This window comes from Halomonas sp. GD1P12 (assembly GCF_025725645.1).
GTDB lineage: Bacteria > Pseudomonadota > Gammaproteobacteria > Pseudomonadales > Halomonadaceae > Vreelandella.
Map to the genome: position 1 here is coordinate 964699 of NZ_CP107007.1, position 224576 is coordinate 1189274.

The 224576-nt window shown below is 61.7% G+C and carries 206 protein-coding genes, 9 tRNA genes, 1 pseudogene and 1 riboswitch (2 of these 217 only partly in view); of the genes and pseudogenes, 137 read left to right on the forward strand and 79 right to left on the reverse strand.

Annotated elements, in window-relative coordinates; all coding sequences use genetic code 11:
• The 8 genes from cyoB to OCT39_RS04505 all read left to right on the forward strand — a co-directional run.
• Positions 1–71, forward strand: the 3' end of a protein-coding gene (gene cyoB / locus OCT39_RS04470) for a cytochrome o ubiquinol oxidase subunit I (protein WP_263586496.1). The gene continues 1906 nt to the left of window position 1, outside the view; 71 of the gene's 1977 nt are visible here — the last part of the coding sequence; its start codon lies beyond the left edge, outside the window; the stop codon is at positions 69–71.
• Positions 71–691, forward strand: a complete 621-nt coding sequence (gene cyoC / locus OCT39_RS04475) for a cytochrome o ubiquinol oxidase subunit III (protein ID WP_263586497.1) — start codon at positions 71–73, stop codon at positions 689–691. The genes cyoB and cyoC overlap by 1 nt, the downstream gene beginning before the upstream one ends.
• 1 nt (position 692) lies before the next feature.
• On the forward strand, positions 693–1022 hold the full coding sequence (cyoD, locus tag OCT39_RS04480; protein WP_252106560.1) for a cytochrome o ubiquinol oxidase subunit IV: 330 nt from the start codon (positions 693–695) through the stop codon (positions 1020–1022).
• The gene (gene cyoE, locus OCT39_RS04485; protein WP_263586498.1) at positions 980–1900 is read left to right on the forward strand and encodes a heme o synthase; all 921 of its coding nucleotides are present in this window, start codon (positions 980–982) and stop codon (positions 1898–1900) included. Before cyoD ends, cyoE begins: the two co-directional genes overlap by 43 nt.
• 259 nt (positions 1901–2159) lie before the next feature.
• Positions 2160–3074, forward strand: a complete 915-nt coding sequence (locus tag OCT39_RS04490; RefSeq protein ID WP_263586499.1) for an EamA family transporter — start codon at positions 2160–2162, stop codon at positions 3072–3074.
• 361 nt (positions 3075–3435) lie between these two features.
• Entirely contained in the window at positions 3436–4497 is a 1062-nt protein-coding gene (locus OCT39_RS04495) for an HlyD family secretion protein (RefSeq protein WP_263586500.1), read from the forward strand.
• Positions 4487–5668 carry a DUF2955 domain-containing protein gene (locus OCT39_RS04500; RefSeq protein WP_263586501.1) on the forward strand — a complete coding sequence of 394 codons (1182 nt, stop codon included), beginning with the start codon at positions 4487–4489 and terminating at the stop codon, positions 5666–5668. The genes OCT39_RS04495 and OCT39_RS04500 overlap by 11 nt, the downstream gene beginning before the upstream one ends.
• 110 nt (positions 5669–5778) lie before the next feature.
• On the forward strand, positions 5779–5961 hold the full coding sequence (locus OCT39_RS04505) for a CsbD family protein (RefSeq protein WP_263586502.1): 183 nt from the start codon (positions 5779–5781) through the stop codon (positions 5959–5961).
• Positions 5962–6051: 90 nt separating this feature from the next.
• Here the strand turns inward: OCT39_RS04505 and OCT39_RS04510 are convergent, their stop codons facing one another.
• The 4 genes from OCT39_RS04510 to tenA all read right to left on the reverse strand — a co-directional run bounded on the left by OCT39_RS04510 (position 6052) and on the right by tenA (position 13866).
• Entirely contained in the window at positions 6052–7722 is a 1671-nt protein-coding gene (locus OCT39_RS04510) for a hypothetical protein (RefSeq protein ID WP_263586503.1), read from the reverse strand.
• Between the two features lie 256 nt (positions 7723–7978).
• Complete coding sequence (locus tag OCT39_RS04515; protein WP_263586504.1) at positions 7979–11020, reverse strand: glycoside hydrolase family 2 protein; 3042 nt, start codon at positions 11018–11020, stop codon at positions 7979–7981.
• 259 nt (positions 11021–11279) lie between these two features.
• Positions 11280–13160 carry a phosphomethylpyrimidine synthase ThiC gene (thiC, locus tag OCT39_RS04520; RefSeq protein WP_263586505.1) on the reverse strand — a complete coding sequence of 627 codons (1881 nt, stop codon included), beginning with the start codon at positions 13158–13160 and terminating at the stop codon, positions 11280–11282.
• A 37-nt stretch (positions 13161–13197) separates the two neighbouring features.
• The gene (tenA, locus tag OCT39_RS04525) at positions 13198–13866 is read right to left on the reverse strand and encodes a thiaminase II (RefSeq protein WP_263586506.1); all 669 of its coding nucleotides are present in this window, start codon (positions 13864–13866) and stop codon (positions 13198–13200) included.
• Between the two features lie 81 nt (positions 13867–13947).
• Positions 13948–14100: riboswitch (TPP riboswitch) on the reverse strand.
• Positions 14101–14230: 130 nt separating this feature from the next.
• Between tenA and OCT39_RS04530 the strand changes: the two genes are divergently transcribed.
• On the forward strand, positions 14231–14857 hold the full coding sequence (locus OCT39_RS04530) for a class I SAM-dependent methyltransferase (RefSeq protein ID WP_263586507.1): 627 nt from the start codon (positions 14231–14233) through the stop codon (positions 14855–14857).
• Here the strand turns inward: OCT39_RS04530 and OCT39_RS04535 are convergent.
• A complete protein-coding gene (locus OCT39_RS04535; protein WP_318152975.1) occupies positions 14841–15044 on the reverse strand; it encodes a phage integrase N-terminal SAM-like domain-containing protein in 204 nt (67 codons plus the stop codon). The two genes, OCT39_RS04530 and OCT39_RS04535, sit on opposite strands and share 17 nt — an antisense overlap.
• A gap of 265 nt (positions 15045–15309) precedes the next feature.
• Between OCT39_RS04535 and OCT39_RS04540 the strand changes: the two genes are divergently transcribed.
• The 6 genes from OCT39_RS04540 (at position 15310) to OCT39_RS04565 (ending at position 19981) form a co-directional block, all read left to right on the forward strand.
• Positions 15310–16200, forward strand: coding sequence for a DUF4747 family protein (locus OCT39_RS04540; RefSeq protein WP_263586508.1), 891 nt, complete (start codon positions 15310–15312; stop codon positions 16198–16200).
• Position 16201: 1 nt separating this feature from the next.
• Complete coding sequence (locus OCT39_RS04545; protein ID WP_263586509.1) at positions 16202–16831, forward strand: hypothetical protein; 630 nt, start codon at positions 16202–16204, stop codon at positions 16829–16831.
• A gap of 96 nt (positions 16832–16927) precedes the next feature.
• Complete coding sequence (locus OCT39_RS04550; RefSeq protein WP_263586510.1) at positions 16928–17413, forward strand: hypothetical protein; 486 nt, start codon at positions 16928–16930, stop codon at positions 17411–17413.
• A complete protein-coding gene (locus OCT39_RS04555; RefSeq protein WP_263586511.1) occupies positions 17406–18218 on the forward strand; it encodes a hypothetical protein in 813 nt (270 codons plus the stop codon). The genes OCT39_RS04550 and OCT39_RS04555 overlap by 8 nt, the downstream gene beginning before the upstream one ends.
• 124 nt (positions 18219–18342) lie before the next feature.
• Positions 18343–19362: a hypothetical protein gene (locus OCT39_RS04560; protein ID WP_263586512.1), complete on the forward strand. Its 1020-nt coding sequence runs from the start codon at positions 18343–18345 to the stop codon at positions 19360–19362.
• 106 nt (positions 19363–19468) lie between these two features.
• On the forward strand, positions 19469–19981 hold the full coding sequence (locus tag OCT39_RS04565; RefSeq protein ID WP_263586513.1) for a hypothetical protein: 513 nt from the start codon (positions 19469–19471) through the stop codon (positions 19979–19981).
• A gap of 111 nt (positions 19982–20092) precedes the next feature.
• Here OCT39_RS04565 and OCT39_RS04570 read toward each other — a convergent pair whose 3' ends face one another.
• From OCT39_RS04570 to OCT39_RS04585, 4 genes are all read right to left on the reverse strand, one after another.
• Positions 20093–20347, reverse strand: a complete 255-nt coding sequence (locus OCT39_RS04570; RefSeq protein WP_263586514.1) for a Txe/YoeB family addiction module toxin — start codon at positions 20345–20347, stop codon at positions 20093–20095.
• Entirely contained in the window at positions 20344–20481 is a 138-nt protein-coding gene (locus tag OCT39_RS04575; protein WP_263586515.1) for a hypothetical protein, read from the reverse strand. Before OCT39_RS04575 ends, OCT39_RS04570 begins: the two co-directional genes overlap by 4 nt.
• 12 nt (positions 20482–20493) lie before the next feature.
• Positions 20494–20595, reverse strand: a complete 102-nt coding sequence (locus tag OCT39_RS04580; RefSeq protein WP_263586516.1) for a type II toxin-antitoxin system Phd/YefM family antitoxin — start codon at positions 20593–20595, stop codon at positions 20494–20496.
• Positions 20596–20726: 131 nt separating this feature from the next.
• Complete coding sequence (locus tag OCT39_RS04585; RefSeq protein WP_263586517.1) at positions 20727–22262, reverse strand: Na+/H+ antiporter NhaC family protein; 1536 nt, start codon at positions 22260–22262, stop codon at positions 20727–20729.
• A gap of 441 nt (positions 22263–22703) precedes the next feature.
• Here OCT39_RS04585 and OCT39_RS04590 point away from each other — a divergent pair, with 441 nt between their 5' ends.
• Positions 22704–23918, forward strand: coding sequence for a GGDEF domain-containing protein (locus OCT39_RS04590; RefSeq protein ID WP_263586518.1), 1215 nt, complete (start codon positions 22704–22706; stop codon positions 23916–23918).
• Positions 23919–23955: 37 nt separating this feature from the next.
• Here OCT39_RS04590 and OCT39_RS04595 read toward each other — a convergent pair whose 3' ends face one another.
• A complete protein-coding gene (locus tag OCT39_RS04595) occupies positions 23956–24444 on the reverse strand; it encodes a TspO/MBR family protein (RefSeq protein ID WP_263586519.1) in 489 nt (162 codons plus the stop codon).
• Positions 24445–24584: 140 nt separating this feature from the next.
• On the opposite strand from OCT39_RS04595, the gene OCT39_RS04600 reads away from it, so the two are divergent.
• Both OCT39_RS04600 and OCT39_RS04605 read left to right on the forward strand, forming a co-directional pair.
• A complete protein-coding gene (locus OCT39_RS04600; RefSeq protein WP_263586520.1) occupies positions 24585–24806 on the forward strand; it encodes a VF530 family protein in 222 nt (73 codons plus the stop codon).
• 103 nt (positions 24807–24909) lie between these two features.
• Complete coding sequence (locus OCT39_RS04605) at positions 24910–25944, forward strand: alpha/beta fold hydrolase (protein ID WP_263586521.1); 1035 nt, start codon at positions 24910–24912, stop codon at positions 25942–25944.
• A 65-nt stretch (positions 25945–26009) separates the two neighbouring features.
• Here the strand turns inward: OCT39_RS04605 and OCT39_RS04610 are convergent, their stop codons facing one another.
• Complete coding sequence (locus OCT39_RS04610; protein ID WP_263586522.1) at positions 26010–27308, reverse strand: MFS transporter; 1299 nt, start codon at positions 27306–27308, stop codon at positions 26010–26012.
• A 369-nt stretch (positions 27309–27677) separates the two neighbouring features.
• Here OCT39_RS04610 and OCT39_RS17410 point away from each other — a divergent pair, with 369 nt between their 5' ends.
• The 3 genes from OCT39_RS17410 (at position 27678) to OCT39_RS04630 (ending at position 29967) form a co-directional block, all read left to right on the forward strand.
• Entirely contained in the window at positions 27678–28547 is an 870-nt protein-coding gene (locus tag OCT39_RS17410; protein WP_318152976.1) for an acetyltransferase, read from the forward strand.
• A 20-nt stretch (positions 28548–28567) separates the two neighbouring features.
• Entirely contained in the window at positions 28568–29029 is a 462-nt protein-coding gene (locus OCT39_RS04625) for a DUF6985 domain-containing protein (protein WP_263586523.1), read from the forward strand.
• 254 nt (positions 29030–29283) lie between these two features.
• Positions 29284–29967 (forward strand): hypothetical protein, encoded by a 684-nt coding sequence (locus tag OCT39_RS04630; protein ID WP_263586524.1) that lies wholly within the window; start codon positions 29284–29286, stop codon positions 29965–29967.
• 171 nt (positions 29968–30138) lie between these two features.
• Here OCT39_RS04630 and OCT39_RS04635 read toward each other — a convergent pair whose 3' ends face one another.
• On the reverse strand, positions 30139–30807 hold the full coding sequence (locus OCT39_RS04635) for an FMN-dependent NADH-azoreductase (RefSeq protein WP_263586525.1): 669 nt from the start codon (positions 30805–30807) through the stop codon (positions 30139–30141).
• Between the two features lie 127 nt (positions 30808–30934).
• On the opposite strand from OCT39_RS04635, the gene OCT39_RS04640 reads away from it, so the two are divergent.
• Entirely contained in the window at positions 30935–31780 is an 846-nt protein-coding gene (locus OCT39_RS04640) for a LysR family transcriptional regulator (RefSeq protein WP_263586526.1), read from the forward strand.
• On the opposite strand, the gene OCT39_RS04645 is transcribed toward OCT39_RS04640, so the two are convergent.
• Positions 31773–32336, reverse strand: a complete 564-nt coding sequence (locus tag OCT39_RS04645; RefSeq protein ID WP_263586527.1) for a manganese efflux pump MntP family protein — start codon at positions 32334–32336, stop codon at positions 31773–31775. The genes OCT39_RS04640 and OCT39_RS04645 overlap by 8 nt on opposite strands.
• Before the next feature lie 337 nt (positions 32337–32673).
• Between OCT39_RS04645 and OCT39_RS04650 the strand changes: the two genes are divergently transcribed.
• The 8 genes from OCT39_RS04650 to OCT39_RS04685 all read left to right on the forward strand — a co-directional run bounded on the left by OCT39_RS04650 (position 32674) and on the right by OCT39_RS04685 (position 40248).
• Positions 32674–33138: an Lrp/AsnC family transcriptional regulator gene (locus OCT39_RS04650; protein ID WP_263586528.1), complete on the forward strand. Its 465-nt coding sequence runs from the start codon at positions 32674–32676 to the stop codon at positions 33136–33138.
• Between the two features lie 4 nt (positions 33139–33142).
• Positions 33143–34780, forward strand: a complete 1638-nt coding sequence (locus OCT39_RS04655; RefSeq protein WP_263586529.1) for an aminotransferase class V-fold PLP-dependent enzyme — start codon at positions 33143–33145, stop codon at positions 34778–34780.
• A complete protein-coding gene (locus tag OCT39_RS04660) occupies positions 34777–36240 on the forward strand; it encodes an NAD(P)-binding domain-containing protein (protein ID WP_263586530.1) in 1464 nt (487 codons plus the stop codon). The genes OCT39_RS04655 and OCT39_RS04660 overlap by 4 nt, the downstream gene beginning before the upstream one ends.
• A gap of 27 nt (positions 36241–36267) precedes the next feature.
• Positions 36268–36762 carry a CMD domain-containing protein gene (locus OCT39_RS04665; protein ID WP_263586531.1) on the forward strand — a complete coding sequence of 165 codons (495 nt, stop codon included), beginning with the start codon at positions 36268–36270 and terminating at the stop codon, positions 36760–36762.
• Positions 36759–37337: a peroxidase-related enzyme gene (locus tag OCT39_RS04670; protein WP_263586532.1), complete on the forward strand. Its 579-nt coding sequence runs from the start codon at positions 36759–36761 to the stop codon at positions 37335–37337. The genes OCT39_RS04665 and OCT39_RS04670 overlap by 4 nt, the downstream gene beginning before the upstream one ends.
• A 66-nt stretch (positions 37338–37403) precedes the next feature.
• Complete coding sequence (locus OCT39_RS04675) at positions 37404–38390, forward strand: TRAP transporter substrate-binding protein (RefSeq protein ID WP_263586533.1); 987 nt, start codon at positions 37404–37406, stop codon at positions 38388–38390.
• A gap of 65 nt (positions 38391–38455) precedes the next feature.
• Complete coding sequence (locus OCT39_RS04680) at positions 38456–38962, forward strand: TRAP transporter small permease (RefSeq protein ID WP_263586534.1); 507 nt, start codon at positions 38456–38458, stop codon at positions 38960–38962.
• Positions 38959–40248 carry a TRAP transporter large permease gene (locus tag OCT39_RS04685; protein ID WP_263586535.1) on the forward strand — a complete coding sequence of 430 codons (1290 nt, stop codon included), beginning with the start codon at positions 38959–38961 and terminating at the stop codon, positions 40246–40248. Before OCT39_RS04680 ends, OCT39_RS04685 begins: the two co-directional genes overlap by 4 nt.
• A gap of 93 nt (positions 40249–40341) precedes the next feature.
• Here the strand turns inward: OCT39_RS04685 and modC are convergent, their stop codons facing one another.
• The 5 genes from modC to OCT39_RS04710 all read right to left on the reverse strand — a co-directional run bounded on the left by modC (position 40342) and on the right by OCT39_RS04710 (position 44171).
• On the reverse strand, positions 40342–41460 hold the full coding sequence (gene modC / locus OCT39_RS04690) for a molybdenum ABC transporter ATP-binding protein (protein ID WP_263586536.1): 1119 nt from the start codon (positions 41458–41460) through the stop codon (positions 40342–40344).
• On the reverse strand, positions 41450–42148 hold the full coding sequence (gene modB, locus OCT39_RS04695) for a molybdate ABC transporter permease subunit (RefSeq protein ID WP_263586537.1): 699 nt from the start codon (positions 42146–42148) through the stop codon (positions 41450–41452). Before modB ends, modC begins: the two co-directional genes overlap by 11 nt.
• Positions 42148–42927 (reverse strand): molybdate ABC transporter substrate-binding protein, encoded by a 780-nt coding sequence (modA, locus tag OCT39_RS04700; RefSeq protein WP_263586538.1) that lies wholly within the window; start codon positions 42925–42927, stop codon positions 42148–42150. The genes modB and modA overlap by 1 nt, the downstream gene beginning before the upstream one ends.
• Before the next feature lie 62 nt (positions 42928–42989).
• Positions 42990–43385, reverse strand: a complete 396-nt coding sequence (locus OCT39_RS04705; RefSeq protein ID WP_263586539.1) for a winged helix-turn-helix domain-containing protein — start codon at positions 43383–43385, stop codon at positions 42990–42992.
• Between the two features lie 63 nt (positions 43386–43448).
• Positions 43449–44171, reverse strand: a complete 723-nt coding sequence (locus tag OCT39_RS04710; protein WP_263586540.1) for a CDP-alcohol phosphatidyltransferase family protein — start codon at positions 44169–44171, stop codon at positions 43449–43451.
• 257 nt (positions 44172–44428) lie between these two features.
• On the opposite strand from OCT39_RS04710, the gene OCT39_RS04715 reads away from it, so the two are divergent.
• The 4 genes and pseudogenes from OCT39_RS04715 to OCT39_RS04730 form a co-directional block, all read left to right on the forward strand.
• Positions 44429–45418: a zinc-dependent alcohol dehydrogenase gene (locus OCT39_RS04715; RefSeq protein ID WP_263586541.1), complete on the forward strand. Its 990-nt coding sequence runs from the start codon at positions 44429–44431 to the stop codon at positions 45416–45418.
• 55 nt (positions 45419–45473) lie between these two features.
• Positions 45474–45872, forward strand: a complete 399-nt coding sequence (locus tag OCT39_RS04720) for a 6-pyruvoyl trahydropterin synthase family protein (protein WP_263586542.1) — start codon at positions 45474–45476, stop codon at positions 45870–45872.
• Positions 45869–47830: a glycosyltransferase gene (locus tag OCT39_RS04725; RefSeq protein WP_263586543.1), complete on the forward strand. Its 1962-nt coding sequence runs from the start codon at positions 45869–45871 to the stop codon at positions 47828–47830. The genes OCT39_RS04720 and OCT39_RS04725 overlap by 4 nt, the downstream gene beginning before the upstream one ends.
• A 51-nt stretch (positions 47831–47881) precedes the next feature.
• Positions 47882–48694: pseudogene (locus tag OCT39_RS04730) on the forward strand (lysylphosphatidylglycerol synthase transmembrane domain-containing protein); the annotation flags it as partial.
• A gap of 69 nt (positions 48695–48763) precedes the next feature.
• Here OCT39_RS04730 and OCT39_RS04735 read toward each other — a convergent pair.
• Positions 48764–49663 (reverse strand): RibD family protein, encoded by a 900-nt coding sequence (locus OCT39_RS04735; RefSeq protein WP_318152985.1) that lies wholly within the window; start codon positions 49661–49663, stop codon positions 48764–48766.
• 67 nt (positions 49664–49730) lie between these two features.
• On the opposite strand from OCT39_RS04735, the gene ribA reads away from it, so the two are divergent.
• Positions 49731–50837, forward strand: coding sequence for a GTP cyclohydrolase II RibA (gene ribA, locus OCT39_RS04740; RefSeq protein ID WP_263586544.1), 1107 nt, complete (start codon positions 49731–49733; stop codon positions 50835–50837).
• 58 nt (positions 50838–50895) lie between these two features.
• On the opposite strand, the gene OCT39_RS04745 is transcribed toward ribA, so the two are convergent.
• Genes OCT39_RS04745 through OCT39_RS04760 form a run of 4 tightly spaced genes read right to left on the reverse strand, consistent with a single transcriptional unit; the run spans position 50896 to position 55962 of the window.
• Positions 50896–51693, reverse strand: coding sequence for a creatininase family protein (locus OCT39_RS04745; RefSeq protein WP_263586545.1), 798 nt, complete (start codon positions 51691–51693; stop codon positions 50896–50898).
• Positions 51694–51711: 18 nt separating this feature from the next.
• The gene (locus OCT39_RS04750; protein ID WP_263586546.1) at positions 51712–52494 is read right to left on the reverse strand and encodes an FkbM family methyltransferase; all 783 of its coding nucleotides are present in this window, start codon (positions 52492–52494) and stop codon (positions 51712–51714) included.
• Positions 52494–54452 carry a glucans biosynthesis glucosyltransferase MdoH gene (mdoH, locus tag OCT39_RS04755; RefSeq protein WP_263586547.1) on the reverse strand — a complete coding sequence of 653 codons (1959 nt, stop codon included), beginning with the start codon at positions 54450–54452 and terminating at the stop codon, positions 52494–52496. Before mdoH ends, OCT39_RS04750 begins: the two co-directional genes overlap by 1 nt.
• Positions 54445–55962: a glucan biosynthesis protein gene (locus OCT39_RS04760; RefSeq protein WP_263586548.1), complete on the reverse strand. Its 1518-nt coding sequence runs from the start codon at positions 55960–55962 to the stop codon at positions 54445–54447. The genes mdoH and OCT39_RS04760 overlap by 8 nt, the downstream gene beginning before the upstream one ends.
• A gap of 252 nt (positions 55963–56214) precedes the next feature.
• On the opposite strand from OCT39_RS04760, the gene OCT39_RS04765 reads away from it, so the two are divergent.
• Positions 56215–57831, forward strand: coding sequence for an alkaline phosphatase (locus OCT39_RS04765; protein WP_263586549.1), 1617 nt, complete (start codon positions 56215–56217; stop codon positions 57829–57831).
• Here OCT39_RS04765 and OCT39_RS04770 read toward each other — a convergent pair.
• The 3 genes from OCT39_RS04770 to OCT39_RS04780 all read right to left on the reverse strand — a co-directional run bounded on the left by OCT39_RS04770 (position 57825) and on the right by OCT39_RS04780 (position 59650).
• Positions 57825–58757 carry a lysophospholipid acyltransferase family protein gene (locus tag OCT39_RS04770; protein WP_263586550.1) on the reverse strand — a complete coding sequence of 311 codons (933 nt, stop codon included), beginning with the start codon at positions 58755–58757 and terminating at the stop codon, positions 57825–57827. The genes OCT39_RS04765 and OCT39_RS04770 overlap by 7 nt on opposite strands.
• 3 nt (positions 58758–58760) lie before the next feature.
• Positions 58761–59171 carry a DUF4870 family protein gene (locus OCT39_RS04775; RefSeq protein WP_263586551.1) on the reverse strand — a complete coding sequence of 137 codons (411 nt, stop codon included), beginning with the start codon at positions 59169–59171 and terminating at the stop codon, positions 58761–58763.
• Between the two features lie 95 nt (positions 59172–59266).
• A complete protein-coding gene (locus OCT39_RS04780) occupies positions 59267–59650 on the reverse strand; it encodes a VOC family protein (RefSeq protein ID WP_263586552.1) in 384 nt (127 codons plus the stop codon).
• Positions 59651–59941: 291 nt separating this feature from the next.
• Between OCT39_RS04780 and OCT39_RS04785 the strand changes: the two genes are divergently transcribed.
• The 4 genes from OCT39_RS04785 to OCT39_RS04800 all read left to right on the forward strand — a co-directional run bounded on the left by OCT39_RS04785 (position 59942) and on the right by OCT39_RS04800 (position 65812).
• The gene (locus OCT39_RS04785) at positions 59942–61330 is read left to right on the forward strand and encodes an MFS transporter (protein WP_263586553.1); all 1389 of its coding nucleotides are present in this window, start codon (positions 59942–59944) and stop codon (positions 61328–61330) included.
• A gap of 159 nt (positions 61331–61489) precedes the next feature.
• Entirely contained in the window at positions 61490–63274 is a 1785-nt protein-coding gene (locus tag OCT39_RS04790) for an acyl-CoA dehydrogenase (RefSeq protein WP_263586554.1), read from the forward strand.
• A gap of 78 nt (positions 63275–63352) precedes the next feature.
• Entirely contained in the window at positions 63353–64990 is a 1638-nt protein-coding gene (locus OCT39_RS04795) for an acyl-CoA synthetase (protein WP_263586555.1), read from the forward strand.
• A 48-nt stretch (positions 64991–65038) separates the two neighbouring features.
• The gene (locus tag OCT39_RS04800; RefSeq protein ID WP_263586556.1) at positions 65039–65812 is read left to right on the forward strand and encodes an enoyl-CoA hydratase-related protein; all 774 of its coding nucleotides are present in this window, start codon (positions 65039–65041) and stop codon (positions 65810–65812) included.
• Between the two features lie 50 nt (positions 65813–65862).
• Here the strand turns inward: OCT39_RS04800 and OCT39_RS04805 are convergent, their stop codons facing one another.
• The 3 genes from OCT39_RS04805 to OCT39_RS04815 are packed head-to-tail and all read right to left on the reverse strand — an operon-like array spanning position 65863 to position 69079.
• Positions 65863–66879, reverse strand: coding sequence for an L-idonate 5-dehydrogenase (locus tag OCT39_RS04805; protein WP_263586557.1), 1017 nt, complete (start codon positions 66877–66879; stop codon positions 65863–65865).
• A gap of 23 nt (positions 66880–66902) precedes the next feature.
• Positions 66903–67673: a glucose 1-dehydrogenase gene (locus OCT39_RS04810; protein ID WP_263586558.1), complete on the reverse strand. Its 771-nt coding sequence runs from the start codon at positions 67671–67673 to the stop codon at positions 66903–66905.
• Between the two features lie 26 nt (positions 67674–67699).
• On the reverse strand, positions 67700–69079 hold the full coding sequence (locus tag OCT39_RS04815; protein WP_263586559.1) for a GntP family permease: 1380 nt from the start codon (positions 69077–69079) through the stop codon (positions 67700–67702).
• Between the two features lie 168 nt (positions 69080–69247).
• Between OCT39_RS04815 and OCT39_RS04820 the strand changes: the two genes are divergently transcribed.
• The 4 genes from OCT39_RS04820 to OCT39_RS04835 all read left to right on the forward strand — a co-directional run bounded on the left by OCT39_RS04820 (position 69248) and on the right by OCT39_RS04835 (position 71986).
• Positions 69248–69787, forward strand: coding sequence for a YaeQ family protein (locus tag OCT39_RS04820; protein ID WP_263586560.1), 540 nt, complete (start codon positions 69248–69250; stop codon positions 69785–69787).
• A 209-nt stretch (positions 69788–69996) separates the two neighbouring features.
• Positions 69997–70989 (forward strand): lipid A deacylase LpxR family protein, encoded by a 993-nt coding sequence (locus OCT39_RS04825; protein ID WP_263586561.1) that lies wholly within the window; start codon positions 69997–69999, stop codon positions 70987–70989.
• A gap of 52 nt (positions 70990–71041) precedes the next feature.
• Positions 71042–71386, forward strand: a complete 345-nt coding sequence (locus tag OCT39_RS04830; RefSeq protein ID WP_263586562.1) for a hypothetical protein — start codon at positions 71042–71044, stop codon at positions 71384–71386.
• Between the two features lie 81 nt (positions 71387–71467).
• Positions 71468–71986 (forward strand): DUF421 domain-containing protein, encoded by a 519-nt coding sequence (locus OCT39_RS04835; RefSeq protein WP_263586563.1) that lies wholly within the window; start codon positions 71468–71470, stop codon positions 71984–71986.
• Between the two features lie 80 nt (positions 71987–72066).
• Here OCT39_RS04835 and yghU read toward each other — a convergent pair whose 3' ends face one another.
• On the reverse strand, positions 72067–72924 hold the full coding sequence (gene yghU / locus OCT39_RS04840; RefSeq protein ID WP_263586564.1) for a glutathione-dependent disulfide-bond oxidoreductase: 858 nt from the start codon (positions 72922–72924) through the stop codon (positions 72067–72069).
• 251 nt (positions 72925–73175) lie between these two features.
• Here yghU and OCT39_RS04845 point away from each other — a divergent pair, with 251 nt between their 5' ends.
• Positions 73176–73883: an aspartate/glutamate racemase family protein gene (locus OCT39_RS04845; protein WP_263586565.1), complete on the forward strand. Its 708-nt coding sequence runs from the start codon at positions 73176–73178 to the stop codon at positions 73881–73883.
• On the opposite strand, the gene OCT39_RS04850 is transcribed toward OCT39_RS04845, so the two are convergent.
• Complete coding sequence (locus tag OCT39_RS04850; protein WP_263586566.1) at positions 73880–74305, reverse strand: organic hydroperoxide resistance protein; 426 nt, start codon at positions 74303–74305, stop codon at positions 73880–73882. The genes OCT39_RS04845 and OCT39_RS04850 overlap by 4 nt on opposite strands.
• 272 nt (positions 74306–74577) lie before the next feature.
• Here OCT39_RS04850 and OCT39_RS04855 point away from each other — a divergent pair, with 272 nt between their 5' ends.
• From OCT39_RS04855 to OCT39_RS04870, 4 genes are all read left to right on the forward strand, one after another.
• A complete protein-coding gene (locus OCT39_RS04855) occupies positions 74578–75093 on the forward strand; it encodes a gluconokinase (protein ID WP_263586567.1) in 516 nt (171 codons plus the stop codon).
• Positions 75094–75158: 65 nt separating this feature from the next.
• On the forward strand, positions 75159–76190 hold the full coding sequence (locus OCT39_RS04860; protein ID WP_263586568.1) for a substrate-binding domain-containing protein: 1032 nt from the start codon (positions 75159–75161) through the stop codon (positions 76188–76190).
• A 64-nt stretch (positions 76191–76254) separates the two neighbouring features.
• On the forward strand, positions 76255–77100 hold the full coding sequence (locus tag OCT39_RS04865; RefSeq protein WP_263586569.1) for an MOSC domain-containing protein: 846 nt from the start codon (positions 76255–76257) through the stop codon (positions 77098–77100).
• Between the two features lie 198 nt (positions 77101–77298).
• Complete coding sequence (locus OCT39_RS04870) at positions 77299–77721, forward strand: OsmC family protein (RefSeq protein WP_263586570.1); 423 nt, start codon at positions 77299–77301, stop codon at positions 77719–77721.
• A 187-nt stretch (positions 77722–77908) separates the two neighbouring features.
• On the opposite strand, the gene OCT39_RS04875 is transcribed toward OCT39_RS04870, so the two are convergent.
• The 3 genes from OCT39_RS04875 to OCT39_RS04885 form a co-directional block, all read right to left on the reverse strand.
• On the reverse strand, positions 77909–78463 hold the full coding sequence (locus tag OCT39_RS04875) for a PRC-barrel domain-containing protein (RefSeq protein ID WP_263586571.1): 555 nt from the start codon (positions 78461–78463) through the stop codon (positions 77909–77911).
• A 359-nt stretch (positions 78464–78822) separates the two neighbouring features.
• Entirely contained in the window at positions 78823–79491 is a 669-nt protein-coding gene (locus OCT39_RS04880; RefSeq protein WP_263586572.1) for a 2OG-Fe(II) oxygenase, read from the reverse strand.
• Positions 79488–80156 carry a CoA pyrophosphatase gene (locus OCT39_RS04885; RefSeq protein ID WP_263586573.1) on the reverse strand — a complete coding sequence of 223 codons (669 nt, stop codon included), beginning with the start codon at positions 80154–80156 and terminating at the stop codon, positions 79488–79490. The genes OCT39_RS04880 and OCT39_RS04885 overlap by 4 nt, the downstream gene beginning before the upstream one ends.
• An 82-nt stretch (positions 80157–80238) precedes the next feature.
• On the opposite strand from OCT39_RS04885, the gene OCT39_RS04890 reads away from it, so the two are divergent.
• From OCT39_RS04890 to OCT39_RS04955, 14 genes are all read left to right on the forward strand, one after another.
• Positions 80239–80796: an NUDIX hydrolase gene (locus OCT39_RS04890; protein ID WP_263586574.1), complete on the forward strand. Its 558-nt coding sequence runs from the start codon at positions 80239–80241 to the stop codon at positions 80794–80796.
• A gap of 155 nt (positions 80797–80951) precedes the next feature.
• The gene (locus OCT39_RS04895; protein WP_263586575.1) at positions 80952–81902 is read left to right on the forward strand and encodes a sugar-binding transcriptional regulator; all 951 of its coding nucleotides are present in this window, start codon (positions 80952–80954) and stop codon (positions 81900–81902) included.
• 160 nt (positions 81903–82062) lie between these two features.
• Positions 82063–83382, forward strand: coding sequence for an ABC transporter substrate-binding protein (locus OCT39_RS04900; RefSeq protein ID WP_263586576.1), 1320 nt, complete (start codon positions 82063–82065; stop codon positions 83380–83382).
• 60 nt (positions 83383–83442) lie between these two features.
• On the forward strand, positions 83443–84333 hold the full coding sequence (locus OCT39_RS04905) for a carbohydrate ABC transporter permease (RefSeq protein ID WP_263586577.1): 891 nt from the start codon (positions 83443–83445) through the stop codon (positions 84331–84333).
• 31 nt (positions 84334–84364) lie between these two features.
• Positions 84365–85213: a carbohydrate ABC transporter permease gene (locus tag OCT39_RS04910; RefSeq protein ID WP_263586578.1), complete on the forward strand. Its 849-nt coding sequence runs from the start codon at positions 84365–84367 to the stop codon at positions 85211–85213.
• Between the two features lie 10 nt (positions 85214–85223).
• Positions 85224–86381: an ABC transporter ATP-binding protein gene (locus OCT39_RS04915; protein ID WP_263586579.1), complete on the forward strand. Its 1158-nt coding sequence runs from the start codon at positions 85224–85226 to the stop codon at positions 86379–86381.
• A complete protein-coding gene (locus OCT39_RS04920; RefSeq protein WP_263586580.1) occupies positions 86378–87067 on the forward strand; it encodes an HAD family hydrolase in 690 nt (229 codons plus the stop codon). Before OCT39_RS04915 ends, OCT39_RS04920 begins: the two co-directional genes overlap by 4 nt.
• Positions 87068–87115: 48 nt before the next feature.
• A complete protein-coding gene (locus tag OCT39_RS04925) occupies positions 87116–88603 on the forward strand; it encodes a mannitol dehydrogenase family protein (protein ID WP_263586581.1) in 1488 nt (495 codons plus the stop codon).
• Positions 88603–90090 carry a xylulokinase gene (xylB, locus tag OCT39_RS04930; protein WP_263586582.1) on the forward strand — a complete coding sequence of 496 codons (1488 nt, stop codon included), beginning with the start codon at positions 88603–88605 and terminating at the stop codon, positions 90088–90090. The genes OCT39_RS04925 and xylB overlap by 1 nt, the downstream gene beginning before the upstream one ends.
• A 93-nt stretch (positions 90091–90183) precedes the next feature.
• Positions 90184–91029 carry a fructosamine kinase family protein gene (locus OCT39_RS04935; protein ID WP_263586583.1) on the forward strand — a complete coding sequence of 282 codons (846 nt, stop codon included), beginning with the start codon at positions 90184–90186 and terminating at the stop codon, positions 91027–91029.
• Positions 91030–91239: 210 nt separating this feature from the next.
• Positions 91240–92928, forward strand: a complete 1689-nt coding sequence (locus tag OCT39_RS04940; protein WP_263586584.1) for a TolC family outer membrane protein — start codon at positions 91240–91242, stop codon at positions 92926–92928.
• Between the two features lie 167 nt (positions 92929–93095).
• Entirely contained in the window at positions 93096–94370 is a 1275-nt protein-coding gene (locus OCT39_RS04945; protein ID WP_263586585.1) for an efflux RND transporter periplasmic adaptor subunit, read from the forward strand.
• Positions 94370–97594, forward strand: coding sequence for an efflux RND transporter permease subunit (locus OCT39_RS04950; protein WP_263586586.1), 3225 nt, complete (start codon positions 94370–94372; stop codon positions 97592–97594). The genes OCT39_RS04945 and OCT39_RS04950 overlap by 1 nt, the downstream gene beginning before the upstream one ends.
• A gap of 182 nt (positions 97595–97776) precedes the next feature.
• Entirely contained in the window at positions 97777–98451 is a 675-nt protein-coding gene (locus OCT39_RS04955) for a hypothetical protein (protein ID WP_263586587.1), read from the forward strand.
• A gap of 76 nt (positions 98452–98527) precedes the next feature.
• Here OCT39_RS04955 and OCT39_RS04960 read toward each other — a convergent pair whose 3' ends face one another.
• On the reverse strand, positions 98528–99139 hold the full coding sequence (locus OCT39_RS04960) for a TetR family transcriptional regulator (RefSeq protein ID WP_263586588.1): 612 nt from the start codon (positions 99137–99139) through the stop codon (positions 98528–98530).
• Positions 99140–99332: 193 nt separating this feature from the next.
• Here OCT39_RS04960 and OCT39_RS04965 point away from each other — a divergent pair, with 193 nt between their 5' ends.
• Together OCT39_RS04965 and OCT39_RS04970 are read left to right on the forward strand one after the other, a co-directional pair.
• Positions 99333–100364 carry a succinylglutamate desuccinylase/aspartoacylase family protein gene (locus OCT39_RS04965; RefSeq protein WP_252106655.1) on the forward strand — a complete coding sequence of 344 codons (1032 nt, stop codon included), beginning with the start codon at positions 99333–99335 and terminating at the stop codon, positions 100362–100364.
• A gap of 310 nt (positions 100365–100674) precedes the next feature.
• Positions 100675–102147: a catalase gene (locus OCT39_RS04970; protein WP_263586589.1), complete on the forward strand. Its 1473-nt coding sequence runs from the start codon at positions 100675–100677 to the stop codon at positions 102145–102147.
• Between the two features lie 59 nt (positions 102148–102206).
• Here the strand turns inward: OCT39_RS04970 and dusA are convergent, their stop codons facing one another.
• Complete coding sequence (gene dusA, locus OCT39_RS04975; RefSeq protein ID WP_263586590.1) at positions 102207–103220, reverse strand: tRNA dihydrouridine(20/20a) synthase DusA; 1014 nt, start codon at positions 103218–103220, stop codon at positions 102207–102209.
• Positions 103221–103852: 632 nt separating this feature from the next.
• Between dusA and OCT39_RS04980 the strand changes: the two genes are divergently transcribed.
• Positions 103853–105091: a BRCT domain-containing protein gene (locus OCT39_RS04980; protein ID WP_263586591.1), complete on the forward strand. Its 1239-nt coding sequence runs from the start codon at positions 103853–103855 to the stop codon at positions 105089–105091.
• A 53-nt stretch (positions 105092–105144) separates the two neighbouring features.
• Positions 105145–106119 carry a hypothetical protein gene (locus OCT39_RS04985; protein ID WP_263586592.1) on the forward strand — a complete coding sequence of 325 codons (975 nt, stop codon included), beginning with the start codon at positions 105145–105147 and terminating at the stop codon, positions 106117–106119.
• A 7-nt stretch (positions 106120–106126) separates the two neighbouring features.
• On the opposite strand, the gene OCT39_RS04990 is transcribed toward OCT39_RS04985, so the two are convergent.
• The gene (locus OCT39_RS04990) at positions 106127–106282 is read right to left on the reverse strand and encodes a DUF4113 domain-containing protein (RefSeq protein ID WP_263587293.1); all 156 of its coding nucleotides are present in this window, start codon (positions 106280–106282) and stop codon (positions 106127–106129) included.
• Between the two features lie 155 nt (positions 106283–106437).
• Here OCT39_RS04990 and OCT39_RS04995 point away from each other — a divergent pair, with 155 nt between their 5' ends.
• The gene (locus OCT39_RS04995; protein WP_263586593.1) at positions 106438–106863 is read left to right on the forward strand and encodes a DUF3617 domain-containing protein; all 426 of its coding nucleotides are present in this window, start codon (positions 106438–106440) and stop codon (positions 106861–106863) included.
• Positions 106864–106922: 59 nt separating this feature from the next.
• Positions 106923–107495, forward strand: coding sequence for a hypothetical protein (locus OCT39_RS05000; RefSeq protein WP_263586594.1), 573 nt, complete (start codon positions 106923–106925; stop codon positions 107493–107495).
• 10 nt (positions 107496–107505) lie between these two features.
• On the opposite strand, the gene OCT39_RS05005 is transcribed toward OCT39_RS05000, so the two are convergent.
• Positions 107506–108030: a helix-turn-helix domain-containing protein gene (locus OCT39_RS05005; protein WP_263586595.1), complete on the reverse strand. Its 525-nt coding sequence runs from the start codon at positions 108028–108030 to the stop codon at positions 107506–107508.
• A gap of 280 nt (positions 108031–108310) precedes the next feature.
• Here OCT39_RS05005 and gltX point away from each other — a divergent pair, with 280 nt between their 5' ends.
• From gltX to OCT39_RS05020, 3 genes are all read left to right on the forward strand, one after another.
• Entirely contained in the window at positions 108311–109789 is a 1479-nt protein-coding gene (gene gltX / locus OCT39_RS05010; protein ID WP_263586596.1) for a glutamate--tRNA ligase, read from the forward strand.
• 128 nt (positions 109790–109917) lie between these two features.
• Positions 109918–109993 (forward strand) — tRNA-Ala (locus OCT39_RS05015).
• 20 nt (positions 109994–110013) lie between these two features.
• Positions 110014–110089 (forward strand) — tRNA-Glu (locus tag OCT39_RS05020).
• 689 nt (positions 110090–110778) lie between these two features.
• On the opposite strand, the gene gltA is transcribed toward OCT39_RS05020, so the two are convergent.
• Entirely contained in the window at positions 110779–112065 is a 1287-nt protein-coding gene (gene gltA, locus OCT39_RS05025; RefSeq protein WP_263586597.1) for a citrate synthase, read from the reverse strand.
• Between the two features lie 492 nt (positions 112066–112557).
• Here gltA and sdhC point away from each other — a divergent pair, with 492 nt between their 5' ends.
• The 9 genes from sdhC (at position 112558) to sucD (ending at position 124394) form a co-directional block, all read left to right on the forward strand.
• The gene (sdhC, locus tag OCT39_RS05030) at positions 112558–112935 is read left to right on the forward strand and encodes a succinate dehydrogenase, cytochrome b556 subunit (RefSeq protein WP_252106671.1); all 378 of its coding nucleotides are present in this window, start codon (positions 112558–112560) and stop codon (positions 112933–112935) included.
• The gene (sdhD, locus tag OCT39_RS05035; protein WP_252106672.1) at positions 112929–113276 is read left to right on the forward strand and encodes a succinate dehydrogenase, hydrophobic membrane anchor protein; all 348 of its coding nucleotides are present in this window, start codon (positions 112929–112931) and stop codon (positions 113274–113276) included. Before sdhC ends, sdhD begins: the two co-directional genes overlap by 7 nt.
• A gap of 3 nt (positions 113277–113279) precedes the next feature.
• Positions 113280–115052, forward strand: coding sequence for a succinate dehydrogenase flavoprotein subunit (gene sdhA, locus OCT39_RS05040; protein WP_263586598.1), 1773 nt, complete (start codon positions 113280–113282; stop codon positions 115050–115052).
• A gap of 41 nt (positions 115053–115093) precedes the next feature.
• The gene (locus OCT39_RS05045) at positions 115094–115804 is read left to right on the forward strand and encodes a succinate dehydrogenase iron-sulfur subunit (protein WP_252106674.1); all 711 of its coding nucleotides are present in this window, start codon (positions 115094–115096) and stop codon (positions 115802–115804) included.
• A gap of 329 nt (positions 115805–116133) precedes the next feature.
• Positions 116134–118968, forward strand: coding sequence for a 2-oxoglutarate dehydrogenase E1 component (locus OCT39_RS05050; protein ID WP_263586599.1), 2835 nt, complete (start codon positions 116134–116136; stop codon positions 118966–118968).
• 39 nt (positions 118969–119007) lie between these two features.
• A complete protein-coding gene (gene odhB / locus OCT39_RS05055; protein WP_263586600.1) occupies positions 119008–120597 on the forward strand; it encodes a 2-oxoglutarate dehydrogenase complex dihydrolipoyllysine-residue succinyltransferase in 1590 nt (529 codons plus the stop codon).
• A 147-nt stretch (positions 120598–120744) separates the two neighbouring features.
• Positions 120745–122184 carry a dihydrolipoyl dehydrogenase gene (gene lpdA / locus OCT39_RS05060; protein WP_263586601.1) on the forward strand — a complete coding sequence of 480 codons (1440 nt, stop codon included), beginning with the start codon at positions 120745–120747 and terminating at the stop codon, positions 122182–122184.
• A gap of 171 nt (positions 122185–122355) precedes the next feature.
• Entirely contained in the window at positions 122356–123522 is a 1167-nt protein-coding gene (gene sucC, locus OCT39_RS05065; protein ID WP_263586602.1) for an ADP-forming succinate--CoA ligase subunit beta, read from the forward strand.
• A complete protein-coding gene (gene sucD, locus OCT39_RS05070; protein ID WP_263586603.1) occupies positions 123522–124394 on the forward strand; it encodes a succinate--CoA ligase subunit alpha in 873 nt (290 codons plus the stop codon). The genes sucC and sucD overlap by 1 nt, the downstream gene beginning before the upstream one ends.
• A gap of 89 nt (positions 124395–124483) precedes the next feature.
• Here the strand turns inward: sucD and OCT39_RS05075 are convergent, their stop codons facing one another.
• Entirely contained in the window at positions 124484–125488 is a 1005-nt protein-coding gene (locus tag OCT39_RS05075; protein ID WP_263586604.1) for a lysylphosphatidylglycerol synthase transmembrane domain-containing protein, read from the reverse strand.
• A complete protein-coding gene (locus OCT39_RS05080) occupies positions 125460–126578 on the reverse strand; it encodes a glycosyltransferase (protein WP_263586605.1) in 1119 nt (372 codons plus the stop codon). Before OCT39_RS05080 ends, OCT39_RS05075 begins: the two co-directional genes overlap by 29 nt.
• Before the next feature lie 208 nt (positions 126579–126786).
• On the opposite strand from OCT39_RS05080, the gene OCT39_RS05085 reads away from it, so the two are divergent.
• Positions 126787–127203, forward strand: coding sequence for a CopG family transcriptional regulator (locus OCT39_RS05085; RefSeq protein ID WP_263586606.1), 417 nt, complete (start codon positions 126787–126789; stop codon positions 127201–127203).
• Between the two features lie 33 nt (positions 127204–127236).
• Positions 127237–128430: an alpha/beta hydrolase family esterase gene (locus tag OCT39_RS05090; RefSeq protein WP_263586607.1), complete on the forward strand. Its 1194-nt coding sequence runs from the start codon at positions 127237–127239 to the stop codon at positions 128428–128430.
• Between the two features lie 76 nt (positions 128431–128506).
• Here OCT39_RS05090 and OCT39_RS05095 read toward each other — a convergent pair whose 3' ends face one another.
• On the reverse strand, positions 128507–130447 hold the full coding sequence (locus OCT39_RS05095) for an exoribonuclease II (RefSeq protein WP_263586608.1): 1941 nt from the start codon (positions 130445–130447) through the stop codon (positions 128507–128509).
• Between the two features lie 205 nt (positions 130448–130652).
• Here OCT39_RS05095 and OCT39_RS05100 point away from each other — a divergent pair, with 205 nt between their 5' ends.
• The 7 genes from OCT39_RS05100 to OCT39_RS05130 all read left to right on the forward strand — a co-directional run bounded on the left by OCT39_RS05100 (position 130653) and on the right by OCT39_RS05130 (position 138201).
• On the forward strand, positions 130653–131450 hold the full coding sequence (locus tag OCT39_RS05100) for an HAD family hydrolase (protein ID WP_263586609.1): 798 nt from the start codon (positions 130653–130655) through the stop codon (positions 131448–131450).
• 103 nt (positions 131451–131553) lie between these two features.
• Entirely contained in the window at positions 131554–132276 is a 723-nt protein-coding gene (locus OCT39_RS05105; protein WP_263586610.1) for a response regulator, read from the forward strand.
• Positions 132276–133745: an ATP-binding protein gene (locus OCT39_RS05110; protein ID WP_263586611.1), complete on the forward strand. Its 1470-nt coding sequence runs from the start codon at positions 132276–132278 to the stop codon at positions 133743–133745. The genes OCT39_RS05105 and OCT39_RS05110 overlap by 1 nt, the downstream gene beginning before the upstream one ends.
• A 163-nt stretch (positions 133746–133908) precedes the next feature.
• The gene (locus OCT39_RS05115; RefSeq protein WP_263586612.1) at positions 133909–135195 is read left to right on the forward strand and encodes an ABC transporter substrate-binding protein; all 1287 of its coding nucleotides are present in this window, start codon (positions 133909–133911) and stop codon (positions 135193–135195) included.
• Between the two features lie 62 nt (positions 135196–135257).
• Complete coding sequence (locus OCT39_RS05120; RefSeq protein WP_263586613.1) at positions 135258–136172, forward strand: carbohydrate ABC transporter permease; 915 nt, start codon at positions 135258–135260, stop codon at positions 136170–136172.
• Positions 136165–137043, forward strand: a complete 879-nt coding sequence (locus OCT39_RS05125) for a carbohydrate ABC transporter permease (protein ID WP_263586614.1) — start codon at positions 136165–136167, stop codon at positions 137041–137043. Before OCT39_RS05120 ends, OCT39_RS05125 begins: the two co-directional genes overlap by 8 nt.
• A gap of 36 nt (positions 137044–137079) precedes the next feature.
• Positions 137080–138201: an ABC transporter ATP-binding protein gene (locus OCT39_RS05130; protein WP_263586615.1), complete on the forward strand. Its 1122-nt coding sequence runs from the start codon at positions 137080–137082 to the stop codon at positions 138199–138201.
• Between the two features lie 29 nt (positions 138202–138230).
• Here the strand turns inward: OCT39_RS05130 and OCT39_RS05135 are convergent, their stop codons facing one another.
• The 3 genes from OCT39_RS05135 to OCT39_RS05145 form a co-directional block, all read right to left on the reverse strand.
• Positions 138231–139256: a YcjF family protein gene (locus OCT39_RS05135; protein ID WP_263586616.1), complete on the reverse strand. Its 1026-nt coding sequence runs from the start codon at positions 139254–139256 to the stop codon at positions 138231–138233.
• Positions 139253–140641, reverse strand: coding sequence for a YcjX family protein (locus tag OCT39_RS05140; RefSeq protein WP_263586617.1), 1389 nt, complete (start codon positions 140639–140641; stop codon positions 139253–139255). Before OCT39_RS05140 ends, OCT39_RS05135 begins: the two co-directional genes overlap by 4 nt.
• Positions 140642–140727: 86 nt before the next feature.
• Complete coding sequence (locus OCT39_RS05145; protein WP_263586618.1) at positions 140728–141600, reverse strand: D-hexose-6-phosphate mutarotase; 873 nt, start codon at positions 141598–141600, stop codon at positions 140728–140730.
• Between the two features lie 196 nt (positions 141601–141796).
• On the opposite strand from OCT39_RS05145, the gene OCT39_RS05150 reads away from it, so the two are divergent.
• From OCT39_RS05150 to nikR, 5 genes are all read left to right on the forward strand, one after another.
• Positions 141797–142039: a GlsB/YeaQ/YmgE family stress response membrane protein gene (locus tag OCT39_RS05150; protein ID WP_263586619.1), complete on the forward strand. Its 243-nt coding sequence runs from the start codon at positions 141797–141799 to the stop codon at positions 142037–142039.
• A 214-nt stretch (positions 142040–142253) separates the two neighbouring features.
• Positions 142254–144716: a YbeU/YbeR family protein gene (locus OCT39_RS05155; RefSeq protein WP_263586620.1), complete on the forward strand. Its 2463-nt coding sequence runs from the start codon at positions 142254–142256 to the stop codon at positions 144714–144716.
• Positions 144717–144803: 87 nt separating this feature from the next.
• Positions 144804–145433, forward strand: coding sequence for a C40 family peptidase (locus tag OCT39_RS05160; protein ID WP_263586621.1), 630 nt, complete (start codon positions 144804–144806; stop codon positions 145431–145433).
• 61 nt (positions 145434–145494) lie between these two features.
• Positions 145495–146685, forward strand: coding sequence for an MFS transporter (locus OCT39_RS05165; protein WP_263586622.1), 1191 nt, complete (start codon positions 145495–145497; stop codon positions 146683–146685).
• A gap of 10 nt (positions 146686–146695) precedes the next feature.
• Positions 146696–147097, forward strand: coding sequence for a nickel-responsive transcriptional regulator NikR (gene nikR / locus OCT39_RS05170; protein ID WP_263586623.1), 402 nt, complete (start codon positions 146696–146698; stop codon positions 147095–147097).
• Between the two features lie 76 nt (positions 147098–147173).
• Here the strand turns inward: nikR and OCT39_RS05175 are convergent, their stop codons facing one another.
• Positions 147174–147656: an FKBP-type peptidyl-prolyl cis-trans isomerase gene (locus OCT39_RS05175; RefSeq protein WP_252106700.1), complete on the reverse strand. Its 483-nt coding sequence runs from the start codon at positions 147654–147656 to the stop codon at positions 147174–147176.
• A gap of 181 nt (positions 147657–147837) precedes the next feature.
• On the opposite strand from OCT39_RS05175, the gene OCT39_RS05180 reads away from it, so the two are divergent.
• A complete protein-coding gene (locus OCT39_RS05180; RefSeq protein WP_263586624.1) occupies positions 147838–148119 on the forward strand; it encodes a hypothetical protein in 282 nt (93 codons plus the stop codon).
• Positions 148120–148223: 104 nt separating this feature from the next.
• Here OCT39_RS05180 and OCT39_RS05185 read toward each other — a convergent pair whose 3' ends face one another.
• The 8 genes from OCT39_RS05185 to OCT39_RS05220 all read right to left on the reverse strand — a co-directional run bounded on the left by OCT39_RS05185 (position 148224) and on the right by OCT39_RS05220 (position 156536).
• Entirely contained in the window at positions 148224–148691 is a 468-nt protein-coding gene (locus tag OCT39_RS05185) for a glycine zipper 2TM domain-containing protein (RefSeq protein WP_263586625.1), read from the reverse strand.
• Positions 148692–149038: 347 nt separating this feature from the next.
• Positions 149039–150634 carry an isocitrate lyase gene (locus OCT39_RS05190; RefSeq protein ID WP_263586626.1) on the reverse strand — a complete coding sequence of 532 codons (1596 nt, stop codon included), beginning with the start codon at positions 150632–150634 and terminating at the stop codon, positions 149039–149041.
• Between the two features lie 246 nt (positions 150635–150880).
• Positions 150881–152056 (reverse strand): cupin domain-containing protein, encoded by a 1176-nt coding sequence (locus OCT39_RS05195; RefSeq protein ID WP_263586627.1) that lies wholly within the window; start codon positions 152054–152056, stop codon positions 150881–150883.
• A gap of 39 nt (positions 152057–152095) precedes the next feature.
• Positions 152096–153481: an adenylosuccinate lyase gene (gene purB, locus OCT39_RS05200; RefSeq protein ID WP_263586628.1), complete on the reverse strand. Its 1386-nt coding sequence runs from the start codon at positions 153479–153481 to the stop codon at positions 152096–152098.
• Between the two features lie 44 nt (positions 153482–153525).
• Positions 153526–154167 (reverse strand): high frequency lysogenization protein HflD, encoded by a 642-nt coding sequence (gene hflD / locus OCT39_RS05205; protein ID WP_263586629.1) that lies wholly within the window; start codon positions 154165–154167, stop codon positions 153526–153528.
• Positions 154164–155327 carry a tRNA 2-thiouridine(34) synthase MnmA gene (gene mnmA / locus OCT39_RS05210; RefSeq protein ID WP_412031135.1) on the reverse strand — a complete coding sequence of 388 codons (1164 nt, stop codon included), beginning with the start codon at positions 155325–155327 and terminating at the stop codon, positions 154164–154166. Before mnmA ends, hflD begins: the two co-directional genes overlap by 4 nt.
• Before the next feature lie 124 nt (positions 155328–155451).
• Positions 155452–155889: an NUDIX domain-containing protein gene (locus OCT39_RS05215; protein WP_263586631.1), complete on the reverse strand. Its 438-nt coding sequence runs from the start codon at positions 155887–155889 to the stop codon at positions 155452–155454.
• Positions 155886–156536, reverse strand: a complete 651-nt coding sequence (locus OCT39_RS05220) for a pseudouridine synthase (protein ID WP_263586632.1) — start codon at positions 156534–156536, stop codon at positions 155886–155888. Before OCT39_RS05220 ends, OCT39_RS05215 begins: the two co-directional genes overlap by 4 nt.
• 221 nt (positions 156537–156757) lie before the next feature.
• Here OCT39_RS05220 and OCT39_RS05225 point away from each other — a divergent pair, with 221 nt between their 5' ends.
• The 3 genes from OCT39_RS05225 to clpA all read left to right on the forward strand — a co-directional run bounded on the left by OCT39_RS05225 (position 156758) and on the right by clpA (position 161979).
• Entirely contained in the window at positions 156758–158992 is a 2235-nt protein-coding gene (locus OCT39_RS05225) for an NADP-dependent isocitrate dehydrogenase (RefSeq protein ID WP_263586633.1), read from the forward strand.
• 215 nt (positions 158993–159207) lie between these two features.
• Positions 159208–159531: an ATP-dependent Clp protease adapter ClpS gene (gene clpS / locus OCT39_RS05230; protein WP_263586634.1), complete on the forward strand. Its 324-nt coding sequence runs from the start codon at positions 159208–159210 to the stop codon at positions 159529–159531.
• A 171-nt stretch (positions 159532–159702) separates the two neighbouring features.
• Positions 159703–161979: an ATP-dependent Clp protease ATP-binding subunit ClpA gene (clpA, locus tag OCT39_RS05235; protein WP_263586635.1), complete on the forward strand. Its 2277-nt coding sequence runs from the start codon at positions 159703–159705 to the stop codon at positions 161977–161979.
• Positions 161980–162134: 155 nt separating this feature from the next.
• On the opposite strand, the gene infA is transcribed toward clpA, so the two are convergent.
• The 3 genes from infA to aat form a co-directional block, all read right to left on the reverse strand.
• A complete protein-coding gene (gene infA, locus OCT39_RS05240; RefSeq protein WP_007111068.1) occupies positions 162135–162353 on the reverse strand; it encodes a translation initiation factor IF-1 in 219 nt (72 codons plus the stop codon).
• A gap of 227 nt (positions 162354–162580) precedes the next feature.
• Complete coding sequence (locus OCT39_RS05245) at positions 162581–163315, reverse strand: arginyltransferase (RefSeq protein ID WP_263586636.1); 735 nt, start codon at positions 163313–163315, stop codon at positions 162581–162583.
• A gap of 29 nt (positions 163316–163344) precedes the next feature.
• The gene (gene aat / locus OCT39_RS05250) at positions 163345–164076 is read right to left on the reverse strand and encodes a leucyl/phenylalanyl-tRNA--protein transferase (RefSeq protein WP_263586637.1); all 732 of its coding nucleotides are present in this window, start codon (positions 164074–164076) and stop codon (positions 163345–163347) included.
• Positions 164077–164250: 174 nt separating this feature from the next.
• Between aat and OCT39_RS05260 the strand changes: the two genes are divergently transcribed.
• Positions 164251–167775 (forward strand): DNA translocase FtsK, encoded by a 3525-nt coding sequence (locus OCT39_RS05260; RefSeq protein WP_318152978.1) that lies wholly within the window; start codon positions 164251–164253, stop codon positions 167773–167775.
• 164 nt (positions 167776–167939) lie between these two features.
• On the forward strand, positions 167940–168593 hold the full coding sequence (gene lolA / locus OCT39_RS05265) for an outer membrane lipoprotein chaperone LolA (RefSeq protein ID WP_263586638.1): 654 nt from the start codon (positions 167940–167942) through the stop codon (positions 168591–168593).
• Positions 168594–168667: 74 nt separating this feature from the next.
• Here lolA and OCT39_RS05270 read toward each other — a convergent pair whose 3' ends face one another.
• A complete protein-coding gene (locus tag OCT39_RS05270) occupies positions 168668–170011 on the reverse strand; it encodes a replication-associated recombination protein A (RefSeq protein ID WP_263586639.1) in 1344 nt (447 codons plus the stop codon).
• A gap of 274 nt (positions 170012–170285) precedes the next feature.
• Between OCT39_RS05270 and OCT39_RS05275 the strand changes: the two genes are divergently transcribed.
• The 5 genes from OCT39_RS05275 to OCT39_RS05295 all read left to right on the forward strand — a co-directional run bounded on the left by OCT39_RS05275 (position 170286) and on the right by OCT39_RS05295 (position 179026).
• Entirely contained in the window at positions 170286–170831 is a 546-nt protein-coding gene (locus OCT39_RS05275; RefSeq protein ID WP_263586640.1) for a hemerythrin domain-containing protein, read from the forward strand.
• 101 nt (positions 170832–170932) lie between these two features.
• Positions 170933–171718: a glutamate racemase gene (gene murI, locus OCT39_RS05280; protein ID WP_263586641.1), complete on the forward strand. Its 786-nt coding sequence runs from the start codon at positions 170933–170935 to the stop codon at positions 171716–171718.
• Positions 171719–171754: 36 nt separating this feature from the next.
• Positions 171755–172858, forward strand: coding sequence for a tRNA (uridine(54)-C5)-methyltransferase TrmA (trmA, locus tag OCT39_RS05285; RefSeq protein ID WP_263586642.1), 1104 nt, complete (start codon positions 171755–171757; stop codon positions 172856–172858).
• A gap of 151 nt (positions 172859–173009) precedes the next feature.
• On the forward strand, positions 173010–177830 hold the full coding sequence (locus OCT39_RS05290; protein WP_263586643.1) for an NAD-glutamate dehydrogenase: 4821 nt from the start codon (positions 173010–173012) through the stop codon (positions 177828–177830).
• 182 nt (positions 177831–178012) lie between these two features.
• Positions 178013–179026 (forward strand): quinone-dependent dihydroorotate dehydrogenase, encoded by a 1014-nt coding sequence (locus OCT39_RS05295; RefSeq protein ID WP_263586644.1) that lies wholly within the window; start codon positions 178013–178015, stop codon positions 179024–179026.
• 108 nt (positions 179027–179134) lie between these two features.
• Here OCT39_RS05295 and rmf read toward each other — a convergent pair whose 3' ends face one another.
• Entirely contained in the window at positions 179135–179344 is a 210-nt protein-coding gene (gene rmf, locus OCT39_RS05300; RefSeq protein WP_227388219.1) for a ribosome modulation factor, read from the reverse strand.
• A 345-nt stretch (positions 179345–179689) separates the two neighbouring features.
• Between rmf and rlmKL the strand changes: the two genes are divergently transcribed.
• Positions 179690–181903 (forward strand): bifunctional 23S rRNA (guanine(2069)-N(7))-methyltransferase RlmK/23S rRNA (guanine(2445)-N(2))-methyltransferase RlmL, encoded by a 2214-nt coding sequence (rlmKL, locus tag OCT39_RS05305; protein ID WP_263587295.1) that lies wholly within the window; start codon positions 179690–179692, stop codon positions 181901–181903.
• Positions 181904–181910: 7 nt separating this feature from the next.
• On the opposite strand, the gene OCT39_RS05310 is transcribed toward rlmKL, so the two are convergent.
• Entirely contained in the window at positions 181911–182192 is a 282-nt protein-coding gene (locus OCT39_RS05310; protein ID WP_263586645.1) for a hypothetical protein, read from the reverse strand.
• A 92-nt stretch (positions 182193–182284) separates the two neighbouring features.
• Here OCT39_RS05310 and pdxB point away from each other — a divergent pair, with 92 nt between their 5' ends.
• The 3 genes from pdxB to OCT39_RS05325 all read left to right on the forward strand — a co-directional run bounded on the left by pdxB (position 182285) and on the right by OCT39_RS05325 (position 185562).
• Entirely contained in the window at positions 182285–183433 is a 1149-nt protein-coding gene (gene pdxB / locus OCT39_RS05315; RefSeq protein WP_263586646.1) for a 4-phosphoerythronate dehydrogenase PdxB, read from the forward strand.
• A gap of 91 nt (positions 183434–183524) precedes the next feature.
• Positions 183525–184622, forward strand: coding sequence for a cobalamin-independent methionine synthase II family protein (locus OCT39_RS05320; protein WP_263586647.1), 1098 nt, complete (start codon positions 183525–183527; stop codon positions 184620–184622).
• Positions 184615–185562: a diguanylate cyclase gene (locus OCT39_RS05325; protein ID WP_263586648.1), complete on the forward strand. Its 948-nt coding sequence runs from the start codon at positions 184615–184617 to the stop codon at positions 185560–185562. The genes OCT39_RS05320 and OCT39_RS05325 overlap by 8 nt, the downstream gene beginning before the upstream one ends.
• Before the next feature lie 100 nt (positions 185563–185662).
• Here the strand turns inward: OCT39_RS05325 and htpX are convergent, their stop codons facing one another.
• The 4 genes from htpX to msrB form a co-directional block, all read right to left on the reverse strand.
• The gene (gene htpX, locus OCT39_RS05330) at positions 185663–186565 is read right to left on the reverse strand and encodes a protease HtpX (RefSeq protein ID WP_263586649.1); all 903 of its coding nucleotides are present in this window, start codon (positions 186563–186565) and stop codon (positions 185663–185665) included.
• Positions 186566–186643: 78 nt separating this feature from the next.
• Positions 186644–187906, reverse strand: coding sequence for a pyridoxal phosphate-dependent aminotransferase (locus OCT39_RS05335; protein ID WP_263586650.1), 1263 nt, complete (start codon positions 187904–187906; stop codon positions 186644–186646).
• Between the two features lie 60 nt (positions 187907–187966).
• Entirely contained in the window at positions 187967–188968 is a 1002-nt protein-coding gene (gene ylqF / locus OCT39_RS05340; protein ID WP_263586651.1) for a ribosome biogenesis GTPase YlqF, read from the reverse strand.
• Positions 188969–189082: 114 nt separating this feature from the next.
• On the reverse strand, positions 189083–189481 hold the full coding sequence (gene msrB / locus OCT39_RS05345) for a peptide-methionine (R)-S-oxide reductase MsrB (protein WP_263586652.1): 399 nt from the start codon (positions 189479–189481) through the stop codon (positions 189083–189085).
• A gap of 324 nt (positions 189482–189805) precedes the next feature.
• On the opposite strand from msrB, the gene OCT39_RS05350 reads away from it, so the two are divergent.
• The 16 genes from OCT39_RS05350 to OCT39_RS05425 all read left to right on the forward strand — a co-directional run bounded on the left by OCT39_RS05350 (position 189806) and on the right by OCT39_RS05425 (position 197688).
• Positions 189806–189881 (forward strand) — tRNA-Glu (locus tag OCT39_RS05350).
• 23 nt (positions 189882–189904) lie between these two features.
• Positions 189905–189979 (forward strand) — tRNA-Gly (locus OCT39_RS05355).
• A gap of 6 nt (positions 189980–189985) precedes the next feature.
• Positions 189986–190061 (forward strand) — tRNA-Glu (locus tag OCT39_RS05360).
• 22 nt (positions 190062–190083) lie between these two features.
• A tRNA-Gly gene (locus OCT39_RS05365) sits at positions 190084–190158 on the forward strand.
• A gap of 6 nt (positions 190159–190164) precedes the next feature.
• A tRNA-Glu gene (locus OCT39_RS05370) sits at positions 190165–190240 on the forward strand.
• A gap of 22 nt (positions 190241–190262) precedes the next feature.
• Positions 190263–190337, forward strand: a tRNA-Gly gene (locus tag OCT39_RS05375).
• Positions 190338–190503: 166 nt separating this feature from the next.
• Positions 190504–191466 carry an ABC transporter ATP-binding protein gene (locus OCT39_RS05380; RefSeq protein WP_263586653.1) on the forward strand — a complete coding sequence of 321 codons (963 nt, stop codon included), beginning with the start codon at positions 190504–190506 and terminating at the stop codon, positions 191464–191466.
• Complete coding sequence (locus tag OCT39_RS05385; protein WP_263586654.1) at positions 191463–192236, forward strand: ABC transporter permease; 774 nt, start codon at positions 191463–191465, stop codon at positions 192234–192236. The genes OCT39_RS05380 and OCT39_RS05385 overlap by 4 nt, the downstream gene beginning before the upstream one ends.
• 10 nt (positions 192237–192246) lie before the next feature.
• The gene (gene queF, locus OCT39_RS05390; RefSeq protein WP_263586655.1) at positions 192247–193080 is read left to right on the forward strand and encodes an NADPH-dependent 7-cyano-7-deazaguanine reductase QueF; all 834 of its coding nucleotides are present in this window, start codon (positions 192247–192249) and stop codon (positions 193078–193080) included.
• A 56-nt stretch (positions 193081–193136) separates the two neighbouring features.
• The gene (locus OCT39_RS05395; RefSeq protein ID WP_263586656.1) at positions 193137–193697 is read left to right on the forward strand and encodes a nitroreductase family protein; all 561 of its coding nucleotides are present in this window, start codon (positions 193137–193139) and stop codon (positions 193695–193697) included.
• A gap of 22 nt (positions 193698–193719) precedes the next feature.
• Positions 193720–194223, forward strand: coding sequence for a thioesterase domain-containing protein (locus tag OCT39_RS05400; RefSeq protein WP_263586657.1), 504 nt, complete (start codon positions 193720–193722; stop codon positions 194221–194223).
• Between the two features lie 92 nt (positions 194224–194315).
• A tRNA-Ser gene (locus OCT39_RS05405) sits at positions 194316–194403 on the forward strand.
• 186 nt (positions 194404–194589) lie between these two features.
• On the forward strand, positions 194590–194913 hold the full coding sequence (locus OCT39_RS05410) for a hypothetical protein (protein WP_263586658.1): 324 nt from the start codon (positions 194590–194592) through the stop codon (positions 194911–194913).
• Positions 194914–195273: 360 nt separating this feature from the next.
• Complete coding sequence (dcm, locus tag OCT39_RS05415; RefSeq protein ID WP_263586659.1) at positions 195274–196707, forward strand: DNA (cytosine-5-)-methyltransferase; 1434 nt, start codon at positions 195274–195276, stop codon at positions 196705–196707.
• Between the two features lie 79 nt (positions 196708–196786).
• Complete coding sequence (locus OCT39_RS05420; protein WP_263586660.1) at positions 196787–197245, forward strand: very short patch repair endonuclease; 459 nt, start codon at positions 196787–196789, stop codon at positions 197243–197245.
• 170 nt (positions 197246–197415) lie between these two features.
• Positions 197416–197688 carry a hypothetical protein gene (locus OCT39_RS05425; protein WP_263586661.1) on the forward strand — a complete coding sequence of 91 codons (273 nt, stop codon included), beginning with the start codon at positions 197416–197418 and terminating at the stop codon, positions 197686–197688.
• 85 nt (positions 197689–197773) lie between these two features.
• Here OCT39_RS05425 and luxS read toward each other — a convergent pair whose 3' ends face one another.
• From luxS to OCT39_RS05450, 5 genes are all read right to left on the reverse strand, one after another.
• Positions 197774–198298: an S-ribosylhomocysteine lyase gene (gene luxS, locus OCT39_RS05430; protein WP_263586662.1), complete on the reverse strand. Its 525-nt coding sequence runs from the start codon at positions 198296–198298 to the stop codon at positions 197774–197776.
• A 351-nt stretch (positions 198299–198649) separates the two neighbouring features.
• Positions 198650–198802, reverse strand: coding sequence for a metallothionein (locus OCT39_RS05435; RefSeq protein WP_252109172.1), 153 nt, complete (start codon positions 198800–198802; stop codon positions 198650–198652).
• A 760-nt stretch (positions 198803–199562) separates the two neighbouring features.
• Positions 199563–199778, reverse strand: a complete 216-nt coding sequence (locus OCT39_RS05440) for a hypothetical protein (RefSeq protein ID WP_263586663.1) — start codon at positions 199776–199778, stop codon at positions 199563–199565.
• A gap of 321 nt (positions 199779–200099) precedes the next feature.
• Complete coding sequence (locus OCT39_RS05445) at positions 200100–201554, reverse strand: SLC13 family permease (protein WP_263586664.1); 1455 nt, start codon at positions 201552–201554, stop codon at positions 200100–200102.
• 289 nt (positions 201555–201843) lie between these two features.
• A complete protein-coding gene (locus OCT39_RS05450) occupies positions 201844–203121 on the reverse strand; it encodes a M20/M25/M40 family metallo-hydrolase (protein ID WP_263586665.1) in 1278 nt (425 codons plus the stop codon).
• A 193-nt stretch (positions 203122–203314) separates the two neighbouring features.
• Between OCT39_RS05450 and OCT39_RS05455 the strand changes: the two genes are divergently transcribed.
• Positions 203315–204523, forward strand: a complete 1209-nt coding sequence (locus OCT39_RS05455) for a YbfB/YjiJ family MFS transporter (protein WP_263586666.1) — start codon at positions 203315–203317, stop codon at positions 204521–204523.
• 71 nt (positions 204524–204594) lie between these two features.
• Complete coding sequence (locus tag OCT39_RS05460) at positions 204595–206058, forward strand: sodium-dependent transporter (protein ID WP_263586667.1); 1464 nt, start codon at positions 204595–204597, stop codon at positions 206056–206058.
• Here OCT39_RS05460 and OCT39_RS05465 read toward each other — a convergent pair.
• From OCT39_RS05465 to OCT39_RS05475, 3 genes are read right to left on the reverse strand one after another with little or no spacing between them, the layout of a single operon-like run.
• Positions 206037–207158, reverse strand: coding sequence for an LBF_2804 family protein (locus tag OCT39_RS05465; RefSeq protein WP_263586668.1), 1122 nt, complete (start codon positions 207156–207158; stop codon positions 206037–206039). The genes OCT39_RS05460 and OCT39_RS05465 overlap by 22 nt on opposite strands.
• Positions 207159–207187: 29 nt before the next feature.
• Positions 207188–208504 carry a Y-family DNA polymerase gene (locus OCT39_RS05470; RefSeq protein ID WP_263586669.1) on the reverse strand — a complete coding sequence of 439 codons (1317 nt, stop codon included), beginning with the start codon at positions 208502–208504 and terminating at the stop codon, positions 207188–207190.
• The gene (locus OCT39_RS05475) at positions 208501–208944 is read right to left on the reverse strand and encodes a LexA family protein (RefSeq protein WP_263586670.1); all 444 of its coding nucleotides are present in this window, start codon (positions 208942–208944) and stop codon (positions 208501–208503) included. Before OCT39_RS05475 ends, OCT39_RS05470 begins: the two co-directional genes overlap by 4 nt.
• 365 nt (positions 208945–209309) lie before the next feature.
• On the opposite strand from OCT39_RS05475, the gene OCT39_RS05480 reads away from it, so the two are divergent.
• Complete coding sequence (locus OCT39_RS05480) at positions 209310–210200, forward strand: alpha/beta fold hydrolase (RefSeq protein WP_263586671.1); 891 nt, start codon at positions 209310–209312, stop codon at positions 210198–210200.
• 23 nt (positions 210201–210223) lie between these two features.
• A complete protein-coding gene (locus OCT39_RS05485) occupies positions 210224–211258 on the forward strand; it encodes a patatin-like phospholipase family protein (RefSeq protein WP_263586672.1) in 1035 nt (344 codons plus the stop codon).
• A gap of 56 nt (positions 211259–211314) precedes the next feature.
• Here the strand turns inward: OCT39_RS05485 and OCT39_RS05490 are convergent, their stop codons facing one another.
• A complete protein-coding gene (locus tag OCT39_RS05490; protein ID WP_263586673.1) occupies positions 211315–211884 on the reverse strand; it encodes a Smr/MutS family protein in 570 nt (189 codons plus the stop codon).
• Positions 211885–212084: 200 nt separating this feature from the next.
• On the opposite strand from OCT39_RS05490, the gene prmB reads away from it, so the two are divergent.
• The 7 genes from prmB to OCT39_RS05525 all read left to right on the forward strand — a co-directional run bounded on the left by prmB (position 212085) and on the right by OCT39_RS05525 (position 218716).
• Positions 212085–213044 (forward strand): 50S ribosomal protein L3 N(5)-glutamine methyltransferase, encoded by a 960-nt coding sequence (prmB, locus tag OCT39_RS05495; RefSeq protein ID WP_263586674.1) that lies wholly within the window; start codon positions 212085–212087, stop codon positions 213042–213044.
• A gap of 12 nt (positions 213045–213056) precedes the next feature.
• Complete coding sequence (gene aroC, locus OCT39_RS05500) at positions 213057–214148, forward strand: chorismate synthase (RefSeq protein WP_263586675.1); 1092 nt, start codon at positions 213057–213059, stop codon at positions 214146–214148.
• Positions 214149–214272: 124 nt separating this feature from the next.
• A complete protein-coding gene (locus OCT39_RS05505; RefSeq protein WP_263586676.1) occupies positions 214273–214659 on the forward strand; it encodes a hypothetical protein in 387 nt (128 codons plus the stop codon).
• A gap of 310 nt (positions 214660–214969) precedes the next feature.
• Positions 214970–215431, forward strand: a complete 462-nt coding sequence (locus tag OCT39_RS05510) for a phasin family protein (RefSeq protein WP_263586677.1) — start codon at positions 214970–214972, stop codon at positions 215429–215431.
• 108 nt (positions 215432–215539) lie between these two features.
• Positions 215540–217459, forward strand: a complete 1920-nt coding sequence (gene phaC, locus OCT39_RS05515) for a class I poly(R)-hydroxyalkanoic acid synthase (protein WP_263586678.1) — start codon at positions 215540–215542, stop codon at positions 217457–217459.
• A gap of 166 nt (positions 217460–217625) precedes the next feature.
• Entirely contained in the window at positions 217626–218081 is a 456-nt protein-coding gene (locus tag OCT39_RS05520; RefSeq protein WP_263586679.1) for a copper chaperone PCu(A)C, read from the forward strand.
• Between the two features lie 56 nt (positions 218082–218137).
• Positions 218138–218716 carry an SCO family protein gene (locus tag OCT39_RS05525; RefSeq protein ID WP_263586680.1) on the forward strand — a complete coding sequence of 193 codons (579 nt, stop codon included), beginning with the start codon at positions 218138–218140 and terminating at the stop codon, positions 218714–218716.
• Positions 218717–218827: 111 nt separating this feature from the next.
• On the opposite strand, the gene OCT39_RS05530 is transcribed toward OCT39_RS05525, so the two are convergent.
• The 6 genes from OCT39_RS05530 to miaB form a co-directional block, all read right to left on the reverse strand.
• The gene (locus OCT39_RS05530; RefSeq protein ID WP_263586681.1) at positions 218828–219166 is read right to left on the reverse strand and encodes a hypothetical protein; all 339 of its coding nucleotides are present in this window, start codon (positions 219164–219166) and stop codon (positions 218828–218830) included.
• Positions 219167–219236: 70 nt separating this feature from the next.
• Positions 219237–220709: an apolipoprotein N-acyltransferase gene (lnt, locus tag OCT39_RS05535; RefSeq protein WP_263586682.1), complete on the reverse strand. Its 1473-nt coding sequence runs from the start codon at positions 220707–220709 to the stop codon at positions 219237–219239.
• A 27-nt stretch (positions 220710–220736) separates the two neighbouring features.
• Entirely contained in the window at positions 220737–221630 is an 894-nt protein-coding gene (locus OCT39_RS05540; protein ID WP_263586683.1) for an HlyC/CorC family transporter, read from the reverse strand.
• A gap of 68 nt (positions 221631–221698) precedes the next feature.
• On the reverse strand, positions 221699–222160 hold the full coding sequence (ybeY, locus tag OCT39_RS05545) for an rRNA maturation RNase YbeY (protein WP_263586684.1): 462 nt from the start codon (positions 222158–222160) through the stop codon (positions 221699–221701).
• The gene (locus tag OCT39_RS05550; protein WP_263586685.1) at positions 222157–223242 is read right to left on the reverse strand and encodes a PhoH family protein; all 1086 of its coding nucleotides are present in this window, start codon (positions 223240–223242) and stop codon (positions 222157–222159) included. The genes ybeY and OCT39_RS05550 overlap by 4 nt, the downstream gene beginning before the upstream one ends.
• A gap of 85 nt (positions 223243–223327) precedes the next feature.
• Positions 223328–224576, reverse strand: partial view of a tRNA (N6-isopentenyl adenosine(37)-C2)-methylthiotransferase MiaB gene (miaB, locus tag OCT39_RS05555; protein ID WP_263586686.1) — the 3' portion only. Its footprint extends 113 nt past the window's final position; 1249 of the gene's 1362 nt are visible here — the last part of the coding sequence; the start codon falls outside the window, past its right edge; the stop codon is at positions 223328–223330.

The window sequence follows — 224576 nt, forward strand, 5'->3', positions numbered from 1 at the left end:
ACTACGTGCCGGCCGCCGAAGTCGAACGGATCGAGCAGGCGCACCTCAAGCGTTTGGAGGCACATTCGTAATGGCGACAGATACAATGCACCATGGCGCCCATGCCGATGAACACCACGATCATGATCATCATGACGTAGCGGGTACGAAAGTATTCGGCTTCTGGGTCTACCTGATGAGTGACCTGGTGATCTTCGGCACGTTGTTCGCCACCTACGCCGTGCTCATGAAGGGCACGGCAGGCGGGCCGAGCGGCGCTGATATCTTCGAGCTGCCGCTGATCCTGTTCGGCACCTTTGCGCTTTTGATCAGTAGTTTCACCTTCGGCATGGGCGTTCTGGCAATGAACGCCAACCGTGTCGGCCAGGTGAAGATGTGGCTGATCGTCACGTTCGTACTGGGCTTGATGTTTTTGGGCATGGAGCTCTACGAATTCCATCATCTGATTCATGAAGGCTACGGTCCGGATCGCAGCGCGTTCTTGTCGGCGTTCTTCACGCTGGTCGGCACTCACGGCCTGCACGTGACTTTCGGCATGATCTGGATTCTGGTAATGCTGGTTCAGCTTCAGACCAAGGGCATCAATCCTGCGACGCGTCCGCGCATTCTGTGCTTGAGCCTGTTCTGGCACTTTTTGGACATCGTCTGGATCTGCGTCTTCTCCTTCGTCTACCTGATGGGAGTGCTTTGAGATGAGTTCTTCTTCTAGCCAACCGTCGGCCGATCACGGCTCTACCAAGTCCTACGTACTGGGTCTGATCCTGTCGCTGGTACTGACGATCATTCCCTTCGGGGCGGTCATGATGGGGCTGTTCAGCACGCCGGTGACGGTCTGGATCATCGTGATCACGGCCGTGATGCAGATGCTCGTTCAGCTGGTCATGTTCATGCACCTGAACACCAAGTCGGACGAAGGGTGGGGCATGATGTCCTTCGTGTTCACTGTCTCTATTCTCGCCCTCGTGGTAGGAGGCTCCCTGTGGATCATGCATCATCTGCACATCAACATGATGATCGGCTAACCACGATGCCTAGCCGGCGGCAGGATCTGCTGGAACTGACCAAACCCGGTATCATCGGCGGCAATCTGATTGCCGCCATCGGGGGCTACTTCCTGGCCGCTCAGGGGCAGTTCGATCTGGTGACCTTCGCCGCCGTGCTGCTTGGCATCGCGCTGATCATTGGGTCAGCCTGTGCTTGCAACAATGTAATCGACCGGGATATCGACGCTTTGATGGCGCGCACGCGCCATCGCCCGCTGGTTCGCGGCAGCGTGTCGATCACCCAAGCGCTGGGGCTCTCGGCGCTTCTGGGCGTTTGCGGTGTGGTGTGTTTGGCGCTGGGCACCAACGGGTTGACCGTGGCGCTGGCCGTGATCGGCTGGGGCGTTTATGTGGGCATTTATAGCCTCTACATGAAGCGCCACTCCGAGTACGGCACGCTGGTAGGCAGCCTTTCCGGCGCGATGCCGCCGGTCGTGGGGTACTGCGCGGTGACCGGCACGTTCGACAGCGGCGCGATCGCGCTTTTGGTGATTTTCTGCCTGTGGCAGATGCCGCACTCCTACGCCATTGCGATCTTTCGCTACGCGGACTATCAGCGGGCATCGATTCCGGTATTGCCGGTGGTGCGCGGCATCAAAACCGCCAAGCATCACATCCTGGGCTACATCGTGGCGTTCATTCCCGCCTCGTTGGCACTGGGATTGGCAAGTCAAGCGGGCCTTGGCTATCTCTGCGTGGCGCTGGTGATGGGCTGCTACTGGCTCTACCTCGCGCTTCGCGGCTATCGCCTGACCGATGACGTGCGCTGGGCCAAGCAGGTCTTCGGGGTCTCGATTCTGACGATCACCGCCATGAGCCTGGTAATGGTACTCGAGGCAGTGGTACCGCTGGCCTAGGTCACGCGATCATCACCTGCACTAAAAAACGCCCAAGGGTTTTACCTTTGGGCGTTTTTCTTTGGGTACACAGGCCTACTCGAGTCTCGCTGACCAGTGCCGCACCTGCGCCACTGGATGGCATCACCCGAGCGCGATCTGCAGGCCCGCTTACTCGATCATGCCGGTTCGCTGTGATTCTGCGCTGTTGCGCCGCGGCTAACCCTGTAACATGGCGAGTTTCATCTCCCGATTACTGACCCTGAGGCGACTCTTCGCTATGTCTTCGCTCTCTTCCCCGTTGCCGCGCAAGCTGGCCCTGGCGCTGCTGGTTACGGTGGCCTGCGCGTTCGCGGCCAATCACGTCTCTGCGCGGCTCGCCTTCGATAACGGCACCGGGCTGTTACTGGCAATCCTCACGCGCTCGGGCGTGGCCTGCACCATTTTGCTGACGCTGGTGGCAGTCAAGCGAAAACGGCTGTGGCTACCCAAGGCCGCTTGGCCCTGGCAGCTTGCGGTGGGGTGCTTGATCACCATTCAAAGCCTCGCGCTCTACTCCGCGGTCGCCAGGCTCCCCGTGGTGATCGCGCTGCTGCTTGCCAACACCTTCCCCATTCAGCTGGCGCTGCTCACCTGGGCGCTGGGCGGGGCGCGCCCCTCGCTCAGGCAGTGCGTGATCATGGGCACCATTTTGCTCGGGCTTCTGGTCGTACTGGATATCCCTGCCTGGCTGATTCAGGCCGAAACGCTCGGCAGCGAGTGGGCGCTGGGCATCGCCCTGGGGCTTCTTTCGGCCTTCGTGTTTTCGAGCGCGCTTTGGATCACCGAGCATCGCTTGGCGGGTGTGGGCAGTACGCTTCGAAGCCTGCTGACCATGCAGACGGTGTTTGTGGCAATGATCATTGGCGCGGCGCTTGGGGTGGTGCCCGGCGGCATGAGCTTGCCGGAAAACAGCCAAGGCTGGGTCGGGCTTTCGCTGCTGGCGCTTTTGTACGGCGCGGGGTTCTCAACGCTCTTGATATGCGTGCCGCGTTTGGACATGGCGCGCAACGCCCCGGTCATGAACATCGAACCCGTCGCTTCGCTGGTGTTTGGCTACTTCGTACTAGGGCAAACGCTCGGGCCGGTGCAGCTATTGGGTGGCGCCGTCGTGGTCGGCGGAATCGTGATTCTCGGCCTTTCGAAAGTTCGTTGACGGGGGGCAATGCTCAGGCCCCGCCAATGGCGGACGGCTTTGGCAGCGGCCGCGACGACGGTATCTCGTTTGAGGCGGGGCCGAGGTCGATATCAACGATACCTTCGCGCTGAACGCCGACCTGATGCGGTACCTGAGCCCGTCGGAGTACGATTTTGACGCCCTGAGCCTGGGGCTTCGCTACCGTTTTTAATCGGGGCGATGAAAAAGCGCCAAAGCGGCAAGCCCCACTTTCGCGTGGGGCTTTTTAATGGGCGAACGAACAGTCGAGCACATTGTTAGCACGCTAATTATGGTGTAGACTAAGGTATTATTTGAACAGACCCCGTCCACGCCGGGGTTTTTTGACGAGTGAATCCCGATGTCTCCCGATCAGCGCTTTACCCGATGGGTAAGGGTAGCCCTGGCTGCCTTTGCCCTTTTGTTCGTCTATTTCATGGTGGCCGACAGTTTCATGCCGCTGACCCCGCAGGCGCGCATCATGCGTCCGGTCACGCGTATCGCCCCGGAGCTGAGCGCGCCGGTGGTCGAGGTCGTCGTTCGCGATCATCAGCACGTCGACAAGGGCGACGTACTGTTTCGCCTCGACGCCGCCCCCTACGAGATCGCGGTGGAGAAAGCGCAGCTCGATGTCGAACAGGCCGCCCAGGAGAACGACCGGCTGCAGGCTGACCTGGCCGCGGCGCGGGCCTCGCTAAGCGCAGCCCAGGCAAACGCCAGCGAGCTCAACAGTGAGCGCGAGCGCGCGCAGTCGCTGGTGGGGCGCCAGAGCATTTCGCGCCAGCAGTACGAGCAGCGAGTATCGGCGGCGAACACCGCCAACGCCGACGTGCGCGCCGCCGAAGCGAAGATTACGAGCCTTGAAGCGCAGCTTGGCGAGGAGGGAGATGCCAACCTGCGCCTGCGCCAGGCGCGCAACGCGCTGGCCAACGCCCAATTGAACCTGGAGCGCACCGAGGTGCGCGCTCTGGAGGCGGGGCAGGTCACCAATTTGCAGCTTCAGGCCGGCGACTACGTCCAGGCGGGCCAGCCGGTGCTGGCACTGGTCGGAGGCGGCGTGGACATCGTGGCGGACTTTCGCGAAAAGAGCCTGCGCCACGTGCGCGTGGGTGACGAAGCGAAGGTCGTACTGGACGCGCTGCCCGGCCATATTTTCGCAGGCCACGTCACGGCGCTGGATGCCGGCGTGCGTGAGGGCCAGGTCAGCGCCAACGGTCAGCTTGCGGATATTCCCACATCTGATCGCTGGGTGCGCGATGCCCAGCGCCTGCGCCTGCACGTGGCACTCGATGCGCCGCTGGAGGAGATGCCCCCGAGCGGCGCGCGGGCAAGCGTTCAGCTTCTCCCCGGCGAACATACGCTGGCGCATCCGTTTGCCTGGCTGCAGGTACACCTGATCAGCTGGCTGCACTATGTCTACTGAGCCGACCGAGCCCACCGGCACGAGCGATCTGGAGACCTCTCCGGAAGGCGCATCGACCGGCCAGAGCCGCACGAGCCGCTGGCGCGTCTGGTCGATCACGCCCTGGCGTAGAAAACGCGGTGAAAGCCCGCCGGCGAAAGGCGCCCGAGCGGCGATCCTCGATGAAAACGGCCTGCGTCAGTGCCTTCGCGTCGCCGGTGGGGCCACGATTGGCTTTGTGATCAGCAAGCTGATGGGCTGGAACTATGGCGTCTTCTTTACCGTGTTTCCGATGTTTCTACTCGGCATGGTGCCGCTGCTCAATGCCGGGATCATTCGCCAGTTTCTAGGCAACGCCGCTTTCAACGTGGTCGAGGTCAGCCTGATCATCGGCCTTTTGCAGCACATGCCGGTGGTGATGACGCTGGTGGTGCTGGGTATCTTCTTGTTTCGCTTCAACCTGATGGCGAAGGGGCCGCTGTTTCTGTACGGGGCCAACGGCGTGGTCACGCTCAGCGTTCTGCTGCACTTTGCAAGCTATCCAGGCGTGGATTTGAGCGAGCTTTTGGGGGCGAACCTTTTAGCGAGCGTGCTGGCGGTGATCATCGCCATGCTCATGCACACGCTCTTTCCCGACGTCTCGCCGCGCCAGCCGCCGCCACGAGTGGAGAAAACCGCCGCGCAGATTCGCCACGAAACCCTGCTGGGCGGCATTACCGCGACGCTATCGTTCGTCGTATTTCAAACCTTCGATCTGCGCGATTCGCTCTCCGCGCAGATGGCGACGGTGTTGGTGCTGTTTGCCATGGGCTACGCCGGGGCCCAGGTCTCCTCGATCAGACGAATCATCGGTACGCTCCTGGGCTGCAACATGGCGCTGTTGATCCAGCTTTTGCTTTACTCCCAGAGCCACCACTTTTTGCTGGTGATCGTGATCTACTGGTTGGGGTTGATGCTGTTCGCCCGCGAACACGTGCGCGAGGCCGGTGGCTCCGGCGTCGGGTTTGGCGGGATGACGACGCTGGGCATTTTGTTCGGTCAGTCGCTCGGGCCAAGCCAGGACCTTGTTTACAGTGCCCTTTATCGGTTCTCCTCCATGTTCGTAGCCCTCGCGGTGACGCTGATGGTCATGGCCTGCCTTCACTCATTGCTCAATGCATGGACGGCCACGGCGCTGCCAAAAAGAAATTGAGGCAACTTTTTTCGCACCGTCTACTCTAAGAAATACCTGCACTGCTGATAGACAACGACGTCTTCCTCGCATGCAGTGTATTTCCTACTAACGGATTAGAGGTAATCATCATGTCAAATTCAAACGAAGACAAAGCGAAAGGTGCCGCTAACAAGGCCGCTGGCAAAGTGAAGGAAGCCGTGGGTAAAGTCACCGGCAGCGACAAGACCGAAGCCAAGGGCCACGCTCAGCAGGCCAAAGGCGAAGCGCAAAAAGGTAAAGGTGAGCTGAAAGACGCCGCCAAGAAGAAGTAACGACATTCGTCAGGATATTAAACAGGGGCCCTCGGGCCCCTGTTTTGCTTTCTACACCAGGCGTTCACGAACCGGGCGTTTCAAACCCACTCAATCGGCCATATCCATGGCAAAGCTCGTTTCAAGCCCTTCATCACCGACCGATACCCGCACTTCCAGGCTGTCGTATATCTCCCCGTAATGTTTGAGCTGAGCGATGTCCTCTTCCGAGACGTCCTCCTGCGGCGATTTGATCAGCAGATCCGCCAAAGCCGTGTAAAGATCACCGGTCGCGAAGATATTCAGCAGCAGGTCGTCATCGGCGACCGGCGCCTGTAGTCCGTTTGTCAGCGTTGACGGGTCATCGAGGCCAACGCCCAGGGCCAGCGCCGAGTCCGACATCGCCGCGTAAAGGGTCGATACCTGCGCAGGCAATTGGCGGCTCTTGAGTCGCCGGGGTTCGCCGTTGGGCGTGAGCATCACCTCGCTGAGTTCGGGCAAAAAGGCGGCGGCGTTTTCCAATAGCGTCATGGGATTCGATGACGCCAGGGTCAAAAGCCCCGTGGCCATGGGGCCGCCCTTGGCAAGGTAGAGCCGGTCGATACGCGCATTGAGCCCGGAAAGCGCCGGGGCAATCATCATCGCCATCGGGTCACTGGTCAGCGCGCTGGTCTCGTCCCACAGGGTGTTGAGCTGCTGGAGCTCGTCGCAGCTAAACGGCGCCTCGCGAATTTGGCGCGCGTAGGTATCCACGAGCTCCAAAAGCACCGATAGGTCGAGCCCCAGCCCAAAGCTTGCCAATCCATCCCGCTGGCCGAGCCCTGGCACCGGCGTCACCAACCGGCGAAGGTCACGCACGACCTCCTCATCGGTTTGCACGATCATGTTGACCTCCGTACGGCCCCGTAAATCGTACGCGCGCGAGCCCACCGTCAGGCCGGGAAAGCGCCCGGTCAAGCGGTCGATATCGGCCTGGCAGGCGGTAAGGTCCAGCGGCTCCTCGCCAAGGGCGTCGAGTAGTGCGCGCGTCGCGGGATGGCGGGGCGAGCCGAGTTCACTCAACACCCGCGCGGTACGGATTTGCCCCGTACCCAGCGGCGTGAAGCCGTAGCTGCGTTCGATCTCGGCAATCTCGCCGGACTCCTCCATGCTTTCATCCGGCAGGCGCTTGCCGAGTATCTGAGCGAGCAGCTCGTCGCTGGCATCACCTGGTATCAAGGAAACCAGCGCCTGGCCGTCGACGATGGCGAGCATGAGTTCGACGTCGTCTTCCGGTGTGATCCGCCAGTAGTCGGTGCCCTCGACGCGGCCGATGCGCGGCGTAAGCCCCGCCCGCTCGACCACCCGCTCGAAAGTGTCGCGAAACGCCGCGTCGTCTTCCAGCTCGAAGCGCATCACCGGCAGAATGCCCAGCCCGTAAAGCGCGACGTTCGGCGACACGTTGATACCGCGGGCGTGAACGTCCTCCAGCGTGTCAATGTCCTCGAACTCTTCGCCGAGTGCGATCACAAGCGACAAAAAGGCCTGCGCCTGCTCGTTGGGTTCATTTCGCCTCTGCTCGCGAAGCGCTTCCAGATCCCGCTCGAGCCCGTCGCCCAGCAGCATCGTGCGCTGATAAAACGCGAACACCTCCTGCTGGTCCAGCGTTTCCCGCGTGGCCATGAAGTAGGGGGCGTTGGCCGGAATATAGCCGAGCATGTCGGTTTCGGCGGCCTGAGCATCGAGGCTGGCGCCGCCAGCCAGCAGCGCGAGAGAGGCAAGCAGCGATGTTTTTTTAATCATATCGAATCCACTGGCGTGTACACATTGGCTCATGGGAATAGCGGTTTAAAAGCATAACCCGCCTAACGTACGGGAGGGGCATGCGCCTTTAAAAAAATGCCCCCGACCGCGCTAACGGTCGGGGGCGTTTGGTGTAGCGCCTGGCGCTACACAGCGACCCTCTTTTTCATCGCCTGATGGCACAGGCAAACCGTACCTGACGAAAACGGCCCTTGCCCGGCAGGGCAAGGGCCGCACCTATCCGGCGCCTCAGGCCTTAGTTCGAGATCACGTCGTATCTTTCACGCCGCAGGCCATCCGCCGCGGTGACCACGATGGCACCGTCCTCGACGGTGACCTGGTCGTCGTCACTCACGGTCTCAAGCTGCGCCGCGACTTCCTCGACGGACCGGGACCCCGCTTGAATCGTTTTGGCGCGATAGTCGATCTCCACCTCGTCGGAGTGGATTAGCCCGCCAAGAACGGACAGTTCTGTCAGCCCCTTGTTCTGGAACGGTTCTCCACCGCGCATCATGTAGTAATCGGAGCTTTGGATAGTGACACGGACGTAGCGCGCAACCCGGTCAATGTCGTCCTCCGTCTTTCCAGATTCCGTTGTATCGCGTGTATCGATGACCGGCTCGTACGTCTCGTTAAAGACCGCGAAGCTACGCTCTTCCTGCGGGGCAGTATCGATTTTGTACGTCAGCAACCCCGTGCCTTCAACCGAGGAGGACGGATCAAACCAGCTCGTCTCGACGGTATCCACATAGTACTCGGACCCAAGGTCGACCTTGATCCAGGCGGGTATTGGCAGGACGTCGCGGGTGTGCCAGTAACCGCCTTCCGACATGTCAGTCACGAAGTCCGCTTTACCGTCCACGGCAAAGGTCGCCGGGCCGTCCGGCAGGCCGCGACCAACGCCTTCGCGGTTGGCCTGAACGCGTCGCGCGACGGAGAGCGCGCCTTCGTCGATGGTGTAGGTGCGCCGGTCCCCATTCTGTGCCACCACGTCAAAGGTATCGTCGACGGACAGCGGCGCGTCACCCGCGCGATCGCCGAAATCGAAGCGCGCCCCGAAAGGTAGATCGAACAGGGTCTGCATGTCGTCGACGTCAGTGTCGTAGGGCAGGTTCAGTACGCGGTCCTGAATACCATCGACGGCGATGACGCCCGATGTCAGCAGCGTGTCGTCGTTGGTGACCAGTTCCCACTCTGCCGTATCCGTCATGGTGTCACCATCGACCTCGGCGACCACCTCGACGCTGTTGGTGCCAGAGGCCAGCTCGATGTTCCAGGTCAGACGGCGGCTGTCAGGGGTTTCGACGACGCCCATCGACTCACCGTTCAGGAAAAGCTCGGCCTGCGGCAGATTCGAATAGACCTTGACCGTGGTATTGCCGCGCTGACGTTCGATGAGTCGCTTGCCGGTGAGATGAAGGACCGGATCCTCGCTCCAGTTGGCTTGATACCAGTAGAAGGCATCCTTGCGTGTCTCGCGGTCGCGCGTCACGAGCCCCTTGTCGTTGATGCCGGGAGCTTCGCCTTCGTCGCGGCCGTCGGAGGCGAAATCGAACATCGCCCAGACGAACGTGGACCAGAGCCAGGGCCGCTCCTTCATCTGGAGGTAGGCTTCTTCGTGGTAGTTGGCCTGATAGGTTTCGGTGTGGTCCTGCTGGAACGGCGTCTCGGACTGGATCGAAGGGCCGGCACCCGCGCCGTACTCGCTGACCCCGATGGGGAGTTCGGGCGCAGCCGCATGCAGCTCATCCAGCCAGGCACCCAGATCGCCGGTCGGATTGCCGTAATACCAGCCGAAATAGAGATTCTGGCCGACGGTATCCGTGACGTTCATTACCGGCTCATCGGAGCCAAGACGCCCCAGAACGGCGGCGGTCGTCGGCCGCGACGGGTCTTCGGACTTGGCCAGCGCGTTTAGCTCGGTCAGCAAGGAGGAGACGTCACTGTCGCTTTGCAGCGAGACCTCGTTCCAGATACCCCAGACCGCGATCGAGGGATGGTTGTAGTTCTGGCGCACAAGCTCCTGCATCTGCTGCCGGGCGTTCTCGGCATAGGCGTCGGTCAGGTCGACCTCGCTGATCACCGGAACCTCCGCCCAGGTCACCATCCCGAATTCGTCAGCCAGGTCGTAGACGCTGCGGCTGTGCTGGTAATGCGCCAGGCGGACGGCATTGGCACCGAGTTCGTCCATGATGTCGAAATCGCGGCGCTTCTGCTCCTCGGTTGCGGCAAATCCGCCGTCTTCGACGTCCTGATGATAGCTGACGCCGCGCAAGGGCACCGATTCACCGTTCAGCAGGAAGCCTTCCTGCGGGTCAATCCTGATCTCTCGGATGCCGAGCGGTTCCGTCACCTCGTCCAGTACGTGTCCTTCGGCATCGACCACCGTGGTGACGACGCTGTAGAGATAAGGATCCGCCCGTCCCTGCCACAGCCGCGGCTGATCGATCTTGAGATCAAGCACCTGCTCCTGCTTTTGCGCCGCGGCCAGCGTGACGGTGGCCTCACTCTCTGCGACAACCGTGCCCGTATCGTCGCGCGCCTGGGTACGCAGGGTAACGGTGGCGTCATCCGCACCGTCGTTGGCCAGTTTGATCCGAGCCTCGACAGTAGCCTCCTCCGGGCTGATGTCCTGGGTCGTCAGATAGACGCCGGGACCGCCGAAATCGGTTAGATCGACATGGACCGGTGCGACCTCGACCAGGGCCACGTCGCGGTAGAGCCCACCGAAAAACGTGAAATCTGCATCGATCGGGGCGAGCCGGTGTGGGGCGTTGTTCACCTGGATCACGATACGGTTTTCGCCCGGCACCAGGTCATCGGTCACATCGAACCGGAATGCGCTGTAGCCGCCGGCATGGGTTCCCACACTCGTGCCGTTGACGAAGACCTCGGCGATCTCATTCGCCGCGCCGACCTGCACGAACACGCGCCGGTCGCCCAGATCATCGGTGACCTCGAACGTGGTCTGGTAGAAGCCGTCGCCGCGATAATAATTATCGCCGCCCTCGCTGCCATCCTGCGCGTTCCACGTATGGGGTAGGTTGACCTGCGTCCAGCCATCTCCTGTCGATGTCGCCGTATTATCAGCGGGATCGATGTCATCGGTCGTGAACTGCCAGTCCGGCAGCGGCTCCAGGTGGCGGGCGGCGTCCGGATTGCCGATCGTCTGCGCCATCGCACCGGTGCTCGATACGCCAAGCGCCAGGGTGGTCGTCATAAGCAATTGCCTCAGCACCGGCCGTGAGGCCGCCTGCTGAGGCGAGGTCGTGAGACGACCGATTTGTGGGGTACTCATTGTTTTTTTCCTGTTCACGTAAGGCTGAAAGCTCTTGTTAGCGTTATAAGGCCATGCTTTTCAGCAGTTCGGCTGCTAGCGTGCTGCGACGTATTCTTTGCCTGGGCACATCGTTACAACGATTTGATTCTGCAAAAGATACGTCACCCGCTGGTAACGTTGCATGCGGTCACAAATTGGTCAAATAATTTGGACGAAACTACTCCATTGTTCATAAAAGGAGAGTGAGCCCGTCCATTAGCAAAATCGCCGTCACGCTCTATACCTCTTGGTAAAGCTCGCTGCCTGTCTGGCGAAACTTCTCCGCCTGCTCTTCCATGCCTTGCTGAGCATCAAGAAGCGAATCGCGATCCTTATAGGTATCGCGCACCTCCTGGCTGATCTTCATCGAGCAGAACTTCGGCCCGCACATGGAGCAGAAGTGCGCCACCTTCGCTGAATCCTTCGGCAGCGTTTCGTCGTGGTACTCCCGCGCCGTGTCCGGGTCCAGCCCCAGGTTGAACTGGTCTTCCCAGCGGAATTCGAAGCGCGCTTTGGATAGCGCGTTGTCGCGGCGCTGCGACGCCGGGTGCCCCTTGGCGAGATCCGCCGCGTGGGCGGCAATCTTGTAGGTGATGATGCCGGTTTTTACATCCTCCTTGTTGGGCAGTCCCAGATGCTCCTTGGGGGTGACGTAGCAGAGCATCGCGCAGCCGAACCAGCCGATCATGGCCGCCCCGATGCCGGAGGTAATATGGTCGTAGCCCGGCGCGATATCCGTGACCAGCGGCCCAAGCGTGTAGAAGGGCGCTTCGTCGCAGTACTCGAGCTGCTTGTCCATGTTCTCCTTCACCAGGTGCATGGGCACATGGCCCGGGCCTTCAATCATCACCTGCACATCGTGCTTCCAGGCGATATGGGTCAGCTCCCCCAGAGTTTTCAGCTCCGCCATCTGCGCTTCGTCGTTGGCATCGGCAATCGAGCCCGGGCGCAGGCCGTCGCCGAGGGAAAACGCCACATCGTACTGCTTGCAGATCTCGCAGATCTCCTCGAAGTGGGTGTAAAGAAAGCTCTCCTGATGATGATACAAACACCACTTCGCCATGATGGAGCCTCCGCGGCTGACGATGCCGGTTACGCGGTTCGCGGTCAGCGGCACGTAGCGAAGCAAAACGCCCGCGTGAATGGTGAAGTAGTCCACGCCCTGTTCCGCCTGCTCGATCAGCGTGTCGCGAAATACCTCCCAAGTGAGGTTTTCCGCCACGCCGTTGACCTTCTCCAGCGCCTGATAGATCGGCACCGTGCCGATGGGCACCGGCGAGTTGCGCAGTATCCACTCGCGGGTTTCGTGGATGTTCTGCCCGGTGGAGAGGTCCATGATGGTATCCGCGCCCCAGCGGATGCCCCAGGTCATCTTGTCGACTTCCTCCTCAATAGAGGAGGTCACCGCCGAGTTGCCCAGGTTGCCGTTGATCTTCACCAGGAAGTTGCGCCCGATGATCATCGGCTCGCTTTCCGGGTGGTTGATATTGTTGGGGATGATCGCCCGGCCGCGGGCCACCTCGTCGCGCACGAACTCCGGGGTGATCACGTCGGGAATGCTGGCGCCAAAGCTCTGGCCGCGGTGCTGGTGGCCCAGAATCCGCTCGACTTCAGCGTCACCCAAGGCTTGGCGGCGCTGATTCTCGCGGATGGCGATGAACTCCATTTCCGGGGTGACGATCCCCTGGCGGGCGTAGTGAAGCTGGGTCACGTTCTTGCCCGGTTTCGCTCGGCGCGGGGTGCGCTTTAAATCGAAGCGCAGCTGGGCAAGCGTGGGGTCGTTGGCGCGGCGGTTGCCGTACTCCGAGGTCAGGCCATCTAAAAACTCGGTATCCCCGCGCTCCTCGATCCACGCCCGGCGCAGCTCAGGAAGCCCCTGGCGCAGATCGATCTGGGCGGCGGGGTCGGTGTAGGGGCCGGAGGTGTCGTAGACCAGCAGCGGCGGGTTTTGCTCATCCGCGCCGCTGGTGGTGGTCGGTGATAGGGTAATTTCGCGAAACGGCACGCGGATATCCGGGCGCGAGCCTTCGATGTACACCTTGTTCGAAGCGGGCAGCGGGGCGATAGCGGCGGCGTCGACCTGGGCAGTTTCGGCCAGAAAGTGTTGAGTGCGACTCATGATCAGATTCTCTCATTATGGTTGTTATAAAGGCGTATCAATCGGCCAAATCCAGGCCCATCTGCCAGAAATCGATTTCCAGGCGCGTGGCGTCGCGAAATATCTTCGTAAGCTCTGCAAAGCGCGCCGGGGTGACATCGGCCAGGCGCGTATTCAGCCACTCAAGCTCCGCGCGCATCGCCGCCTGAAATTCCTCGCCTTCGTACATGGCGATCCAGGCATCGAACGGGTTGCCGCCGCCGCGCACCGTGGTGCCTTGGGCATTCAGCCAGTTGGCAATTTCGCCGTAGCCCACCAGGCAAGGAGCGAGCGCCACGTGCAGGTCGAGCAGGTCACCGCGGCTGCCGGTATCAAGTACGTAACGGGTGTAGGCCATGGTGGCGCGGGCCTCAGAAAGCGTTGCAAGCTCCGCTTCCGAAATGCCCCATTCGCGGCAAAAGCCGATATGCAGCCCAAGCTCCACGTCCACGATCGCCTTCATACCCTCATGGGCCTGGCGCAGGTCGGCAAGGGTCGGGCTCTTGTAGGCCGCCAGCGCGTAGGCACGGGCGAAGTGAATCAGAAACAGGTAGTCCTGCTTCAGGTAGTGGCGAAAGGATTCTTCAGGGAGCGTGGCGTTGCCCAATTGGCGGACGAAGTCGTGCTCGATATAAGCGCGCCAATCATCCTGGCAAGCGGTAGTAAGGTCGGTAAAGCAGTAGCCCATATATCCTCCGGGGTAGAGATCCGAAGGGCAGGCGAGAAGATCGAGGGAGTGGCGCAAAGTGGCGTGAAATGAATATAGAAGCCGGCGCCATCGCTTGATCCCTACGCCGGTACCCGCGCTTTTGAATAAGCGCATTAGCCGGATCAGGTTCAGCGGGACCAGCGCTTGGCACTCTTAAAAGAGCACGCCCTGCGCCATCTCAGCCGGATATCACCGGCACCCCGTCAAGCAAGTGGTTTGGCGAGTCTAGGATGAGGCGGGGAGAGATGCAAGGGAGCATTTGAAGGCACTGCGTGTTAGTTTTAATTCGATTCTGCTCTTGGTAAGCACCCCATTAGCGTAAAGTGATTTGAGAATAAAGAAATTGAAGAACAGCAACGAAACCGGCTGGGAAGTCTTCTACACGGCTAATCAAACACGCCCCGCCTCGCCGCTTTTACGGCGCGCATTGGGTGAGCAATGCTTGCCCATCGGTAACGGTCACGCCATTGATTTGGGCTGCGGTAGCGGTATCGAAGCGGCCATGCTATCGAGCGCGGGCTGGAGCGTATTGGCAATAGATAAGGAGCCCAAGGCGATTGAGCGCATCGAAGCGTTAAAAGCCGAGCTTCCCGCCGCTGAGCTGACGATTTGGGCATCGAGTTTCGAGGAACTGGAAAACCTTCCGCCTTCGGCGCTTATCCATGCAGGGCTCAGCCTGCCGTTCTGTCATTCGGCCCGCTTCTCGGCACTGTGGAGCATGGTTCGTTCAGCGCTTGCGCCGGGCGGCGTATTCGCCGGCCATCTTTTTGGCGACAGGCATGATTGGGCCACTCACTCAGGTATGAGCTTTCATTCGAGACGAGAAGTGGAAGCGCTATGCAAAGGCTTGGATATCGAACTTTTACGCGAAAGTGAAGGAGAGGGCGGGTTAGTGCCACATCACTGGCATCGGTTTGATCTGATCTTGAGAAAGCCGGGGGGCGATGGAATAGCTAGTTCTGCGTGGTGACCACCACGCGCCGCTCAGATGCGAGATACACCAGAAATTGCCTGACTTCTTGATCTCCCATCGTGGCTGGGTGGCGTATGCCATGAAAACGAATGAAGAAGCGAATCCAGTAGCAATACGTTTTCTCAGTGCGAAGGCTATAGCATTTCACCCGCAAGGTAGCCCGGACCCTATCCATTAACTTCATGACGGCATCGTTTTGTATGAATATTTTATATGTATTTATATACAGTATTATTAGGAGTGGCAAATCTTGCCAGCACGCAAATTTTGGGTAGTCAGCCAAAATTTGCTTTGCTAGTAATAGAATCAATAAGGTAGATTTGATCAGAGAGGCTAGATAACCTCAATGAACGCGCCGGCACGTTCATTAAGGTTATGCGGCCGGCTATATAATCACTGTTAGCCGTACCACAGAATTCGTATTCAAGTTGTAATAAAGGACTAAAGTAATGACAAGAAAAAGAACCGTTTCCTATACTGCTTTTAATATAAGAACCCATCCTCATTCTCCTCAAACGTATGTGGATTTATTTGACCGCCTTTTTGACTTAAAAAGACAAATCAATTTAAGAGGTGACACTTATTGCATTCTCACTGAAATAGAGCCGCTTAAAGATGATCCCTTGGACGGTATTTCAGGTGAAATAGCTAAATTTACAAAAATTGAAGTTGGCAAGTGGTTTAATATAGAAAAGTTACGTGCAGCTGAAGAGGACGAAACTAAAAGAATACAAATACCAGAAGATTTGAGACCAAATTTTACTAGTTTTAGTTTTGTTTTCTATCCTAAAAACCATTATCTAGTTATTGAGTGCAAAGACAAGTTTGGGCAAATAAGCCCCAAAATGCTAGAGATATACTTTCGTAACTTGATTGATTCAGAAGCTATTGTTGAAGAATTTAATGCAATTGAGTTAACTCTCGTCCCAAGAACAGATCAGCTTGAATCTGTTCTTTCTTTAGAGCAAATCAGCACGTTAGAAATTGTACTACGCCGGCCGAATACTGACGGATTAGAAGATTTAGAGGATGAAGTCCTTGAAAGATTAAATCAACAGAATGTTGAAGAAGAAGTAATTATTTTGAAAGCGCAGAAAGGGCTATCTGTTGAAGCTGATGACAGAACTGTTGCCTTAGGTCATATCGCTCAACTGAATGGTGAGGTGAAAACTATTGGGCATGACGAAAATGGTAAACGTGCAGAGAAGTCTACTAGACAACACCCCTTTGTTGAAACTGGCGCGTATGTTCCTGGTGAGATAACAGCGAAAGACTTTTTAGCAGTTATGGCAAACACTATAGTTAAAAAAGTTAAGCGTATGGCTAGAGTAGGAGCCTAAAATGGCTAAAAAAGGGCAATACACAGGTGTAAGGAAGTTATTTGCTCGCTATTGGGTTGCTTATGGTGGGTTTAAGTCTATTGCTGGCTCACCATATATGCATGCATCTCTATTTATTACGCTAATATCCTCTAGCATTTGGTTAGATTATGACTGGGTAGAAATACCAATTTCAGTATTACCAAATATTATTGGTTTTTCTCTCGGTGGATATGCAATTTGGTTAGCATTAGGTGATGACAAGTTTCGAGCTAGTATATCTGGTAAAACTAAGAACGGTGGAGAATCGCCATTTATCGTTGTTAACGCAACATTTGTGCATTTTATTGTATTGCAAATACTGGCTTTAATAGCAGCCTTAATTGGTAAGTCGCAACCAATATATAATAGCCCTCTATTTATACAGAGGTTTTTACTTGATTTGGCGCCTTGGCTATATGATGTATCTCAGGTGATTTCTACTGTTAGCAGTTTTATTGGTTACTTTCTTTTCATTTACGCTATTTTTTCAGCACTTGCGGCAACTATGGCAATATTTAGAATTGCAGGCTGGCTTGAAGTTTATCATGTAAAGCAAGTTAAGAATAATAGTGTGCCAAGTACGGCTAACAAGCAAATTAAAAAGGACTAAAACAGTTGACTTTAGCTCCTTCGTCGCCATTATAGCCAACAATTTTTAGCCTGTTATTTTAGCGTTAGCCGCCAAATCAACTTGGAGTTCTAGATCATGGCATTCCCAGAAAGAATTGAACGCTTTGAGGTAGCTGAAGATGGGCCTACTTTTCAGATTCTAATCGAACAAGCAGTACCGTCCTTAGCAAGCGAAATTCAAGGGAAAAGAGTATTGCTGTTACCGTCTCATGGCTCTGATGATGCGTTTTATGCTGGAAGCCTTGATACTCTTGACTACTTGAATGAAAACGGCTTAGACGCTGATCTCTATTCCACGGATGAAGAATATAAGGAACTAAGCCTTCATGGTGCTGACCTCTGGCTTGGAACCTTTATATTGCAAAGCATAGTAATTCCAGTGTTTTGCGGTGTGATATCATCCTATATATACGATAAATTAAAGGCCAAGCCCGACGACAAGATATCGCTTAAGTTCATAATCGAGAAGAAGGATAAATCGTCTGCAACTGTGAGCTACGACGGTAAAGTTGAGGATGTTGAAAAGGCCTTAAATGCAGTGAAGAAATTTGCAGATGACTGATAATCGCCCTTCGATCAATCTGAACAATCACACTGAGGTTGAATCAACCCTAGCGGCACTTGCGGATGCAAAAACAATCGCCGCTGAGAAGGGTGATGAAAGTCAGGCCAATCAGCTTTGGCGAGACATTCAAGCGCTCAAGATTGTTTCAACATACGTCACTGCTATCAATAACATTAAGCAACAGAAATACCGTGATGCTTGGTGTGAGCTTGAGCAGTGCGAAATTACTTGTAACTTTCTCAGCGAGAACTCTAGCAAAGAATTCTATAAGAATTCAGGGGCAGATTTTGTAGAAAAGTACGTCAGAAAATGGCAGTCACTTTACCCATACTGTGTGTTCGCTAGCCCGGCGATGGTTGTCGGCTACTACACATGCAGCATATGCAACCATAAGATTCGTCCTCGCTCCAGATGCCAGCATATTAAGGGGCGCATATACAATGGAGAGCTATGCACGCACCAAGCACATGATCTGGAAATTCGAGAAATTTCGATTGTCACAAATCCTGTACAGAAATACTCCGTAGTTCACAATGATGAAACACTGGATTTTTCTCTTTTAGAGTACCTTTGTTCTCATATCTGCAGCCCATTCGATGAATGGGAAGCCCATTGGACAACAAAAATGTTTCCGAAAGATCGTTTTCATTCTGTCTCGGAAGATTATAAGTGCCCCTGTCAGAGTGGCAATAACTTTGGACAATGCTGTTCAGATAAGGTTGAAATTGAGATTCCGCACATTGATTTTGTGTTCAAAAACGGCCTGAACGAGAACGCCGAAGTGGAAAGATTCCCGTACTAATGACGGCTATTAAGGCCAAGCATAAGGGATAGCTCAAGCTGTCATAAAATTTGAAACAAATTTTCCGCCAGCAAGCACTACCCATGTTGGCGGCGTTAGCAAGCATGAGGCATCGAGAAACGATATGAGAGTAATTACTGAAGGGCATCAAAAAGTCGAACATGGTGAATTTAAATCTGGCATCGTGATGCATAACTTTTTAAGTCATTTTGACGAGACTTTTAATAAGTCTAGCCATGTTTTATTTTCTGATTTTTTCGCAAAAAATAGCGATGTTTCAAAGTGGGTGATATTCAGTGACTACGCTCTCAATGATAAGAATAAACCAAATGATGCAGTAACATTTACCATTATGCCGTATGTTGATAGTTTTCACGATCTTGGTGAGAAAATTAAAAATTTATCTTTTAAAGATGTGAAGAGTTTAAAGAGAATAAATTCAGAATTTTTAAAATTCATTAATGAAAGTGAGATATTAAATGTATCTATTCTATTGGATAAGGACATGGTATTGGATCCATTTAACGAGCGTGAGGCTTTGAAAACATGCTATAAGACGGCGATTAATCAAGTAGACTATTGGATAGAGAATGAAGGCCAAAAAGAAAACTATGCGCGCTTGAAAAAAGTCTACAGAATTATGCTTGACGAAGTATCAAGAAAAGGTGCAAATTTAAAGAACATTAGGAATATTGAAATTGTGTCAAATTTGATTGCATATATTACTTTTCAGGTCTGCCTTTCGTCAAAGGTTGATATTATTGGTTGGTTCTCGGACAGGGACTCTATGCTAACGCATAAACAAGGTAAGTTCTCAATGCCAGTAATCTTTGATTTAGCCTTTAATTTATTTCATGTTCTGATGTCGTCAAAAGATGAAAATTATACAGAAAGGTTTGTTTTTGGATTGCCTGAACAAACCGGTAATCTATGGTATGACTCTTTCAATAGAATACCTGACCTAATTGCTGCAACACTTGCTGACTATGATTATGAAAATAATATTTGTAGCCATGATAAGTTTGTTCCCGTAATTGAAGAGGTTATTACCAATACAAAGAAAAATATAATATATAAGATATATACATTTGAAGATGGTTTTCAGGCTGGATATTTGCCTTTTTCTCGGGTAGAAGAACCTTAATAACAAGGCCTTAAAGTCGGATTCGTAACAGTTTGCTCGGTTCCACTTCGTTTCACATTTTAACAAACTGCTACTCACCGCTTAAGGCGGCGTTAGGAAGCCCCAAATGAAAGATCCGTGGGAAAATCGAGTTCGGCCTGACCTTGACCACATAACCTCGCTATTTGAAAACGAGGTTCTGGGTGCTTTCATGTCTGGGCATTTAGTCCTCGAGTCAATTTTAGTGCAAATGTTAGAGACTCAGCCTAAAGAGGGTGACGGTGGTCGTTACTTTGAATGGAGCTTCAAGAGGAAGGTTGATGCATCTGAGTTCAGAAAAATAATAGGAAAAGGTACGGCTGATTTTTTGCGCGGTTTAAATGATGTTAGAAATCGTTTGGCTCATAAGCTTGATACTCCGATTACCTTTGCGGAGGCCTTTTCGCTTGCCAAGCTCGCTGCAGAAGGCGGTATAGATTTTTCGGATGAAAGAATTCACTTGGACCGTGAAAAATCTGAACAGTGGTACGGTATTGAAGGCATCATTCAAGAAATTTTTCAAAATGCGGCAAAGGATCTTCTTGGATTTCTAGATGACGATAGCTACATTTTGGAGTTCGTCAGTGCAAAAAATTCCTAACAATCGCAGACACCGGGACAAAATTTTCGCTGCGCTGCAATTTTGCCCGTGCTGCGGGCGTTATACACAGCCCGAAACCAAATGAATAGAAGGTCGACTACTAACCATGAATCAATAATGATATCGAAGCTGCGCAATCAGCAGCGCATCGTCCGCCACCTTGTAAACGATCCGATGCTCATCGTTGATTCGCCGGGACCAGTAGCCCGCAAAGCCATGCTTGAGCGGTTCGGGTTTTCCAACGCCCTCAAACGGCTGTCGCTCAATCTCCTTGATCAGCTTGTTGATGCGACCAGGAATTTTCTTGTCGGTTTTTTGCCAGTACAAGTAATCTTCCCAAGCATTCTCGGCAAAGACGAGCTTCACTCAAGTAGCTCCTTTTCCTGGCCGCCGCCTTTTTCCAATTCGTCCATTGCGTCCATCAAACGGCGTGCGTTATTGGGTGAACGCAGTAGATAGGCGGTTTCCTTTAGCGCTTCAAAATCTTCAAGCAAAAGCATGACCACCTAAGGCTACTTGCCGCGCGTGATGATGACCGGCGAATGATCTTCGCAAACTTGCTCCATGATGTTGAGCGGTTCTTTGTTAGCGCGAGTATCGCTAATGGCCTTCATGGTGCAGCTCCCATCGGTAAGGTTATACCCTAACGCAGTATTGCACGGTTCTGGAAAGCTGACGGCTTGGCTTCAACGTGGAACCAGAATCATGCATTGGGCGCTTGATCAACAAACGCCCGGAGTAGGGGCTATCCTTTGTACTGTCGCTGCCCCAACCGCCCCAGCACCATCAACACCCCAAACTGCACCACCAGCCCCGCGACCAGCAGCACCCACACCGAGTCCACCACTATCGAAGCCACGTACAGCAGCGCGCTGATGCTGGCAGGCACCAGCGCGTAGGGAATTTGCGTGCGCACGTGGGCGATGTGATCCGAGCCCGCGAAGATTGAGGCCATGACCGTGGTGTCGGAAATCGGCGAGCAGTGGTCGCCGAAGATCGAGCCGGAGAAGATCGCGCCAATGGCCATACTGACCAGCGCCACGTCGCCGCCGGAAAGCTCGAACGCCAGCGGCACGGCAATCGGCGTGAGAATCGCCATCGCACCCCAGGAACTGCCGGTCGCGAACGAGATCACCATGGCGATCAAAAAGATCAGCAGCGGCAGAAGGGCGGGCGAGAGCCAGTCGCGGGTCGCATCGATCACGTGCTCGCCGGTGCCCAGCGCCCCGGTGACGGTGCCGATGCTCCAGGCCAGCACCATGATCACCAGCGCCGGCAGCATGGTGCGAAACCCGGCCAGCAGCGTCTCTTCGCAGTCCTTCAATGTCTGGCGCTGGAAAAGCGCCAGGATCATGCCGGTGCCCACCATGGCAAACGCCGCCCAGGAAAGCGCCACGCTCACATCGGTATTCTCCAAGGCATCCATCACGCTTGCTCCTTCGGCGCCGCCGCCGGTGTACCAGAGCCCCCAGCAGGCCACGCTAATCAGCACCACCAGCGGCAGCAGAAAGTGCCAGAGCCGCCCGCGGCCCTCGGGCACCTCGCCCAGGTCCGCATCCACGTTGGAAAGCGGCGTATCGCCGGGGGCGACCAGCTCGCCGGTCTCCTCGGCGCGGCGCTGGGCTTTTGCCATGGGGCCGAAATCTCCGGCCAGCAGAATCATGGGTACCGATGCCAGGCAGAGCAGGGCGTAGAAGTTCCAGGGAATCGACAGCAGAAAGAGCCGGTAGGGCTCCGCCGAGGCGAAGCTTAGCCCCACGAGTGCCCCGGCAATCAGCGAAACCTGATAGCCGATCCAGTCCGACACCGGCCCTAGGGTGGCCATGGGCGCGGAGGTCGCATCCATCACCCAAGCCAACTTCTCGCGGGACTGGCGCTGGCGCGCGGTCAAATCGCGGGTGGCGTTGCCCACGATGACCGAGTTCACGTAATCATTGAAGAAGATCACCATGCCCAGCGCCCAGGTGAGCAGGAGTGAGGTCCGGCCCGAGTGAATGCGCTTGGCCAGCGCCCGGGCCAGTGCCTGGGAGCCGCCGGTGCGGTGCATGAAGGCCGCACCCGCGCCCAGCAGCGCCACTAAAACCAGAAAACGGGCGTTCCACTCGTCGGTCATCACCTCGGCGAACCAGTCGAAGGTTTGCCCCACCGCGGCGATGGGATTGCCCGCCACCAGCCAGCCGCCGATCCAGATACTGACGAACAGCGAAACGTTGACCCGCCGGGTGGCAAGGGCCAGCACGACCGCCACGATGGGCGGCAGTAAGGAGATAAAAGCTTCCATGCGATGGTTCCCTGTCATTATTGAAGTATTGGTATTGTTAGCATGCTAAAGCTTTCTGGTGCAAAGAGAGGGATTAAAAAAACAATCGAAAGGCATTGTTTTGATACAGGTTATAACGGCGTTTACGGCATCTTTTAAAACGCTTTTTTGATTCGGGAAAGGGCGTTGAAAATAACAGCGTGAGAAACGTATTCCAGCGCCGTGTTTCCGGATAAGATTTGACTGAAAACAGTGGCAGGCCAGGTATCGTGAGGACATGCACCTGTCATCAATCAAGGGTTCAATGAGCCGTTAGAGCTCAGCTCAATTTGGCTTTACGTGTAGAGCGGTTAAAAAATCGCACAATGTAACGACATGCCACGCGCCGGGTTCAGACGCTTTTTTTAAAGCGCCATGCGCCGCGAACGGCGATAAAAGATGGCAGCGTTACGGGGAGGGGGTTTGGTAATAGAAGAAGATCGATATCGCATCCATCGGCTGACGGGGCAGCTTTGCGATTCTGACCTGGAGTCGGCGTATCGCCACTCCATTCAGCAGCGCCTGAGTAACGAGTACAGCCTGGCGCTGGGCATTGGGGCGTTTATCTTTGGCATCTACGTGCTGTCGGATTATTTTCTGCTGGGGTTAGCGCTCGAGTTTTTTCTGCTGTTGGCCTTGCGCCTTGCAGTCGTGAGCACGTGCTTACTGATCGCTTTCAAGATTCGGCGCGGTAAAATTGGTGTGGATGGATGGTACACGCTACCGCTATGGCTGCTTGCGACGGGCATTATTTTGATCGTGCCCCTGCGTCCCGAAAGCTTTTCTACTCAAATCATCGCGGCCGTCGTTGCGGTCCTGGGGTTCTATCTCTTTATTCCCAATCGGCTTACCGTGGTCACGCTGGTCAGCCTGTACCTGACTAGCGGCTTTTTGGTGGCGTTGGTGGCGTTCACGGACGCTAATCTGGTCGATGTTACCCGCACCGCAATTTTATTGTTGACTGCCAACATTATCGGGTTTTCCACCCTGCTGCGTATGGAGAGTCTGCAGCGCGTGCAGTTTGCGCTGCTCAATAACGAGCGCGGTCGAAACCAGGCGCTAAATGAGGAAATTATAAGCCGCAAGTTGCTCGAAGAGCAGCTGCGCACGAGTGCCGAGCGCGATGCGCTGACGAATCTCAACAATCGCGGTCATTTCATGAAGCTGGCCGGCAAAATGCTGCAACGCTCCCAGTCCGGCCAGGCACCCTTCAGTTTGTTCATGATTGACGTGGATCACTTCAAACGCATCAACGATACCTGCGGACATTGCCATGGCGATAAGGTATTAGCGGAAATTGCCGAGGTCTGCGAAGAGTCCCTGCGTCCAACGGATGTGATTGGGCGCTTTGGGGGCGAGGAGTTTATCGTGGCGCTGCCCAATACCAACCTCGATGACGCGCAAAAAGTGGCCGAGCGGCTGAAAAGGGAGGTGTCCAACCTGTCACTGCCGGATGAAATGGGAACGCAAAGCCCCAGCGTGACCATCGGCGTCGCGGCCGCCAACGCGGAAGGGGAGAACCTCGACGCCTTGATCAAGCAGGCCGATCAGCTGCTGTACATTGGCAAGCGCGCCGGCCGAAATCAGGTCGTGGTGGGCCGCGATGGCGGCGGCCCAAACGCTGATGAAGCGGTGTAATACCAGGTCGATAGGGCTTTTTTAGCTGTGTGCAGCGTTATCCAAACACCTGCGGGTTGAGCTGCCACACGCTCCAGGTCAATGCGCAGGCCAGGCTTACCCAAGCCAGGTAGGGTATCAGCAGCACACCGGCCAGTGCCTTGAGCCGCCAGAACATCACCAGCGTCACCAGTATCAATACCCACAGTGCCACTGTGCCGATGAATGAAATAGCGCCCAGATTCCAGACGAAGAACAGCCAGCTCCACAGCGCGTTCAGTGCCAGTTGCCCCACGAATACGGTTAACGCAGGCCGCGCACCGCGCTCGCGCCAGGCAAGCCAAGCGGCGATGCCCATCAATCCGTAAAGCGTTGTCCACATTGGCCCGAACAGCCAGGCCGGCGGCGCCCAGCTGGGCTGCTGGAGCGAGGCGTAAAAGTCGGCCGCGTTGATGGAGGCCACGGCGCCGATGGCGGCGGCGATATAGGCCAGTACCAGCCAGCCGGCCAAGCCCAAAATTTGCTGCTTGCGGGAGAGTGTGCGCATTCGTGTATCTGCCGATGTCAGGGAGAACGGTTTCAATCGTAGTGCAACCTGCCGAACTCGGCCAAGAGCGGGTCTGTTAAAGTACGAGACCGGCTGCCCGGCTTGGCCGTGCGCTTGAAACCGATACGGAGAGTAATTCGATGAACCCGCCACAGCCCAATAACCCGCTTCACGGCGTGACCCTTGAAACGATAGTTACCCGCCTGGTCGAGCACTACGGCTGGGAGGGCTTGTATAAAGAAATTCGCGTCAACTGCTTCAACAACGATCCCTCAATTAAGTCCTCGCTCAAGTTCCTGCGTAAAACGCCGTGGGCACGCGACAAAGTGGAAGCGCTGTATATCGATACGTTCAGGGGGTAATGTATTGTGTCGGGTTTCTAAACGGGAGCGTGTTAAGCGCATTTCTTCCAGGCTTGCCATACTCATCGGTGCTACCCCATTCATGGATGAGAGGATATTCCCAATGGCAAGCCCCACCTTTTCCCGCGCGCTGCTGGCAAGCGCTATCGGTGCCACCCTCGCAGTAGGCACGAGCGGCACCGCTTTTGCTGACAATACCCCCACTTATGACGGCGAGCTTTCCGGCTTCGAATACGCCTACCCGGTCGAGCGCTTCGAGTTCAGTTCTCAAGGGCAGGACATGCAGATGGCCTACCTGGACGTTGCGCCTGACGAGGGCAGTGCCAACGGTCGCACCGTGGTGCTGATGCACGGCAAGAACTTCTGCGCGGGTACCTGGGAAGGCACCATCGAGGCGCTGGTCGAGACGGGCTATCGCGTTATCGCGCCGGATCAGATCGGCTTTTGTAAATCCACCAAGCCCGCGCACTACCAGTTCAGCTTCCACCAGCTGGCGGCCAACACCCACGCACTACTCGACGAGCTGGACATTGAAAACGCCACCGTCATGGGCCACTCCATGGGCGGCATGCTCGCCACGCGCTTTGCGCTGATGTACCCGGAGCACACCGAGCAGCTGGTCATGGTCAACCCGATCGGTTTGGAGGATTGGAAGGCGCTCGGCGTGCCGTACCAGAGCATCGATGAGGGTTATCAGAGCGAGCTGGAAACCACCGCCCAAGGCATTCGCGAGTATCAGCAAAGCACCTACTACGCGGATACCTGGGCGCCGGAGTACGACCGCTGGGTCGAAATGCTGGCAGGCATGTACGAAGGCGAGGACGGCGAGCGCGTGGCCTGGAACCAGGCGCTCACCTCGGACATGGTCTTCACCCAGCCAGTGGTGTACGAACTCGGCGAGCTCGAAGTGCCTGCGCTTCTGCTGATCGGCGAGCAGGACAACACCGCGATTGGCAAGGGTCGCGCCTCACAAGACGTGCAGGCCACTTTGGGCCGTTACGATGTGCTGGGCGAGCAGGCCCGCGACGCCATTCCCGAGGCTACGCTGGTCGAATTTCCCGAACTCGGCCACTCGCCGCAGATTCAGGCGCCGGCCCGTTTTCATGAAGCGCTGCTCGAGGGGCTAGCCGTGCAGTAAACTACCTTTGCAGTAAGCGGCCCCCTGCCGAGCGCGCGCGGCAGGGGGACTCAAACGTGCAGCGTTTAGTGCCTGCTGGGTTTCGTGATCGCACCTTCCTCTTCGCTATCCTGAAACGGGTCTTCCAGCGGCTCGCCGGCTTCGTCTCTTAACTGATGATCGTAGGCGGCCTGCAGGCCGGTCTGCTCGTCCAGTTCGTCGTCGTTTTCCTGATAAATGTGACCAGGAAACAGCGGCGACAGCAGCGCGATGACGATGCCCAGCACCGCAATGACCGAGAACGTAGTAGCGTAGTCGAAGGCGTTGATCAGCGCGCCGATAGCGGGCGAGCCCGTTGCCTGACCCAGTGAGACGGCCAGAAAGGGCAGTACCGGCCCCACCGAGAGCCGTCCGGGTAGAAGGCGAATGCCGGTCATCAGATAAAGCCCGGTCAGGCTCATGTAAGCAAGGCCGAAAATCAGCGCCGAAAAGATCGCAAGCAAAGGCTGAGAGGGGCTCGCGGCAAGTAGCAACAGGCTGGCCGAGAGCATCATCAGCATCAGCGCTTGGGTAATGGGCGGGTTGTTGCGATCAGCCAGATCCGCCACGAAGGCGCCGCCCAACCCGGCAAGCCCCACCGCGAACCAGAGCCACCCCGTCGTACTGGCGGAAAGGCCGCCCAGCGTAATCACAAGGTCCGGCGCGAATATCCAATAGGCAGACGAGACGAACCCCATCAGTGACGCAAAGAGGGTGAGCCTTAAAAGCCGCGACCAGGGCAGCGCGTTAAGTGGCGGGGGCGGCGCGGCGTTGGCGGGCGTGACCGGCGATATCGAGGGCAAAAAGAACCAGGTTGCCACCACGCCAAGCGCGGCCAGCACGGTAAACGACACGTAGGCCAGCCGCCAGGCATCCGCCATGAAAAGCACCGTGGGCACGGCCACTATGATCCCCACGCTGGTACCGGCGTTCATGACCGAGCTGACCCGGGCGTGCAGCGAACGCTTGACCATTGCCTGCATGCCGGTGGTGAGCGCTGGCATCATCAGCCCGGTACAGATACCGCAGGCGAATACGCCGCTTCCCAGCATGAGCGCGTTGGACGCCTGACTGATGAGCGCCAGCCCCAGAATGCCGAATAGACCCGAGACAATGGCGGCCAGCCGCGCGCCTAGCCGGTTGGCCGCGGCCGGTGCTATCAGCGTTGCCAGCACGAAACTGATCAGCGGCAGCGAGCCGATCAGCCCAATAACTGATGTGCTCAGTGCAAGCTCTTCACGAATGGGCGGCACGAAAAGCCCGAAAGCGAACCGCGCGATACCATAGCCGATGGCGATCAACCCGGCGCCAAATACCGCGAAGGAGGTACTCGAAATAGCGCGCATGATGTTCCTTCTCATAAGAGGACGAAAAGCGTTACAGGAGCGAACCGAGTCAGCGTGAGAGATCGCCGTATGATGGCGAATGTAGATGATTCATGCGTTAAACGCAGTGGGATTAGACGAATGGCTTTATCAACGCCCGGAAGTCGAGCCTTGCGGACCGGCATGTACATCGCTAACCGTGCCATTCGCGCCTTCCATCGGACGGCGTCGGCATTGGTGCACGTTCCTACCGAGGAGATTCTCACGATGGCCGGTATTGAGCGGTCAACCCAATAGCGCGTCGGTTAAATCGCGGCGGCTCGCGTGATACATTTCTAATGTAAATGTCGCCGCCGCTTTGGCCTCTCACGCGCACAACGGGACACTCTCTTGCTTACCCCTGTCATACAACGCGAACCCACCGGCTGCGGCATCGCATCCGCCGCTACGATTCTCGGCCTCACTTACGCGGACATGAAAGCCCGCGCCAACGCGATGGGCATCTACGCCGAGGATGAGTCGCTCTGGTCGAGTACCGACTACGTGCGCCGCCTGCTCGCGGAAAGACAGGTTGCGACCTCACCGGAGGAGACTCCCTTCACGGGCTGGCAGGCGCTGCCGGATCTGGCGCTGATCGCGATCAAGCCCCACCAGCGCGACGGCAGAAACTTCTGGCACTGGGCGGTGTTTCAGCGCGAAAAGGGGCAAGCGGTGGTGCTGGACAGCGCCAGCTATCTGCCCGCCAACATGCGCACCGATTTCGACGCCATGCACCCGGCCTGGTACATCGCCGTGACGCCGTCTGCGCGTGCGGACTTCGAGATCACCACAAGCACCCAGTCCGACTACCCGGCATTGATCGCACTTTGGGAAGCTTCGGTGCGCGCCACCCACGATTTTCTGGCCGAAGAGGATCTATTGATGCTCAAGCCGCTGATCTTCGAGCAGTTCTTCGACGCGCTGGAACTGCGCATCGCCAAGGGGCATGGCGACGAAGTCCTCGGATTCAGCGGCGTGGCGGATGGGAAGCTCGAAATGCTTTTCATCTCCCCGCAGGCGCGGGGTCAGGGCATCGGTAAAACCCTTGTCGATCAGGCGCTTAACCAGGGCGTGAGCAACGTCGATGTGAACGAACAAAATACTCAGGCGCTAGGCTTTTATCAGCGGCTGGGGTTCGAGGTGCAGAGCCGTTCGCCGGTGGACGGTCTTGGCAAGCCTTATCCGCTTTTGCACATGGCGTTCGTTGGTCGCACCCGCTAAACAACTTGGCAGGAGGCACTATGAAAATGGTTCGGGGAGTCACCGATGGTGAGGATGGTCTGGAAGGCGAGATGTACTGCGCCCTGTTCGAGCGCTACATTCCGTTTTTGAGCCCGGAGCGCGACCCCGACGGCGTGCAACGCTGCGCGGCGTACCTCAACGAGCTCGATGATGCGGTAATCGATCATCTTTGTCAGGCCACCGAGCATTACTGCCAGACCTATCAAAGCGAGAGCGGGGAACTGCCCAGAGAGTTTGCAACGCCTCGCGAGGTGCTCACGCACATTACCCCGAGCCTATTGATCGTCCCCCATTTCGAAAAAGCGACGCCCGTGGTGCACATGGAGCTCGAGTGCGACTGGGAGCCCGAGCACGGCATGGAGTGGGTCGTGCGCAACCGGCACGTGCTCTACGTTGGGCCTTTTAACGGCGAAGACCCCTGGGGCAGCTTCAGTCCCAAAGCCGTGTGGAATTTTGCCTAGGATTTTAGCGCGCAGACATACACACAGCCGGTAATCCTGAGCCACTTGAATCACCCAAAAGTGATGAGTCGACGAGAACTACTTGTTAGTGGTTAACGCTGACTGTTTGGTAACGTTAAGTGTCGTTGGGTAAATACTGGCCTAACACTTCGCTTTTCTTTCAATAGACTAAAGCGCTCTTACGTAAACTCGCTTCAACCAAACAGTTGGCGCCGACCGGCGCCGCTCTAAAACTTTCACGTTGAGGCTGCTGCATGTATCGATTTGCCACCGTTTTATTGACCGGGTCGTTTTTGCTAGCGGCCAGTACTGTCACCATGGCCGATAGTCGCTGGTCGGTCGCAGGTAGTGCCGGCACCACAGGGCTGGGTGCTAACGCCAGCTGGCGCTTTCATGACCATATGGCGCTGACCGCGGGCTATAGCGGGTTCAACTACGACGACCTGGATCATACCAACGGCGATTTTACCTATACCGGCGAAGTCGACATGAACGTTTACAGCCTGAAACTCGACGTCTACCCATGGGCTGAAAACGGCTTCTTCGTTTCGGCCGGCGCCGTCAGACCCGATATTCAGCTCAAGGCGGTGGGTCGCTACACGGGCGGCGAAACGTTCGATGAATTTGGCGGTATTCCCATCGATGCCAATAGCGCACGTTTGGATGGCGTGGGCAAACTTTCAGACGGCGTGGAGCCCTACCTGGGTATTGGCTGGCGCAACAGCGCCAAACAGGGTCTGGGCTTCTATGCCGAAGTGGGGGCCTTCTGGATCGACCCCAGCGTGTCTCTTACCCCGCGAGGCGATGCGCTCGATATTCCGTTCGTTCGAGCGATCGCCGAGCGCGAAGCGCGCGAGCAAGAAGACGACCTTAAAGACGAACTCGACAAGTACAACATCTACCCGGTGGCAGTAGTGGGTATCGAGTACACGTTCTGATCCCTATCGAACAAGCGCGGGCTTCTGTGTTTGAGCTCACGAACGGATGATCATGATTATGGGGCGCCTCGGCGCCCCGTAATCGTTTTGGTCTTTTGCTCGGCGGCTTAGCTAGACAGCACCAGATCTCGCTTCCTCCATGGACGATCCTTCTGGCTCAACGCTCAACGCTCAACGCTCAACGCTCAGCCTGGTAGCCAACGCTTTGGCTTCATCAAACGCTCGAGCCAGCGATTGGCGGTGGCGCTCGTCGTTGAACTCCTGATACTCCGCGCCGATCTCGTGAAAGGTCTCGACGCCCAGGTAGTGACTCAGCGTTTTAATATGCGGGCCCAAATGGTTCATGTGCTCGCGCACACCACCCTTGCCAAAGCCGAACTCGCCGCTCGAGGTCAGTAGTACCAGCGTCTTACCCGAGAGAATCGGCGCCAGCGGCGCATCACCGCGCGCCAGGTCGAAACTGAATGTCTTGTTGATACGAATGACCTGATCGAACCACGCTTTCAGCGGCGCGGGCATGCCGTAGTTGTACATGGGGGACGAGAGCACGACGATGTCTGATCGGGTCAGTTCGTCGATCATTTGATCGGAAAGTGCCAGGTGCCGGTGCTGCTCTTCGCTCCGACTCGCCTCGGGCGTGAAAACGGCGCCTATCCAGGCTTGATCGATGAAGGCGGGCGGGGCGACACCGACGTCACGGTGAATGATCTCATCGCCGGGCGCTACGCTTTGCCACGCATCGATGAACGCGCGGGCGATCTTTTTGGAAATTGAGTCATGGCTGGGTACTGGGTTGGACACTGTGCGAACGCTGGCGTCCAGATGAAGTAGGGTGCGCATGATAAGGTTTGCCGTTGCTGAAAAGAAGTCGCCATACTGGGCTTTCAAGCGGTACGGGACAAACGAGTAGCAACGTTGCATGGATGAGTTAAAATCACCCGAGAATTAAAAACGGGATGCCAGCACTGTGAAAGTGTCACTACATGCCATCAAGGCGTTCGAGTCCGCAGCGCGTTTGGGCAGTTTCAAGAAGGCGGCGGAAGAGATGGCTCTCACGCCTACCGGCGTGTCCCACCACGTGGCCAATTTGGAAAAGCGGCTCGGCGTTCGGCTCTTCGACCGCCATCATCGTCAGATTACCCTAACTCCTTCGGGGCATCGGCTGTCCGAGGCAACGACCAGTGGGTTTCGTACCATCGAGACGGCGCTAGAAGATATCGCTCAAGGCGCCTCGCACCTGCGCGTAGAATCCACCTCCTCATTTGCAGCACTGGTGCTGATTCCTCGGCTTCACGACTTTCAACGACGCTATCCGGATCTGGACGTGGATGTTTCGACCGGCGAAACGATGGGCTCCCCGGTTAGCCAGCTCTGTATCCGGCTGGGCGATACGCGCCGAGTGGAGAACGCCCGCGTTCTGAAGACGGAGCGCTTCGGCCTTTATGGAACGGCATCCGTTGTCCAGGCGATGAGAGATTCCCAGCCGATGTCGGTGTACCTGACCCGCTGGAAGAATGGGCGCCTTCCGTCACCGCCCTGGCCTCAGTGGCTGGCGCAAAGCGGCCTCACCGATGAGGCGTTCGCGCCTACCTATTTTGATCAGGAGCTTTACGGAATAGCCGAGGCGGTCGCCGGGAAAGGGCTGGTATTCTGTTCCCAAACGCTGGTGGCCGACCACATCAACAACGCCACGCTGGTCGAGGTAGCCCAGTCGGTCGATTCACATCTTTGCTACTACACGCCGGCGCCCTGGCGGGCGTACAGCCTGAACCACCAGGCGTTAATCGAGTGGCTGAAAGCGTTGATCAACTGAACACACCCGTATGTTCGGCCAACACGGCGCAGCCGATGCCGATCAGTACGACGCCGCCGATCAGCTCAGCCCAGTGGCCGACGAAGCGGCCCAGCCGGTGGCCGAGCACCGTGCCAATCGAGGCCATCAGCGTGGTGGCAAGGCCAATGGCTAGGCTCGTGGTGACGATATCGACCTCGATGAAGGCGAGGCTCGCGCCCACGGCCATGGCGTCCAGACTGGTGGCGGTGGCGGTCAGTATCAAAAGCCAGAGCGTCTGCCGGCGGTGTTCGATTTTGTCCTCTTTATTCAGCCCGGCGTAAACCATGTGCGCGCCGATCGCCGTCAGCAGCGCAAACGCCACCCAGTGATCCCAGGCCTGCACGAAGCGCTGCGACGCCACCCCCGCCGCCCAGCCCAGTACCGGCGTAATGGCCTCAATCACGCCAAAGACCAGCCCGATACCCACCGCGTGGCGAAAGCGCGGGCGGCGAAGCTCGGCGCCTTTGCTGATCGAGGCGGCGAACGCATCTGCCGACATGGAAAAAGCGAGCAGGACAAGGGCAACGGGCGTCATGGCGGGGGAACTCGTGTGGCTTAAGAAGCGCTTTTAAACGGCAGACGATCAGGGCGACGAACCCTGCCGTTCAAGTATCGAAATACTAGCACGGTAGTCTCTTGCACTGAGTAGGTGTTTCAAAAAATAAACTTTATAACCAATAACTTGTATAGCCTTGGCTAACAATTTAAGCGCTGGGTGAATGCGTAGGCTGGGGTAGGTAAGCGATTGTCATCATTGAAGTCGATACCGTTTTAATTGTTCCAGGCAGGGCTGAAAAATTATTTCTTTGGATTGGGTATCCAATGCTCTATAAGGAATAATATTTCTCTTCAAAAGATAAAAAGGAAATAAATTGCTTATTGATCGTTTCGATTTAAAAATTCTTGAACAGCTTCAGCGGGATGATAGCGTATCTATTGCGCAGTTGGCCGAGAAAGTGGGGCTTTCTGTCACCCCTTGCTGGCGGCGTATTCAGCGCCTGGAAAAAGAGGGCGTGATCGAGAAGCGTATCGCCGTATTGAACCCCCACAAGCTCGATCTCGGCCTGACCGTTTTCGTGATGATCAAGACCGACAAGCATACCCAGGCCTGGCTGGACGCGTTTCAGGACGTGGTTCAGTCCTTTCCCGAAATCATGGAAGTGAACCGTTTGGCCGGCGAGTTCGACTATCTGCTCAAGGTCATCACGCGCGACAACGCTGCCTACGACGCTTTCTATAAAAGACTCATCGCGAGAATAGAGCTCAGCAATGTCACATCCTGCTTCTCCATGGAACAAGTCAAGAAAACCAGCGAGCTGCCCCTCGGCGGCATCTGACTGGATGACGACCCTTGCCGATGACGTCATCGGCGAAGGTGAGCCGATCGCCGGCCCCTTCGGCCCGCGCCCGCTACTCTACGCCGACTACACCGCCTCCGGGCGGGCGCTCGGCACCGTCGAGCGGGCGATGCGCGAGCAGGTGCTGCCGTACTACGCCAACACTCATACCGAAACCTCCTACACCGGGCGCATCACCACGCGTCTGCGCGAGGACGCCCGCCGCCAGATCGCCAGCGCCGTCGGCGCCACCGACGACTACGCGGTGATCTTTGCCGGCAGCGGCGCCACCGCCGCCATCGACCGCTGCTGGAAGATGCTGGGGCTCGCTCGCTTTGATCAGGCGGCGGATCAGGCTCGTCCGGTCGTGTTTTTGGGGCCTTACGAGCACCACTCCAACGATCTGGCGTGGCGCGAGTGTGACGCCGAAATCACTCGCGTTCCGCTCGACGCGGCGGGGCTGATCGATCTGGCGGCGCTGAAAGCGGCGCTTTCACGTTTCCAGGGGCGGCGGCTGATCGGCGCGTTCAGCGCGGCCTCCAACGTCACCGGCGTCAAGAGTGACGTGGCGGCGATCGCCCGGTTGATGCACGCCCATGGCGGCATCGCGCTGTTTGATTACGCCGCCAGCGGTCCCTACGTGCCCATTAACGTGGCGGGCACTGGGTGTGACGATCACCTGGACGGCGTGTTCGTCTCACCCCACAAGTTCGTCGGCGGGCCGGGAAGCTCTGGCGTTTTGATCGTGCGCCGGGCGCTGTGCGTCAACGCCGTGCCCTCGGTTGCCGGCGGCGGCACGGTGTCCTATGTCACCGCGGATGGCCACCGCTACGTCAGCGACATTCAGCGCCGGGAGGAGGGCGGCACGCCGAACATTCTGGGCGACATTCGCGCCGGGTTTGCGTTTCGCATCAAATCCATGATCGGCGAAGAGCGGATCGAGGCGCGAGAGGCCGAACTTGCAAAGCTGGCGCTGGCGCGCTGGTCGCGCCTCGACAACCTGACGCTGCTGGGGCCGAGCGACGCGCCCAGGCTTTCGATCTTCTCGTTCAACGTGCGCGCCGGCGAGCGCGAGGTGCACCATAATCTCATCGTCGCGCTGCTGAACGACCTGTTCGGTATTCAGGCGCGCGGCGGCTGCTCCTGCGCCGGCCCCTACGGTCATGCGCTTTTGAATATCGACGCCGACACCGCCTTCGAGCACGAATCGTTAGTCCGAAATGGAAGAAGCTTATATCGTCCGGGCTGGGTAAGGCTCGGATTTCATTTCTTTTTTAGCAATGAGACGGCTAACTATGTAATATCGGCGGTCGAATTTATTGCACGTCACGCGGCCTTACTCATGAAGCTTTACAGCGTCGACGAACGCACGGGCACCTGGACGGTGCGCGACGGCGTTTATCCGACACCCTCGATCGAAACTGCGGCCACCACGCTGGATGAACTGCTCGACCCCGCGCGTTCGCGCGCCGCTTCTATCGAGGGATGTGAGCCCTTCGCCGAGGCCGAACGTCTTGTCGAGCTTGCCAGGCGCGCCGAGCTTCCCTCTGAGCCGCGCTTTTCCGATACACCGATACGCTGGTTCTGGTGGCCTCATGAGGCCGAGGACGCCGTGCGCTCCCAGGATGAGATGACACCATGACGACTTCTTCTTCCCCTACGCTTGCGGGTGCCGGTTTGGAGGCGCTCAACGAGCGCGTACGCTTTGATCTCGCGTGTCTGAACCTGCCGCCCGCGAACTGGGTGCCCGCCCGCACCGGGGAGCAGGGCGAGCACGTTCACGACGTCATCATCATTGGCGGTGGCCAGTGCGGGCTGGTGGCGGCGTTCGCGCTGATGTCTGGCGGCATTCGCAATCTGCGCATTTTCGATCGCAACCCGCAAGGGCTCGAGGGGCCGTGGCTGAACTACGCGCGCATGGAAACCCTGCGCTCGCCCAAGACCCTGCCCGGGCCGAGCTACGGCTTTGCCTCGCTGACCTTCCGCGCCTGGTATGAGGCGCAGTACGGAAGTGAGGCCTGGGAGGCGCTCGACAAGATCCCGCGCCCCACCTGGATGGCGTACCTGAGCTGGTACCGCGAAGTGCTGGCGCTGCCGGTCGAAAACGGCGTCAACGTCGAGCACGTCACACCCGAAGGCGACCTTCTACGCCTTGAGCTTTCCGGTGATGGGGCCCCCGCCCAAACGGTGCTGACGCGCAAGCTGATCATGGCGACCGGGCGCGACGGTACCGGCGGGCCGAAAATTCCCGGCTTCGTCGAAGGCTTACCGCAAAAGGCCTGGGCGCACACCGCCGACGATGTCGACTTCGCAGCGCTTGAAGGCAAGCGGGTGATCGTGGTCGGCGTGGGAGCGTCCGCGGTCGATAACGCCGCCGAGGCGCTGGAGCATGGTGCGTCCGAGGTTCGCTTTTTGATCCGCCGCGCCCAGATGCCGACCATCAACAAGATGATGGGCATCGGCTCGTTCGGCTTCACCCACGGCTACGCGGGGCTCAGTGATGACTGGCGCTGGCGCATCATGCACTACTCGTTCATCACCCAGACGCCGCCGCCCCGGGGCTCGACGATGCGCGTCAGCCGCCACGAGAATGCCTTTTTCCACTTCGAGTGCGGCGTCGAAGCGACCCGTATGGAGGGCGACGAGATCGTCGTCATCACTCGCCAGGGCGAGGTGCGCGGCGACTTTCTGATCCTGGGCACGGGCTTTGAGATCGACCCGCTGGCGCGCACCGAGCTTGCCGGCTACGCTGACCGCATTTTGCTCTGGCGCGACTGCTACCAGCCCCCGGAGGAGCTTGCCCACGACGAGCTGGGCAAATTCCCCTACGTGGGGCGCGATTTCGCCTTTCAGGAGCGCGAACCCGGCAGCGCCCCCTGGCTTAAAAACATTCACTGCTTCAACTACGGGGCGTCGGTCAGCCTTGGCAAGGTGAGCGGCGATATCCCCGGTATCAGCGAAGGCGCGAGTTGGCTTGCCAGCGCCATCGCCTCGCGCTTTTATCAGGAGGACGTGGAGCGTCACTGGCAGCAGCTACAGCACTACGACGCCCCGGAGCTTCAGGGCGATGAATGGACGGCTTCACCGCTACCCAATGATTGATGGTCCGCCTGCCCAAGGAGTGTATCAATGGCACATGTAATCGAGACCGCGGCTAACGTATCGGACAGCGGTGCGCTTTTCGAGGCGCTGACCATGCGCGGTAAACTGATGGATCTCACCGAGCAGTCCCACGACGCTGCGCTTTTGCCGAATGAGGAAGGCGGCGTACCGCGGGCCGCGCGCGCCGCACTGGCCTGCCGCATGGCGAAAATCTGCCGCCAAACCGGCCTGATCACCCATTATCAGGCGCTGCTGGAAAGCTACGGCGCCGACGCCGACCCGCATCGATTGGCCGACCCCGACGCCACGCCTGGCGCGGATGCGCCGCGCCTGGCGGCCATGGTGACCTACGTGGATCTGGTCACGCGCTCGCCCAAGGACGCTACCAAAGCCGATATCGAAGCGCTGCGCGAAGCGGGACTCATCGATGCCGACATCGTACGCCTGGCCGGTCTCGTCGCCTTCGTCAACTATCAGCTGCGCGTCACCGCGGTGCTGAGCGTCATGGGAGAAACGCAATGAGTCGCGTCATTCACAAGTTCACCACGCGTATTCCCACCTGGCGGCCCCACGTCACGCCGGTCGATTTCGACAACGCCAATGAGGCCCAGCGCGAGGCGCTCAAGGAGACGCCGTCGAACACCAAAATCTCCGACTACGTGCTGGTACTGGCCCACGACCCGGAATCGTTGCGTATTCGGACCTCGCTTTTCAATGGCATCATGTACGACAAGGGCGGGCTTTGCCGCGAGGAGCGCGAGCTCGGCGCCGTGGCGGCCTCGGTGGTCAACCGCTGCATCTACTGCGCGGCGGTGCACGCCCATCGTTACAACAACATCGTCGGCAGTGACGCGGTGATGAAGGATATCTTCCTGCGCGGCAAGGAGGCCGAGCTCGACGAGCGGACTCGCGCTATTCTGCGCTTTGGCATGCGCCTTTCCGAGACGCCGCCGAACGTCGATCAGAGCGATATCCAGGCGCTTCGCGACGTCGGGCTCGACGAGCAGGAGATCCTGGATTTGACGCTGTCGACGACGCTATTTGGCTGGGCCAACCGGCTGATGCACACGCTCGGCGAGCCGGTTTCCAACGCCTGAGTATCGATTGTTCGTTACCCACCACCGTTCACTAATGATCACAAACCGCCTGACAGGGGAACTATCATGACAAAACGCTCTATTTCAACGCTTGCGGTACTCGGCGCAGTCACGATGATGGGGGCCACACCGGCGCTGGCCGAAACGCTGCGCATTGGGACGGTGGTCAGTGCGCCGCACCCCTGGATCGATGCCGCCGAGGCGTTCAAGGCGGAAATCGAGGAAGCCACCGATAACCGCATCACCGTGCAGATTTTCCCGGGCGGCCAGATCGGCAACGACCAGACCATGGTCGACGAGATCCGCATCGGCACCACCGACATGATCATCGGCGGCGTCATGAACGTCTCGCCTTACGTGCCGGATTTCGAAATTTTCAGTCTCAACTACCTGTTCGAAGACATGGACACGTTCCGCGCCGCCACCGCGCCGGACTCACCGGTGTTCGAGTACTTCGATAACGCCGTGACTGAAGCGGACGTAGGTCTCAAACTGTTGAGCCTGACCGGCGGCGGCACGCGTAACCTGAGCACCAACGTCGGTCCGGTCACCGAGCCTTCTGATCTGGAAGGCGTGAAAATGCGCGTGACCGGCTCGCGGCTGGACGCCGACATGTGGCAGGCCTATGGCGCCTTGACCACGTCTCTGCCCTGGACGGAAATCTACACCGGCATGCAGACCGGCGTCGTGGGCGCGTTCGAAAGCACCATCAGCGGCTACTTCTCCAGCCGTTTGTATGAAGTGGCGCCGTACCACGCCAAGACCGAGCACCAGATCATGATGAGCCACATCTCGATCGGTGAAAACCGCTTCAACCGTTTCTCAGAAGAGGATCAGGCGCTGATTCTGGAAGCCGCGCAGCACGCCGGAGAGCTGGGTACCGACAAGGGCGAAGAGTACGACGCCGAGTTCATCCAGCAGTTCGAAGAGCTGGGCGTGACGGTCACCGAGGTGGACAAGCAGGCCTTCATCGACCGGGCGCTGCCGCTTCACGACGAGTTCGCCGAAGAGCGCGGTTTGACCGAGCTGCTCGAGACGATTCGCGCCCTTTAAAGAATGCCGCACATCGCGCGCTTTCCGCCTTGCGGGAGGCGCCGTTGGCTTGAAAGGATGAACGCATGCGATTGATCAATGATGTGCTGGAGAGGGTACTGACGCTGATTGCTGGCAGCTTGTTTGCGATCTTCATCCTGACGGTACTCTACCAGGTGTTTGCCCGCAGCGTGCTGGCCATCTCGGTCTCCTGGACCGATGAGATCGCCATGTCCTGCTTCGTCTGGTCGGTGTTTCTCGGCGCCGCGGTAGCGTTGCGTCGGCGCCAACACTATGTGGTCGACGTCTTTCCCTCGCATTTCGTCGTCACCCAGCGCGCGCTGCGCCTGTTTGGCAGCATCGCCTGTCTGCCGGTCATCTACGTGCTGGTGGTCAACGGCAACGTGCTGGTGGACATGGGTTGGCACCGCCGCTCGGTGGCGCTCGGCACGCCGATGTCCTACGTCTTTGCCGCCATGCCCGTGGCGGGCGTGGCGATGTTTTTGTTCTCCATCGAAATTCTCTTGAAAGACATCAAGATGCTGGCCCGCGGAAAAGAGGCCGCAAGCCAAAGCGAGGCCATCGATTCATGACTCCTTTACTGACCCTGATCGGCAGCTTCCTGCTTTTGATCGCGCTGAGCGTGCCGATCGCTTTCGCCATTGGGCTGGCCTCGATCATTACCATTTTGCAGCTGGGCCTGCCGTTGACCTCGGTGGTCAACCAGATGTTTGCCAGCATCAACTCCTTTCCGCTGCTGGCGGTGCCGTTTTTCCTGCTTTTGGGTAGGCTGATGAACGATGGCGGTATCACCGACCGTTTGCTGCGCTTCGCCGACAGCACCGTGGGCCACATCCGCGGCGGGCTTGGCCATATCAATGTCATGGTCTCCATGATGTTTGCTAGCCTGTCCGGCTCGGCGGCGGCGGATACCGCAAGCGTTGGCGCGGTGCTGATTCCGGCGATGAAGAAATCCGGCTACCCGGCGCCGTTCGCCGTGGCGCTGACCGCGGCCTCGTCGGTGCTCGGCGGGGTCATTCCACCGTCGATTCTGATGGTCATCTACGGTGCCTTCGGCAACGTTTCCGTCGGCGCGCTGTTCATGGGCGGGGTGCTGCCTGGCGTGCTGGTCGGGCTGATGCAGATGGGCTACGTCTACTACATCGCCAAAAAGCACGGCATCAAGGCGACGGGCACGTTCTCGTTCGCCCAGATGGGGAGAACCGCGGTCACCGCGACCCCGCCGATGCTGCTGCCGCTGATCATTCTGGGCGGCATCACGCTGGGTGTGTTCACTGCTACCGAAGCGGCGTCGGTCGCGGTACTGCTCGGCATGCTGCTGGCGTTCGTGTTCTACCGCGCCATTCGCTTTCGCCAGCTGCCCGGCATTCTCAGCGACTCGGTGGTGGCGTTTTCGCTACCGATGTTCGCCGTGGCCTCCGCCGGCATTATGGGGTGGCTGATCTCGTATCTGGGCATCGCTCAGGAGGTCGCCAACTTCATCCTGTCAGTTACCGAAACGCGCATCGGCATCATGCTGATGGTGATGATTTGCATGCTGATCATCGGCACGGTGCTGAGCCCGGTCACCGCGGTCATCATCTTCCTGCCGATCATTCAGGGGCTCTGTGTGGCCGCGGATATCAACCAGGTGCACATGGCGCTGGTGGTCATTCTCTCGCTCACGCTTGGGCTGATCACGCCGCCTTACGGCATCTGTCTATTGATCGCCACGCAGATCGGCGAGGTCTCCATGCCGCGCGCCTTTGTGGCGGTCATGCCGCTGATCGGGCTGATTCTTTTGGTGATCATTGCGGTGATCCTGCTGCCCGGTATCTTCATGTACCTGCCGCAAATGATGTTTCCCAAGGCTTTCTAGCCGCGCTATAGCGCGACAGCGCCCCGCCCGGTCAACCGGGCGGGGCGCTGTCGTTTTGGCGGTTGGTCAAATGTCTATCGGTTGGGGCGGCGCTCAAATCGGTGAAAGCGTCACCCGGCGAATCAGCGCGGTGACCGCCATGGCCTCTTCAAGCGCCAGGGCGTCGCACGCCTTTCGCGTGAGCTGCGCGCGAAGCGTCTGCGTGCCCACGCGCAGGCGAACCTCGATCTGATGCGGCGTTTGCGGCAGGCGCGTCATTGCCTCGATCACCGCGGGCAGCGCGTCGAGTTCGCTGGTGGACGGCGCGATTGATCGGGCCAGGCTAACGTCGCGGGCCTTCACGTGCAGCCGAACGCGCTGGCCCTTCGCCAGCGCCGGTGCGGGAATTGTAAGGCTCGGGAAGTCGTGCGATGCGCCTGAGTCGATAACCACCTGGGTGAGCCCATAGGCCGCATCGTGATCGACGATGGTGGCCTCAAGAAGCGAGGCGGCCTCGAACGCTTTAAGCGTCTCGGTAAGATCCAGACGCTGCAACAGCGCGCAGAGGGTGTCGCTTGCCACCACTTGCCCGGCGCCCATTACCACCAGGTGGTCGGCGATGGCGGCGATCTCGTCGACGTCGTGGCTGACGTACACCACCGGGATGTCCACCTGACGCGTAAGCGTTGCGATATAGCGCAGAAGCTCCTGCTTGCGCGCGCCGTCGAGCCCGGTCAACGGCTCGTCCATCAGCAGCATCTGTGGGTCGCTCAAAAGCGCCCGGCCGATGGCGACCCGGCGCGCCTCACCGCCGGAGAGCGCCCCGGGCATGCGCTCGAGCAGGTGCCCAATCCCCAAAAGCTCGACGAGATCGTCAAAGCGCGGTGCCGCGTGCGCCGGCATGGCGTAGGTGAGATTGCCGCGCACCCGGTAGTGGGGGAACAGCCGCGCCTCCTGGAACACCACCCCCAGCCGGCGCTGGTGGGGGGGCACGAAAATACGTTGGGCGCTGTCCACCAGCACCCGCTCGCCGAGTTGGATGCGGCCGGTATTGGGGCGCTCGAGCCCGGCGATCAGGCGCAGCAGGCTGGTCTTGCCGCTGCCGGAGGGGCCGAACACGCCGGTCACGCCGGCCCCGGGCAGGTCAAGCGCGGCGCTCAGCTGAAACGCCCCCAAGTGCTGGTCGAGCTCAAGCGAAAGCCCGGTGGCCGGGGGGCTGGGTTCAGTAGGCATCGCGCTCCTGCACTCTCTGTCGGGTCCGTCTGGCAAGCCACTCTGATGCAATCAGCGACACCAGCGCGATGACGATCGCCAGCACGCAGAGTCTGGCCGCGGCGCTTTCTCGCCCCGGGCTCTGAATCAGCGTGTAGAGCGCCAGCGGCAGCGTGCGGGTTTCGCCGGGAATGTTGGAGGCGAAGGTGATGGTGGCGCCGAATTCGGACAGCGCCCGGGCAAAGGCGAGCATGGTACCGGTCAAGAGCCCCGGCACCGCCAGCGGTAGGGTGATCGTGGTGAAGACCCGCAGCCGCCCGGCGCCCAGGGTGCTGGCCGCGGCTTCGAGCTGGGGGTCCACCGCTTCGAGCGACAGGCGCAGCGCGCGCACCAACAGCGGAAACGCCATCACGCCGCTGGCTACCGCCGCGCCCTGCCAGGTGAAGGGCAGCGACACGCCAAACGACTGGTAGAGCCACGCCCCGATGACCCCCTGGCGGCCCAGCGCCACCAGCAGCAGATAGCCCACCACCACCGGCGGCAGCACCAGCGGCAGGTGGATCAGCCCGTCGACCAGCGCCTTGCCGCGAAACTCGAAGCGCGCCAGCCACCAGGCAATGACGATACCCGGTGGCAGAATCCAGGCCACGGCGGCCAGCCCGATCAAAAGGCTCAGCCGAATCGCTTCCCACTCCGCAGGCGTTAGCATCAGGGTCGGCTGATGGCGGTGTCGAAGCCGTAAGCCTCGAAAATAGCCAGCGCCGCGTCGCTTTCGAGCCACTCTCTGAGCGTCCGTGCGGCTTCGCTCTCCTTTGCGCCGACCAGCGCCGCCGGGTAGGTGATCGGATCGTGACTCTCCGCCGGGAAAAGCCCCAGCACGCGCACGGTGTCGCTTGCGAAGGCGTCGGTCTGGTAGACCACGCCTGCCGGTGTTTCGCCGCGCTCGACCAGCGCCAGCGCGGCGCGCACGTCACTTGCCCGCGCCAGGCGCGGCGCGAGTGCCTCCCACTCGCCGAGCGTCTCCAGCGCCTGCCTTGTGTAGATGCCCGCTGGCACGTGGTCCGGGTCGCCCACCGACAGGCGGTCACCCACGCCGAGCAGATTCTCGATCGGCGCGCCGTCGCCGGGGGTGAACGTCTCAAACGCGGTGTCGCTGGCGCTGACCAGCGCCAGGCGGTTGTGCAGCAGGTCTTCGCGCGCGCTTACTTCAACCCCTTGCGCTTCGAGCCAGTCCATCCAGTCGAGGTTGGCGGAGACGAACACCTCGGCGGGGCTGCCGTTGGCGATCTGACGCGCCAGCGTCGACGACGAGGCATAGACCGGCGTGACGTCGATATCGTGCGCCGCCTCGAAGGCGGCGATGGCTTCGTTCATGGCATCGGTCAGCGAGGCGGCGGCGGCGATCTGAACGTTCTCGGCGGCGTGAGCCGATAGCGGCGCGCAGACCAGCGCAAGGGCGCCGAGCGTGCGGGGCGAGACGAGGGGCATTGTAGGAATTTCCGTTATTTCCGTTTGGATATAGCGGAGATTAAAGCCAACCGGATCAATGATCAAGCGCCGTTATCGCAAGCGCTCGTCTCGGCCGCCCCGGGCGCCAGAAGCTCGAGCAGGGCGCGGGCGTCCTCGGCGTCTTCCACGGCCAGGCGCCGCTCCAGAGCGCGAAAGTGGGCGATCACCTGGCGCCCGGTGGCGCTGAGTCGCGCGCCGCCGCGCTCGTTGCCCCCGGCGTGGGTCTCGACCAGCGCCTCGAGAAAGTGGCCGTTCATGGTCTCGATCAGTTGCCAGGCTTTCTTGTAACTCATGCCGAGCGCTCGCCCGGCGCTCGAGATCGAGCCGCTCTCGTCGATGGCTTCCAGAAGCGCCACCTTGCCCGGGCCGAGAATCACGTCGCGGTGCAGCGCCAGGCGCAGTTGAAAAGTGGGGGTAGGGTGGTGGGTACGCGTCACGGTGGGCTCCGACAGGGTTACGGCGCCCAGTGTAGCAGCTGCCCGCCACCGCGGGGCGAGCGTTCACGGCTCAAGGCGGCGCCGGTAAAGCCATCCCACGTCGACCCCAAAGGAGTAGAGCGAGGCGATGAGCGCGCTCAGTGCCAGAAGCGTTGCGCCGGTATGACTCGTGAGCGGCGTGAGTGCCAGAAGCAGCGCCACGACCTGCCAGACGCACACCGTCTTGCGGCGAAAGCTTTCAAACAGTGGCGCGCTCAGCCACTCAAGGCGCCAGCTTGCCAGCACGAAGGCGTAGCGCATGCCGCCGATCATCAACACCCACGCACCGAGGGATTCGAGCTTCAACAGCGCAACGCACAACAGCAGGATCATCAGCGCGTCGAGCTCCATGTCAAAGCGCGCGCCGAAGCGGGAGTGGCTGTTGGTCTTGCGCGCCACGAAACCGTCGACGCCGTCGAGCGCCAGCGACACGAGCGCCACGGCGAGCCACAGCCAGATCGCCTCGATAAAGGCGCGCTCGGCCAGCGCCCCGGCCACGATAGCGACCAGGATGGCGCGGGCCAGCGTCACCCGGTTCGCCCAGCCAAGCGGTCCGCGGTCCCAGTAGCAAAGCGTCAGCAGGGCGATGACGCCGTAAAGTGCCGCCGTCACCGCCCAGGTGGCGGTCGAGACGAGCAGTGACGAAAGGATCGTGCCTGCCGCGATCAAAGGCCCCGCGCCCAGCGCCAGTTCGAAAAGGGTAAAAAGGCGCGGGCGCGTTCTGGCAACAGGGAACACAAAGGGCATGGCGACTCACAAAGCGGCGCTCGACCGCGCGATCGTTATAGGGATTCTTCTGCGTTCGAGGTGTTAGGGTTACCGAGCCCGTGCCCCGAAGCGAACATGGATGAAGGCGGCATTTTGACCGCGGTGGGTGCTTCGGCTTCCAGGCTACCGCCACCGAAGGCAAATGAAAAGCACCGATGGCATTGAAAAGTGGCGAAAACCTGGCAATGCTTGAATGATGAACGATAAGAACGGATTAATCACAGGGAATTGTTTTTATGCCGCTGACGGAAACCGCCAGTGCTCTTTGGATCACACGCCCTCACACGGCCGAGATCCGACCTGAAACGCTCGAGGCGCCGCTGGATGACCAGGTTCTGGTACGCGCGCTTTATAGCGGCGTCAGCCGGGGAACGGAGTCGCTGGTGTTCAACGCCCGGGTGCCGCCCAGCGAGTACGCCCGCATGCGCGCGCCTTTTCAGGCCGGCGACTTCCCGACACCGGTGAAGTACGGCTACTGCAGCATCGGCGTGGTCGAGAAGGGGCCGGAGACGCTGCGCGATAAAACCGTTTTCTGCCTCTACCCGCATCAAACCCGCTACGTCGTACCGGCAAGCGCCGTCGTACCGCTGCCGGAAGGACTCCCCGCTCAGCGCGCGGTGCTCACCGCCAACATGGAAACCGCCATCAACGGCGTGTGGGATGCAAGCGTGCAGCCCGGCGAAAGGCTCTGCGTCGTGGGTGCCGGCGTCGTCGGCGCGCTGGTGGCCTATCTGTGCGCCCAGATCCCCGGCACCCGCGTGCATCTCATCGACATCAACCCCGAACGCCAGGCGCTGGCAGCCGCGCTGGGCGTCGAGTTCTGCACCCCGGACAACGCCCCGACCGACCAGGACGGCGTGATTCACGCCAGCGGCCACGGTGAAGGGCTACGCCTGGGCCTGTCGCTTCTGGGCAGCGAAGGGCGCCTGATCGAGATGAGCTGGTTTGGCGAAGGCGACACCGCGCTTGCCCTTGGCGGCGCCTTCCACTCACAGCGACTCTCCATCAAGGCAAGCCAGGTCGGCCAGCTGCCCGCCGCGCTCAAGCCGCGCTGGGATTACCGCCGGCGCCTGATGCTTGCGCTCGAGCTTTTAAAGGATGAACGGCTCGATCACCTGATCAGCGGCGAGTGCACGTTCGACGAGTTTCCCCAGGCGGCGCCTTCGCTGTTCGGCCCTCGAAGCCAGGCGCTTTGCCACCGCATTACCTATCCCGTGACCGGCTGATTACAGCGCTGCTCACGCTTATTCATGTCTTGCGACATCAAAAAAGGATGTTCCCATGTACCGTCTCTGCGTTCGCGACCACTTCATGATCGCCCACAGCTTCAACGGCGAAATCTTCGGCCCGGCCCAGCGCACCCACGGCGCCACTTACGTGGTCGATGTAGTTTTCCAGCGCCCGGAGCTCGATACGGACGGTCTGGTGATCGACATAGGCCTTGCCAGCGACACGCTCAAGGAGGTGCTGGCGGGCTACAACTTCCAAAACCTGGACGAGGTGCCCGAGTTCAAGGGCAAGAACACCACCACCGAATTCATGGCTGGCGTGATTTTCAATGCGCTGGCCAAGGGGATCAAGGAGGGGAGGATGGGCACCACCGCCCAGGGCATTACCCACATGGAAGTGAAACTTCACGAGTCCCACGTGGCGTGGGCAAGTTACGAAGGCGCATTATGAGCCAAAGCCGCGCTTTGAGCGAAAGCCCCGCGTCGAGCGAGCGCTTCACACTGATGGTGGCCGGCGCGCTCGACCAGCGCACCGGCGGCTATATGTATGACGCGCGCATGGTCGATGCGCTGCGCGGCCAGGGTCACTGTGTCGAGGTGGTCGAGCTCGGCGGTCAGTTTCCGCTGGCCTGCGACCGGGCCGCGGGAGAGTTGGGCGAGGCGCTGGCCAAGCTCGACGATGGCGAGCGCGTCATCATCGACGGGCTGGTCATGGGGAGCCTGCCGGACATCGTCGCCACCCACGGTGCGCGCCTGGATATCACCGCACTTCTGCACCACCCGCTGGGTGACGAGCAGGGTCTGGAGGAGGAAACCCAAGCGCGGCTGCACACGAGCGAGCTCGAGGGGCTTCAAAGCGTGACCCGCATCGTCGTCACCAGCCGCTTCACCGCGCGTCGATTGGATGAGCTTGCCAGGCAGTACCAGCTGCCCCTGAGCGCACCCATAGCGGTCGTCGAGCCCGGCGTCGAGCCGGCCCCCATCAGCCAGGCGCCGTTGAATGACGAGCCGATTCGGCTTTTGTGCGTGGCCACGCTCACCCCGCGCAAGGGCCAGGACGTGCTGATCGAGGCGCTGGCCGGGCTAAAGGCGCGCCACTTTCAGTGCGACCTTTACGGCGCCCCGCGCGACGAAGCCTTTGCCGCCGAGGTCGCAGCACTCATCGAGCGCCACGACCTCTCGATGGTCACGCTTCACGGCGAGTGCGAAGCCGACACGCTGGAAGCCGCTTACCGCGGCGCTCACGCGCTGGTGCTGCCTTCCTGGTACGAAGGCTACGGCATGGTGGTGACCGAGGCGCTGGCCCATGGTCTGCCGGTGATCACCACCACCGGCGGGGCACTGGCGGATACGCTGCCTGAAAACGCCGGCCTCGGCGTGCCCCCCGGCGACAGCCAGGCGCTTGGTGAGGCACTCGAGCGCTTTCTGAGCGACACTTCTCTGCGCGCCCGCCTTTATGAAGGAGCGCGTGAGGCGCGCGAGGCGCTCGGTGACTGGCAAGCCGCTGGCGCCGCGTTCACCCGGGCACTGAAGCGTCCGGCGCACTTCTCGACAGGCAGCCGCTTCGCCGCCGATTGGCTGACGCTTAGAGAACGCGTCGACATTGGGGCGCGAAGCCGCGAGCTTGCGCAAAAGGCCGGCGAGTGGCTTGCCCGCGAGCCCGGTGAGGCGGTCATTGCCGATCTTGGCTGTGGGCGCGGCAGCAACCTGCAGTTTCTCGCGCCGCTGTTCCAGGGCGCACACACCTGGCAGCTGTTCGATCACGACGAGCAGCTTCTTGATGAAGCGAAAGCCCGGGCTGAGGCGCTTACGAGCGCAAGCCATGAGCCGGTATCCGTCGAGGTTCACTGCGCGTCGATTGCGGACCTGGACCACCCGGCGCTGGCATCCGTTCGGCTCGTCAGCGCCTCGGCGCTTTTGGATCTGGTTTCACAGGCGTGGATCGAGTCGCTGGCCGACCGGTGTGCCGACAAGCGTCAGGCGGTGTTGATCGCGCTGAGCGTCACCGGGCAGTGGTGCTTTCTCGATGAGCGCGGTGAGGCGCTCGAAGACGGTGACGATCGGTGGGCGCGCTCACTGTTCAACGCCCACCAGGCTCGCGACAAGGGGCTTGGCAGTGCGCTCGGCGGCGCGGCGCAAACGGCGCTTGCCCAAGCGCTTGACGCCCGCGGCTATCGCGTCGAGCAGGCGGATACGCCCTGGCGGCTGGAGGCCGGCGACCTCGAACGGCGGCCGTTGGCGTGCTCGCTCATCGAAGGCTTTGCCGAGGCGATGACCGAGCAGGCACCGATGGAGGCAAGCCGCATCGCTCAGTGGCGCGATGCGCGCCTGAAAGGCGTTCGCGCAGGCGTGCTCGGGGTCTGGGTCGGCCATCAGGATCTGCTCGCCCTGCCCGCGGACAAGGCGTAGCCGGTGCGCGCGCTCGTTTGGCTTAAAACTACCTGGGTGCAGCGGGCCTTGATGAGTCTTGCGCTGCTGGGGGCGGTGACGCTTTGGGTGAATCCTGGCGACATCGTGCGTGAAGTCACGCGCTTTTCACCGGGTTGGGCGGCGCTGGCGCTGCTCATCAGCGTAGCCCAGGTAATGCTGAGCGCCTGGCGCTGGCGGCTTACTGCCACATGCCTGGAGGTGCCGCTTCGCTACCGCTACGCGCTCGCCGAGTACTATCTGGCGCTGCTGGTCAATCAATTGCTGCCCGGCGGCGTGCTGGGCGATGCCGGCCGCGCCCATCGCCACGCCACGCAGTCCGCCAGCCGGGCAAGCGCCTGGCGAGCGGTGGTGCTCGAGCGCGCCTCGGGCCAGGCGGCGGTGGTGCTTTTAATGGTGCTTTCGCTTTGCGCGTCGCCGCTTTGGCACCGCTCGCTGGGGATCACCGGCATCGTCACGCTGCTGGGGGGGCTTGCGCTTTTCGGGGCGGGCCTGTTGGCGCTGGGGGTTGGGCTGGCCCGCACCGGGGCGCTGCCGGCCTGGTGCAGCGCGTTTGGGCGCGATCTGCGCCGAAGCCTTTTGAGACGCCGCGTTTGGTACTGGCAGTTATCCTCATCCCTTGCCATTGTTATTAGCTACGGCCTGGTCATGGTGTGTGCGGCCCGCGCCATCGGCATCGAGCAAAGCGCCTTGAGCATTCTGGCGCTGGCGCCGGTGCTGCTGCTGGCGATGCTGATTCCGCTGTCGATCGCCGGGTGGGGGCTGCGCGAAGGCGCGGCGGCCACGATCTGGATGTTCGTTGGGCTGCCGTCTTCTCAGGGCGTAGCCATTTCGCTTGCTTACGGAGTACTGGTGATGCTTTCAAGCCTGCCGGGCATCTGGGTGGCTCTTGGCCGCCGTGGCAAAGCGACGCCGTCAAACGGCGGCGGCGTTCAGGCAGACATCGAACAGCGTATCGTCACCGCAGCGAAAGGTGCGCATCCGGGGACGCAGCGCGCTCTCCAGCGTATCGATCGGCGTCATTTGGAGTCCCGGCCGGCCGGAGCCGATCAAAAGCGGCGCTACCATCAGATGCAGCGCGTCGATCATACCGGCCTCGATGAATTTCGAAATCGTGATGCCGCCGCCTTCGATCAGAAGTCGCCGGTAGCCGCGCTCGTGAAGCAGCGCGACCACGTCAGCGGGGTCGAACTGACCGGCGTCATCGAGCGCCAGTACGCAGTGTGTGGCACGACTTTCCAGGGTGTCGACCCCGGGGCCGGTCACGTGCAGCGTGGGAGGCTCGTTACTTTGCAACACGCCGAGCGTGGCGCGCGCCCGCCCGCGCGGGTCGAGCACCACGCGCACCGGGTGGCGGCCCTCGACGTGGCGCACGGTGAGCTGAGGATCGTCCGCCATCGCGGTGCCCACGCCCACCACCACCGCGTCCGCCAACGCCCTGAGCCGGTGCAGGTGCACCAGGCTCTCGAAGCCGTTGATGTAATGCGAGTGGCCACTTTCGGTGGCGATACGCCCGTCGAGGCTCTGACCCAGCTGTGCCAGCGTCCAGCGCTCGCGCACCGCCAGCGGTGCCAGACACTCCAGCATCGAGCGCGCCTCGATGGTCAGGCTTCTGGCGTCATCGCACTGCCAATAGCCTTCGTCATCGACACGAAGCGAGCCGTCCAGAACGCCGGCGCGCCGGTCGAGCAACCACCGCCAGGCGGTTTCACGCTCGATCAAAGCGCCCTCAAAGCCAGAACCCGTACCGTCAGAACCTACAACACCGTTGGAGTGGGGCATGACGCCTCCATGAAGAGAACAACGTGGAATCATGCCAGGGGCATACGCCCAGCGCAAGCAGCGACCCTTGCCCGCTCGACCAGGCAACCAGGAGGCCTACATGTATCACATTGAACGCGCTATTTTCGACATTCGCCGCGGGCTTCCCGTCATTTTGAAAACCGGCGATCATCGCCTGCTGGTGCAGGCCCTGGAAGGCAGCGACTCGGTCGATACGCTGGCGAGTCTGTCCGGCTCACGGCCCTCGATGGTTTTGACGCGCCACCGGCTCGAGGCCATGGGCATGTCGCTCAAGGCCGAGGCGGCGAGCCTGCCGCTTCACGAGCAGATCAGCGAAAGCGACCTGCACCGGCTGGCCGTGGCCAAGAGTGAAGCGAGTTCCTCGTCGACGCTGCTCACCGGGCTCAAGCCCGCCGGCAGCGGTGAACGCGCCGCGTTGACGCTGATGCGCCGGGCACTGCTCATTCCCGCCGCGCTCTGCGCCGAGATTAGCGATGCCCAGGCACCCGCGATCGACCAAAAGCTTGCGAAGGCGGAGCTTCTGGAGATCGACGCCGACGAGGCTGCCAGGTGCCTGGCCGGGGCGCCGGGGATGCTCAAGCGGGTCAGCGAAGCGCGTATTCCGCTTGAGGAGGCGGTCGAGAGCCGCTTCGTACTGTTTCGCGAGCCGGACGGGCTGCGCGAGCACGTGGCGGTAGTGATCGGCGAACCCGAACGTATGGAAGGCCCGGTGCCGCTTCGCATGCACTCGGCCTGTCTGACCGGTGACCTGTTCGCCAGCCTGCGCTGCGACTGCGGCGAGCAGCTGAGAAACGCGGTGGCGGACATTCAGGCGATGGGCGGCGGAGTGCTCCTGTATCTGGCCCAGGAGGGGCGGGGAATCGGCCTGGCCAACAAGCTTCGCGCGTATACCCTGCAGGATGGCGGACTCGATACCGTCGATGCCGACCAGGTGCTCGGCTTTGGCGACGACGAGCGCCAGTACGCGGTGGCGGTGGATATGCTGCGAGCACTGGCGATCGACAAGGTGCAGCTACTGACCAACAACCCACTCAAGATGCAGGCCCTCGAAGCCGGCGGCGTCGAAGTCGCCTCGCGTCAGGCGCTTTACGGCAGCGTCACGGATCAAAACCACCGCTACCTGAGCGCCAAGGCCAACCGCGCCGGCCACCTGCTCGACGAAGTGCTGGAGAGCCGCGGCCACTGAGCGATCAGTCGTGCGAGCGCTCGGCGCTCGCGCTGTCTTTCAGGTGGGTGAGAAAGATTTAGTCAGTGGGCGTGCCCTGAGTCGGCACGAAAGGGGGCAGCGCCGCGGTTTCCTCGATCACCCGGGCAAGCTTTTTACCGTAGTGCTCGACCAGCCGCTTGCCAAGCGCGGCCTCGGCATTTGAGGCGTTACCTGCCACGCCCTGGGCGCTCAAATCCTCGCCAAGCCAGGCAAACGCTGCCGCGCCTTCGGGGGCGACCAGGTGATCCGGGCTTTGCGGGCGCGCAGGCGCCGCGGGCCGGTAGCCCTGCAGGTCGACCAGCGTTGGGGCCAGGTACAGCATCATGGCCGTTTCCAGCAGCCCGCCGTGCAGCCCATAGCGCAGCTCCTCGGCGTCGATGGCGCCGTCGAGCGGCGGCAGGCGGGTGTAGGTCGCTTTTACCACGCGCAGGTCGAAGCGCTTTCTAAGCGTGAGCGCGGCCAGGTCCATGACCGCCTTGTTACCGCCGTGGCTATTGATCCATACCATCTTCTTGAACCCCGCCCGCCACACGCTTTCACCCAGCGCCTCGAGCGTGGCGATGGCAAGCGCTGGCGGAAGACTCAGCGTGCCGGCGAAGTTGGCGTGCTCATCGCTTGCGCCGATGGCAAGCGAGGGTAAACATACCGCGTCGATGGCTGGATTGAGCGCCTCAAGCGCTGCGCGTTGCAGCCCTTCGCCGATGATCAGGTCGGTGGCGAGCGGCAGGTGAGTGCCGTGCTGCTCGATGGCGCCCAGGGTGAGCACGGCCACCGCATCGTCGGCGGCCACCGCCTTGAGTTGGGGCGCGCTCAGCGCCTGCCAGTGGTAGATCATGAAACTCCTTTTTCGGTGTCAGACGGGGTTGGCCACCACCGGATGATCGACGCGACAAGCGTAAAGATCGCCGGAGGCGAGCCCGTCGGCGCCGTCGTCGAGCCAGCGGCGAATGGCGCTCGGGGTTTGCCACGTGGCAAAGCGAAAGGCGCGCTGCTCGCCGGCGATGGCGTTGAAGCGGTAGTCGCCGAGTCGGGTGATCTCCTCGATACAGGCGTGGCTTACGTGCAAGACGCCGGCGACGAACTCCACCGACAGCGCCGCCACGGCGTGGCTCAAGCCCTTGAGCACCTCTGCCTCGAAACCTTCCACATCGATTTTGATGAAGCAGGGCATGCCGAAACGCTCGATCAGCCGGTCCATCGTGGTCACCTCGACGCGAAGTGTCCGCTCCCAGGCAATGTGCTTGAACGCCGGGTTTTCCGTGCCGATGCGCCCGCGCCAGTCGTGGGCGAGCGTCGAAAGGGTCGGGTTGGCGCTGCTGATCGCGATCTCGGCGTGGCCCGGCTCCACGCCCGCCGCCACTGGCAATAGCGTGATGTCATCGTGTTTGATGAGGCGGCGAAACCAGCGCGCCAGCGCCGGCTGCGGCTCGAGTGCCACGACCCTGGCGCCGAGTGCCTGAAACGCGGCGCTGCGATCGCCCAGGTGAGCGCCGATATCGAAAGCAAAGTCGCCGGGCACGATGAACGGATGATACAGCCGCCTGAGCCCCTTTTGTCGCCCGGGGCGCCAGTAGACGATCAGCGAGCGTGCCAGGCCACCACCGCTTCTAAGCCGTTGACCGAGCGCAAGGCGCATCAGTGGGGCTCACGGGCCGAGGCGCTGGCAGGACGCTTGTCGAAACATCGAAACGACTGACACGGCATCTCACCGACCAGCTCGCCGGGAAGCGGCGCGACCACGCCTTCGAGCGGGGCGTGGTCGGGCGTATCGCCCCGGGCGCTGAGGGCGGCAAAGTCATCCAGAAGCGTGGGGCGGTAGCTAATGCTGGGCGTCTTCAAAAGCCCCAGCCGGTGGCTGACGACGCCGCCCCAGGTACCGCTACTGGAGTATTTGACGATGGGCGTGGCCAGTACGAGCCCGGCCCAAGCCGGCGTCAGCCAGAAAAAGGCGTGCAACGAGCACGCCGCCATGGCGACGGCCCAAATCACGCCGCACACCGTCATCCAATAGGTGTGGCGCCAGGCTTCACGCCAGGCGAGCGAGCGCTCGCCGCGGTGCTGGGTTTGCCACTCCACCGAGCGGCCAAGCAGCACGTTGACGATGAACAGGCTGTGCCAGGCCATCATCAAGGGCGCGATGAGCGCGGCGAAGGCGAGTTCGAACAGCACGCTAAGCGTCAGCTTGAAACGTCCGCCGAAGGCGTGCGGGCACTGCGAAAGCGTCAGCAAATAGCCCAAAAGCTTTGGCGCGAGCAGCATGAACAGCGTAATCCACAAAAGCCCCACCGATAAAAGCGGGGGAAACGCGGGGCTTTGAGGCGGCGCGATGGCCTGCACACCGACCAGCAAGCTGGTGCAGACCAGAAGGCCCAGCCACACGACCGACGAAAGATAAGCAAAGGCGCCGAACAGAAAGTGCAGCCGGCTAATGGGGTGAAATCCGGCGCCGGAGAGCAGGCGCAAGTGTTGCAGGTTGCCCTGCAGCCAGCGCCGGTCGCGCTTGGCGAAGTCGAGAAAGTTGCTTGGCATCGCCTCAAAACTGTTGTGCGAGGCGCCAGCATGCGGCACCTTTTGCGATACCGCCGTGGTGGCGGAGGTATCCAGCAGTACCTGCCAGCCGGCGCGTTTCAACAGGGCGGCTTCGACGAAGTCGTGGCTTAAAAGCTCGCCGCCGAGCGGTGCCTTGCCGGGTAGGGCGGGGAGCCCGGCATGGGCCATGAAGGCGCGGGTGCGAATGATGGCGTTATGTCCCCAGTAGTTGGCCGCATCGCCCTGCCAGAAGCTTTGCCCGGCGGCGAGCATGGGGCTGTAAAGCGCCGAGGCGATCTGCAGACAGCGGCCGAACAGCGTGCGCTGGCCCACCGGAATCGGCACGGTCTGAATCAAACCGACGCGGGGCTCGCGCTGCATCCGATGCACCATGTGCAAAAGCGTGGCGCCGCTCATGAGGCTATCGGCATCGAGCACTACCATGAAGTCGTAGCGCCGCCCCCAGCGCCGGCAGAACTCGGCGATGTTGCCCGCCTTGCGTCCTTCGTTTTTCTCCCGGCGGCGATAGTAGACGTTGATCTGACCGGCCAGGCGTTGCTGCAGCGCCGCCACGTGAGCCGCTTCTTCGCGGGCCTGGGCCTGGGTTTGGGTGTCGCTCAAGATGAATACGTCGAAGTGCTCGCCGATGGCAGGCGAGCCGCCTTCGGTGCGTGCCTGGCTCAAAAGCGAGCGGCAGGTCGCCTCGAGCCCGGCGATGGTCGGCACCGGCGGCTCGGCGTAGATGGGCATGACCAGTGCGGTCTTGCTCATCAGACGGTAGGCGCTGGGCGGCGTTGGCCGCAAACGGCGCAGCGACAGCGGGTCCAGGCGCAGCGCACAGAGCACGAACCCGCACACCGCGCCCCAAAAGGCCATGGCGATCCAGCTAAAGGTCAGCGCGAACAGCGTCAGCAGGGCGATTTGCCACCCCAGCGCCAGATCATCGACGACGCGGTGCATCGCCAGAAGCCCCACCACGCTGGTGGTGAGCACGGCCAGCGTATAGAAGGCGCGGCGCCAGAAGAGCCCGGGGATGGCGACGGCAGTGATCGGCTGTTCAGTCATCGGGAGTCCACACGTAGTTCCAGGTTTCGCTGATCGGCTCGCCGTTCATCTCGAGCCGCAGACGGATGTCGCTCGTCGCGTTGGCCGGAACGCGAAAGCTTGCGCGCCAGCGGTTCCTTGGCAGTGCGAGCACGTGGGCTTCGCGCGCCTCGACCTCACCGGTATCGATGAAAAGCGTTATCGATGCGTCGTCATTCAGGCCTTCGAGCGCGCCGCCTTCGAAATCCACGACGAACTGGCGCTGCGCTTTCGCGGCCGGGTCGCTGGCAAGCCCCGCCTGGCCCTGACGGGTGCGAAAAACGCGCGCCTGGTCAAAGGCCTCGGGGGTGTCGTTCAGCGTGTAGGTGCGGTAGTGAAGCGCCAGTGACTCGCCGGCCTCGAGCGGGGCATCGAAGACCCAGTAGGCGACGATATTGTCGTGGGTTTCGTCCGGTGTGGGCAGCTCGACGAGCTCCACGTGGCCCGGGCCCCAGTTCGCCAGCGGTTCGACCCACTGGCTCGGGCGGCGATGGTAGAGTGCTTCCATGTCCAGGTAGCGGTCGAAATCTCGCTCGCGCTGCATCAAGCCAAATCCGGCCGGGTCGTCGTCGCTGAAAAGCGACAGGCGCGTGTCGCTCGGATTCGAGAGCGGGCGCCAGATCCACTCGTTCTGGCCCGTGTGCATCAAAAGCCCGTCAGAGTCGTGCACCTGGGGGCGGAAATCGTCCGGCCGATGAGCGGTGACATCACCGAAGGCGAACATGCTGGTGAGCGGCGCGACGCCGAGCTTGTCGATATCCTCGCGAGCAAAGAGCTCGGCTTCGACCTCGAGGTTCGTCTGCTCGCCCGGCGTGAGCGTAAAGCGGTAGGCGCCGCTGATCGATGGGCTATCCAGCAGCGCCAGAAAGGTGAGCGTCTGATCGCCTTGCTGAGGCTTGAAAAACCAGAACTCGCTAAACCGGGGAAACTCTTCTGGCTTGCTCGAGGCGGTATCGATGGCGAGCCCACGGGCGGAGAGGCCGTACACCTGGTCGCGCCCGACCAGGCGAAAGTAGCTGGCGCCGAGAAACGCCGCGACCTCGTCGCGGTAGTCGGGGTCGTTGATCGGGTAGTGCAGGCGAAAGCCGGCGTGGCCGCTATCGGTGAGGTCTTCACTGGAAAGCGCCCGGGCCTGGCCTTCGTAGCGAAAATCGTCGCGCTGGAAAGGCAGCGGCTCGCTCTGGCCGTCGTCGATGATATTGAGGGTGACGGGTTCCTTGAATAGAAAGCCGCTGTGAAACAGCTGCAGCGAAAACGGGCTTTCGTCGCGCCAATAGGCCCGTTCGGGGTCGAAGCGAATCTGGCGGTAGGCGTCGTAGTCCAGGTTCTCGAGAGCGCTTGAAAGCGGGGCGTTGGGGGGCGTGTACGGGGCCTCGGCCAGCGTTTTGGCGCGCTCGATAACGTTATCGAAAAAGGTGTCGTCTGCCTGGGAGATCGAGGCGTTCGCCAGTCCAAGCGCGATAAGCCACTGTGTGCCAATACGACCTTTCATAAACGGGGTCCCTTCCTTCAAAGGCCATGGGTAATCAATTACCTGGCACCGGAATCGGTTTTTATAACTATTATGGCAGCGGGCGTTTTGACTATCGTTATGTTCCCGGGCAAGCTCGAACGCCCTTGTCCAACGTTCAAACCACTATAGCGATGCGTGAGCGTTTAACGAAAGTACGCGCGCCACGCATTCACTATAAAGGTTACTCTTCGCCTCGCCTACAGGGTTTTTGCTCATGCCGTTGATGATGCCATGCTTCGCGTTTTAATCGCCGCCACTGCGCTGAATATCATGCTGGTCGCGCCGCTTTGGTGGCGCTTTGAACATTTGGGAATGCCGCTGGTCGCGCTCGAGGTGTGGATGCTCGCCCCCGCGTTGGCGCTGATTCCCGCGCGCGGTTGGCGTCGGCTGCTGGCGGCGCTGGTCGTTTTATGGGTGGGGTTGGTCAGCGCTGCCCACTTGGGCAACGCTGCCACCCACGCCGCTTTTGGTCGCGCGCTGAATCTGTATCTCGACGTGCCGCTCGTGCGTTCGATCTATCATCTGCTCTCCGGCAACGTTGGCAAACTCGCCGGCACCTTGATCATGGCGCTTGGCGCGCTGTCACTCGTGGGCATGCTGCTATTGATCTATGCGCTGCTTTCGCCCAAACGCGCGCTCTCGCTCGAGCGGGTGTCGGGGAAGGCAGCGGCCGCGCTCGCGGTGTTAGCGCTGGTGCTTTGCGAGCTTCACTACCAGGGCCTGCGCGTCGTCGAGCGTGGGGCGCTGCCGCTCATCGACACCACGCGTTTTCAAATCGAGCAGGTGCGGGCGACCCACCAGGCGCGGCTGGCGTTCGAGGCCGAGCTCGAGCAGCGCCCGCTCGAGGCCCAGGCGCTGCCCGGGCTTGCCGGACGTAACGTGCTGTTGACGTTCATCGAGTCCTACGGGGTGAGCGCGCTGATTGATCCGCGCTACGCGAAGCTGATTCGAGCGACCCTTGACGAGATGGACTCGCGCCTGGAAGCGCGGGGGATTAGCGTGGTCTCTGGGCTTTTGGAGGCGCCGATACGCGGCGGCCAGTCCTGGCTTGCCCACGCCAGCGTGCTCAGCGGGCGCTGGATCGACAACCAGCTCTGGTACCGGCTGATGCTCGAAAGCCCCCACGCGAGCCTGGTCGATGACTTCCACGCCACCGGTCAGCGCTCGCTCACCGTCATGCCAGGCATTACGCTGGCCTGGCCCGAGGGGCTCGCCTACGGCTTTCAGGAGATTCGCACCGCGCGCAACCTGCCCTATCAGGGCCCGGCGCTCAACTGGGTAACCATGCCGGATCAGTTCACGCTGGACTACGTGGCGCGGCGCCAGCTCGACCGGGGGCCGCTGTTCGCTCAGATCACGCTGATCTCGAGTCACGCGCCCTGGACGCCGATTCTACCGGTACTCGAGAATTGGGCGATGATCGGCGATGGGTCGATCTATGGTCCCTGGGAAAACGCCGCCGATCCGCCCGAGGTGCTGTGGCAGGACCTGGAGCGCATTCGCGATCACTACGGCTGGTCGGTGAACTACTCGGTGGCAAGCGTGGCAGGCTTTGCCGAGCGCGCGCTGGATGAAACGGGGCTTTTGATCGTGATGGGCGATCATCAGGCCGCGCCCTTGATCACTGGCGAGAACGCAAGCGCAGCGGTGCCGGTTCACGTGTTCAGTCGCGACCCGGCCCTTTTGGACGCCTTTCGCAAGCGCGGCTTCGTCGATGGGGCGCTGCCGGCACTCGATGATACCGAGCGCGCGCCCCGTATGAGCGAGTTACGCCACTGGCTGCAGGAGGATTTCGGCAACGGCGCTGCGTCTAAAAACGCAAAGACAGCGAACGGGGCGGCTCAGTAAAGGCGGTAGCTTTTGACGTTGGCCACGCCCTGGGTCTCCTCGACGACCTTGCGATAGCGCTTGTACTCCCACTGGTACTGCGCCGGGTCGAGCGCGATCGAGGCCTCCACGCTTGCGTTGACGCCAGTGGCAGAGGTGACGTCCTCCTCGCTGTAGACGCGTTCGTCGGCATCGAGAAAGTGAATCGCAAAGCCCTTGCCCGGTACTCTGAGCGCCACGCCAGTCACTACTCGCGCTTGGGTGCGGGCGACCAGTTTGGGTAACAGCGTGGCGGTATAGGCGCTGCGCCCGAAAAACGGCGCGAACACGCCGCTGCCCCAGCTCGGCTCCTGGTCCGGCAGAATGCCGATCGCCTCAGAGCGCTTGAGCGCTTTCAAAAGCGCGGCCACGCCGCGCGGGTTGGTCGGTACCAAACTCGCCCCCATGCGCTCGCGGCCGTGGCGGATGATCGGCTCGAGCTCTGCGATCTTGGGCGGCTCGTACATGGCGGTGAAGGGGAAGTGGCTCGACAGCCAAAAATTGAGCACTTCCCAGTTGCCGAAGTGGGGGGCGAGCACGATCACCCCGCGCCCGTCAGCGCGGGCACTGTCGAGCTTGTCGCGCCCGTGCACCTCGAGAATATGCGCCTGGACCGTTTCGGGCAGGGCGAGCCAGGCATGACCCAGCTCCAGCATGGTGGCCGCCGAGTGGCGAAGGCTTTGCCGGGCCAGCGCCTTGCGGGTGCGGATCGGCATGTCCGGGTAGACCACGGCCAGATTGGTATGGGTGACACGGCGCTCGCGCTTGCTGAGCCCGTAAACTGCCGGGCCCAAAAGCCGCGCCCCGCGCCAGAGCGACGTGAGCGACCAGCGCGACAGGCGTCGCCACAGCGCATTGATGGTGCGCGCCTGCAGCGCCTGCAGACGAGAAGAGGTCGATCCGCTCATGGTCTACAGCAGCCACCCGTTGACGTCATTCGGCGGGCGCTTGTCCTGAATGCCCTTGAACCCTTTCACGCAGCGCACGATGAACCACACCGCGACCGCCAGCAGCAGCGGAAACCCGATCAGTACCAGGGTGAGCAGCGAGGCCACGCTGAGATACAAAAGCCCGATCCAGAAGGTGCGGATCTGATAGCGGTAGTGCTCGTCGAGCCAGTGCGGGCCGCGGCCGTGATAGACGTAGGCGACGATCACGCCGACGATCACGGTAAAGCCGGTGAAAAAATTGGCCAGATAGAGCGCATAGACGACCAGCGCGACGGTGGTATCGGCCTTGGGAGCCGGCTCGCGCGTCTCCTCATGAACGCGCTCGTTGACGACTTCACCCTCGATGGGCTCTTCATTCGCGTTGTGGCGCATGCGTGCTCCTTCACTCAAAGATGTTCGCCTCGCGGGCGCCCGGGCCGCCCATGATAGCGCGCCGGGCGGGGCTTATCATTACGTCAAAGGCCGATTCAGCGTCCCAGCGGGCGGCAGATTTCCAGTAGATTGCCGTCCGGGTCGCGCAGATAGACCGACTCGATGGCGCCGTTGGCGCCCTGGCGCTCCACCGGGCCAAGCTCGATCTCGACCGAGAGTGCTGCCAGGTGGTCCATGAACTCGGCAAGCGGCAGCTGACAACGCAGGCAAAGATCCAGGCTGCCAGGCGTCGGGGTGGCGGAGATCGGCGCGATATCGGTGTCGGTCTGGTGCAATCTGAGCGCGGTGTCGCCCAGCATCAGGTCGACCCGCTGGGCGTCGCGGTAGCGCACGTCGAGTCCCAGCACGCGGGAGTAGTAATCCACCGCGCGCCCCATGTCGGTCACCGTGACTACCAAATGGTCCAGGCCTGAGAGCATGCCACCTTCCTTCGATCAGTTTTGAAAGCCTCATCTTACCCTGGCCGCTCCCGCCGGGCATGCAAAATGACGCCTGCACCAGCGTGGTGCGGCGCGGCGGGCGTTCGAGCGATCGATTTAAGCGATAAAAAGCGTTGACTTTAGGGCCTTGCGCGTAATAATTGCGCGCCCGTTTTCCTGCCAGACTGTGTTCTCTAATCGATTCTACCGATCGGTTTTTAACGCAAGCGACGGTCGGCAGCGAAGGGCCGTGGTTTTCAGCGCTTTTGGACAAGGCAGGATGAGGTGGGCATGTCGCGGCAACTGTTGGCTATGGCGCTTGCGCCGCTTTTGGGACTTTTCATTCTGGGCATCGGCAACGGCTTTCTGGCCACGCTGATTACCCTGCGTCTGGACGCGGCGGGCGAATCCGCCACGCTGATCGGTATCGTGTCGTCGGCCTACTTCATCGGGCTCGCCTTTGGCGCCATGTTCAACGACCGCCTGCTGCTACGCATCGGCCACATTCGCGCCTACGGAAGCTTTGCATCCTTGGTGGCGGTCACCGTGTTGCTGCAAGGGCTCTTCTTCGACCCCTGGGCCTGGTTCGCGCTGCGGTTGATCGGCGGCTGGGCGACGGTCGGGGTATATCTGGTCATCGAGAGCTGGCTTTTGACCGCCGGCGACCAAAAGGTGCGCGGCCGGCTGCTCGCGCTCTACATGATCGCGCTCTACGCCGCCGGCGTGGTGGGCCAGCTGCTGCTCGGCGTGACCAACGCCATGGGTGATTCCGCGCCGTTCATGGTCATTGGCCTTTTGGCGTCGCTTTCTGTTCTGCCCATGGCCATGATTCCGCGCGTCTCGCCACTGATCGAGCACGCCGAGCCCTTGCCGCCGCACCGGCTGATCACCATGACCCCGACCGGCGTGATGGGCAGTTTGGGGTCGGGCATGGTGGTGGCCGCGGCCTACTCGCTGCTGCCGCTCTACCTGCAGCGTATCGGCATGAGCGTAAGCCAGGTCGGGCAGATGATGGCGGTGGTGATTCTCGGCGCCATGCTGCTGCAGTATCCGATCGGGCGCTGGTCGGATCGCCACGACCGCCAGATGGTGCTGATCGGGATCAGCGCGTTTTGTATCGTCATTTCCGGGGCGATGCTGTGGCTTCCGCTCTCCACGCCATTGCTGGCGGTACTGCTGTTTCTGCTCGGCGGCGGCGTGTTCGCCTTCTACCCGGTCGCGGTGAGTCACGCCGCCGACCGCGCCCCGGCGGGCGCGTTGGTGCGCATGAGCCAGGGGCTCTTGTTGATCAACTCCATTGGCGCCACCGTCAGCCCGCTTTTGATCTCACCGGTGATGACGGCGGTGGGCGATACCGGGCTTTTTTGGGCCTTCGGTGCGATGAGCCTGTTCTTTTTGCTGTTCTTTGGCTGGCGACGCAGCGTGCGTCCGGCGCCGCTGCCGGTGGCGCCGTTCACTGCCACGACCCCCATGTCCAGTGCCGGCGCCGAGCTCGTCATCACCGAAGAGCTGGTGCAGGGGGCGCTGGAGCACGAGCACCTGGAGGATCTCTCCCAGGTACTGCCGGAGGTTCACGTGGCGGAGCCGGTGGTCGGCCCGCCGGCGGCGGACGAAGTGCACATCACCTACTTTGATGACGTCGAAACCGTCGAAATCCACCGCCCCCACCGCGCGCCTTGAGCGCCGCATCAAAGCGAACGTTCCCGGCGTCGCTTATCAGCTGACGTGATACCTTGGATGAATAGTGTCAAAACGCTCGTTTGACTACCATGAGTCGATCGTGCGGTTTTAACGCCCAGGCGCTTCAGGGCGTCACTCTATTCAAGCCAAGGAGTTGCCATGAAGGATTATGTCGCGCCGGTTCGCGATCTACGCTTCGTTCTCGAGGAGATGCTTTCGCATCGCTCGCTATCGCTTCCCGGTTTCGAAGAGGCCTCGCCGGATCTGGTCGAGGCGGTGCTCGAAGAGGCCGCCAAACTGGCCGGCGACGTGTGGGGCCCGCTCAACCGCGTGGGCGACCAGCAGGGCGCGACGCGTCACCCGAACGGCAGCGTGACCACCGCCGAGGGCTTCGCTGCCGCCTACCAGGCCTATGTCGAAGGCGGCTGGAACGGCATCGGCGTATCCAATGCGCTGGGCGGGCAGAATCTGCCGGAAGTGGTCGCAAGCGCGGTGCAGGAGATGCTTCATGGCGCCAACATGGCGCTTGGCCTTTGCCCGATGCTCACCGCCGGGGCAATCGAAGCGCTGGCGCACCACGGAAGCGACGCGCTCAAAAAGATCTACCTCACCCCGCTGGTCGAAGGCCGCTGGACCGGCACCATGAACCTGACCGAACCCCAGGCGGGGTCCGATCTCTCCAAGGTACGCACCAAAGCCGTTCCCGAAGGGGATCACTACCGCATCAGCGGCCAGAAGATCTATATCACCTGGGGCGAGCACGACGCCGCCGAAAACATCGTCCATCTGGTGCTGGCGCGCAAGCAGGGCGCCCCGGAGGGCAACAAGGGTATTTCGCTGTTTCTGGTGCCGAAGTTTCTGGTCAATGACGACGGTTCGCTCGGCGAGCGCAACGACGTCGTCTGCGCCTCGCTCGAGCACAAACTCGGCATTCACGGCTCGCCCACCTGTACGCTCAGCTTCGGCGAGCAGGGCGGGGCCGTGGGCTATCTCGTCGGTGACGAGGGCCGCGGGCTCAACCACATGTTCACCATGATGAACGAGGCGCGTCACAAGGTCGGTATCCAGGGCATTGGCGTGGCCGAGCGCGCCTGCCAGCACGCGCTGGCCTACGCCAATGAGCGCGTGCAGGGCAAACTCTCCAAAGAGCGCGGCGGTGTCGAGACCACCATTGGCGAGCACTTCGACGTCAAACGGATGCTGCTTTCCATGCGTGCGCGCACCGACGCACTCCGGGCGCTGGCGCTTTACTGCGCCGGCCAGCTCGATATCGCGCGCAACAGCGAAGATGCCGGCGAGCGCGAGGCGGCCCAGGCCCTGGTCGACGTGCTGATTCCCATCGTCAAAAGCTTCTCCACCGACCAGGCCGTGGATATCGCCTCCACCGGCATTCAGGTGCACGGCGGCATGGGCTACGTCGAGGAGACCGGCGCCGCCCAGCTTTTGCGCGACGCCCGCATCGCGCCGATCTACGAAGGCACCAACGGTATTCAGGCGCTGGATCTGGCCGGGCGCAAGCTGCAGCGCGACGACGGCCAGGCGATGACGCGGCTGATCGAGCGAGTCGAACAGACCGCACAGGCGCTCGGTGAGGACACAGCGCTTGCAGGGCTTGGCAGAGCGCTTGGCCAGGGCGCTGAGGCCCTGCGCGCGACGATGGCCATCGTGCTCGAAGAGGGTCGGCACGAGACGCGCGGCGTCGACGCCGTGCAGGCCTACGCCACGCCGTTTCTATCGCTTTCCGGTCACGTGCTGTGCGCTTGGCAAATGGGCGAGGCGGCGCTGATCGCTAGCCGCGCCGACCAAAGCGATCCGTTCTATCAGGCCAAGCTCGCCAGCGCCCGCTTTGCGATCACCCAGTGGCTACCGGTGGGCCTGGCCCAGCGCGCGGTGATCGAGGCGGGAGTCGAGTGTCTGGAGGCGTTCGATAGCCGCGCCCACTAGGCGAACCGGCGCCGGGCGCCCAACGTTCGACGCCCGGCGCACGACCATTCCAGCACAATAAAGACAACAGGACGGCCCATGAACACGATCTTCGAGCAGGATCTGCCGCCGACGCCGGCGAACTACGTAGCGCTGTCGCCGCTGACGTTCATCGAGCGCTCGGCGGCGGTGTATCCGGACTACCCGGCCGTGGTTTACGGCGGGCGTCGCTTAAGCTGGGCAGAGACCTGGTCGCGCTGTCGCCGGCTTGCCAGCGCCCTTGAAAAGCGCGGCATCGAACCCGGCCAGACCGTGGCCGCCATGCTGCCCAACGTACCGGCCATGTTCGAGGCGCACTTCGGCGTGCCGCTGGCCGGCTGCGTGCTCAATACGCTCAACATCCGTCTGGACGCCCACGCCATTCACCACATGCTCGCCCACGGCGAGGCGAAGGCGGTTTTGGTCGACCCGGAGTTCAAGGATGTCATCAAACAGGCGGTGGAGGGGCTGGCCGACAAGCCGCTGCTCATCGACGTACGCGATGAGGAGTTTTTCGACGAGTCGACAGGCATCGGCGAGATAGAGTACGAGGCGTTGCTGCAAGAGGGCGACCCGGACTACGCCTATCGGTTGCCAAATGATGAGTGGCAGGCCATTTCGCTGAACTACACCTCCGGCACCACCGGTGACCCGAAGGGCGTGGTGTATCACCATCGCGGGGCGTATCTCAACGCGGTGAGCAACATCATGGAGTGGGCGATGCCCCACCATCCGGTCTATCTCTGGACCCTGCCGATGTTTCACTGCAACGGCTGGTGCTTCCCCTGGTCGATCGCCGCTCGCGCCGGGGTCAACGTGTGCCTGCGAAAGGTGGACCCGGCGCGTATCAACGCGCTGATCGAGGAGGAGCGGGTGACCCACTTCAGCGGCGCGCCGATCGTGCTCAATGCCCTGGTGAATCTGCCGGAGGCGCAAAAGCGCGTCTTCGACCATCCGGTCAAGGCGACGACCGCTGGTGCGGCGCCGCCGGCTTCCATCATTGCCGGGGTCGAGAAGCTGGGCATCGAGGTCACCCACGTTTACGGTTTGACCGAGGTGTACGGACCGGTGACGGTGTGCGCTTGGCACGACGCCTGGGATGCATTGCCCCTCGAAGCGCGGGCCAAAATCAAGGCCCGCCAGGGCGTGCGCTATCATATGCTCGAGGCGCTGTGCGTCGCCGACCCGCAGACGCTTGAGCCCGTCCCCCGCGATGGTCAGGCCATCGGCGAGATCCTGATGCGCGGCAATAACGTCATGAAGGGCTACTTGAAGAACGTTGATGCGACCCAAAAGGCGCTTGCCGGCGGCTGGTACCACACCGGTGACCTGGCGGTCTGGCACGAGGATGGCTATATCGAGATCAAGGACCGCTCCAAGGACATCATCATCTCCGGCGGTGAAAACATCTCAACCATCGAAGTGGAGAGCGCGCTTTACGACCACCCCGCCGTGGAAGCCGCGGCGGTCGTGGCCCGGCCGGATGAAAAGTGGGGCGAGACGCCCTGCGCCTTCGTCACCCTGAAGCCAGGTTACAACGATATCGATGAAGCCGCGATCATCGCCCACTGCCGCGAGCGGCTGGCGGGCTTCAAGGTCCCCAAAACGGTCGTTTTCAGCGAGCTGCCGAAAACCTCTACCGGCAAGATCCAGAAGTTCGTGCTGCGCGACGAAGCCCGAGGGCTCGACCAACGCTAGCACCAGCGCGAATTACCCGTTCACTAACGCCAACAACAGGGAGTCAGCATGAGCGACAACGTGATCGAAAAAAACGATAACGACGGCATCGTAACGCTTACCTTCAATCGCCCCAAGGCGCTGAACGCGCTCAACAGCGACGTACTCGAAGCGCTTGCCGCCCACCTGAGCGAACTCGAGGGCCAGGCCAATCTTCGCGCCGTTCTTTTGACCGGCGCCGGCGAGAAAGCCTTCGTGGCCGGGGCGGACATCACCGAAATGCGCGACAAAACGCCCGAGCAGGCGCGCGCTTTCGCCGCCCAGGCGCTTTCCACCATCAAGCGCCTGGAGCGTCTTCCGGTGCCGGTCGTGGCGCTGGTCAACGGGTTCTGCCTGGGCGGCGGCTGCGAGCTGGCGCTGGCCTGCGACTGGGCGGTGGCCAGCGACAACGCCATCTTCGGCCAGCCGGAGGTGCTGCTTGGCGTGATTCCAGGCTTTGGCGGCACCCAGCGCCTGCCGCGCCGTGTCGGCCCGGCCATGGCGATCGATCTGGTCACCACCGGGCGCAAGATCGATGCCCAGGAGGCGCTACGTATCGGGCTGGTCAACCGCGTCATGTCTCAAGCCGAGCTTTCAAGCTACGCCGAGGAGCTGACCAAACAGTTGGGTGGCAACGGCCGCCAGGCGGTGCGCGCCGCCAAGCAGGCGGTCCACGACGGGTTGGATCAGGATTTGGACAGCGCCCTGGCGCTGGAAACGAGCCTGTTCGCCTTCTGCTTTGCGGGAGAGGAGCAGAAAGAGGGCATGAGCGCATTTGTGGAGAAGCGCAAGGCGAACTTTTAAGTCGGCACCAACAAAAAAAGCGGGTCTCGGCCCGCTTTTTCGTGCTCGCTCTATCCGGCGGGCCAGAGCTCGATGAGTACCTTGCCGGAGCGTTCGGAGTCCTTTGCGATAGCAAAGGCGTTTTGCGCATCGCTTGCCGGCAGCACATGGGTAATGACATCGTCAAAGCGCGCGTCTTTCGCCAGCAGGTCAATCGCTTCGTCGATCTCGTGGCTGAAACGAAAGCAGCCGCGCAGCTGAACTTCCTTTGAAATCAGCGGTGCCAGGGCAATGGGCTGCGCGGTCGCGGGCATCATGCCGATCTGGGCGATGATGCCCGCACGCCGCACCGCCTTGATCGCGCCGTTGATGGAGGCGGGCACGCCGGTGCACTCCAGCACCACATCGAAGGCCTCGTCGGGGAGTGCCTGCTCATTGATGCGATAGGTGGCCGAAACGCCCAGCGCTTGTGCGCGTGATAGCGGGCCTTCGAGCACATCGGTGATGCTCACCTCGCGTGCTCCCTTGGCCAGCGCCGCCGCGGCGGCGAGTAGCCCGATCGGCCCGGCGCCGCACACCAGCACGCGCTGGTCGGCGACGCCGCCGGCCACCTCGATACCGTGCAAGGCCACCGCCATCGGCTCGGCAAGCGCCGCCCGCGATAGCGGAAGCGAAGCGGGCAGCACGCGAATCATGGACGGGTCCACGTCCAGATACTCACTCATGCCGCCCTGGGTGTGGGGCCAGGTCGAGGCCGACCCGAGATAGGCGCCCTGGGGCCAAAGATGCGGTTTCTCTTCAAGCCCCGGCTCGCAAATGCCGAAGGTCGCCGGGTGCAGCGTGACCGGCGTGCCCGGCTCGAACGTACCGCTGGGGTCTTGTTCGATCACGCCGGCCATTTCGTGCCCGGGAATCAGCGGTTCGCGCACCACGAACGCGCCGTTGGCCCCTTCGTGATAGTAGTGAAGGTCCGACCCGCAAATGCCGCCGAAGGCCATGCGCAGCCGCACCTGGTGGGCGGCCAGCGCCGGCAGTGAGCGGGTCTCTTCGCGCAGGTCCTGCTTGCCGTGAATGACTAATGCTTGCATAGGGCGTTTCCTCTGGAGGGTCGTCAAACGACCGACGTCATGCCGCCATCGACGAAAATGTTCTGTCCCGAGACGAAACTCGACGCCCCGGAGCACAAATAGATCAGCGTGCCGACCAGCTCGTCGAAATGCCCCCAGCGCTGTGCCGGCGTGCGCTTTTCCACCCAGGCGTTGAAGTCCGGGTCTTGCCATAGCGCGGTGTTCATCTCGGTCTTGAAGTAGCCAGGCGAAATACAGTTGACCTGGATGTTGAAGCGCGCAAGATCCGCCGCCATTCCCTGCGTCAGCAGGGCCACGGCACCCTTGGTCGCGGAGTAGGGCGCAATGGTTTCCCGGGCGAGCTTCGACTGTACCGAGCCGATATTCACGACCTTGCCCGAGCCGCGCTCGCTCATGGCGCGAGTGACGACTTGAGAGACGTAAAACACGCTCGACAGGTTGGTCGCGACCAGCGCATCCCAGTCGTTGGGCGCGAATTCGTTGAACGGCGCCCGGCGCTGCAGGCCGGCGTTATTGACCAGAATGTCCGGTGCGCCGCAGCGCTCGACCAGCGCCTCGAGCGCCTCTTTGGCGGCTCTAGCATCGGTGACATCGAAACTCACGGCCTCGACGCGTGCGCCGGTTTCCTCGGCCAGCGCCTGAGCCTGACGCTCGACCTGAGCCTGCTCACGGCCGTGCAGAACGACGCGTGCTCCCTGCTGGGCAAGGCCCCGAGCCAGGGCGTTACCCAGCCCCCGGGAGGAGCCGGTCACCAGTGCGAGTTTATCCTGAATGTCGAAAAGTGTCGGGTTCATGCGGTTTTCCTGGACATACGGTTTGACTAGAAAAGGACGAAGATCACATAAGCGAAGACGAAGCCGACCAAAGACTCGAGCGCCTGCTGTACCGTCCAGGTCTTGAGCGTGGTCTTGACGTCCATACCCAGAAGCCGGCCGACGAGCCAGAAGCCCGAGTCGTTGACGTGGCCGGCGAAGACCGAGCCCGCGGCAGTGGCCAGCGTGATCGCCACGATCTGCATGGCGCTGAAGTCGGCGCCGGCAACGGCCGGGGCCATGAGGCCGGCAGCGGTCACCAGTGCCACGGTCGCCGAGCCCTGGGCCAGGCGCAGGATGACCGCGATCAGGTAAGCCGCCACGATGACGGAAAAGCCCAGATCGCCCAGCGAATCGGAGAGCGCATCGCCAATGCCGGAGGCGCGCAGCACGCCGCCGAACATGCCGCCGGCGCCGGTGATCAATACCACCGAGCAGATCGGGCCGAGCGAGGAGTCCAGCACTTTCTCCAGCGCGTTGCCCTCGACCCCGCGACGCCGGCCCAGCACCAGCATGGCGACCAGCGCGGAAATCAACAGCGCCACCGGCGTGCTGCCAAGCGCCCGCATCAGCTGAAACCACCCCTGGTCGCTGTCCACCGCGCCCAGCGAGCGCAGAAAGTCCAGCCCCGTATTCATGAAGATGAGCAAAAGCGGCAGCAGGAGCATGAAGATCACCGTACCGACCGCTGGCGGGTGGGTGACCTCATCGTCCTTCACTTCACCAAACAGCGCCTTGTCGAGTGGAAATGGGTGGCGTTTGGCGACGAACTGGCCCCACATGTAGCCGGAAATCCACCAGAGCGGAAAGGCGATGACGACGCCGGTGAGCATCAAAAGCCCGAGGTTGGCGTCATACAGTTCGGCAGCGGTGACCGGCCCCGGGTGGGGTGGCAAAAACACGTGCATGACCGAAAACGCCGCGGCGGCGGGCATGGCATACAAGAGAATCGGCCCGCCAAGCCGGCGGCCCACGGCGAAGATGATCGGCAGCATGACGATCAAACCGGCGTCGAAAAAGATCGGAAAGCCCATCAGCAGCGAGGCGACGCCGAGGGCAAGCGGCGCGCGCTGCTCGCCGAACAAGGTAATCATGCGATCCGCCAGCACGCGTGCGCCGCCGGAGTGCTCGACGAGCTTGCCAAGCATGGCGCCAAGACCCACCAGCAGCGCCACGGCGCCGAGTGTGCCGCCAAAGCTCTGCACCAGCGTCGGCACGATGGCGTCATAAGGAATGCCGGTGACCAGCGCGGTCAAAAAGCTGACCGAAATCAGGGCGAGAAAGGCGTGCACCTTGAATCTGATGATCAGCAGCAGCAGTAGCAGCACGGCAGCGGTAGCAATGCCCAGCAAGGGGCCTGCCGACATCGTTTGTGTCCATCCGTCCATAAGCAGGCTCCGGGGTCTAAAGTGGGACGATCAAGCGTAATGTTATCGGTAACATCGAGGCATACGCATGGTAGATCATCGCCACGTCCCGCAGACACTCGACCTTCGTTTAAGACCCGCGGCAGCGAATCCGTTACACTGACCGCCAAACGACTCTGGATACGACCGATGGCTCTAAGCGCGACCCCCTATAAAGTGGATCTGAATCTGACCGATCTGGATCGCAACGTGTATGAAACGCTGCGTTTCACCGTGGCCCGGCACCCCTCCGAGACCGAGGAGCGGCTCTGCGCGCGGCTGCTGGCGTTTGTTCTCTGGTACGGCGAGGCGCTGGGCTTTGGACGGGGGCTATCGGATGTCGACGAGCCGGCACTTTGGGAGAAAAGCCTGGACGGGCGCGTGCTGCACTGGATCGAGGTGGGTCAGCCCGACGCCGAGCGCTTGACCTGGTGCTCGCGGCGCGCCGAGCGAGTATCGCTGCTCGCTTACGGGCGCACGGAGCAGTGGGAAGCGAAGGTGCTGCCCGGCGTGTCGTCGCTGAAGAATTTGCACGTAGCGAGTTTGCCGGAGCAGGCGCTGGCGCAGATAGCGACAGAGTTGCCGCGAGCGATCAATTGGGCGGTCATGATCAGCGACGGCGCGCTTTACGTGACCGACGATCGCGGCCAGCACGAAATCACCCCGCAATGGCTCGTGCGCGAGCGCTAAAAAACCGATCCACGCGTTCGACGTCGGGAGAGGGTCTGACAGGCCTTGAGGATTGTTCGAGTCGCTTGCCGAACGCTTGTTTGATTACATACAATCAAAAACGTTTATAAGCGACCTTTATAAGCGAATTTGCTCAGCGTGAGGCATTTTTCTCAAGGCGCTCATCACGACTATGCTTACCCGATCCCCGAATCTCCAAGGAAAGAGACATGCGCATTCCTTCTGCCGCAAGGCGGAACCCACTGATCTTGTCCATCACACTGGCGCTGACGTCGCCACTGGCGTTGGCAGACGATAGCCGTTTTACGTTCAAGATCGAAAACGACGGCTTGGCAAGCGCCGACGATGGCCACTTCACCAGTGGGTTCGAGCTCAACTACGGCTATGCGCCGTCACCTGATAGCTGGACACAGCGCCTGGCGGCCGCGCTACCCGAGCCGATCATCGGCGAGGCCGACCAGGCAGCGTTTCGTTTGGTGCATCAAATCTACACCCCGAACGATATTCAACAGCCGCAGTTGATCGAAAGCGATCGCCCCTACGCCGGGCTCGTGTTCGGCGGCGTGTCGCTTTATGAAGACGCGCCGATGACATCGAACATCACGCGATCGACGGATCTGCATTTGGACGTGGGGCTCGTGGGGCCGTCGTCGCTGGCCGACAGCATTCAGCGCGAAGTTCACCACGTCACCGGCAGCGACCGCCCGCGCGGGTGGGATAACCAGCTAAGTGACGAGCCGCTTTTGAACCTTACCCTGCGCCGCCAGTGGTGGGTCGATACGCCCCTGGCCGGCAAGCAGTTCGCCCACGGGCCGAGCGTGGGCGCGGCGCTGGGTAATCTCTACACCTACGCCAGCGCCGGTTACAGCGTACGCTGGGGCGACTACGCCAGCGGCGTACCGACGCTGACGCCCAACCCGGGCAATCGCGGGCAGTTCGACGCGACCCGCGGGTGGCAGTGGTACCTGTTTGCCAGCGTCGACGGCTACTACATGGCGCACAATCTGACGCTGGACGGCAACGTTTTTTCGTCGAGCCATTCGGTGGATCGTAAGGAGTGGGTAGGCGACGCCTCCGCGGGGCTGGCGCTGGGCTGGAACGATTGGCAGGTCAACTACGCCATGCTGGCGCGCTCGCGCGAGTTCGACGGCCAGCAAAGCCACGACGCCATCGGCTCGATTACCCTGACCAAACGTTTCTAAATCACCGAGGCGATCTATCCTTGGAGTGTTTACATTCCGAGAGGATCGCTTCATGGCGAAAGCGCCGTTTCCCCACACCCCCGATGGCCGTTACTTCGTGGCTAAAAACCGACTCTGGCGCGCCACCAATCCAGCGCTTGACGACGACGAAGAGCAAACTCACGTCAACGCGTTGATGAAGGCTCGCCGCGCGGTCAAGACCGCCAAGGATCAGAACGACGACGAGGCGCTCAAAAAAGCCAGAAGCGAGGTGCAAAAGGCGAAGGTCGCGCTTGGCGAGCGCGGCCCGGTGTGGTGGGACGACGGCGCGCCGGACGAAAACGAGTGCGCTCCGGAAAACAGCTCCTACGCCGAGTGGTGGCGTGAGTATCAAAAGCGCCACGGCGACCCGACCTGACGCGATTGGCATCATCCGCCTTGGCTCCTTGCCCTGAGTGACTACACTCAATGTCCATGGATCAAAAAGCGGCGATTACCGATGGATATGATGTTCTTTAGTGGCTGGGAAAGCCTGGTACGCACGCTGGTGGTCGGAGTGCTCGCTTATGTCGTGCTGATTGCGTTCTTGCGTCTCTCCGGCAACCGCACGCTCTCCAAGATGAACGCCTTCGACATGATCGTTACGGTGGCGCTGGGCTCGACGCTGGCGACGGTGCTGCTTTCAAAAGACGTGGCGCTGGCCGAAGGTACGCTGGCACTGGCGCTTTTGATCGCGCTTCAGTACCTGATTACGTGGCTGAGTGTGCGGGTCGGCTGGGTCAAACGCGCCGTCACCGGCGAGCCCTTGATGCTTTTATACGAAGGTGAGTTTCTGAAACAAGCGCTCTACCGGGCGCGCGTCACCGAAGACGAGGTGCACTCGGCGGTACGCGCAAGCGGGCTTTCGAGCGTGGCCGACGTGTCTGCGGTGGTGCTCGAAACCGACGGCTCGCTCAGCGTAGTCACTCAAACACCTGCGCAAAAGCGCTCGAGTCTCGAGGACGTGCGCCGCCTGTGATCAGACGTTGACGCCTGACGGTACCCGCCAATGACAACGGCCCCGAAAGGGGCCGTTTTGCGTTTGAACACCATCAGACGTCACTGCTTGTCCTGGGTCTTGTGTTCGAAATCGCTGGCGTCGTGGCGCTCTCTGAGCTGCTCGCTTTCGTCGCCCTTGACGTTGTTGACCATGCGCCCGCGTTTGACGGCCGGGCGCGCGTCGATCTCATCGGCCCAGCGCATCACGTTCTCGTAGGTGTGCGCCTGCAAAAACTCCGCCGCCTCGTAAACGCGGTTTTTCACCAGCGCCCCGTACCAGGGGAAGATCGCCATGTCGGCGATGGTGTACTCGTCGCCGGCCATGTAGCGGTTCTCGGCCAAGTGTTTATCGAGCACATCGAGCTGGCGCTTCACTTCCATGGTGTAACGGTCGATCGGGTACTGGTAGCTTTCCGGCGCGTAGGCGTAGAAGTGGCCGAAGCCGCCCCCGAGCATCGGCGCGCTGCCCATCTGCCAGAAAAGCCAGGAGAGCGTTTCGGTACGTTTGGCAGGCTCATGCGGCAAAAAGGCGTCGAACTTCTCGGCCAGGTAAAGAAGAATCGAACCGGATTCGAAGATCCGCTGGGGCGGATTGGCGCTGTGGTCCATCATCGCCGGGATCTTGGAGTTCGGGTTGATCTCGACGAAGCCGCTGCCGAACTGGTCGCCTTCGCCGATGTCGATCAGGTAGGCATCGTACTCCGCCTGCTCGATGCCTTTTTCCAAAAGCTCCTCGAGCATGATCGTGACCTTGATGCCGTTGGGCGTGGCCAGCGAATAGAGCTGAAGCGGGTGTTTGCCCACCGGCAGCGGCTTCTCTTCCCGCGCGCCCGCCGTTGGGCGGTTAATGTTCGCGAACTTGCCGCCGTTACCGGCCTCCCACTCCCATACGCGGGGCGGCGTGTAGCTATCACTCATCGTCACTGCTCCTTGTCGCTCAATAGTGGCCTATCGATAGGGTGGCGCATCGAGGTGATGGGCGCTTGAAACCCGACCCTTGTAACGTAGCCTCTGGTCATCAATGGGGCTAGTGACACCCGTCTGCAAGGGTGTATGTTGTATTAGTTTTTACGCAAACAAACGAATGAACGACAGGGCTGCAAGATAGAGCTGCGCGACAGAATTTCACAAAAGAACGTCACGACAGAACGTCACGACAGGAGAGGCGAATGCGAACGATCGGGGTGCTGGGCGGCATGAGCTGGGAGTCCACGCAAAGCTACTACCAGGCGTTGAACGAAGGCGTCAATGAGGCGCTGGGCGGCTTTCATTCGGCTTCAATCATCATGGAGAGCGTCGATTTCGCCGAGATCGAGGCGCTGCAGCGCGCCGGTGACTGGCACACGGCCGGCGAGTATTTAGCCCAGGCGGCAAAACGTTTGGAGCACGCCGGCGCGGGCTGTCTGGTGCTGGCCACCAACACCATGCACAAGGTGGCGCCCGCGATCGAGGCGGCCATCGGCATTCCGCTTTTACACATTGCCGACGCCACCGCCGAGCAGTGCCAGAAAGACGGCATCAAGCGGGTTGGGCTGTTGGGTACGCGCTTTACCATGGAGCAGGATTTCTACAAGGCGCGGCTCAAAAAGCGCTACGGCATCGACGTCGTCATCCCCACGGACCAGGAGCGCGAAAGCGTTCACCGGATCATCTTCGAGGAGCTTTGCCGTGGCGAGATCAAGCAAGCGTCGCGAGCGCGCTATCTCGACATCATCGAAGGTCTGCAGACCCGGGGCGCCGAGGCGGTGATTCTGGGGTGTACCGAAATCGCGCTGCTGGTAGAGCAGCGACACACCCGCGTCGCGCTTTTCGATACCACCGCCCTGCACGCGGCGAAGGCGGTGGCCTGGTCGCTGGAAGACGCCGCCAAGCCTTAAACGACGGTCAGGGTAACGTCGATGTTGCCGCGAGTGGCGTTGGAGTAGGGGCAGACGGTGTGCGCTTTCTCGACCAGCGACTGAGCGGCGGGCTTGTCCATGCCGGGCAGGCTCATCTTGAGCTCGACTTCGATGGCAAAGCCGACCTCGACGGCGCCAATGCCCACCAACGCGTCGATGTTCGCATCCGAAGGCAGCTTCACCTTCTCCTGGCTGGCGACGTGCTTGAGCGCGCCGAGAAAGCACGCCGCATAGCCGGCGGCGAAGAGCTGCTCCGGGTTGGTGCCGCTGCCGCCGGCGCCGCCGAGCTCTTTGGGCGTGCTGAGATCGACATCCAGCGCGCCGTCAGAGGATTTGGCGTGGCCTTCGCGGCCGCCGCTAACGTGGGCTTCAGCGCGGTAAGCGATTTTTTCGATAGACATGACATCTCCTTTTCGTGAGCAAAAGACGAGGGTAGATCGTTGGAACCTATAAGCTGGAGGTAATGTAGTACCTCTTTGCCCATATCGCTATTGTTGGACGTTAGTCGAAGCAAGGGCGTTTTGCTTTGACACGCCGCCGGGGGCTGGTTAGCCTTTTGCGCTACATTGTTACCGGTAACAAGGTGCCGTCGATCGAGCGCACAGCCGGTGTGTTACTTTCTCTTTTTCAAAAAAACGGTCGAGCGCCGCGTACCTCTGGGAGACGAAAACGAATGACCGCCACTTCCCACCGTATTCTGGTCATGGGCGTTTCCGGCTGCGGAAAATCCCTGGTGGGCCAGCGCCTCGCCGCCAGGCTTGACGCCGAGTTCATCGACGGCGACGACTACCACCCGCCCGCCAACGTGGCTAAAATGGCCAGCGGCACGCCGCTCGACGACGGCGACCGCCAGGGGTGGCTGGAAACCCTGGCCGGTTTGTTCGATACGTATCGCCGCGAGGACAAAACCGTGGTGATCGCCTGCTCCGGGCTCAAAAAGCGCTATCGCGACTGCCTGCGAACCGGCGACCCGGCGCTCGAAATTTTGTATCTCGAAGGCGAGCACGCGCTTTTGAAGGAGCGCCTAACCACTCGCGAAGATCACTTCTTCAAGGGTGAGGCGATGCTGGCGAGCCAGCTCGAGGCGTTGGAGGCGCCCGACGAGCAGGAGGCGCAAGCGCTTTCGATTACGCTCACACCCGAACTCATTGCCGAGCGCTTCACCACGCGCCTGCTCGGCAAGCGCTGATACACTGGGCGTTTTGCGCCGACCTGTGAGTAGGCCCTGCGCGTTCGATCAAAGGCCCGCGACTTGTGAAGAAAAAACGCCCCACTCTGCAGGACATCGCCGAGCGCGTCGGTGCGACGAAAATGACCGTCAGCCGCTGTCTGCGCGACCCGCAAACGGTTTCCGAAGGCCTACGCGAGCGTATCTTCAGCGCCGCCGAGCAGGTGGGCTACATTCCCAATCGCGCTCCGGAGCTTCTTTCACGCGCAAAGAGCCGTTCCATCGGTGTGCTCGTCCCTTCGCTGACCAACCAGGTCTTCGCCGACGTCATCCTCGGCATCGAGACTCATACCGAGCCGGCGGGCTTTCATTTGATGCTCTCGCACTACGGCTACAGTCCGGCGCTCGAGGAGCGAAGCCTCGCCTCGCTTTTGTCCTACAACGTCGACGGCGTGATTTTGTCGGATCACGAGCACTCGCCGCGCAGCCTGCGCATGCTGGAAACCGCGGGTATTCCCATCGTCGAAATCATGGACACCCACCGTCCGCCGCTGCACCAGGCGGTGGGCTACGACAACGTTCAGGCCGCCGACGACATGGTCAGCGCCATGATTGCACGCGGTCGCCGGCGCATCGTTTATCTTGCCGTTCGTCTGGATGAGCGCACCCGCCAGCGTGAGCAGGGCTACGCCCGCGCCATGGCCCGCCACGGGCTCGAGCCGGTCACGCTTGAAAGCGCCGAGCGCTCCTCCTACAGCGTCGGGGCGTCGCTGATGCAGACGGTGCTGCGCGACTATCCGAACGCCGACGGGCTTTTCTGCACCAACGACGATGTCGCCATCGGCGCCTACTACGAGTGCCTGCGTTTGGGCGTGCGCGTGCCGCAGACGATGGCGCTGGCAGGTTTTCACGGCCACGATGTCGGCCAGGCGATGACGCCCAGGCTTGCCAGCGTCATCACCCCGCGCCGAATGATCGGCGAGGCGGCGGCAAAAACGCTGTTGGAGCGCATCGATATCGACAGCAACAAAAATGGAAGCAGTGACGGAAACAGTGACAGTGACGCCCACCGGGTGCTCGATCTGGGCTATCGCATCGAGTTGGGCGAGACGCTTTGACGCGCTGGTGGGCGCCTTTGGAGTTCGCTAGAGTAGCGACTCGACATCGCCACGGAGCGCCAATGTGAAGATCCAGCAGCTGACTATCTATCCGGTAAAATCCCTGCAGGGAATCGATCTTGACGAGGCGGTGGCCACGCCCCAGGGGCTGGCCTGGGACCGTCGCTGGATGTGGGTCGATTCCGCCCAGCGCTTCGTGACTCAGCGTCAGCTCCCTGCGCTTGCAAGCATCAAGGTGGCGCTGACCGACCAGGCGCTGGTGCTTTCCCACCCCAATGCCGGCGAGATCGAGATACCGCTCGAGGAGCCCGCGGGCAAAATTCGTCTGGTCACGGTGTGGCAGGATCACTGCAAGGCCATTGCCGAGCGTGAAGAGGTGTCGCGCTGGCTGGTGGCGGCGCTGGGCGAGCAGGCCCAGGGGCTTTGTTTGGTGCGTTTTGCCCAGGGCTTCACCCGACATGTTGAAGCCGACTATATGGACGGCGATGTCGCCGATACTCACTTCGCCGACGGCTATCCGTATCTGGTGACCACCACCGGCTCGCTCGCCGCACTCAACGAAGCGCTCGAGGCCCGTGGTCAGGCCGCGGTGCCAATGGCGCGCTTTCGCCCCAACATCGTACTCGACGGCTTTGAGGCCTGGGCGGAAAACGGCTGGCAGGCGCTCGTCATCGACGGCGCGGCGCGGCTAACGTTTCGAAAACCCTGTAAGCGCTGCACCATCATTACCGTGGACCAACGCCTGGGTGTCATCCCCACCGCCGCCGAGCCTCTGGCCACGCTGGTCAAGCTCAAGACGCAGCCCGCGCTCAAGGGCGGCTACTTTGGACAAAACGCCACGCTCGACCAGCGCGGCGAAACGACGATTCGTGTGGGGGCAGCGGCTGCGCCAGCGCCGTTACGCGCATGAAAGAGACGAAAGTACGAGAACACCGAGAGGGCGTGCGGTTTTACTCGCGGTAGCCTTTTAAAGTATGGCGTTTTACGTTGTGAGAAAGCCGCTTATCGGCAATCTCGCTTAAAGTAGGCTACGCTTGGAGATGGGATAACGGGATGGTTTCCCGGCCCTTTTGAGTAACCAAGCAATTGATGGCAACAGGAGTGTTCCATGGATAGTAAAGCGAATGCGCATTGGGAAGGTGGCTTAAAAGATGGCAAGGGCAAAATCGCGACCGAAAGCGGCGCGGTGGATGCCGGCTACTCCTTCAAGCAGCGTTTCGAAGGTGAGAAGGGCACCAACCCGGAAGAGCTGATCGGCGCCGCACACGCGGGCTGCTTCTCGATGGCGCTTTCAATGATTCTGGGCGACAAGGGTTATACCGCCGACGCCATCGACACCCAAGCGACAGTTACGCTGTCACAAAGCGATAAAGGCTTCGATATCTCTAAAATTCATTTGGACGTCGAAGCCACCGTCAGCGGTGCCGACGACGCCGCGTTCCAGGAAGCGGCGGAAACCGCCAAGGCCAACTGCCCGGTCTCCAAGGTGCTGAAAGCCGAAGTGACCATGAACGCCAAACTCAAAGGCTAAGCCGTTGATGGGTTAGTTCGAGTCCGATTAAAGGCGCTGTCTTCGACAGCGCCTTTTTAATGGAAAAAATAGTGGCCGCTGTTGAACAAGTGCCACCCTGAAAGGGCGGGCGATAGGTCTCACTTCATTTTATACCCATAAAAAAGCCCCGACCTGAGCCGGGGCTTTTAGCGTGGACCTAATGGAATTAGCTATTGGCGTCCATTTCTTCGTCGTCCATATCGGCATCGTTTTCCATGCCGGTATCGCTGTTCATGCCGTCATCATTCATTTCTTCGCGATCGCCATCACGATCGTAGCCTTCGGCTTCTTCGAGCGCTTCCTGAGTGGCGTTGACACGAATCACGTAGTCATCGTTGTCTTCGTCCATGGTCAGGTCCAGAGAATCCCACTCGATGGCGACGTCTTTTTCGCCCATGCCAAGGAACCCGCCGACACCCACTACGACCGCTTGAATTTGGCCATCCATATCAATGATCAGATCGTTGATGGTACCGATCTCTTCGTCTTCTTCAACGGCGCTGAGTACCGCGTTACCCGTCAGTGCATCAGCGTGGAAGCTGTCTTGCGGCGCGGATGTGAGGTAGGTGGCGTCCATGTCGTTGGAGTGCTGCATGGTCGCTGAGTTGTCGGACTGCGCGTTCGGCTCGGCGGCGTTGTCGGACTGGGCGTTGGCGCCTGCAGCGAACATGAAGGCCGGTACCATCAGCGTGCCGAGAAAAGCGGGTTTGATCATTTTCATTGCGATTGCTCCTTGCGTTCGTAGTAAGGCATGGGCGTTAACCCGATACCTCAACCTTGAATAGCCACAGCCTCTAAAAACTCGATCGAAAGTGTCTTCAAAAGACAGCTGGCTATTTTCCTGGTAGTAAAACCGCTTCTTGCTTTACGCCCTGCGTGCCCAAAGGCATATAGGGCGTGTCGTGCGATCAGGCTTGAAACTACGGGGGTAGCTCGTTGATCCTGTCGTGCGCTTTACTGCGCGGACACTTCTCAAGGTAGACGCTGTGAATGGCTTTGCAATAACTATACACGCTGATTTTTCTAAAAAGCCTTTATTCAATTTTTTTACAGTCGCTTGAACTGTTTTTTTAATTCAGATTAACGCGCCGGGTCGAGCACGCCGCCTGTCGAGGCGTTGCGCCGGAACCAGCCAGCGATACTGCTTCTTGGGTAGCGAGTGGGCAGCACCTCGTGAGGGATGGTATCGGAGAGAAAGCAGGCGAAGGTGCCAGCTTCGGGTATTACGCGTGCCACTTCGCGCTCCGACTCCCGGGGGTCGAAAATCACCATTTCGCCGCCGCCGTCACTGGGCCACTCTGGCGTCAGGTAACCCACCGTCGAGACCACCCGGTTGGCGCGGCCGCGAAAGCTGTCCAAATGGCGCTTGTAGAAGGCGCCGGTCGGGTAGTGAGCGAAGTGCGCCTCGTACTCGAAGAGTCCCAAAAATAGCGTCTGGTTGAGGGCGACCTGCAGGCGCTGCATGGCGCTTAGGTACACGCGCTGCGCTTCGCTTTCCCGGTTCAGCCAGTGGATGGCGTCGCCGCGAATGTCCTTGCGAAGATGGTGCTCGCGCCCACGGCCGATCCCCGCTTCCTCGAGCGCCTGGGCGTCCTTGAGCCGGAAAAGCTCCTGCTCCAGAGATTGACAAAGACCCGCGTCGATCACCCCCTTGCCTACGTACCAGCCCTGTTCGACCAGTGCATCGATCAGCTCGCCTTCGGCGCGCGAGTCAAACGCCTCGACGGGGGAAAGGTGGGCGTGCGTCATGATCTGCTCCGGCGTTGTGGGGCGACGTCGATATCGGCTTTTTTAGGCGTGCGCTGAGTGCGGGGCGGGTGGTGTTTGAGCGTGCCAGCCGGGCGCTGATAGAGGTCGATCTCCATGCCGAAGCCCTTGGCCAGAAGCTCGACCAGCATCATCGCAGAAAGCCCCCAGATGACGTGATCGTCGATCTGGTAGCTCGGTACGTAGTGGGCAACGCCGTCCACGTCGATGACATCGGTGTAGGTTCTTTTATCGTCCAGGAAGTGGCTCAAGGGCACTTCGAAAATGGCGTCGAGCTCATTGGGGTCGGCTTTCAAGTCGAGATCCGGTGCGATGATGCCGACCCAAGGCGTCACGCAGAGCCCATGCAGCGAAATGACGTCGGAAAGCTGGCCGATACGCTCTACCTGATCGGGCGCCAAAGCGATCTCCTCTTCGGCTTCGCGCAGCGCCGTGTGATAGAGATCCCGGTCGCCGGGTTCGCGCTTGCCGCCGGGAAATGCCACCTGTCCGCTGTGGGTCGAGAGATGGCGCGCGCGGCGCGTGAACAAAAGCGTAGGCTCGGGACGGTCGACGATCGGCAGCAGTACCGCCGCCTGTAAAAGTTTGGCGCGGCTCAACTCTTTTGGTCGATAGTGTTGCAGCTCTTTACGTAGTTTCTCTAACATGGCGTTTCCGTCGAATGTGCGCTCGAAAGGGCAGTCGGCACCGGGTCGATCGCCACACCTTATCAGCAGTTGAGATGCCAACATGAATTTTTGTAGCCAGTGCGGTGAAAAAGTCCGCTTTGCCGTGCCCGAAGGCGACGACCGCCCGCGCTACCTGTGCGACGCCTGCGGCACGATCCACTACCAGAACCCGCGTATCGTGGCGGGCACGCTGCCGGTCAAGGGCGACAAGGTGCTGTTGTGCAAGCGCGCGATCTCTCCGCGCAAGGGCTACTGGACGCTACCCGCCGGCTACATGGAGAACGCCGAAACCACCCGCGAGGCCGGCCTTCGCGAAACCCGAGAAGAGGCCAAGGCCGAGGTCGAGATCGAAAGTCTCTACACGCTCATCGACCTGACCCATATCAACCAGGTCTACATGATCTTTCTGGCCGAGCTCGAAGGCGAATTCGGCGCCGGCGAAGAGAGCCTCGAGGTGGCGCTGTTCGCCGAGCAGGACATCCCCTGGAGCGAGCTTGCCTTTCCCACTATCGAGCGCACGCTCAAGCACTTCTTCGAGGACCGCGAAAGCGGCCGCTTCCCGCTACACATGAGCACCATCACCCCGGAAGATCGCGAGCGCTATTTCGGCAGCGCCTGAGGCGCTCGGCTAATAACGGTTTCGCCGGTGTGAACGATTGCTCTAAAAGTCGGACGTACGCCCATGGTCGCGGATTAGTGCCGACAAGGCTCTGGCGCGGGTTCGCAGTCGATCGGTTTTTATAGGCGTTTTCACGATGATGACCAGGCCACGCCATGGATAAATTCGAGGTCAAGCTGGACCAGGCTGCCCGAGCGGCCTGGCTCTCCTACGTCGGTGGGCTGACCCAGGACGACATCGCCGCTCAGCTGGGGGTCTCGCGCCCGGGCGTGCAGCGCCTGCTCTCCCTGGCCCGCCAGGAGGGGCTGATCAAGGTGCAGATCGATCACCCCATTTCGTCGTGCATGGCGCTGGGCCGGGCGCTTGGCGAGCGCTTCGGGCTTGGCTACTGCGACGTGGTGCCGGCTCAGACCGGCGCCCCGGAAAGCGCGGCGTTTTATCTGGCAGTGGCCGGTGCCCGTCGCCTTGCCCATTTCGTGGAGCAGAGCGAGCCCTTGACGCTGGCGCTGGGCGCCGGGCGTTCGGTGCGCGCCACCGTCGAGGCGCTGGGGCGTATCGAGCGCGCCCAGCACCGCTTTGTGTCGCTGATCGGCAACGTCGCCCGGGACGGCTCGGCCAACCGGTTCGATGCGGTGATGGCGCTGGCGGACAAGACCGGCGGCGAGCGCTTCTTGCTGCCGGCGCCGGTGGTGGCGCAGTCCATCGAGGAGAAGCGCGCGCTGCTCGACCAGCGCCTGTTCAAGGCGATCGGCGAGGTCGCGGCGGCCGCCAAAGCGGCATTCATCGGGGTGGGGCGCATCGATGGCCAGGCAACCCTTTATCAGGATCACTTTATCAGCCAGGCCGAGCTCGACGAGCTGTTGGCGCTCGAGGCGGTGGGCGAGCTTCTGGGCTGGCCGCTCAACCAGCAGGGCGAGCTGATCGAGTGCTCGATCACCCGGCGTGTCACCAGCCTTCCACTCGCGGCGTTTTCCCAGCAGACGATGGTGGCGATCGCTGGCGGGCGCGACAAGGGGCCGGCGATTCTGGCCGCGCTGCGCGGCGGCTGGCTCAAGGGGCTGATCACCGACGAAGCCGCTGCGCGCTACGTGCTCGAGGCGCCGTGACCCCCTTGTCTTGACGGGCGTGGCGATCGCCTGGCGGTGTTAGCGTAAAGTCTTAGCCCGCGGGCTTTGCTTTTTTTTGCGTTAAAGCCGATCATTTGTTCGAACAATGATCAAAAACATCAGCGCTATAACAAGACAATATCCGCTCAAGGAGTGCCGTATGCGTTTCGCCCCTCATTGGCCGCTTTGCGCGCTGGCCGCCGGTATCGCGCTGGCGGGTCAGGCCCAGGCCCAAACCGAAATCACCGTGGCCACCGTCAACAACAACGACATGGTCATCATGCAGAGTTTGACCGACGCGTTCGAAAGCGAGCACCCGGACATCACCCTGGACTGGGTGGTGCTCGAGGAGAACGTGCTGCGCCAGCGCATGACCACCGATATCGCCACCGGCGGTGGCCAGTTCGACGTCATGACCATCGGCGCTTATGAGGCACCGATCTGGGCCGAGCGCGAGTGGCTGGCCCCGCTGGACGACCTGCCGAGTGACTACGACATCGATGACCTGCTGGGCTCGGTGCGCGACGGCCTGAGCTTGAACGGCACGCCGTTCGCGCTGCCGTTCTACGCCGAAAGCTCGATGATGTATTTCCGCAAGGATCTGTTCGAGCAGGCCGGCATCGAGATGCCGGATCAGCCCACCTGGGATCAGGTGCGCGACTGGGCAGAGCAGCTGCACGGCAGCGAAGAGGGGCTGGCGGGGATCTGCCTGCGCGGCAAGCCCGGCTGGGGCGAGAACATGGCGTTCGTGACCACCCTGGTCAACACCTACGGCGGGCGCTGGTTCGACGAGCAGTGGCAGCCCGAGCTCACTTCCGAGCCCTGGCAGAACGCCATCGAATTCTATGTCGATCTGTTGGGTAATTACGGGCCGCCCGGGGCGAGCTCCAACGGCTTCAACGAGAACCTGGCGCTCTTTGCCCGCGGCAACTGCGCCATGTGGGTCGACGCCACCTCCGCCGCCGGCAAGCTTTACGACCCGGACGAGTCGAGCGTGGCCGACAACCTGGGCTTTGCGCCGGCGCCGGTGGCCGAAACGCCCAAGGGCTCGCACTGGCTCTGGACCTGGGCACTGGCGATCCCGGCCTCCTCGGAGAAAAAGGACGCCGCCAAGGAGTTCATCACCTGGGCGACCTCGAAAGCGTACATCGAGCTGGTCGGTGAGACCGAGGGCTGGACCAGCGTGCCGCCAGGCACCCGCGCGTCGACCTACGCCAACGCGCAGTATCAGGACGCGGCGCCGTTTGCCGATTTCGTGCTGCAGGCGATTCAGGACGCCGACCCCACCGACTCGACCCTCGAGCCCAACCCCTATACCGGGGTGCAGATCGTCAACATCCCCGAGTTCCAGTCGATCGGCACTCAGGTCGGCCAGAGCATCGCCGCCGCGCTCACCGGCGACACCAGCGTCGAGCAGGCCCTCGATAGCGCCCAGCGCGCCACCGAGCGCACCATGCAACGCGCCGGCTACTACGACTGACCCTCAGGCGCCCGCCAAGCGGGCCCCTTTTCGTTTCCACGTTTGCGGGCAGGGGTTGTTATGACCAGAACACGTGCATCGGGCCGCAGGGTCGGCGGATTCAGGACGCTGTCGCTCCAGGCGCCCGCCGTCACGCTGCTGCTTTTATGGATGCTGATACCGCTGGGGATGACCGTCTGGTTCTCTTTCCAGCGCTATAACCTTTTGATGCCGGGGATGACCGGCTTCGCCGGGTTCGAAAACTACGAGTACCTGCTCACCGACCCGGCGCTGTGGTCCGCCATGGGCACCACGCTTTTGCTGGTGGGCTGGGTGCTCGCTATTACCGTGGTCGGCGGCACGCTTTTGGCGGTGCTTTTCCAGCAGCCGTTTTTGGGCCGGGGCGTGGCTCGGGTATTGGCGATTTCGCCGTTTTTCGTCATGCCCACGGTAAGCGCCTTGGTGTGGAAAAACATGATGATGCACCCCTCGAGCGGGGTGCTGGCCTGGCTTTCCAGTCAGTTCGGCCTGCCAGCGATCGACTGGTTCTCGTCGCTCCCATTGACCTCGATCATCATCATCGTCGCCTGGCAGTGGCTGCCCTTTGCGCTGTTGATTCTGCTCACCGCGCTCCAGTCGCTGGACGAGGACCAGGTCGAGGCGGCACGCATGGACGGCGCGGGGCCGGTGGCGATCTTTTTCTACATCACGCTGCCGCACCTCAAGCGGGCGATCAGCGTGGTGATCATGATCGAGATGATCTTTTTGCTCACGATCTTCGCCGAGATTTTCGTCACCACCTCCGGCGGGCCCGGGCTTGCCACCACCAATCTGGCGTACCTGATCTATATCCGGGCGCTGCTGGATTTCGATGTCGGCATCGCCTCCGCCGGCGGGGTAGTCGCCATCATTCTGGCCAATATCGTGGCGATCTTTCTGGTGCGCATGGTCGCCAAGAACCTGGATGACTGAGAACCTGGATGACTGACATGAGCGATTATTCATGAGTACGCCCAATTCCTACACCGCCCCCGGCGGCTCGGGTCGTTTCAAGCGGCTGTTGCTTGCGTTGCTGGCCTGGGCGGTCGCGCTGGTGATCTTCTTTCCCATCCTCTGGATGGTGCTCACCGGCTTCAAGACCGAAACCGCGGCGATCGCCGACCCAAGCTTCATTTTCTCGCCCACGCTCGAAAGCTACCAGGCGGTGCAGGCGCGCTCGGGCTACGCGCGCTTTGCGCTCAACAGCGTCGCGGTCGCCTTCGGCTCTACTGCGCTGGCGCTTTTGATCGCCATTCCCTCGGCCTACGCCATGGCGTTTTTACCCACCCGGCGTACCAAGGGCACGCTACTGTGGATGCTCTCGACCAAGATGCTGCCGCCGGTCGGCGTGCTGGTGCCGATCTACCTGATCTTTCGCGACGTCGGGCTTCTGGACACGCGCACCGGGCTGATTCTCGTCTATACCCTGATGAACCTGCCCATCGTGGTCTGGATGCTCTACACCTTCTTCAAGGACATGCCGCGGGACATCCTCGAAGCCGGGCGGATGGACGGCGCCTCCACGCTTCAGGAGGTGGTGTATCTGCTCTTGCCGCTGACGCTGCCCGGCATCGCCTCCACGGGGCTATTGTCGGTCATTCTGAGCTGGAACGAGGCGTTCTGGAGCCTCAACCTGACCTCGTCCAAGGCCGCTCCCTTGACCGCCTACATCGCTTCGTTTTCAAGCCCCGAAGGGCTTTTCTGGGCCAAGCTCTCGGCGGCCTCGACCATGGCGATCGCGCCGATTCTGATCCTTGGCTGGATGACCCAAAAACAGATGGTCCGTGGCCTGACCTTCGGCGCCGTCAAGTAAGGAGTTTTTCATGGCAACGCTTGCCCTCCACAACATCGACAAACGCTTTGGCGACACCGAGGTCATCAAGGGGGTCAACCTTGACGTCGAGGACCGCGAGTTCGTGGTGTTCGTCGGCCCCTCCGGCTGCGGCAAATCTACCCTGATGCGCATGATCGCCGGGCTCGAAAGCGCCACCAGCGGCGATATCCTGATCGATGGCGAGCGCATGAACGATATCGGCCCCGCCGACCGGGGCCTGGCCATGGTGTTTCAAAGCTATGCGCTCTACCCGCACATGAGCGTGGCGGACAACATGGGCTTCTCCATGCGTCTGGCCGGGGTGCCCAAGGCGCAGCGCCGCGCCCGGGTGCTCGAGGCAGCGAAGATCCTGCAGCTCGAACCGCTTCTTGATCGAAAGCCCCGAGCGCTCTCCGGCGGCCAGCGCCAGCGGGTCGCCATCGGCCGGGCGATCGTTCGAAACCCCAGCATCTTTTTGTTCGACGAGCCGCTGTCGAACCTGGACGCCGCGCTCAGAGTGCAGATGCGCATCGAGCTCGCCAGGCTCCACGAAGAACTCGACGCCACGATGATCTACGTCACCCACGACCAGATCGAGGCGATGACCATGGCGGACAAGATCGTCGTGCTTCACGACGGCGTGGTCGAGCAGGTGGGCTCGCCCATGGCGCTTTATCATCACCCGCGAAACCGCTTCGTGGCAGGGTTCATCGGCTCGCCGAAGATGAACTTCTTCGCGGTGACGGTGGTGTCCGCCGGCGCGGACGGCGTCGAAGTGACGCTGCCCGGCGGCGCTGCCTGCCGGGTACCGGTCAACGGCGAAGGCGTCGCGCCCGGCGCTACGCTCGAGCTTGGGGTGCGCCCGGAGCACCTCTCGATCGAGGCGGCCGGCACGCTCGGCGGGCGCATTCAGGTGCTGGAGCGCCTGGGCGGGCAAACCTCGCTCTACGTCGAGATGGAGGGCCAGCTTCTGACGATCATGGCCGACGGCGACGTTGCCTACCGCGTGAATGACACGGTGCGTTTCGGCTTCGACGCGCGCCGAGCGCACCTGTTCGACCCAAAAGGAGTTGCGCTCGAAAGCCTGGAAGCGCACCCGCTGGCCGCGCTCACACGCCAGGACAACCGTGCCGAGGCCGGTACCCAAAGCGAGGAGGCGGCGCCATGAGGGCCGTTATCTTCGACTGCGACGGGGTGCTGGTGGACAGCGAAATCCTCGCCGAGCATACCCTGCAAACACATCTTCAAGCGTGGCTGCCAGACGTGGACGTCGCCGCCGAGCTGAATCAGGCGCTCGGGATGACCACCGCTAACATCATCGCTCACCTGCAGACGCTGAGCCGCCATACGCTTGCCTTTGACGCCGTCGACCAGGTGGACGCGGCCATCGAGGCACGTTTGAGCCGTGAACTGCGCGCCATCGAAGGTGCGAGTGAGGCGATCACAGCGTGCCTTCACGTCACCGCCGTGGTCTCCAACAGTCACCGCCGCCGGGTCGAGGCCTCGCTTGCCGCCACGGGGCTCGACAGGGTGCTCGATGGGGCGCTGATCGTGACCGCCGAGCAGGTGGCAAACCCCAAGCCCGCGCCGGACCTTTACCTGCTGGCGGCAAGAAAACTCGAGCTACCACCTCAGGCGTGCCTGGCGGTGGAGGATAGCGTGGCCGGCGTGCGTGCCGCCGTTGCCGCCGGGCTGACCGTGGTCGGTTTCGTCGGGGCCAGCCACCTGGACGAGCGCCAGGCCGAGCGGCTACGCGACGCCGGTGCCTGGCGGGTGATGGTGCGCTTTGATGAGCTCGGCGCGCTCGTCGCGTCCTGGAGCGACGACGCGATGACTGCCAGCTCTTCGGCGTAAGCGCTCCCGGCGCTTGTCGTCCCGCCCCCTTTTTTTCAGGAGACTGCCATGGTTAGGCTCACTCAACAGGCGCTGACCGCGCTTGACGCCGCGGTTACGGTGCCGACTTATTATCGCCGCGCCGTGAGCGCCGGCATCGTGCATATCGGCGTGGGCGGCTTTCACCGCGCCCACCAGGCGATGTATCTCGACACGCTCATGAACCAGGGCGAAGCGCTCGACTGGGGCATTGTGGGGGTGGGCGTGATGCCCGGCGACAAGCGTATGCAGGAGGTGCTTTCACGCCAGGATCACCTCTATACGCTGGTGGTGAAGCACCCCGACGGCACGTTTGAGCCCCGCGTGATTGGTAGCATGGTCGATTACCTTTTCGCCCCGGACGATGTGGACGCGGTGATCGAGGCCATGGCGAACCCGGCCATCCGGATCGTGTCGCTCACCGTGACCGAGGGCGGCTACAATGTTCACCCGGTCAGCGGCGCTTTCAATCTGGACAACCCGCTCATAAAGCGCGATCTAAGCGCCCCCGAGCGCCCGGCCAGCACCTTTGGACTGGTGGTCGAGGCGCTGGTGCGCCGCCGCGCGCGTGGGCTTTCCCCGTTCACGGTGATGTCCTGCGACAACATTCAGGGCAACGGCGACGTGGCCCGGCGCATGTTTTCGGCGTTTGCGGCGGCGCGCGAGCGCGAACTCGGCGAGTGGCTCGAGAATAACGTCGCCTTTCCCAATTCGATGGTCGATCGCATCACGCCGGTCACCGTGGCCGACGATATCGACGAGCTTGCCCGCCGCTTCGACGTCGAGGACGGCTGGCCGGTGGTGTGCGAGCCCTTCACTCAGTGGGTGCTGGAGGATCACTTCCCGCCGGGCCGCCCGCCTTTCGAGGCGGCCGGCGTGCAGCTGGTCGACGACGTCGAGCCCTTCGAGCTGATGAAGCTGCGGCTTTTGAACGCGAGCCACCAGGCGCTGACCTACTTCGGCTATCTGGCGGGCTACCGCTACGCCCACCAGGTGTGCCAGGACCCGCTGTTCGTCGAGTTTTTGCGCCGTTACATGAAAGAGGAGGGCGCGCCGACGCTGGCGCCGGTGCCGGGTATCGATCTAAACGCCTACCAGCGCACGCTGATCGAGCGCTTCGCCAACCCGGAAATCAGGGACACCCTGGCACGGCTTTGTGCCGAAAGCTCGGATCGTATCCCCAAGTGGCTGGTGCCGGTGATTCGCCACCAGCTTGCCCACGATGGCGACATGGCAATGAGCGCGGCGGTCGTGGCCAGCTGGGCGCGCTACGCCGAGGGCGTGGACGAGCAGGGCGAGCCAATCGAGGTGGTCGACGCGCTGCGCGAGCCGCTGATGGCGATCGCCCGCGACAACCGTACCCGGCCCGAGGCGTTCGTCGACAACCGCGAGCTCTTTGGCGATCTGGCCGACAGCCCGCGCTTCATGGCGGCGTATCTCGAGGCGCTTTCACTGCTGCACGAACGCGGCGCGCGCGCTACGCTTCAAGCACTGCTCGCCTCTAAAGGAAGCTCGTGATGTACATCGGTGTGGATTGCGGCACCCAAAGCACCAAGGTGGTGGTGCTGGATGTCGAACAAGGGGGCATTCTCGGTGAAGCCAGCCGCGCCCACCGGCTGGAAGAAGGGCCGAACGGGCGCCGCGAGCAGGCCCCCGCCGAGTGGCTCGCTGCCTTCAGAGGCGCGTTTTTTGATGCCATCGAGCGCGCCGGGGTCGACGCCCGCGCGGTGCGCGCGATCGGCGTCTCCGGCCAGCAGCACGGCATGGTGGCGCTGGACGCCGATGGGGTGCCGGTCTACCCGGCCAAGCTCTGGTGTGATACGGAGACAAGCAGCGAGAACGCCGCGCTGGTCGAGCGCCTGGGCGGCGAGGCGGGGTGTCTGGAGAAGCTCGGCCTGGTGCTGCAAACCGGCTATACCGCCTCCAAGCTCGCCTGGCTCAAACGCCATCATCCGGACGCCTACCGGCGCATCGCCACGATCCTGCTGCCCCACGACTACCTCAACTTCTGGCTCACCGGCGAGCGGGTCACCGAGGCCGGCGACGCCTCGGGCACCGGCTATTTCGATACCCGCGCCCGCGTTTGGCAAACCGAGGTGTTTGGCCAGATCGCCCCGGAACTCGACCCGGCCCAAGTGCTGCCGCGCCTTTTAACGCCTTGTGAGCCTGCAGGTGTGGTGCGCCCGCGTATCGCTGCTGAGCTTGGTTTGAGTGATGGGGTGGTGGTCTCGAGCGGCGGCGGCGACAACATGCTCGGCGCCATCGGCACCGGCAACATCGCCCGCGGAATCGTCACGCTGAGCCTGGGCACCTCCGGCACGGTGTGCGCCTACTCGCCCGAGCCGGTCGAAAGCGATAACGCCATGGTGGCCAACTTCTGCGCCAGCCACGGCGGCTGGCTGCCGCTGATCTGCACCATGAACGTCACCTCCGCCACGACTCGCGTGCGCGAGCTTTTTGGGCTCGATCTCGACGCCTTTGGCGAGCGGGTGGCAAGGGCTTCGATCGGCGCCGACGGCGTGACCTGCCTTCCATTTTTCAACGGCGAGCGGGTGCCGATGCTGCCCAACGCCTCAGGCGATTTTCTGGGGCTTACGAGTATGAACATGACCCAGGCCAACCTGTGCCGCGCAGTGGTCGAAGGGGCGACCTTCGGCCTTCGCTACGGGTTGGATCTGCTGGGCGATCTCACCGCCGGGGCGAGTCAGATTCGCCTGAGCGGCGGCGGCGCCAAAAGCCCGGTGTGGCGCCAGATGGTGGCGGACATCACCGGTACCGAAGTGGTGTGCCCGGAGATCACCGACGCCGCCGCGCTCGGCGCTGCCCTGCAGGCGGTTTGGTGCGAGCAGCAGTCGCAGGGCACCACACTCGAGGCGCTTTGTCAGCGGCTGGTGCATCTGGACGCGGCCTCGCTTGCCGACCCCGACCCCGAGCGCGTCGACGCCTACCGCCACGTCTATCAGCGCTATCGCCAGGCGCTGAACGAGCGCCACGGCATTGCCTGATATACGCTTATCCCTGTAGGGTTTTGGCACCACACGGCCCATCCCTCGATCCATTTCTCGGTTGAGGCCGCCATCGACCACGGGGAGAGCGCCATGAACGCCGAGCTACTCGAGATTCTAAGCGTGCTGCAGCTTTCGCCCCGCGGCGCCTTGACGCCCTTGAGCGGCGGCGATATCGCCGCGGTATTCGAGCTCGACACCGCCGAGGGCGCGGTGGTGATCAAGCAGGACGACCCGGCGCGCCTGCGCGGCGAAGCCGAAGGGCTTCGCGCGCTGAAAGGGGCGGGCAGCTCGCTGATCATCCCCGAGGTACTGGGCCAGGCCGGCGAGTGGCTGGTGATCGAGGCGCTGCACACCGTTCCCCGCTCCACCCAGGGCGACATCCAACTCGGCGAAGGGCTTCGCGAGCTTCACGGCGTGATCGGCAGTGAGCACGGCTGGCTACACGACAACGCCTGCGGACGCACTCCCCAACCCAACGCGCCCATGAGCGACGGCCGGGCCTTTCAGCGCGAGCGCCGCCTGTTGGCGCTCGCTCGCGCCTGTCTCGATCAGCGCCTCATCACACCTGAACTTTATGCGCGTGTCGAAACTCAGGCGCATACGCTCGAACAGTGGCTGCCGGACGCCTCGCCGTGTCTGGTGCACGGCGATCTGTGGGCGGGTAACGTACTCTATACCGCGAAAGGCCCCGCGCTGATCGACCCCGCGGTGTATCGCCACTATCCCGAAGTGGATATTGCCATGCTGACGCTGTTTGGCGAGCCCGGTGCGGCGTTTTTCGATGCCTACTGGAACGGCTTCGCCCCGCAGGACTGGCCCCGTCGCGAAGCGCTTTTCCAGCTCTATCCGCTGCTCAATCACGTGCTGCTGTTTGGCGACATGTACCTTGGCGGGGTAGAGCGCTGTATGAAAGCGCTGGAGCGCTCGCGCGCCTGAGTGGAGCGAGCGGGCTAAAAACGGGCGCGAGACATGCGCACTTTTTGCACGTTCGACTAAAGTAAGTTGCGTTAGACTTGACCTCTGGCCGGACACAGTTTTGGCCGAACTTCAAGGCTAGCATACATACATGAATGTAACTATAATGCCACCCTTTCACACCCCCATTGTGTGGCGCACTATCCCACGTTGACACCTAGAGGCACTCCCATGCGACTGGCACACTGGGCAGTCAATGCCCCCCTTCGCCCTTTAATGTTAGCCGTGCTGACAAGCTCGATCGCGCTGCCCGTTCAGGCGGCAGATCTGATCACCATTACTCGCGATGCGCTCAACAACAACGCCGAGCTCGCCTCCGCCCGTTCCGAATTTTCCGGTGTCGAGGCAGCGCGCGATGTCGTGGGCGGCGAGCTTTTGCCTCAGGTGAACGCCTCGGGTAACGCAACCCACAATCGCCAGTTCGAAAGCCAATCAGCGGGTGGTTTTGAGACCGGCGCGCCCACCGACGGTGGCGCAGGTGCTGCGATCGGCGGCGGACGTGGCGATGAGGATAGCTACAACTCGCTGTCGCTGTCGCTCGAGGCCACCCAGGCACTTTTTAACGCCGCGACGGCGCGTCAGGTCGACCAGGCCGAGCGTCAGATCGACCAGCAGGTTTACCTGCTGGCGGCGACCGAGCAGCAGCTTCTGATCGACGTCGTGACGGCCTATTTCGATATTCTTCGCGCCTATGAGGTGCTCGAAGCCCGGCGTGCCCAGGAGCGGGCGATCGGCCGTCAGCTCGAGCAGTCCAGTGAGCAGTTCGAGGTCGGCCTGATCGCCATTACCGAAGTGGAAGAGGCGCGTTCGAGCTTCGACCAGGCCCGCGCCGAGCGGATCACCGCCGAGAGCAACCTGCAGGTCGCTTTTGAGGCGCTGGAGCGACTCACCGGGCGTCGCTACGCCAATATCGAATCCCTGGGCGACATGCCCATTGGCCTGCCCGCCCCCAGCGAGCGTGACTACTGGGTCGACCAGGCGCTCGAGCGAAACCCCGAGGTGCTGGCCCAGCGCGCCGGTATCGAGGTGTCCCGCGCCGGCGTCGAGGTCGCTCGCGCCGGGCGGCTGCCGACGCTGTCGGCCTTCGCCAACTACCAGTACGCCGATTCCGATATCGACTACCTGAGCGGCCACGACGCCTCGGGTCAAGTGGGCGTGTCGGCGAGCGTGCCGCTCTACACCGGCGGTAGCACCAGCGCCAACATTCGCCAGAACACCTTCCAGCTCGAAAGCAGCCAGTACGATTTCGAATCCCAGCGCCGCGCCACGATTCAACAGGTGCGCTCGCTCTACACTCAGGTGAGCAACAACGTCGAAACCGTCGACGCGCGCCAGCAGGCGATCGTTTCCACCCGAAGCGCGCTGGAAGCGACCCAGGCCGGCTACGAGGTGGGCACACGTAACATCGTCGACGTGCTCAATGCCGAGCAGAATCTTTACAACGCGATCGCCAACTACGCCGAGTCACGCTACGACTACGTCATCAACCTGCTCTCGCTGCGCCAGCAGTCCGGGCTTCTGGACGTGGCGGCGCTCGAAGAGGTCAACGGCTGGCTGACCGGCGAAGACGTCAATTTCACGCTGCCGGAAACCAGCGACGGCGACCGTTATGAGAGCGCGATGGATATCGGCGCCCCGCCGCGGCGTGAATCCTCTTCCTCTTCCTCCTCCACGACCTACTCCGCGGCCGAGTACGCCCCCGCGCGTCGCCAGCCCGGTGCATACGGCGGTGGCTATGGTGGCGGGTACGGCGGTGGCTACGGCCCGGGCGGTTATCAGCAGGGCGGCTCCCCGCAGGGCCTTGGTCAGCCAGAGGTCGGTAACGGCGGCGTGGGTGTCGGTCAGCCCGGCGGCTACTGATACTGATACCAAAGGCCTGACAGGCGACATCGCGTAGCAGGCCCTTGAAACGTTAGTCACCAGAACATCGGTCGTCAGAGTGCCGGTCATCAGAACGCCGGTCGTCAGAAGAGCGATCCATCGATCATCGATCGCCAAAAAAAGAGCCATACATGGGAATTCGACGCATGAGAAGAGCGATTCACTCAACGAGAGCGAGTCTAGTGACGCTGATCGCGGCGCTGGCGCTGACCGCCTGCGGTGGTGATGAAGAGCCTCAACAGCAGCAGCAATCTTCCGAGGAGAAGCCACCCCATAAGGTGGCGGTGGCCGAGGTGGAGCGCCAGGATCTGCCGATCGATCAATCCTATCCTTCGCTTTTGCGAAGCGACAACGAAGTCGTGGTCATCGCCCGGGTCGACGGCGCGCTCGAGGAGCGCCTTTTCGAGCCCGGCCAGATGGTCGAGCAGGGCGATTCGCTCTACACCATCGAGCCCGACCGCTATCAGGCAACGGTGAATCAGCGCCAGGCGGATCTGCAAAGCGCGCGGGCCGAGTACGCCCGCGCTCAGCGCGACGCCGAGCGCTTCGAGCAGCTTCTGCGTCAGAACTCGGTGAGCCGCCAGCAGTACGATCAGGCCCAGGCCGACCAGCGCGTTGCCCAGGCAAGCGTCGCCCAGGCCGAAGCGGCGCTCTCCAGCGCCAACCTGGATCTGGACTACGCCGACGTGACCGCCCCGGTCGGCGGCATGATCAGCCTGAGCCAGATCAACCTGGGCAACGTGGTCACCAGCGGCACCGAGCTTGCCACCATCACCCCGCTCGACCCGCTCGAAGTTCGCTTTCAGCTGCCCCAGAATGATGCCTTCGAGCTTCGCCGCCAGCTGCGCGACAGCGACACCAACTCGACGATCATCGCGCGGCTGAGCGTGCCGGGCTTGAGCGGCAGCGACGACGCCGAGCTCGCCGGCGAGCTGGACTTTCTGGGCTCACGCGTGGACAACGGCACCAGCACCGTGCAGGCGTCGGCCACCTTCGACAACCCGGACGCCGCCGTGCTGCCGGGCCAGTTCGTGCGCGTACGTCTGGAAGGCCTCAAGCGCTATGGCGTGATCGCCGTGCCGGAGATCGCGGTCACTCAGGGCCTGATGGGCCCGCGGGTCTACACCCTGGACGATGAAAACAAGGCCCGCGAGCGCACCGTGCAGCTCGGTGACGTGGCCGGCCCCTGGCAGATCATCGTCGACGGGCTGGAAGAGGGCGATCGCGTGATCGTGGGTGATCCTTCTGGCCTCGAGCCGGGCACGGCCATCGACCCGCAGCCCTTTGATGGCGACGCCGACGACATCGTCGAGGAGGTCGAAGAGGAAGAGGCGCGCGAAGAACGCCAGCAGGCCGAAGAGGCTTCTGAGATGGCCGGCGGCGGCATGCCGACGGGTGAGGGAGAAGAGGGTGCGCAATAATGAATTTCTCTAACTTCTTCATCGGCCGACCGATATTCGCCACGGTACTGGCGATTATCGTCACGCTGATCGGCGTGATGTCCATGCGCATACTGCCGATCGAGCAGTATCCAAGCGTGGTGCCGCCAACGGTGTCGGTGCAGGCGCAGTTCCCCGGCGCCGACGCCGAAACCGTGGCGCAAACGGTGGCCGCACCGCTGGCCGAAGCGATCAACGGTGTCGAGGACATGCTCTACATGACCTCGAACAGCTCCGACAACGGCTCCATGAGCCTGAGCGTGGCGTTCAACATCGGCACCGACGGCGACATCAACACCATCAACGTCAACAACCGCGTTCAGGGGGCGCTGTCGCAGCTGCCCGAGCAGGTGCAGTCGCAAGGGGTCACGGTCGAGCTGCGTTCTGACTCGATTCTGATGCTGGTGGCGTTGACCTCGCCCAACGGCGACTACAACCGCGTCTACATGCAGAACTACGCCACGCTGAACATCCTCGACGAGCTGCGTCAGGTGCCAGGCGTGGGTAATGCTTCGGTACTCGGCGGCGGCGAGTTCGCCATGCGTATCTGGATGGACCCGGACAAGCTGGCGCAGTACGACCTGACGCCGAGCGAAATCGCCAGCGCCATACGCACGCAAAACACCGAGATTCCCGCGGGTAGCCTGGCATCAGAACCGCAGTCCGAGCCGCGCGCCTACACCTACACCATCACCGCCGGCGGGCGACTCACCGACCCGGACGAGTTTCGCAATATCTATCTGCGCACCAATCCGGACGGCTCGTCGCTGCGCCTGCAGGACGTGGCCCGCATCGAACTCGGCGCGTCGTTCTACGGCGTGGATGCGCGTTTGAACGGCGCCACCATGACGCCAATCATCATCAACCAGCAGCCTGGCGCCAACGCGCTCTCCACCGCCGAAGCGGTGCGCTCGACCATGCAGGATCTGGAATCCCGCTTCCCGCCAGGGCTCGAGTACGTCACGCCTTACGACACGACGCTGTTCATTGATGCCTCTGTGGAAACCGTACTTCACACCTTCATCGAAGCATTCTTGATCGTCGCGGTGATTCTGTTCATCTTCTTGCAGAACTGGCGCTTTACCGTCATCGCCATGTCGGTGGTGCCGGTGGCGGTCATCGGCACCTTCGCCGGATTTTACGTGCTTGGCTACTCGATCAACCTGCTGACGCTGTTCGCGCTGGTGCTGTCGATCGGGATCGTGGTCGATGACGCGATTCTGGTGGTCGAAAACGTCGAGCGCGTGATCAGCGAAGACGATGACATCACCGTGCGCGATGCGACGATTCAGGCCATGCGCGAAGTCGGCGGGCCGGTCATCGCAACCTCGCTGATCATGGCGGCGGTGTTCGTACCGGTCGCGTTTTTGGGTGGTTTCACCGGGCAGATCTATCAGCAGTTCGCCATTACCGTATCGATCTCGGTGGCGCTGTCGGCGCTGATGGCGCTGACGTTCACCCCGGCGCTGTCGGCGATCTTCATCAAGCACAACCTCAATCACGACCGGCCGTCGAAGTTTCGCCGCGCCATTCGCACGCCGCTGCGTCTGTTCGATCGCCTGTTCGCCGGTATCACCGCGGCCTACATGTGGTGTGTGAAAAAGCTGGTGCGCTTCTGGCTCTTGGCGCTGGCGATCACCGTGGCCATCGGGGCGGGCTCGTACTGGATGTACGTGTCCACGCCCTCCACGCTGGTGCCGGAAACCGACCAGGGCATCGTGCTGGCCAGCATATCGCTGCCGGACGCCGCCTCGCTCGATCGCACCCAGACCTACATGGCGAAGCTCAGCAACGAGATCGAAAAGATCGAGGGCGTCGAGTACGCCTCGGCCGTGGCGGGCTACGACCTGCTGGCAAGTGCGGTCAACACCGCGCGCGGGGTCATCTTCGTCAACATGCTGCCCTGGGGCGAACGTACCTTGAGCGCCGACGCGCTGGTGGGGCGCATCATGCAGCTGGGGGCTAGTATCGATGGCGGTAGCGCCATGGCCTTCAACGTGCCGCCGATCATGGGGCTTTCGACCACCGGTGGTTTCACCGGCTACCTGCAGTCCTTCGATGGCGCCTCGACCCGCGAGCTTTACGAAGCCTCGCTCAAGGTCATGGGCGCGGCGAACCAGCACCCGATGCTCTCCCAGGTCTTCTCGACGTTCAACGTCAACGTGCCGTCCTATAAGGCACACATCGATCAGCAGAAGGCGCTGAGCTATGGCGTTGCGCTCGAGAACATCAACTCGGCGCTCGCCAACACCTTCGGTAACGGCTTCGTTAACTACTTCAGCTATCAGAACCGTAACTTCCAGGTGTATCTGCAAAACGAGGACGAATTCCGTAAAACGCCGGACGACTTGAACAATGTCTACGTGCGTGGCGGCAGCGGCGATCGCATTCCGCTCTCCGAGTTCGTAACCCTCGAGCGCCAGGTGGGTGCGTCGGTGGTGTCGCGCTTTGGGGTCTATACCGGTGCCCAGTTCCAAGGCGGCGCGGCACCCGGCTACAGCTCCGCGCAGGCGATCCAGGCGATGGAAGAGGTCGTGCTCGACACCCTCGGTCCCAACTGGGGTATGGGCTGGACCGGCACCGCCTATCAGGAAGCGAACCTGGGCAATGCTGCCATGATTGCCATTGTGTTCGGTATTTTGATGGTGTTTTTGATCCTGGCGGCGCAGTACGAAAGCTGGGCACTGCCGCTGGCGGTACTCACCGCCACGCCGTTCGCCTTTTTCGGCGGTATCGCGGGTATCGTGCTGCGCGGGCTGGACACCAGTGTCTACGTGCAGATCGGCATGTTGGTGGTCGTGGGGCTGGCGGCGAAGAACGCCATCCTGATCGTCGAGTTTGCCGAGCTTCAGCGTAAGGAAGAGAATAAGAGCATTCGCGAAGCGGCCATTACCGCCGCGGAGCTGCGCTTTAGGCCGATCGTAATGACGTCACTGGCCTTCATCTTCGGCACGCTGCCGCTGGCGCTGGCTACCGGCGCGAGTGACGTGAGCAGCCACCATATCGGCACCACGGTGGCGGTGGGCATGGCGTCGGTGGCGATTCTGGGCAGCCTGTTCGTTCCCACGTTCTACGCCATGATCGCCTACAGCGCCGATTGGATGCGGCGCAAGCTGGGCGGCAATAAGCACGATCAAAACGATCAGCGCGGTTCGAGTGACGGGCGCGATGAGCGTGATGATCGCATCGCCCACGATCCACAGTGATCGCGTGGTGATTCAGGCGGGCCTTCGGGCCCGCTTTTTTTTGCCCGCTTGATCGGTGTCAAGGCGCGCCTGGGCAGAGACGAGTAGTGTGATCTAGACTTGCTAATGAACCGTTTGAGTCTGCATCCAATACCATAACAGCAGGCCAAACCGACCAGGCAATCACCTGGAGGAGGCACGCCATGCAACCGATTCTCTCCGCCGCTCTGAATTTCCCGACCATCGTCTTCACCTTCGTGCTGGGCCTTTTAGCGCTTTACTGGGTTTTGGTGCTGATCCGACTGGCGCCGCTGGAGCTTTTCGAGCGTGACAGCCTGCGTGATGATCACATGGCAAGCACATTGGTCTCGCTTGGCTTTATCGGCGTACCCGCCACGCTCGCGCTGACCGTATTGATGCTGCTCGCCGGTGCGCTTTCGCTGGCGCTGGAGCTTCTAGTGCTGCGCTGGTTGGATCTGGGCATGCTGCGCGTGCCGCTGGGTGTCGTGATTCTTTGGGCCACACTGGCCGTGGCATCCCCCCTGGCCGCCGTTATTTGCCAAGGCATGGCGCGCGGGCTCTACCGCTTTGCGCCCTTCAAGCGGCGCAGCCTTTTAGGTGTGACCGTGAGGGTGACCGCGCTCGACGGAGCAGAGCATGCCGAGGCCGTGGTGGAGGGAAAACCGGGCTGTAAGGTAAATCTACACTGCAAACAGGACGATGCCTTTACCGAAGGCGAGCGCCGGGTACTGGTGAAATATCTAAAAGAGGAGGGGGCCTACCGTAGCGTCGAGGTACAGACTTACATGGAGACGCGCCAGCGTCTGAACCAGCTACGCCTGCGCCACAAGCATCAGGAAACGGCGCACTCAAACTAGCGCGTTGTTACTCTGGCCATCACGCAAAAGCCCGCCAGCACGGCGGGCTTTTGCGATGGTGACAAACGCCAAACCGCTAGCGACGTATCAGCAGGATGAGAGCGTCGATGACCTCGGCGCCGCGCTCGCTAAGCGAATAGCGGTCCGGGGCACGCAGCCAGTCATGAAAGAGCCCGCCAAGCGTTGCCTGTAAGAGCTGGGTGGATACCTGCGGGGTCAGGCCTTCACGAAGCTGATGCTGTTCGTGGGCCATTTCAAACAGGCAGAGCATTTCGTCAAAACACTCTTCGTTGATCTCGTTTTGCATTTCGAGCGGATTGATATCGCTAAAGAACTCGCAGCGGTGCAGTAAAATCGAGAGCGTGCGCTGGTAGTGAGGCTGCTCCAGACGGTGCATGCCCGCCAGGCACGCGCGGTGCACCGCGTCCAGCGGCAGAATGTCCGGGTCGACGTTTTGAACCTCCTCGACCAGCGACTGAAAGGGCATGCGCACACGCTCGATCAGCGCCATGAACAAATCGCCCTTGTTCTTGAAATGCCAGTAAACCGCTCCGCGAGTGACGCCGGCGTGGCGGGCCACCTGCTCGAGCGAGGTACGCGCGACGCCTTTTTCGAAAAACACCTCTTCGGCCGCGTTCAGCAGCGCTTCGCGCGTGGCTGCCGCTTCTGCCTTGGTTTTTCTAGCCATAAAAGCAACCCTGGTAACGACGTCGAAGGAGCGATATTTTATCTTAAACACCGCCGTTTTACATTCAAAACTGTATGGTTAACTGACCGACGTCATTTGCGCGCTCAATCAACGCCTCACGCGGCCGATAAGCGATAGATCATCCAGCGCCGGCGCTCGCTCTTGCGCGCCCACGCCCTCATCAGGAGTGCTCATGGCACAAGCCCCGTTTCAGATTGCAGGCCACACCCTTCAACCCGGCCAACGTCTACAAATCGACGTGCCGGTGGCGCGCCTTTACACACATACGCCGCTGCATATCTCCATCGAGGTCGTCCACGGGCGCCGCGAGGGGCCGGTCATGCTGGTGTGCGGCGGCATTCACGGCGACGAGATCAACGGCGTCGAGATCGTGCGCCGGCTTTTGCGCTCGCGCTCGATCAATAGCCTGAGCGGTACGCTGATCGCCGTACCCGTCGTCAACGTTTTCGGCTTTTTGCAGCAGACCCGCTACTTGCCGGACCGGCGCGATTTGAACCGCTGCTTTCCCGGGAGCGACAAGGGCTCACTGGGGGGGCGCATCGCCGCGCTCTTGCGCGAAGAGATCGTCGACCACGCCACGCACATCATCGACCTGCACACCGGTGCCATTCACCGCACCAACCTGCCGCAGATTCGCGCTCAGCTCGAACCCGACAGCGAAACCGCGCGCATGGCGGATGCGTTTGGGGCGCCGGTAGTGCTCAACGCCGAGCTTCGCGAGGGCAGCCTGCGCCACTACGCCCAGTCCCGCGGTATTCCCGTGCTCACCTACGAGGCCGGCGAGGCGCTGCGCTTTGACGAGTGGGCGATCGCCCCGGGCGTGCGCGGCATTTTGCGTGTGATGCGCAGACTCAAGATGCTTTCCGGCGAGCAGCGCCGCCGCCTGCCCGCCCCGGCGGAACTGGCCAATGGTTCGAGCTGGGCGCGTGCGCCGATCGACGGCATTCTACGCCCGAAGGTGCGTCTGGGCGCGCGGGTCGCCAAGGGCGAAGTGTTGGGCCGGGTGGCGGACCCCTTCGGCAACGATGAGGGCGATGTGGTTTCAATGGCCGATGGCATCGTGATCGGCATGAGCCGTTTGCCGCTGGCCAACGAAGGCGAGGCGCTCTATCACATTGCCCGCTTCGACGAGATCGAGGAGGCGGAAACCGCTATCGAGAGCTTCCAGTCGAGTCTCGAGCCGGTGACCGATCCCATGTATTAAATTCTGTAGTGAAGTGCTGTAGTGAAGTGCTGTATCGAAATGCGTGCGCTGCCGGCCTTCGATAAAAAAGCGCGCCGGTTGCGCCACGAATCCGGCGGCGGGGTGTCATAGTTTGAAACCCCCAATCAAAGCGAAACTGATCGTCTTTGACTATGGACACTATAGGCAGGGGTTGGCGCCGCCACGTGGCATGATGGTGACATCCTGGCTATAACTGTGGATCAAAGCACCAGTTGGAAGGCATTAGTGGCCAAGAAGGCCCGTACAAAGGTGGCCCTCGAGGCCCCGGATCGTGACATGGAGGAAGGGTATGACAAACGGTAAATCCAACACCACCACCACGGACGCCGGCATTCCGGTAGCCAGCGACGAGCACTCGCTTTCCGTCGGCCCGGACGGCCCGATCGTACTGCACGACCACTACCTGATGGAGCAGATGGCGGCGTTCAACCGGGAAATGATTCCGGATCGCCAGCCCCACGCCAAGGGCGGCGGCGCGTTTGGCCATTTCGAGGTCACTCACGACGTCAGCCAGTATACCCGCGCAAAGTTTCTGCAGCCGGGCAAGAAAACCGAAATGCTGGCGCGCTTCTCGACGGTGGCCGGTGAGTCGGGCAGCCCGGACACCTGGCGCGACCCGCGCGGCTTTTCGCTGAAGTTTTACACCGAAGACGGCAACTTCGACATGGTGGGCAACAACACCCCCGTGTTCTTCGTGCGCGACCCGCTCAAGTTCCAGCACTTCATCCACTCGCAAAAGCGTCGTGCCGATAACGGCCTGCGCGATCACGACATGCAGTGGGATTTCTGGACGCTCTCGCCGGAGTCCGCCCACCAGGTGACCTGGTTGATGGGGGATCGCGGCGTACCCGCCAGCTGGCGCCACATGAACGGCTACTCCAGCCACACCTACATGTGGGTCAACGATAAAAGCGAGCGTTTCTGGGTCAAGTACCACTTCAAGACCGACCAGGGCATCAAGTGCATGACCCAGGAACAGGCCGATCAAATGGCGGGTACCGATGCGGATTACCACCGTCGCGACCTGTTCGACGCCATCAAGCGCGGCGACAACCCCACGTGGACACTGCATGTGCAGATCATGCCGTTCGAAGATGCCAAAACCTATCGCATCAATCCGTTCGATCTGACCAAGGTGTGGCCGCACGACGACTATCCGCTGCAGGAAGTGGGCAAGATGACGCTCGACCGCAACCCGACGGACTTCCACTCCGAGATCGAGCAGGCGGCGTTCCAGCCCAGCAACTCGGTGCCGGGCACCGGTTTCTCGCCGGACAAGATGCTGCTGGCGCGCGTCATTTCCTACGCCGACGCACACCGCGCTCGCCTGGGCGTCAACTACCAGCAGATCCCGGTCAACGCGCCGAAAAGCCAGGTCAACAGCTACGCCAAGGGCGGGCGGATGCGTATTTCCAATACGTCCGATCCGGTCTACGCACCCAATAGCAAGGGCGGCGCCCACGCCGATCCGAGCGCATATCCGGAAGACGCGGTATGGGAAGCGGATGGTGAATTCGTTCGTGCCGCCTACACGCTGCGCCCGGACGACGGCGACTTCAACCAGGCCAACGACCTGGTCAATAAGGTAATGGACGACGCCGCGCGTGATCGCCTGGTAAACAACATCGTCGGGCACGTTTCCGGCGGCGTGGAAGAGCCGGTGCTGTCGCGGGTATTCGAGTACTGGAAGAACGTCGACCAGACCATCGGCGAGCGCGTCGAAAAGGGCGTGATGGAAAACCGCCAGAAGGCCGGCCATTAAACCGAGCCTTTCCAAGGCTAAGTAAGCCCCACCCGCCACGGTACGCCGTGGCGGGTTTTTTATGCCGCGGTGTCGGGCTCGCGGATCAAACCGAGCGCGTCGTCATAAAGGCGCAGGCCCGCCCCTTCCTTGTGAGCGTGCTCGGACAGGTGGCGCCGAAAGCGCCGCCCGCCCGGGCAGCCCTGGAAAAGCCCCAGCAGGTGGCGGGTGATGTGGTTGAGCTTCGCGCCTTCATCGAGCCGCGTTTGGATATAAGGGCGAAACGCCTGCGCCGCGTCCAGCCGGTTCATGGCCGGACCCGGTTCTCCGAAAATGGCCTGATCGACCCCGGCCAGCAGCCACGGGTTCTGGTACGCCTCACGGCCCACCATCACGCTGTCCACGTGCGCAAGCTGCGCCTGGCACTCCTCAAGCGTCTTGATGCCGCCGTTGATGCCGATATGAAGCGCGGGGTTGGCGGCTTTCAGGCGGTGCACGCGCGGGTAGTTCAGCGGCGGCACGTCGCGGTTCTGCTTGGGGGAAAGCCCCTGCAGCCATGCCTTGCGCGCGTGCACGGTAAACGTGGTGCAGCCTGCGTCCGCTACCATATCAATAAAGCGCGCCAGGTCCGCATCCTCGTCCTGGTCGTCGATGCCGATGCGACACTTCACCGTGACTGGAATCGACACCGCCGCCTGCATCGCTTTCACCGCCGCCGCCACCTTCTCCGGATAGCCCATCAAACACGCTCCGATCAGGTTGTTCTGCACCCGGTCGCTTGGGCAGCCCACGTTCAGGTTCACCTCGTCATAGCCCCAGGCCTCGGCAATCGCCGCGCACTCGGCAAGCTCCCCCGCGTCGCTGCCGCCCAATTGCAGCGCGATCGGGTGCTCCACCTCGGTGTAGCCCAAAAAGCGCTCCCGCGGCGAGCCGTGGAGAATCGCGCCGGTGGTCACCATCTCGGTGTAGAGCAGAGTGCGCTTGGTCAATGTGCGGGCGAACGCGCGGTAGTCGCGGGTCGTCCAGTCCATCATCGGCGCCACCGAGAAGCGGCGGCCCCGGTCGGCGCTGTTTTCGTTCGTTAAATCGGTCATGGAAATCGGTTCTTTAGCTGTATAAATATATAGCTATAATGAGAATGTGGCTGAAACGACCGCAGCGTAAAACCGGTAGCGACGAGCCCTGGCTCGCCAGAAGATCGGTTTATGGCGGGTCGTTTCATGCACGATCAATGGGATTGGCGGTATTGTACGGAAGAAAGGGGAGTACTCACAGCGCAAGAAGCTCGAAAGGCGATAGGAAAGCTCGGGGCAGTTTCCGGCCACCGGCCTTTGAATCGAGCGAAACAAGTGAGACCAAAAGTGGACGCTATTGCGATAGTGATGTAAGGGATGGTGGGTTAAGCTTGCTTAACAGAACCGAAGGTGGCGAGCGGTAGTGCTGCCCTGTTTGCTTTGAGCTGATGAGTACGGAAAGACGGGCGCAGGGAGCCGAGCAAACCATGACCCGAAGTAGAAAGGGGTATTTTTGTTGCCGGTGAGTGGCGAGCTTAGTATCGAGTGGGTTCAGGGGTTAGCCGGGGCGCGCGCTGCGTCTGATGAGTGATAATGAGCTGTTCCAGTCGATGATGATCAAGCCGCAGGATATGGGAGATCTGGAGATTCCGGGGCGGTGTGAGATTCGGATTTAGCGGGTGGTGTGAACAATAAATAGAAGGGGCCGGGCGATGGGGGAACTCGCAGCTTTAGCAGGCGTTTTGACCTGTATAGCGTTTTGGTGGCTACTGACGCGATCCATGAAGCGGAACGGAAGAGCATGGTGGCTACGCCACTTGTGCGCCTTGCTCTTATCACCCCTCGCCTTGATTGGTGGCGCCATGTTTTTTGGCTCGCTAATCGGAGCGCCTGATGCGGAAGGTGAACCGGTCGGCCTAGCTGGCATGATCGCTGGTTTGATTTTCTTCGCACTTCTAGCTGTACCGTTAGCTCTTTCTTGGCGGGCTGTTAAACGAAACGCCCTCAAGACTGTGTCGGGCACACCTTACACACTGTTAGTGCCGCCGTATGCGCAACAGCATACTGTTGAGCCAGAGCCAGAGCCAGAGCCAGAGCCAGAGCCAGAGCCAGAGCCAGAGCCAGAGCCAGAGCCAGAGCCAGAGCCAGAGCCAGAGCGCGTTCAAGCGCCGGTCGGCTCATGGCACCGCGTTGCAACGCCCCTCATTGAGATTGAACACCGAGATGAAACCGAACCTTTTGGCGTGCATGTGGCAAGAGTATGCGATTCGCATCTTGCCGGGACGCTTGAGGATGATCCTCTTGACGCTCCTGAACGTGAATTCGCACTCTGCGATATGCAAGGAACCGTTCGGCTTCCACTTGATGAGATTGAGTTACCTGTCGACCAACTGCGCGAGCACCTGCTGACTCATTATCCTGATGATCTCTGGGACGCTGATGACGAACCGGACGACATGGAAGTAACGCCGCTCCACGAAATGGGCGGATTGCGATTCATCTACCGCGATTCAAGTGGCAAAGAAAGCACCCGTGAGCTGATCAATTTCAAGCTTACAGCAGGCACGATACGAGGTATCTGCCTTGACCGAAACGCGATTCGTACTTTCAAGCTGGATCGCGTCGTTACGTTTCTGGAAGGCGAAGAGCTGCTTTATGCCACTGAAGGTCGAAAGGCTCAACGTAACGAAGCGCCGGAACCGGTGCATCAGGGAGATCCTGAGATCACGTTCTCGGGATTCGACGCCAAGACTCGCGCGGAGCTCGAGAAAAGCGCGAAGGCCCATGGTTTCGTCGTTCGTAAATCAGTGACCAAGAATCTCGACTACTTCGTGGCAGGCCCGCGCCATAGCGCTGCCAAGCTGAGTAATGCGGAAGATAAGGCTGGGTGCAGTGTGATAAATAAAGAGGGATTCTTATGGCTGGTAGCGACGGGCGAAGCGAAGTTCTAAAAAGTTGAGATTATGCTCGCTAATTTTCTTTCAATGTGGGTTAAGGCGGTTTTATGGATATAAAGAATAAGTTTAATAGATTTAAAAGCTACGAAGATATTGCTAAGATTGATGGGTATATAGAGGGGCTTCCTTTTGAAAAAGAAAATTATAAGTATCTGCTCGGTGGGTATCGATTAAATCCCAAAGTAATGTGTTGTTTTTTTAGTAATGGACGCATATGTCATACACCTCATAACCGTGGTTTTGTTGTCGAGCTTTTGAGTGGTGAAGTAACTATTGTAGGTAAAGAGTGCGTTAAAAAGCTAGGTGCTGATGAGAAGTTACTACAAGATGTAAAGGTTCTTGAAAAAGAAGAGAGTCGTCAAGATAAAATTGAATCCTTACAGTCTAGGCTCAAATCTCCTCTCATCACATTTGATGAGGTTGAAAAAACATATGATAGAGTTCTGGCTCTTGAGAACGAAATTAAAGCATTTTGGCGCGAAATACCTAGCTACATTGCTCATTATTTACAGGATAAAGTAAGAACAGATAATAACGCCATTAGAGCAAATATGGAATATGAGCGTGAATATTTCGTTAAAGGTGAAAAGAAAGTTAATGTTGAAATAGAAAGGGCGGTTTTATACAGAATCAAAGGGCTTCGTTTTTTAAATACAGATCTTATCAAACCAGTTAAGAGCCGCCTCTCTAGTGTCAAGGGTGCTGTTAAGGCTATTAATTCGATAAATAGCAATACCCCTCAAAAAAAGCTGAATGAAATAGCTAATGAGCTGAATTCTTATAGTAGATATTTAAAAAGTATAGGTGAATTCGAGGAATATAAAAAAGAGTTTATGAATAATGATTTTCGGTTTTTTGTTTTGTTGGCTTCTTTAGTTGATGATAAGAGAAGTTTTTATTCTTTTTTGTCAAGTTACTCCGAAGATGTTGAGAAGCTAGGTGGTAAACGTGTTTATCAAAAGGTTAAAGAGTCAATTTTAAATCATAGTGGCGGTGTAAGATTTTATATTCTCAGTTATTAATAGCGTCCTAATCCGTATAAGCCCGCATCAACTCCCCCCACTGCGTCGTATACCGCGGGCTTCGATGCGCACACCGCAAATGCCACGGCGCATTCTTCTCCGGTAGCCCCAAGCGCACCGTGCCTTTGCCCATCTTCTCGTTCAGTTCGTCCATCGTGGCCATGAGCTTCTGGCTGCGTTGGCGGTCTTCTTCCGTTTGCGGGGTGTCCACCAAGCTGAACTGCTGGCGGTGCTGGTAGGTGTGGTTCTTAAAAGAGTATTCAAGCCCTTATCTGATCTTCTATCCTCGCTCATCCACCATGCCATCAAGAGACCCCTATGCCACGTCTTCATTCATTGGCTCTGCTAGCCCTTTTTCTCCCCTGCACTCTATGGGCCCAGGACGATGTTCGACCCGGCTTATGGCGTGTCGATATGACGACGTTCGATCCACGCGTTGAAGATGAAGCGTTGGCTTCTAGCGAAACCGAAACCTTATGCCTGTCGCCGGCGCAGGCGCAGAGCCCGAAAGGCGTGGTTCAGGCGCTTTGGGGAGAGCTCACCTGCGACGATGTCGAGATCGACTACCGTGAGGGTGGGGCGCAGGTGTCGGTGGTCTGTAGTGAAGGTGAAAGCGTACTGCGGTTCGTCGACACGCTAACCTTCGATAGCCCCACCTCGTTTAGTAGCAGCTTGAAAAGCCATTCCCACGGCTACACCGCGCAAACGCTGAGCGAATACCGCTGGCTTGCAAGCGACTGCTAATGACGCGCTGCCACCTTTAATGGTATAGCGTAGAGGTCGGCTTCGTGGGGAGAGACGGTATGTTGAAAGCACGCGGTGGTATCGCGGCGGTGGCGGTGAGCCTTCTTTGGCTTTCCGGCTGTAACGAGCAGATGGAGGATGAGCCGCGGGTGGTCGAGGAAGTGCCGAGCGATGCAGTGGTCGAGCAAACCACGAGCGAACCCGAGCGCGCGCTGATCGAGGTCGAATTTTCACTGCACGCCGAGTTGAGAACCGATCGGCGCTTGATGGTCGAGGGGACATCGAATCTTCCGGACGGGACGCGGGTTCAGGTGGTCGTGGAGCGTGAAATCAGTCGCGTGCGCTGGCAGTCGCGCACGACCATCAGCGAAGGGCGGTTCACGGCTGGGCCGTTTGGCTCGGGCAGCGGGCTGCCGGACGGCGGGTACCTCGTGCAGGTGCAGTCGAGCGAGGGCAGTGTTCAGCCGCAGGCCGTCCAAAACGTGATTGGTCGTGAAGGCGAGAACCTGTCTGGCGAGCTCGTTACCCAAACTCGCCATGGACTGGGGCAGGTAGCCACCTACTCACGGCGTTTTCTGGTGGGGAGTGAGCCAAGACGTACGCGTGACCAGGTGGACGTGATTGAAGAGTGAGTAGGGTGCTTTAGGCAGGACACCAGTGAGCGAGTACGACGGCGTGGATCTCTTCACCGCTGGGCGTTTTGGCAAAATGCGCCAGCTGGAAGTGATCGTCACGCTTGACCAGATAGTGACCGGCCTTGTGGAATACGTGCGTGGGGCCAAGTAACAGAAGATCGCCCGGGGAGGCGGGAGCGAAATCCGTTTTGGCCGCGGGCGTGGTCATCACACAAGGCGCTTTCCAATCGATTTTAAGCGGCAGATGAGCGGGCGGTGTCATCATCGTTGCCTGCACCTGCTCCCAGGGAAGGGGGCCCTGGTGCGTCAGTGTCAGTAGCGGCGGTGCGCTGTCACCCTCCAACAGCGTGGCCAATGAGCACTCCAGTGCGTCGGCCAGCGCCACCAGGCGTTCATGGCCGATCTGCTTGATCGCCCCCGACTCCCAGTACGATATGGTGACATCCGACACGCCAACTTTTCGGGCAAGAGCAGCTTTATTCAGCTTTACCCGTTGCCTGAGCTGTTTGATACGTGATCCAAGCGATTCCATTTTATTTTCCCATCGATGAGCCAAACAAACGCGTTTGATTTACTTCCGTTGATGCCAATGATCAGTATGTTCCTGCTGATGCAACGAGCCGTTGCGTCAGCACGGTCATGCATCATAGGCAGTGTGCCCAAAATAGCAAAGACCCCGCGGAAGCAGCTGCTATATCCTTAGCAACTTTCGTTAGGACGCCAAACCGGCCAGGATGTTCCATCGATAGGCTGTCTGATGATCAATGGGCGCGTATAATGGCGCCCACGCTCGATGTTAAAAGGATATCTGAATGACCGTACGCACGCGTATAGCGCCTTCTCCTACGGGAGACCCCCACGTCGGCACGGCGTATATTGCGCTGTTCAATCTGTGCTTTGCGCGAAAGCAGGGCGGCGAATTCATTTTGCGTATCGAGGACACCGACCAGGTGCGCTCGACGGCGGAATCCGAGCAGATGATTCTGGATTCGCTGCGCTGGCTGGGCATCGAGTGGGACGAAGGCCCGGACGTGGGCGGCCCGCACGGCCCGTACCGGCAAAGCGAGCGCGGCGACATTTACGCCGAGCACGCTCAGAAGCTGCTCGACGCCGGCCACGCCTTCAAGTGCTATCGCACCAGCGAAGAGCTCGATGAGCTTCGCGAGGCGCGCAAGGAAGCCGGCCTGCAGCTGGCGCTCAAACCGGCGGATCTGGCGCTGGATGACGCCGAGCAGGCGCGCCGCGAAGCCGAGAACTGGCCGTACGTGGTACGCATGAACGTTCCCGTCGAGGGCGTGTGCGTGGTCGAGGATATGCTGCGCGGCCGCATCGAGGTGGACTGGGCTCAGGTGGACGCCCAGATTCTGGTCAAGTCCGACGGCATGCCGACCTACCACATGGCCAACGTGGTGGATGATCACCTGATGGGGATCACCCACGTGCTGCGCGGCGAGGAGTGGATCAACTCCGCGCCCAAGCACAAGCTTCTGTACGAGTACTTTGGCTGGGAGATGCCGGTACTTTGCCACATGCCGCTGTTGCGCAACCCGGACAAGTCGAAGCTCTCCAAGCGCAAGAATCCGACCTCGATCAACTACTACCGCCGCATGGGCTTTCTTCCCCAGGCCGTCACCAATTACCTGGGCCGCATGGGCTGGTCGATGCCCGACGAGCGCGAGAAGTTCAGCCTTCAGGAGATGATGGACGCTTTCGATATCCAGCGCGTATCGCTGGGCGGGCCGGTGTTCGATCTCGAAAAGCTCACCTGGCTCAACGGCGTCTATATCCGTGAAGACATGGACGATGACGCGCTGCTCAAGGCGCTCAGAGAATGGGCGTTCAACGAAGAGTATGTGCGCCAGATTCTGCCCCAGGTGCGCACCCGGGTGGAAACGCTTTCTCAGGTCGCGCCGCTGGCCGGCCACTTCTTCTCCGGGCTGCCCGCCATCACGGAAGCCGACTTCGAAAGCGTGAAGCTCGAACGCGAGGAGCTGGTCAAGCTTCTGCAGTTTCTGGTGTGGCGCTTCGAAACGGTGCCGGCCTGGAACAAGGAGGCGCTTCTGGCCGAGGTTCAGACGCTGGCCGGCGCCTTCGATCTCAAGATGAAGGCGTTTTTGGCGCCGGTGTTCATTGCCATCACCGGCTCGAGCGCGAGCACCTCGGTCATGGATGCCATGGCGATTCTGGGCTCTGACGTGACCCGCGCGCGGCTTCGTCACGCCATCGACGTGCTTGGTGGGGTCTCTAAAAAGCAGGCAAAACGCTTCGAAAAAGAGTTTCGCGCGCTCTAGGCCGCCATTCGTTAGCCACGGCCCGCCAACCGGGCGGGCCGTGCTTTAAGCCGAGCGTGAATTCGCCGCTTTTCTGGTTGACGAAGGCGAGGCTAATCAGTACTATACGCATCGTCTTCACGACACGTGGGGCCTTAGCTCAGCTGGGAGAGCGCGACACTGGCAGTGTCGAGGTCAGCGGTTCGATCCCGCTAGGCTCCACCACCGCAAGTTTGTGATTACACGTCCCATTCGTCTAGTGGTCCAGGACACCGCCCTTTCACGGCGGTAACAGGGGTTCGAACCCCCTATGGGACGCCACAATCCTTCCTTTAGAAACACTCTTTTTAACTTCTCTTTATATCGCACCCTTAACATGGGTTAGCGAGAATTTCTGTCGTTTGAACCTCGCGATTCAAGCCATTTTTTGCCTTTTTGGGCTTGACTTGTCCACTTGATCTGTTCCGTAGGGCGGGTTGTGCACAAGAGCTGTCCAACTGCCCAAAAAATCAGCGATTTAAGATTAGTTTAATAAAATCAGCAGCTTACATTAGATCAAAAAGTAACCAATTTAAAGAAAAGCCACTGTTCATGGCGATTTCGGGACGTTTTATGATGGTTGTAAACAGGGTTATCCACAGATAGTGTGGAAAACGCGATTTCCTTGCCGTGTTGGGAAATTGTCAAGGCAAAAATGGTCGAAATCGCCGACTTTTTAGCGTTCGAAGAGGCGGCGCTGTGCATGGTTTTTACATGCGGTGGGTACTTGCCGTGCAAGGGGTGTAAGGGGCTCTGAAAAGCTTCTTGTGGCGAAAGCGTGCTTGCTCACGGGGTAGCTATTGATTGGCTATATATAAGCAGGAGAGGGCGCTGCGGCGCTCATGGCGTGCCGGGCAAGGCGGGTGGCGCAATGTGCGTATTCGCCCTGACGCAAAGAGGCCGCCCTGAGGCGGCCTCTTGATGGTGCATGATTTGCTCGTGCACTGTATTTGCTCATGCACTATGGCGCGTTACTTCTTGCTGGGGTAGTCGCGCTTGTCGTGGCCGGTGTAGAGCTGGCGCGGGCGACCGATCTTGTAGCTCTCGCTGAGCATTTCGTTCCAGTGCGAGATCCAGCCGATGGTACGTGATACGGCAAAGATCACGGTGAACATGTTGGTCGGAATGCCCATGGCCTTCAGGATGATGCCGGAATAGAAGTCGACGTTCGGGTAGAGCTTGCGCTCGATGAAGTATTCGTCTTCCAGCGCGATCTGCTCGAGGCGCTTGGCGATCTTGAGCTGCGGGTCGTCGGCCATACCGAGCTCGGCCAGCACTTCGTCGCAGCTCTCTTTCATCACCTTGGCGCGCGGGTCGAAGTTGCGGTAGACGCGGTGGCCAAAACCCATCAGCTTGAACGGGTCTTCCTTGTCTTTCGCCTTGTCGACGAAGCGCTGGATGTTCTCTTCCGAGTCATCACCGATCTCGTCGAGCATCGCCAGTACCGCCTCGTTGGCGCCGCCGTGGGCCGGACCCCAAAGCGCTGCGATGCCGGCACTGATGCAGGCGAACGGGTTGGCACCGGTCGAGCCTGCCAGGCGCACCGTGGAGGTGGAGGCGTTCTGCTCGTGGTCGGCGTGGAGCATGAAGATGCGATCCATCGCCTTGGCGTAGACCGGGTTGATCTTGTACTCCTCGCACGGGTTGCTGAACATCATGTAGAGAAAGTTCTCTGCATAGCTCAGGTCGTTGCGCGGGTAGTTGAACGGCTGGCCAACATTGTACTTGTGCGACATCGCGGCAAGCGTGGGCATCTTCGCGATCAGGCGGATAGCGCTGATTTCACGATCTTCCTGCTGGGTGATGTCCATATGGTCATGGTAGAACGCGGCCAGACCGCCCACGACGCCACACAGAATCGACATTGGGTGCGCGTCGCGGCGGAAACCCTTGAAGAAGTTGTTGATCTGATCGTGAACCATGGTGTGGTTACGAATGCGGGTTTCGAAATCCGCGTACTGCTCTTCAGTCGGCAGTTCGCCGAACAGCAGGGTGTAGCAAACCTCTACGAAATTGGACTCTTTGGCTAGCTGGTCGATCGGGTAGCCGCGATGCAGCAGCATGCCCTTGCCGCCATCGATATAAGTGATCGCGGATTGGCAGGAAGAGGTGGACATGAAGCCAGGGTCGTAGGTAAACAGGCCTTCGCCACCCAGGCCGCGGACGTCGATGACGTCGGGGCCCAGCGTGCCGGAATAAATGGGTAGCTCGATCGGGTCAAGACCGTCTACCGTCAAGGTCGCTTTCCTGTCAGCCATGAAGGCCTCCTTTCGAATTCGGTTTGGGACGTAAAGTCGTTGTTTCGCTTACCGCGCCGGCGAAAAGGCTCGCCTACTATAGAAGCGTGCGACTTTTTGTCAATTAGCCTTAATAGTCGCCGTAATTGTACAAAAGCTATTATCTCGTCGTGCTTTTGTCTAATTTCTGGGGGCGGGTGAAGAAATTATTCTTCAGACGTACTAGAATAAAGCGGTTAACAGGCTTATGAAGCTAGCGGTCTATCGAATACTATAGTCATGCTGCAACGCAAAATCGACTCTACCTGGCAGCAATTTTTTGCAGTTACAGTCGAGTTAGACCTGTGTTCGGTTTGTAAGCCGGGGCGAAGGTTCTTATAATCCACCGCGCGCGACCGACCTCTAATTAGTCGGATGCGACTTGGCAACGGCCGAGCCCCTTCCAGCAACCACTGCCCGCTCGGGGTTAGCCCGAACCTTCGCAGAGTGGGCCAAAAGAGTGTGTATAACGCCGTGAATAGCAAACGACCCGTAAACCTGGACCTTTCGACAATCCACTTTCCTCTGCCAGCGCTGACGTCGATCACACACCGTATTACGGGTGTCATCCTGTTCGTCGGCCTGATCTTTGCCTTCTGGGCACTGGGGGAATCCCTCTCTTCACCGGCCGGTTTCGATGCCGTGCGTGACGCGCTGGCCACCAACATTCTCGCCAAGTTCGTTGCCTGGGGCCTGCTGTCTGCGCTGGCCTTTCACTTCGTGGCGGGTATCAAGCACCTGCTGATGGATGCCGATATCGGTGTCACCCTGGAAGGTAGCGTTCAAAAAGCGCAGATCACCGTCGTCGTTAGCGCAGTCCTCATCATCTTGGCAGGAGTTTGGGTATGGTAACCAACATTACGAGTTTCGGTCGTAGCGGCCTCTCCGACTGGCTCATGCAGCGCGTATCCGCCGTGATTCTTGCGCTCTATACGCTGTTCATCGTGGGCTACCTGCTGTTCAACCCCGACCTTGACTATTACACCTGGAGCGGGCTTTTCAACCAGATCTGGATGCGGATCTTCTCGCTTTTGGCCTTCATCTCTATCGCCGCGCACGCCTGGATTGGCCTTTGGACAGTCACCACCGACTACCTCAAGTCCACTCGTCTGCGTGTCGGTGCCCAGGCGCTCATCATTCTGGCCATTTTCGTTTACCTGGTCTGGGGCATTCAAATTCTGTGGGGAGCTTAATCCATGTCTAACCTTCGTAGCCTGACGTTTGACGCCATCATCATCGGTGGCGGTGGCTCTGGCCTGCGCGCTGCTCTGGAACTTGCCAAGTCCGGCAAGAAGACAGCGGTTCTCTCTAAAGTGTTCCCGACCCGTTCGCACACCGTATCGGCTCAGGGCGGCATCACCTGCGCGATCGCCTCGTCCGACCCGGACGATGACTGGCGCTGGCACATGTACGACACCGTCAAGGGCGGTGACTACATCGCCGACCAGGACGCTGCCGAGTACATGTGTTCCGAAGGCCCGAAAGCGGTGTTCGAACTCGAGCACATGGGGCTTCCGTTCTCGCGTTTCGATAACGGCCGTATCTATCAGCGCCCCTTCGGCGGCCAGTCGAAGAACTTCGGTGAAGGCGGTCAGGCCGCGCGTACCTGCGCCGCCGCCGACCGTACCGGCCATGCGCTGTTGCACACGCTTTACCAGAACAACCTCAAGAACAACACCACGTTCTTGAACGAGTGGTACGCGGTGGATCTGGTCAAGAATGCCAGCGGTGACGTCGTGGGCTGTATCGCCATGTGCATCGAGACCGGCGAAGTGGTTCACGTCAAATCCAAGGCCACGGTGCTCGCCACCGGCGGCGCGGGTCGTATCTACGCCTCGACCACCAACGCCCTGATCAATACCGGTGACGGTATCGGCATGGCGCTGCGCGCCGGCTTCCCCATGCAGGACATGGAGATGTGGCAGTTCCACCCGACCGGTATCTACGGTGCCGGCACGCTGGTCACCGAAGGGTGCCGCGGCGAGGGTGGCTACCTGATCAACAAGGATGGCGAGCGCTTCATGGAGCGCTACGCGCCCAACGCCAAGGACCTGGCCGGCCGCGATGTCGTTGCTCGCTCCATGGTCATGGAGATCCTCGAAGGCCGCGGCTGTGGCGACAAGGGCGACCACGTCTTCCTGAAGCTCGATCACCTGGGTGAAGAGGTACTGGGCAAGCGTCTACCGGGGATCGTCGAGCTCTCCAAGACCTTCGCCCACGTCGACCCGGCCAAGGATCCGATCCCGGTCGTACCGACCTGCCACTACATGATGGGCGGTATCCCGACCAACGTTCACGGTCAGGCCATCATGCAAAACGAGTCCGGCGAAGATCAGATCATCAACGGTCTGTTTGCCTGCGGCGAAGCGGCCTGCGTATCGGTGCACGGCGCCAACCGCCTGGGCGGCAACTCGCTTCTGGATCTCGTGGTCTTCGGCCGCGCAGCGGGCATGTTCATCGAAGGCGCGCTCAACGAAGGTATCGAGTACCTGGACGCGTCCGAGTCCGACATCGAAACTGCGATGAAGCGCATCACCCGCTGGAACGAGTCCGAAGGTGGCGAAAGCATTCCCGAGCTCAAGGCCGAGCTTCAGGACATCATGCAGAACTCTTTCGGTGTGTTCCGTAAAGAGGACAACATGCAGGAAGGCGTACAGAAGCTGTCCGAGCTGCGTAAGCGTATTGCCAACGCGCACCTGCCGGACAAGTCCAACGCTTTCAACACGGCGCGTGTTGAAGCGCTCGAGCTCGATAACCTGATGGAAGTGGCTGAAGCAACGGCGATTGCTGCCCTCGAGCGTAAAGAGAGCCGTGGTGCGCACTCGCGCTACGATTATCCTGACCGTGATGATGTCAACTGGCTGAAACACTCGCTCTACTTCCCGCTCACTAAAGAGCTGAAGCAGCGCGACGTCAACTTCAAGCCGAAAACCGTTGATACGTTCGAGCCGAAGGTTCGTACCTACTAATCTTCGTACTGAGTCAGTCTGTGTACTGAGAGGGAGTCACAATGTCCAATCTTCAGGTATCGATATACCGTTACAACCCGGAAACCGACTCCGCACCCTATATGCAGGAGTTTCAGGTCGACACCAAGGGTCGCGACGTGATGGTGCTGGACGTTCTGCACATGATGAAAGAGCAGGACAGCGGCCTGGCGTTTCGCCGCAGCTGCCGCGAAGGCGTGTGCGGTTCCGACGGCATGAACATGAACGGCAAAAATGGACTGGCGTGCATCACGCCGCTGTCCGATGTGGTCAAAAACGGCAAGCTGACGCTGCGTCCACTGCCCGGGCTTCCGGTCATCCGCGACATGGTCGTGGATATGGGGATCTTCTATAAGCAGTACGAGCGCATCCAGCCGTACCTGCAAAACGATACCCCGGCGCCGGCCATCGAGCGTTTGCAGTCGCCGGAAGACCGCGACAAGCTCGACGGTCTGTACGAGTGCATTCTGTGTGCGTGCTGCTCGACCTCGTGCCCGTCGTTCTGGTGGAATCCGGACAAGTTCGTCGGCCCGGCGGGGCTCTTGCAGTCCTACCGCTTCCTGGCGGACACGCGCGACAATGCCACCCGCGAGCGCCTGACCGACCTGGAAGATCCGTTCTCCGTGTTCCGCTGCCGCGGCATCATGAACTGCGTGGCGGTATGCCCCAAAGGGCTCAACCCGACCCGCGCGATCGGCAAGATTCGCGAAATGCTGCTGGCGGATGCCACGTAACTCGTTAATCTTTTGAAAAAAGACAAGTGAAGTGCAGGTTGTCGTACAAAGTTACTTAAATCCCGGCGCTTCGCTTGTTATCATAGAGTACGACATGTGGTGCGACGCTGCGTCGCAGTATCAAACAGCCACGTTTAAAAGCCGGTGCCCTTGTACCGGCTTTTGAGCATGAACTGCTAGCGAATTGCTGGATATTGAACCACGTGAAGGTTTCCGGCCTTTGGTCGGTGCCGCCGGTCTTTGAATCGCCCCGCCGGCAGGGCACAAGCGATGTCGCCGCATGGTGCAGCGATACCGATACCACCCCATCAGTGTAGGGTGACCGAGAGATGCAACAAGGCATAATGGAGTTGATGTGGCGTTCCTCTCACGTGAGTGGCGGCAATGTTCACTACGTGGAAGCGCTTTACGAGCAGTACCTCGACGATCCCGATTCTGTCCCCGACGAGTGGCGCCGCTATTTCAAAGAGCTGCGCGAGTCCGACGACAGTGCCTCCCAGGATGTTCCGCTTAGCCCCATTCGTGATCAGTTCTATCAGCTTGGCCGCGAAAGCCGGCCCGGTCAGGGCGTAGCCCAGGTCGACAGCGGTGAGAACAAAAAGCAGGTCAAGGTCCTGCAGTTGATCAACGCGTATCGCTTCCGCGGTCATCAAAAGGCGAATATCGACCCGCTTGGCCTGCGAAATCCTACCCCCATTCCGGATCTTGATCTGTCCTTTCATCAGCTTTCCAAAGCGGATCTCGATACCGAATTTCAGACCGGCTCCTTCTTTCTGGGCATCGACAAGGCCCCGCTGCGTGACATCGTCGACGCGCTCGAGCAGACCTACTGTCGCTCGATCGGCTGCGAGATCATGCACATCGTCGATACCGAAGAGAAGCGCTGGCTGCAGCGCCGTTTCGAATCGGTCAGAAGTGCGCCCACGTTTAGCGAAGACGTGCGCAAGCACGTGCTCGAGCGCCTGACCGCCGCGGAAGGCCTCGAAAACTACCTCGCTTCCAAGTACCCGGGCACCAAGCGCTTCGGTCTGGAAGGCGGTGAGACGTTCGTGCCGATGATGGACGAGCTGATTCAGCGCGCCGGCGGCTACGGCACCAAGGAAGTCGTGATCGGCATGGCCCACCGCGGCCGCTTGAACCTGCTGGTCAACATACTGGGCAAGAACCCGGCGGATCTGATCGACGAGTTCGACGGCAAGAAAGTGATCGAGCGCGGCTCGGGCGACGTCAAGTACCACCAGGGCTTCAGCTCGAACGTCATGTCACCCGGCGGTGAAGTGCATCTGGCGATGTCCTTCAACCCATCGCACCTCGAGATCGTCGCCCCTGTGGTCGAAGGCTCGGTGCGCGCCCGTCAGGACCGCCGTCAGGATGCCGATGGCAGCAAGGTGCTGCCGATCAACGTTCACGGCGACGCGGCCTTTGCTGGCCAGGGCGTGGTCATGGAGACATTCCAGATGTCCCAGACCCGTGCCTACAAGACCGGCGGTACGGTGCATATCGTCATCAACAACCAGGTCGGTTTCACCACCTCGAACCCGCTGGACGCCCGCTCGACGGAGTACTGCACCGACATCGCCAAGATGGTTCAGGCGCCGATCTTCCACGTCAACGGCGACGACCCGGACGCGGTGATCCACGCAGCCCAGGTGGCGCTGGATTACCGTCAGCAGTTCAAGAAGGACGTGGTGATCGATCTGGTCTGCTACCGCCGTCGGGGTCACAACGAGGCGGACGAGCCCTCCGGCACCCAGCCGATGATGTACGCCAAGATCAAGGACCACGCCTCTTCGCGTACGCTCTACGCCAAGCGGTTGGTCGAGCAAGGCGTGCTCTCGGAAGAGGACGCCAAGGCGATGATCGAAACCTACCGCGACGATCTGGTCGCCGGTAATCACGTCGCTAACGCCCTGGTTCAGGAGCCCAACAAGTCGCTGTTCGTCGACTGGGCGCCGTATCTTGGCCACGAGTGGTCCGGTGATGCCGATACCACCGTCGACATGAAGCGCCTGCAGCAGCTCGCCGCGAAGATGTGCGAAATCCCGGACGGGGTCGACGTGCAGCGCCAGGTCGCCAAGATCTATGAAGACCGGCGCAAGATGCAGGCCGGCGGCATGGGCGTGAACTGGGGCTTCGCCGAGACGCTGGCCTACGCTACGCTTTTGGATCAGCACCACCCGATCCGCATCACCGGTCAGGACGTGGGCCGCGGTACCTTCTCGCACCGCCACGCCGTGATCCACAACCAGAAGGACGGCACCACCTACGTCCCGCTGCAGAACATCGCCGATGGTCAGCCGCGCTTCACCATTCACGACTCCATCCTCTCGGAAGAGGCGGTGCTGGCGTTCGAATACGGCTACTCGACCACCGCGCCCAACGATCTGGTGATCTGGGAAGCGCAGTTCGGTGACTTCTTCAACGGTGCCCAGGTGGTGGTGGATCAGTTCATCTCCTCCGGCGAGACCAAGTGGGGACGGCTTTGCGGCTTGACCATGCTGCTGCCTCACGGCTACGAAGGTCAGGGCCCCGAGCACTCCTCGGCGCGCCTGGAGCGTTTCCTGCAAATGTGCGCCGAGCACAACATGCAGGTGTGCGTGCCGACCACGCCGGCGCAGATTTTCCATCTGCTGCGCCGTCAGGTCATCCGCCCGCTGCGTAAACCGCTGATCGTGATGACGCCGAAGTCGCTTCTGCGCCACAAGGATGCGACCTCGAGTCTCGAGGATCTGGCTCAGGGCAAATTCCACATGGTGCTGCCCGACCAGGCCGAGCGCCCGGCGGAAGAAGTGACGCGGGTCATCATGTGTGCCGGCAAGGTCTACTACGATCTCGCCAACTGGCGCGCCGAGTACGAGCGTAACGACACGGCGATCATTCGCCTCGAGCAGCTTTATCCCTTCCCGAAGGAAGAGCTTCTCGAAGTGCTGGAGACGTACCCGAACCTCGAGGATATCGTCTGGTGTCAGGAAGAGCCGATGAACCAGGGCGCCTGGTACCCGAGCCAGCATCACATGCGCACCGTCGCCGACATGCTCAAAAACGGCCTCGGCCGCGAATTGAAATTTGCTGGACGTCCGGCCTCTGCGGCACCCGCGGCAGGTTACATGTCCGTTCACACTGAACAGCAGCGCCAGCTGGTGGAAGACGCTTTTAACCTATAAGCGGCCACCGGGTTTAGAGAACCTATTAAGGGAAATGACATGGCAACTGATATCAAAGCGCCAACCTTTCCGGAATCCGTTGCCGAGGGCACGGTCGCCGCTTGGCACAAGAAGCCGGGTGACAGCGTCGAGCGCGACGAGCTGATCGTCGAGATCGAAACCGACAAGGTCGTACTCGAAGTCGTGGCCCCGGAAGCAGGCACGTTGACCGACGTGATGGCCGAAGAGGGTGATACCGTCGAGTCCGAGCAGGTGCTGGGCAAGATCGGCGAAGCAAGCGGCGGCGGTGAAGAGAAAGCCGAAAAGTCCGAGAAAGACAACGGCGGCGAGAAGCAAGAGAAAGACGCCGGCGACGAGAAACAAAATGCCCAGCAGGAGAAATCCGGCGGCGGCAAGCAGCACGACGTCAAGGCACCGAGCTTCCCGGAGTCGGTTCAGGAAGGCACCGTCGCTACCTGGCACAAGAAAGTCGGCGAAGCCGTGAAGCGCGATGAAGTGCTGGCAGACATCGAAACCGACAAGGTCGTGCTCGAAGTCGTCGCACCGGCGGACGGCGCGCTTGCCGAGATCAAGGCCGAAGAGGGCAGCCAGGTCGAGTCCGAAGCGGTACTGGCCATATTCTCTGAAGGCGGCGGTAGCGAAGGCGGCGACAGTGGCAGCAAGGCCAACGATAGCGAAAGCAAGGCCGCTGAAAGCGACAGCGACGAAGGCGCCGACGAGAAAGTGGGCGACAAGATCGTTGCCCCGGCGGCGCGCAAGATGATCGCCGAAAACGATCTCGACGTGGCGAAAATCGAAGGTACCGGCAAGGGTGGCCGCATCCTGAAGGAAGACGTGCAAAAAGCCGTGAAAGACGGCAGTGCCAAGAAGTCTTCGAAATCCTCTGCCCCAGCGAAGAAAGCCGCCGCACCGGCCGCCGCGGAAGGCGAACGCGCCGAGAAGCGCGTGCCGATGACGCGTCTGCGCAAGACCATCGCCAAGCGGCTGGTCGAAGCCCAGCAGACCGCTGCCATGCTCACCACCTACAACGAGGTGGACATGGGCGCGGTGATGAACCTGCGCGCGCAGTACAAGGACACCTTCCAGAAGGCGCACGACGTCAAGCTCGGCTTCATGGGCTTCTTCGTCAAGGCGGCGTCTGAAGCGCTCAAGCGCTTCCCGGACGTCAACGCCTCCATCGACGGTGACGAGATCGTCTACCATGGCTACCAGGACATCGGTGTGGCCGTATCCACCGACCGCGGTCTGGTCGTGCCGGTACTGCGCGACACCGACGCCATGAAGATCGCCGATGTCGAAAAAGGCATCGTCGACTTCGGCAAGCGTGCCCGTGACGGCAAGCTCGGCATCGACGAAATGCAGGGCGGTACCTTCACCATCACCAACGGCGGTATCTTCGGCTCGCTGCTTTCGACGCCGATCATCAACCCGCCGCAAACGGCCATCCTGGGCATGCACAAGATCCAGGAACGCCCGATGGCGGTCAACGGCAAGGTCGAAGTGCGCCCGATGATGTACCTGGCGCTCTCTTACGATCACCGCATGATCGACGGTAAGGACGCAGTCCAGTTCCTCGTCACCATCAAGGAGCTGCTCGAAGACCCGGCGCGTTTGCTGCTCGACGTGTAACGTCTTTCGCCGCCGGGTCAAGGCCCGGCGGCGAATCTCGACATTCCGTTCAGGTGTTTCAAGTTATCGCACAAGGCCCCGACGTCGTGTTTCGATTGGCACAATCGAGCCGCACGCATTCAGGGTCACCAAGCGAAAGGAGCCAACATGGCTGACAAGTTTGATGTAATCGTTATCGGTGCCGGCCCCGGTGGCTACGTGGCCGCCATTCGCGCCGCGCAGCTGGGTCAGAAAGTTGCCTGTGTCGAGAAGTGGCAGGGCAAGGAAGGCAACGTGGTTCACGGCGGTACCTGCCTGAACGTAGGCTGCATTCCGTCCAAGGCGCTGCTGGAAGCCTCGCACAAGTACGTCGAAGCCAAGCACGACTTCGACGACCTGGGCATTCAGGCCGGCGACGTTTCCATGGACGTCACCAAAATGATGGCCCGCAAGGACAAGATCGTTAAGAACTTGACCGGCGGCATCTCTGGGCTGTTCAAGGCCAACGGCGTCACCGCGATCGACGGTACCGGTAAAGTCGTTGCCAACAACCAGGTCGAAGTCACCGACCTGGACGGCAACGCCACCACATACGAAGCCGACAACATCGTCATCGCCGCCGGCTCCGTGCCGGTCGAAATCCCGCCGACGCCGCTGACCGACGATCTGATCGTCGACTCTACCGGCGCGCTCGAATTCAAGGACGCGCCTAAGCGTCTGGGCGTGATCGGTGCCGGCGTCATCGGCCTGGAACTCGGTAGCGTCTGGAACCGTCTGGGTTCTGACGTCACCGTGCTCGAGGCGATGGACACTTTCCTGCCGATGGTCGACACGACCGTTGCCAAGGAAACCCAGAAACTGCTGAAAAAGCAGGGCCTGGACATCAAACTCGGCGCCCGCGTCACCGGTTCCGAAGTGAAGGACAACGAAGTCGTCGTCAAGTACACCGACGGTGACGGCGAGCAGGAAATCACCTTCGACAAGCTGATCGTCTGCGTTGGCCGTCGCCCCTACACCAAGGGCGTGATCAGTGATGATGTCAGCATCGAGCTCGACGAGCGCGGCTTCATCTTCGTCGACGACCAGTGCCGCACCAACGTGCCGGGCGTTTACGCCATCGGCGACTGCGTTCGCGGTCAGATGCTGGCGCACAAGGCGTCGGAAGAGGGCATCATGGTGGCGGACATCATCGCCGGCCATAAAGCCGAGATGAACTACGACGCCATTCCCTGTGTCATCTACACCGCCCCGGAAGTTGCCTGGGTCGGTTTGACTGAGCAGGACGCCAAGTCCAAGGGTATCGAAGTCAAGACCGGTACCTTCCCGTTTGCTGCCAGCGGCCGCGCCATGGCGAACAACGCCACCGAAGGTAGCGCCAAGGTGATCGCCGACGCCGAAACCGATCGCATCCTGGGCGTACACATCGTCGGTCAGCACGCCGGCGAGCTGATCGCACAGGCCGTGATCGCGATGGAGTTTGGCTCCAGCGCCGAAGATCTGGCGCTGACCTGCTATGCCCACCCCACCATGTCGGAAGCGGTACACGAAGCCGCGCTGGCCGTGGACGGGCACGCCATTCATATGGCGAACCGCAAAAAGCGCAAGTAAGTCCGTGACGGCGCTGACGAACAACGCTGCGTAGTCAATAGATTGTGTAATAACCAGGCGTCACCCTGAGGTGGCGCAACGCCTCGGCCGGTTTTCGGATCGAGGCACGGGGATGGCCGGTGCCCGGCATCGGCCATCGTTCGAGTCACATGCAACCAATGGCATGAATCGATGAACCTTCACGAGTATCAGGGCAAACAGCTGTTTGCCGATTATGGCTTGCCGGTATCCAAGGGCTTTGCCGTGGACACGCCGGAAGAAGCGGTAGAAGCGTGCAAAAAAATCGGCGGTGAAATGTGGGTCGTCAAGGCTCAGGTTCACGCAGGCGGCCGCGGTAAAGCGGGCGGCGTCAAGCTGATCAAGGACCCGGCAGAAGCGAAAGCCTTCGCCGAGCAGTGGCTGGGCAAGAATCTCGTCACCTACCAGACCGACGAAAAAGGTCAGCCGGTTGCCAAGATTCTGGTCGAAAACTGCACCGACATCGCCGATGAGCTGTATCTGGGCGCGGTCGTCGATCGTACCAGCCGTCGCGTTGTCTTCATGGCGTCCACCGAAGGCGGTGTCGACATTGAAACCGTCGCCGAAGAGACACCAGAAAAGATTCTGAAAGCCGAGATCGATCCGCTGGTCGGCGCACAGCCCTACCAGGCGCGTGAGCTCGCTTTCCAACTGGGCCTGAAAGGCGACCAGATCAAGCAGTTCACCAAGATCTTCCTGGGGCTTTCCAAGCTGTTCCACGACAAGGATCTGGCGCTTCTGGAAATCAACCCGCTGGTCATTACCGATGAAGGTAACCTGCACTGCCTCGACGCCAAACTCGGCCTCGACAGCAATGCGCTGTATCGTCATCCGGACCTGCAGGAAATGCGTGACCCGAGCCAGGAAGACCAGCGTGAAGCGGATGCGGCCAAGTGGGAGCTTAACTACGTAGCGCTCGACGGCAACATCGGCTGCATGGTCAACGGCGCGGGCCTGGCGATGGGCACCATGGACATCGTCAACCTGTCTGGCGGCAAGCCGGCCAACTTCCTGGACGTAGGCGGCGGCGCGACCAAAGAGCGCGTAGCCGAGGCGTTCAAGATCATCCTGTCTGACGACAACGTCAAGGCCGTACTGGTCAACATCTTCGGTGGTATCGTGCGCTGCGACATGATCGCGGAAGGCATCATCGGTGCCGTCGAGCAGGTTGGTGTCAACGTACCGGTCGTCGTGCGTCTGGAAGGTAACAACGCCGAGCTGGGTGCCGAGAAGCTGGCCTCCAGCGGTTTGAACATCATCGCTGCCACCAGCCTGAGCGACGCCGCTCAGCAGGTCGTCAAAGCAGCGGAGGGCAAGTAATGAGTATCCTGATCGACAAGAACACCAAGGTCATCTGCCAGGGGTTCACCGGTGGCCAGGGCACGTTCCACTCCGAGCAGGCGATTGCCTATGGCACGCAGATGGTCGGCGGTGTCACGCCGGGCAAGGGCGGCCAAACGCATCTGGGCCTGCCGGTCTTCAACACCGTGAAAGAAGCGGTCAAGGAAACCGGCGCCGAAGCCAGCGTGATCTACGTACCCGCGGCGTTCTGCAAGGACTCCATCCTTGAAGCCGCCAATGCCGGTATCAAGCTGATCGTGTGCATCACCGAAGGTATTGCAACGCTTGACATGCTCGAGGCGAAAGTAAAATGCGACGAGCTCGGCGTTCGCCTGATCGGCCCGAACTGCCCCGGCGTCATCACCCCCGGTGAGACCAAGATCGGCATCATGCCCGGTCATATCCACCAGCCAGGCCGTGTGGGCATCGTCTCTCGCTCGGGCACGCTGACCTATGAAGCGGTCAAGCAGACCACTGATCACGGCTTCGGCCAGTCCACCTGTGTGGGCATCGGCGGCGACCCGATTCCGGGCTCCAACTTCATCGACATCCTCGAGATGTTCGAGAAGGACCCGAAAACCGAAGCGATCGTCATGATCGGCGAGATCGGCGGCACCGCGGAAGAAGAAGCGGCGGCCTACATCAAGGACAACGTCTCCAAGCCGGTCGTTGCCTACATCGCGGGCGTGACTGCGCCTCCCGGTAAGCGCATGGGCCACGCCGGTGCGATTATCTCCGGCGGTAAAGGCACGGCGGACGATAAGTTCGGCGCGCTCGAAGCGGCGGGTGTCAAAACCGTTCGCTCGCTGGCCGATATCGGCGATGCGCTGAAGGAAGCGACCGGCTGGTAAGTGTTGCCGCTCGGTTCACGCGTACGTCAAAAGGGCACCTTCGGGTGCCCTTTTTAGTCTCTGGCCGTTGGTTGTTTATTGCGCCTCGTTTACACCCGCTTGAGCCAGCGCGCGCCCAGCAGCAAAAATACCGGCGCTCCCACGCCGAGATACAGGTGATAGCTCACCAGCCGCCACACCAGCACCGCCGCCGCCACCTGCTCTTGCGCCATCAAGGGCAGCAGCAGGGTGCCCACACCCAGCTCCGCCGCGCCCGCACCGCCGGGCAGAAAGCTCAACTGGCTGGCCGCCATGGCCAGCATCTGAATGAGAAACGTCCAGAGCCAGTCCGCCTGGCCACCCACGCCGATCACCGCGATGAACAAGAGGCTATAGCGCAGCACCCAGTGAAGCGCGGTGAGCAGCAAAATGGCGGCAAGCGTCGGTTTGGGCAGGCGCAATGTCATCGCCAGCGCCCGTCGGCCGCGCAGCAGCCGCCGCGCCAGCCAGCGCCGCCGTACAGCCTGCGGGCGCGCTTTAGGGCGCAGGCGCAAAAGCCTGGGTAAATACAGGATCACGAACACGAAGAGCGTGAACAAAACGCCAAGGCCCAGCAGGGCGGCTTCGATCAGCCCCTGATGAGGCCAGCGCGTCTCGCCGATCAGCGAGGCCGCGACCGCCAAGCCCAGCATGCTCAGAAAAAAGAGCGAGTCGCAGCCCTGGTCGATGAGAAACACCGCGGTGCCTTTGGCCGGCGGCACGCCACGCCTGGAAAGCAGCGCCAGCAGCGTGACCGGGCCGCCGCTGCCGCCGGGCGTGGCGCACAGCGCGAACTTGGCCGCAAGCTCGATACCCAGCGCGCTGCGCTGATTCAGCGTGCCGATTCCCAGCATCAGGCGTAGCCGAAGGGCGTTGATGTTCCAGCACACCGCGGCAATGACGACCATCAGCCCCAGCAGGCTCGTTGGAAACGCCCGGGCGTATAAAAGCGCTTCGCGCCCGCCGGCCAGCAAAACCAGCACCAGGGGCGCGACAACGGCCGCCAGCAGCAAAACCACCGGCAGCGCGTGCAGGCGCCGGGCAGGCTTAGCGGCTGAGAGCGCGGGGATGGACATGGCTTTGCTCGCCGGCCAGCGTTTTGTAGTGACCAAGCAGGTCAACGATAACGCTTTCCCAGCCAAACCGGCGCTCGACGAAGTGGCGGGCATAGCGGCCGCTAGCGGCGATGTCGTTATCGAACAGTGCCCGGCAGGCATCGGCCATGGCGGCGGGGTCGAGCGGCGGGCATAACACGCCGGCGCCCAACGGCACGTTCTCGATCAGCGCCCCGGCGCGCGCGCCCACCACCGGCAGGCCGCTGGCCATCGCTTCCTGGGCGATCAGCCCAAACGTCTCGCGGGTGCCGGCGTGCAGCAGCGCGTCGCTGGCGGCCAGCGCCGCCGCGACCTCGAAAGCGCCGCAGCAGCGGCTCACGCTGGTCACGTTGGCGGGCACGCGCGTCGGCATCCCCGGGCCCATCAGCAGAAGATGATACTCCTCGCCCAGGTGCTTCATGGTCGAGAGCAGCACGTCGATGTTTTTCTCCCGTGAAAAGCGCCCGACGAAAATCAGCAGCCGCTTGTGCTCGGCAATCCCGTAGCGCGTTCGCAAGGCAGGGTCGGCATGGCGCGGATGAAAGCGCTCGAGGTCCACGCCCAGCGACTGAACGCGCACGTCATTGACGCCCCAGTCCAGAAGACGATCCGCCATGGCCTGGCAGGGCGCGAGCACGCTGTCGAAACGGTTATAGAGATCGGCCACGTAGCGAATCAGGCGGCGCTGTACGCGGTGGCCGAAGCGGTCGCCCATCAGTCGGGGCAGGTCAGAGTGGTAGAAGCCCACCACCGGAACGCCAAGGCGCTGGCCGGCCTCGAGCGCGGCCCAGGCGGTCACGTAGGGGTCGCCGGCTTCGATGACGTTCGGTGCAAGGTTCACGAGCGCTTCGCGCCAAGGCCCGCGGCGCAGCGGAAAGCGGTAGCCCTGGCCCAACGGCAGGTTGAGCGCGGGCAGCGTATGGCGATCGTTCAGGCTGTCGCGCTCGGCGCCGGGCACCAGCAGGCTGGTACGAACGCCGCTCGCTTGCAGCACGCGGTGCTTGGCCTGCAGGTAGGTACGCACGCCGCCGCTAGCCGGGGCGTGAAACATGGTGATGTCGGCAATATGCAAGGTCGTCTCCGCCGGCCGTAGTGATCGCTTAGCCTAGCGAGAAAACAAGTCAGTTATGCGACAGCGGCATCGCTTGCCGCATCGAGCACGTTTCATTACCGCCTTTACATCGAAAGATCTTGCTTATTGCTCAAGCGGGTCTAATATAACATCCATATGGATGGTATATGGATTCCATGGACCATCTTTAATGTAGAAAGGAGTTCTCATGAGCGTTCACGAGCTGCGCCGCAAGACCGGCGACACCAGCGAAAAAATCACCATCAACCTGGGCGTGGTCGATTTGGGGCAGATCGATCTGCTGGTTCAGGAAGGCTTCTACGCCAACCGCACCGACCTGATCCGCACGGCGATCCGTAACCAGCTGGCGAGCCACGCCGAGGTGGTCAAGCAAACCGTGTCGCGCAAGGCCTTCGTGCTGGGGCTTACGCACTACAGCCGGGCGGATCTGGAAGCGCTGCAGGCGGCGGGTGAAACCCTGCAGATCCAGGTACTCGGCATGGCGACGATCGCCGATGATGTCACCCCGGAGCTCGCCGCCGCGACGATCGACTCCGTCGTGGTGCTCGGCGCCCTGCATGCCAGCAAAGCGGTCAAGGCGGCGCTGTCAGGCCGCATCCACTGACGTATTCATTGATGTATTCATGAGGTATCGATCATGATCGACGCAACCCGTACCCAGCGAATGCAAGAAGCGACGCGGCTTACCCGCGCCGGAAAGCTCACTGAGGCGATGCGGGTGCTGCAAGGGGGCGCGCCTGGCGCAGACGACCCCGAGCCCGCGTCGACCGAAACCGGTAACGTGTTTGATAGCACCTGCGAGGTGAAGGCGCGCATCTTCGAGCCGTTCGAAGCACCGCACCAGCCCCACGCGTTTGATTGGCGCCAGCAGTGGGCCGGTATGAAAGGCGGCGCGACGAGTGGTGACGATGCTCCCGAGCGCCTGGCGCCGGCCACTCCCGGCGCCTTCACCGCCGGGCGCTTCGCCAACCGTATCGGCGCACGCGACTACAAACTCTACACGCCGAGCGGCTATCAGGGGCAGCCGCTGGCGCTGGTGGTCATGCTGCACGGCTGCACCCAAAACCCGGACGATTTCGCCGCCGGCACCGCCATGAACCGGCAGGCCGAAGAGCAGACGTTTTGCGTGCTCTACCCGGCCCAGCCGGCAAGCGCCAATACCTCGAAGTGCTGGAACTGGTTCAAGGCCCAGGACCAGGCGCGCGACGGCGGCGAGCCCGAGCTTCTGGCGGGCATGACGCGCCAGGTTTTGGACGCCTATCATCTCGATGCCTCGCGGGTGTTTGTGGCCGGGCTGTCCGCAGGCGCGGCCATGGCGACCACCCTGGCCATGACGTATCCGGAGCTTTACGCTGCCGTTGGCGTGCACTCGGGGCTGCCCCACGGCGTTGCCAAAAGCCTTCCGGACGCGCTGGCCGCAATGCAGGGCGGGCAGGGCGCCACCGCCGTCACGAAGGGGCAGGAGTGCCGCGTGCCGGCCATCGTTTTCCACGGCGACCGCGACACCACCGTGCATCCAAAAAACGCCGAGCGCGTGGCGGCGCAGTACGCCGCTAGCCGACTCGGCGCCACCACCGAGCAGGGGGCGTCCGGCGCCGGCCAGCGCTATACGCGCCGGGTACATCGCGACGGTCAAGGGGTTGCCAGGTTGGAGCAGTGGACGCTGCACGGTGCCGGCCACGCCTGGGCCGGGGGCAGCGCGTCGGGAAGCTATACCGACCCCAGGGGAGTAGAGGCGAGCCGCGAAATGCTGCGCTTTTTCTTTGCCCAGCCTCATTACGCTCAAAACGATCGAGCGGCGTCGAAGCCGTCTCGCCACGCGACGACCTGACCCGCCGCGGCGAGTTTCAGGACATAAAAAAACGGCGGCGCCTCAAGGCGCCGCCGTTTTCGCGTTTCAACACCGTTTAGGCGGCAGGCTTGGCCACCAGCGAGCGGGTTTCTTCACGCGCCTCGACGAGCTGTACGCGCAGGGCGTCGCCGAGCTTGTAGCGCTCCTCGCTTTCGATCTGGATGCGGCCTTCCTTGTCGTCGATCACGACCTTGTTGCGGTCAGCGTGCATCAAGGGCGCGGGCACGAAGGCGGTAGCGCCGTTGGCCAGCAGACGCACGCGCATGCCGCCGCGGTTGATCGCCATGATCTCGGCCTCAAAAACGTCCTGGTTCTGGGCCGCCGACGTCAAAAAGCGCACGTAGAGCCAGTCTTTCACGTCACGCTCGGCCATGCGATTCAGCCGGCGGCGCTCGGTGAGCTGCTCGGTCAGTGCCTGGCTCGCTTCGGCCGGGGCCTGCTCGCCTTTCAACACGCGCTTGATCAAGCGGTGGTTGACCATGTCGCCGTACTTACGAATCGGCGAGGTCCAGGTAGCGTAGGCGGCCAGCCCCAGACCGAAGTGCGGGCCCGGCTGAGCGGACATGCTGGTGAAACCCTGGAAACGGCGCAGGCGGGCGTCGAGCCAGGCGTCATCGCGGGATTCGAGCGCGCGCTTGAGCTCCTTGTAGTGGTCGAGCTCGGTGAGCGCCTCGAGGGCCACTTCGATCTCCTGACCGGCGAGAAACTCCTGGGCGGCTTCGGCTTTTTCCGGTTCGAACGCGCGGTGCACGTTGAAGATGCCGTGGCCGATGTTAGCGGCCAGATAATCCGCGCAGCAGGCGTTGGCGGCGATCATCGACTCTTCGATCATGCGGTTGGCAATGCGGCGCTCTTCGGTGTTGATCGCCAACACGTTGCCCGCTTCATCGAGCTCGAACACGTAGTCCGGGCGATCCTTGAACACCAGCGCGTGCTCGTTGCGCCAGGCGGTGCGCGCCTCGGTCAGCGCCTGGAGCGCTTTGAGCTGCTCGCCGATGTCATCCGCCGGGGCCCAGTCGCCTTCACCGTCGATCCAATCGGAAACGCGGTCATAAGCAAGCTTGGCGTGGGACTGCACGTTGGCGGCGAAGAAGCGGTAGTCGCCCAGGCTTCCGTCGGCGTTGACGGTCAGCGTGCAGGCCAGCGCCGGGCGGGTCTTGCCCTCCCACAGCGAGCAGAGGTCGTCGGCCAACTGCTCGGGCAGCATGGTCACGTTCTGGCCCGGCAGGTAGACGGTGAAGGCGCGCACCCGCGCTTCCAGATCTGCGACGTGCTCTTCGTCCACATAAGCGGTCGGGTCGGCGATGGCGACCGAGAGATCCCAGCCGCCGTCGTCGCGGGTGGTGATGCGCAGCGCATCATCCATGTCTTTGGTCTTTTCACCGTCGATGGTGAAGAAGGGCTCGGCGGTCAGGTCTTCACGCTCAAGGCCTTCCTCGCGCAGCGGCCAGTCGCTGCCGGCCTCCGGGCTTGCCTGCTCGAGCGCGTGGCGAGCCAGGGTCACCCGCCAGGGCACCGCCGGGTTGTCCGCCTTGGCTACCAGCTCGTCGATCTGGGCAAAGAAGCCGCGATCGTCCGCCTTTAACGGATGGCGAACGAGGCGCGCCACGACCCAATCGCCGTCACCGATGCTCGATTCGTCCAGGCTGCGCTTGATGCGCGACTTGATGACGTTGCGAATCGACGGGTGATCCGGCACCACGGCCAGGCGGTCCTCGCGCTTTTGCACGCGAGCGACGAAACGGTCGAGGCCGGCTTCGATCAGCTTCTCCGGATCGACGGACTTCTTGTCGCCGTTTTCGTGAATCACTGCCTCGACCCGGTCGCCGTGAATCACCTTTTTCATGGCGGGGGGCGGCACGAAATAGGAGTCGCCGGCATCGGTTTCGAGAAAGCCGAAGCCTTTCTCGGTGCCCTTGATCACGCCTTCGGCGCGCGGCGTGGTGTCACGAATCTGTTGCTTGAGCTGAGCCAGCACGGAATTATTTTGCAGCATGAGTTCAATCAGTTGGCGAGAGTAGGCTGCCACTATACGGATTCCCGCCCATCGCGCCAATTGCTCGGCGAGTCGATATCGCCTCCGGCTCGCAAGGTCAATGACTTACCTGCGGCTCTGATAATCGGTTAAGCTTGCCAGCCGTTTGAAGCGCGTGAAAAACCTGACCAAGTCCCTCGTTAACGCCCTCGACCAAGGAGCCACCATGACCCCCCGGCTGATTGTTTCCGACCTGGATGGAACGCTTTTGGGAAGTGATCACGTGCTGCACGAAAGCACCATTGAGGTGCTGCGCGCGCTCACCGAGCAGGGCCACCAGCTCACGCTCGCCTCCGGGCGCCACTACCGCGACATGAAGGTGTTTCGCGACGAGCTGGGCGTACCGATGCATCTGATCAGCAGCAACGGCGCCTACACCCACGCCCCGGACGACACCCTGCTCGCGGCCCACCACGTCGACCCGGAAAAGGCGCGGGCGCTGATCGAACTCGAGCGCCCGGCCAACGTGCGCTTGAGCCTTTATCTGGACGACGCCTGGTATATCGATTCCGAGTCGCCGGGGCATTTGGCGATGCACGCCGCGACCGGCTTCGTCTATCAGGTGGTTCCGGCAAGCGAGATGCCGGTCAACGGCATCGGCAAGGTGCTGTACGGCGGCGACCCATTAGAGCTCGCCCGCATCGAGGCAAGCGTTCGCCAGATCGGCGGGGATGACTTGCACGTCACCTACTCGACGCCGAATTCGCTCGAGATCATGGCCGGTGGGGTGAACAAGGGCGTCGCGCTTGCCGCACTGCTCGAGCGCCTGAACCTGCGCGCCGAGGAGTGCCTCGCCTTTGGTGACAATCTGAACGACGTGGAGATGCTCGCGCTCGCCGGCGAGGCGCATTACATGGCCAACGCCCACCCGGAGATGGCCGGGCGGCTGGGGCGCGGGCGCCAGATCGGCCACCACCACGAGGCGGGGGTGGCCGAGCTTCTGCGCGAGCGTTTCGGGCTTTAAGGCAGGGCAGGGCGTCTACCACCTTGGTCGATAGGCGCTTGTAGCGGGCCGGGCTCTCCACCATTATCGTGGCCCAACGATAATGAGCCGGAACCCGCTTATCATGACCACCTCGAGTGACTGCATCATGGTCGTCGACGATGACCCGGAGATCCGCGAGCTGCTGGCGGATTATCTGGGCCGCCACGGTTTCCAGGTAGAGACCGCCGACGGGGCCGATTCGCTGCTCAAAACGCTTGCGACGAGCACGCCGAATCTTTTGATCCTGGACGTGATGATGCCCGGCGACGACGGCTTCGCCATTTGCCGCCGCCTGCGCCGCCAGGGGGATCTGCCGATCATCATGCTCACCGCCAGTAGCGACGATACCGACCGCATTCTGGGGCTCGAGCTCGGCGCCGACGACTACGTCGCCAAGCCGTTCAACCCGCGCGAGCTTTTGGCGCGCATCAAGGCGGTGCTGCGTCGCGCCCACGCCCCGGCGCCGGCCAGCGTCAAAGACGCCCGGGTGGTGCGCTTTGGCGCCTGGCAGCTTGATCGCACCACCCGCGAGCTGACCGACGAGCGCGGCGCCCAGGTTGCGCTCTCCGGCGCCGACTTTCAGCTTCTACAGGTGTTTCTCGAGCGCCCGGCGACGGTGATCACCCGCGACGATCTTTACACGCTCACCCGAGGGCGCGATGCGCCGCCGCTGGATCGCTCCATCGACGTTCACGTCTGCCGGCTGCGCCAGCGCCTGGGCGAGGATGCCCAGCACTCCCAGCTGATTCGTACCGTGCGCGGGGCGGGCTACGTGCTCACCGCCCGGGTCGATGCCGTCGGGTGATGACGCTGAAACGACTTCTTCAACGCCTGCTTCCGGCCACGCTTCGCGGGCGCTTCGTGATCATCATGATCATTGGGGTACTAGCGGCCCAGGCGGGCAGCTACGCGCTTTGGAGCGCTCAGGTGCGCGCCAGCCAGCTCGAACAGCTCGATGAGCTATCGAACAATATGGCGCAAAGCATCGCCGCGACCATGAAGTACTTTCGCTCGCTGCCGGTGGACTATCGCCATATCGTGCTCGACCAGCTGCGCAACATGGGCGGCACGCGCTTTTTCGTCAGCGTCAACGAGCGGCGCATCCCGGTGGTCGATATCGGCGACGGCCCGGAAAAGGCGCTGGTGGTGGACAACGTCCACACCATTTTGACCCGCGAGCTCGCCATCGAGGATGTCGTCGTCGAGTTCTCGCGCCCGGACACCCTGCGCCTTTTCAATAACGAGGTGCTGCTGCATGATCTGCCGCCGCGCTGGGGCCAGCACAGCCTGTTGATGGAGCCGCTGTCGCCGCCGATTCTGGTGGTGCAGCTCGAGCTTGCGCCCAACATGTGGCTCTATGTCGCCACGCTGCTCGGCGTGCCGGATATTTTCAGCGCCCGTGCCTGGCTTTCCGAGGAGCGCCTGCTGGTGGGGGTGCTGGTGTTGATCAGCGTACTGGGGCTCTCACTTTTAAGCATCAAAAGCGCCACCCGGCCCCTGGCGCGACTCGCGCGCGCCGCGCGGCAGCTCGGCGACGACCTGGATAGCCCGCCGCTCAAGGAGAGCGGCCCGAGAGAAGTCGCCGCGACGGCGGCGGCGTTCAACCGTATGCAGCGGCGCATACGCGAGCAGGTCGAGGAGCGCGAGCGGCTCTTTTCGGCGATCTCCCACGATTTGAAAACCCCGATTACCCGGATGCGCCTTCGCGCCGAAATGCTCGACGACCCCCGCCAGCGTGAGCGCTTTTGCGCTTCGCTCGACGAGCTTTCCGAGTTGGTGAAGGGAGCGCTGGCCTCGGTCAAAGGGCTCGACCTGCACGAGGAGCCGGCGGCCACGGATATCAGGGCGCTGGCGCTTCATCTCGCTTCGGAGCTTCGTTTGCAGGGTGGCGATGTCGAGATCACCGGCCAGGCCGAGCCTTTGGTGGTCAAACCGCTGGCGATCAAGCGCTGTCTTTCGAACCTATTGGAGAACGCGGTGTTTTACGGCCAGCACGCCCGAGTCGAGATCATCGACGCCCCGCAGCGCGTGACGCTTTGCATTCGCGATGCCGGCCCCGGCATCGAGGAGTCACAGCTTGACCGGGTCTTTTCGCCGTTCGTGCGCCTGGAAGCCTCGCGCAGCCGCCACACCGGCGGCAGCGGCTTGGGCCTCGGCATCGCCCGCCACATCGCCCGCGCTCACGGCGGCGATATCACGCTTGCCAATCATCCTGCCGGCGGGCTCGTCGCCACGCTGACGCTTGCCCGTCAGGCCAATGTTACCGGCTTGTAATAAAGCGCCAACACTTTGTAGGAAAGCGATACTCCCGTTTGCCTGCCCGGCGGCGTACCCTCACGTAAAGGGCACGCTCGAATTTGGCCCTCGATGTCGAACGTCTTATAACAGTCGATCCGCGCCGCCTCAGGCGCCGACAATAACAACGCCAGGAGCCACCATGTCCACGCTGCGTCTACCTACTTTGCCTCTACCGACTTTGCGTCAATCTGCCCTCGGCCTTGCGCTTTCGATGGCCGCCACCACCTCGGCCCAGGCAAGCGATGTCGAAGTCCTCCACTGGTGGACCTCCGGCGGCGAGGCCCGCGCGGCCAACGTGCTCAAGGAGCTTCTCGAGGCCGAAGGCTACGGCTGGGAAGATTTCGCCGTGGCCGGTGGTGGCGGTGAAACCGCAATGACCGTACTGAAATCCCGCGCCATGTCTGGCAACCCGCCGTCGGCGGCCCAGATCAAGGGGCCGGAAATTCAGGAATGGGGCGAGCTCGGACTTCTGGGCGATCTCGACGACGTCGCCGCCGAGGAGAACTGGGACGCGCTGCTGCCCGAGGTGGTCGCCAATATCATGCGCTTCGACGGTCATTACGTGGCAGTGCCGGCCAACGTTCACCGGGTCAACTGGCTGTGGGCCAACCCGGACGTGCTGGACGCCGCCGGGGTCGAAATGCCCACGACGCTCGACGAGCTGTTCTCCGCTGGCGAGGCGATTCGCGAGGCGGGCTTTATCCCGCTTGCCCACGGCGGCCAGGCCTGGCAGGACGCCACGATTTTTGAGAGCGTGGTGCTGGGAAGCCAGGGGGTGGATTTCTACCGCCAGTCGCTGGTCGAGCTCGACCCCGAGGCGCTTGGAAGCGAGCAAATGATCGAGGCACTGGAGACCTTCAAACGCCTGCGCGAGCTGATGGACGAGGGTATGCCCGGGCGTGACTGGAACATCGCGACCAATATGGTGATCGAGGGCGAGGCCGGCTTTCAGCTGATGGGCGACTGGGCCAAGGGCGAGTTCACCGCCGCCGGGCTTACTGCTGGCGAAGACTACCTGTGCGCCGCAGCGCCTGGCAGTGAAGACGCTTTCTCGTTCAACATCGATAGCCTCGCCATGTTCCGCGTCAGCGACGACGGCGAACGCGAGGCCCAGCAGGCGCTGGCGCGGCTGGTACTCGAACCCACCTTCCAGGAAGCCTTCAACCTGGCCAAGGGCTCGATTCCCGCCCGCCCGGATCTCGACATGAGCGAGTTCGACAGCTGCGCCGAGCAATCGCTGGCGGATTTTCAGCGCACCGCCGAAACCGGTGGCCTGGTGCCCAGCATGTCCCACGGCATGGCCGTGCGCGCCGATGTGCAGGGCGCGATCTTCGATGTGGTGACCAACTACTTCAATGACGCCAACATGCCCGCCGATCAGGCTGCCGAGCGCCTGGTGAGTGCCGCTCAGATGGCCTCGTTCTAAACGTTTTTTGATCTTCGCGCCGCCGCCCGGCGGCGCGCCTTGCTGACCGGCGAGATTTCCCCATGACACACTCGATTTCACCGAAGGCCCGGCGGCCGACGGCGTCCGGCCGACTGCAGGCGTGGCTGCCGCGGCTGGTGCTGGCGCCTTCGGCGGCCGTGATTCTGTTCTTCGTCTACGGCTTCATGCTCTGGACGTTCGTGCTGTCGCTGACCAGCTCGCGCATGCTGCCAAGCTACGACTTCGTCGGCTTCGGGCAGTACGCGCGGCTGATGGCCAACGACCGCTGGTGGGTCGCCTCCACCAACCTGATGATCTTTGGCGCGCTGTTCGTCGCGGTGTGCCTGGTGATTGGTGCGTTGCTGGCCATTTTGCTCGACCAGAAAATCCGTCAGGAGGGGGCGCTACGCACCGTCTATCTCTACCCGATGGCGCTGTCGTTCATCGTCACCGGGGTGGTGTGGAAGTGGCTTTTGAACCCGCAGCTCGGCATCGAGGCAATGGTGCAGGGCTGGGGCTTCGAGTCGTTTCGCTTTGATTGGATCGTCGATCCGAACATGGCGATCTATACGCTGGTGATCGCCGCGGTATGGCAGGCCTCGGGCTTCGTAATGGCGCTGTTTCTGGCCGGGCTTCGAGGCATCGACGACAGCATCGTCAAGGCCGCCCAGCTCGACGGGGCGAGCCTTCCGCGCATTTACTGGCGGGTGGTGATGCCGTGTCTGCGCCCAGTGGTGTTCAGCGCGGTGATGATTCTGGCCCATATCGCGATCAAGAGCTTCGATCTGGTGGTGGCGTTGACCGGAGGTGGCCCGGGCTACGCCTCGGATCTGCCCGCAACCTTCATGTACACCCACGCCTTCAACCGCGCCCAGATCGGGCTGGGCTCCGCCAGCGCCATGCTAATGCTGGGCGGGGTGCTGGCGATTCTGATTCCCTATCTCTATTCGGAACTGAGGAGCCGCCGCCATGGGTGATGCCATTCGCCGCCAAACCATCGGCGCGCGCCTTTCGCGCAGCGCGCTTTACGCCGTTTTGATTCTGGCCGCACTTTTCTACGCGCTGCCGCTTCTGATCATGCTGATCACTTCAATCAAGCCGCTGGACGAGATCACCGCCGGCTCGCTTTTGGCGCTTCCGCAAAACCCAACGCTCGCCCCCTGGACCAAAGCCTGGGGTGAGGCGTGTACCGGCATGCGCTGCGAGGGAGTGGGGGGCTACTTCTGGAACTCGTTTGCCATCGTGATTCCCGCGGTGCTGATCTCGACCACACTCGGCGCGCTCAACGGCTACGCCTTGACCAAGTGGCGCTTCAAGGGCGCGGAGGTCGTGTTCGCCCTGATGCTCTTTGGCTGCTTCATTCCGTTTCAGGTGGTGCTGCTTCCCATGGCGCAGACGCTTGGCTGGCTGGGGCTTTCAAGCTCCCGGGCGGGGCTGGTGCTGGTGCACGTGGTGTTCGGCATCGCCTTCACGACGCTTTTTTTCCGCAACTTCTACGTCGGCATTCCCGATGAGCTGGTGTCGGCGGCGAAGCTCGACGGTGCCGGGTTCTTTCGCATCTTCTGGCGCATTCTGCTGCCGGTGTCGGCGCCGATCATCGTGGTATCGATCATCTGGCAGTTCACCCAGATCTGGAACGACTTTCTGTTCGGCGTGGCGTTTTCGGGCCACGACACCCAGCCGGTGACGGTCGCGCTCAACAACCTGGTGAACACCTCGACCGGGGTTACCGAGTACAACGTCAATATGGCGGCGGCGATGATTGCCGCACTGCCGACGCTGGTGGTCTACGTGCTGGCGGGCAAGTACTTCGTGCGCGGATTGACCGCCGGTTCGGTCAAGGGCTAACGGCCAATCTTCAACAATAATCACGGGAACGTATTTATGGCAGCGCTTGAAATCGACCAAATACGCAAGGAGTTCGGCCGCGAGCGGGTGCTCAAGGACGTGAGCCTTTCCATCGAGTCGGGACAGTTTCTGATACTGGTGGGGCCGTCCGGCTGTGGCAAGTCAACGCTCATGAACGCCATTGCCGGGCTCGAGCCGGTGACCAGCGGGCACATCCGCATCGACGGCGAGGACGTGACCGGGCGCACCCCCGCCGAGCGGGATATCGCCATGGTGTTCCAGTCCTACGCGCTCTACCCGAGCATGACGGTGCGCCAGAACATCAGCTTCGGTCTTGAGATGCGCAAGGTGCCGAAGGCCGAGCGCACCCAGGCGGTGGAGCGGGTGGCCGATCTTCTGCAGATCTCGCACCTTCTGGAGCGCAAGCCCGCCCAACTCTCCGGCGGGCAGCGCCAGCGGGTGGCGATGGGGCGGGCGCTGGCGCGTGAGCCGAAGGTATATCTGTTCGACGAGCCGCTGTCGAACCTGGACGCCAAGCTGCGCGTGGATATGCGCACCGAGATCAAGAAGCTCCACCAGCGCCTGGGCACCACCATCGTTTACGTCACCCACGACCAGGTCGAGGCGATGACGCTGGCGGACAAGATCGCGGTGATGCGTGACGGGCACATCCTGCAGCTGGGCTCGCCTGACGAGGTCTATAACGACCCGGTGGACATGTTCGTGGCGGGCTTTATGGGCTCACCCTCGATGAACTTCATTAGCGCCACGCTCGAGCAACAAGATGGCGGAATTCAACTGCGTATCGAGACCCCGAGCGAGGAGCGCCTGACGCTCCCCTGGCCCGCGGCGCGGACAACCGAAGCGCTTGCCGAGCGGATCGGTAAAACGGTGATTCTCGGCCTGCGCCCGGAGCATTTCAGCGAGGAGGACGCGCGCCTCGGCGCCCAGGCAGAGGGCACGCCAATGGCGGCGACGGTCAGCGTGGTCGAGCCGACCGGGGCGGACATTCTGCTGCGCCTGCCGCTGGGCGAAGAGGAAGTCACCGCCCGAGTCGGCCCCAAGTGCAAGGTTGCCCCGGGGGATCGGCTGGCGCTTCGAGTCGACATGAGCCGGGCGGTCATGTTCGACGCCGACAGCGAACAGCGCATCGCCTGACGCGGTCGTCCTTGCCAAGCGGTCAGCGGTCAGCGGTCAGCGCGCGGGGCGGGCTCCTTGTCGGCCCGTTTGAGTTGGCGCCAAAGCGACTGGCGCAGATCGGAGAGCTGGGGCTGCTCTTCGGCGCTGAACGCCAGCGGCCGGCACAGGCGCTGGGCGCGAAGCCCCAGGCGGGCGCTCAAGAGCCCGGTGGCCAAGCCCTGACCGGCGCGCGTTGATAGCCTGGCGGTCAAGTCGAGCGAGAGCATGTCCATGCTGACATCGGAGGCAAGCTCGGTGGCGCCGGCGAAGGCCATGTTGTGCAGGACGTTGCGAAACAGGCGCAGGCGACTGGCGTAGCCAAGCTCCAGCCCGTAAAGCCGGCAGAGCCGGTCGACCATGGCGAGGCTTCGCCAAGCGACCAGCGCCATGTCCACCAGCGTCAGCGGGCTGATCGCCACCATCAGCGCCGTCTCACCGGACATGCGCGTGATCAGCTGCTGCGCGCGGCGATCCCGGGGCGCGAGCAGGTGATAGCAAAGCAGTGTTTGTACCTCCGCGCCGCTGTGGTGCGGCTGGCAGGCGCGCGTGAATGCCTGCCAGTGCGGGTCGTCGTCACTGAGCTTGAGCTGGACTTTCAGCTTCTCGGCAAGCGCCTTCGACTGCTCGAAAGAGCAGTGGGGGAGCGTGGCCAGCTCCTCGCGCAGGTGGTCGTGGCGCTTGAGGCGCTTGAGCCGTCCAAGCTCCTTGACCAGCGACGCGCCGCCCAGCGTGATCAGCCCCAAACCAAACGCCTGCCAGGCCACGCTTAGCCAGGCCGAGCCCTCGATGGCGTCGGGAATGCCGGTGGCGAACTCGGCGGCCCCCAGCCCGCCTGCACCGATCAGCGCGAACATCAACCCCCAACGGCGCTTGCGCGGCGCGCCGAGGTTAGCCTCGGGCAGGGCGCGGGCCTCGGGCTCGGTCAACGGGTGGTCCTCGCGCAGCGGGTCGAAGCGCTCGTGGGTGCGCAGCGGCTCATCATCCAGCGGCGTGTCGTCGAGGCTGAACTGGCGGCGCGGGTTGGGGGTGGTCATTGCAGCTTGTCTCCAATCAGCCAGTCGAGGGCGGCGTCCATGCGGATGTGATCGAGCGCATCGGTGTTGCGGCTCATCGGGCGAAAGCTCGGGTAGTCGAAGCCTTGGCGCTGCCAGAACTCGGCGGTGGGCAGCCGGCTCGGCACGTCACCCGGGTAGAGCAGCACGTCCTCACCCTCGAGGGTCGTGCCTCTAAGCGCCGGGGTGCGCTTGCCGTTCTCCTGCACTTCACGGGATTGGGTCGCGCGAATGGCGGCCAGTGAAAACGCCTTGACCGGCACGTTGGCGTAGCGCAGATCCTTCAGCGGCTCGGCCAGAAGGCTCTCGAGAAGCGTGACTACGTTTGCGTGCTGATCGGGCGTGACGTGGTCCGCCTTGGTCGCGGCGATCGCGAGCCGGTCGATTTTCGGGGCGAACATCCGCGTGAGAAGGCTGCGCTTGCCGTAGTTGAAGCTCTGCATCAGCTGGCCAAGGGCGTTCGATAAATCCTCGAAGCGCTCGGGCCCGGCGTTGAGCGCGCCCAGCACGTCGACCAGCACGATCTGGCGGTCAAAACGGCGAAAATGGTCGCGGTAGAAGGGGCGTACCACCTGCTGCTGGTAGTAGCGAAAGCGCGCCTTGAGCGTGGCGTAGAGGCTTTCATCGGGCAGCGTGTCCAGGGTCTCCTGGGGCTGAGTCAAATCCGGCAGCGGGAAAAACTGTAATACCGGTGCGTCCTCGAGCTCGCCGGGCAGCAGAAAGCGGCCCGGCTGGAGATCCGAAAAGCCTGCCTGCTTGGCGCGCTTGAGCCCGTCGGCGTACTGCTTGGAGATGCTGGCAAGCGTGGTTTCGTCGACCGGTTTGGCCGGGTCGAGCGCCTCTATCGAGGCGTACCACTCATTGAATAGCGCCCGGCGGTGCGGGCCCTGGTGCTGCGCCTGGGCCTGGCACCAGCTGTAGAAATCGTGCTGCAGAAGCGGCAGATCCAGAAGCCACTCACCGGGATAGTCGAACAGATCCAGCGTCAGCTTAGCGGTCTCCGGCGTGAACCAGCCGTTTTGCGCCGGCTTGAAGCGAAGCTCCAAGCGCAGTTCGCTGATACCTCGGGTCGGCGCCGGCCAGCGCGGCGGCGTGTCGTCGAGCGCGGCCATGCCAGGGTCATAAGGAAAGCGCGGCACGCCCAGGTCTGGCTGGTTGAGCCGCTTGGCGCCCAAAAGTCGCCCTTCCCGGGCGGCGGGCAGCAGATCGAGTTTCGCCTCGAGACCCGCGTGACGAAGCTGGTTGACCAGCGAGGTCAAAAACGCCGTTTTGCCGGCCTGAGAGAGCCCCGTGACGGCAAGTCTTAGCTGGCGGTCACGGCCGCGCTCCAACAGGTTGTTGAGCTCCCGACTTAACGGCTGGGGCATGCGAGTGGTTCCTTGCGGTGAATGATCGACAGGTGATGCTTTCAAGCTTAGCAAAGCGCTGATTAACCGGCGATTAACGGCGAGGGTTAGTCCAGACTCAGTGTCGTGCCTAACAGGTGCTGCGCGCCGGGCACCAGCCACACCGGGTCGAGGCGGGTGTTGGCAGCTTCCACGCAGACAAAGCGAAAGCCGGCCTCCTGCGGCGTGTCCGCGGGCAGGGCATCGCCCGGGTGCCACACGACGGTTGAATCGCTCGACTGCTTCGCTACGCGCAGGGTGCGCTCACCGTCACTCAGCGCAACCGCTTCGTTGGTGTGATAAATGCGATCGACCGGGCCGTGTACGGCGAGCACGCCCTGCTGCTCGGCCTCGGCGAAGTCCTTGAGCTTGTCCAGGTAGCGCGCCCCGGCCAGGCCTTCCAGGCGGCACTGGTGGGTGTGCGCCACGCCGAGATATGTATGCAGCGCGCCGCTCATCTTCACCGGCGTCTCGCCGATGTTCTCGCTGATCAGCTCGACGTTCAGACGCTGGGTGTTGGCCTGAATGACGACCCGCGCGGTGAGCAGGCTGTGAAGGCGATCAAGCGGAGAGAGGTGCACCTCGATGCCTTCGGCGTGTTCGTCCACTGCGTCGAGGCGCCACGGCGCTTGGCGGGCCAGACCGTGGAAAGGGCCGTCGCGCTCGGGTGACTCGTCGGCGTAGCGTTCATCGGCGAACCAGGGCCAGCACAGCGGAATACCGCCGCGAATGGTGTCGGGAAGCGCTGCAGGCGTCGGTGTGACCCAAAGCCAGGCGGCGCTATCGCCTTTGGGTTTGAAGTGCAGCACCTGGGCGCCTTGCAGGCTCACGACCATCTCCCCCCACGCCATGTTGAAGACGACGACCTCGCGGTCTTGCCACCGGGCGTTGGACTGACCGTCGACGTCGTCGACGAGCGTTTGCAGCGAATCGGGGATCATGGGCGTTCCTCTGGAGAATGAATAGTGGTGGTGCAGAGCGGGTAGTGGGCCGATACGCCAGTCGGTTTAAAGCCTTCACACGGCCTAAGCCGCCTTGCACATAAACCAGGCGCATCGCGGTGACTGTGTGCTATGTTAGGACAAGCGCGCCCGGTAGGTAAAACCGGCGCCTATATCGAAAAACCAGGGAGGTATTATGGGCTTTTTAGCGTGGCTTATCATTGGTGGTCTGGCTGGCTGGATCGCCGGCAACATCATGCGCGGTGGCGGCTTTGGCATCATCGCGAACATTGGCGTGGGGATCATAGGGGCGGTGATCGGCGGCTTTTTGTTCAGCCTGCTGGGACTTTCCGCCGGTGGCTTCATCGGCTCGCTGGTCACCGCGACCGTAGGCGCTGTCGTGCTCTTGTGGGTCATCAGCAAGGTACGCAAGGCGTAAGCCTGAACAAGGCCGGATAAAGGGGGCCGCTAAAGCGGCGCCCGTTCCAACCGGCGAAACGTTTCCAGACGTTTAAAAACACCGCCCCGGAGCCTGCTCCGGGGCGGTGTTTTTGTGTAAACCCTCAAGCGCGCTATCGGCCTGGACTGCAGTTTCCGTTACACTAGGGCGCTTTGTGCCGGCGCGTTGCCGAGTGTCGTTTTCGAGGTGTCTTTTGTCCGATGCATTAACCGCCTGGTGGGCCCAACAGCTTTTGCTGTGCGACGGGGTGCCCACCGCGCATCCTTTAGCGCTGGATAGCGTACAAGCCGAAAAACGGCTCAAGGCACTGGGTATTTCCCACCGCGGCGAGCTGGTGGAGACGTTTTTTCACGGGCTGGGGGCAACGAGCGCCCCGGCATACCATCTGCTGGGCGCACTCGAGTACAGCGCGCTGGCTGGCGCCGCCGGCTGGATTACACAAGCGCAGGCCTGTACCTGGGCGCACCACGTCATGCGCCGGATCGGCGGCGAGTATCACGACCTGCGCAGCTGGCTTCGCGATTTGCGCCTGGCGTTTGGCGAGCGTGCCTCCAGGCGCGCCCACGAGCGTTTTCTGGACGCCTGCCAAACGCTGACCCAACGCGAAAAAGAGGCGGACACGGTCAGTTGGGAAGCGTTCGAGCAGGCGCTTGTAAAGGCGCCGGCCCCGAATGCACTCTGGCCCCAAGCGCCGGGCACTCGGCCCTGGCGGCTCGGCGCGCTGTTTCATCCGGTGATGTGCTACCCGGCCACCCCAGGCGACTGGCCCGAGGCGCGCCAGTGGCTCTCGCGGGTATGGCAGGTCGACGATCGCGACCAACTGTTGGGTGTGGTGCTCTGGCTCAGCGCCCAGGGCGATCGCCAGCGCTGGGATATCGAAGCCCGGGAGCTGCTCGAAATGGACCAGGCACAGCGCCTGGAGTGGCAGCGCGGCGCCGACGACGACTCCGCCTATGCGCCGGTGCTGGTGCAGTTCGTCAGCCAGAACGAGCCCTTCGACTGGGCTGGCTGGGACTGGCTGCGCATCGTCGAACTCGCCTGGGCCGGGGCCTGTAGCGGGCTGTTGAGCCAGGCCGAGGCGGACGACATCGCCGCCCACAGCGCCGATTTGATTGGCCAGCGCTATGGCGATTGGCCGGCGCTACTGGCCGCTTATCGGCGTGGTCAGAGCCTGTTCGAGGGCATCGATCGGCGCGACATGACCCCGGGGGCCCATGCTACGCTGCTGCTGAAGGCGGCCTGCAGCCCTTGGGACATCGCCCCCAACGCGCTGCTGGATAGTGCCACCCAAAGCGCCTCGCGCACGCGCATCAAGGGCTTTCGCGCCAGCGGCCACCACTGGCTGCTGGCGCTGGCGAGCGTGCGCGAACCCGACGCGCTGCTGCGCCAGGTCGACCCGGGTGCCTTCATGGGCGAGAAGCGTCGCGCTGATGCCGCGCTCTATTTGCAGGACGCGCTGTCGCTGCACGCCGACGAGGGCGCCGGGGCGCTTGAGCGCTACTGGCTGCCCGCCCAGGCGCACCACCTGAACCAGCTCGCCGCCGACGCCGTGCACGGCGTCATGCCGCCGGCGCAAACCCTCTTTGGCCGCCCGAGCGTCGACGACGCCCGCCAGCTTCAAAGCCTCAAGGGCGTCAGCCGCCACGCCGCGACCATTCACATGGCCGAGAAGTTCGCTTTCTATCTTTACATGGCCTTTGATAGCCACCTGTTCGAAAGCAAGGCGCTGACCGAGTACGCCGACGCTCTCAAGAGCTGCCTGTGCCGCTTTTATCCCTCGCCCAAACACCTGCTGGAAGCCTGGTTCGCCTGGGAAGGGTGTTTGCCGGAGCCCGAGCACGACTCGCTGATCGGCGAGATCGCCTGGCATCTGGACGACCCGGGCAGTCTTTTCTACTGGCTGGACTGGCACCCGGGGAGCTGGCGCGAGCCCGGCGAGCGGCCAAGCCTTACCCACTTCACCGCCATGGCGCTGGTCGGCCCGCTCAATAGCGCCGTGTGGAGCGAGCCTCAGATCGAGAGTGAGCGCGAAAAGGCCTCGATTCGCGAGTGGGTCGATACCCACTACCACCTGTCGAGCGCTGCCGACATGCAGGATTTTCTCGGCTTCATGCTCGAGTCCGGTGATCGTCAGGAGTACCAGATCAACTACGCGCCCTATACCCTGAACCCGGAGCGGCTCGAAAGCGAGATCGCCATTCTGGAGTCCGGCGAGTGCGTGGAGGAGGAGCGCCACCACCTTCTGCGCCTTCGCCGGGTGCGTGACAACGAGGACGGCTGCAACGATGTCGACATGGCCGCCTGGGACATCGCCCAGCTCATGGATCTGGCGATCGCCGGGCGCCAGCTTGGGTGGCTCGACCGGGACGCCTTCAACCGCACGCTGGACCGCGCCTATCAGCTCGCCGATACCCACTACGCGGGCTGGCAGGAGTACGCGGCGGGCATGTACGCTGGCTTCTCCTTTTTCATGGGCGAAACCCCGGAGCGCGAGGAGTTTCTGGCGGGCTTTCGCCAAGCCATGGTCGCCTGGCTCAGCGGCGCGCCGATTCTTGCCGGCCCCTGGACCAGCCTGGATTTTCCCGGCACCCGCCCGCGCCACTTTGCGCCGCTGCATATCGATACGCTCCCGGGGGACCAGCGGATATTACATTGAGGCTCGCCAAAGGGCCTGTAATTGGCTTATAGTCCTTGGCTAGAAAAAAAGCTTGGTTTCGGGTCATTAATTCAAGGGGTTGTTTGCATGGTTTCGTTGCCACACTGGTCTGTGACAGCTGCCCGTGTAGTGGGCGCTTGTGTAATTTTTTCCTTGTTAGCAGGGTGTGCCGGTTCCCAATCCCGCCACGGTGTAGAGCCCCCGGACGACTACTTTGCCATGTCGCTTCCCGGGCTTAAAAATGGCCAGAACGCGCAAATGTCGTCCGTCGACAATCCCCTGAACTCGCTAAGCAGTGTCCAGACCCCTCCACCAATGATGATCAAGAACGCGCTGCTCGCCCAGCACGAGCGATGGTCCGGCACCCCTTACCGGATCGGCGGCACCACCCAGCGCGGGGTGGACTGCTCCGGCTTCGTTCGAAACATTTACCGCGATGCGTTCAACCGGGATCTGCCAAGATCCACCACCGATCAGGTCCACGAGGGACGCTTGATCGACCGCCAGGAGCTTCAGGCGGGCGATCTGGTCTTCTTCCGACCCCCCGGCCCCTACAACCACGTCGGCATCTACATGGGGGACGGCTACTTCATGCACGCCTCCTCCTCCCAGGGCGTGATCATTTCGAGCATGCAAAACAGCTACTGGCAGCGCTACTACTGGCAGTCGCGCCGCGCGCTGGAGCCCACGCACCTGGCAAGCCTGGGCGGTTTCTAATTCTTACGGGGATGGATGAAGCGGTGGCCAGCGGCCGGGCGTTTTCGTCGATGGACGTGCCATGATCGAGGCTAAAACCCGTGCCTGGTGGCGCGCCACGGCGGCGCTCTGCCTGGGCTCCTTTCTCGTCTTCATCAATCTTTACGTGCCCCAGCCGCTGCTGCCGGCGCTCAAGACGACGTTTGAGGTCTCCACCCTCGGCGTAAGCCTTCTGATGTCCGCCGCGACTCTGTCGTTGGCGTTTGCGCTCTTGATTTTTGGGCCGCTGTCGGACGCGATCGGCCGCGAGACGATCATGCGCGTGACGCTGGTAGCCGCCGGCGCGCTGTCGCTGCTGCTGGCCGCGGCGCCCAATTTCGAGACGCTACTGCTACTAAGGCTCATTCAAGGCTTCGTGCTCGGCGGGCTGCCGGCGGTGGCCATCGCCTGGATGGGTGACGAGTTCGACAAGCCGGCGCTTTTGAGCGCCGTGGGGCTCTATATCGGCGCCAACTCCTTGGGCGGCATCAGCGGGCGCGTGGTCGGCGGCTTCGCCGCGACGCTTGGCGGCGAGGCCGCGGCGTTTTTGACGGTCGGGACGATGACGCTACTGGGCTGTCTGCTTTTTTGGCGGCTGTTACCCAATAGCAAGGCATTCGTGCCCAAGCCCTTCGAGCTTCGCCAGGCGCTGCGGGATTTGGCCGGCCATCTTCGCACGCCGGTGCTGCTGGCCGCCTACGTGCTGGGAGGGCTCAACTTTCTTATATTCATCAACCAGTACAGCTACATCACCTTTCGCTTGGCGGCGCCACCTTATCAGCTCGCCGCCGGCGCCCTGGGGCTGATCTTTCTGACCTATCTCGGCGGCACCTTCGGCTCGACGGTATCGGGGCGGCTGGCGCAGCGCTTTTCGCCGGCACGTTGCATGGGCGCGGGTATTCTCATTTTGATGCTGGGCACCGGAGTGACGCTCTTATCGCCGCTGTGGCTAGTGATGCTGGGGCTATTGATCAACGCCTTTGGCTTTTTTCTTTGCCACTCGCTGGCCTCGGGCTGGGTAGGGCGCTACGCTCAGGGCGCGCGCGGCAGCGCCTCGGCGCTCTATCTGGTGTTTTACTACCTGGGGGCGAGCGTCGGCGGGTTCTGGCTCGAGCCGTTTTGGCGCTGGGCGCAGTGGTCGGGCGTGGCGGTTGGCTCCTGGCTGCTGCTGGGCGTTACCTTTTTCATTGCGCTTGGCCTTTACCGGTTCGAGCGACGCGAAAACCAGCGATAGAGAGACCTGTATGCAGCGAGTAACGCTCACTCTGGACGACGACCTGGTCAGGGACGTGGATGCGCTCATGCATGCACGGGGCTACCAGAACCGCTCCGAGGCGATTCGCGATCTAGCGCGAAGCGGGCTCAACCGGCTCAAGGCCGAGGCGACGCCGGAGGCGACCTATATGGGCGCGCTCGTCTATGTCTATGATCACGGCGCTCGCGAGCTTTCTAAGCGCCTGACGCGCCACTCCCACGACCATCATGATCTGACGCTCTCGACGCTTCACGTGCATATCAATGCCGACAGCTGCCTGGAAGTGGCGCTCTTGAAAGGCAGCGGCCAGGCGCTGCAGCAGTTTTCCGACGAAGTGACCTCGTCGCGCAGTGTGCGCCACGGCCAGCTGGTGCTGATTCCGGAAGTCTGAGCAAGTAGCTTTGAGTAGACGCAAAAAGGGCGGCCCGAGGGCCGCCCTTTACACTGTCGAGTCAGGTGGGAAGAGCTTAGTGCTCGACGCCGCCTTCGCCGTGTACATGACCGTGCTCGACTTCTTCCTGGCTTGCTTCGCGGACGTTGGCGATTTCAACGTCGAAGTTCAGGTGCTGGCCGGCCAGCGGGTGGTTGCCGTCGACAACGACCGTGTCACCCTCGACCTGCTTGACGGTGACCATCAGCGGGCCGCCTTCGGTCTGGGCCTGGAACTGCATGCCCGGCTCGACGCTTTCGACGCCCTGGAAGGCATCACGCGGCACTTCCTGCATCAGCTGCTCTTGAACTTCGCCATAACCTTCTTCCGGAGTTACCTTGACGTTCAGCTTCTCGCCTTCATTACGACCTTCGAGCTCTTTTTCGAGGCCCGGAATGATGTTGCCAGCGCCGTGCAGATAGGTCAGCGGCTCGCGGCCTTCAGAACTGTCTAGCACTTCACCTGCATCGTTGGTCAGGGTGTAGTGGAACGCGACAACCGAGTTCTGCGCAATTTGCATTGAATAACCTTTCGGTGAGTGCATGTACCGTAATGGTAACGTGTGTGAGCCCGCTTGTCAGGGGGCGCGAAGCGGTTTTTCGACCTCTCGAACAATGATCGGTATTGCGTGTCAAACAGCCCGGCGATACTCTAAGCCTCACTTTTTCGCGCTTCTTCAAACCGTTTTTCCGGGAGCTTTTATGACCACCGTCATGATTTTATGGGTTATTGCTTTTGTTCTGATTGCCTATTTCGCCTACAAGGGGTGGGACAACGGCGTCAGCGAAGGGCTGGATAAGGTACTGCCTGCCGCCTTGAAAAGCCGTGGCGAGAGCCGCTACGTCTGGATCATCGCGCTGGCCGTGCTGGGTGCGACCGCGCTGATCAACCCGGTCGAGATTCTGCTGGTCGCCATCTTGCTCGCGCTGATCGGTTTGGCCGTGGTGAAGCTCGCCAACTGGGCGAGCGGTCTGTCGCACTAATCTCGGCACGTCACATCGATTCCGGCGCAGGATTAAAGCGCCCATGCTAAAAGCCCGGCCATTGGCCGGGCTTTTGCTGTTCAGTACATACGCTGGAGAAGCGCTTAGTAGGGCGCCACGCTCAGATTGCCACCGCTACCGATCAGGCGCACTCGCTGGCCGGCCTGGAATTGGCGGTCGGCGCGCTGAACTACCACGACATCGCTGCCATCATCGCGGCGAATTTCCATTTCCAGTGCCCTGACGCGGTTGGCGCGATCCTCGATGGAGCTGCCGGCCACGGAACCCCCCAGCGCACCCGCGACGGTCGCCAATTGACGGCCGCTGCCGCCACCGACCTGGCTTCCCAGAAGGCCACCGATGATGGCGCCGCCACCGGTGCCCAGAAGGCCTCCCGCACGGCTGTCGGCCTGAATCTGAACCGGGCGAATGGCGACGATGGTGCCGTAGCTCACGCTCTGGCCGGTCTGGGCCTGGTTACCGCGGTAGACGTCGCCGGAGTAGGGGGCGGTGTTCGCACAGCCGGCCAGGGTCAAAAGACTCAGGGCGGCAACGGGTAAAAGTCGTTTCATGTAAAACCTCCAGTTCTCTCAGCGCGAGCGGCTGCTTTGAGTGTCACGGTTATCAAACGCTGTTCGTTAAAAATAACCAAAGTTACACGCTTTGACTACCCAAGGGTCAAAAAGGTCACTGAACTTTAAAAAGGTCACATTTGGCGCTTGAGTGGGCAAATCGAGCAAACAGTGTGCAGAGGCCGTGCACGCGGGCGGCGAACCTCATACGTTCGACACGACGCTTCGAGCGCGGCGACGCGTTGAGACTTTAGTTAACGCCGGCGTTTTGTGCAAGAGCTGTACAAGGGGCTTGAACGAAAGCGGCGCGCCGTGGGTGGGGGCGAGCGCGCCGCTGGGTAAGCGCCTTAGAACTGATTCATGGTGTTGTCCTTGCCTCCGGCCTTGAGCGCCGCGTCACCGTGGAAGAACTCCTTGTGGTCGTCGCCGATGTTCGAGCCGGCCATGTCCTGATGCTTGACCGTGGCGATCCCCTGGCGAATCTCCTGGCGCTGGACGCCGGCCACGTAGGCGAGCATGCCTTCCTCGCCGAAGTAGCCCTTCGCCAGATTGTCGGTGGAGAGCGCCGCCGTGTGGTAGGTGGGCAGGGTGATCAGGTGGTGGAACACGTGGGCGTCCTTCGCGGCACTGCGCTGGAAGTCGCGGGTCCAGTCGTCGGCAAGCCTGCCAAGCTCGGTGGCGTCATACTCGGCGCTCATCAGCTTGTCGCGCTCATAGGCCGATACGTCCTTGCCCTCTTTCTGCCAGGCGTCGAACACCTGCTGGCGGAAGTTGAGCGTCCAGTTGAACGACGGCGAGTTGTTGTAGACGAGCTTGGCGTCCGGCACCACCTCGCGGATACGGTCGACCATGGCTGCGATCTGGCCAACGTGGGGCTTCTCGGTTTCGATCCACAGAAGATCGGCGCCGTTTTGCAGGCTGGTGATGCAGTCGAGCACCACGCGATCCTCGCCGCTGCCGGGCTTGAACTGGTAAAGCCCTGAGGCCAGGCGCTTGGGTTTGACCAGCTTGCCGTTTTGTTTGATGACCACGTCGCCGTTCTGGATCTCCTCGGCGCTCGCGATCTCCTCGCCGTCGAGAAAGGCGTTGTACCGATCGCCCAGATCATTGGGTGCGTGGGTCACGGCGATCTTTTGCGTCAGGCCTGCGCCGAGCGAGTCGGTGCGGGCAACGATCACGCCATCGTCCACCCCAAGTTCCAAAAACGCGTAGCGAACGGCGTTGATCTTGGCGAGGAAATCCTCGTGGGGCACGGTGACCTTGCCATCCTGATGGCCACACTGCTTCTCGTCGGAGACCTGGTTTTCCAGCTGGATACAGCAGGCGCCAGCGAGGATGAACTTCTTCGCCAGCAGGTAGGTGGCCTCGGCGTTGCCAAAGCCGGCATCGATATCGGCGATGATCGGCACGATGTGGGTTTCGTGCTCGTCGATCTGGCGGGTCAGCGTTTCGATTTGACCGCGATCATCGGCCGCTTTGGCGTCGTCGAGCCGGCGAAACAGGTGGTTGAGCTCCCAGGCGTCGGCCTGCTTCAAAAAGGTGTAGAGCTCCTCGATCAGCGCGGCCACGGAGGTCTTTTCGTGCATCGACTGATCCGGCAGCGGCCCAAACTCGGAGCGCAGCGCAGCGACCATCCAGCCGGACAGGTACAGATAGCGGCGTTTGGTGGAGCCGAAGTGCTTCTTGATCGCGATCATCTTCTGCTGGCCGATGAAGCCGTGCCAGCAGCCCAGCGATTGGGTGTACTGGGCGTGGTCCTGATCGAACGCCGCCATGTCGGCGCGCATGATGGACGCGGTGTAGCGGGCGATGTCGAGCCCTGTATGAAAGCGGTTCTGGGCACGCATTCGCGCGGCGTACTCGGGCTTGATGGCGTTCCACTTGCCGCCCTGGGCTTCCTTGAGTTGAGCCATTGCCTTGATGTCGTCGAGAAGTCCTGTCATGTCGCACTCTCCGGTCATGTTCGCAGTCGGCCCCTGGGCCGCGTTTCCCGCGCCAGTCGGGGCGGGTGTGTCTTTACTATCGACAAGGTGGTGCAGCGCAGCAATTGACACTTCGGGGCAGACGTCGTCGTAGTTAAACGACACGGCATTACGCGAACGGCGCGACTGGGTCGTTTTTTTTCACCAACCATAAAAAAAGCGCCGCTGGGAGGCGGCGCTTTGAGCGTGACGGTTTTGAAATCGACGCTACTCGTCGTCGTCATCCATGAAGGCAAGGCTACCCGCGTTGACCAGGTAGGTGAGCACCGCCGCGGCGCCGTCGAGCTCGAGAACATCGGCGTACAGCGGGGCCGGGTCCGCGATGCGCCGCGCCAAGGGCTCGGTACAGGGCAGGCCGTCGCCGTCGGCGAATAGCGTGGTCACCCCGGCCTCGGTGCGCCAGGCGATGCGCGAGCCGGGCATGTGGAAAAGCGGCTCGCCGGCGTGTAGTTGCGCGACAAGGTCTTCTTCGTCAAGCGGCTCCTCCAGCGGCATGACCTGGTCCATATACTTTGGTTGAGTCATCGCCCGGCCGAACCACTGGGCGAGCTCTTTGGGCTGGTCCAGCGTCGAGAGGATGAAGTGGCGCATCCGCTCGATGGCGGCGTCGTCGAGTTCGCCGGTATGCTCCACAGGCGCCATGCCGGCGTCGCTGTAGCGTTTCGAGCCGGGCAGCTGCTCGCCCAGATAGTCGGCGAAAGAGGTGATCGCCTCGTCCGCAGAGAGCGCGCGAAAGCCGACCGAATACGTCATGCAGTTGTCGGTCTGGCTTACGCCGTGGTGCGCCCAGCCCGGCGGCAGGTAGAGCATGTCGCCCGGGTTCAGCGTCCAGTCGGAGTCCGGCTCGATGTCGAAGGTCTCGAGAATCTTGAGATCGATGCCCTGGATGATCGGCGCGTCGTCCGCCTGCGGCCCACCCAGCTGCCAGCGGCGCTGGCCGCGCCCCTGGAGCAGGAACACGTCGTACTGGTCGACGTGGGGACCGACGCTTCCGCCGGGCGGGGCGTAGCTCACCATGATGTCGTCCAGACGCCAGCCGGGCAGAAAGTCGAACTCCTTCATCAGCGCGGCAACGCCGGGTACGTAGTGATCCACCGCCTGAACCAGCAGGCTCCAGTGGCTTGCCGGCAGGCGCTCGAAGGTGGCGTCATCGAAGGGCCCGGCGCTCACCTGCCAGGGCCCGTCGGGGCCGTTCTCCTCGACCAGCCGCGCCTCGACGCCCGGCTCGCAGGCAAGGCCTGCCAGCTCGTCCGGATCCAGCGGGCTGACGAAATCCGGGATCGCACCACGAATCAGCAGCGGCTTCTGCTGCCAGTAGTTTTTCAAAAACTCGTCGGGCGTCAGATCGCCCAGCAGGGTCAGCGGCTCGTTGCGGTGGCTCATGGCGATATCCTTGGTGAACGGGTGGTTGAGCGGCGCGCCTTACAGCGCATCCAGGCGCTCGGGCAGCGCTTGCGCCTGGGCACGGGCGTTGCCGATGTAGCTTGCCGGCGACAGCGCCTTCAGCTCCTGTTTGACCTCGGCGGGTAGTTCCAGCGTGTCGATGAACGCGGCAAAGCCTGCCTGATCGATACGCTTGCCGCGGGTCAGCTCCTTGAGCTTTTCGTAGGGCTTTTCGATTCCGTAGCGGCGCATGACGGTCTGGATCGGCTCGGCGAGCACTTCCCAGCTGTTGTCCAGATCCTCGGCCAGGCGCGTCGGGTTGGCCTCGAGCTTGCCGATGCCCTTGAGGCTCGCGTGGTAGCCAATCAGCGCGTAGGCCAGGCCCACGCCGAGGTTTCGAAGCACCGTGGAGTCGGTCAAATCACGCTGCCAGCGCGAGATCGGAAGCTTCTGGGCCAGGTGGTTGAGCACCGCGTTGGCCAAGCCCAGGTTGCCCTCGGAGTTCTCGAAGTCGATCGGGTTGACCTTGTGCGGCATGGTGGAGGAGCCGATTTCGCCTTCCACGGTGCGCTGCTTGAAGTAGCCAAGCGAAATGTAGCCCCAGACGTCACGGTCGAAGTCGATCAAAATGGTGTTGAAGCGGGCGATCGCGTCGAACAGCTCGGCGATGTAGTCGTGCGGCTCGATCTGGGTGGTGTAGGGGTTGAAGCGAAGCCCCAGCCCTTCGACGAACGTGCGCGCGTTGGCTTCCCAGTCGATCTCCGGGTAGGTCGTCAGGTGCGCGTTGTAGTTGCCTACCGCGCCGTTGATCTTGCCCAGCACCTCGACGGCCTCGATCTGCTTGAGCTGGCGCTTCAGGCGGTACGCCACGTTGGCCATCTCCTTGCCCAGGGTCGTCGGGCTTGCGGTCTGGCCGTGGGTGCGCGAGAGCATCGGCTCGCCGGCGTGGGCGATGGCGAGTTTGGCGATCTCGTCCGCCACCTGGTGCAGCGTCGGCAGCATGGCGTTCAGGCCGTCGACCAACATGACGCCGTAGGAGAGGTTGTTGATGTCTTCACTGGTGCAGGCGAAGTGAATGAACTCGGTCACCGCGTGAAGCTCCGCGTTGCCCTCGATCTTCTCCTTGAGGAAGTACTCGACCGCCTTGACGTCGTGGTTGGTGGTGCGCTCGATCTCCTTGATCCGCTCGGCGTCCGCCACCGAGAACTCGCGGATCAGCGTTTCAAGAAACGCGGTGGCTTCACTCGAGAGCGGGCTGACCTCGGCGATGCCCTCGTGTTCGGCCAGGCGCTGCAGCCAGCGCACCTCGACGATCACGCGGGCGCGGATCAGGCCGAATTCGCTGAAGTGTTCCCTGAGCGCGGCAGCCTTGTCGGCGTAGCGGCCATCGACGGGGGAGAGGGCGGTCAAAGCGGTGAGTTGCATGGCAAGATTTCCAAAAATAACGGGGGATCGTGAGGGCCAAAGGCCTAATTGAAACTATCGAGGGCGCGACGCAGCGCCTTGCGCTGAAACACCAGCTTCCAGCGCCGCCCACCCTGCTGGTGCCACAAGAGCGCAAAGCGAATGCCGCTCATCAGGCATGCTCGTACGCGCTCGGGCATCATGCGGGTCTGTAAAAGCGACGGGTCGCCCTGAACGACGATGCGCGTTTTGAACGTCGAAAGCGTCTGTTGATAGGCTTCGCCCAGGCTTGCGATCACGTTTTCGTGGGTCGGGCCGAAGTGCTCCGCCTGATGCTGGGCGTGGGCGAGCTTCTCGCCCAGGGCGTCCATCATCGCGGTGTCGCTGCGCAGCTTGTTCATCAGCATCAACATGGAGAAGCCGTAGCGCAGCACCACCGGGTTGGCCTGCTTGCGCCCGGAAAGCGCCTCGAGCGTCTCGAGGCCGCGGCGCAGATTGTTGGGATGGCCACCGTAGATCGCCTCGAAGCTGGCCGGATTGGTGTCGAGCGTAGCGTGGATCAGCGTCTCCCAGGCGCGGGTGTCGACCTGCCCGGTGCGGGCCAGCTCGTCGACCAGACTCGCCGCCTGGAAAACGCCGGCCAACGCCAGCGTCTGGCGCGCGGAGGGGGAGTCCGGGGCGCGATGAATCGGTGTGGTCGAGCTCATGCGGCGACCTCGGCAACGTTCCAGGTCGCGCTGATCACACCGCCCCCCAGGCAAACGTCCCCGTCGTAGAGCACCAGCGACTGGCCCGGGGTGACCGCCCACTGCGGGTCGTCGAAAACGACCTCGACGCTGCCATCGGGGCGGCTGCGAACGGCGCAGGGGCAGTCGCTTTGGCGGTAGCGCGTTTTCGCGGTGAAGCGGCCCTCGGCGACCGGCGCTTGACCGGCGACCCAGTCCATCGCCTCGGTACAGAGCGCGTTGGTATAAAGGTGCTCGTCGGTTTTGCCCTGGACGACCTGGAGCACGTTGCGCTCGAGATCCTTGCCTGCCACGTACCAGGGGTCCTCGGAGTAGTTGGCCAACCCCCCGATCCCCAAGCCCTGACGCTGGCCCAGGGTGTAGTACATCAAGCCCATGTGATCGCCGATGACATCACCACTGAGGGTTTCGATTTTGCCTGGCTGGGCGGGCAGGTACTGCTGCAGGAAGTCCTTGAAGCGGCGCTCACCGATAAAGCAGATACCGGTGGAGTCCTTCTTCTTCGCCGTGATGAGATCGAACTCTTCGGCAAGTGCGCGCACCGCAGGCTTTTCGAGCTCGCCCACGGGGAAGAGCGTTCTGGCGATGGCGGCTTCCGGCACCGCGTGCAGAAAGTAGCTCTGATCCTTGTTGGTATCGAGCCCCTTCAGAAGCCGCGCACGGCCGCCGCGCTCGCCGCGGCGCACGTAGTGGCCGGTGGCGATCAGCTCGGCGCCGAGCATTTCGGCGTAGTCGAGGAACACCTTGAACTTGATTTCCCGGTTGCACAGGATGTCCGGATTCGGCGTGCGTCCGGCCTTGTACTCCTCGAGAAAGTGCTCGAACACGTTGTCCCAGTACTCCGCGGCGAAGTTGGCGGTATGCAGCTTGATACCGAGTTTGTCGCATACGGCCTGAGCGTCGGCCAGGTCCTCCTTCGCGGTGCAGTACTCGGTGCCATCGTCCTCGTCCCAGTTCTTCATGAATAGGCCTTCGACCTCATAGCCCTGCTGCAACAGCAAAAGCGCCGAGACCGACGAGTCGACGCCGCCGGACATGCCGACGATCACCTTGCCGGCGGCCGGCGATCCGGTGGCCGGCACTCCGGCGCCCGGAGTGGAAGCGTTCTGTGTGGATGTCATTGCCATCCTCGTCAAGTGATATGCAGTTGGCCGCGATTATACACGATGCGGGGGCTGGCCTTCGAGTCAAAGGGCGCCGAGTAAAACGCCGGCTTCCCACCGCGTCATACGGGCAGTCGCGGCATCACTCGCTGATGATGGCCAGGGGGTAAACGCGCCCGGCGCGGGCGGCCTCGAGACGCTTGATCACCAGCGGGCTTCGCACCCGCTCGTTGGTCGCAAGCTGTCTGACTTCATCGAAGGTTAGCCAGTGAGTGGCGAGGATGTCAGGGTCCAGCGGCGTGGCAAGCCATACCTCAGGCGTGGCGATGAAGCCGTGGCTATGAAAGGTCTTCTCCGGGGTGTGGAACACCTCAAGGCCAAGATAGTGGCTCAGGCGCACTCGCCAAGCCGTCTCTTCCTCGACCTCGCGCAAAATCGCCGCCATCGGGCCTTCGCCGGGCTCGATGTGACCGGCCGGCTGATTGAACAGCGTGTGCGGGCCGCCGCGCTCCTCCTCGACCATTAGATAGCGCCCGTCGCGCTCGATCACACAGGCCGCGGTGGTGTGGATGCGTTTCATGAGCGTGGCCCTCGACCTGGTTTCTGACCCGCGCGGGGCGTTTGGCCCTGGCGTGGCTTCTTGTTCGGGCTCTGTTTGCCGCCCCTGGCAGCGGGCTTTTGGGGCGCGTGCAGGGTTTCGGTACGCCACTGCCCGGGGGCCAGGTCGTCGAGGCGCCAGTGGCCGATGGCCGCGCGAATCAGGCGCAGCGTGGGAAAGCCGACGTGGGCGGTCATGCGCCTCACCTGGCGGTTTCGCCCCTCGGTGATGGTCAGCTCGATCCAGCTGGTGTTTGGATGGCGTTTGGGCTCGATGGGCGGGACGCGCGATCCCACCGCTGGGGTGGTGATGCGCCGGGCCTTGGCTGGGCGGGTCGGGCCATCCTTTAGCGTCACGCCGGCCTTGAGCGCGGCGAGTGCCTCGTCGTCGATCTCGCCTTCGAGCTGAACCCAGTAGGTCTTGGGTTGCTTGTGGCGCGGATGGGTGATCTGGTGGATGAGCGCGCCGTCGTCGCACAGCAGCAGCAGCCCTTCGGAGTCGTAGTCCAGCCGCCCCGCGGCGTAGACGTTGGGGACGTCGATCACGTCGGAGAGTGTCGCGCGCCCCTCACTATCGGTGAACTGGGACAGCATTTTATAGGGCTTGTGCAGAAGATAGAGCGTGCTCATCGGGCTCTCTTGAAGCGGGGTGAATTTGTCGACAATCGCATAAAGGAGTAAAGTGCAGCGCTGAATTACACAAATACTAAACGTTATGATGACACTATCGTCATGGCGTCGCTTGCATGAAACGCTTTGATTCGTGGCCAAGCGCCAGGCTTGATCCTGGCCCGCACCGTCGAGCCGCCCGGAAATTTTTAAGTCACCGCGAGAAACGAGGTTAACGCACAATGTCCGAAACGCCGAAAATCATTTATACGCTCACCGATGAAGCCCCCGCGCTTGCAACGTATTCGCTGTTACCGATTGTCGATGCGTTTACCGACTCGGCGGGTATCGTCGTTGAAACCCGCGATATCTCTCTGGCGGCCCGCGTGCTGGCGCAGTTTCCCGATCGTTTGAGCGACGAACAGCGCGTAAGCGACGACCTTGCAGAGCTTGGCGAGCTTGCGACCACGCCGGAAGCCAACATCATCAAGCTGCCGAACATCAGCGCCTCCGGCCCGCAGCTCAAGGCCACCATCAAGGAGCTGCAGGGCCAGGGCTTCGATCTTCCGAACTACCCGGACGAGCCGCAAAACGACGAAGAGAAGGCCATCAAGGCGGCCTATGACAAGGCCAAGGGCAGCGCGGTGAACCCGGTGCTGCGCGAGGGCAACTCGGATCGTCGCGCGCCGAAGTCGGTCAAGAACTACGCGCGCAAGTACCCACACCGCATGGGCGAGTGGAGCAAGGAGTCCGACTCCCACGTGGCGCACATGTCGGAAGGCGACTTCTACGGCAGCGAGCAGTCCGCGATCATCGAATCCGCCGGCACGCTCAAGATCGAGCTCAAGCAGAAAGACGGCACCCGCACCGTGTTGAAAGACGGGCTTTCGGTGAAGGAAGGCGAAGTGGTCGATGCCGCCTTCATGAGCAGCCGTAAGCTGCGTAACTTCATCGACAGCGAAATCAAGGATGCCAAAAAGCGCGGTATCCTTTTCTCGCTGCACCTGAAAGCCACCATGATGAAGGTGTCCGACCCGATCATGTTCGGCATCGTGGTCGAGGAGTTCTACAAGGACGTGCTCGACAAGCACGCCGATGCACTCAAGCTCGCCGGCTTCAACCCGGCTTCTGGTCTGGGCGATCTTTACAGCTCGATCGAGAAGCTGCCTTCCGAGCAGAGTGAGGCGATCAAATCCGACATCGACGCGCTCTACAAGGAGCGCCCGCCGATGGCGATGGTCAACTCGCACAAGGGCATCACCAACCTGCACGTACCGTCGGATGTGATCATCGACGCCTCCATGCCCGCCATGATTCGCGATTCCGGCAAGATGTGGAACGCAAGCGATGAGCTGCAGGATGCCAAGGCCGTGATTCCGGATCGCTGCTACGCCACGATCTACCAGAGCGTGATCGAGGACTGCAAGAAAAACGGCGCCTTCGATCCGACCACCATGGGCAGCGTACCCAACGTTGGCCTGATGGCGCAGAAAGCCGAAGAGTACGGCTCCCACGACAAGACCTTCCACATCCCGGCGGATGGCACCGTGGTGGTGACTGACGAAAGTGGCCAGACACTGTTCAGCCACGACGTGGAAGCCGGCGATATCTGGCGCATGTGCCAGACCAAGGACGCGCCGATCAAGGACTGGGTCAAGCTTGCGGTCAACCGCGCGCGCGAAAGCGGCTCGCCGGCGATTTTCTGGCTCGACGCCAACCGCGCCCATGACGCCAAGCTGATCGAAAAGGTCGAGACCTACCTCAAGGAGCACGACACTAACGGTCTGGATATTCGCATTCTGGCACCGGTCGAGGCGATGGCGCTGTCGCTCGAGCGCATTCGCCGCGGCGAGGACACCATCTCGGTCACCGGCAACGTGCTGCGCGACTACCTGACCGATCTGTTCCCGATCATGGAGCTTGGCACCAGCGCCAAGATGCTCTCGATCGTACCGCTGATGAACGGCGGCGGCCTGTTCGAAACCGGCGCTGGCGGCTCGGCGCCGAAGCACGTCGAGCAGCTGGTCGAAGAGAATCATCTGCGCTGGGACTCGCTCGGCGAGTTTCTGGCGCTGGCCGCCTCGCTCGAGCACCTGGGCTCTACCTTCGACAACCAGCGCGCCACGGTGCTGGCAAGCGCGCTGGATGAAGCCAACGGCAAGTTTTTGGACAGCAACAAGTCGCCGTCGCGCAAGACCGGCGAAATCGACAACCGCGGCAGCCACTTCTATCTGGCGCTGTACTGGGCCGAGGCGCTCGCCGCCCAGGACCAGGACGCCGAGCTGAAGAAGCTTTTCACCGAGCTTGCCAAAACCCTGCGCGACAACGAGTCCACTATCATGGACGAACTCAACGGCGCCCAGGGCAAGCCGGTTGAGCTCAAGGGCTACTTCCACCCAGACCGTGAGCTTGCAAGCAAGGCCATGCGTCCGAGCCAGACCTTCAACGAGGCGCTGGCGCTGGTCGCCAAGGGCTAACGCCCGCCTGGAGGTACATACCCTCGTCCGCTCGGCGGGCGGGGGTTTTTTGTATGACCCAGTGTGATAATTTTGTCTTTTCCATGAACCCTTGCTGAGCATGGGCGTCTTATAGCAAGCCTGCTTGCCACATCTTCGCCTGTCAGCACAGAGACGATACGCAACGCTTTATGCCCAATCTTGAGAATCCTTGCCTGAATGCTTCGGTGTCAGGCATGACATGCTCGGCATCGACCGAGCACGACGACGACCTGGACGTACAGACGTCAGAGCCCGAACTCGCCCAGCCGCCGCTGTATAAAGTAGTGCTGCACAACGACGACTACACGCCGATGGAGTTCGTCATCGAAATACTCCAGGGCTTTTTCAACATGGATAACGAAAAGGCCGTGGAGATCATGCTGGCCGTGCACACCCAGGGCAAAGGTACCTGCGGTATTTTCACTCGCGACATCGCGGAGACGAAAAGCCATCAGGTCAACGAATACGCCCGCGAATGCGAGCATCCGCTCATGAGCGACATCGAAGCTGCCGACTGAGACAAGCGCCGGAGAACGCGCGAAAGCGCGCCGGTAAACGTTGAAAAAAAGTGGCAGTGGGGCTTGCAAGCGGGGCATTTGTACCCGATGTTGAAAGTGCCGGTCGATTAAACTGATCCGACGCAAGTCCCGGGTGAATACGCCCCGGGGAGTAGCGAAAAGGGGACTGCCATGCTGAGCAAAGAACTTGAACTGACCCTGAACACGGCCTTTACCGTGGCTCGCTCAAAGCGCCACGAGTTTATGACCGTCGAGCACCTGCTTTTAGCGCTTCTGGATAACGCGTCCGCCGTCGATGTGCTCAAAGCGTGCGGGGCCAATCTCGACAAGCTGCGGTCCGATCTGCAGGATTTCATCAATTCGACCACGCCACTGATTCCCGAAGGTCAGAGCGAGCGCGAAACCCAGCCCACGCTTGGCTTTCAACGCGTGCTTCAGCGCGCGGTTTTTCACGTACAGTCATCGGGTAAAAGCGAAGTCAGCGGCGCCAACGTGCTCGTGGCCATCTTCTCCGAGCAGGAGAGCCAAGCCGTCTACTTCCTGAAACAGCAAAACGTGGCGCGGGTCGACGCCGTCAACTACATCGCCCACGGTATTTCCAAGGTATCCGGTCACAATTCGTCGAATACATCTTCTCAGCAGGAGGGTGACGATGTGGAAGAAGCCAGTGCCGAAGGCGGCGCACACCCTCTGACCGGCTACGCCACCAACCTCAACGAGCAGGCGCGTCTGGGCAAGATCGACCCACTGATCGGGCGCGATCATGAGCTCGAGCGCGTGGTTCAGATTCTGGCGCGCCGGCGCAAGAACAACCCGCTTCTGGTCGGTGAAGCCGGCGTGGGCAAGACCGCGATCGCCGAAGGCCTGGCCAAGCGCATCGTCGAAGAGGACGTGCCAGACGTCATCGCCGACGCCGTGGTCTACTCCCTCGACATGGGCGCGCTGCTCGCTGGTACCAAGTACCGCGGCGATTTCGAAAAGCGCTTGAAAAGCCTTTTGAGTGAGCTCAAAAAGCAGCCCAATTCGATTCTCTTCATCGATGAGATTCATACCGTGATTGGCGCAGGTGCGGCCTCTGGCGGCGTGATGGACGCCTCGAACCTGTTGAAGCCGCTACTCTCCTCCGGTGAGCTTCGCTGCATCGGTTCGACCACGTTCCAGGAGTTTCGCGGTATCTTCGAGAAGGACCGCGCGCTTGCCCGGCGTTTCCAGAAGGTCGACGTGCCGGCGCCCTCGGTGGACGACACCATCAAGATCCTCAAGGGGCTGCGTTCGCGCTTTGAAGAGCATCACGAGCTCAAGTACACCGACGGGGCGCTCGAGAGCGCCGCGCGTCTGGCGGATCGCTACATCAACGACCGCCATCTGCCGGACAAGGCGATCGACGTGATCGACGAGGCGGGGGCGCATCAGCGCATGCTGCCCTCTGAGATGCGGGTCGACACCATCGATGTCGAGCAGGTCGAGGCCGTGGTGGCGTCCATCGCGCGGATCCCGCCGAAGAGCGTCTCCAGCTCCGATCGCAAGCTGCTCGAAAAGCTCGACCGCGACCTCAAGATGCTGGTGTTCGGGCAGGACGAGGCGATCGACTCGTTGGCGGCGGCCATCAAGCTCTCCCGCGCCGGGCTCAAGGCGCCGGACAAGCCGGTGGGCAGCTTCCTGTTCGCCGGCCCCACCGGTGTGGGCAAGACCGAAGTCGCCAAGCAGCTCTCGCACATCATGGGGATCGATCTGGTGCGCTTTGACATGTCCGAGTACATGGAGCGCCACACGGTGTCACGCCTGATCGGCGCGCCGCCCGGGTACGTTGGCTACGATCAGGGCGGCCTTTTGACCGAGGCGGTCAATAAACAGCCGCACTGCGTGTTGCTGCTCGACGAAATCGAAAAGGCACACCCGGAAGTCTTCAACCTGCTGCTGCAGGTGATGGATCATGGCCGCCTGACCGATAACAACGGCCGCGAGGCGGACTTCCGCCACGTCATTCTGATCATGACCTCCAACGCCGGTGCCGAACAGGCATCGCGCCGCTCGATCGGTTTCCAGACTCAGGATCACACCACGGACGCGATGGAAGTCATCCGCCGCACGTTCTCACCGGAGTTCCGCAACCGTTTGGACGGTATCATTCAGTTCAGCGCGCTTCCGATGACCGTGGTGCGCAACGTGGTCGACAAGTTCCTGATCGAACTTCAGGCTCAGCTCGACGAGAAGCGCGTACAGCTCGACGTAGACGACTCGGCCCGCGACTGGCTGGCGGACAAGGGCTACGACCCGGATATGGGCGCACGCCCGATGGCTCGCCTGATTCAGGAGAAACTGAAAAAGCCGCTGGCCGAGATGATTCTCTTCGGCGAGCTGGCCGAGCATGGCGGTACGGTGCACGTCAGTCTGGAAGAAGGGGAGCTTTCGCTTTCGACCGAAGCTGAAATGGCCGACGCCCCGTAACGGTCAACGCGTAAGATTCAACCGCGTACAGCGCCCTGTCATTGACGGGGCGTTGTCATTTTAAGGCGCCGTAAAAGAGGAGAAACGCTCGTGCTTGTGCGCGTAACGAAGGGGGCGGTTACGCCAGTTCAAATAAGCACGAAAGCGTTGGGTGTTTAGCGCGAACGGTAAACGATGCGGCCCTTGGAAAGGTCGTAAGGGGTCAGCTCTACCTTGACCTTGTCACCGGTCAGAATGCGGATGTAATTCTTGCGCATCTTGCCCGAAATGTGGGCGGTCACCACGTGGCCGTTTTCGAGCTCGACACGAAACATGGTGTTGGGAAGGGTATCGACAATGACGCCTTCCATTTCAATATGGTCTTCGCGTGCCATATAGGCAAATCCTCACTTATTTAATATCGTCGTTGCCAGTTTAACAGATTCGCTGGCACTGTGGTGGCCAAGAACTTTGCTTGTCAAAACCAGGTTTACCAAAACCAGGGTTGCCCGATACAGCCGTCGGCCAATACGAGTCAACTGGCAAAATCGTTTACAAGGGCTTGGTAAGCAGCGCTATATTGTGCCGCAAGGCTGGCGTCAAGGCAAAAAAGCGCGCCGTTTTAGCGAATGAGCGCGCGCCAGCGGCGCCCTTCCAACACCTCGAGCGGAGAAAACGCCTGCTTGTAGCGCATTTTCCGGCACTCCTCGATCCAGTAGCCCAGATACAGGTGGCACAAGTCCTGCTGCTGGCAAAGCTCGATCAGCTTCAGGATCGCAAGCGTTCCCAGTGAGCGCCGGTCGAGTTCCTCATCCACGGCGAAGAACGTGTAGATCGCCGAGAGACCGTGCTCGAGGCGATCGAACGCGGCGACACCGATCAGCCGTTCTTCCAGGTAAAGCTCCATCAGGTTGGCGTAGGGCTGGTCGAGGGTCAAAAAGGTGCGATACTGCTCCTGGCTTGGCGGGTACATGTCGCCGTCGCTATGGCGCGCGCGTATGTAGTGGGCGTAGAGCGCATAGTGGGCGTTATGGTAATGGGCGGCCACGACGCGCGTCGTGACATCGGCATTACGTTTGGAGATTTTGCGCTGGGTCCGATTGGGTTCGAACTGCGCGACGGGAATGCGCACCGACTGGCACGCCTGGCAGCCTTCACAGTGAGGCCGATACAGGTGCCGGCCGCTGCGGCGAAAGCCCAGCAGCGAAAGCGCATCGTACACGCCGTGGGAGGGGGCTTCCTTGGGGTCCAGAAACAGCGTCGTCGCTTTTTGATCCGGCAGGTAGCTGCAGGCGTGGGGCACGGTCAGAAAAAAGCGTAGATCGCGGACCGGGCCGCGGGAGGCGCTGCTGCTCACGGCTATCTCCTTGAGTGTTGACCCTCGCGTCAATAGGCGGCGGGTACGGCGTTGAGCCAGGGCGAAGCCGGAACGACCGGGTGGTGACCGGTCAGGTCGAACGCGTTTTCCGGCAGCCACTGTTCAAGATAGCTCACGAACGTCGCGCGGGCGATGGGGGCGGCACCCAAACGCTCCAGGTGTGGCGTATGCATCTGACAGTCGATCAGCGCGCCGCCGTTGTCCGCCATGGCGCGCGCCAGGTGCGCCAATGCCACCTTGGAAGCATCCGGCGCTTTCGAAAACATCGACTCGCCGAAAAATACCGGCCCCATGGCCAGTCCGTAAAGCCCGCCGACGAGTTCGTCGTCCTGGTGGACCTCGACGCTGTACGCAATGCCCAGGCTGTGAAGATGGCAATAGGCCGCGCGCATGTCCGGGTTGATCCAGGTGTCTGGCTCGCCCTGGCGGGGCGCGGCGCAGGCGTCGATCACGGCATCGAAGTGTTGATTCAGCGTCACGCGAAAGCCACCATTGCGCAGGCGCTTGGCAAGGCTTCGCCGCAGTTTGAACTGCGAAGGCGCCAGTACCATTCGCGGGTCGGGGCTCCACCAGAGCACGGGGTCGCCGTCGCTGTACCAGGGGAAGACCCCGCGGCGATAAGCCTCGATGAGCCAGCGGGGGGTCAGCGCGCCGCCGGCGGCGAGCAGGCCGTTGGGCGTGTCGAGCGCGCTGGCGGTCTCCGGAAAGGCGGGTAGTGGCGATGAAAGCCAGGGCAGCATGAAGGACTCCTTGTCGCCTTTGGAAACAGCCTTGGTGATCGTCTCGAAAAAACGCCGCGAGTACGTTTGAACGCCAACTCGAAGCGACAAGCGCTGTGATGGCGAAAGGATGCTCGGTATGATGCAAACTCGCAAGTCGATTAACGACGCCACCAGGTGTAAAGGGAGAATCGCTTGAAAGTAAACAAGACGGTAGACAAGCGAACGCAGGGCGGTTCGCGTCGACCATCGACGTCGGCCCAGTCCACTCGGGTCAAGGCCGCCAGGGATAAGGCGCGGCGTTTCGGCCTGCGCCTTCAGGGCTCGATGCGCGAAGGCGTCGTCGTGGTGCTGCTGGCGCTGTGCGTCTTTTTATTGCTGGCCCTGTTCAGCTACCAGCCGGAAGACCCGGGCTGGTCCTACCAGGGGCCGGAAACCGACGTGCACAACTGGATGGGCCCGGTGGGTGCCTGGCTTGCCGACGTGCTCTATTCACTTTTGGGGGCAAGCGCCTTGTGGTGGCCCGGCATGTTCGGCTTCGCCGCCTGGTGGCTGATGCGCTCACGCCAGGTGCGCTTCGAGATCGACCCGGTCGCCATTGCGGTGCACGCCGGGGGGCTTGTGCTGTTGATGTTCGGCACCACCATGCTCGGCGCGCTGCACTTTTATCATCCCGACAGCATTTTGCCCTACGCCTCCGGCGGTATTCTGGGCGAGGGCCTGGTCGGCACGCTGCGCCCGCTGGTGGGAAGTGGCGGGGTGGGCCTGATCGCCGCCGCGCTCATTTTGATCGGCTTTCCGCTGTTTACCGGCCTCTCCTGGCTGAACGTGGCCGACGAGCTCGGCAAACGCTTTTGTCGTCTGGGCGCCGGCTGGCGCGATCGCCGCGCCAAAAGCAAGCAAAAGCGTGAAGAGCGCGCCTCGATCAAGGCCGCCTCCAAAGAGGCAGCACGCAAGTTCAAGGAGCGCAACCGCCAGGAGAGAGAAGCGCGTGAGCAGCAGGAGGCCGAGGCCGAGGCGGCGCGCTTTGAGACGAGCGCGGCGGCCAGTGCGGACGCCGCTCCCCGGGCCCGCGAAGGCAGCCGCCGCGAGCCGCGCATGGCCGCCTTCGATCAAAGCGAAACCACCGATACCTCGATTCCCTGGGAGGCCGCGGCCCATCACTACGCGCCGCCGGCTTCCAGCGAGCAGCCGCCTGCCGCCGAGCCCGCCCCGAGCAAGCCGGCGGCGGTAAAACCCGCCCGCGCCGAGCCCACGCTCTCAGCCTCTAATGCCGAGGCGTTGGCAGAAGACGACGCGACGCAGACGGCAAGCGCTTCAACCGACGAGACGCCGGCAACGCAAGTGCCGCCCGTTGAAGAAGCGCCCGCCGAGCAGACGCCGCGCGAAGATACCCGCCTCGAACACGCGCCGCTCGATGACGCACCGATGGCGTCGCGCCCGGTAGACGCTGCGCCCAGCGAGCCGATGTCCGCACGCACGCAAACACCGCTCGAGGCCGAGAACACCGAAGCGCCGACGTCGGCCACGCCGGTGCAAGTACCGGAAGAAACAGCGCCGGTGTCCAACGTGTTTGCGGCACCCTCTCGAGTTGAGGAGCCTACTTCCGAGCCCGAGCCCGAGCCCGAGCCCGAGCCCGAGCCCGAGCCCGAGCCCGAGCCCGAGCCCGAGCCCGAGCCGCGGCCGGCGCCTGCGGCCTTTGGCCCGGCCCCTGCCGAGCAGGAAGCGCCCGTTGAGCCGGCGCCCTGGAGCACGCCGTCCGACAGCGATGAAGTTCCGCTGTCGCTTCGCGCGTCAAGGCGCGATGAAGAGCCCGTGCCGCCCAATCGTTTTTTCATCGACGAGCCCCAGGAGGATGACGCGTCCGACGACGCGCTTATCGATGACGACGTGTCGCCTCAGCCGTGGAGCGCCCAGCCGCGCGAGCCGCTGAGCGCCAGCGCGCCCGAGCCGCCCCGCAGGGTGCCGGAAGTCGTGCCCGAGCCGGTGTGGGAAGACGACGAAGAGATCGAGCCCGCGTATGCGCCGACCCCGGCGCCGGCTACCACTACAACGCCTGCACCGGCCCCAGCCTCGGTCGCGCCGCGGGAAGCGCGTCAGGAGCCGACGTTCACCCAGGAGCGCGCCGCGCCGGAGCCGGATACCGGGCCCACGCTCTGGACCGTCGAGCATCTACAGAATCAGCGCCCGGCGTTCGAAACCGAAGACGAACCCGAAGGCGAGGTGCCAAGCTACCAGCTACTTACGCCGCCGGAGCCGCATCAGCCCAACTACACCGAAGAGCAGCTCAGCGACATGGCCGAGCTGCTCGAGGTGCGCCTGCGCGATTACGGCGTGAAGGCGGACGTGGTCGACACCTGGCCCGGCCCGGTCATCACGCGCTTCGAGATCAAACCCGCACCTGGCGTGAAGGTCTCCAAGATCAGCAATCTGGCCAAGGATCTGGCGCGCTCGTTGATGGTCAAGAGCGTGCGCGTGGTCGAGGTGATCCCCGGTCGACCTACGGTGGGTATCGAAATCCCCAACCCACACCGGGCGATGATTCGCCTGCGCGAGGTGATCGACTCCGACCGCTACCAGCAGGAGAGCTCGCCGCTCACCATGGCGCTGGGCCAGGATATTGGCGGCGGTCCCGTCGTGGCGAATCTTGGCAAGATGCCCCACCTGCTGGTCGCCGGTACCACCGGCTCGGGTAAATCGGTAGGTGTGAACGCCATGCTGATCTCGATGCTGTTAAAAGCAACGCCGGACGAGCTCAAGCTGATCATGGTCGACCCCAAGATGCTCGAGCTTTCGGTGTATGACGGCATCCCGCACCTGTTGGCGCCGGTGGTCACCGACATGAAAGAGGCCGCCAACAGCCTGCGCTGGTGCGTGGCCGAAATGGAGCGGCGCTACAAGTTGATGGCCGCGATGGGCGTGCGCAATATCGCCGGCTTCAACGCGCGGCTGGATGAAGCCGAGCGCGCCGGCGCTCAGGTCGCGGACCCGCTTTGGGAGCCGCAGCCCTGGGAGATGCACCAGACGCCGCCGGTGCTCGAAAAGCTGCCTTATATCGTGGTGGTGATCGACGAGTTCGCCGACATGTTCATGATCGTCGGCAAGAAGGTCGAGGAGCTGATCGCGCGTCTGGCGCAGAAGGCCCGCGCCGCGGGTATTCACCTGATTCTCGCTACCCAGCGCCCGTCGGTGGACGTGGTGACCGGCCTGATCAAGGCGAACATTCCATCGCGCATGGCGTTTCAGGTCTCCTCGCGTATCGACTCGCGCACGATTCTCGATCAGGGCGGCGCCGAGAGCCTGCTGGGCCACGGCGACATGCTTTACCTGCCCGCCGGTTCCGGGCCGCCCAACCGCGTTCACGGGGCCTTCGTCGACGATGACGAGGTGCACCGCGTGGTCGAGGATTGGAAGCGCCGCGGCGAGCCGGAGTACATTGATGAAATCCTCTCCGGCGGTGTTTCCGCGGATGCGCTGGCCGGGCTCGAAGCCGAAGGCGGCGATGGGGACGACGCCGAGCAGGACGCGCTTTACGACGAGGCCGTGCAGTTCGTCACCGAGACCCGCAAGGCGTCGATCTCCGCGGTGCAGCGCCGCTTCAAGATCGGCTACAACCGCGCTGCGCGGCTGGTCGAGGCGATGGAAGGCGCCGGCGTGGTGTCGACGATGGGCTCCAACGGTGCCCGCGAAGTGCTGGCCCCGCCGCCGGTGGGCCAATAAGTGAGGCATCAATCGTGCAACAAGCGTGAAAGTCGCGCCACCGGTGAAACCCCGGGGCGCGATGAGCGTCTGAGTGTGGACACAGGGATGTTCCTGTCCAAATATCAAAACCGTTGCGGCACGCGCGTGCCGCCATTTGGCAACACTGCCTGGGGAGTAAGGTAATGAGCGATCAAGACACACGGCGTGGTTCTTCGCTGGCGCTGACGGCCAGCGCACTGGGTTTGACCTTCGCAGCACCGATGGCGTTTGCCAACGAGGCCGCCGAGCGTCTCTCTGAACGTCTCGAGCCGCTGGAGAGCTATCAGGCATCGTTTGAGCAGATGATCAGCGGCAGCGGCGGTGAGCGCCTGCAGGATGCGCGCGGTGAAATGTGGCTATCCCGCCCGGGCATGCTGCGCTGGGAAGTCGAAGCCCCGTACGCTCAGGTAGTGGTGTCCGACGGAAGCGAAGTCTATCTCTATGACCCGGATCTGGAGCAGGTCACGGTGCAGGCAATGGACAACCGTGTCTCCCACACCCCGGCGCTGCTGCTCTCGGGGAGCGCCTATGATCTGACTGAGAACTTCGACGTCTTCTACGCCCAGGAAGGCAGCGAAGACGTGTTCACGCTCGTGCCGACCTCCAACGAGACGCTGTTCGAAGAGCTCTCCATGGTGTTCGAAGGCGAGACCCTAAGCGAGCTGATGATGACCGACAGCACCGGCCAGCGCACGCTGATCACCTTCGACGATATCGTGCAAAACGGACGTGTCGACCGCAGCCTTTTCGATTTCGAGATTCCCGAAGGCACCGACGTCATTCGCGAAACCTACTAGGAAAACCCGGCCTTGGCCCCGGCGCTGACCGGGGCTCAAAGCCGGCGGCTTTAAAGTCAGTCTCTAAAAGCCAATCAGGCGCTTCCCGGCGCCTGGTTGGCTTCTTCGTCTCTGGCCTCGCGCCAAGCCATGATCTCGGCAAAGCGCTTCTCCTGGCCCTGGGCGCTGGGTTCGAAAAAGCGCGTTTTGGGCAGCGCCTCGGGCCAGCAGTCGTGGGCGTCGCCGGCCGGATAGCCGTTGGGCTCATTATGGGCGTAGCGGTAGCCTTCGCCGTGGCCGAGCTCCTCCATCAGCTTCGTCGGCGCGTTTCTCAGGTAGCTCGGCACGTCCACCTGGGGCTGGCTGTTGACGAACGACTGCGCCGCTTTCCAGGCGCGGTCGATGCGGTTGCTCTTGGGCGCGACCGCCAGGTGAATGGCGGCGTGGGCGATCGCCCGCTGGCCCTCGTAGTCGCCCAGGCGCAGGTAAGCATCCCAGGCGGCGATCACCAGCGGCAGCGCCCGCGGGTCGGCGTTGCCCACGTCTTCCGAGGCGATGGCGCTGAGCCTTCGCACCACGTCCAGCGGGTCGCCGCCGCCCTGAATGAAGCGCGCCATGTAGAGAAGCGCGGCGTCCGGGCGCGAGGAGCGAATCGATTTGTGGATCGCCGAGAGCAGATCATAGTAGGCGTCACCCTGCTTATCGAAGGCGCTGGACTGGTGGCCGATCACATCCAAAAGCGCCGCCTTTGCCAGCACTTCCCGCTCGCCGCGCTGCTCGGTGAAGTCGCAGGCGGTCTCGAGAAGCCCCAGCGCCCGGCGCGCGTCGCCGGCGCTGGCGCGGGCCAACGCCTGGAGCACGCCTTCTTCGAGCTCGATCGACCGCCGGCCCAATCCGCGCTCGCGGTCCTCGAGCGCCTGGCGCATCACGTCGATCAACTCCTGCTCGCTTAAAGGCTTCAACACGTAGACCCGGGTGCGGGATAAAAGCGCCGAGTTGACCTCGAAGGAGGGGTTTTCGGTGGTCGCGCCGATCAGCGTCAATAGCCCGGATTCGACGTGGGGCAAAAGCGCATCCTGCTGGCTCTTGTTGAGGCGATGGATTTCGTCCAGAAAGAGCAGCGTCTGCGCGCGGGTCTGACGCGCGCGCTCGACCACCGCGCGAATCTCCTTCACCCCGGCCATCACGGCACTTAGCTGCTCAAGCGCCGAGTCCGAGGCGCGGGCCAACAGCTCGGCAAGCGTGGTCTTGCCCACCCCAGGCGGGCCCCAGAGGATCATCGAGCGTACGCTTTTCGACTCGACCATCTGGCGCAGCGGTTTATGAGGGCCGACCAGCGCCTGCTGGCCCACGTAGTCGTCCAGGTGGCGCGGGCGCATGCGAAAGGCGAGGGGGGCGCCGTCGGCGGGCGGGGCCTTGGCGCTGTCAAAAAGGTCCATGTCTTTATCCTTCGTGCGTCAGGGCGTCGAGAGTCGCCGGGTCATGCTATGGCAAAGCGCGTTGCGGCAGGCTACCTTAGGACATACGCTTTGTAACGCGGTGTCTCGAAGCGCCGTCGTTGCCACGGATTTTTTGCTACAGATAGGTTATCAAAGGTCAGTTGCTAAAAATCAGTTGTCACAGTGTAGTAGACATTGCTTATCCAGCGCGTGTCCAATGCCTTGACAGGGACTTTGAAGGTAAGGCTCGACCACCATTTAAGGAGTTTGGCTCATGTTAAATCAACTGCGTCTGGACCATGCCAATATGGCGCGCATGCTTCATGTGCTTCAGCTTAAGCAAAAAACGCTGGTGCAAGGCGAGCGGCCCAACTTCAAGCTGATGCGTGAAGTCGTGGACTACATCCTCGCTTACATGGACGAGTTCGCCACACCTCTGGAAAAGATCTGCGTGGAGCGCCTGGAGGAGAAGGCCTCGGAAGAGCTGCCTTTCATGGAGAAGATGGCCGAGGACTACCGCCAGCTCAAGCCGAGCCTGGCTCAGCTCTCTGATGATATCGATATGATCCTGATGGACAACGTGCTGCCGATGGATCGTTTTGCCGAGGACTTGAGCACCTACCTCGACGCCCATCGCACCTACCTTCGTCACGAGCGCGAGCATCTGTTCCCGTTGATCGACAAGTACTTCACTGACGAGGATCTGGAAGCACTTCGCCAGGCGCTGCCGGACAAGGCGCAGCAGGAGCTCGAGCGCCTGCAAAATGCCTATCCCGAGCTTTACGCCGAGCTCAATAACGCCGAAGTGCCCGACCTCTAAGACCACGCGCGCCCGAGCCTTTCGGGCGTGTTAAACTGGCGCCTTTTAAACACCCAGAGAGCGCTTGTGGCTTACTCATCCATTGGCCCGGGCGGGGCGCCATGAGCGGGCCCGTCCTGATCTTCGATTCTGGTGTCGGTGGGCTTTCGGTGGCCCGCTCGCTCACCTTGCGCCATCCAGATATCCCCCTGTGCTACGCCTGCGATAACGCCTGGTTGCCCTATGGGCTGCGCGACGACGTTACGCTCTCCAGACGTATTCTGTCCGTATGCCAAGCGGCGGTCACCGCCTGTCGGGCCAGCGCGCTGGTCGTGGCCTGTAACACCGCCAGCACCCTGGCACTGAGTGGGCTTCGCGAGGCGCTGGACATTCCGGTGATCGGCACCGTGCCCGCCATCAAGCCCGCCGCGCTTGCAAGCCGAACACGGCATATCGGCCTTCTGGCTACCCGCGCCACGGTGCACCGCCCCTACACCCAGGATCTGATCGAGCGCTTCGCCAGCGACTGCGAAGTCACCAAAGTGGCGGCCGACGCCCTGGTCACCGAGGCCGAGGCCTGGCTTGCCGGCCAACACGTCGATCACGCACGCGTGCAGCATGCGCTGGAGCCGCTCTGGCAGGCGGTGACCGCGCCATGTCCGCTCGATACCGTGGTGCTCGGCTGTACCCACTTTCCGCTGTTGAAGCCGGTGCTCGAAACCCTGGCGCCTGGGCCGCTTCAATGGATCGACTCCGGCGATGCCATTGCCCGCCGGGTCGTCGACGTCATGCCCCACGCCCGCGGCCCTCAGGATGGGCGCTCTTTCACCACCGCCGACGCCGACCACCTCGTTCGCGGCTTCGAGACCTTCGGTTTCAAGGCCCCGCACCGCTTGTCGCTGCCCTGAGCGAGGGCAGCGCTGATCACTTTTTAAGGAGCCCCCTTGGCCATTCCCGCTGTCGACCCCCAACGTTACGATGAGCAGCTCGATGAAAAGCGCGTGTTCGTCGAGGCGCTGTTCGCGCCGTTTTCACCGCCAGCGCTCGAGGTCTACGCGTCGCCGCCGAGCCATTACCGTCAGCGCTGCGAGTTTCGGATCTGGCACGAAGGCGACGACCTGTTTTACGCCATGTTCGAGGTCAACCCGAGTGATCCCAAGGATAAAAAGGTCGTGCGTCTGGATCAGTACCCGGTGGCCAGCGAGCGTATCAACGCGCTGATGCCGAAGCTTAGAGAGGCGTTTTTGCAAAGCGATACGCTCAGGCGGCGACTCTTTCAGGTCGAGTTTTTGACCACGCTTTCCGGCGAGGCGCTGGTCACGCTGATCTACCACCGACCGCTCGACGAGGCTTGGGAAACTGAGGCGCAGGCGCTGGAGAAGACGTTGGGCATCATGATCATCGGCCGCTCGCGCAAGCAGCGCCTGGTGCTGACGCGTGACCACGTCTGGGAGCGGCTGACGGTGGAGGGGCGCAGCCTCGACTACCAGCAGGTGGAGAACAGCTTCACCCAGCCCAACGCCCACATCTGCCAGACCATGCTCGAGTGGGCAAGGCAAGCGACCCCTGATCAAACCGGGCGCGATCTGGTGGAGCTTTACTGCGGTAACGGCAACTTCACCATCGCGCTTGCAAGTAATTTTCGCCGCGTGCTGGCCACGGAAATTTCTCGTACGTCGGTGGCCAGTGCTAACGTTAATATCGAGGCTAACCATATTGAGAACGCGGTGGTGGCGCGGATGTCCGCCGAGGAGTTTTCGCTGGCGTTAAAAGGCGAGAAAACCGGGCGCCGGGTCGCCGAGATGGAACTCGATAGCTTCGATTTTTCGACCGTGCTGGTGGACCCGCCGCGGGCGGGGCTCGATGAGCAGAGCTGTCGGCAGATCAGCGAGTACGAGCGGATCGTCTATATTTCCTGCAATCCGCAAACGCTTGCCGACAATCTCGCACTTTTGACGCAAACCCACGACATCGAGCGCTTTGCGCTGTTTGACCAGTTCCCGTTTACCCACCACTGTGAGTGTGGCGTGGTGCTGGTAAAGCGATAAATGACCTTGATGCCAGTACGGCATACTCCATAAGCAAGTTGGCAGATGGTTAGAGAGGAGCGAGCTGCTACAGTAAGCTAACGGAAATCGTGGCCCCAAGGCCGATTATTGTTCGTTTTGGCCCCACCGGCCCAGGCAATCGAGGTGATGGATGCACAACGTTGCGAGTGATGAGAGTCGACAAGATCTTTTGAAACAGCTGCAGGAGCGCCTGGAAGCGCGGCTGGAGCCGGACCGGGCGGCGTGTATCGAAGCGTTCGCCCGCCACTTTTACGCCACCGTCCCGGTGGAGGATCTTGTCGACCGCCGTCTCGACGATCTCTACGGCGCCACGCTATCGATCTGGCAGTTTTTGCTGCACCACGACCCGCAAAGCCCGAAGGTGCGCATTTTCAACCCGGATTTTGAAGAGGACGGCTGGCAGTCGCACCACACCTTCGTGGCGGTGCTGCACGAAGACATGCCGTTTCTGGTCGATTCGGTGCGCATCGAGCTCAACCGCCGGGGCTTGACCGTTCACGCGATTCAAAACGCCGTGTTCGCCGTGGACCGCGACGACCGTCATCGCCTCGAGACCTTGACCACGCCGCGCGACGAGAACGCCCCGGAGGCGCGAGAGTCGCTGATCGTCATCGAAGTGGATCGTCAGACCGACCCACAGGCGCTGTCGAATATGGAGGAGAAGCTTCACAACGTGCTGCGCGACGTGCGCACCGCGGTGGAAGACTTCGACCCGATGTGCAATCAGATCACCTCGGCCATTCAGGAGCTCGAGAAAAACTGCCCGCCGCAGCTCGATCCGGACGACCACGAAGAGGCCATCGCATTTCTCGAGTGGCTCTTGAAAGACAACTTTACCTTTTTGGGCTACGACGAGTACTACCTGAAGGACGGCGAGCTCGAGCGCGATCCCAATAGTGTGCTGGGCGTTTTTCGCCTGAACCAGACGCGCTACCGCGAGCGCATCCGTACCGAAGAGGGCGTCGACGAAAGTGGCTTCGTGCTGGTACCGCAACTTCTGTCGTTTGCCAAGAGCGCGCACCATAGCCGCGTACATCGCCCTACCTACCCGGACTACATCACCGTCGACCGCTACGACGACGACGGCAACGTGATCGGCGAGCGGCGTTTTTTCGGCCTGTTCACCGCCACGGTGTACAACGAATCGCCGCGCAACATCCCGCTATTGCGTCGCAAGCTCAAGGCGGTGATGGATATTGCGGGCTTCAACCCGCGCGGCCATAACGGCAAGCAGCTGCTGCAGATTCTGGAAGTCTTCCCGCGCGACGATCTTTTCCAGATCGACACCGAGCAGCTTGCCGAGACGGCACTGGGGATTCTCAATATCCGCGAGCGCCGTCAGGTGCGCCTGTTCATCCGCACCGACGTGAGCGGCAAGTTCTATTCGTGCCTGGTGTTCGTGCCGCGGGACGTATTCTCCACCGACCTACGTCAGCGCATCCAAACCATGCTGTGCGACGAGCTCGACGCCCGCTTTGGCGATTTCAACACCTACCTCTCCGAGTCGGTGCTGGCGCGCATCCAGCTCATTTTGCGCTTCAAGGGCGACTCGCCCACGCCCTACGATTTGAAACGGCTCGAGAACAAGGTGTCGAGGCTTTCGCGCAGCTGGCGCGACGAGCTTTTTGACGCCATGAGCGAGGGCTTTGGCGAAGAGCGCACCAACGAGCTGATGGAGCGGTTCCAGCATGCGTTTTCGGCAAGTTACCGCGAGGACTTCAACGCCCGCACCGCGGTGTTCGACATCCAGCACCTGCTGACGCTTCGCGACGACAAAAAGCTGTCGCTGTCGCTCTACCGGCCGATGGAAGAGCAGGTCGGCGGCATGAACCTGAAGCTCTATCATCGCGACAGTCAGATTCCGCTCTCTGACGTGCTGCCGATGATGGAAAATCTTGGCCTGCGCGTGCAGGGCGAGCGCCCTTACGATATCGCAAGCCCCCACGCGCGCTACTGGATCCATGACTTCGAACTCGAGCATTCGCGCACCGGGGTCGACATGAGCCAGATGCGCGATATTTTCAGCGAAGCGTTCCAGCGCATCTGGGCAGGCCAGGCAGACAACGACAGCTTCAACCGGCTGGTGCTCGGCGCCGGGCTCGACTGGCGCGAAGTCGCGATGCTTCGCGGCTACGCGCGCTATCTCAAGCAGATTCGCTTTGGCATGTCCCAGGACTACATCGCCACCACGCTTGCCAACTACCCGTTGATCACCCAGAGCCTGGTCGAGTTGTTCCAGCAGCGCTTCGACCCCGAGGTCGAGTCTCACGACACCCAAGCGTGCGAAGAGCGCCTGAACGAGCATCTCGACGGCGTGGCGAGTCTCAGCGACGACCAGCTGTTGCGCCGCTTGATGGAGCTGATCAAGGCGACGCTTCGCACCAACTACTATCAGCGAACCGAGCAGGGCGAATTCAAGGATTACATCGCCTACAAGCTCGAACCCACGAAAGTGACCGGCATTCCCAAGCCGCGACCGATGTTCGAAATTTTCATGTGTTCGCCGCGGGTCGAGGGTGTTCATCTGCGCGGCGGCAAGGTCGCGCGCGGCGGGCTGCGCTGGTCCGAGCGCCTCGAGGATTACCGCACTGAGGTGCTGGGGCTGATGAAGGCGCAGCAGGTCAAGAACTCGGTGATCGTGCCGGTCGGCGCCAAGGGCGGTTTCGTCTGCAAGCGCATGCCGGAAAACGCCGACCGCGAAACCGTGCAGAACGAGGGCATCGCCTGCTATCAGATCTTCATCCGCGCGCTGCTGGACGTGACCGATAATCTCGAAGGAAGCGAAGTGGTGCCGCCGCAGAACGTGGTGCGCCACGACGAGGACGATACGTATCTGGTAGTAGCAGCGGACAAGGGCACGGCGTCGTTTTCCGACTACGCCAACGCGATCTCACTGGAGTATGGCCACTGGTTGGGCGATGCCTTCGCCTCGGGCGGCGCCAACGGCTACGACCACAAGAAGATGGCGATCACCGCGCGCGGTGCCTGGGAGTCGGTCAAGCGTCACTTCAAGAACCTGGATCTCGACACCCAGCGCGACCCCTTCACCGTGGTCGGTGTCGGCGACATGGCCGGCGACGTGTTTGGCAACGGCATGCTGCTATCCGACAAGATCCAGCTGGTCGGGGCGTTCAATCATCTGCACGTCTTCGTCGACCCCAATCCGGATACCGACGCCTCTTTTGCCGAGCGCAAGCGAATGTTCGACATGGGCCGTTCGAGCTGGGAAGACTATAGCCAGGAGCTGATCTCCCAGGGCGGCGGCGTGTTCAGCCGCAGCGCGAAGTCGATCACGATCACCCCGGAAATGGCTGAGGTCTTCGATATCGAGGCCGACAAGCTCTCGCCTAACGAGCTCATCAACGCCATGCTCAAGGCGAAGGTCGATCTGATCTGGAACGGTGGTATCGGCACCTACGTCAAGGGCTCCGAGGAGACCGACGCCGACGTGGGCGACAAGGCCAACGATGGGCTTCGCATCAACGGTAATGAGCTCAACTGCCGCGTGGTGGGCGAGGGCGGCAACCTTGGTTTGACCCAGCGCGGGCGCATGGAAGCCGCGGCAAAAGGCGTGCGCGTCTACACCGACTTCATCGACAACGCCGGCGGCGTGAACTGCTCGGATCACGAGGTCAACATCAAGATCCTGATCGACGAGGTGGTCAAGCGCGGCGACATGACCGAGAAGCAGCGCAACGAGCTGCTCGCCGAGATGACCGATGAGGTCGGCGAGCTCGTGGTTCTGGACAACTACCGTCAGACCCAGTCGATCGACCTGTCTGAAATGCTCTCCCGCCAGGGCTCCGGGCCGTACCGGCGCTTTATCAGCGAGCTCGAAAGCGCCGGTCAGATCGACCGTGAACTCGAGTTTTTGCCCTCGGACGAAGTGCTCAAGGAGCGCGCCAGCAATAACGAAGGCATGCGCCTGCCCGAGCTATCGGTGCTGACGTCTTATGCGAAAAGCACGCTCAAGGGGGATCTGATCGAGTCCAACGTGCCGGACGATCCTTACATCGACCGCCACCTCGAGCGGCTGTTTCCCTCCGTTTTGGTCGAGCGCTACCAGAAGGAAATGTACGAGCACCGTCTGAAGCGTGAAATCGTCGCCACCCAGGTCGCCAACGATCTGGTGGATCACATGGGCGTGGTGTTCATTCGCCGGCTGATCGACTCTACCGGCGCGGGCCGCGCGGACATTACCCGCGCCTACGTGATTGCCCGCGACGCCTTCAACTTCAATGAGCTGTGGGGCCAGATCGAGGCGCTGGACAACCAGGTTCCCAACCGCGTTCAGTACTCGATGATGCTCGATTTGATGCGCCTGATCCGCCGCGCGACGCGCTGGTTCGTGCGCCTGCACATGGGGCTCTCCACCCAGGATGCGATCGAATACTTCCGTCCGCGGCTTTCGCAGCTTCAGGAGAGCATCGGCGAGCTTCTAAGCGGCGAGGAGCAAACGCAGTGGCTCAAGCGCCGCGACGAGCTCGTCGAGCAGGGTGTACCGGAAACACTGGCCTCGACCGTGGCCGGCGCGCCCAATCTTTACGGCGGGCTTGGGATCATCTTCGCCGCGCGCAGCACCAACGAAAAGCCCCAGCGCGTGGCCGAGGTATTCCACGAAATCGGCAGCCGCCTGGAGCTGCCCTGGATGACGCGTCAGGTGACACAGCTCGAGGTGCGCGATGCCTGGCAGGCCCAGGCGCGGGAAACCTTCCGTGACGACATCGACCGCCAGCAGCTGGCGCTGACCATCAGCGTACTCAACATGGACGCCGGCAGCCGCGATACCCAGGAGCTGGTGGATGAGTGGCTCAAGCAGCACGCGGACCTTCACCGCCGCTGGCGCCGTTTGATCGAAGAGGTGAGCGGCGGCACCGAGGGCGGCTTTGCGCTCTTTGCCGTGGCCGTACGCGAACTCGTCGATCTGGCCGAAAGCGGTAGCGAAGGCTAGGCGGTCCACTCGCTTGACCCGGCGCGCCCCGCTTTGCGGGGCGCGCTTTTTTGTGGGCAGATGCCGCGTTGTGATGCATGGCCTCGGCGCATTTCTGCGACACCCACCGCTTTAAGGTATACTCCCGCCCGATTCTGTTGCCTACGCTATCGCCACCCTTCGATGAATGCCCGGAGCCCTCGATGTATCAGCTCACTCGCTCGCTGCTGTTTCGCCTCGACCCTGAAACCGCGCATGGCCTTACCCTCACCGCGTTGGACAAGCTCTATCAAGCGGGCGGCGTCGAGCGGCTATATGGGCCCGCAGTGAGCGATCCGGTAGAGCTGATGGGGCTCAGGTTCGCCAACCGCGTGGGGCTGGCCGCGGGGCTCGATAAAAACGCCGATCACCTGGATGCACTGGGCGCGCTCGGCTTTGGTTTTGTCGAGGTGGGTACGGTGACGCCCAAACCCCAGCCGGGCAACGACAAGCCGCGCCTGTTTCGCCTCGCCAAGCATGGCGCCATCATCAATCGCTTCGGGTTCAACAACAAGGGCGTGCTGCACCTGGTCGAGCAGGTCAAAAAGCGCCGCTATGCGGGGCTGGTCGGCATCAATATCGGCAAGAACCTCACGACGTCGGTGGACGGGGCGCTGGGCGATTACCTGACGTGCCTGGAGGCAGTGCATGGCGTGGCGGACTATGTGACGGTGAACGTCTCTTCGCCCAATACGCCGGGGCTTCGAACGCTGCAGTTCGGCGACCAGCTCGATGCGCTGCTTGGGCCTCTTCGCGAGCGCGCCAATGAACTGGATGCGCAAACCGGGCGCCGGGTGCCGCTTTTGATCAAGATCGCCCCGGACATGAGCGATGAGGAGATCGCGCTGGTCGCTCAAAGCATTACACGTAACGCTTTTGACGGCGTTATTGCGACCAATACCACCGTCGAGCGCAGCGCGGTGAAAGGTCACGTTCACGCCGAGGAGGCGGGCGGGCTTTCGGGGCGGCCGGTGTTCGAACCCTCGAACCGGATCATTCGCGCGCTGCGCGCGCACTTGCCGGGCTTGCCCATCATCGGGGTCGGCGGCATCGATAGCCCTAAAAAGGCGCAGGAAAAGCTCGCTGCCGGCGCGGATCTCGTGCAGCTCTACTCCGGGCTCATTTATGAAGGCCCCAAACTCGTGAGTGGCTGCGCCAGGGCGCTTGCGAAGGGGTAAGGGGTAAGGTGTAAAGTCTCGCGGTCAGGCACGAAAAAGCCCGCTTGAAAACAGGCGGGCTTGGTCGGTTAAATCTGGTTTTGAAGGTTCGTTTGAAAAACGTCCGGGTCAGGTCATGACCATCGGGTTTTTATGGATACCGGAGACGCCCGTCATGCCGTCCCACTGATCACCGCGACCTTCACGCCAACCGCTCATCCAGTACTCGCGTAAATTGATGTCCTGGCTTGGGCAATCGTCACGAGAGCGACCCGTGACACCCGCTTTGTAACCGTGAACGTATGCCCGCTGGAAGCGATCACGCTTTTGTCGTTTCATTGGCTGACCTCTCTTATGAAAGCCTTGAGTATGAAGCGGCTAACCGGCGCGATGAAAAAAACCGGAAGCAGCCTCGGAGCTTACTTCAAGAGCGAGTAGGTTCCGGGCCACGGGTTCGGCACTCACGTGCATAACGACCCGGAACAACTCGACAAGCCAAGGGTTTGCGTCGACGCAAAGGTTGGTCGTTCGGCGTCAAACCCTGACAATGTACGCATGCGTTTAAGTAGCTACTCTCTTATTGTTAGCCCATGATATGGTCCCTTGTCGACCCCCAAATTGTCATCGAACGTAAACACATTTGCCATATACAGGAATTTCGCGCGGTTACGCGCGCCGATGCTTATGACCGAGCCCAGCCAGAACGCCTCGCTAGAGTTTTTAGCCACCTGCCCCAGAGGCATCGAAAGTCTTCTGCTCGATGAGCTTTTGGCGCTGGGCGCCCGTCCGGACAAGGCCACGGTGGCCGGGGTCTACTTCAGCGCCGATCTCGAAACCGCTTACCGCGCCTGTCTCTGGTCGCGGCTGGCCAACCGAGTCGTACTCGTGATCAAGCGCGCGACGATGGTACAGAGCGCCGCCGAGCTCTACAGTGCTGCGCTCGGCGTGAGCTGGCCGTCGCACGTTAGCGCCGGTAACACCCTGGCGGTCGATTTTCACGGGCGCAGCGACCAGATTCGCCACACCCGCTTTGGCGCGCAAACGGTCAAGGACGCGGTAGTGGATTCGCTGGCGCTGGCGGGGTTGCCGCGCCCGGACATCGACACCAAAACGCCGGATCTGCGCCTTTACGCCCATCTTCATCGGGCGAATTTGACCCTGGGGGTCGATCTTTCCGGCGACAGCCTGCACCGGCGCGGCTATCGCAAGGAGGTCGGTCACGCGCCGCTCAAGGAAAACCTGGCCGCTGCGCTTTTAGTGCGGGCGGGTTGGCTTGAGCGCACCAAGCAAGGGGAGGCGCTGGTCGACCCGCTTTGCGGCTCGGGCACACTGTTGATCGAGGCGGCCCTGATGGCCGCCGATCAGGCTCCCAACCTGCATCGCCCGCGTTTTGGCTTCGAAGGCTGGGCGGGCCACGACGTCGCTATCTGGCAGGAGCTCAAGCGTGAAGCCCAGGCGCGCGCCTCGATCGGGCGAAAACGCTGCAAGACCACGCTCTACGGCTTCGATCAGAGCCCGGCGGCAATCTCCTCGGCCCGGGCCAATGCCATGCGCGCCGGCGTGCCCGCGCTGATCGAGCTGGCCGGGCAGAGTCTGTCACAGCTCACCCGGCCCGAGGCGCTCGATCAGTCGCGCGGCCTGATCATCACCAACCCGCCGTATGGTGAGCGCTTGGGCGAACTTCCGGAGCTTGTCGGCCTGTACGCCACGCTTGGCGACAAGGCGCGCGCGCTCTTTCCTGGCTGGACGCTGGCGGTGTTTACCGGCAACCCGGATCTGGGCCATCGCCTCGGGCTTCGCGCCCACAAGCAGTACGCGCTGAAAAACGCCGCGCTCGACGCCAAGCTGCTGCTGATGGAGATCGACGCGACGCCTCAGGCGAGCGAAAGCGATGAGCGTATCGAGCAAGGGGAGAGCCAACCCGCCGCGCAGGCGGTAAGCGGCGAGCGCCAGGTCTCGGAGAACGCCCAAATGTTCGCCAACCGGCTGGCCAAGAACCAGAAGCGCTTGAAGAAGTGGCTCAAGCAGAGCGGAGAGACCTGCTACCGGATATACGATGCGGACATGCCCGAGTTCGCGCTGGCCGTCGACCGCTATGGCGACAAGGTGCACGTGCAGGAGTACGCCGCGCCGAAGTCGATCAACGCCGGCCAGGCGCAAAAGCGCCTGTTCGATGCGCTCGAAGTGCTGCCCGAGGCGCTCGGCGTGCATTCAAGCGCCATCTACATCAAGCGCCGCGAGCGCCAGGTTGGCAACGCCCAGTACCAAAAGCGCGGTGCCAGCGGTGAGCGTTTCGAGGTGCGCGAGGGCGATGCCCGGCTGTGGGTCAACCTGCGTGACTACCTGGACACCGGGCTTTTTCTGGATCACCGCCCGGTGCGGCGTATGCTCGGCGAGCTGGCTCAGGGGAAGCGCTTTTTGAACCTGTTCTGCTACACCGCGACCGCCACGGTACAGGCCGCGCTCGGCGGGGCGAGCGACAGCGTCAGCGTGGACATGTCCAACACCTATCTGGAGTGGGCCAAGGACAATTTCGCGCTCAACGATCTCGACCAGCGCCGCCACCGGGTAGTGCGCGAGGACTGCTTTCGCTGGCTCGAGCGCGCCGATACCCAGTTCGATCTGATCTTCATGGACCCGCCGACCTTCTCCAACTCGAAGAAGATGCGCGACACCCTGGACGTGCAGCGCGACCACCCGCGCTTGATCGAACTCGCGATGGCGCGGCTGGCCCCCGGCGGCACGCTGGTGTTTTCCAACAACCAGCGCCGCTTCAAGCTCGACGAAGCGCTCACCGAGCGCTATCTGGTGGAAGAGATCACCGCTAACACCTTCGACCCGGATTTTCAGCGGCGAACGAATCTGCACCACGTCTTCACGCTGCGCCACCGGGTCTAAAACGGCGTTAGAGCGCGTCCAGAAGCGATAGCTGGCGCATCGCGTCCTGAGCTTCCGGGGTGTGGTCGTCGGCTTCCAGCACTTTATCGAACCCGCGCGAGGCCTGGATGGTGGCCTCGTCGTCGAGCCACATTTGCGCCTGTTCGCGGGTATCGGCCAACTGATGTTTCAGCCCGCCGAACTGAGTGCCGATCTGCCCCCAGGCGCGGCTGAAGATCCAGTCGCCGAACATGTCCTGGTGAATATGCACCAGCACATAGTCATGGTCGGTTTCCCAGCGTACGATCACTATGGTCTCCTCAAAACCTGTTCTCCTTGAATACGTCCTGTCACGCCTCGCGCGCCTCCAACGTATTGTAAAGCCCGGATATTGAAACGCCTATGAAACTCGTCATCGATGCGAACATTCCCGCCGCCGACACCTGCTTTGGTCACCTGGGCGATATCCTGCGTCGCCCCGGTCGCGAGATCAGCGCCCAGGACGTAAGCGATGCCGACGCGCTGATCGTGCGCTCGGTCACCCAGGTCGATGCGGCGCTGCTCCAAAAGAGCCCGGTGCGCTTCGTGGGAAGCTGCACCATCGGCGTGGATCACGTCGACCTCGACTTTCTGGACGAGCGCGGCATCGGCTTTGCCAGTGCCCCGGGCTGTAACGCCGAGGCGGTGGTGGACTACGTGCTGGCAAGCCTTTTGACGTTGGCCGAGCAGGGCGGCTGGTCGCTGTTCGAGCGCACCGTTGGAATCGTGGGCGCGGGCAACGTCGGCGGGCGGCTCAGGGCGCGCCTCAAGGCGCTTGGGCTGGCGGTACTGGTGTGCGACCCACCGCGGGCCGAGCGCGAGGGGGCCGAAGGCTTCGTCGCGCTCGATGAGCTCATCGAGCGCTGTGACGTGCTCTGCCTGCACACGCCGCTGGTACGCGAAGGCGAGCATGCAACCCGCCATCTGCTCAACGCCGAGCGGCTCGCGGCGCTTGCGCCCAACACGGTGCTGATCAATGCCGGGCGCGGCGACTGTGTGGATGGCCAAGCGCTGGATGAGCGCCTGGCGGCGCGCGGTGATCTCGAGGCCGTGCTGGACGTGTGGGAGAGTGAGCCTGCCATCGATGCCGGCTTGTTCGAGCGGGTCGCGCTTGGCACACCCCACATTGCCGGCCACAGCCTGGATGGCAAGCTGCGCGGCACCTTCATGATTCAACAAGCGCTGACGCAAACGCTAAACCTGCCCGAAGGGCCGTCATTTTCCAGCCTTTGCCCAGCGCCTGCATTGAGAGCGGTGCATTTACAAGGTGCGCTGCCCGTCGAGGATGCGCTACGTTTATGTATGAGAGCGGTCTACGACGTGCGCCGCGATAGGCAGGCGCTCAAACGAGAGTGCCGCCAGCGCGGACCGGCGGCCGGTTTCGATGACTGCCGAACGAACTATCCGCTGCGCCGTGAGTTCGCCACCCTGGAGGTTCAGTTGTCGGGCGATGCGCGCTCACTCGAAGCTGTGCTGTCTGGGGCGGGCTTCAGCGCCCGATGCATCGAGTAGGCGCCATAGCGGCGAGCGCGATAGATAACGCTTGCACGGGCCCGGCAGGTTGTTTTATATCGAACAAACTACCCGACGAGGACCGCACGTCATGGATAAACGAATCACGATCCTGCCGACCGAGGCCATCGGAAGCCTTCCCCGTACACAAGCGCTGATGCAGGCCCAGCGCGAGTACAATGCGGGCCAGCTGGATTGGGCAGCCATGCAGGCTCTTTTTGATGAAGCGGTAAAGCAAACCATGAGCGAGCTGGAAGCCACCGGCTCGCCGATCATCACCGACGGCGAACAGCGCAAGACCCATGGCTTTGCCACCTATCTGGTCGAGGGCGGTCACAACTTCGCCCCGGACGGTCTCGAAATTCCCTTCAGCGATGGCCACGTGCGCCGCCTGCCGCGGCTGGTATCCGGCCCGTTTCGCTACGCACTCTCTGCCGCCGACACGCTCGTAAAAGCGAGGCACTACACGAAACTGCCCATGAAGCAGGCGATCATCTCGGCTTCGGCGGTGAGCCTTTTTTACCCCTCCGAGCCAATCGAGGGCTACAGCCGCGCTCAGTTTCTCGAGGATTTGATCGACGAGCAGGAGAAAGAGATCCGCGGCTGCTTCGTCGCGGGGGCCGACAAGGTGCAGATCGACTTTACCGAGGGCAGGCTGGCGCTCAAGCTCGACCCCAGCGGCAGCGTGCTCGATAGCTTCATCGAACTCAATAACCGGGTGCTGGCACGGCTCACCGAGGAAGAGCGCCAGCGTATCGGTGTTCACACCTGCCCAGGCGCTGACCACGACGCCACTCATAGCGCCGATGTCGACTACGCGGAGCTGTTGCCGAGTTTGTTCGAGCTCAAGGCCGGCAGTTTCTACATCGCCATGGCCGGCGAGGCGGACCCGGAGCGCGGACTCAAAATCGTTGCGCGCTATTTAAAGCCTTGGCAGCGCGCCTTTATCGGCGTGATCGATGTCAACGACCCGCGTATCGAAACCCCCGAAGAGGTGTGTGAGCGCGTGCTGCAGGCGGCTCGCTTCATCCCGCTCGAGCAGTTGGGTACCACCGACGACTGCGGTTTTTCACCGTTTTGCGACGATGTTTCCACCTCGCGGGAAACCGCGCTGGCCAAGATTCGCGCGCGCATAGAAGGAACGAAGCTGGCGCTCGAACGGCTGCACGCCGGCGCCCTGCATGAATAGAGATCCAGCGCCCCTTCAGAGCATGGCTGTCTTCGATGCCCAGCAGCGTCTGGTCGACTGGAACGCCGGGTTTGCCGAGGAGTTCGCCGATGCCGCGACGCTTCTCAACCCGGGCGTGAGCGCCACGGCGATTCTTGAGGCTTGCCTGTTGCCTGAACGGGCGCTGGATCTTTCCTGGCTCGACGCGCAGGCACTGCCACCGGAATTCGAGTACATCAATGGCCGGCGCTCGCTAACGGTCACCCAGTTACCTGGCGTCAATGGTCACGTCATTCGCTTGGCCCGTACCCACGAGCCCGCGCCGCCACTTCACTCTGGCATGCTCGAAGAGAGCGCCGATCGGCTGCGCTCGGCGGCGCTGCAAATTTCCACGGCGGTATTGCGCCGCCGCGAGCAGGAGCATCAGCGTCTTCACGAACTGGCCCTCAAGGACGGGCTCACTAGCGTTGCAAACCGTCGCTATTTCAATGAGCGGCTGGACCAGGAGTGGCGGCGCTGTCGTCAGGACCAGCTATCGCTGTCGATGTTTTTTCTCGATATCGACTTTTTCAAGCGCTACAACGATCACTACGGCCATGTAAGCGGCGACGAGTGCCTGAAGGCCATCGCCGACCTGCTCAAACAACATATTCACCGCCCCCGGGATCTGGTCGCGCGCTACGGCGGCGAGGAGTTCATCTGCCTGCTGCCGGGCACGGATCTATTCGACGCAACGCGCAAGGCGCTCGAGCTCGAAGCCGCCGTTCGCGCGCTGGCGCTGCCCCACAGCACCTCGGATGTCGCGCCGGTAGTGACGATCAGCCTGGGCGTTGCCAGCACGCGCTGTGTGACCGGCGACGACCCGTCGGTACTGATCAAGGCGGCCGATCAGTTACTTTACGAGGCCAAGGCGGCCGGGCGAGGGTGCGTGCGTTCGGCGCTGTATACGCTGGTCACGTGAGCATTCAAGGGCATGAAAAAGCGAGGCGCCCTGAACCGGCTGGTCCAGGGCGCCTCGCGATCGCGTAGCAAGTGTTTTTAAAAGGGCTGGATATAAGCGCTTATTGGCGATAGGCCGCTTCCTTCAACGCGCGAATGCGCTCATCCAGCGGCGGGTGGCTGGCAAAGAGTTTCTCCAGAAGCGAGCGGGTCTGGCCCTTGGTGATCGCCATGGCGCGCATGGTGTCGGGCATTTGATCCGGCATCTCGGTTTCGGCTTTCAAACGCGCCAACGCATTGACCATGGCGTTGGTGCCCGCAAGCCTGGCGCCGGCTTCATCGGCGCGATACTCGCGAAAGCGCGAAAACCAGGCGACGATGGCCGAGGCGATGATGCCAAAGACGATCTCCGCGACCATGACCACCGCAAAGTAGCCCATGAACCCAAGCCCGCCTTCGCTGCCGCGGCTTTTCAGGAAGCCGTCGAGCAGGTGCGCCACGGCCCGGGCGAAGAACATGACGAAGGTGTTGACCACGCCCTGAATCAGCGCCAGCGTCACCATGTCGCCGTTGGCCACGTGACCGATTTCGTGGGCCAGTACCGCGCGTACCTCGTCCGGGCGCATGCGGTTGAGTAGCCCCGCCGATACCGCGACCAGCGCATCGTTTTTGTTCCAGCCGGTGGCGAAGGCGTTGGACTGCTGCGCCGGAAAGATACCGACTTCCGGCGTCTTGATGCCCGCCTCGCGGGAAAGCTCGGCCACGGTGTCCACCAGCCACTGTTCGGTGGAATTGGAGGGCGCCTCGATCAGCACGGTGCCGGTGGAGCGCTTGGCCAGCCACTTCGACATGAACAGCGAGATCATCGAGCCCGCCATGCCAATGATGAAGCAGAACAGCAAAAGGCCGGTGAAGTTGATGCCCTGACTTCGTAAATAGCCTTCCACGCCAAACAGGCGCAGCGTAAAGCTTGCTACCAGCACCACTGCAAGGTTGGTGGCCAGAAACAGCAGAATACGCATCATCGTAGTGATCTCCTTCAGGATTTTAAACGGTTGACGTTCAGCGGTTAGAGTCGGTTATCGCGCGCCAGTTTCCAGCGTCTACTGACGATAGCGGGATAAAAAGTTGGCGAACCGATCCAGCGCGTCGCCAAGCTGATCCGCCCAGGGCAGGGTGACGATCCGCACGTGGTCGGTATCCGGGGCGTTGAAGGCGCTGCCCTGTACCAGCAGGATTTTCTCCTGCAGCAGCAGATCCAGCACCAGCTGCTGATCATCCTTGATGTTGAAGATCGCCGGGTCCAGCCGCGGAAAGGCGTAGAGCGCGCCCTTGGGTGTGACGCAGGATACCCCGGGAATGGCGTTGAGCTTTTCCACGGTGATGTCGCGCTGGGCCAGAAGTCGCCCGCCGGGCAGCACCAGATCGTTGATCGACTGATAGCCGCCGAGCGCCGTTTGAATGGCGTGCTGAGCCGGCACGTTGGCGCACAGACGCATCGAGGCGAGCATGGTCAGGCCCTGTATGTAGTCCCGCGCCCGCTTTTTGGCCAGCGTGCCGGAAATGGTCATCCAGCCGGAGCGAAAGCCGGCGCAGCGGTAGCTCTTGGACAGCCCGTTCATGGTGATCACGAGCTGGTCGTCATCGGCAAGCGCGCCGGTGGCGGTGTGCTCGACGCCGTCGTAAAGGATCTTGTCGTAGATTTCATCGGAAAATACGACCAGCTGGTGCTCCTGGGCGACCTTTAACACCTGGCGAACCACCTCCGGCGGGTAGACGGCGCCGGTCGGGTTGTTGGGGTTGATCAGCACGATCGCCCGCGTGCGGCTGGTGACTTTGGCGCGAATGTCGTCGATGTCCGGTGCCCAGTCGGCCTGCTCGTCGCAGCGGTAGTGAACGCCGTGGCCGCCGGACAGGTGCGCCGCGGCGGTCCAGAGCGGGTAGTCCGGTGCGGGAATCAGCACTTCGTCGCCGTCGTTCAAAAGTGCCTGCATGCACATCACGATCAGCTCGGAAACGCCGTTGCCGATATAGATGTCCTCGATGCCCACACCGGGAATCTCCTTGCGCTGGCACTCCTGCATGATCGCCTTGCGCGCCGAGTAGAGCCCCTTGGAGTCACAATAGCCCTGAGCGGTGGGCAGGTTGCGCATCACGTCCTGAAGAATCTCTTCGGGCGCTTCGAACCCGAAGGGGGCGGGGTTACCGATGTTGAGCTTCAGAATGCGTTGACCTTCGTCCTCCAGCCGTTTGGCGTGCTCGAGAACGGGGCCGCGAATGTCATAGCAGACGTTGTGCAGCTTGTTCGATTTCTTGAGCGGCTGCGGCTCTGTGAGCGATGAGTCTACGGGGTGCGTCGTGTCCATGAAGTGTCCCAGAGTACCTTGGTTGGTCGGGTTATTGGTCAACGGGGTCGATCGGCGAAGTCACTGGTCATTATGCGCGTGGGGGCCTGCGCTGTCTGCGCCCAATTCGGCGTTATCGGCGGGCGTCTCACCTGCATCGATCTCGTCCGCCGGGGCGGGGATGTCGTCCGGGGTTTCCAGCGTAATGCGCCCGAGTTTGCCGTCGCGAAGCTCGTGCAGCAGTACCTCGCTTCCGCGGTGCCAGTCCACCTCGCCGCCGGGGCGCAGGCCGCCGCGCTTGGCGGCGATCTCCTTGAGGATCGCGTGGCCGTCGAAGCCCGCCAGGGCGAGAAAGTCCGGGCGCGTGGGGCCGTCGGCGTCGACGCTCTGAGGCGTTGGGAGCGCCTCGTAAACCGGCAGCGCCTTGAGCTTGTAGCGGCTCTTGAGCGCCTCGGGATAGCGTTTGGCGAGCTCGGCGCAGGCGACGATCGCCACGTCCACGTACTCGATGGCGGTGTCGCGAATGGCGCCGCTGGCGGCCAGCCGGTAGGCGCTCGCCTGATCCTCGATCTTGGGCCACAGTACCCCGGGCGTGTCGATCAGCGCCACGCGCCCGTCGATGCGCACCTTCTGCTGGCGCTTGGTGACCGCCGGCTCGTTACCGGTCTTGGCGATCTTGCGCCCGGCCAGGCCGTTGATCAGCGTGGATTTACCCACGTTGGGAATGCCCATCACCATCACGCGCACGTCGCGGTCCGCGCGCACCGCGCCGGCAAGCTCGTGGCAGAGCTTGGGGATCTTCTTGAGTTCGCGGCTCTGGGTGGTGGTCACCGCCAGCGCTCGGGTGTCGGGTTGGGCATCGAAATGCGCGACCCATTCGCTGGTGCGCGTCGGGTCGGCCAGATCCGCCCGGGTCAGAATCTTCAAAACCGGCTTGTGGCGGGTCAACTCGGCCAGCATCGGGTTGGCGCTGGAGTAGGGCAGACGCCCATCGAGCACCTCGATGACCACGTCGATTTCCGGCAGCGCCTCCTTGATCTGGCGGCGGGCCTTGTTCATGTGTCCGGGAAACCAGCCGAGCATGGAACTCTCCTGAAAGCGCAATCAAAGGGCAAAAAAAACGGGCTGCCATTCTATCAGAATGCCAGCCCGCGAGTGCGCGACTCATGTGGATGCGCCCGAAAACCGGGGGCGCCATTACTCGTTGGGGTGAAACTCCAGCGACACCGAATTTATACAGTAGCGAAGCCCGGTGGTGTCCGGCGGCCCATCCGGGAAGACGTGGCCCAGATGGGCATCGCAATGCGAGCAGACGACCTCGGTACGGGTCATGCCGTGGCTCGTATCGCTGTGCTCCTCGACGCTGTGGCTCCCCAGCGGCCGGTCGAAGCTTGGCCAGCCGCAGCCAGCCTCGAACTTGTGCTCGTTTTCAAACAGCGGGGCATGACAGCAGACGCAGTGATAAATGCCCTGTTCGTCGCTGACCTGATAGTCGCCGGTGAACGGACGCTCGGTGCCTTTTTCCCGCGCCACGCGGTACTGCTCGGCGCTGAGCTCGCTGCGCCACTGCTCCGGCGTTTTTTCGATCTTGGCCATGGGCGCCTCCTTGATGGCGTGTGTCGGTAAAGCGTTGGTTCTTCAAAGCGATAGGTATCGCTTGGACTACTCATGACGGCATAGGGTTCAGTTTAGGCGATAAGCGCGGCTTTACCCAACCGGCGCACGGTGAGCGGCCAGTGGCTTGTAACAAGCGCCGCGCCTGCGATGGGAAGAAGGGAAGAAACAAAGAAGGGCGGCGGCGCTGTACGCCAGCTCGATACTCGGGTCGAGCGTAAGTAAAATCACAAACTGAAAATCAGTGGCTTGACATCAAAAGGCCCTCTGAGTAATATACGCGCCACCTCGACGAGGCAATGAAACGTCCCATTCGTCTAGTGGTCCAGGACACCGCCCTTTCACGGCGGTAACAGGGGTTCGAACCCCCTATGGGACGCCACTTCATCGTCAAGGTATCGGAGTGCGGGAATAGCTCAGTGGTAGAGCATCGCCTTGCCAAGGCGAGGGTCGAGAGTTCGAATCTCTTTTCCCGCTCCATAACGTGTCCCATTCGTCTAGTGGTCCAGGACACCGCCCTTTCACGGCGGTAACAGGGGTTCGAACCCCCTATGGGACGCCACTCCGAACGCGAAAATTGATAAGCGGGAATAGCTCAGTGGTAGAGCATCGCCTTGCCAAGGCGAGGGTCGAGAGTTCGAATCTCTTTTCCCGCTCCATAACGTGTCCCATTCGTCTAGTGGTCTAGGACACCGCCCTTTCACGGCGGTAACAGGGGTTCGAACCCCCTATGGGACGCCAATTTCGCGCCTTCCAGTACTAAGCGGGAATAGCTCAGTGGTAGAGCATCGCCTTGCCAAGGCGAGGGTCGAGAGTTCGAATCTCTTTTCCCGCTCCAATTTTTTACCCCCTACTTTTCGATCGGTTCGCTATTACACGGTAGCGACGGTTTTGCCGTTTCCGATTTTCAGGCGTGCCCAGCCGTTAGCTTGAAAACGATCCCGACTGCCCCCATCTATGGGCGTTCTATACTGTTTATCCTCTTTTGCTGACAGGACATGTTCATGGCCGAACCGGCATTGTCTATCCGTGGCCTTACCAAAGTGTACGGCAACGGCTTTCACGCCCTGAAGGGTATCGATCTCGACGTCCAGCAGGGCGATTTTTTTGCGCTGTTGGGGCCCAACGGAGCGGGGAAGTCGACCACCCTGGGGGTGGTGTGCTCGCTGGTGCAAAAAACCGAAGGCAAGGTCTCCATCTTCGGTATCGACATCGACAAGGACTTCGCTAAAGCCAAATATCAGCTTGGCGTGGTGCCCCAGGAGTTCAATTTCAGCCAGTTCGAGAAAGTGCTGGATATCGTCATGGCCCAGGCGGGCTACTACGGCATGAAGCGCAGCGAGGCGCTTCCGCGGGCCAAACAGCTTCTCACCGACCTCGGCCTTTGGGACAAGCGAAACGGCAGCGCGCGCATGCTCTCCGGTGGCATGAAGCGGCGCCTGATGATTGCCCGCGCCCTGATGCACCGCCCGAAGCTCCTGATTCTCGACGAGCCCACCGCCGGCGTAGATATCGAGCTTAGACGCAGCATGTGGGAGTACATGCGTCGCCTCAATCGCGACGAGGGCACCACTATCATTTTGACCACGCACTACCTGGAAGAGGCCGAAAGCCTGTGTCGTAACATCGCCATCATCAATAATGGCGACATCGTGCGTAACACCAGCGTGCGTGAGCTGCTCGCCGAGCTCGACATCGAAACCTTTCTGCTCGACCTGGCCGAGCCGATCACCACCGTACCCGAAATCGAAGGCTTCGCGATCCAGCAGATCGAGCCGTCGCAGCTTTCGCTGGCGATCGAGCGGGGCCAAGAGCTCAACACCGTGTTCGAGGCGCTCAGCGCCCAGGGCATCAAGGTGGTGTCGATGCGCAACCGCGCCAACCGGCTCGAGGAAATGTTCGTGTCCATGGTCGAGCAGGGCCAGAAATCCATCGATGAGCCGAGCTCCAAGGAGACCTCCGCATGAACGCAACGCAAACCCTGGTGGCGCTCTGGACGCTGGTGATCAAGGAGGTCAAGCGCTTCACTCGGATCTGGCCGCAGACGCTCTTGCCGCCGTCGATCACCATGGCGATGTACTTCATCATCTTCGGCAACCTGATCGGTTCACGCATCGGCGCGATGGATGGCTTCAGCTACATGGACTTCATCGTGCCCGGCTTGATCATGATGTCGGTGATCACCAACAGCTACTCCAACGTCGCCTCGAGCTTCTTCTCCAACAAGTTTCAGCGCTCGGTCGAGGAGATGATGGTCTCGCCGATGCCCAACTGGGTGATCCTCTCCGGCTTCATTCTGGGCGGTATGGCGCGCGGGCTGGGCGTGGGGCTGATCGTCACGGTCGTGTCGCTGTTCTTTACCAGGCTTAGCCTCGAGCATCCGCTGTTGACCCTGCTGGTGGTCGTGCTGACCTCGGCGCTATTCTCCATCGGCGGCTTCATCAATGCGCTCTTGGCCAACAAGTTCGACGACATCTCGATCGTGCCGACCTTCGTATTGACGCCGCTGACCTATCTGGGCGGGGTGTTCTACTCGATCTCGATGCTGCCGGACTTCTGGCAGGGCGTATCGATGCTCAACCCGATCCTCTACATGGTGAACGTGTTCCGCTACGGCTTTCTGGGCGTGTCGGACATTCCCGTGGGCTGGGCGCTGGCCGCCGTGTTCGCGTTCATCGTCGTGCTGTTCACCGTCGCGCTGTTCATGCTCGAGCGCGGTCGCGGCATTCGCAGTTAAGGAGTCTGTCATGGCACACCGCCCCGATACTCTGGAACACGCGCCCCTGGGGCGCGATTCCGCCTACCCGGAGCAGTATGACGCGGCGCTGCTCTTCCCCATTGCCCGCGCCGCCAACCGGGCGCCGCTGGGCATCGAGGAGGGCGCGCTGCCCTTCATCGGCGAGGACGAGTGGCACGCCTTCGAAGTGTCCTGGCTCAATGGTCGTGGCAAGCCCGTCGTGGCGGTGGCGCGCTTCACGCTGCCGGCAAGCTCGCCGAACCTGATCGAATCCAAATCCTGGAAGCTCTACCTCAATAGCTTCAATCAGACGCGCTTTGAAAACATCGACGCGGTGCGAGGCGTTTTGAAAGAGGACCTTTCCCGTGTGGCCGGTGCCGCGGTAGGCGTCGAGCTTTTCGACGTGGACGATGCCGCCCTCGACTCGGTGCGCCTGCCCGGCGAATGCCTGGACGCGCTTGATATCGCCGTCGACGACTACACCCCGAGCGCGGATCATCTAAGTGCCGATGGCGAAGTCATCGAGGAAACCCTCTACTCGCACCTGCTGAAATCCAACTGCCCGGTCACCGGCCAGCCGGATTGGGGTAGCGTGATGATTCGCTACAAGGGCAAAAAGATCGACCGTGAAGGGCTGCTGCGCTATTTGATCGGCTTTCGCCAGCACCAGGATTTTCACGAGCACTGCGTCGAGCACATCTTTACCGATATGATGCAGCGCGCCGATCCCGAGGAGCTTCTGGTGCTGGCGCGCTACGTACGCCGGGGCGGGCTCGATATCAGCCCCTGGCGGGCCACGAAGGGAATGGCGCCGCCGGGGTCGCTGCGTCTGGCAAGACAGTAAGGCGTTGCGCTAAAGTAGAGCGCTCACCACAGGCCGGCTTAATCAAAGGACGCAGAATGGATGCACTGACGCTTCTTCACGAACGGAGCTCCATGGGCAAGCTCACCGAGCCCGCGCCCAGCGCCGAGCAGCTCGAAGCGCTTTACCAGGCGGCGCTGCGCGCGCCGGATCACAAGGAGCTGCGCCCCTGGCGTTTCATCGAGTTCAGCGGGGAAGGACGCGAGCGCCTCGGCGAGCTGTTCGCCGAAGCGGAGTTCCAGGAAGACCCCAGCGCGTCTGATGATACGCTCAACGCCGCGCGCCAGAAGCCGCTTCGCGCGCCGATGATCATCGCGGTCATCGCCCGCGTGACGCCGGAGCTTCCCAAGGTACCCAAGATGGAGCAGGTCATCTCCGCTGGCTGCGCCGCCCACGGCATTCTGCTGGCCGCCCACGCGCTGGGGCTGGGCGCCATGTGGCGAAGCGGCAAGTACGCGTTCGACCCGGTCGTGCGCAAGGGGCTGAGTCTCGAAGAGGACGATGAGGTCGTCGCGTTCATCTACCTGGGCAGTTTGGGCGGGCGCCACAAGCCGCTGGCCCGCCACGATGTCAGCGACTTCGTCGAGCGCTGGAACTAACCCGATACGTCGAGGAGGTCGCATGGCCACGTCTCGCGAGCCCGGTACGCCATTCCCACGCTTGTCACTTCCCGAAAAGGGGGAGGAGGACCTGGACGCCTTTCAGCGCTGGCTGACCCAAGCGATCCCCATGGTGGACGCCCTCGGTCTCAAAAGAATGAGTCAGAACAACGGCCATCTGGTGTGGGAGCTTGCGCTTGCGCCCTCGCTCAACGACAAGGGCACCGGTTTTGGCGGTGCGCTGACCGCCCAAACTACGCTGCTGGGCTGGTGCTGGACCACGCTCTGGCTTCGCCAGCAGGGCCTGGCGCGCGACGTGGTGGTCGCCGAGGCCTCCCAGCGCTTTCTGGCCCCGGTCACTCACGACTACCGGCTGATATGCAAACCCGAAGACCCTCGGGGCCCGGATGATCTCGCAAGCCGCCTCGAAACCCGTGGAAAGGGCCGTATTACGCTGGTGCAGGCGCTCTACTGCCACGACGTTCTCTGTCTGGAGGCCCGCGGTACCTACGCCGTTTTGAGCTGAATGCGGAAAAGACTTGCTATTTAATACCTTAACCCCTAAAATACGCGCCGTTCTGTTGGGAAAGGCAACGCCCGGACCGATAGACAAAATGCGGAGGGGTGTCCGAGTGGTCGAAGGAGCACGCCTGGAAAGTGTGTAAGTCGAAAGGCTTCGAGGGTTCGAATCCCTCCCCCTCCGCCACCGAATATGAAAAGGGGAATCAAGCATCAGCTTGGTTCCCCTTTTTCGTTTCTGGTTTTTAAGCATTTTCCCGGCATGGCTAAAGAGCAGGGTGCTTTGGTTAATCTTTTTATGCTCTTTTCCTGGCTACCAGTGCCTCGCCTCATGCTGATGCAATAATTGTGTAGATCGATACAGGGAGAGCGAATGGTCATTAAAACCGTACTCGCGTTATCCACGTTGGTCCTATCAAACCTGGCCATGGCTGCCGATATACCGCGCTTTAAAGTTGAGGCCATTTGCAAGGAAATTTCTGGCAATAGCCACGAGATGTATGATTTTTGTATTGAGCAGGAGCAAAAGTCCTATGACCAACTGCGCGATAACGCCGAATCGATCGACCCGCGCACGATGCGCTATTGCACCGAGGGCGCTGGCGATAGCTATGAGGTGCTGCTGTTTTGTGTAGAAGATGAAACCAGCGATGACGCCGAGCCCTACAGTCACCCGAAATCCTTCAGCTTCGACTAACTAGCGAAAGGACTGCCTCGCGAAAGGTGGCGCGAGCAAGCGCGACTTGCCGCCAGACGATCTGCAATCGATGAGCGCCCGCCATGCAGGACGGGCGCAGTTGCCTGGTGTTGTCGTCCGTACCGGCGAGAACGGTTTTGCGCAGTGCCACGGGTTTCATTCCAATAGGCTTTCACACCGCTGTAGGCATCGTCATCGGTGACGCTGGCGATGCACAATGGAAAGCTTTTGGTTCTGCCTTCGGTTGGACTTCGGTAGAGCACTTCGACAGCAGTGCCACATTCCTTGGTACCCCTCGCGATCCCCTCCCAATCCGCATACAATCCCTCATCTCGTCACACCTTTGACCCAGAGAGTTTCATGGCCCTTTCTTTCGATACCGATAACGCTGCCGGCGCGGATGAATCGCCCTACGCCGAATTTGGCGAGCACGCGCTGCTGGAAAAGCTGCTGGAAATTTATGACCAGCGGGCGATCGCTGAAGCGCTTTCGGAAGTGGAGCCGGGGCGCTGGTGTCGGGAAACCGTCAACCGCTGGGCGAAGGGGAAGGCGAGCCCAAGTGTGACGCCGGCCGCGCGTCAACGCATGATCGCCATGCTGCCCGCGCCCAAGCCAAACGATATTAAACCGGCGTTTCGCTTTGTGGATCTGTTCGCCGGTATCGGCGGGATTCGCAAAGGGTTCGAGGCGATTGGCGGGGAGTGCGTACTGACCTCGGAGTGGAACAAGTACGCGGTGCGCACCTACAAGGCCAACCACTTTTGCGATCCGCTCAAACATCGCTTCAACGAGGACATTCGCGAGCTGACTCTGAGTGCGGATCTCTCCGTGGACGAAGAGGCGGCTTACCGCCATATCGACCGCCACGTACCGGACCACGATGTGCTGCTGGCGGGCTTTCCCTGCCAGCCGTTTTCGCTGGCGGGCGTATCGAAGAAGAACTCGCTGGGGCGCAAGCACGGGTTCGAGTGCGACGCTCAGGGCACGCTCTTTTTCGACGTGGCGCGCATTCTCGCGGCCAAGCGGCCGGCGGCCTTCGTGCTGGAGAACGTCAAGAACCTCAAGAGCCACGACCAGGGCAAGACCTTTCGCGTAATCTGCGAAGCACTTGACGAGCTGGGTTACGAGGTGGCCGATGTCGATGCGCCGAAAGGGCGCGATCCAAAAGTGATCGATGCCAGGCACTTCGTTCCGCAGCACCGAGAGCGCATCGTGCTGGTCGGCTTTCGCCGCGACCTGAACGTTCACGAAGGCTTCAGCCTGAAAGAGATCGCCAACCTCTACCCGGATCAACCGTCGAGCTTTGGCGAGCTGCTCGATGCCGAGGTCAACGATAAGTACGTGCTCACGCCCAAACTCTGGGAGTACCTCTACAAGTACGCCCAAAAGCATCGCGAAAAGGGCAACGGTTTCGGCTTTGGGCTGACGCGTGAGAATGATGTGGCCCGCACGCTCTCGGCGCGCTATCACAAGGATGGCTCGGAGATTCTGGTCGACCGCGGATTCGACGACGCCGAGGATTTTTACACTGATGCCAACCAGCGTAACCGGCCCAGGCGGCTCACGCCTCAGGAGTGCGCGCGGCTGATGGGGTTCGATGCGCCCGGCGAAAGCCGCTTCGTCATTCCGGTCTCCGATACCCAAGCGTATCGCCAGTTCGGCAACTCGGTGGTCGTGCCGGTGTTCGAAGCCGTTGCCCGGCTGATGAAACCGCGCCTTCTCGCCGCCGTTAACATAGAAGCAAACCGTCCAATACAGAAAGAGTCCCAACTCGAAACACCGCTGGCGCGCTAGCTTTTGCTAGAGGTCTGGCGCGGCGGTAAAGGTAGGCCGAGCGTGCTACGCTTTGAAGACCTTCCCGGCGGATACTCGCATGACCGACATCGTTGATCGTTCCACGCGTTCGAAAATGATGGCTTCCATCAAGGGCAAGAACACCGCGCCGGAGCGCTTCGTGCAGGCCGAGCTCGAACGGCGCCATATGTCCTTCGAGGCGCACTCGGTCGAGCTTCCCGGCAAGCCGGACGTGATCCTTCCGCTTTATCAGGTCGCACTTTTCGTCAACGGCTGCTTCTGGCACCGCCACCAGGGCTGCTTCTACGCCACCACGCCGGCCAGCCAGAAAACGTTCTGGCAGGAGAAACTGGGCGAAAACGTCGAGCGCGACGTGCGCAAGCGCGCCGAGCTCGAAGCGCTGGGTTGGCGGGTGATCGTCGTGTGGGAGTGCGGGGTCAAGCACTGCCCGGATCAGTTCGAGGAGGTGGTGGAGGCGATCGAAGGCGAGCTTACCCTGACCGAGTGGCCCGAGAAGCCGCCGCGAGTACGCGAGTGACCCGTGTCAGCGCCAACTTCATTACATGGATTAAACAACCGCCTTCATTTGTCTCGATCTGGCGCTGTGCCCGCGCTAAATCCCCCATCTTTGCTACCCTGATAGGGCTGTCGGCCATGGTCGGCGGCGGTAATGGAGCAACGACACTCATTGGATGATCGAGGTATTTCATGGCGGACTTTCAGCGTATCAATCTGAGCCTGGACCACTACAGCTGGGACGACATCCCGAGCAACGACCCGCGCGTGAGCGGCGAGCCGGAAGAGAGCACGACCTTCGACCCCAAACACGGAAGCGAAGTGCTCTATATGCTGAACATGGTGCTTTCCGCCTCGGCGCCGATCTCCGCGCTGCACAAGGGAGAGGAACTGATTCGCGATGAGCTGCCCGCCGGCTCGCAGGACCAGTTTGCGGTCAAGAAGTGGCTCGACGAGCGCCTCTAAACGATGTAAAGACAGGCAGCTCAAGCGCTGCCGGAAATGAAAAAGCCCCGCCATGGCGGGGCTTTTTAGTGTCCGGACGTACGCGTTATTTGACGTCGTTGCCCAGTGCCGACAAACGCTCTTCGCTCAGCGCGATATCCGCGTTCTTGTTCACGCCGATGCCCTGGTCGATGATGTTCTGGGCGATCTGCTTGGCATCGTCCAGCGAGTGCATCACGTAGGTGCCGCACTGGTATTCGTTGAGCTCGGGAATTTCGTCCATGCGGTTGAGTGCCAGCACATCGCGCATGGAGGCAAGCCAGGCCTCGCTGACGCGCTCTTCCGAGGGGCTTCCCAGAAGGCTCATGTAAAACCCGGTACGACAGCCCATGGGCGAAATGTCGATGATCTCGACGCCGTCGCCGTTCAGGTGGTTGCGCATGAAACCGGCGAACAGGTGCTCCAAGGTGTGGATGCCTTTTTCACCCATCATGTCTTCGTTGGGCTTGTTGAAGCGCAGATCGAACACGGTGATGGTGTCGCCAGAGGGAGACGTCATGGTCTTGGCAACGCGAACCGCCGGGGCGTTCATGATCGTGTGATCGACGGTAAAGCTATCGAGTAGTGGCATGGGAGCTCCTTGGTGTCATCGATGGGGCCGTTTGAAGTGGCGCCTGCCTCAAACAGGGATACAACGAGAGCGGGGCGCTTCGAGCGCCCCTTCGTCTCGTTCGATTTAGCGGTCTTAAAAAGGCAGCGCGCCGCTAAAGCCGATGCCCAGCACGGCAATGATGACGATGATAACAACGATGGCGGTGGTTGATGGCATTTTCTTTCCCTGATCCGTTGGTTAAACCCTCAAAGCTTAGTGCAAGGTGCCTGGTTACGCACGGCGCATTCCCTCGCGGTGCTTCGCTATACAAAAAGCGCCCGATCGTCGATGACGACCGGGCGCTCGGCTAACGCTACGCTTTAAGCGGCGTTAGCCGCACTGACAGTTATGGCCGCAGTCGGCGCTGCCGTCTGTGTGGCCAATGGCGCAGGACTGGCAACAAAAACGTTGACCATCTTTTTCGATGGACTCCGCGTTAACGGCGCACTCGCATTTGGGGCATGCACACTGTTGTTCAGACATAACGACCTCCTTGGTGGACACTCTTGAGCGTAGTGGTCTGATGCGGTGTTATGTAATTGCTATTTCCAGGAAAATTTCGATCCAGCCGATCAGGGCGCGGTGTTTGGGCTATCGTGAACGGGAAAGAGCTTTACGGTCGGTTTTGGAGCAGATACGAAAAAGCACCCTTAAAAAAAGGGTGCTTTTCCGTTGCCTCTGCTGGCCTTCCCTGTATTTTGCTTGCTCGTCCTGAGCTTCTCATTTCCTTGAGACGTAAACGCTCGATCCTGAGCTATTTTCATCCTTGAACGCTGGGTACTCATCCTGAGTACGTTCACTCCTTGAAGACTTCGTTCTTCCTGAACGGGCGATCCTTCGCGAAGCGGTTTCCTTACCGCGAACACTACAGACTATAGAACAACGCCAAGGCGTGTACAATATAAAATTATATTTTTATTGTACCTGCCTAGTACGTAAATGATTCCGGTGTAGAAAACCGGGCCTCTGTCCAAATTTTGCTCATATTTTGCGGCGTTATCGCTTTGCAGGCTAAAAAACCGGTGAATTTCGGCATTGGTTAACCCAGGATAAATCGTTTGCCCTCTATAGGGTCCACTGTGTGCGCACTGCTTAGGGAGAAGCGAGAAGGAAGAGGCGAACAGGAGGTTTGCACTCACAAGGATGCATGAGCGGGACGTTTATGGAGCAGGGTTAAGGAAGATTCGGAGAAGCCCCGGCCGCTATCGGCCGGGGCTTTTTTAGTGCGCTGGCGTTTTGGTGTTCAACAGGCCTTGTCCAGATACTGCGGGCCGAGCTGATCAAGCGGTACGTCCATACCGGTTTGGCACGCCAGACAGCGCAGAGTCGCGCTTTGCTTGCCGGTACCTTCCAGACGAAAATGCTTGAAATAGACCGTTTTGACGGTTTCCGCGTTTCCGCAATGGCGACAGATGATATCCAAACCGCCCACGGTATGACTGATCATGATATCCCGCACGCTAACCTCCTGCTGTTATTGAGTTGTGGGGTCTCGCGTAAAAAAGCTCAATTCCCTTTGCCCTTGCTACTCTTTCAGCATAAGCGGGTTCTCGCGCTGTGCCACTGATTTGGGTTAACAAGCGCGTTTTAATTTTGTCATGCGGCTGACACATTGCGAGCGCATGGTAGGCAAGACGCCGGGAGGGCGCAGGAGGGAGCAAGCAGGATGCTGGCTAAACCAGGGAGGCGCGACAGGAGGTTGCGAAAGTCTTCAGGGAGGACATGCTCGTACTGGACCCGGCCGGATGGCCGGGTCTTTTTTTGTGGGTAAGCCAGCGCCTTACAGGGGCGAGGGCAGCAGTAGCGGTACGATGAAGTAGACGAACAGCGTAATCACCAGGGCGCTTACGATGTTCATGATAAAGCCGGCCTTGGCCATCTGCTTGATGGTGATGCGCCCGCTCGAGAACACCGCGGCGTTGGGCGGCGTCGAGATCGGCATCATGAACGCGCAGGTGGTGGCCAACGCCACCGCTACCATCAACCCCAGCGGGTTGCCGGTGGTGATCGCCGAGGCAAGCCCAGCGGTAATCGGAATCGCCATGTTGGCCGTCGCGGTATTGGAGATGATCTCGGTGAGAAATAGCATCAAGGCCACCATGAACAGCAGCAGCCAGAAGTAGCTCACCCCATCCAGCAGTTCGAGCTGGTCGCTGATCCAGCCGGTCAGGTCACTGGCGCTGAACGCCGCCGCCAGCGCCATGCCGCCACCCCACAGGATGAAAAGCCCCCAGGGAAGGTTTTTCATGTCATCCCAGATCAGAAGGCTACGATTTTCGTGGTGCGCAGGAATGATGAACAGCGACACCGCCGCGATCACCGCGATCAGCGTGTCGTTGATGGGCAGATCGAAATACGGCGCCAGCCAGCCACGCAGCGCCCAGGCAAGCGCGGTGATGACGAATACGCCAAGCACACGCTTTTCGTTGCGCGTGATCGGCCCCAGCGCTTCAAGCTCTTGGGCGACGAAGTTCACCTCCAGGCGGCTGTTGGGCACTTTCGAGTAGACGCGTGTGAGATAAAGGTACAGGAAGATCAGCAGCAAGAGCGTGAGCGGCAGCGCAAAGATCATCCACTGCAAAAAGCTGATCTCGACATCGAAGAACTGCGGAATCATCGCCACCACGATGGCATTGGGCACTGAGCCTATGATGGTGGCAAGCCCACCGATCGACGCCGAGTAGGCCACGGTCAACAGCAGCGTGCGCGCAAAGGCGTCGCGCTGGTTCTTCTCGAACTGGTCGCGCTCGTCGAGTTCGCCTAAAAGCGCCACGGCAATAGGGAGCATCATCAGCGCCGTGGCGGCGTTGGAGATCCACATCGAGAGAAACGCCGAGGCTATCATCACCCCCAATACGATGCTTCGAAGGCTGTTGCCGATGCGGTTGACGATCGAAAGCGCAATGCGCCGATGCAGGTTCCAACGCTCGATGGCGATCGCCAGGATGAAGCCGCCCATGTACATGTAGATGACCGGGTTGGCATAACCCACCACCGCCTCGTCCATGGGCATGACGCCGGTCAGCGGCAGCAAAATCATGGGCAGAAAGGAGGTGACCGGAATGGGCACCGGCTCGGTCACCCACCAGACGGCCATCCAGACCGTCAAACCCAACACGATACGCGGCATCGGATCGATCAGCGTGGTCGGCATCGCGAACTGAACAAGCGCGAATAGTAGCGGCCCCGCCAGTAGCGGCACCCAGCGGCGCCACTGGTCGGTCAATGAACTCATGGCTAACTCCCTGAAAAAGATAAGCGAATACGTAACAAATCGTTGGCGAGCGGGATGCTACCACTTACGTCTATAAAACGTTGGTCGAATGCATACGACTTTGGTCGTGTATGGCTTGCGCCTTTGGGAAGCCACATGAAGGGGGAAACGGGCTGGACCCGTGCTGAGTCAAGGGAGGGAAGGGTGCTGAAAAAAGGCACTGGAAAAGGGAGCAGGAGAAGGGTGCAGGAGAAGGGCGGTAGAGGATTGGCCCAAAGTGAAGCCCCCGGCGTGGCCGGGGGCAGATGCCTTACTTGTCGTCGTTCTCTTTTTCGTCGTTCTCTTTTTCGCTGTCAGGCTTGTCGCTGCCCTTGTGGACAAGCTCGCTTGCCTGGTCGAGCCGTGGGTGGTGATCAAAGAACAGCTCGTTGATGTTATCGACCTTGTCGAGCAGCTGGATCGTCTCGGCCAGTACGTGAATCGCGGCCAGCACGTCCTGAGTATTGCCGCTTTCGGAGATGGTGTGCATGTTGCGCGTTGGAAAGCCCAGCGAGGTCGCGGCGCTATCGATGGAGGCAAGGACGCTGGCCATCCCGTCGGTGCCGGTGTCCACGCCGACGATATCGCGCTGCATGGGAATATCCTTCTGGCGCGCGGTTTCGGCGATGATGCGGTTGAGCTGCTCGCTGGCGATCGAGCCGACGGACAGCGTAAAGCCCTTGCCCATCTCCAGCGCCTGCATGCGCTTGTCGCCGATGCCCGGGGCGGCCACGTAGTCGTGGTTGACGTCGATGCCGATCAGCGCGTCGGGTTTGAGATCACCGGCCAGCACGCGGCTACCGAAGCGGCCAATCTCCTCGTAGCTTGCGATGGCGAACATCACGCGCACGTTGTTCGTGCCGCCGGCTTCGGCCACCAGGCGCGCCACTTCCGCGGTGACGAAGCAGCCCAGGCCGTTATCCAGGTAGGCGCCGTAGAAGGTGTTGGGGCTGAAACCTTTTTTGATCGGGCGGTTGAAGATGATCGAATCGCCCGGGCGCACGCCCAGGTTCAGCACCTGCTGCTTCTTGTTCTCGCCGTGAATCTGCAGATCCAGATAGATCTGCTCTTTCTTGATGCCTTTCTCGCCGCTTCTGACACCGGGGTCGGAAAAGTGGATGGCGCCCAGCGCCTCGACGGTGCCGCCTTCCAGCCGGCGATAGCTGCCCGGCGCCTCCGGGTCCTCGCTGAACAGGATGACTTCGTGGCCGATCAGCACCGTCGGCAAAAACGAGTCGGTGTTGATCCAGATCTTGCCGTCCTCGCCGATCGAGCGCACCTGCATGCGGATCTTGTCGGCGTGGCCCACCAGCATGATCTTGAACATATCGTCCTGGCCCGGGTGGGTATCCAGCACCACGCCGGCGTTGCCACGATACTGATGAAGCTTCCACTCCTCTGGGGCGAAACTCTCGAAATAGGGCTTCAAGACGCCGTAGGTCATCGCGCCTTCGAGCCCGACCGGGCTGGGGGCGGCAATGATGTTGCGCATCAAATCGAACTGCGCCTCGGGCATTGGCTGCGTCCAGGGTTTGGCGCTTTCGCTCATGTAAAACTCTCCATGTTGGCTTGTGAGTAGGCTATCCAGTTTGGCACAAATCCAGCGAGAACGTGTTCTCTGCTGTGCCCTGATCGTTCGACGAATCGCTGACTCGACTTAGGTGGTCATGACGGCTGGCGCCGGACGCCTTATCATGCGTTGATGGTTCAACAATAATGCATATAAGGTAACGGAGCCGCCCTTGACCGCCTCGATCTCCCTGCAGCGCTACAAGGTGCTGCTCGCCGGTATTTTCAGCCAGCTTTTGTGTGTGGGCGTTGCGCGCTTTGCCTATACGCCGCTGTTGCCGGTGATGCAGGGCGACGGGCTCTTGAACGACGCCGAAGGCGGATGGCTGGCCGCGTTCAACTACGCAGGTTACATGCTGGGTGCGGTGCTCGCCGCCTCGACCGGGAGTCTCGCGCTCAAGGATAAGCTCTACCGCGCCGGGCTCTTGCTGGCGGTGGTGACGACTCTTGGCATGGCGCTGACCGAAAGCGTCTGGCTCTGGGCCCTGCTGCGCTTTCTGGCCGGGCTTTCCAGCAGCGCCTCGATGCTGTTGGCTTCGGGGCTGATTCTGCACTGGCTGATCGAACACAAGCGCCGACGCGAGCTTGGCATTCACTTCGCGGGCCTGGGGCTTGGCATCGTGCTGGCGGCGCTGGCGGTGGAGGGGTTGCTTTCGCTTTCCATCGACTGGCGCGGCCAGTGGCTTTGGCTGACCGCGCTGGGCGCCTTGCTGGTTGTGCCCGCCTGGCGGTGGCTACCCTCTCCCAAAAAGCCTGCTGCCAGCGCCGCGCCCAGACCCGCCACGACTCGCCCCGTCAGCATGATCTTTCTGCGCCTGATGGTACCGGCCTACTTCTGCGCCGGGTACGGCTACGTGGTCAACGCTACTTTCCTCGTCACCATCGTCGAGCGCGAACCGCTGCTTGCCGGTACCGGCAACTGGGCGTTTGCGCTGGTGGGGCTTTCCGCAGCACTGACGGTCGTGATATGGGACTTCGTCGCCCGGCGGCTGGGCTACCTGGCGGCGCTGGGTCTTGCCATGGCCATTCAGGTGGTAGGGATCTGGCTTCCGCTCTGGAGCACGAGCCTGGCCGCGCTGCTGCTGAGCGCAGTGCTTTATGGCGGCACCTTTTTGGGCTGCGTGTGTTTGGTGCTGACCATGGCCGGGCGGCTTTATCCGGATAACCCGGCAAGGTTGATGGGCCAGCTGACACTGGCCTACGGCGCGGCGCAAATCATCGCGCCAGCGGTGACCGGAACGCTTGCCGAAGCCGTGGGCGACTACCGGCTGGGGCTGTGGCTGGCCGGCGCGTTGGTGGCGCTGGGCGCGGTGATTCTGCTCATACTCAAGCGCGTGGATCACACCGCCCAGGGCCTGGACGCCGAGGCGCGCGCGCTCTAGCGCAAAACCCCTGGGCTTTTACGTCCAAATCCGCCAGGATGTCGCCTTTTTTTCAAGGCAGGGGAAAAGGCATGGCGTCTTCTGAACAACCGCGCGCGCAGTGGCTGGGCCGCTGGGGATTTCTGCTGGCGGCGACCGGCTCCGCAGTGGGGCTTGGCAACGTCTGGAAGTTTCCCTATATGACCGGCGAGTACGGCGGCGGCGCCTTCGTGCTGGTGTATCTGATCTGCATTCTGGCCGTGGGCGTGCCGGTGATGATGGCCGAGATCGCCTTTGGCCGGCGCGGCCAGGGAAGCCCGGTCGACGCCTTTCGCCGCATGGCAACCGGCTCCGGGCGCTCACCGGCGTGGTCGGCGCTGGGCTGGATGTCGATGCTCGCCGGCTTCATGATCCTGTCGTTTTATGTGGTCGTGGCGGGCTGGTCGTTCTCTTACCTGTGGAAGACGCTCAGCGGCGGGCTCAGCGGTGGCAGTGTCGACGAGCTCGCGGCGGTGTTCGAGGCCAATAACGCCAATCCCTGGAATCTGGGGTTCTGGAGCACGCTGGTGACGCTTGTCACCATGGTGATCGTGGGCAAGGGGGTTCAGGAGGGCATCGAGAAGAGCGTGCGCTGGATGATGCCCGGGCTGGTGCTGATGCTGGTGGTGCTGATCGGCTTCGGCGCGCTCTCCGGCGGCTTCGGTGAGGCTTTTGCGTTTTTGTTTTCGTTCAACACGGGAAGCCTTTCGAGCGCCGGGATGCTGGCCGCGCTGGGACACGCGTTTTTCACGCTATCGCTGGCCGCCGGGGCGATTTTGACCTACGGCAGCTACCTGCCCAAGACCGCCTCCATAGGGCGCACCACGCTCGGCGTCGCGCTGGCGGATACGCTCGTCGCGCTCATGGCCGGTCTTGCCATCTTCCCGGTCATTTTCGCCAACGGCATGGACCCGGCGGGTGGGCCGGGGCTCATCTTCATGAGCCTGCCCGTTGCCTTTCAGGCGATGCCGCTGGGGTCGCTGTTCGGCGCGCTGTTTTTCATCATGCTCTCGATGGCCGCGCTCACCTCGTCGATCTCCATGGTCGAGGCCACGGTCTCCTGGCTTTGCGACAACAAGGGCTTTACGCGCCGCTCGGCGGCCTGGGGCACCGGCATCGTGCTGTGGCTGATCAGCACCGCTGCGATGCTCTCGTTCAACGTGGGCGCGGACTGGACGCTGGCGGGCAAGACCTTCTTTGACTGGCTCGACTATCTGACCTCGCGCTGGCTGATGCCGCTGGGCGGGTTGGGCACCATTTTCGTCGCCGGGTTTTTGCTCAACAAGAACGTGATGCGCGATGAGCTCGGGCTTGGCCCGCGCTTCTATGCGCTGTGGCTATTGATGGCGCGCTACGTAAGCCCCTTGGGCATTCTGGTGATCTTTGCCGACGTGCTGGGGCTTTATAGCGTCGTGTTCGCTCAGCACTGGCCGTACCTGCTGGGCGTTCTGCTGCTGATGATTCTGGTTGGGGAGCGTTTAAGCCCGCGTCTGCGTCAGGCGCTCGCGCCGCGCTGATCGTTCGATGCCATCTCGCAGCGCTGCCCGGCGATGAACTCATGGGTCAGCGGTGTCTGGCAGCGGGCGAACACCTGGCGTAAAAATCGCTTGCGCGCGCCGCGGTAGCCGCCGCTCAACAGCACCGCTTGGGTCAGGTTTTTCAGAAGCGGTGCGCGCTCGCCCTCGTCAAGTCGCGCAAACTCGTCCAGAGCGCTTGGCCACGCCACGGTCAGGTCGCTGGGGGCGCCTGGAAGCGTGGCCAATACGCGCGAAAGCAGCAGCACCAGGTTCGGATGCGGGTGCTGGTTGCGCATGATCATTTCGCCCACGCCCTGGGCGAGCAGGCGGCGGATGTGTTCCGGAGCGCGCTCGATGCGCGGCATCAGTCGGTCGATGCGCTGGGGGCCCAGGGCGAGCAGGCAGGCATCCTCGGTCACGCGGGCGGCGATCCAGGCATTCCATAACGCGTAGAGCGGCGCGACAAGAAAGGGAACGAAGCCGCGCAGGGTCAGCCGCCCGAGCAGGCGGCGCATGACCATGCGAAGCAGGAAGCTGCTCAGGCTGACCTTGAGCCGGTAGAGCAGGGCGCGCAGCGTCAGCTTCCAGCCGCGAAGATACGCGTGCGGGTCGACGCCATAAACGGGGCTACCGGGGCTTGGGTACTCCAGCGCCACCCGGGCTGCGCCCTGCAGGGTCAGCTCCACCGTGGGGGGCTGGGGCGAGCGGTGGCGGTAGTCGAGTCCGCAAAAGTGCATCATGCGCGCTACGCCGCGCAGCGAGTTCCAGTAAAGAAAGCCGATTTCGAGCAGCGTGACCACGCCGGCGAACGCCAGGTAGCCGCTCCAGTAGGGCAGCTGTTCGCGAAGCGACAGCGCCTCCCAGTCGTCGACGAGTATCTCGCGCATCCACCACTCGGCGCCGCCGATCAGCGTGCCCGAGACGATTCCCGCCAGCGCCGCCCAAACGATCACCCAGCGGCGGCTTCTTTTCACAGCGTCCATGTCCGGGGCGCCCAGCGCTTTATGGCGGGTCAGGCGGCGGCCGATGTAGCGGCTTGCGAAACGCTGGATGCGGTCCGGGGCGGGGGCGAACTCCCTGTCGGGGCGGGTAAGCGGCATGAGATATAACGTAACTTCGAGTAGGCCCTTTAGGGTAGCGGCTTCTTCCGCTCGGCACACGCCTCGATGGCCCCTGGATGGGTGCCGGCTTTCATCAGCTCGCCCCAGCGGGTGGTGAAGCGGTTCGAGCGGTGGCCGCAGCGCAGGTGCCAGGACGCCTCTTCCGGCTCGACGCCAAAGCGCACCTTGTTCTGGCCCATGCGCCGGTTGATGTCGTCGAGTGTAGCCATCAGCGCCGGGTGATGACGGTGGCGCGGCGGCTGGTGCAAAAGCGAGAGCTGATACTGCTCGGCGTCGACCAGATCCAGCAGCATCACGCCGGCCTTCATGAAGCGGTGATCCGGCCGGTAGATCTGCTCGAGCCCCTCGCGCACCGCGGCCAGCACCACGCGGGTGTCGTCGCTGGGGGCGGCGAGCGGAATCATGGCGTGGGGAAAATACTGCGGCTGGTCCTGGCGGTGACGGTTGGTGGCGAGAAAGATCATCACCGCCCGGGTCAGGCTTCGCTGCTCGCGTAGCTTCTCGGCGCTGCGCTGGGCGTGGCGGCTCAGCGCGCTGTACACATCGGCCTTGTCGCCGGTGGGCCTGCCGAAGGAGCGCGAGGTCATGATGCGCTGGCGCGGCTCGTCCACCGCGTTCATGGAAAGGCACGACGTGCCGCGAAGCTCGAGCGCCGTGCGCGCCAGCACCACGGAGAAGCGCCGGCGAAGGTCGTGGTGGTCGCACTCGCGCAGATCCCAGGCGGTGTGAATGCGCTGCACCGCCAGCCGCTCGGCCAGCCGCCGCCCGATGCCCCACACCTCGCCTACCGGAAGCTCTTTTAATAGCGCCGCGGTCTCTCTGGACGCGGCGTCCAGCAGGCAAACGCCCTGGTAGCGCGCGCGCTTTTTGGCGGCGTGGTTGGCCAGCTTGGCCAGCGTATGGGTCGGGGCAAGCCCGACGCAGACGGGAAGCCCCAGGTGGCGGCGGATGCGGCGGCGAAGCGCCTCGCCCACCGCTTGGCACTGCTCGGGTGAGAGCCCGTCCAGATAAACGAACATTTCGTCGATCGAGTAGGGCGCCACCGCCGGACAGGCGTCGCGCAGAAGCTGGCAGAGCCTTCCTGACATGTCGCCGTAGAGTTCGTAGTTCGATGACTTGAGATGAATACGCCCCGCGCGGCGCAGCCCCTCGAGCTTGAACGCCGGCACGCCCATGGGGATCTCCATGGCCTTGAGCTCTTCCGAGCGGGCGATGATGCAGCCGTCGTTGTTGCTCATGACGCCCACCGGCTGGCCGTCGAGCTCGGGCTGGAAAACGCGCTCGCAGCTGACGTAGAAGTTGTTGGCGTCGACCAGGCCGATCACGACACGTACTCGTGAATCACCGCGCGCACCACGCCCCACAGCTGGCACTCGGTGCCCGATAGCGGCAGCGGTGGGTAGAGCGGGTGGGCGGAGCATAGGTGCGGCGTGCCCTGGTAGAGCGCGTAGCGCTTGATCAACACCTCGCCCTCGAGCAGCGCTACCAGAATGTGCCCAAGGCGCGGCTTGATGCTGCGGTCCACGACCAGCAAATCGTCGTGGAAAATGCCCCAGCCTTCCATGCTGTCGCCGATCGCCGTCAGGTAGAACGTTTGCGTCGGGTTCTTGATCAACCGCGTGTTCAGATCCAGCGTGCGCTGCTCGTAATCCTGCGCCGGCGAGGGAAATCCGCTAAAGCCGGCACGCGCGTACAGGGTGGGAAACGCCAGCGGTTGAAAGGTTAACGGCCAGGCTGTCGCAACGTGGGCGGGTTGAGACGGCATCGTGACGTCCTCGAACAATCAAATAGTGTATGTATATACAGTATTAATATTCGAGTCTTGAAATGCAAGGTTGAAGCCGTACCCGGTTTTCAACGTCCGGTTTTCAACGTGCGAGCCAAAGCCCCACGACGATGGCGCTGGTCACGGCGATGAAAAAGACGGCATTGCGGGCGCGGGTATCACGGCGAGGTTTCATAACGGTACTCATCTGGCGAAGGGGTGGATGACGGTTGGCGTATCAGCGCGTGTCGAGCGTGGCGCGCAGAATTTTGAAAACGCGGCGCTCCAGGCACCGGGCCCGGCATGGTAACGTTTACGCCATAAGGCGTCATCAAACGAAAAACGCGCACACGGAGAGAACGCTTATGGTGGAGGTGGCAAGCACCGCGCCCAGGCCCCTGTCGCTGGCCAGTGGCCGCCTGGCGGGCCTTGCATGGGGAAGCGTCGAGGCGCCGGTCTGGGTGGCGCTGCACGGCTGGCTGGACAACGCCGCAAGCTTCACGCGCCTGGCCCCGCATTTGGCGCGCGCGCTCGGCGTTCGCATCGTCGCGCTCGATTTTCGCGGCCACGGCCACTCCGCCCACGGGCCCGACCAAACCGACTACGCGCTGTGGGACTACGTTTTCGATGTGCTCGACGCGCTGGACGAGCTGGAAATCGAACGCGCCACGCTTCTGGCTCACTCGATGGGGGCGGCGGTGAGCTGCCTGCTGGCCGCCGCGCTGCCCGAACGCGTAGAGAAGCTGCTGCTCATCGACGGACTGGGGGCGCTCAATACCGAGGCCGAGCAGAGCACCGAGCAGCTGAGAAAGGGGCTTTTGGCCCACCGACGTCAGGCGTCGCGCACGCCGCGCTACGCGGATATTGATCGCGCGGTCGGCGCGCGGGTGGCCGGCGGCGTGACGCCGGTGAGTGCGTCGACCATCACCCCGGTGGTCGAGCGTAATACCCGGGCAAGCTCCCAGGGCGATCTCGAGATGCGCACCGACGCGCGCCTGCTCAAGCCGTCGCTGGTGCGCTTTACGCCGGAGCAGGTGCTGGCGATGCTGGCGAGTATTCAGGCGCCAGTACTGCTTATCGAGGGCGATCGCGGCATTCTGGGCGAGCGCCACTGGGCGCACAAGGCCCGCCAGCAGGTGCCTGATTTGACGCGGCAGGTGCTTTTGGGTGGCCATCATCTGCACCTGGAGGCTGAGGCCGTCGAGGCCGTCGCGGCCACCATCGTGGATTACTGCAAACGCCAGATGAACGTGTAAAACGGAACAGATCGGAACGTCGAATGAGCAAGCCAACAGAGCAAGCGTTAAGCCATATTTCTCCTCAACAAGACGGTCACGGCAAGAAGGTCGCCCTGGTGCTGGGCAGCGGCGGTGCCCGCGGCTATGCCCATATCGGCGTGATCGAAGCGCTCGAGGCACGCGGCTTCGAGATCATTTCGATCGCCGGCTGCTCCATGGGCGCGCTGATCGCCGGCATCTACGCATCGAACAAATTGGCCGAGTACCGCGAGTGGGTCTGCAACCTGGACTACCTGGACGTGTTGAAACTGGTCGACGTGACCTGGAGCCCGATGGGCGCAATGCGCGCCAACAAGGTGATGAACAAGCTCGAGGCGCTGATCGGCGATACGCTGATCGAGGATTTGCCCATTCCAGTGACCACGGTGGCAACGGATCTTGTCCGCCAGCGCGAAGTCTGGTTTCAGCGCGGCCCGCTTTTGCGCGCCATTCGCGCCTCGATCGCCGTGCCCGGGGTGATCACCCCGGTGCATCTGGGCGATCAGGTGCTGGTCGATGGCGGGCTTTTGAATCCGCTGCCGATGATGCCGATTCTCTCCGCCCACGAGGCGGATCTGGTCGTGGCGGTGAACGTCACTGCCCAGAGCCCTCAGCTCGTAAGCCTCGAGGAGCTTCTGCCCGTCGACGAGCAGGACGAGCGCACACGCCTTGAGCGCGACCACGACGCCAACCTGGGCGGCTGGATGGACGGGGTGCGCGCGGCGACGAAACGGCTATGGGACGGCTTTGGTGCTCAGGACGACGAGTGGGTCGAAGAGGAGAGCATCGAGGCGCGTGGGCAGCGCGAGTGGGGCAAGCTCGACATGATTCTGGAGTCCTTCGATATCACCCAGGCGGCACTGGCCAAGTACAAGGTAGCGGGCTACCCGCCGGACGTGTTGATCGAGGTACCGAAAACGGTGTGCAGCACCTACGAGTTCCACCGCGCCCGGGACTTGATTCGCCTCGGCCGCCACTTGACCGATGAAGCGCTCGAACGACGCATGCCAAGCGTGGCATCGGAGGCGACAGAGTAGATGAAAAAAGTGGATGAAAAAGTGGATGAAAAAGGACTGAGGAAAGACAGTCGCCGCTAGCGGCCACGCTTTCGCAGCAGCACATAAACCGCGCCGGTGCCGCCGTCGGCGTCCACCGCCGAGCAAAACGCCAGCACCCCGGGCCACTCTCTAAGCCAGGCGTTGGTGTGGCTTTTCAGCACCGGAAAATCCGCCGTCGCGCCCCACGCCTTGCCATGGACCACCAGCACGCAGTGAAGATGCTGGGCGGCGGCGTCGGTCAGAAAACTTTCGAGCTCCAAGCGCGCCTCTTCCAGGGTGTAGCCGTGAAGGTCCAGTCCCGCTTGCCAGGAGGTTTGTCCGCGTTTGAGCTGGCTGAAGGTGCGGTAGGGCAGATCGGTCACGCAAAACTCGAGATACTCCGAGGGGCGCACCGCCTCGACCCGGCCATCGGAGGTGCGCCCGGTCGTGACCTGAGCGTCCTGCTTGACCGCCGCCTGGCGGCGCGCGGCCTGGGCGTCGCGCTCGCGTTTGGGCCGGCCGGGGTCGGCCAGGTCGCTTTTGATCTGGCGCACCCCGGCCTCCTGGAGCGCCTGGCGAAAGGCGCTGATCTCTTCATCGTTGGGCGAGTGGCGGCGTCGCGACATGAAAGGCTCACAAAAAAATGAAAAACGGCGGTGTGGACGATGGCGTGAACGGCACAGTATAGCGGCCCTGGCGGCGCTGTGAACCGGGCGACGACGAAGGTACAATCATTTCCCGATGTTAAGCCAACGACGTTTTTCACGTTTCACCCCTTGATGGGCCGGAAGCCCGACGCTTTCGGCTCGCCTGGCCAGGAGCCCTTGTGACCACGCACCTCAATGCCGAGACTTCTCCCTCAACGCTTTCCCTGCCGGAGTCGGCGCTGGCCAGCGATCTGATCACGCTGCGCGACTATCTGCGCTGGGCGACCAGCGAGTTCTACGTCGCTGGTTTGCACTACGGCCACGGCACCGACTCGCCCTGGGACGAAGCGGTGGCGCTGTGTTTGGGCGCGCTGCACCTGCCCTGGAACGTCGACCCCGGCGTTCAGGATGCGCGCCTGCTGCCCGTCGAGCGCCAGCGCATCATCGAGCTGGTGCGCCGGCGGATCACTACTCGGGCGCCGCTGCCGTACCTGCTGGGCGAGGCGTTCTTCGCCGGTTTTCCTTTCGATGTCGATGAGCGCGTGCTGATTCCGCGCTCGCCGATCGCCGAGCTGATTCTCGACGGCTTCGGCGCCTGGTTCGACGAAGAACCGCCGGCGCACGTGCTCGATCTGTGCACGGGCTCGGGCTGCATCGGTATCGCCACGGCCCTGGTGCTGCCCACCAGCCACGTGACGCTGGCGGACTTGAGCCCCGATGCGCTGGCGGTGGCGAAGCAGAACATCACCCGCCACGACGTCGGCGACCGGGTGCGCGCGGTCGAATCCGACGTCTTCGACGGGCTCTCGGGCCAGCGCTTCGATCTGATCGTCTCCAACCCGCCCTACGTCGATGCGCGCGATTTGGCCACCATGCCCGCGGAGTTTCGCCACGAGCCGGCGCTGGCGCTTGGCGCAGGCTCTGATGGGCTCGACATCGTGCGGCGCATTTTGCGCCAGGCGCGCAATCACTTGACCGACGACGGCTGGCTGATCGTTGAGGTCGGCAACTCCGATCGCCACGTCGAGGCGGCCTTTCCCGAGGTCGGCTTCATGTGGCTTGAATTCGAGCACGGCGGCCAGGGCGTCTTTGCCATCAGCGCCGCGGAACTCGACGCCCACGCGGCGTCTTTTGCGTAAGGAACTAGCGACATGTCTGGCAATACGTTCGGCAAGCTTTTCAGCGTGACCACTTTCGGCGAGAGCCACGGCGTGGCCCTTGGCGCCATCGTCGACGGCTGCCCGCCGGGAATCGAGATCAGCGAGCAGGAGCTGCAGGTCGAGCTCGACCGCCGCCGCCCGGGAAGCTCGCGCCACACCACCCAGCGCAAGGAGGCCGACGAGGTTCGCATTCTCTCTGGCGTGTTCGAGGGCAAGACCACCGGCACCTCGATCGGCCTTTTGATCGAGAACACCGACCAGCGCTCGAAGGACTACTCCAAAATCAAGGAGCAGTTCCGCCCGGCCCACGCCGACTACACCTACCACCACAAGTATGGCCACCGCGACTACCGCGGCGGCGGGCGCTCCAGCGCCCGTGAAACCGCCATGCGCGTTGCCGCCGGCGCCATCGCCAAGAAGGTGCTCGCCGCCCAGGGCATTCAGGTGCGCGGCTACATGAGTCAGCTCGGGCCCATCGAGATCGACTTCAAGGGCTGGGAGAGCGTCGAGCAGAACGCCTTCTTCTGCCCGGACCCGGACCGCGTGGCCGAGCTCGAAAACTACATGGACCAGCTGCGCCGCGACCAGGACTCGATCGGCGCCGAGATCACCGTGATCGCCGACGGCGTGCCGGTGGGCCTTGGCGAGCCGGTGTTCGACCGCCTCGACGCGGAGCTTGCCCACGGCCTGATGAGCATCAACGCGGTGAAGGGCATCGAGATCGGCGCCGGCTTTGAAAGCGTGACCCAGCGCGGCACCGAGCACCGCGACGAGCTGACTCCGGAGGGCTTTCTCTCCAACCAGGCCGGCGGTATTCTCGGCGGTATCTCGAGCGGGCAGCCGATCGTCGCGCGCCTGGCGCTGAAGCCAACCTCCAGCATCACCACGCCCGGGCGCTCGATCGACGTGCACGGCGAGCCGGTCGAAGTGATCACCAGGGGGCGCCACGACCCTTGTGTGGGCATTCGCGCCACGCCCATTGCCGAGGCGATGATGGCGATCACGCTGCTCGATCATCTGCTGCGCCATCGCGGTCAGAACGGCGACGTTCGTGTCGATACGCCGCGCCTGAATCAGCGTTAAACCCGAACGCAGGGCGCTGCTACACTTCACACAAGAGCAGACCGCCGCCCCTTCTGGCGGCGAGTCGCCAGAACGCTCAACGGATCACGCGCAATTCAGCCACATCACGCAAGGGGAGTCGGCCATGAAAATCAACGTCGAGTTCGATCTCACGCCGGAAGAGTTTCGCCAGTCGCTGGGCCTGCCCGACGTCGAAGCCTTTCAGCAGCACCTGTTGACCAGCATCCAGCGCCAGATGGAGTCGGGTGTCGAAGGCTACGACCCGATGAGCCTGATGCGCCCGTTTTTGCAGCAGCCGATGATGCAGCAGGGGCTTTCTCAAGGACTCTCCCAGGGGCTGTCCCAGGGCCTTGCCCACTTCGGTACCTACCAGCAGATGATGCTGGATATGCTGAAACAGGCGGGTAACGCCAGCGCCAGCGCGGGAAGCGAGGCGCCCGAGGCCGAGCCGGAGAAGCCGGCATCCAAAGCGCGGGCCAGCGCCTCGTCACGCTCGCGGGCCAAAGAATAGCTCGGGGCTGCGTTGCTAAACGCCAGGGCAATCGTTACGCTGTTTCGATAGCGCCGGGCAAGCGTTTCGGGTTAAAAAGAGGGCGCGCCCTTCTGGTTTGAAAAACGCCGCAAAAGCGGGTTCTGGATGGCGCTGAACGGGCAAGACAACGCGTGGCAAAGCGCTTTGGCCGCAGGCAGGCGTGCCTTCTGCTTTGCTTTCGTGGATCGGAGTACGCGGTATCGCCTTCAAGCGGCGCGTACGAAAAAGCACTACAACACCCATCTGCCAACGTGAATGCCGCCTCATTGCCTTGAAAGGAGACAGGACCATGCAGGATAAAATGTTCGACGCCTTCAGTAGCCAGACCCGCCAGATGTTCGAGCCGATGCGCAAGATGAACTCGCTGATGCTCGACAACATGGAAAAACTCACCCACTACCAGCTGGACGCGATGCAGCGCTACAGCCAGATGGGCACCGACCGGCTGCGCAAGGCCACCGATGTCAGCGACGCGGAAAGCCTGAAGAACTTCGGGACCAAGCAAGCCGAGATGATGAAAGAGCTCTCCGAGCAGATGCAGGAAGATGCCCGCGCGATGAGCGAGATGAGCCTGCAGTTCAAATCCGAAATGGAGAAGCTCTTCAGCGACGCTGGCCGCCAAATGAGCGAGCAGGCAAGCAACGCCGGCCAGCAGATGCGTGAACAGGCCAGCGCCGCCGGCGAGCAAATGCGCGAGCAGGCGGGCGGTGCCAAAAGCGACCCCAGCAGCCAGTCCACGCGTAAAAAGTAAACGCTTTCAATACGGCGCCTTCGGGCGCCGTCTTTTTTGGATCCAGGGATAAAGCGCGCACCGAGTGCGAAGTGGGTGCGAAAAGAGAGAGCATGAGGGGAGGGGCTTATGCAGTCAGCGTGGAGTGCGGCGCCGGAAGGGCTCAGCCAGGAAGAGCTGGTGGTCTGGAGAGAGGCGCTTGAGAAAGTCGGCGAGCAGTATCAGGGCCTGATGGAAGAGCTTCTGGCCAAAATGGCGCCGAGCGACGCCGCCGATTCCGTGTACAGCGACATGCGCCAAAGCTTCGAGGCCGCCGCCCGGTCGTTGATGGGTAACCCCACGCTTTTGTGGGAAACCCAGGCGCGGCTGATGCAGGATCAGTGGCTTTTGTGGCAGCAGGGGCTGCGCACGCTCTCCGGGGAGTCGGTGACCCCGCTGATCCAGCCCGCCAGGGGCGATCGCCGGTTCAAGGACGACGCCTGGACCCAGGAGCCGTTCTATCTGGCGCTAATGCAGCAGTACCTGCTGTTTTCGCAGTCCGTCGACGATTTGATCGGCAACCTCGACGGTCTTGAAGGGGCGAGCAAGCGAAACCTCACCTTTTACGCCCGCCAGCTCGTCAGCGCCATGTCGCCGTCGAACTTCATTTCCACCAACCCGGAAGTGGTACGGCGGACGCTGGAAACCAAAGGGCAGAATCTCGTCGAGGGGCTTTCGCGACTTCGCGAGGATCTGGCCAACTCCGCCGAGGGTATCAACGTTCGCATGACCGACCGCCAGGCCTTCGGCATCGGCGACAACATCGCCGTCACCCCGGGCTCCGTGGTGTATGAAAACGAGCTGATGCAGCTGATTCAGTACACGCCGAGCACGGAGAAAGTGTTCAAGACGCCGCTTTTGATCGTGCCGCCCTGGATCAACAAGTACTACATTCTCGATCTGCGCGAGGACAACTCGCTGGTGAAGTGGCTCGTCGACCAGGGCCATACGGTATTTCTGATCTCCTGGCGCAACCCGGGGCCCGAGCAGCACGACATCACCTGGGCGGATTACATGCAGCTGGGGCCCATCAGCGCCATGGAGGCGATCGAGCGCGCCTGCGGCGAGAAATCCGTGAACCTGATGAGCTACTGCGTCGGCGGCACGCTCACTGCCTCGACGGTGGCGTATCTCAACAGTACTAGGCGCGGGCGTAAGGTGAAGTCGGTGACCTACATGGCCACGCTGCAGGATTTCCGCGACCCGGGCGACATCGGCGTGTTCCTGAACGAAGGTGTGGTGCAGGGCATCGAGCACTCGATGAACCTCAAGGGCTACCTTGACGGGCGCTCAATGGCTTACACGTTCAACCTGCTGCGCGAAAACGATCTGTTCTGGTCGTTTTTCATCAACAACTACTTGAAAGGCGACGTGCCCGCCGCCTTCGATCTGCTCTACTGGAACACCGACGGCACCAACCTGCCCGCGTCGACCCACGGCTGGTACCTGCGCCACATGTATCTGGAGAACCGGCTGGTCGAGCCCGGCGGCGTCGAGCTCGACGGCGTGAAGATCGACCTTTCGAAGGTTTCCACGCCGAGCTACTTCGTCTCTACGAAAGAGGACCACATCGCCAAGTGGAACAGCACCTACTTTGGCGCGCTTTTGCCCAAGGGGCCGGTGACCTTCGTGCTGGGCGGCTCCGGCCACATTGCCGGTATCGTCAATCCGCCGCACAAGCAGAAGTACGGCTACTGGACCAACGATGCACTTCCCGCCGAGCCTGAGCAGTGGCTCGAAGGCGCCCAGGCGCACGAAGGCTCCTGGTGGCCGCACTGGCAGGCGTGGATGACCCAGAATGGCTACGCCGATACGCAGAAAACCGTGGCTGCCCGCGTACCCGGCAGTGGCAAGCTCAGCGTGATCGAAGCCGCGCCCGGGCGCTACGTGCGCCAAACCATTCCCGAGGTGCTGGGAGAAGTGCCGTCTGAAGAAGCACCTGCAGAGGCGCCTGAAACCACCTCCAACAATGGCCCAAACGACACAGGCAGCGAGCCGACCAGCGCATAGCCGCCAGCGCATTCAAGGCCCGGCACCGCCGGGCTTTTTTACGCGCGCCGTTAACGGACAAATTGTCGCATTGCGGTGGCAGCGGCGCCAAAGAGCGCTAAGGTAGTAGCCATCAACAAAGCGCTTTGGGCGCTGTCGTTTCGATTCAACACTCAGGAGCCTCGTCATGGCGAACGTTTTATCCAATACCCCACGTCCGCTCGTGTCAGCGCTGCTCGGCGCCGCCGTGTTGCTGGGCGCGGCGAGCGCTCAGGCAAGCGATATCAGCGTGTCCAACGCGCGCCTGAGCCTGCTGCCCGGTAATACCCCAGGGGCCGGCTATTTCGATCTCGAGAACGCCGGCGACGAGGCGGTCACGCTCACCGGCGCTGATACCGAGGCGTTCGAGGCGGTCGAGATGCACGAAAGCAGCGAGCACGAGGGCATGGCGCACATGCAAAGCGTCGAGAATGTCGAAGTCGAGGCGGGAGAAACCTTCAGTTTTGCCCCGCGTGGGCATCACCTGATGTTCATGGAGCGCGTGGTGCCGCTCGCCGTGGGCGACAGCGTCGAGGTGACCCTCGAGTTCGATGGCGAAACGCTGCCGGTGACCTTCGAGGTCGTCTCGCCCACCTCGCTTTGATACGCGCCGCCTGGAGGATCGCCGAGAACGTGACCATCGCAAGGAGAGTACCGAGTATGCAAAAAGTCGCGTGGCCGCTGCTGGCGGTCGCCTTGCTGGCCGGGTGTAGCGACGAAGAGTTTCGCACCACGGATATCGAAGAGATCATGCCGCCGCTTCAATTCTCGCTGACCAACGACGATGGCGAGCCCGCTCGCGCCGAGGAGTATCGGGGCAAGACGACGCTGGTGTATTTCGGTTACACCCAGTGCCCGGACGTCTGCCCGCTGACGCTGGCACGCTTCGCCTCGATATTCAATGAGCTCGATGACGACGAGCGCGACGACGTGCAGATGCTGTTGATCTCCGTGGACCCGAACCGGGACACGCCGGAGGTGCTCAAGCGCTATACCGACGCCTTCGGGCCGGAATTCACCGGGCTGACCGGCGACAAGGAAGAGATCGACGCGCTGACCAACCGCTACCGTATCGCCTACAGCTTCGAGGAGCCCAACGAGCGCGGGGACTACATCGTCAACCATTCCAGCGCCGTGTTCGCCTTCAACGATGAAGGCCAGCCGCGCTTTCTGGTGCGCGACCCGCATTCGAATCAGGACGTGCTGGCCGACCTTCGCCGCGTGATCGACGAAGGCTAAGCGCTTATGCGCTCAACGCAAAAAAGCGCCTTGAAAAGGCGCTTTTTTGGATACGACCATTAGCTAACGGCAATCATTGAACAACCGTGATCGGGCAGTGACCGGTTTGCGTCAGCAGACCGACGAGAGCCCGCAGTTGGCGGTGTAGGCGCGGGAGTTCACGTCCAGAATCAGGCGATGATTGGTGGTGTCGTAGAAAAACGAGGCGAGGCCCTTGTCGGACTCGGCGGTCTGGTAGAGCCCGCACACGCCGTAGCCGTACTGCACTTCCTGCAGCTGGGTAAGCTCGACGCTTGCGGAGGTCGCAAGCTCGGCGGCGATCGCCTGGCGAATCTCGTCGTCCACCTTGTTGGCGGAGAGCGCCTGATTGCCAAAAATCACCGCCCCGATGACCGCCGTGAAGGCGAGCGGGGCGACGATCAGCAGTAGAAACGGGCGAGAAGTAGTCATGGCGTCATTATGCCAGCGCCCCAAAGCCGGTCAAGCGCCCCGGCTGCTCCATAATGCCGCACCCTGGTGCTTAAAGCAGCGTCGTGCGCGTGCGCCGGGTCACCACGCCTGACGCGCCCATCAGCGCGGCCAGAAGCCAGGCCGGCCAGCTGCCCAGGCGGGTGAAGGGCGTTTGCCCCGTCATGGCGTAGAACTCGCCGGTCAGCGCCGTGGCTTCGAACTGCGGCGCGCGGCTCACCAACTGGCCGTTGGCGTCGATGATTGCGGTAATGCCGTTGCTGGTGGCGCGCAGCACATAGCGGCCGTTTTCCAGCGCCCGCAGGCGCGCCATCTGCAGGTGCTGGTGCGGGCCGATCGAGGCGCCGAACCAGGTGTCGTTGGAAATCGTGACGATCACGTCGCTCTCCAGCGCCCGGCTGGCCACCAGCTGTGGATAAATTATTTCATAGCAGATCGCGTTACCGATGCGCAGATCGCCGACCTGCATCGGCACCTGCACAGCATCGCCTTTGGTGAAGCTCGACATGGGGAGGTCGAAAAAGTCGATCGCCCCACGCAGAAGGCTCTCCAGCGGCAGGTACTCGCCAAAGGGCACCAGATGCGATTTCTGGTAGCTGCCGGTGACGTTGCCTACGCCGATCACGCTGTTGAAGTAGCGATTCTCTTCGTCCAGCTGAACGATGCCGGTCAGAAGCGACGTGTCCGGCGAGAGCGTGGCCTGGATGCGCTCGAGCACCGGCCGCGCCTGGTACTCGAACATCGGTACCGCGGTTTCCGGCCAGAGGATCAGCTCGGCGTCGTCAGCGACCGAGCGGGTCAGCTCGCTGTAGATGTTGGCGGCGGCGCGCTGACCTTCCGGCGTCCACTTGATCAGCTGGGAAAGATTGCCTTGTAACAGCGCCACACGCGTCGGCGTGGCGGCCGGCGTGGTCCACTGGCCCGGAAGCGCCAGCGGTATCAGCCAGATCGCCGCCAGCGGTAGCGCCATCCAGAAGCGCCGGCGCAGCACGCCGACCAGCAGCGTGGCGCTGAGCGCGACCAGCAGCGACAAGAGATAGACGCCGCCCAGCGGCGCCCAGCCGGCCAGGGGCGAGTCGACGTAGCCCGAGCCCAGCAGCAGCCAGGGAAAGCCGGTGAAGAGATAGGTGCGCAGCACCTCGCCCAGTACCCAGAGACCGGCGAAGCTCAAGAACGTCAGGCGGGTCGCGAAAAAGCGCCGAAACACCCAGAACGTCAGCGCGTAGAAAAGCGCCAGCACCGTCACGAACAGCGCGGTCAGAAATACCGCCAGCGGCACGCCGGTATAGCCGTAGTCGTGAATCGAGACGTAGACCCAGGAGGTACCGCTGGCAAACAGCGCCACCCCGTACGCCCAGCCCTTGAGCGCGGCCTGCGCCGGGGTGAGGCGCTCGAGGCCGAAAAACAGCAGCGCCACGGCGACAGGGCCGAGCCACCACAGCTCGAAGGGAGAGGCGGTCAGCGTAGTAAAGCCGCCGGCCACCAGCGCGGCCAGCAGTTGAAGCGCAAAAGGGGACGTCAACACGGTCGTGTCATCCTGTTAGCGGGGGCGTCAATCGGCGTCGTCGGTATCGGCCGAGCCGGACGCGTCACTGGTGTCAGGATGCGCTTCGAGCAGGCGAATCCGGCGGTTATCGGCGTTGAGCACGGTAAAGCGCCAGCCGCCGAAGCAGGTGTACTCGCCGCGCCCGGGCAAATGGCCGAACTGCTGCATGACCAGCCCGCCGACGGTGTCGAACTCGTCGTCGGAAAAGTCGGTATCGAAGCGCTCGTTGAAGTCCTCGATCGGGGTGAGCGCGCGGATGGCGAAATGGCCGTTGTCGAGTCGGCGGATGGCGTCCTCTTCGTCGGTATCGTGCTCGTCTTCGATATCGCCAACGATCTGCTCGAGAATGTCCTCGATGGTGATGATGCCCGCGGTGCCGCCGTACTCGTCGACCACGATCGCCATGTGGTTATGAGTATCGCGAAACTCCTTGAGCAGGCTATTGAGCCGCTTGGACTCGGGAATGAACATCGCCGGGCGCAGCACGTCCTCCAACATGAAGGCGTCGCGACGCTCCTGGGACTGGGAGAGCAGTGGCAGCAGATCCTTGACCAGCAGGATGCCCTTGATGTCATCGAGGTTCTCACCAATCACCGGGTAGCGCGAATGGCCGGTTTCCTGAATCAGTGGCAGGTAGCCGTCGCTGGCTTGATCGATGGCGATCGCCGAGACCTGGGAGCGGGGAATGAGAATTTCGCGCACCTGCTGGTCGCTGATTTCGAGCGCGCCTTCGATGATCATGATGGCGTCCTGGTCGAGCTTCAGCTTGCCGGCGGTGTGGCGCAGGAAGGTGAGGAGCTCGTCGCGGGAGCTGGGCTCATCGGAGTCACCGGTGAGGGCGCTAAAGAGTTTCTCGAGCCAGGATTTTTGATTGGACGTGCTCGATGGATCTTCGCTCATTGCGTCAGGTCTCTTGGTTACGAACGAGTGTGTCGGACAAATGTGGCGTCAAACGTCGAAAGTGAACGTTATACGCAGTAGGGGTCGGCGATATCAAGGCGGGCCAGAAGCTTTCGCTCCAGCGCCTCCATGACCTCGGCCTCGTCGTCGTCGATATGATCGTACCCCAGCAGGTGCAGCGTGCCGTGAATCACCATGTGGGCGTAATGATCACTCGGCGATTTCTGCTGCTCGCCGGCCTCGCGGGCGACAACATCATGACAGATCACCAGATCGCCCAATAGTGGAAGATCCACGCCCGGCGGGCTTTCGAAGGGAAAGGAGAGCACGTTGGTCGGCTTGTCCTTGCCGCGGTAGTCGCGGTTCAGCGCTTGGCTTTCGTCGGGTTCGACGAAGCGGATGGTCAGCTCGTGGCGTGAATCCTCCGGGTGCTCGGAAAACACACAGCCCACCCAGTGGGTGAGCTGTGAAAGCGTGGGGAGATCGTCGGCGCTGACCGCCACCTGGCGGTCGATCACGATATCGGTCATCGCCCGCCGTCCCAGCGCGGGGCGCTGTCACGCGCGGCCATTCGGGCTTCGCGCTCCTGCTGGCGCGCTTCGCGCTGGGCGCGCTCTTCGGCTTCCTGCTGGGACTCGAAGGCGTCGTACGCTTCGATGATGCGCTGAACCAGGGGGTGGCGCACCACGTCCTTCGCGGCGAAGTGGGTCACGCCGATCCCCGGTGTGTCCTTCAAAACGTCGAGCACCTGAATGAGCCCCGAGCGCTGGCCCTTGGGCAGGTCGACCTGGGTCACATCCCCCGTGATCACCGCCGTCGAGCCAAAGCCGATCCGGGTCAGGAACATTTTCATCTGCTCCGGCGTGGTATTCTGGCTCTCGTCGAGAATGATGTAGGCGTTGTTGAGCGTACGCCCGCGCATGTAGGCCAGCGGCGCAATTTCGATCACCTGACGCTCGATCAGCTTGGCGACCTGCTCGAAGCCGATCATCTCGTAAAGCGCGTCGTAGAGCGGGCGCAGGTACGGGTCGATCTTCTGAGCCAAATCGCCTGGCAGAAAGCCGAGCTTCTCACCGGCTTCGACCGCCGGGCGTACGAGTAGAATGCGGCGCACTTCCTGGCTGTTGAGCGCTTCGACCGCCGCGGCCACCGCCAGGTAGGTCTTGCCGGTACCCGCCGGGCCGATGCCGAAGTTGATGTCGTGCTCGCGGATGCTGGTGACGTAGCGCTGCTGGTTCAAGCCGCGCGGTTTGATCATGGTGCGTGGCGTGCGCATGATCACGTCACCGCTGCCGTCCTCGCTCTCTTCCTCGTCTTCCAGCGCCTCGAGGCCCGACTCCTGCAGGAATAGGTGCACGGTGTCCGGGGAGAGTTCGCTGGCCGCGGTTTCGCGGTACAGGTGCTCCAGCACGTTCGAGGCCGCCTTGATACGGTTGGCCGGGCCCGCTAGCTGAAAGATGTTGCCGCGGTTTCTCAGCGTGACGTCCAGCCGGTCTTCGATCAGTTTCAGGTGCTCGTCGCGCTGACCGCAAAGGCTTGCTAGCCGCTGCGGATCGTTGGGTTCAAGGCTTAAAGTGATGATGCGGTTGGCCTGAGAGGATGGCTGGCTCAAAAGTTGTCGACCCGTTCGTTGATGTGTGTAACTCAGAGCTTAATGCCCAGGCGGGACCTGGGCAATTACCTGGGCTAAATCAGCCTCAATATCGCTCGGGAGAGGCGAGCTCGCCGCGCAGTGAGTTGGGCAGCGCTTCGGTAATCTCGACATCGACGAAGTAGCCGATCAGCTCTGCCGGGTTGGCGGCGCGAAAGTTCACCACGCGGTTATTCTCGGTGCGCCCGGAGAGCTGGCCCGGGTCCTTCGGCGAGAAGCCGGTGACCAGAATGCGCTGGGTCGAGCCCACCATGCGTCGGCTGATCTGCCCGGCCTGCTGCAGAATGCGGTCCTGCAAAATCTTCAGGCGCTGCTTCTTGACGCTCTCCGGCGTGTCATCCTCGAGGCCGGACGCCGGGGTACCCGGGCGCGCCGAGTAGACGAAACTAAAGGAGTGGTCGAAGCCGATACGGTGGATCAGATCCATCGTGTCCTCGAAATCCTGCTCGGTTTCACCGGGAAAGCCGATGATGAAGTCCGACGAGAAACTGATGTCCGGGCGGTTGGCGCGGATACGCTCCATCTTGGCGATATACTCGTCGCGGGTGTGGCCGCGCTTCATCGCCGACAGGATCGCGTCAGACCCGGACTGTACCGGCAGGTGCAGGTGGCTCACGAGCTCCGGAATCTCGGCGTAAGCCTCGACCAGGCTCTCGGTGAACTCCACCGGGTGCGAGGTGGTGAAGCGCACGCGGTCGATACCTTCCACCGCCGCCACGCAGGCGATTAGCTCGGCCAGATCGATCTCTTCACCGAGCTGGTTGTCGCCGCGGTAGGCGTTGACGTTCTGGCCCAGCAAATTGATCTCGCGCACGCCCTGGTCGGCCAGGTGAATGACCTCGTCCATCACCGCCTCAAAAGGCCGCGAGACCTCTTCGCCGCGGGTGTAGGGCACCACGCAGAAGGTGCAGTACTTCGAGCAGCCTTCCATGATCGACACGAACGCCGTCGCGCCGTCGGAGGTGGGCTTTGGCAGGTGGTCGAACTTCTCGATTTCCGGGAAGGTGACGTCCACCGCGGCGATCATGTTGCCGCCGGAAGCCGCCGCATCGCTGCGCGCATCCATCATCGCTGGAATGCGGTGCAGCGTTTGCGGGCCGAACACCATATCCACGTGGGGCGCGCGCTTTCTCAGCGCCTCGCCTTCCTGGCTCGCCACGCAGCCGCCGACCCCGATCACCAGATCCGGGTTGGCGTCCTTGAGCTTTTTCCAACGCCCCAGCTGATGAAACACCTTTTCCTGGGCCTTCTCGCGAATGGAGCAGGTATTGAGCAGGATTACATCGGCTTCTTTC

Excerpts from the sequence above, each read along its gene's own strand:
- OCT39_RS04795 (WP_263586555.1), top strand. The coding sequence starts at position 63,353 with ATGAACACGATCTTCGAGCAGGATCTGCCGCCGACGCCGGCGAACTAC.
- OCT39_RS05160 (WP_263586621.1), top strand. The coding sequence starts at position 144,804 with ATGGTTTCGTTGCCACACTGGTCTGTGACAGCTGCCCGTGTAGTGGGC.
- OCT39_RS04880 (WP_263586572.1), bottom strand. The coding sequence starts at position 79,491 with ATGACGCACGCCCACCTTTCCCCCGTCGAGGCGTTTGACTCGCGCGCC.
- OCT39_RS05425 (WP_263586661.1), top strand. The coding sequence starts at position 197,416 with ATGGCGGACTTTCAGCGTATCAATCTGAGCCTGGACCACTACAGCTGG.
- modC (WP_263586536.1), bottom strand. The coding sequence starts at position 41,460 with ATGCCTACTGAACCCAGCCCCCCGGCCACCGGGCTTTCGCTTGAGCTC.
- OCT39_RS05480 (WP_263586671.1), top strand. The coding sequence starts at position 209,310 with ATGGTGGAGGTGGCAAGCACCGCGCCCAGGCCCCTGTCGCTGGCCAGT.
- nikR (WP_263586623.1), top strand. The coding sequence starts at position 146,696 with ATGCAGCGAGTAACGCTCACTCTGGACGACGACCTGGTCAGGGACGTG.
- OCT39_RS05120 (WP_263586613.1), top strand. The coding sequence starts at position 135,258 with ATGACACACTCGATTTCACCGAAGGCCCGGCGGCCGACGGCGTCCGGC.
- OCT39_RS04545 (WP_263586509.1), top strand. The coding sequence starts at position 16,202 with ATGGCTAAAAAAGGGCAATACACAGGTGTAAGGAAGTTATTTGCTCGC.
- OCT39_RS04500 (WP_263586501.1), top strand. The coding sequence starts at position 4,487 with ATGTCTACTGAGCCGACCGAGCCCACCGGCACGAGCGATCTGGAGACC.
- OCT39_RS04610 (WP_263586522.1), bottom strand. The coding sequence starts at position 27,308 with ATGCGCGCTATTTCGAGTACCTCCTTCGCGGTATTTGGCGCCGGGTTG.
- ylqF (WP_263586651.1), bottom strand. The coding sequence starts at position 188,968 with ATGCTCGGCTGGTTTCCCGGACACATGAACAAGGCCCGCCGCCAGATC.
- rlmKL (WP_263587295.1), top strand. The coding sequence starts at position 179,690 with ATGACCGAGCCCAGCCAGAACGCCTCGCTAGAGTTTTTAGCCACCTGC.
- OCT39_RS04630 (WP_263586524.1), top strand. The coding sequence starts at position 29,284 with ATGTATCGATTTGCCACCGTTTTATTGACCGGGTCGTTTTTGCTAGCG.
- OCT39_RS04855 (WP_263586567.1), top strand. The coding sequence starts at position 74,578 with ATGACCGCCACTTCCCACCGTATTCTGGTCATGGGCGTTTCCGGCTGC.
- OCT39_RS05295 (WP_263586644.1), top strand. The coding sequence starts at position 178,013 with ATGTATCAGCTCACTCGCTCGCTGCTGTTTCGCCTCGACCCTGAAACC.
- OCT39_RS05385 (WP_263586654.1), top strand. The coding sequence starts at position 191,463 with ATGAACGCAACGCAAACCCTGGTGGCGCTCTGGACGCTGGTGATCAAG.
- OCT39_RS04600 (WP_263586520.1), top strand. The coding sequence starts at position 24,585 with ATGAACCCGCCACAGCCCAATAACCCGCTTCACGGCGTGACCCTTGAA.
- OCT39_RS05450 (WP_263586665.1), bottom strand. The coding sequence starts at position 203,121 with ATGAGCGAAAGCGCCAAACCCTGGACGCAGCCAATGCCCGAGGCGCAG.
- OCT39_RS04985 (WP_263586592.1), top strand. The coding sequence starts at position 105,145 with ATGGATATAAAGAATAAGTTTAATAGATTTAAAAGCTACGAAGATATT.
- phaC (WP_263586678.1), top strand. The coding sequence starts at position 215,540 with ATGCAGTCAGCGTGGAGTGCGGCGCCGGAAGGGCTCAGCCAGGAAGAG.
- OCT39_RS05090 (WP_263586607.1), top strand. The coding sequence starts at position 127,237 with ATGATCGACGCAACCCGTACCCAGCGAATGCAAGAAGCGACGCGGCTT.
- OCT39_RS05275 (WP_263586640.1), top strand. The coding sequence starts at position 170,286 with ATGTTAAATCAACTGCGTCTGGACCATGCCAATATGGCGCGCATGCTT.
- OCT39_RS04870 (WP_263586570.1), top strand. The coding sequence starts at position 77,299 with ATGGATAGTAAAGCGAATGCGCATTGGGAAGGTGGCTTAAAAGATGGC.
- OCT39_RS04685 (WP_263586535.1), top strand. The coding sequence starts at position 38,959 with ATGACTCCTTTACTGACCCTGATCGGCAGCTTCCTGCTTTTGATCGCG.
- OCT39_RS04725 (WP_263586543.1), top strand. The coding sequence starts at position 45,869 with ATGAGCCAAAGCCGCGCTTTGAGCGAAAGCCCCGCGTCGAGCGAGCGC.
- OCT39_RS04890 (WP_263586574.1), top strand. The coding sequence starts at position 80,239 with ATGAATTTTTGTAGCCAGTGCGGTGAAAAAGTCCGCTTTGCCGTGCCC.
- OCT39_RS05435 (WP_252109172.1), bottom strand. The coding sequence starts at position 198,802 with ATGTCTGAACAACAGTGTGCATGCCCCAAATGCGAGTGCGCCGTTAAC.
- OCT39_RS04535 (WP_318152975.1), bottom strand. The coding sequence starts at position 15,044 with ATGAAGTTAATGGATAGGGTCCGGGCTACCTTGCGGGTGAAATGCTAT.
- ribA (WP_263586544.1), top strand. The coding sequence starts at position 49,731 with ATGTATCACATTGAACGCGCTATTTTCGACATTCGCCGCGGGCTTCCC.
- OCT39_RS05095 (WP_263586608.1), bottom strand. The coding sequence starts at position 130,447 with ATGCTGCAAAATAATTCCGTGCTGGCTCAGCTCAAGCAACAGATTCGT.
- OCT39_RS04555 (WP_263586511.1), top strand. The coding sequence starts at position 17,406 with ATGACTGATAATCGCCCTTCGATCAATCTGAACAATCACACTGAGGTT.
- OCT39_RS04735 (WP_318152985.1), bottom strand. The coding sequence starts at position 49,663 with ATGATTCCACGTTGTTCTCTTCATGGAGGCGTCATGCCCCACTCCAAC.
- OCT39_RS04565 (WP_263586513.1), top strand. The coding sequence starts at position 19,469 with ATGAAAGATCCGTGGGAAAATCGAGTTCGGCCTGACCTTGACCACATA.
- OCT39_RS04785 (WP_263586553.1), top strand. The coding sequence starts at position 59,942 with ATGTCGCGGCAACTGTTGGCTATGGCGCTTGCGCCGCTTTTGGGACTT.
- aroC (WP_263586675.1), top strand. The coding sequence starts at position 213,057 with ATGTCTGGCAATACGTTCGGCAAGCTTTTCAGCGTGACCACTTTCGGC.
- OCT39_RS05215 (WP_263586631.1), bottom strand. The coding sequence starts at position 155,889 with ATGAAACGCATCCACACCACCGCGGCCTGTGTGATCGAGCGCGACGGG.
- OCT39_RS05505 (WP_263586676.1), top strand. The coding sequence starts at position 214,273 with ATGAAAATCAACGTCGAGTTCGATCTCACGCCGGAAGAGTTTCGCCAG.
- OCT39_RS05525 (WP_263586680.1), top strand. The coding sequence starts at position 218,138 with ATGCAAAAAGTCGCGTGGCCGCTGCTGGCGGTCGCCTTGCTGGCCGGG.
- OCT39_RS04495 (WP_263586500.1), top strand. The coding sequence starts at position 3,436 with ATGTCTCCCGATCAGCGCTTTACCCGATGGGTAAGGGTAGCCCTGGCT.
- OCT39_RS05290 (WP_263586643.1), top strand. The coding sequence starts at position 173,010 with ATGCACAACGTTGCGAGTGATGAGAGTCGACAAGATCTTTTGAAACAG.
- OCT39_RS04885 (WP_263586573.1), bottom strand. The coding sequence starts at position 80,156 with ATGTTAGAGAAACTACGTAAAGAGCTGCAACACTATCGACCAAAAGAG.
- OCT39_RS04515 (WP_263586504.1), bottom strand. The coding sequence starts at position 11,020 with ATGAGTACCCCACAAATCGGTCGTCTCACGACCTCGCCTCAGCAGGCG.
- OCT39_RS04715 (WP_263586541.1), top strand. The coding sequence starts at position 44,429 with ATGCCGCTGACGGAAACCGCCAGTGCTCTTTGGATCACACGCCCTCAC.
- OCT39_RS04780 (WP_263586552.1), bottom strand. The coding sequence starts at position 59,650 with ATGCTCTCAGGCCTGGACCATTTGGTAGTCACGGTGACCGACATGGGG.
- modA (WP_263586538.1), bottom strand. The coding sequence starts at position 42,927 with ATGCCCCTCGTCTCGCCCCGCACGCTCGGCGCCCTTGCGCTGGTCTGC.
- OCT39_RS04835 (WP_263586563.1), top strand. The coding sequence starts at position 71,468 with ATGGATATGATGTTCTTTAGTGGCTGGGAAAGCCTGGTACGCACGCTG.
- OCT39_RS04605 (WP_263586521.1), top strand. The coding sequence starts at position 24,910 with ATGGCAAGCCCCACCTTTTCCCGCGCGCTGCTGGCAAGCGCTATCGGT.
- OCT39_RS05490 (WP_263586673.1), bottom strand. The coding sequence starts at position 211,884 with ATGTCGCGACGCCGCCACTCGCCCAACGATGAAGAGATCAGCGCCTTT.
- OCT39_RS04505 (WP_263586502.1), top strand. The coding sequence starts at position 5,779 with ATGTCAAATTCAAACGAAGACAAAGCGAAAGGTGCCGCTAACAAGGCC.
- OCT39_RS04745 (WP_263586545.1), bottom strand. The coding sequence starts at position 51,693 with ATGATCTACCACTGGCAGGCGCTGAGCGCGCCCCAACTCAAGGCGGTG.
- ybeY (WP_263586684.1), bottom strand. The coding sequence starts at position 222,160 with ATGACCGATATCGTGATCGACCGCCAGGTGGCGGTCAGCGCCGACGAT.
- OCT39_RS04945 (WP_263586585.1), top strand. The coding sequence starts at position 93,096 with ATGAGAAGAGCGATTCACTCAACGAGAGCGAGTCTAGTGACGCTGATC.
- OCT39_RS05380 (WP_263586653.1), top strand. The coding sequence starts at position 190,504 with ATGGCCGAACCGGCATTGTCTATCCGTGGCCTTACCAAAGTGTACGGC.
- infA (WP_007111068.1), bottom strand. The coding sequence starts at position 162,353 with ATGGCACGCGAAGACCATATTGAAATGGAAGGCGTCATTGTCGATACC.
- OCT39_RS04675 (WP_263586533.1), top strand. The coding sequence starts at position 37,404 with ATGACAAAACGCTCTATTTCAACGCTTGCGGTACTCGGCGCAGTCACG.
- OCT39_RS05135 (WP_263586616.1), bottom strand. The coding sequence starts at position 139,256 with ATGACCACCCCCAACCCGCGCCGCCAGTTCAGCCTCGACGACACGCCG.
- mdoH (WP_263586547.1), bottom strand. The coding sequence starts at position 54,452 with ATGACTGAACAGCCGATCACTGCCGTCGCCATCCCCGGGCTCTTCTGG.
- aat (WP_263586637.1), bottom strand. The coding sequence starts at position 164,076 with ATGCTGCCCTGGCTTTCATCGCCACTACCCGCCTTTCCGGAGACCGCC.
- thiC (WP_263586505.1), bottom strand. The coding sequence starts at position 13,160 with ATGAGTCGCACTCAACACTTTCTGGCCGAAACTGCCCAGGTCGACGCC.
- OCT39_RS04680 (WP_263586534.1), top strand. The coding sequence starts at position 38,456 with ATGCGATTGATCAATGATGTGCTGGAGAGGGTACTGACGCTGATTGCT.
- gltX (WP_263586596.1), top strand. The coding sequence starts at position 108,311 with ATGACCGTACGCACGCGTATAGCGCCTTCTCCTACGGGAGACCCCCAC.
- OCT39_RS04850 (WP_263586566.1), bottom strand. The coding sequence starts at position 74,305 with ATGTCTATCGAAAAAATCGCTTACCGCGCTGAAGCCCACGTTAGCGGC.
- OCT39_RS04510 (WP_263586503.1), bottom strand. The coding sequence starts at position 7,722 with ATGATTAAAAAAACATCGCTGCTTGCCTCTCTCGCGCTGCTGGCTGGC.
- OCT39_RS05410 (WP_263586658.1), top strand. The coding sequence starts at position 194,590 with ATGGTCATTAAAACCGTACTCGCGTTATCCACGTTGGTCCTATCAAAC.
- sucD (WP_263586603.1), top strand. The coding sequence starts at position 123,522 with ATGAGTATCCTGATCGACAAGAACACCAAGGTCATCTGCCAGGGGTTC.
- OCT39_RS05325 (WP_263586648.1), top strand. The coding sequence starts at position 184,615 with ATGAATAGAGATCCAGCGCCCCTTCAGAGCATGGCTGTCTTCGATGCC.
- OCT39_RS04960 (WP_263586588.1), bottom strand. The coding sequence starts at position 99,139 with ATGGCTAGAAAAACCAAGGCAGAAGCGGCAGCCACGCGCGAAGCGCTG.
- OCT39_RS05190 (WP_263586626.1), bottom strand. The coding sequence starts at position 150,634 with ATGACAGGACTTCTCGACGACATCAAGGCAATGGCTCAACTCAAGGAA.
- OCT39_RS04710 (WP_263586540.1), bottom strand. The coding sequence starts at position 44,171 with ATGCCCTTTGTGTTCCCTGTTGCCAGAACGCGCCCGCGCCTTTTTACC.
- OCT39_RS04955 (WP_263586587.1), top strand. The coding sequence starts at position 97,777 with ATGCAACCGATTCTCTCCGCCGCTCTGAATTTCCCGACCATCGTCTTC.
- htpX (WP_263586649.1), bottom strand. The coding sequence starts at position 186,565 with ATGATGCGTATTCTGCTGTTTCTGGCCACCAACCTTGCAGTGGTGCTG.
- OCT39_RS04825 (WP_263586561.1), top strand. The coding sequence starts at position 69,997 with ATGCGCATTCCTTCTGCCGCAAGGCGGAACCCACTGATCTTGTCCATC.
- lpdA (WP_263586601.1), top strand. The coding sequence starts at position 120,745 with ATGGCTGACAAGTTTGATGTAATCGTTATCGGTGCCGGCCCCGGTGGC.
- cyoC (WP_263586497.1), top strand. The coding sequence starts at position 71 with ATGGCGACAGATACAATGCACCATGGCGCCCATGCCGATGAACACCAC.
- OCT39_RS05125 (WP_263586614.1), top strand. The coding sequence starts at position 136,165 with ATGGGTGATGCCATTCGCCGCCAAACCATCGGCGCGCGCCTTTCGCGC.
- sdhD (WP_252106672.1), top strand. The coding sequence starts at position 112,929 with ATGGTAACCAACATTACGAGTTTCGGTCGTAGCGGCCTCTCCGACTGG.
- OCT39_RS05270 (WP_263586639.1), bottom strand. The coding sequence starts at position 170,011 with ATGGACCTTTTTGACAGCGCCAAGGCCCCGCCCGCCGACGGCGCCCCC.
- OCT39_RS05075 (WP_263586604.1), bottom strand. The coding sequence starts at position 125,488 with ATGTCCATCCCCGCGCTCTCAGCCGCTAAGCCTGCCCGGCGCCTGCAC.
- OCT39_RS04805 (WP_263586557.1), bottom strand. The coding sequence starts at position 66,879 with ATGCAAGCATTAGTCATTCACGGCAAGCAGGACCTGCGCGAAGAGACC.
- OCT39_RS05145 (WP_263586618.1), bottom strand. The coding sequence starts at position 141,600 with ATGATCCCCGATTCGCTGCAAACGCTCGTCGACGACGTCGACGGTCAG.
- OCT39_RS04915 (WP_263586579.1), top strand. The coding sequence starts at position 85,224 with ATGGCAACGCTTGCCCTCCACAACATCGACAAACGCTTTGGCGACACC.
- sucC (WP_263586602.1), top strand. The coding sequence starts at position 122,356 with ATGAACCTTCACGAGTATCAGGGCAAACAGCTGTTTGCCGATTATGGC.
- OCT39_RS05530 (WP_263586681.1), bottom strand. The coding sequence starts at position 219,166 with ATGACTACTTCTCGCCCGTTTCTACTGCTGATCGTCGCCCCGCTCGCC.
- OCT39_RS04810 (WP_263586558.1), bottom strand. The coding sequence starts at position 67,673 with ATGAACCCGACACTTTTCGACATTCAGGATAAACTCGCACTGGTGACC.
- gltA (WP_263586597.1), bottom strand. The coding sequence starts at position 112,065 with ATGGCTGACAGGAAAGCGACCTTGACGGTAGACGGTCTTGACCCGATC.
- hflD (WP_263586629.1), bottom strand. The coding sequence starts at position 154,167 with ATGAGCTCGACCACACCGATTCATCGCGCCCCGGACTCCCCCTCCGCG.
- OCT39_RS05520 (WP_263586679.1), top strand. The coding sequence starts at position 217,626 with ATGGCGAACGTTTTATCCAATACCCCACGTCCGCTCGTGTCAGCGCTG.
- OCT39_RS05335 (WP_263586650.1), bottom strand. The coding sequence starts at position 187,906 with ATGGACACGACGCACCCCGTAGACTCATCGCTCACAGAGCCGCAGCCG.
- OCT39_RS04940 (WP_263586584.1), top strand. The coding sequence starts at position 91,240 with ATGCGACTGGCACACTGGGCAGTCAATGCCCCCCTTCGCCCTTTAATG.
- OCT39_RS04660 (WP_263586530.1), top strand. The coding sequence starts at position 34,777 with ATGACGACTTCTTCTTCCCCTACGCTTGCGGGTGCCGGTTTGGAGGCG.
- OCT39_RS05420 (WP_263586660.1), top strand. The coding sequence starts at position 196,787 with ATGACCGACATCGTTGATCGTTCCACGCGTTCGAAAATGATGGCTTCC.
- OCT39_RS05130 (WP_263586615.1), top strand. The coding sequence starts at position 137,080 with ATGGCAGCGCTTGAAATCGACCAAATACGCAAGGAGTTCGGCCGCGAG.
- OCT39_RS04935 (WP_263586583.1), top strand. The coding sequence starts at position 90,184 with ATGAACGCCGAGCTACTCGAGATTCTAAGCGTGCTGCAGCTTTCGCCC.
- mnmA (WP_412031135.1), bottom strand. The coding sequence starts at position 155,327 with ATGACATCCACACAGAACGCTTCCACTCCGGGCGCCGGAGTGCCGGCC.
- OCT39_RS05100 (WP_263586609.1), top strand. The coding sequence starts at position 130,653 with ATGACCCCCCGGCTGATTGTTTCCGACCTGGATGGAACGCTTTTGGGA.
- OCT39_RS04750 (WP_263586546.1), bottom strand. The coding sequence starts at position 52,494 with ATGCGCCTTGCGCTCGGTCAACGGCTTAGAAGCGGTGGTGGCCTGGCA.
- OCT39_RS05395 (WP_263586656.1), top strand. The coding sequence starts at position 193,137 with ATGGATGCACTGACGCTTCTTCACGAACGGAGCTCCATGGGCAAGCTC.
- OCT39_RS04910 (WP_263586578.1), top strand. The coding sequence starts at position 84,365 with ATGAGTACGCCCAATTCCTACACCGCCCCCGGCGGCTCGGGTCGTTTC.
- OCT39_RS04490 (WP_263586499.1), top strand. The coding sequence starts at position 2,160 with ATGTCTTCGCTCTCTTCCCCGTTGCCGCGCAAGCTGGCCCTGGCGCTG.
- OCT39_RS05045 (WP_252106674.1), top strand. The coding sequence starts at position 115,094 with ATGTCCAATCTTCAGGTATCGATATACCGTTACAACCCGGAAACCGAC.
- OCT39_RS05485 (WP_263586672.1), top strand. The coding sequence starts at position 210,224 with ATGAGCAAGCCAACAGAGCAAGCGTTAAGCCATATTTCTCCTCAACAA.
- OCT39_RS04830 (WP_263586562.1), top strand. The coding sequence starts at position 71,042 with ATGGCGAAAGCGCCGTTTCCCCACACCCCCGATGGCCGTTACTTCGTG.
- dcm (WP_263586659.1), top strand. The coding sequence starts at position 195,274 with ATGGCCCTTTCTTTCGATACCGATAACGCTGCCGGCGCGGATGAATCG.
- OCT39_RS04775 (WP_263586551.1), bottom strand. The coding sequence starts at position 59,171 with ATGCGCCACAACGCGAATGAAGAGCCCATCGAGGGTGAAGTCGTCAAC.
- tenA (WP_263586506.1), bottom strand. The coding sequence starts at position 13,866 with ATGGGCTACTGCTTTACCGACCTTACTACCGCTTGCCAGGATGATTGG.
- OCT39_RS04950 (WP_263586586.1), top strand. The coding sequence starts at position 94,370 with ATGAATTTCTCTAACTTCTTCATCGGCCGACCGATATTCGCCACGGTA.
- OCT39_RS04820 (WP_263586560.1), top strand. The coding sequence starts at position 69,248 with ATGGCTCTAAGCGCGACCCCCTATAAAGTGGATCTGAATCTGACCGAT.
- OCT39_RS05445 (WP_263586664.1), bottom strand. The coding sequence starts at position 201,554 with ATGAGTTCATTGACCGACCAGTGGCGCCGCTGGGTGCCGCTACTGGCG.
- OCT39_RS05115 (WP_263586612.1), top strand. The coding sequence starts at position 133,909 with ATGTCCACGCTGCGTCTACCTACTTTGCCTCTACCGACTTTGCGTCAA.
- OCT39_RS04875 (WP_263586571.1), bottom strand. The coding sequence starts at position 78,463 with ATGAAAATGATCAAACCCGCTTTTCTCGGCACGCTGATGGTACCGGCC.
- lolA (WP_263586638.1), top strand. The coding sequence starts at position 167,940 with ATGAGCGATCAAGACACACGGCGTGGTTCTTCGCTGGCGCTGACGGCC.
- OCT39_RS05510 (WP_263586677.1), top strand. The coding sequence starts at position 214,970 with ATGCAGGATAAAATGTTCGACGCCTTCAGTAGCCAGACCCGCCAGATG.
- OCT39_RS05150 (WP_263586619.1), top strand. The coding sequence starts at position 141,797 with ATGGGCTTTTTAGCGTGGCTTATCATTGGTGGTCTGGCTGGCTGGATC.
- OCT39_RS05085 (WP_263586606.1), top strand. The coding sequence starts at position 126,787 with ATGAGCGTTCACGAGCTGCGCCGCAAGACCGGCGACACCAGCGAAAAA.
- OCT39_RS04580 (WP_263586516.1), bottom strand. The coding sequence starts at position 20,595 with ATGAAGGCCATTAGCGATACTCGCGCTAACAAAGAACCGCTCAACATC.
- OCT39_RS04995 (WP_263586593.1), top strand. The coding sequence starts at position 106,438 with ATGCCACGTCTTCATTCATTGGCTCTGCTAGCCCTTTTTCTCCCCTGC.
- clpS (WP_263586634.1), top strand. The coding sequence starts at position 159,208 with ATGACATGCTCGGCATCGACCGAGCACGACGACGACCTGGACGTACAG.
- purB (WP_263586628.1), bottom strand. The coding sequence starts at position 153,481 with ATGCAACTCACCGCTTTGACCGCCCTCTCCCCCGTCGATGGCCGCTAC.
- xylB (WP_263586582.1), top strand. The coding sequence starts at position 88,603 with ATGTACATCGGTGTGGATTGCGGCACCCAAAGCACCAAGGTGGTGGTG.
- OCT39_RS05185 (WP_263586625.1), bottom strand. The coding sequence starts at position 148,691 with ATGAAACGACTTTTACCCGTTGCCGCCCTGAGTCTTTTGACCCTGGCC.
- OCT39_RS05400 (WP_263586657.1), top strand. The coding sequence starts at position 193,720 with ATGGCCACGTCTCGCGAGCCCGGTACGCCATTCCCACGCTTGTCACTT.
- OCT39_RS04925 (WP_263586581.1), top strand. The coding sequence starts at position 87,116 with ATGGTTAGGCTCACTCAACAGGCGCTGACCGCGCTTGACGCCGCGGTT.
- OCT39_RS04990 (WP_263587293.1), bottom strand. The coding sequence starts at position 106,282 with ATGGCCACGATGGACGAACTGAACGAGAAGATGGGCAAAGGCACGGTG.
- OCT39_RS05005 (WP_263586595.1), bottom strand. The coding sequence starts at position 108,030 with ATGGAATCGCTTGGATCACGTATCAAACAGCTCAGGCAACGGGTAAAG.
- OCT39_RS05110 (WP_263586611.1), top strand. The coding sequence starts at position 132,276 with ATGACGCTGAAACGACTTCTTCAACGCCTGCTTCCGGCCACGCTTCGC.
- OCT39_RS04585 (WP_263586517.1), bottom strand. The coding sequence starts at position 22,262 with ATGGAAGCTTTTATCTCCTTACTGCCGCCCATCGTGGCGGTCGTGCTG.
- OCT39_RS04900 (WP_263586576.1), top strand. The coding sequence starts at position 82,063 with ATGCGTTTCGCCCCTCATTGGCCGCTTTGCGCGCTGGCCGCCGGTATC.
- dusA (WP_263586590.1), bottom strand. The coding sequence starts at position 103,220 with ATGACCGATTTAACGAACGAAAACAGCGCCGACCGGGGCCGCCGCTTC.
- pdxB (WP_263586646.1), top strand. The coding sequence starts at position 182,285 with ATGAAACTCGTCATCGATGCGAACATTCCCGCCGCCGACACCTGCTTT.
- OCT39_RS05195 (WP_263586627.1), bottom strand. The coding sequence starts at position 152,056 with ATGAGCCACCGCAACGAGCCGCTGACCCTGCTGGGCGATCTGACGCCC.
- OCT39_RS05225 (WP_263586633.1), top strand. The coding sequence starts at position 156,758 with ATGTCCGAAACGCCGAAAATCATTTATACGCTCACCGATGAAGCCCCC.
- OCT39_RS05165 (WP_263586622.1), top strand. The coding sequence starts at position 145,495 with ATGATCGAGGCTAAAACCCGTGCCTGGTGGCGCGCCACGGCGGCGCTC.
- OCT39_RS04635 (WP_263586525.1), bottom strand. The coding sequence starts at position 30,807 with ATGCGCACCCTACTTCATCTGGACGCCAGCGTTCGCACAGTGTCCAAC.
- OCT39_RS04895 (WP_263586575.1), top strand. The coding sequence starts at position 80,952 with ATGGATAAATTCGAGGTCAAGCTGGACCAGGCTGCCCGAGCGGCCTGG.
- OCT39_RS04815 (WP_263586559.1), bottom strand. The coding sequence starts at position 69,079 with ATGGACGGATGGACACAAACGATGTCGGCAGGCCCCTTGCTGGGCATT.
- OCT39_RS04905 (WP_263586577.1), top strand. The coding sequence starts at position 83,443 with ATGACCAGAACACGTGCATCGGGCCGCAGGGTCGGCGGATTCAGGACG.
- OCT39_RS05000 (WP_263586594.1), top strand. The coding sequence starts at position 106,923 with ATGTTGAAAGCACGCGGTGGTATCGCGGCGGTGGCGGTGAGCCTTCTT.
- murI (WP_263586641.1), top strand. The coding sequence starts at position 170,933 with ATGAGCGGGCCCGTCCTGATCTTCGATTCTGGTGTCGGTGGGCTTTCG.
- OCT39_RS04665 (WP_263586531.1), top strand. The coding sequence starts at position 36,268 with ATGGCACATGTAATCGAGACCGCGGCTAACGTATCGGACAGCGGTGCG.
- OCT39_RS05320 (WP_263586647.1), top strand. The coding sequence starts at position 183,525 with ATGGATAAACGAATCACGATCCTGCCGACCGAGGCCATCGGAAGCCTT.
- OCT39_RS05220 (WP_263586632.1), bottom strand. The coding sequence starts at position 156,536 with ATGAGCACGCTCTATCTTCTGCACAAGCCCTATAAAATGCTGTCCCAG.
- queF (WP_263586655.1), top strand. The coding sequence starts at position 192,247 with ATGGCACACCGCCCCGATACTCTGGAACACGCGCCCCTGGGGCGCGAT.
- OCT39_RS05175 (WP_252106700.1), bottom strand. The coding sequence starts at position 147,656 with ATGCAAATTGCGCAGAACTCGGTTGTCGCGTTCCACTACACCCTGACC.
- odhB (WP_263586600.1), top strand. The coding sequence starts at position 119,008 with ATGGCAACTGATATCAAAGCGCCAACCTTTCCGGAATCCGTTGCCGAG.
- OCT39_RS04575 (WP_263586515.1), bottom strand. The coding sequence starts at position 20,481 with ATGCTTTTGCTTGAAGATTTTGAAGCGCTAAAGGAAACCGCCTATCTA.
- luxS (WP_263586662.1), bottom strand. The coding sequence starts at position 198,298 with ATGCCACTACTCGATAGCTTTACCGTCGATCACACGATCATGAACGCC.
- OCT39_RS05050 (WP_263586599.1), top strand. The coding sequence starts at position 116,134 with ATGCAACAAGGCATAATGGAGTTGATGTGGCGTTCCTCTCACGTGAGT.
- msrB (WP_263586652.1), bottom strand. The coding sequence starts at position 189,481 with ATGGCCAAGATCGAAAAAACGCCGGAGCAGTGGCGCAGCGAGCTCAGC.
- cyoD (WP_252106560.1), top strand. The coding sequence starts at position 693 with ATGAGTTCTTCTTCTAGCCAACCGTCGGCCGATCACGGCTCTACCAAG.
- OCT39_RS05105 (WP_263586610.1), top strand. The coding sequence starts at position 131,554 with ATGACCACCTCGAGTGACTGCATCATGGTCGTCGACGATGACCCGGAG.
- OCT39_RS04765 (WP_263586549.1), top strand. The coding sequence starts at position 56,215 with ATGCTTCGCGTTTTAATCGCCGCCACTGCGCTGAATATCATGCTGGTC.
- OCT39_RS04560 (WP_263586512.1), top strand. The coding sequence starts at position 18,343 with ATGAGAGTAATTACTGAAGGGCATCAAAAAGTCGAACATGGTGAATTT.
- rmf (WP_227388219.1), bottom strand. The coding sequence starts at position 179,344 with ATGAAACGACAAAAGCGTGATCGCTTCCAGCGGGCATACGTTCACGGT.
- OCT39_RS04760 (WP_263586548.1), bottom strand. The coding sequence starts at position 55,962 with ATGAAAGGTCGTATTGGCACACAGTGGCTTATCGCGCTTGGACTGGCG.
- OCT39_RS04540 (WP_263586508.1), top strand. The coding sequence starts at position 15,310 with ATGACAAGAAAAAGAACCGTTTCCTATACTGCTTTTAATATAAGAACC.
- OCT39_RS05475 (WP_263586670.1), bottom strand. The coding sequence starts at position 208,944 with ATGCCGTCTCAACCCGCCCACGTTGCGACAGCCTGGCCGTTAACCTTT.
- OCT39_RS04655 (WP_263586529.1), top strand. The coding sequence starts at position 33,143 with ATGACGACCCTTGCCGATGACGTCATCGGCGAAGGTGAGCCGATCGCC.
- clpA (WP_263586635.1), top strand. The coding sequence starts at position 159,703 with ATGCTGAGCAAAGAACTTGAACTGACCCTGAACACGGCCTTTACCGTG.
- OCT39_RS04980 (WP_263586591.1), top strand. The coding sequence starts at position 103,853 with ATGGGGGAACTCGCAGCTTTAGCAGGCGTTTTGACCTGTATAGCGTTT.
- OCT39_RS04670 (WP_263586532.1), top strand. The coding sequence starts at position 36,759 with ATGAGTCGCGTCATTCACAAGTTCACCACGCGTATTCCCACCTGGCGG.
- sdhA (WP_263586598.1), top strand. The coding sequence starts at position 113,280 with ATGTCTAACCTTCGTAGCCTGACGTTTGACGCCATCATCATCGGTGGC.
- OCT39_RS04920 (WP_263586580.1), top strand. The coding sequence starts at position 86,378 with ATGAGGGCCGTTATCTTCGACTGCGACGGGGTGCTGGTGGACAGCGAA.
- yghU (WP_263586564.1), bottom strand. The coding sequence starts at position 72,924 with ATGAGTGATAGCTACACGCCGCCCCGCGTATGGGAGTGGGAGGCCGGT.
- OCT39_RS05540 (WP_263586683.1), bottom strand. The coding sequence starts at position 221,630 with ATGAGCGAAGATCCATCGAGCACGTCCAATCAAAAATCCTGGCTCGAG.
- OCT39_RS04770 (WP_263586550.1), bottom strand. The coding sequence starts at position 58,757 with ATGAGCGGATCGACCTCTTCTCGTCTGCAGGCGCTGCAGGCGCGCACC.
- OCT39_RS04800 (WP_263586556.1), top strand. The coding sequence starts at position 65,039 with ATGAGCGACAACGTGATCGAAAAAAACGATAACGACGGCATCGTAACG.
- modB (WP_263586537.1), bottom strand. The coding sequence starts at position 42,148 with ATGCTAACGCCTGCGGAGTGGGAAGCGATTCGGCTGAGCCTTTTGATC.
- OCT39_RS04845 (WP_263586565.1), top strand. The coding sequence starts at position 73,176 with ATGCGAACGATCGGGGTGCTGGGCGGCATGAGCTGGGAGTCCACGCAA.
- OCT39_RS04720 (WP_263586542.1), top strand. The coding sequence starts at position 45,474 with ATGTACCGTCTCTGCGTTCGCGACCACTTCATGATCGCCCACAGCTTC.
- OCT39_RS05140 (WP_263586617.1), bottom strand. The coding sequence starts at position 140,641 with ATGCCCCAGCCGTTAAGTCGGGAGCTCAACAACCTGTTGGAGCGCGGC.
- OCT39_RS05180 (WP_263586624.1), top strand. The coding sequence starts at position 147,838 with ATGACCACCGTCATGATTTTATGGGTTATTGCTTTTGTTCTGATTGCC.
- OCT39_RS04970 (WP_263586589.1), top strand. The coding sequence starts at position 100,675 with ATGACAAACGGTAAATCCAACACCACCACCACGGACGCCGGCATTCCG.
- OCT39_RS04965 (WP_252106655.1), top strand. The coding sequence starts at position 99,333 with ATGGCACAAGCCCCGTTTCAGATTGCAGGCCACACCCTTCAACCCGGC.
- OCT39_RS05465 (WP_263586668.1), bottom strand. The coding sequence starts at position 207,158 with ATGCCGCTTACCCGCCCCGACAGGGAGTTCGCCCCCGCCCCGGACCGC.
- OCT39_RS04790 (WP_263586554.1), top strand. The coding sequence starts at position 61,490 with ATGAAGGATTATGTCGCGCCGGTTCGCGATCTACGCTTCGTTCTCGAG.
- OCT39_RS04595 (WP_263586519.1), bottom strand. The coding sequence starts at position 24,444 with ATGCGCACACTCTCCCGCAAGCAGCAAATTTTGGGCTTGGCCGGCTGG.
- OCT39_RS04645 (WP_263586527.1), bottom strand. The coding sequence starts at position 32,336 with ATGACGCCCGTTGCCCTTGTCCTGCTCGCTTTTTCCATGTCGGCAGAT.
- OCT39_RS04625 (WP_263586523.1), top strand. The coding sequence starts at position 28,568 with ATGAAAATGGTTCGGGGAGTCACCGATGGTGAGGATGGTCTGGAAGGC.
- OCT39_RS04550 (WP_263586510.1), top strand. The coding sequence starts at position 16,928 with ATGGCATTCCCAGAAAGAATTGAACGCTTTGAGGTAGCTGAAGATGGG.
- OCT39_RS05460 (WP_263586667.1), top strand. The coding sequence starts at position 204,595 with ATGGCGTCTTCTGAACAACCGCGCGCGCAGTGGCTGGGCCGCTGGGGA.